The organism is Paenibacillus albiflavus, assembly GCF_004344915.1.
Classification (GTDB): Bacteria; Bacillota; Bacilli; order Paenibacillales; family NBRC-103111; genus Paenibacillus_AM; species Paenibacillus_AM albiflavus.
This window is the reverse complement of the sequence record NZ_SKFG01000008.1, coordinates 1-212,506: the sequence shown is the minus strand read 5'-3', so window position 1 is coordinate 212,506 and position 212,506 is coordinate 1. Positions and strand designations below refer to the sequence as shown.

Here is a 212,506-nt window from a genome sequence, read left to right as displayed (position 1 = left end):
CTTACTGATATCACGGGCTTTGATAAAACAAAACTTGGAAAACAGACTCTCACAGTCACAATTGATGGAAAAAGCACAACCTTCGAGGTGACTGTTGAGAAGAAACTTGTAAGCATCAAAGTTACAACCCCACCAACAAAAATAATTTACAATGTTGGTGAAAGCCTTGACCCTACAGGGCTTGTAGTTACAGGAACTTATGATGATGACACAACAGCGATTATGAATGTAACCCTTACTGATATCACGGGCTTTGATAAAACAAAACTTGGAAAACAGACTCTCACAGTCACAATTGATGGAAAAAGCACAACCTTCGAGGTGACTGTTGAGAAGAAACTTGTAAGCATCAAAGTTACAACCCCACCAACAAAAATAATTTACAATGTTGGTGAAAGCCTTGACCCTACAGGGCTTGTAGTTACAGGAACTTATGATGATGACACAACAGCGATTATGAATGTAACCCTTACTGATATCACGGGCTTTGATAAAACAAAACTTGGAAAACAGACTCTCACAGTCACAATTGATGGAAAAAGCACAACCTTCGAGGTGACTGTTGAGAAGAAACTTGTAAGCATCAAAGTTACAACCCCACCAACAAAAATAATTTACAATGTTGGTGAAAGCCTTGACCCTACAGGGCTTGTAGTTACAGGAACTTATGATGATGACACAACAGCGATTATGAATGTAACCCTTACTGATATCACGGGCTTTGATAAAACAAAACTTGGAAAACAGACTCTCACAGTCACAATTGATGGAAAAAGCACAACCTTCGAGGTGACTGTTGAGAAGAAACTTGTAAGCATCAAAGTTACAACCCCACCAACAAAAATAATTTACAATGTTGGTGAAAGCCTTGACCCTACAGGGCTTGTAGTTACAGGAACTTATGATGATGACACAACAGCGATTATGAATGTAACCCTTACTGATATCACGGGCTTTGATAAAACAAAACTTGGAAAACAGACTCTCACAGTCACAATTGATGGAAAAAGCACAACCTTCGAGGTGACTGTTGAGAAGAAACTTGTAAGCATCAAAGTTACAACCCCACCAACAAAAATAATTTACAATGTTGGTGAAAGCCTTGACCCTACAGGGCTTGTAGTTACAGGAACTTATGATGATGACACAACAGCGATTATGAATGTAACCCTTACTGATATCACGGGCTTTGATAAAACAAAACTTGGAAAACAGACTCTCACAGTCACAATTGATGGAAAAAGCACAACCTTCGAGGTGACTGTTGAGAAGAAACTTGTAAGCATCAAAGTTACAACCCCACCAACAAAAATAATTTACAATGTTGGTGAAAGCCTTGACCCTACAGGGCTTGTAGTTACAGGAACTTATGATGATGACACAACAGCGATTATGAATGTAACCCTTACTGATATCACGGGCTTGGATAAAACAAAACTTGGAAAACAGACTCTCACAGTCACAATTGATGGAAAGACTACTACCTTTGAAGTGACCGTTGATAAGAAAACGGGTAGTGGTGACGGTAGTGGTACAGGCAGTGGTGGAAGCACGAACGGTGGTAGCACAAGTAGTGGAACCGCAGGACCGAAGGAAGAAATCATCACCATAGACGTCGAGAACGGGGCGAATAGTGGTGACGTTGTATCCAAAGCTACGATCAAGCGTACAACAGATGCGAATGGACGTAAGAAAGATGAAGTGACGTATACGCCAGCGCAAGCGGATAAGACGATTGAGCAGTTGTTAGCGGCAGGCTCGAAATCTGCAAAGATCGTCATTCCCGACGCGAAGGATGAAGTTTCGGAGTTGAACGTGAAGTTGCCGAAGGCATCATTTGCGAAGCTCGCTGACAAGGGCATAGATCTGGAGATTATGACACCGAATGGACGCATCATCATACCGGCAGACTCTATGAGAGGACTGGCGGATGACATGTATTTCCGTCTTGTGCCGATTAAGCAGGAGAACGAACGCAAAGCGGTAGAGCAACGCGCCAAAACAGAAGAAGTCGTGCGCGAATTCGCGGGCAGTGCGACGATCACAGTGCTCGGCCGTCCGATGACGATCGAGACGAATATGCAAAGCCGCCCAGTAACACTAGTGTTGCCATTGCCTGAAGACGTGACAGAAGATCAACTAGCAGATCTCGGCGTGTTCATTGAGCATAGTGATGGTGAGAAAGAAGTAGTTCAAGGCGAGATCGTTCCGTATGATAAGAGCGGAAAACTCGGAATACAGATTACGATCAACAAGTTCAGTACATTCACGATCATTGATCTTGAAGGGCTGAATAAGCAACATAAGCCGTATATTTACGGATATTTGGATGGCACGTTTGGACCAGAGAAGCCGATAACGCGTGCAGAGATGGCAGCGATGTTGACTCGCGTGTTCGACAAATCGGATAAACAGTCTAAGGTAACAAAATACAACGACGTAGATAGCTCTCACTGGGCAAGTGATGCAATCGACAAGGCAACACGAATGGGTATTATGAGCGGAGACCCAGACGGACGATTCCGTCCAGAAGAAACGATTACGCGCGGTGAAATGGCGAGCGTAGCAGTTCGGCTTCTCGGCACAAGCAGCGAGCAAGGTAACAAAGTGAGTTTTCCCGACATCGCCGGACATTGGGCAGAGTCAGCTATCATGCAAGTGAGCTCAGTGGGTAAGCTGAGCGGTTACCAAGATGGTACGTTCCGACCGAATCAGACACTCTCTCGTGCAGAAGCAGTGGCGTTGATCAATATGCTTCTTGGTCGAGGGCCACTAACGGGCGCACCAAGCAAATGGAACGACGTGTCCGAGCAACACTGGGCATACAGCAACATTCAGGAAGCGTCACTAGAGCACACATATGTCAAGAAGGATCGTAAAGAAGAATGGGTTCAGACAAAGTAATACAATAGTAAACCTATCTCAAAAGAACGGCTTATCAAATGCGATAAGTCGTTTTTTATTCTGTTAAACGAATATCTTGAATGACGTAAATTTGATGTATCTGGTATATTAGGGTCAGAAATAGTAGAGGGGAAATAGACAAGTGATCACAATTGGGAAGATGACGAATATCCGTGAAGTAGCTAGCTTTATAAGTGCGCTTAATCAACAAGCTCACCATCATGTAGGCTTTTGCGGTGAACAAGAAGAAGAGATTGAAGAGACGCTTATGAATGAATTTAGTGAATTAGCTCTGAATGACTCTGTATTTGTTGCTTATCGCAATAACGAAATATTAGGAGTTATTGGATTCGATGTAGATATTGAGAAGAGGCAAGCGGAAGTGTGGGGGCCCTTCATCAAGGATGAGCAGGATTGGCTCACGATTGCGATTCCATTATGGAATACGGGAGTTAAGACAATCAAACATCATGTGGATACGTTATTTGGATTCTATAATGTGAAGCATCGTTACGCGAAACAACTCATGGAGAAGGTTAATGGTATTAACAAAGGAAATCATATCGTGCTATGTGCACATCGAAGTGCTTCGACTAGTCGGTTAACGAATAACGATTATTTCGAACTTATACCAGAACTCTATTCATCGTTTATAACGCTTCATGATGCTGCTTTCCCGAATACCTATTATGCTGGGCAAGAAATTATAGCTCGTCTTGATTCAGATAACAGAGTTTACATTGCTGTGACTTCTGATCGTAAGTTGCAAGGCTATTGCTATGTCATATCTGATCCTGAATTCCAAGAAGGTACAATCGAGTTCATTGCCGTTTCACCTGAATATCGCAAACAAGGGATTGGTGCTGACCTTATAAAGAGGGCGCTGGATTATTTATTTATAGAGAAACGGATTGAAGAAACGACGCTCTGTGTAGCTTCTGATAATGTACAGGCAGTTCATGTTTACTTGAAGGCTGGATTTGTATTGAAGCATGATTTAGCGTCCTATCGGATTGAGCTAGAACGGATATCATCTTGAATAGGTGGTGTCCGTTTCTTTGTGATGAGATTGTTTGATGCATATTAATCCAACTCTTGACAGAAAATGAGATAACAGGAATATGCGGGTTTATTGTCTTGGGGGAGGATGAGACTACAACGTGAATTACGAAGACCAGATCCATACCGAAATGACTTGTGCTGAATATAAAGCAGAGCTTGAACTCAGATTTGGAAGCATGGATGATTTTATTATCAAAGATGTAAAATGCAATCAAATTCCCGGCTTTGTTGCTTATATGGAAACGTTAATCGATAAAGATAAGCTATATAAGATCATTTATGAGAGGTTTTTGCTGCGTGATGATTTGGAGATTGTGCCTGATCAATTAGGACGATTGCAGCAGCAATACGGGGATTTTACAAACTATCCCTTGGTAAAGGATATCACTCTGGCTGAAGAAGGGATTCTTAAAGGTTCTTGTATCATTGGTTTGGAGGGCAGCCATGAGCTGATCACCATTAATATTGATATAGATAACAAGCGTGCAGTCGGAGAACCAACGGATGAGAAATCTATTCTAGGTTCACACGAAGGTTTTATCGAGAATCTACGAACGAATATTAGCTTAATTCGGCAAGCAACGAGAAGCACAGATTTGATGGTGAATTTTATGAGTATCGGTACTACTGTCAAAACGGAGCTGGCCATCACATATATGGGGAGCATAGCGAATCCTGATGTCGTGAATGAAGTGAAGATTCGATTGGGTGGCGTTCTTATGGATCAGGTTAATGGCATAGGGCAGCTGGAAGAGCTGATTGAAGATTATTCATGGTCCCCCTTCCCCCAAATTCTTAAAACTGAGCGGGTTGATCGTGCGATTGCGAATATGAATGAAGGTAGAGTAGTCATTATTCTCGATGGCTTTTCCTCCTGCTTAATTGTACCCGTCTCCTTCGTTGCTTTCATGCAATCGACTGATGATTACAATAGCCGTTGGATGGTAGGCTCTTTTATTCGGATGCTTCGCTTTCTAAGCTTATTTGTCGGGACCTTATTGCCAGCATTCTATATTGCCGTAGTTGGATACCATTTGGAGGTATTGCCAGATGAACTCGTCATTACGATCCAAAAATCGATTACTAAAGTTCCTTTTCCACCATTAATTGAAGCGTTAATTATGGAAATCACGATAGAACTTATTCGAGAGGCTGGTCTGCGTCTACCTACTAGGGTTGGTCAAACTGTTGGTATTGTTGGAGGTTTAGTTATAGGTGATGCCATTGTACGAGCAGGCTTAATTTCGAATACGATGATTATTGTTGTGTCAGTTACAGCCATTGCAGGCTATGCCATTCCGACTCATGGGATGAGCGAAACGATACGTCTATTAAGGTTTCCTTTTATGCTGTTAGCGGCTACCTTCGGATTCATCGGGATTGTGCTTGTCGCCATTGTCGTATTAGGACATTTATGCAAACTGGAGCCATTCGGTACGCCATATTTATCACCATTTGCCCCATTCAGGCCTCACGATTTGAAGGATACGATTATACGTTTGCCGATTTGGAAGCTTAACACTAGACCTCTTGATGCCAGACCAAATCGAGTGCTTCAGCAAACTTGGGCCAAAGGATGGAAATACTATGTACGCAACAAACGATAAAATCACCATAAGGCAAATGATTTTGGCTATTATTCAGACACAGATTGGGGTAGGTGTGCTTACACTGCCACATAACATTGCCCTTCACGCTGAGAATGACAGTTGGATCTCAACCTTGGTTGCAGGAATAATTACAGAGGGTATTATCTTACTAATGTGGCTGCTTGCGATTAGATATCCGAACTTAACTTTGTTTGAGATATTTATGGAAATCATGGGTAAGTTTATCGGGAGAATACTCGTTCTTTGTTATGCCGTTTATTTAATGGTCAAAGGTGGCTTTATTCTGGCACAATACGGTCTAATTATTAACAGATGGATATTAGAAAGAACGCCAAATTGGATTATTTTATTGCTACTATTGTTAGCGAGTGCTTATATTGCTAAGGATTCTCTCAAGAGCATGATTAGGTTTTTTGTGCTTGTGCTGCCGCTTATTGTCGTTCTAATCGTACTTGTTTCATATTCACTTAAAGACGCTAAATTTATTTATTTATTGCCGGTTGGCGCGAGTAGTCCCATCCAAATTCTGAATGGCTCTCAAGAAGCGATCTTCTCTATGATGGGTTTTAATCTTCTATTCTTCATATATCCTTTTGTACAGGGGACGAATAAGCAGAAGCTCAAAGCGGTTTCCATTGCACATCTCTTTACCGTTGCCTATTATACCTATTTGGTTGTCTTGAGCCTTATGTATTTTGTCAGCGCAGAGGATATGAATCATATCCCTGAATCGATCGTTTACATGATCAAGGCATTTTCCTTTAATGTGTTTGAACGAATGGATTTGTTTTTTCTTTCAATATGGGTCATCAATGTGGCTACCTCGCTCATGACCACTATTTACATAGCATGTAATGGATTTGCAAGTATGTTCCAGGGTAAAAGTCATCGTGCTGCTTTACCTTATGTGTGTATTTTTATATTTTTACTGGCATTAGTGTTAAGTCGAGAAGATTACTTTGACACCTTTAGTCCTTACTTCAATCTTTCTCATTATATTTTTCAATTTCTGATTCCTGTTATCTTGTTACTTGCTGCAATTGTATGGAAGAAGCAGAAACAGAAGGGGCAGATAAGTCATGAAGCGAGTTAGAGTTATTGGTTTGCTCATAAGTATGATTGTTCTGCTAACAGGTTGCTGGGATCAGCATTTAATGAAGAATTCTTCAATTATTCAAGTTTTTAGCTATGATTTGCTGAAGAATAGTAAGTTATATGTCGGTGCAACCGTACCTATCCTTGGGCATATGGATGATGTACAATTGGGTGGTCAGAATAGGACAATCTTCGTTACTTCTGATACACCTGGTGAAGCTCGAATGGCGCTTGGTCGGAAGATTGCGGGCACAGTGGATACATCCAAAGTAAAATTATTATTGCTGGGTGAGAATTTTGCTCGACAAGATATTTTTCCTTATTTGGATATGTTCTATCGAAATTCACGATATTCGCTGGAGGCTGAACTGATTGTTGTGAAAGGCAATGCATCCGACAGTCTACAAATTAAAAATCAGAGTGAACCGAATATTAGCCGCTACATTTTGAATTTATTGGAGAGCTCGCAAGGCAATTCCATCATTCCTATCCAGAATATCCATACAATTAGATCAACGATGTTTGATCCTGGTGAAGATATTATTCTTCCGTATCTCCAGATTGTTGATGGTAGCGATGCGGCTAATATAGAGGGGATAGCGCTTTTTGATATGCGCCAATTCTCAGGAATTGTGCTGCCGCCACTTGAGTCCACACATCTGCAAATTATGAAGAATGGTGTTTCCGAGGAAAATAGGTTTACGATTGGCAACTTAAACAATGATGAACACAAAATTAATCGGAATGTTACTTTTAAAGTCAAGCATTTATCGAAAAAGATGAAGGTCAAGCCAGATGATCAAGGGAACATTCATGTTTATTTTGATCTGAGATATAAAACTCTTGTCACGGAGTATCCCAAAGATAATGTCATTGGAGATATCCCTATGTTGAAAGAAAAATTTGCAGCTTACTTCGTTGATCTAACGAACAAAGTCGTAGATAAGCTGCATGAAGCAAACTGCGATGCATTCGGGATCGGAAGACAGCTGATTGCGTATTACCCGAAGATTTGGAGCAAGCTTGATCAAAAAAATTACTATAGTAAAGTTAAATTTCATACGGAAGTAGTAATCGAGACCATTCAGTCGGGACTTAATTATTAAGCAGCTTGTGCTTAATCACCGCCTATTGGTGAATTACGTTGGTAGGCCCACTGCAATCCGCATTATTTAATAGATGACGGACTTTTACCATAGTGTTTTTTAAATTGTCTGCTGAAAAAATATACATCCTTATAACCGAGTGCATGTGCGACTTCCGATACCGTCATTCCACAGTAATGCAGAAGGAATTCGGCACGCTCAATACGTGATTGAATTTCATATTCCTGTACGCTCATACCCATATAGGATTTGAACTTCGTTGCAAAGTAACGCTTGGACAATTGCGCTCTGCTCGCAAGCTCTGCAATGGAATACCAGGTCGCAGGATGCTCTTTGATTAGATTTGCAATTTCGAGAATGCGATCTTGCAAGCGCTCACTTTTCTTAGGCTGATACCCCTGTTCAAATCTGTCATTACGTAGTAAATTGATCATAATTTGTTTGAGGACTAAAGCGGCCTCTTCATTACTGCCGAATTGGGGCGACAGTCGCAAATGAACATATCGAACAAGTAAGGTTTCAATAGTGGTCGGCTCAGCAAGCTTGCGATAGATAGCTGGGATCAGATCAGGCTTCTGGTCTATATTAAAATGAATATAAGTAATCGTTAATGGATTTTGCCTGTCATGCGTAGCACTTGTATGATCACCAGGGCGGAATAGAAAGCAGCTGCCTTTCTCTACGGCAAACGAGGTATGATTAACCGTCACCTCGCCATGACCATCCCAGACGTAGAACAGGTCATAGTTCTCTAACGGTTGCTCCCGACGTGGCCATTTCCATTCGGGTTCGCATTTAATTTTGGAAAAGAAATTCGTCGCTATAAAAGAAGTCTCTGGTATAGAGATCATAGTAACTCTCCTGTACATTAGTGCAAATTTTTGGCCAATTAATCCATTCTCATAGCTAGATCTTATCGATATATTTATTCTATTACAAGTGGAATAATCGGATTCACGTGGGAAAGGAGTGCCATAGCATGTCACAATATGATTTGATTAGTACCGGATTTTATGGAAATACAACACCTGAGGAGCTTGTACAGAAGTATGGCAGTCCGTTGTATGTGTATAATGAGGCGGTTCTGCGTGAACGATGTAAGGAGATGCGTAACCTCGTTAGCTGCCCGAATTTTAAAGTACAATATTCAGCTAAAGCCAATTCCAATAAAGAATTATTGAAAATTATCCGTAGCGAAGGGCTGCATACAGATGCCATGTCGCCAGGGGAAATTTTTATTATGCTTCAAAGCGGTTATCATCCTGAAGAGATATTCTTTGTAGCGAATAATGCATCAGAAGAAGAGATGCAATATGTAATCGATGCAGGAATTCTGGTTAGTGTCGATTCCTTATCGCAGCTTCAAATGTACGGACGCTTGAACCCAGGTGGGCGGGTAGCAGTTCGGATCAATGCGGGAGCAGGTGTAGGTCATCATGAGAAGGTGATTACAGCTGGGAAGAAGACCAAGTTTGGCGTTAATGCCGATCTAATTCCTGAGATTAAGCAGATCGCTGAGCAATATAAGCTTCGGATTGTTGGATTGAATCAGCATCTTGGTTCTTTGTTCATGGAGCCAGACGGGTATATTGCAGGAGCACAAGCTTTGCTTAGCGTCGCGGAGCAGTTTGAGAACTTGGAGTTTGTGGACTTTGGCGGCGGATTCGGAATTCCTTATCGCAAGCACAGCGGAGAGCAACGCCTTGATCTTGAAGCTCTGGGCAGCGAATTATCGGCAATTGTACAAGATTGGACTGCTCAGTATGGTCAAGATATTGCATTTCATACGGAGCCAGGCCGTTATATTGTAGCTGAATCGAGTGTATTACTGGGTAAAGTCAACGCGATAAAGCATAATGGAACAACTAAATTTGTTGGAACCGATGTGGGATTCAATGTCTTAGCTAGACCTGTGATGTATGATTCGTGGCATGACCTTGAATTTTATCGCAATGGGTCACGACTAGACGGGTATCAGCTTGAACTGGCAACAATCACGGGCAATATTTGCGAGAGCGGTGATATTATTGCCAAGGATCGCGAAGTGCCTATTATAGAGGAAGGGGACATCTGCGGTATTCTAGATACAGGAGCATATGGATTCGCTATGAGCTCTAACTATAACAATCGCTTACGTCCAGCAGAGGTTCTTATTCGTACGGATGGTAGTCCTGAGCTCATTCGGAGAAGGGATACATTAGAAGATTTACTCCGTAATTACGAATAATTCCACAAAATACCTAAACCTCATTGAAACTCAAGTTTTCCCTTGAAGTAGTTGTATTGAGCACCCTTAGGGGTGCTCTTATTGTAGGAAATGAGATTGTTTTACTCGAACAAAACACCTACAATGAACAATAGAATCTACAGAAGGGATTTATAACAACAATGAGTACACAAATAGGAACAAACAAAAGCAAATGGGTGAAATACAAACCGCTGCTTTGGATGATCGCGATACCAGCATTGAATATCATATATGGAATCCTGAATGAGCATTCATCCGAGGTTCGGATGTTAATAACGCCGCTTGACAGGCAAATTCCTTTTCTTCCAGCATTCATTATTCCTTATATCGTATGGTATCCATTTATTGCGCTAACACTCCTCTTTATTTTCTTAAAGGATGTTCGAGTTTATTTTAAGACTTTACTGGCATTATGTTTAGGACTGCTAGTCAGCTATGTGTTTTATTATTATTTTCAGACGACAGTACCGCGTCCTAAAGTAGGTGAGGGGGGTATACTCAATTACCTTGTGCAATTTATTTATGCGCATGACCTTCCTTATAATTGTTTCCCGAGCATCCATGTGCTGACAAGCTATCTCATGATGAAAGGCGCCAGAGTGTTAAAGCGCTGGGGTAGGTTAACGGTTCAGTTTATCGGAATCATGATTATCGCTTCTACGCTTTTTGTTAAGCAGCATGTGCTGGCAGATGTGGGAATGGCTATTATAGTTGCGGAGTGCACCTTCCTGCTTGCGAAGTTGATTCTACCTTATTTGATGAAGCTTAAGCTAAGAGTTGTAGCAATTGCCACTCATGAAGCGGGATAGTGCTGTTTAAGATAGGGGCAAGTCTATTTTCAATTTTTTTCAAAAGCCTATTGATGTACCCTATGGGGGTATGGTATATTGAAAATGTAAGGAGGGTAATTATGGAACAACAACAGACGAACAATATGGAAGCCAGTTGCCATAGCGATCCAAGTACACGCAAAAGTCACCATTCAGATAAAATAAAGAACAATCTGGTTTCACGCTTGAATCGGATCGAAGGACAAATTCGCGGTGTCAAAGGCTTGATTGAGAAAGATACTTACTGCGATGATGTTCTGAATCAGATTGCGGCCATTCAATCCGCGCTGAATAGTGTCGGCAAGATTCTTCTTGAAGGTCATATGAAGAGTTGTGTGATCGAACGGTTGCAAGAAGGCGATCATGAAGTAGTGGATGAACTCCTAATTACAATCAATAAATTAATGAAATAATAAACGAAGGAGATGTTAAGAATGGCAACAGTTACTTTGAACGTAGAAGGAATGTCTTGTGGTCATTGTGTTAATTCAGTAGAAGGTGCAATGAAGCAATTAGGCGCTACTGGTCAAGTGGATCTAGCGAATAAACAAGTAACCGTAACTTATGATGAATCCCAAATTACACTCGATGCGGTTAAAGAAGCAATTGAAGATCAAGGATATGATGTAGTTTAAGTTTGGATATAAGTTGAATTCAAGGAGATCGCATGGGCTGCCAGATCGTTAGCCGCATCTCCTTGAACAGTTTGGTTAGTGCTATATTTTTTTGAATAAAATATACCCCATACGGGTATATGAAAGGGATGAGAATCATGGAAGGATCGAGCAAACAGCTAACTGTACAGATTGCAGGAATGACTTGTGCGGCTTGTGCGAATCGGATTGAGAAGGGGCTTAAGAAAATCGATGGTGTTGAAGAAGCGAATGTGAATTTTGCTTTGGAGAAAGCTTCGGTCACTTACGACAAGTCGAAAGTTAATTTGCCTCAGATTGAGAAGAAAATCGAGGATCTCGGATACAGCACAGTGAAGGAAAGCGCGGATTTCGATATTACAGGTATGACTTGTGCAGCTTGTGCGACAAGAATTGAGAAGGGATTAAATAAGCTGCCAGGTGTTAGTCATGCAACCGTTAACCTAGCGCTGGAAACTGCGCATGTGGAATTCGTTGCTGCAGAAGTTAGTATCCAAGACATGATGAAGAAAGTGGATCAGCTTGGATACAAAGCTACGCCGAAGAGCGATAAGACTGATACGAAAGATCGCAAAGAGAAAGAGCTTGTATGGCATAAGCGTAAGCTGCTAATCTCAGCTATTCTTTCTTTCCCACTACTCTGGGCAATGGTAAGCCATTTTTCGTTTACATCATGGATCTATTTGCCTGATTTCTTGATGAATCCTTGGGTTCAGCTCATTCTAGCAACTCCTGTACAATTCATTATCGGTAAACAGTTCTATGTCGGGGCTTACAAGGCACTTCGCAATAAGAGCGCTAATATGGACGTTCTCGTGGCATTGGGTACATCCGCGGCTTACTTCTACAGCTTATACCTCACGATTCAATGGGCGATTGCAGCAGAAGTTCACCATATGCCGGAAATGTATTATGAAACAAGTGCAATATTAATCACATTAATCATTCTCGGTAAGCTATTCGAAAGCTTAGCGAAAGGGCGCACTTCTGAAGCCATTAAGAAACTTATGGGTCTCCAAGCCAAGATGGCGCTCGTTGTTCGTGATGGCGCAGAAATCAGCATTCCAGTGGAAGAAGTAATCGTGGGTGATGTCGTAATTGTTAAACCTGGTGAGAAGATTCCAGTTGATGGTGAAGTGATTGAAGGTATTTCCTCGATTGATGAATCCATGCTTACAGGTGAGAGCCTGCCTGTTGAGAAAAAAGCTGGCGATGTCGTAATCGGTGCTACCGTGAATAAGCATGGCAGTCTTAGAATCAAAGCAACGAAGGTGGGCAAAGAAACAGCTTTAGCCCAGATCATCAAAGTTGTGGAAGATGCGCAAGGCTCCAAAGCTCCAATTCAACGTATCGCTGACATTATTTCGGGTATTTTCGTGCCGATCGTTGTTGGGATTGCCGTAGTTGCGTTCCTGATCTGGTATTTGTTCATTACACCTGGAGATTTTGCAAGTGCACTTAAGATCGGGATCGCAATTCTCGTTATCGCTTGTCCTTGTGCATTAGGTCTTGCAACACCTACATCGATTATGGCAGGTTCAGGTCGTGCAGCCGAATTCGGTATTCTATTCAAAGGCGGCGAGCATTTAGAGTCGATGCACCAAGTACAGACGATCATTCTTGATAAAACAGGTACAGTGACCAAAGGTAAACCGGAATTAACAGACGTCACCGTTGTAGGGATGGATGAAACGGAAGTGCTTCGTTTACTAGGGGCTGCTGAGAAACAATCGGAGCATCCACTTGCAGAAGCGATTGTCGCAGGTATCGTGGAGAAAGGCATTCAGCTGCCAGCCGTTCAGCACTTTGAAGCTATCCCTGGCTATGGAATTGAAGCCATCGTAGAAGGCAAGAATGTATTAGTAGGCACTCGTAAGCTGTTGAACCGTGAGTCGATTGATTATAGCCAGCTTAATGCTGAGATGGAAGCTTATGAATCGGCAGGCAAGACAGCGATGCTAATCGCAATTGATCGTCATTTTGCAGGGATGGTTGCCGTAGCGGATACGATTAAAGAAACATCAGTAGAAGCGATTGCGCGATTACGAGCAATGGGCATTGATGTCGTCATGATCACGGGGGATAATACCCGTACTGCGGAAGCCATTGCGAAACAGGTTGGCATTGATCATGTACTTGCCGAAGTATTGCCGGAAGGCAAAGCGAACGAAGTGAAGAAATTGCAGGCAACAGGTGTCAAAGTTGCGATGGTTGGGGACGGCATTAACGATGCACCAGCTCTGGCTACTGCTGACGTAGGGATAGCGATAGGTACAGGTACCGACATTGCGATGGAAGCAGCAGACGTAACGCTAATGCGCGGTGACTTGAATAGCATTCCAGATGCGATTTATATGAGTAAAAGAACAATGGGCAACATTAAGCAGAACTTGTTCTGGGCACTTGCCTACAACTCACTCGGTATCCCGATTGCAGCCATAGGATTGCTTGCGCCTTGGGTAGCAGGGGCAGCGATGGCTTTAAGCTCGGTATCGGTTGTCTTGAATGCCTTACGTTTGCAGCGAGTGAAGCTTAAATAAAAGGTTTGGCTTATCATGGGGAGGTAAGCGTAAATGACAATGGGGAAATTTGCAGTGACACCAGGCTTTGAAGTAGGAGGAGCTATGTTCAGGCCAGAACAACTGGCCGTCCTAGGCTCTATCATTGGCGAGGATGCCAAAATTGAGTTAACGACGTTCAAGCAATTGTATGTCGAGATGGCTGAGGATCGAATCGATGAGGTGCAGACTGAATTGAAGAAAATCGGGTTGGAGATTTATCCATCTGGCTTCTACACCAAGAGCTTGATTGCATGTCACTTCTGCCGCGGTGCGGAAGATGCGGGACTGGAAATCGCAAGAAAGCTGAATGAGGCGATTGCCGGATTAGCTACACCAGGCCCGCTCAAGATCGGCTATGCTGGCTGTGCGCTCGGTACTAGTGAACCGCTGCTCAAAGATATTGGTGTTGTGAAAATAAAAGATAAGTTCTCCATCTATATTGGCGGTGAACCGAAATCGATCAAAGCAGGAATAGGCAGCTTGTTCCTTTCTGAGGTGCCAGAAGAGATGCTGATTCCGCAGGTTCTTAAACTCATTCATCTCTATCAGAAATATGGCAAGATGAAGGAGAAGTTTGCGCGTTTCATTGATCGCATGACAGTGGAAGAATTGAGAGCTAGAGTGAGCTAGTCTTTTATTTGTGGTTCCATTTTATCTAATTATCGCTTATAGTATTCCGTATATTATGATAATTTAGATAAAAACGGGAGAGACATGGAGAACCCTAAACTATTTATAGTGAGGGTTCTCCATGTCTTTTTTCGGTGATATAGAATTTATTTTGCTTAGCTCATAAATTCTAAGTATCACCTTAAGAAACGCATCCGTCTTATAAAGACGGTGAAACCGTTTCTTCAAGTGGAATTCGGGGGTAGAACATGGCTAACAGGAAGAAGGCTGGCTTGACGGATAAGCTATTAGCAGCTAAATGGGGAATCCGGCTTGCCTGGAAAATTGACCGTAAAATGTTTTTGCTCTGGACTGTGCTTAGCATGGGGCTTGCCGTGCTGCCTGCCATAGCGCTCGCCTACAATCGCGATATTATCGCGAACTTGTCTGGCTTTATCTCGACGGGAGCGGGTTCGTTCTCAGCCTTGGTTCCGGATATTGTCATGCTGGGGATTATCCTGATGGTGTCAGGGCTCTCAACTCGCTTGAATGATGATTTTCTGTATATGACGATGTTTGATTCTTATTATTTGGGACTCGAAGAAGAGATGATGGACAGCGCGCAGCGAATCGATCTATCCGAGCTAGTGAAGAAGGAGGTCAAGGATGAGTACTTTGCTGCTATTTCCCGTTGTGGCTCACTGACGGATCTGATGAGTTCAGGCTGCTCGCTGCTGGCGAGAATGGCTTCTATCATTTCTCTAATGATTGTAGCGCTCATCACCTCAAAAATTATTTTTATCATGACCGTCTTTTATATCCTTGTCGTTATTTATCTCAATTCAGCGTTCTCTAATAAGGCTCGTGTTGCATGGCAAGAAATGCGAGAGATGCTTCGCAAAGCGGATTATTTCGAGAAACTGGCGCAGAATGGAGATCCGGCTAAGGAAACCCGAATTTTTAACAGCTCAGAATGGGTGAAGACGAAGTGGGATGAGGCTTATGACACAATTGAGAAAACGCAAGTGGAGCGTTCATATGGTATAGCTCAGATCACTTTTTTCAGTAAAGTGGGATTTTATGTGTTTATGGTGCTGATGATGGTGTATGCCTTGTTTCAGGTTGCAGGCGGCACAATGACTCCTGATGTGCTTCTTATGATATTCCTTCTGTGTACCAGTATTGCAGAAGCAGTAGCGACGATTCCCAAAAGCTATCAGCATCTTGATTATGGTCTGTATGGACTGGATATTCAGCGCCGTTTTTTTGAGAATACACAGGCAGTTGATCCTAAGGAGGAATCACGGAAAGCGGATACCCCGCTTGATTCGGAGGTTTGCTTTGAAGTTCGCAACTTGTCTTTCGCCTATAAAGCAGACAGGCCTGTACTGAATGATCTTAATTTCCAGATAAAACGTGGTGAAACGGTAGCTCTTGTCGGCAGCAACGGTTGCGGCAAAACGACGCTCATTAAGATTCTGCTTGGACTCTATGCGCCTACTGAAGGCGAAGTGAAGTTCATGGGCAGACGATACTCGGAATATCGTAAAGACTTTGTGATGGATCGAATCGGGACCTTCTTTCAAGATTTTTACTTGTTCCACTTAACGCTTGGCGAGAACGTCGGAATGGGGAATGTGAAGGAAATTGGCAATGAGCCAATGATCATGAGTGCTATTGAACGAGGTGGTGCAGCAAAAGTGCTGCAGAAGCTAAAGCAAGGATTAAACCATCGCTTAGGTAAACAGGTTCATAAGGATGGCGCCATGCTCTCTGGCGGCGAAGGGCAGCGTGTGGCGGTTTCCCGTACGCATATGAGTGATAAGGAAGTCATGATTTTTGACGAGCCAGCCTCGATGCTTGATCCGATTGCCGAGATGGAGCAATTTTTTCATATTAAGCAGAAACTGGGTGGCAGAACTTCGATTCTTGTTTCCCATCGCATTGGTTTTGCTCGTTTGGCAGATCGTATTCTGGTGCTGGATGGCGGCAGAATTGTGGAAGATGGTGCCCATGAGGAACTGATGGCCAAGGGCGGCGTTTATGCTAACTTTTTTCAAGAGCAGGCTCAGTGGTATGACTTGTCTGAAGATCGCAAGGATGAAAGAGGTGTAAGGGATGAAGAACCAGCAAGAGCTTAAGGGAAGGCTTGGGATCGGTGAGGTTCTTCGAATTGCAGGGAAGGCGCTGCAAGTCAGCTTTAGGACCAAAAGCACAATGTCGCTGTTCGTTAATCTTATCGGATTTGCAATGGCTTTCGTACCTGTATGGATTTCTATGACGCTTCGGGATTTTACGAATCATGTGCAGCAAATCTTTCAAGGACAGGAAACCATCATGACAGCTTTGCTCGTGCTTGGCTTGTTGATCCTTCTATATCTGATGCAGACAAGCTATCTATTTGCCAGTGATTATTATGCGGAGGTTGATCGGCAGCGTACAACCAGATACATGAAGAAGAAGATTATTGAGTCTGCAAGCAGCGTGGAGTACAAATATATTGAGAATGAAGGAGACTATCGGGATAAGCTGGCCTTTGCAGAGATGTCCGGAGGCTCACAGGTTGCGCAAAGCATGCAGCAATCCATCGTTATTTTACAGCAGGTCATTACCTTTGTTAGCATTACACTTGTTCTGCTCGATGTTAGCTTGTTGATCGTTATGATCCTGATTGCAACCTGTATTCCTGCAGTTGTCCTATCCATTAAACAAAAAGATGAGGATTACAAAAATAAGACCAAATCTATGAAAGATGGCGCGATGTCCGTCCATTTATTCTATATGGCATCAGGAGCGAATGAGAATTGTAAATCGATGAATGATGTTCGTTTTTTTGGCATGTATCCATGGATTAAGGACAAATGGCGTGACGTGTCGATGAACTATCTGAAACAGAAGAACGCCGTATCCCGTAAGCATGTTGTGTATAATTCGTTGGCGGATATACTTCGAAACGGAGTTTATATTGGCATCTTGCTGCTTGTAGCGAAGCAAATATACGATAATCCTGCGATCGGGCTTGGTGTATTTATGCTCGTCTCTACGCTTGCTGTGCAGTTGCAGAATGCAACGACCAAAGTGTTTGTTGGCATTGCGCAATTTTTTGGGGATATTCGTTATATGAAGGACTTCTTTGAGCTGGATGCAACGCCTAAGGAGAAGCTGGAGGATCATCCGCAAGTTCTGGATCAGGCAGATATTGTATTTGAAAATGTAAGCTTTACGTATCCGAATTCAACTATGCAAGCACTTAAAAACCTAAGTATCACGATCAAGCAAGGCGAGAAAATAGCGATTGTTGGTGAGAATGGCTCTGGCAAATCGACGTTTGCGAATCTACTGTGCGGTATGCATCAGCCTACATCTGGAGAAGTTACGGTTGGTGGGCTTAATGTCAAAAACTATCTTGCATCCGTGCGGAACGCAATCTCTGTCGTCTTTCAGAATTTTGGCAGATACGAGACTTCTATTAAAGAGAACATTACATTCTCCGATAGAAGCCGCAAAATAACGGATGAAGATCTGGAGAAGCTCACCAAGACAACGAATGCATTCTCTTTTATTGAAGCGCAGCCTAATGGGCTTGATGAAACCGTAGGAACGTTTAGTGAAGGGGGCAATGATCTTTCGGGCGGGCAGTGGCAGAAGGTTGCGATCACACGTGCTATGTATCGTGACAAGGCTAGGATTATGGTGCTGGATGAGCCTACCTCAGCGCTTGATCCAGTTGCTGAAGCCCAGTTGTATCGTGATTTTGCTAAAATTACAGGGGATAAGACGACGATCTTGATTTCTCACCGATTGGGCATTACCACGATTGTAGATCGAATCCTGGTATTTGCAGATGGAAGAATTATAGAAGAGGGTGATCATACCGAGCTGCTAGCCAAGGGCGGTCAATATGCCGCCATGTATCATGCGCAAGCGCAGTGGTATGGGGAAGTGGTAGACTTTTAGCAAATATGATGTACGTTAGCACGAAACGCCGATGGTAAAATGAGCGGATATGGCCCTGGTTCCAGCTAACTACTGGTACCTATCAGGCGGTGGCGGTGGACTACTGTCCATGACTGAAATGATCAATGAAGTAGCTAGCGGATTGAAATAATTCATCATCAGCTTATAAACCAAGGCCCTAAACGAGTAATTCGTTTGGGTCTTTTTTACTTTCTAGAGGGTATGGGTATTTTTTAAAGAATATATTGATAAAAAAGAGAAGGGATGAGGAAGATGAGTACACAAGTCAAGCATCGTGCCGTTCAGTTGTATGATTATCATGTCTGGGCGAATAACAAGTATTTTGACCATTTAAGAACGCTGCCACAAGAGGTATGTGATACGGAGATTACAAGTGTATTTTCAACGGTAAATCAAGTTCTCGTGCATATTGCAAAGGCGGATATGGTACTTCTAAGGCGTATGCGTGGAGATAGCCATGATGTCATTACGGCTCAGATCGGTGAATTCATTCATAGGCTAGAAGGGCAGAATTTAGCTGCGATAGAAGCTGAATATGGGAGAACCAATGCTATGTATGAGGACTTCCTGACCAATCACTCGGACTTGGATCAGATCATCACTTATGAGCATCCGAGGTTGGGACGAATCGATGTGCCTCTTGTGGAAGTGATGCAGCAAGTATGTAATCATGGAACTTATCATCGTGGAAATCTATCTGCTATGCTTCATCAACTCGGACATCAAGGTGCGCCGACGGATTATCTCCTCTATTTGTATGCAATGAATCAATAAGTACCTGCGTGATAACAATTTTACGTTGCGTTTACATAGCTCCTCATTTAATTTAATATTTCCGCTCTATGATGGGAAGAAAGTACTAGTCAGAGGAGACTTTGTATGCTTGCTGATCGAGTTGATTCCAATAGAGTTCGCCATATGAGGATTAAGGATTATTTACGCAAAGCGCTAATTATTCGTCCTGAGCAGACATGCGGGGAATGTCACAAGCAGTTTGAGTCGTTAGAAACGGTGGATTGTGCAGTGGTGTGCAATTCGGAAGAGGCTCCAATCGGTTTGATTATGAAGGATCGGTTTTATTTGCATATGGGACGATTGTACGGAAGCTCGTTGTATTTTGAGAAGTCAGTAAGTGTGTTGATGGAACAATCGCCTATCATCGCGGATATTTCGGATTCGCCGCAAGCACTGATCGATCAAGCATTGAGTCGGGATGAGTACCATTTATATGACTCCGTCATCATCGTAGAGAATGGGAAGCTTGCAGGTATTGTGACCATAGCAGATTTACTCAAAATGTCGCGGATTTTGCAAATAGAAGCTGATGCTGCTCAAGTAGCTACGGTAAAGTCAACACAGCAAATGGTAGTTCAGATTCACGATGCGGTTAAACAGGTGATCGCTTCTACTCAGATTGGGATGCGGATTTCGGATGAGATGACGGAGCTGACAACACAAGGAAGAAAGCAACTTTTGAAGGCACAGAGTATTTTTGAACATCAAAAGGCACTTGCCTATGAGCAGGAGTCGCAGATTCGTCAGCTGCAAGAGCGTGCGGCATCCATATCAACCATTCTCAAATCCATTCGCGAGCTTGCCAATCAATCCAACCTGCTAGCTTTGAATGCATCGATTGAAGCAGCTAGAGCCGGGGAGCATGGACGTGGATTTGCGGTCGTCTCGACAGAGGTTCGCAAGCTGGCGGATGAGACGAATAAATCCGCGGCAGACATCGCTGCGATCATTCGCATGATTGATGAATCGGTCATGCAGGCTGTAGCGCTCGTGCAGTCAGGAAGAGAACAGACGATCAAGAATGCCTCATACGTCGATCAGACCTCCGAGGTGCTGGATACGCTCTTTGATGTTGTACCAGCTAATAAACAAAGCTCGGATCAGATCGCCTATATTTCACAGATCGCGGATCAGGAAGCTAGCAAAGCGCTCGATACTTTGCAGGGGTTGATCCATCAATTCGAGCAAACTTAAGTGATTTGAGAATGGTGAGTAGAGCGAAGCTACTCACCATTATTTATTTGTGATACGGAATTTATAACTTTCAGCTCATAATTAAAAGATAACTGGTCCACACCGTGCTATTATAGATGGAGTATCTAACCATTGCTAAATATACCCATCATTCGTGTTAGGAGATTCAGGGGATGAACAAAAAGATTTTGATAGTTGAAGATGATATTCATATTTCTAAAATCATTAAAATGAATCTTAACATCGTGAACTACGAGACGACCGAGGTCTATGACGGCTTGGCGGCGCTGGAGCTGGTAAAGCGGGAGAAGTTCGACCTTATTTTGCTGGATGTCATGATTCCGAAACTGGACGGTTTTGCGCTGATGGAACGAATCAGACCTTATCGTATTCCAGTTATTTTTTTGACGGCAAAAAACTCGGTTTATGATAAAGTGGACGGGCTGAGGCTGGGGGCTGATGATTACATGGTCAAGCCTTTCGAAGCGATTGAGCTGCTGGCCCGAATAGAAACGGTACTGCGGAGATATGGCAAAGAAGAACAGATGATGGCATTTCAAACCCTTCTTGTCGATCTGGACAAACGGGAAATAACCAAACAGGGGGAAGTTGTAGAGCTAACGCCGAAGGAATATGATTTGCTTGTTGTTCTACTGAAAAACAAGAACATCGCTTTATCAAGAGAGCAGTTCATCGATAAAGTATGGGGCGGCGACTATTATGGTGAAACAAGAACGGTCGATATGCATATTAAATCACTGCGCAAAAAACTAGAGCTGCAGGATCACATCAAGACCATTTATAAACTCGGCTATCGGCTGGAGGATTGAGGGGATGAAATTTTGGCAAAAGATTTATATCTTCTCGATTCTAGTCTTCGTCATTATCTTTAACGCAGCCTCCATTATGGTTATCGAGCGCAGCCACAATAGAATGCTTGAACAGGAGATCAATAGTGCGTTAAGCCAGAATATGAGTATACAATCCAGTGTCAACGCGATTGTACCGATCCTTCGCATCTATGATTCTATTGATTACGAGAAAACAGTATTAACAAGAATCGCTAATGAATTTGTTGGTACAAGTAAAGAACAACGTCTTTATTTAGATATCAGGGATCAGAAGAATCGGGTGGTCTTCAGTAATACCGATTTCCAAATGCCGACACAACGTGAGGAACTGGGCAAGCTGGGCACGGATGAAATCAATTATATTTTACGGGATATCGATGAGCGAACGATCCTGTTCACTTCAAATATGGCGGATATTAACCGTACAAGCTATCTATTTACCTATATGGTAGATGTCACCTCTTTATATCAGGACCGTGTAGATCAGTATCAGTTCTTTGTACAAGTGGATGTGGTGGCTTGTTTCCTCTATATGTTGATCATGTTTTTTGTAAGCCGAGGACTGACAAGATCGATTGATCGGCTGGGTCGAACTGCTCAGGTTATTGCACAGGGGAATTTCTCTGAACGCGTCCAGTTAAAATCAAAGGACGAAATCGGGATGCTGGCCCACAATTTTAACAATATGGCCGCTGTTGTGGAGGACACAATCACTGAACTTGAGCGGAACAATCAAGAGAAGCAGCGATTTATCAATAATTTTACGCATGAATTAAAAACACCGTTGACTTCAATTATCGCCTATGCGAATTTTATGAGGACAACCAAATACGATGAGGAAACGTTTCTGGACGGTTTGAATGTGATTTATTCAGAAGGCAAACGATTAGAGATGTTGTCATTGAAGCTGATGAACTTGATTGTGTTGCAAGAGGATAACTTCGAGATGGAGCTGCACGATTTGGGAGCGGTTATAGCTGAAATCAAACCTGCACTAGATATGATGGCTAAAGAAAAGCAGGTGACTATCGTCACTGAGTGCGAACCGGGTGAGCTGAGATTGGAGAAGGATTTGATCAAAGTTCTGATCTTCAATCTGGTGGACAATGCGCTCAAAGCTTCGGATGAACAGCAGACCATTACGCTGCGCATCGCATGGCACGGCGGGCATTACACGCTTGAAGTGATGGATCAGGGCATCGGGATCGCCAAGGAACATCAGGATAAAATTTTCGAACCTTTTTATATGGTGGATAAATCTAGAACAAGAAGCGGTAAAGGGGCAGGACTCGGCCTTGCAATATGTCAAAATGTAGCGAGCGTCCACAATGCCGTCATCCGGGTAACCAGCAATGAAAACCAGGGCACTACCGTAGAAGTCGTATTCGCACTTACCCATCCGAAAGGCGGGATAAAGGAATGAAGAAGCTTATTTTGGTTATCATATGCGCGTCGTTCATGATCCTGGCGACAGGGTGCCAGAGTGTCTTCAATACGATCCCCAAAGATACCGTTATGGTTAAAAAAATAATCAGAGAGAACGAGAATATTGAGGCGGAATATGAGGGCGTTCTGTCCCAGGATGCGGTGAAGACACTTAGTCTAAATGCGGTAAATAAGTACTTCGATGAGAATTTGACGACGGACGAGTTTCAATTCGAGTTGGTGGTTATTGATCAGAACAAGTTTAAAGTTTTGCTAAGTGAGGCGGAAAATACTCCGAGAGTGAAATCAGCAAAGGCTCCAGAATTAAAGGTGAACGATCAAACTGAGTTTTCTCCGTATTCTGGCGGCTTGTATTATACGACCATGACCAAATTGACCGACCCTGATGAAGTATACGATATCGTGCTGAATGCGAGGGACGGCGATGTCATTAAAGCTGTCAGGGGGGGAGAAACGATACAGAATTTTGCCAGGAATACAGTGGAAGACGATCGATTGGTGAAATATCACATGAACGAAGTTATCCCTCTCGCAACAAAGTTTATTCAAGATAAAGGGAGCTATCTGTTGTCCGATCTATCGCTGAATGAGGGCATGACGCGCTCGGGTGGTGTTGTGGAATTGTATTACATGAGCAAGGACGGCGATAAGTTAAAATACACTGTCACAGTCGATTTGAAACGAAATGAAGTTGTCGGTTTCAGTAAGGATGTCATGGCGCTGCTTAGTTACTTTTCTAGGCTCTAAGCAGGCCTACCCGCCTAACCCAGTGCTGCAAGACCACACCTGCGGCTTTGTAGCCGCGCAAATAAAGGACCGTCAGGGGACAATTCACCTCTGACGGTTCTTTCTTGTTTTTACAACTTCAATACAAGTCTATCTAACTCCTCATATATTCGCCTGCTACACTGGTTGCATATTTAAAGTTATCAGTATTCGCCGTCAACCGGAGTAAGGAGACAACATGAGAAAGAAAAGCAAAAAACAGCTTAAACACCTCCAAGCCATATTGTTGGTAATTGTCGTTGTTTTGCTGGGAATGATCTGGTCGATAAATGAGCTGTCTTCATCCTCGGCTTCCGCGGAGTTGATAGTTTCACCGAACAAGACTACAGCAATGCAACAAGAAACGTCCCAACACTACAAAATCGTGATCGATGCGGGGCATGGAGGCAAGGATCCCGGCGCGGATGGAGCCAGCGGCAAGCGGGAGAGAGCGTACACGCTAGCGCTGTCAAAAAAAGTATTCGACCTGCTCCAGCAGGAGCCGATGTTCGATGTGTACATGACACGTACGGACGATACCTTTGTTGATCTGGATGATCGTGTCAAACTCGCAAACGATCTCGATGCGGAGGCATTTGTCTCTATTCATGGGAACACATATACGGATCCCGAAGTATCTGGCACCGAAACGTATTATTATGCGGACGATAGTATTCCGTTCGCACGCGAGGTGCATGAGCATTTGGTGGAGGCTACTGGATTCAAGGATCGCGGTGTGAGAAAGGAAGACTGGAAGGTACTGACGCAAAGCAACAATCTTGCAATTCTGCTGGAGGTAGGGTACCTCACGAACCGGAGCGATGAAACGAATATGCTCAGTGATAAACACCAGGATCGAACGGCTGCGGCCATTGTGAACGGGATCAAAGAGTATTTTGCTGATAGAGAAAGGCTAGATAAATAATGAAAACATTACGAAGTGATATTAAAAAAAGAAGGGTAAGAAAGGCGAGAAAGGAGAGAAGAAGATTAGTTGTTATTCTAGCAGCTATTTTCCTAATGATCTTTTTAATAGGGAAACTCACTTCTGCTCCTGAAGAAGAAGTAGTAGCCAAAGAAAGTATCAATCAAGAAGATGCCACAGTGGTAGCAGAAGAAAGTATCATACAAAGTGCCATACAACCAGCAAAACAAAAAAGACCGGATGGAAAGCCTACGGGTAAAGTTGTTTATCTAACATTTGATGATGGCCCTACTACATTAACGGATGAATTCTTAGATTTATTAAAAGAGCAAGATATTCAAGCAACATTTTTTATGCAGGGAATTAATTTACAAAAAATCGATTTACAAGAAAATGTCAAACGAGCCACAGAAGAAGGTCATTATGTTGGAGCTCATAGTATGACGCATAATTCCAAAAAGTTATACGATAACGGACAGTTTGTATCAGAGATGAGCGAAACATTATCTCTTATTCAGGATATTACAGGTACAAATCCTAAGTTGGTTCGTCCACCTTATGGTTCAGCACCAGGATTGAAAAGTCAACAGATTCGCAATGAAATTATAAAAGCTGGAATTAAAATTTGGGATTGGACAATTGATTCTAAGGACTGGGCGGTAAAAGATAATCCAAACCAAATTGTAGAAAATATTAAAAAGCAAACTACAACTGACATAGAAGTCATTCTCATGCATGAACAACTACAGACTTTACAAGCACTTCCAAAAATAATCGCGTTTTATAAGAAAAATGGATATGAGTTTGGTGTATATAATGACGCTGACCATTTCTATCTTAATTTCCAAAATGACACACGTCTGTAATCGTATCACGCTGAAGTAATCATAATAAATTCGAATGGGAGTTGGTTTTACAATGAAAAGGCTGATCATTATATGTATGAGTTTTGTATTTGCGGTTGGTTTGACAGCTTGTAAGGGTACTAGTACCAGCAGCAACAATCAAGACAATAGAAACAACATGAATACTAACAACGTCGCTGCGCCCATTGAAGAAGGAATGCCGCTTGATGAAACGAAAGACGGCAAGAAAACCGTTGTTGTATCTATGCTTGCAGCGGACGATTTCTACCTACAAGCGAAGCAGAAATACGAAGCCCAGCATCCGAATACGACGATTCAGTTCAAGGAGTTTCCTACTGAGGGGGCAACTATGAACCCTGCTGAAGTGGAAAGATATATCAAACAGATTACTACGGAGGTTTTATCAGGTAAGGGAGCGGATTTATATGCTGTTACGACTGTCCCCCTGCCCATTGATAAATATGTTAACAAAAAGGCTTTCGTTAATTTAGAGGAGCTAATAAAGAGGGATAAAGCTTTTGATCCTAGCCTGTACCAAATGAATATTATTGAAAATTCCCGAATGAATGACGGTATTTATACCCTTCCTTTACAGTTTTACATGGAAGTTTTGTTTGGGGATGCTGCAAATATCGAGAATGCTGGCGTCATCATCGATGATAAGAATTGGACATGGAGCGAGTTTGCAGAAATAAGCAAAAAGTTGGCTAATAAGGGAGGGCAATCCGTCTCCATGGGAAATTGGCCTCCGGAGCTGCTGTTAAATAGCTTTATATCCGACAATTATGCCAAATTGGTCAATGGGCAAACCGCATCTTTTGACTCCGCGTTTTTTACAGATTTGCTTAAGCGAGTGAAATCATTGTATGACGACAAAGTTATAAAGTCAGAATTCATTGATTTGCAAAAAACTAATTTCACTTATTCTATAATCACCTCCCCTTCGGATTATCTTAGCCGTCTCAGCTTATATTACAATAACGGAAAAATCTATCAAAAGCCGCATTCAGCCGACCAGCAATCAGGTGTATCCTTTCTCGTGACCAGAGAGCTAGTGATGAATGCAAATTCTACGGTCAAAGGGGAAGCGTGGAATTTCATGAAGTTCTTAATGTCGGAAGAGATGCAGTCCTTAACAGAGCAAACCGGTATTTCTATAAATAAGGCGGTCAATGATAAAGCTATTAAAGATTTAGTGAAGCAAGGGGTCATTAGCGATCCTAAGGCTGGCAGAGCCATTGAAGCATCCGAAGAGAATCTTCAATCATTTAAGGAAATGGTATCTGAGGCGCGTTTAAGAAATTATGGATACAATGACGAACACAACAAGCTTTCAACGATCATCGCAGAGGAAGCGAAAGCATTCTTCACTGGCCAGAAATCTGCTGAAGCCACGGCTAAGCTCATACAGAACCGGATAATGAGCTATTTGAATGAATAAGGAGCATTGTTTTTACAACTTCAATACAAGTCTATCTAACTCCTCATATATCTCAGCACTATACTGATAGAGTAACAGCCGCGGGATGATCGCGGAGAGATAGATTATGGGGAGGAAGAAAAATAATGAGAAAAGCTATGTTAATCCTGTTCACGTTTATCATGGTCATGGTTTCTGCTTGCAGCACCTCTGCTGGCGGCAATACGGGGGGAGCGCAGACATCAAACGTAGGGCAGACAAACACCGAGCAGGTGAAGAATGGGACAGGTACTACACCACCTAAGGGAGAAACGTCTGGAACGAAAAATAGCACGGAGAAGAAAACAATTGTATTTTCAACCTATTTTTCTGACGATTTCTTTTTAGAAGCCAAGAAAAGATATGAAGCCAAGCATCCTAATATCACAATTGATCTTCAATATATCGAAACAAGTAACGAAAACGACGAGGCTGCTTGGGAGAAATTTGAAAAAACAACAAACGCGGCCATGTTATCCGGTAAAGGGCCTGATCTGATTCAGATGGATCAATTGCCATCAGGGGATTATGTCAAAAAAAATCTGCTGGCCAACATAGGAGATATGATCGATAAGGACCCTAGTTTTCAGAAAGAGCAATACTTCAATAACGTTCTGGACGGAATCAAGGTAAACGGCGGAATTTATGGAATGCCGATGGGCTTCTTTATTTATGGTCTGATGGGGAATGAAACCGTAATTGAGAAAAGCGGAGTAAAGATCGACGATAGCAATTGGAATTGGGAACAGTTTACCGACTTAGCCAAGGAAATCGTCAAGAAAGCAGGTGGCAATCATTTCGCATTAGGTGGAGTCGCACCTGAAAATATGATAAAAGACCTGGTTAATGGTCAGTATGCGACGTTCGTTGATCTGGAGAGCAGGAAGGCTAATTTCGATTCTGCTGCCTTTATCGAATTACTCAAGGAAGTAAAGTTGATGTCTGATGAGAAGATGATAAGAGAAGATTATGGAGGGATTTTTTATAATGAATTTATTAACTCACCCCAAACTTATATTCGTGAGTTAAGGAATAGTGATTTTTTGCAGAAACCTTACAAGTCAAAGTTCTACTCCAGACCGAATGCAAGCGGGCAGGAGGCAGGCGGATTTTTCAGAACATACAAAACGATTGGCATCAATGCAAGTTCTGCTGTAAAAGACGAAGCATGGGACTTCATAAAATTCATGTTGTCTGATGAGATGCAAGATCAAGGACGCGGCGCCGGTTTTTCATTAAATAAAGCTACATACAAGAAAGTTGCTCAAGATGTATTAAAAAAGGGAAAGGTGATGTCTGATCAACCCGTCGGACCTTTGAAAGGTAAAGAGTTCGAAATTACTCAAAAGGATATCGACGATCTGGAGAAGTTTCTTATCGACGCGAAATATCCAGTTCAGTTCAAGCCCTCCAAAATCGATGAGATTCTGCTGAAAGAATCCAAAGCCTATTTCACTGGACAGAAATCACCCGAAGAAGTAGCTAAGCTGATTCAGAATAGAGTGACGACTGTTCTGAATGAATAGGGAGTGGTATGAACATGACAAACAAGCGTTTTTGGAATAAGCTGATCAGGCTGCTGCGAAAGGATTGGGCTGTGGCAGCCCTCTTTCTGGCACCAAGCCTGATTGGCTTTGCCTTGTTTTATCTTATTCCGTTTGCCATGGGATTTCTTTATTCGTTTCAGGATCGTACGGTTGACGGCTCATTTGTCGGCCTGGACAATTACATAGCACTGCAGGCGAGTACTTCCTTTCGCAAAGCGGCGTCAAACACCTTTCTGTTTACCAGTGTGAGCGTACCTCTCATTATAGCTTTGTCTTTGCTGTTTGCGCAGTTGCTGAATCAAAAGCTGTATATTCGGAATTGGCTACAGACTGCTTTTGTATTGCCGCTTGTGGTTCCTGTCGCATCCATTGTGATGATATGGCAAATCTTGTTCGATTGGAATGGAACATTAAATGCAGTGCTGCAGAGCTTTCATTTGGAGCGGATCGATTGGATGAAATCAGAGTGGTCGATGGCTGTATTGATAATTGTATATATATGGAAAAATATTGGATACAACATTATTTTATTTTTGGCTGCTCTACAAAATATTCCGAAGGACTACTATGAGACGGCGGATATCGAAGGGGCGGGCAAATTTCATAAATGGATTCATATTACGCTTGTTTATTTAACTCCGACGATGTTCTTTGTCATACTGATGTCCATTATTAATTCGTTCAAAGTGTTCCGTGAAACGTATCTGATCGCTGGCGGATATCCGCATGATCGTATTTATATGCTACAGCATTACATGAACAACATGTTTCTGTCGCTCGACGTTCAGAAGCTGACAGCAGCTGCAGTCTTAATGGTAGGCTGTATTCTTGTTTTTGTGACGGGCATGCTTACTATCGAACGTCGCTTTCGGAATTTCATGGAATAAGGTAGGGACGGTGAGAAAATTGGCTGTATTCCGCAAGCTTGCGCTGACGCTGATTATGGGGGGGATAGCCGCGGTGATGCTATTCCCCATAGTAGTCACATTCACTAACTCCTTCATGACGGAAGCTGAAATTAACTATAACTACCATCTTATTGGCCAGATGGTCGATGTAGCGACAGGGGAGAAGGACGGATTTATCAATTTGAAGCTGATTCCCGACTGGGTGTCATTCAGTCAATATACAGAGGTACTGTTTCATAAGCCTGTATTCCTCCAAATGTTCTGGAATTCAGTGTTTATGGTCGTACCGATTATTGTGGGGCAAGTGCTGGTCGCATCTTTGGCTGCGTATGCGTTTGCCAAGCTTCGATTTTGGGGTCGGGACAAACTGTTTGTCCTTTATTTGATGACCATGCTTATGCCGTTTCAAGTTACTTTGGTGCCAAATTATATTATCGCAGATAAGCTGGGGCTTATGAACACAACTTCCGCCATCATATTACCGGGGATATTCAGTGCCTTTGGCGTCTTTATGCTCAGACAGTTCTTGTTGCACATTCCGAATTCGTATATTGAAGCGGCCAAAATAGATGGGGCCGGACATTTGAGAATTTTTTATCAAATTATGGTTCCGCTTATTCAGCCAGGGATCGCAGCGCTTGTCGTATTGCTGTTTGTTGACTATTGGAATATGGTCGAGCAGCCGCTCATATTTCTGGAGGATGCATTCAAGCAGCCATTATCCCTATATTTGTCGAGCATTAATGAAGGGGCAAGGGGCGTCGCTTTTGCTGCGTCCGTTCTGTATATGACTCCGATGGTGCTGTTGTTTTTATATGCGGAATCCTATTTTGTCGAAGGTATTCAATTATCGGGAATTAAAGGATAGTCAATTACATGGGGGGATTTTAATGGAAATTCAGCCTGCCGATCAAGCGTTAATTGGACGCAAACGGAAAATCCTCATCCTTTTCGGCTTGTTCATCAGTCTGTTGATCGGATTTACCCTGTTCAGCAATACACTGATGTCATTAACTTTACCCAAAGTGGCGTTAATAACGGCGGGTCGGGGCGAACTTGTTCATACATTTCAAGGCAGCGGGACTGTGAAATGGCGTATGGAATCAGCCTTAACGGGCGCTGCGGGAGGGAAAGTCAAGCAGGTCAATGTCAAGGTAGGGGAGCTTGTCAAGAAAGGACAGGCGCTGGTCGTATACGATACGAAGGCAGTTGAGAATCAGATACTGGATGAGAAGGCCGCTCTTGATAAGTTAAACATTTCGATTATAGAGCTGCAGAATAGTTATAAAGAGATTTATTATAATGGGGATGAGAAGAGCATCGAAAGCGTTAAAAACGCTTTAAAGGTTAGCTCAATCGATAAGGATGTTCTACAGCGTAGAATTAAAAAACTGCAGGAGGATTTGTCGGCAAATGGCCTACTAGCTGCACCTTTTGACGGAATCGTAACGAAAGTGGGTGCGGTGGAGGGGCTGGGTTCAACTGGAGGAGCACCTGATATCGTCATAGCCAACACAAGCCTTGGCTTTGAATTCGAGCTTCTTGCCCCTGCCGATGCTATTGGTCTTCTAGAAAAAGGAGCTAAACTGGATGTTCAATTGAGGGGCAGCAATGCCAGGCAAGCTGAGGGTCATATTGAAGAAATTCAGGATGATGAGCCCCTCATTCAAACAGGCGAAGGCGCAAGCCAAACGATATACACTGCAATGAAGCGACTGATCATTTCGATTCAGGACGATGCTTTGCAGGGAGGGGAGCGGGCCGAGGTCGAGCTAACCAAAACGACGCAAGATGTCATTTTGGTAGACAATAAAGCAATTCGCAATGAGGGAGACAAAAAGTACGTATTTGGTGTAGAAGAAAGAAACGGGCCTCTTGGCAATGCTTTTTACGCTCGCAAACGATACATTACAATCATAGATTCGAATGAAACTCAATCAGCTGTAATCCAGGGTTTATTCGATCAGGAACAAATCATACTCGAGAGCAGCGACCCATTGCAGGAGGGAGACAAGATTCGAGTCCATTAGTGTTGCCAAATAGAGAGCTTATCTTTTTTGTGGTTATGGTAAACTAACCGTTGGTTCAAGAATCGTTAATGTATTTGTGTATGTGTTGAGATTAACCGTAACACCTATTGGTATAGCGGCCTTATACAGTCCATGAGCTGCGGCCAGATTAGTTATAAGCGGTTTACCTAGTGGAACTATCACTTCATCGATTAGATCGTCGTATGATTTACCGTATGCAGTCTGGCAACCCGAGCATTGCCCCATTATAATGCCAATACAATCCTGAAACTTTCCTGCTAGTCTCAAATGATTGATCATACGATAGACTCTATTGATCGGTTCATGTGTATCCTCAAGAAATAGAATACTACCCCTCGTATCAATTTCAAATGCTGTCCCAAGTGTATCTACAATTGAAGTAAGATTACCGCCGACAATAGGCCCAGTGACATTACCGGCCACCTTGCTTATAAGCGGTATATCGGGCGGGTTCAGAATAAGTCTTGGCGCTGCATATAAAGAAGTTGCTTCGAAGAATTGGTCGTAATTATATGCGGGAGTAGTCATACTGAAATCAATCAGAAGTAAGCTGGAGAAAGTCACTAAATCACTAAATTGATACAACGTATTGAGCAGCACGGAGATATCGCTATATCCCGTAACGATTTTGGGATTTGCAGAAATTATTCGGTAATCTAGGTAAGGTAAAATTCCTGCCACTCCTACGCCACCTCGAGTAGGAAGGATCATTCGTACACTGGGATCTAGGAACATATTCATCAGATCTGCTGCCCTTTGTTCGTCTGTACCTGCAAGAAAGCCATCGCTTGCGTAAACATAATTACCTACAACGACTTGAAATCCCAAACCTTGTACAACAGAAATACGACTATTTATGGTTGCAGAACTAAGAGGACTTCCGAGTGTTACAATGCCTATGGTATCCCCTTTCTTCAGAATCGACGGATATATGGGCATAAAACACCCTCCTCTCTTGCTGTTTTACCTAGCTTACAATTGTAAATGCCTAACATATGTTAATAATTATGATGGGAAAATTCTTGATATGAGTTATACTATCGTAAAAAGATAATCCTAATATCAAAAAAACCACAGTTTTGGCTGTGGTTTTAGCATGTGAATAGATTTTCACAACTGATACACAGAAAGCAGGTTTAAAGTGAATGGTAGAAAATAAACAACAGAGATTTCGCTTCAGCGAAGCACCCATCTGGGATTTGCAAAGGACTTATTATGAAGAAGAAGGGATGAAGGCTTGGAAAAATGACCAGGTTCCACAATATATAACGAGCAACCCCATGATTGCCACAGCTTACGCGGAAATGATTTTCGGATTTCTTCAAGATTTGTCCCATAAGGGGGATATATCTGAACCTGTTACGATCCTGGAACTGGGGGCGGGAGCGGGGCGTTTTGCTTTTCATGTATTGCATAAACTATGCGAACTAAGGGATTATGCGGGTATTGTGCTGCCGCCATTTCGCTATGTAATGACAGACTTGGCGTTAAAAAATATTGCCGGTTGGCAACAACATCCTGCTCTACAATCTTTTATTCAGCAGGGAATGCTGGATTTCGCAGTTTTTGATGCTGTGTCTGACACGGAGCTAAATTTGGTTGTGGCTCGTACAACCATTCGGGAGGGTGATTTGAAGCAGCCGCTGGTGATTATCGCTAATTATTTTTTTGACAGTATTCCGCAAGAGCTGATCTATGTGGGTGATGGTAGGATTTTTGAATGCGATGTAGTAATCGAGTTTCCGGAGAATTTCAATCGACTTAAGCCGTCAGAAGCACTGAAAAATATGACGCTGAATTATGAGCATCGCCCTGCACCTGAATACGAAGAAGCAGTATATCCGTATCGCGATGTGATCGCGCTGTACCAGAAGGAGCTCGAGGATTCCCATATTCTGTTTCCAGTGGTCGGATTGAAATTGCTGGAGCGGCTTAATCAACTATCACAATCAGGTTTACTACTGATTACAGCGGATAAAGGCGACCACAGACTGGAGAACTGGGAGTTTGCAGAGCCTCCCGAGTTAATTCATCATGGCAGCTTCTCTGTAACGGCAAACTATCATGCGATTCAATATGTGCTTGAGCAAAGAGGAGCATTGTCACACTTCCCCACCTCACGTCATTATAAAGATCTAAATGTTGGTTGTATTCTCATGTTGGAATTACCAATGAGCTATTCCAACACCCGGCTGGCCTATCGGCGGTTTATCGAACGGTTCGGACCAGATGATTTCTTTGGTATGAAGCAATGGGTAGACCAGCAAATCGAGACGATGGGACTGCAACAAATTTTGGCCTTTTGGCGATTAGGCGGATACGATGCGGAGTTTTTCATCCAGAGTGCGCAACGCATCTCGAGCCTGTTGCCAGATGCGAGCGATGAAGAAATACTGGATATCCAAAGCGGCATACATATCATGTGGTCATCGTATTATGTGATGGAGCAACGCTATGATTTGGCGTTGGACGCTGGACTTCTTTTGTTCGAGATGAACATGTATGAGGATGCAATGCAGTTCCTTAAACAATCCGTAGATGAGGATGAAGACGAAGCTGTACCGACTGTCTTATACTGCCTGGCTATATGCAGCTATGAGCTCGGGCTTGAAGAAGCTGCGCTCGCATACATCCGCGAGGCATTAGTTCTAGAACCTGGGCATAAAGAGGCCTTGGCGCTACTGAAATGCTTTGAGTGATTTTGCTTATCATAAATTATGAGAGTACCCCCACATCTATAAGTGGTAGGATGAATCGATTTTCTTTTTTGTTTTTTTTGTATATTATAGAGATAAGGAAAATCTTGCTATGCAAAGTCTAAGTTAATTTCAGCGTTCCAGAAGCACACGAACATCTGAAATTGAATCAGATAATCGTAATTGAAAGGGAAGGGAAAAGCATAGGATAATAATAGAAGGGGGGAGAAATTCAGCTGATGCACAAATTAATGCTGTCTTTTATATTCCTAATTGTTGTGTTCTATATGATTGTTCCCTATTGTATTACTCGTATATTCGGCGTGTGGGCATTCAAGAAGGCAAAGCATGCGAAGCAAATTGCGTTTACTTTTGATGATGGACCTAATCCTCTTTATACACCGCAATTATTGGATTTACTACATAAGCATGGAATTAAAGCAACCTTCTTCGTGCTTGGGAGCAAGGCGGAGCAATATCCTGATTTGATTAAACGGATGTATAAAGAAGGGCATCAGATCGGAATTCATAACTATCGCCATGTGGCTAATTGGATGATGACTCCTGTAAGAGTCCGCAATAAGCAGGTGGATCGAACCGCAGACATTATCGAGCAAATTACGGGTGAACGGCCTCATTATTATAGACCCCCTTGGGGCTGTGTTAATCTAGGCGATCTGCTCCTGCTGCGCAAGACCTATCGGATTATTCTGTGGTCTATCATGGCTTGGGATTGGAAGCCTGGTGGCGATGCAGGCAAGCTCAAACAGATTCTGATGAAGAATTTGAAGCCAGGATCTATCATTCTATTACATGATAGTGGAGATACGCCTGGGGCGGATTTGGATGCACCTGAATTTATGCTCGAAGCTTTACGGGAGGTACTGCAAGAAATTAAACCGCTAGGTTATGAATGTGTAAGGGTTGACCAATTGATGGAAGCCGAGCAAGCGCAAGTGGGGACTAGTGCTGAGCACAAAGGAAACTATCCTGATGAAATGGAATCACAGGATGCCATATCAAGTCATTAATACGAATAGAAGGGCTTAGCACAGGATCCATGCGCTAAGCCCTTCCTTATTTTTAAAAGTATGTTTGAAGTTTGACTTTGATTGGACCTTCGCTTGCAACTACAGCTTGACAGCCTAATCGGAAGCCTTCCTTAATTTCTTCTGGCTCTAATCGTAAAATCTCCGCTTCAGTAGGCTCATTCAAATGCGCTATCCCTTCGCTAACATGGCATCTGCATCTAGCACATTTGCCTTTGGTACAGCTAAAGCCCCAATCTACCTTATGCTTATCTGAATGATTGAGAATGGTTAATCCAATCTCAGGCTCTACTTCTTTGCTTATCGTACGTCCTTTTAACTCTAACATGAATTCGATCCTCCTGATCTTGTGAGATATACGGAGCGCCTTGTGAGAACTAGTTATGTAGGCGTGTATTGTAGAGTATTATATCGTTCATAACCTTGGCAATACAAGTGATAGAATAGGTTTAGAGGTCTGCTTTGCAAGAAGTTAACGATGATGTAATATTTGGAGAGATAGATAGAATGAGGAGGCCAGTATAAGATGAAGCTTAATGATCATGAGATTTATGTCTATGTAGGTTCTTATGCAGAGGAAGAACTACCAGGAATATATGTATATGCATTCCACACTGTAACAGGCAGCTTGCGTTTAGTAGAACAATATGCGGGCATCTTGAACCCATCTTATTTAACAATTGATAAGGGAGGGGCACGATTGTATGCCGTCAGTGAGGGGGATGAAGGGGCAGTAGTTGCATATGCGATTGATCCCGAGACAGGTAGCCTGAATCGTCTTAATTCTCAGCTGACATTAGGCGCTCATCCTTGCTATGTAAGTTTGGATCCAAGAGGACAGCATATCATGGTTGCGAATTATACAGGCGGCAATGTTGGCCTGTTTCCAATTACAGACGAAGGAATTGGTTCAGTAGCGGCCAATATTCAGCATGAAGGCTCGAGTGTTCAGTTAGATCGTCAGGAGAAGGCGCATCCACATTCCATTGTGACGGACCCAGCGGGTAATTATGTATTTGTGCCTGACCTCGGGATGGATCAGATTGTGGTTTACAAGCTTGATGCAAATCAGCATAAGCTCATGCGAGAGAACAGCGTATCGGTCAAGTCAGGAGCGGGTCCACGTCATCTTGTCTTTCATCCAAAGCATGCGTACGCTTATGTTATTAATGAACTGGATAATACGATCATCGCTTACACCTATAACAGTCAGCAGGGGACTTTAGCCGAAATTCAAACGATTTCCACTCTGATCGATTCGATTGTCGAGGTAAGCTATTGCGCAGATATCCATATTACGCCGAATGGGAACTTCTTGTATGGTACTAACCGTGGGGACGATAGTCTTGTTGTATTCCAGATTAATGAAAGCGATGGTACGCTGACTTATATCGAGCGTATTTCCACATTCGGCAATTTCCCGCGTAACTTTGCGATTATGCCAGGTGGTAAATTCATCTTAGCAGCGAACCAGAACTCGGATTCAATTATAACGTATGCTATCGATCAAGAGACAGGACGCTTAACGGTGGTAGGCGAGCCTGTTGAGGTAGCAAAACCAGTATGTATTAAAGCTTAAGACCGCTGCTCACGGTAAATAACCGTACCCATAATCCCAATTGAAACGATGATTAATAGACTTGGGATGAGAAAGATCGTTGGTGTAATGCCTTCTATTAATAGAGGCAGGAAATACCCGATTAATGAAGCAGTCTGTGAAATAAATACATATAAGCTGGCACCGAACCCTGTTCGATGAATGAACATGCGCTGGACATAACCCATCCCAACACCGTAGAGAATCGATACAAATAAGGAGTACAGCGGTTGAACGAGAAAGAACACAACAAGTGAATTAACGGTTGCGTAAGTTACATAAGTGATCAGCGCAAATAGGCTGCCGAGCAAAATAATCCGTTTGCTGCCGTATTTAGCTGCCCAATATCCTGCCATCGTCATGAAGATTAGCTCAAATACAGCCTGCGCACTCCAGATGTATGACATGAGCTTAGGATCGCCGAAGCGTACGTTAACGACTAGTGGCAAATATAGACCACGTATTGCATCCGCACATGACAGAAGCAGAAGGGCAATTAACATGATGAGTGATAACGCTTCTCCTTTGCCTGTATTCGATTGGGAAGCTCCACCTGTGATTTCTTTATATCCGATCAGGATCACGAAAAGTGATGCGTATCCAGCGAGATTGCCCCATAGTACAGCGGTAAAATGACCGATTAAAAATAAGTTGGCGCCGAGGAGCAGCCCTGTGAAGAATCCGACACTGTAGGTTGCTCTTAGCCAAATTTGTGATATTTCAACGACATCAGCAGCCAAGCGGTGAAAATGATTGCGTGACATCGCAAAGAGCTGTCCCATAATCATACCGGAAGGCGCGACGGCTAGCGTCATTCCAACGAGCGCATGCATATAATTATCAGCGTTCATATAAATGATAATACCGATCATACAGATGAATGCGGCTGCTAAGGGAATCCATTTCTTGCGATGGATTCGATCACTGAAGAAGCCAACACTGATCGTAAGTGTCATGTTAAGCAGGAGAGAGATAGCGAAAATAGAAGCGATCTGCCCCTTGCCAAGACCGACTGAATCTTGAAGGTAGATGGCATTCATGGGTGCTAGAATTCCTGTACCAATTCCATATAGAAATAAGATGAGAACGAGTAGCGGGGCACCTTTGACTCGAATGAATTTGATGAAGTCCGCTTTAATTTGCATGCTGCAATATCGCCTCCCTAGCGACTTGTAAATCCAATAATTAACAAATATATTACATGATGTTGTTGATCAAATATAGGAAAATTTTCAAAAGAGGAACTGATAAAATGATTCAATTAATAGATATTCAAGAACAACAAATCGCAGCGAGAATCCAAGAGATTCAGCTAGCATCTTACCAAATAGAAGCGGAGTTGATTGATTTCACTGATCTGCCGCCACTTCGAGAGACAATTCAAGATCTAATCGCTTGTGGCGAAATCTTTTATAGTTATGTTGATGAAGGAACTATAGTTGGGGCTATTTCCTATACAATAGAAGCGGATCAATTGCAGATTTGCAGAATGATGGTACACCCAGCGTATTTTCGCAGAGGGATTGCCGATCAATTGCTCGCGCATCTCATGGACAAGTACCCTGAGATAATGAAGATTGTCACAACAGGCGCTCTGAATGCACCTGCTATTCGCTTGTATCAGAAGCATGGGTTTAAGCTCGTTCGAGAGATCGAGGTAGAACCTGGCCTTAGCTTAGCTTGGCTGGAAGCTTAAGATAGTTAAATAGATAAAGGACACTCATTACGTTGACTACGTCTTAAGTGTCCTGCATTAGGATTAACTATAAAGTTGCAATGTAACGGAAGAGCATTTCTTCCATTCCGATCATATGAGCTTTGTATTCCTCATCAACATCTATGCCCAGTGAATGTAGGACTAAACCATCCCGCAATGCCCAGAACAGAGTCGAGGCTGTGTAACTGTCGGTGTCCGAACGAAACTCGCCAGAATCTTTACCCTCATCAATAATATCTTGGACAAATTTTGTAGCCATTTCGATGTGCTTATGCATAACTTTCTTCAGTGAATTCTGCCTAGATGAGATAAGCATGAATTCCAAGTGAAAGCTAAGCAACTCTTTGAGGTCATCTAGTGTTTGATCTGTAAACATACGTACGAGCAATCGAAGCTTCTCTGAAGCAGTCGTTAATTCCCCAAATTTGCTCGATGTCTGGGTGATCATCCACTCCATACGATTCTCCATCAACTGCTTATAAATATCTTCTTTACTTGTGAAGTAGATGTAGATGGAGCCTTTGCTCATCAACAAGTAGTTTGAAATATCAGTTATTGTTGTGTCGCGATAGCCCTTATCTGCAAAACAATGTAGTGCTGCATCAAGGATTGCCAGTCTTTTCTCATCTTTATATTCGACTGTTACTTTCGGAGCCATTATATATACCACTCCTATCCTTATATTATTAATTTACTAGGTTAATTGTTCAACTGTCTCTTTGTCAAGCTTCTTAATAAGCGCAGTAACTAAACTTACGGCATATTCAAAATCTTGTTTGGCCATTATGGCTTGGTGACTGTGAATGTAACGAGTCGCAAAGCCGATTGCGATAGATGGGCAACCAATCCCTTGTAGATGGAATTTACCTGCATCCGTACCTCCACCTAGCTGTACATTCAATTGAACAGGGATTCCAAGTTCTTCTGCTGTATCAAGTACTAAGTTACGAAGTTTCATATGTGCAATGGTACTGGAGTCAAACAGCATGATGAGAGGCCCTTCACCGACATTGCTGCTCCCATGAAGATTCTCAAGTCCAGGTGTATCCTGCGCTACACCTACATCGATAGCGATGGCGATATCGGGCTGAACGAGATTGGCTGTTGTAGCAGCTCCACGTAGTCCAACTTCTTCTTGTACAGTGGCTCCTGCAAACACGATATTCGGATGTTCTTCAGCTTGCAATCTGCGAAGTGTCTCAGCGGCAAGTGCGCAGCCAACCCGATTATCAATTGCTTTGCCAGCCCATAGCTCGCCGTTGCGCATGGTGAAAAAGTCAGAAATCGGAACAACTGGATCACCAATCTGAATCCCCATTTCTTTTACTTCCTCTTTGGAACTAGCACCAACATCGATGAATAGTTCCTTTAGTGGAACGACTTTTGTTCTTTCTTCTGCTGTAATGACATGCGGTGGTTTTGAACCCACAATGCCCACATAATCGCCTTTTCGAGATTTGATTCTTAGTCGCTGGGCAAGCACGGTATGGGACCACCAGCCGCCAACTTGCTCGAAGCGCAAAAATCCTTTATCCGTAATATGAGTAACCATGAATCCGATTTCGTCCAAATGACCTGCCACGAGTACACGAGGACCATGCTCCAGCCCTTTTTTGACACCAATTATACTGCCAAGACGATCCTTGATTATTTCATCAGATACAGGCTCAAGCAGCTGCTTCAGCTTGTCATGTACCTCTTGTTCGAAGCCAGAAATCCCATCTAACTCAGTTAGCTCTTTCATCATAACTGTTACTTGATCCATATTTAATCACTCCTTTGGATTGTTTCAAATAGAGAATGGCTGCAATGATAGTCACGATAATAACGGAGCTATGCATGATGACAACCATTTGACTTAGAGAAAATAAGGTGATCAGCATTGGTGCAATTACGAATCCAACGCCGAAGCCTAGTTTACCTAGTAAGCTTGAAATCCCAAGGATGCGTCCACGAATATGGTTATCACATTGTTGCATAATGGTAGAATTAGTTGTCATTGCACAAGCATCGGTTAGTCCAGTTAGAAATGCGAATAGCAGTACGATAGGTAAATAAGTGGTTGAGAATATAGCGATAAATCCAACCGACATTAGAATGGTAGAGATAAAATAGGTTCGATACATGTACTGCTTAATGAACGCAACCTTCGGTAGGAAGTACGTCGTAATGACGTTGCCGAATGCCCATACCGACCAAATTATTCCATAGTATAGCGCTTGTTTGTTCACGTCGATCTGTTCAGCGAGAAGCGGTACACCTAAATTATGTGAAGCTGATCCGAATGTATCGAATAGGAATACTAAGAAAATGAGCAGTAAGATAGGTCGACCCCATAAATACGTTTTAACCTCGCGCATATCGCTAGTGATTTGCCGAAGTGGCTGTTTGAAGGTTTTGCCTTCTGCTACATGGGTGTGATTCCATTTCATTCTCATGAGTACGATAGCAGAGATAGCGAAAGTACAGCCATCAATTAGGAGTACCGATTCAAATCCAAGAAAATCATACAGCATGCCACCAGCTAAGAATCCGATAACCATACTGATTGATGATAGTCTGGACAGCATAGCATTAACTCGCAGCAAGTTGTTATTGCCATAAATTTGCGGAACCTCAGCCATAAAGCTGACTTCAAAGAAGCTGGACATCAGACCCATCAGGAATCGAATGACGAGAATCATGATCGGGCTCGGGAAGAAGATTAGACTGATAATCAGCACAGCACGTAACCAATCGGTGACAATCATGATGCTTCGTCTGTCTAGTCGATCAGCAAGAACACCTGAGAATATGCTGGATATTAAGCCTCCAAGCATCGAGACTCCTAACAGTGCAGACAGCCATGCAGCGCTTCCCGTAGCAGCATATATAACGACGCCAAGAGCAATGGCATCCATTCTGCTCCCTAGATCTGAGAAGGCTTTGACATATAAATAAGCTCGATTCGTCAAAGGGCAACTCCTTGTTTCAAAATAAATGACTGGCCAGTCATTTATATAGTTGCACAAATATTCTGACAAATCAAGATGTATTTGATGAAAATAGCAGCACATGGTAAATTGGAGTATATAGATGCTTGTGAAAAAGTTGACACTTTATCTATATTTATTTAAAATAATTATTATATAATAATTATTATCGATATAAAACTATCATTTTAGGAGGCATACATCATGTATAAATCTATTATTATTGGAACAGGTCCTGCTGGACTAACTGCAGCAATCTATCTTGCACGTGCGAACATGAATCCACTAGTAATTGAAGGGCCTCAACCAGGTGGACAATTAACGACAACGACAGAAGTTGAGAACTTCCCTGGATTTGTCGATGGTATTATGGGACCTGAATTAATGGATCAAATGCGTAAGCAAGCAGAGCGTTTCGGTGCTGAATTTCGTTCTGGCTGGGTGACGAAGGCTGATCTTTCGGAGCGTCCTTTTAAATTAACAGTAGAAGGAATTGGGGAGCTAGTTACAGAAACGGTTATTATTTCGACTGGCGCATCTGCAAAATATTTGGGCATTCCTGGGGAAACTGAGAATGTGGGCCGTGGATTAAGCACATGTGCGACTTGTGATGGTTTCTTCTTCCGCAATAAGAAAATTATCGTTGTTGGCGGCGGAGATTCTGCTTTAGAGGAAGCGAATTTCTTAACTCGCTTTGGTTCTGAGGTTCGTCTTGTTCATCGTCGTGATGAGCTTCGCGCCTCCAAGATTATGCAGGATCGCGCAAGAAGCAATGAGAAAATTAAATGGAGTCTCAACTACACACCAGTTGCAGTTGAATCAGGTCCAATGGGTGTAACAGGTCTTAGAGTACTAAATAACGCTACAGGTCAAGAAGAAGTGTTTGAAACAGACGGTCTATTCGTCGCGATCGGCCATACACCGAATACGAAGTTCCTTGATGGACAGATTGCTACTAATGAAGTAGGTTATATCCAAGTGAACCCAGGTACTTCCGAAACGAATATCCCAGGTGTATTTGCTTGTGGAGATGTGCAAGATGATAAATATCGTCAAGCGATTACATCAGCAGGCAGCGGTTGTATGGCAGCACTGGACTGCGAACGTTTCATTGAACATAATGAATTGAAAGTCGCTGAACCTCAGAAGTAATAAGTTTAATTAGAAGAAATAAGCTTAATCATATGCACGTTATTTAGGAAGGGAGTTAATCACATGTATGATGTTCTGATTATTGGTGCAGGTCCTGCAGGCGCAAGCGCAGCGATTTTCACTGCGAAAGCTGGACTCAAGACACTCGTTCTTGATAATGAAACCGGAATGACGAAGCGCGCTCGCGTGGATAATCATTATGGTGTTATGGGGATAGATGGCCCTGATTTAGTTGCTGTTGGACGTAAGCAAGCAGAACAATTCGGTGCGGAAATTCTTACCGAGAAGGTAGCCGACATTATTGAGCTGGACGAAGGCGGATTTGAAGTTAAGACAGAAGCAGCCTCGCATCAAGCTAAGCATGTTATTATTGCAACAGGTGCGGCGATCATGTTGGCACAGGAAATTGGCTTGACCGTCGTTCCTGGTAATGAGCCGAGGATCAAGTTCGTCGTCGAAGTTGATGAGGCTGGCCGTACAAGCACAGATGGTATCTGGGCGGCAGGCGTTATCGCAGGCGTAAGCGTGCATACGATTATTACAGCAGGTGATGGCGCTAGGGTAGCGATTAACCTAATCAGCGAAATCAAAGGTGAACGTTACGTTGATCATGATGTATTGAAAGCTTAATCAGCTAAGTAATATCAGATGGGGCGACTCTGAAGTCTTTATGACAGTAGAGCCACCCCATTTGGCGTTTATATAGTAGTTTCATAACAAAAAATGGTGCAAATCCGCTATTTGATGAATCATGATTTTGCGATTATGGATGGAGATTGTTTTATTTTTCTTAAGCTGATTTAAGAGTCGATTGACCGATTCCCGAGTCGTACCAGCCATATAAGCAACTTCTTGATGAGTTAGCTGCAAATTGATCAGTATGCCATTTCTGTGTCTTATTCCGTGTTCCTCGGTAAGACGAATAAGTAACGAGGCAATACGTAAATTGACATCATTCGCGCAAAATTCCCGGATTCTATTATTGAGCAAATGAATTCTTTGACTTAATATTTGAATGATATACTTCGCTAATTCAGCATTTTCAAATAATAGCTGCTCAAAAGCTTGAATTGGCAGTGCGGAGACGACTGCATCCTCCACAACTTCGGCCGTAACTGGATAGGGATCGTCAACGAAAAAAATAGAGTACGGAAACATGCTGTCTTTCCGAAGATAATGTATAATATTCTCATTACCAAGAACGTCAACAGTATAAATCTTCACAATTCCACTATGGATAAAATAGACAGCATCACGGCTATCACCTTCCATGATAATGTGAGATTTCTTAGAAAATAGTTGTATATTAGAAATATTTTCTAGTTTATCCATTTCAGTTTTATCTAGTGCTTGAAACATTGAAAGGCTAGATAACGTCTGTTTATTGGAATGCATCTGTTAACTCCTTATGTAAAGTTAAATCGCATATAGCATGTACATCAGATATATAATGTGTTAAATATTTCTTAATATACGCCGAATATGGATGTGATCAGCAGTGTCTCGTAAAACTTTATTTAGCAAAAGACTGAAGACATGGGGAAGAGGCAAACGAGTTCTTATGGTATTTGCCATTCTTATTTTTGTTGTTTCCTCTCTCTTCTATGTAACACCAACGGGTTCGAGATTTCGGACGATATTAGCGGAAACGGCGATTACAACGCAATCTTTTCGCACTTGGTCGTGGGTATTTGTTGGGGGAACTGAACGGGATCGAATGATTAAAGAGCTGTTCGAGGTCAATGACAAGAATGCGGCTGAGGAGCAGAAGCTGCCTGAGGAACCGTTCATACATAAAGAAATGACTCAGCTAACGAAGATCGAAGACATATCAGGCGATGGCTGGGTCGGCAAGAAGATCTATATCTATGATCCCAAAGCGATTCGAGTTGTTGTCCCTCAGAAGCAAGGCACTGGTGAAACCGTATCGTCGATGGTCAAACGTACGCATGCCGTTGCGGGTGTAAATGCAGGTGGATTCGTTGATCCAGGCGGATTCGGTAATGGATTCGCTCCGATAGGAGTTGTCATGTCAGGCGGTGAAGTGCTGTATAACGACTCGGCGGATACAACCCCACAGCATGTCGTTGCCTTTACGAAGGATGGTGCTTTGATTATTGGGAAGCATTCGGTAAAAGAATTGCGTCAGATGAACGTTACAGATGCGGTATCTTTCTATCCACGGGTTATTGTGAATGGGAAGCCGCTGATTACGAAGGGCAACGGAGGACGTGGAATCCAGCCTCGTACCGCTGTTGGGCAGCGTGAAGATGGTACGGTGATCTTCGTTGTCATTGATGGACGTCAAAAGCATAGTATTGGTGCGTCGCTGCGCGATGTACAGGATTTGCTGCTGGAAGAAGGGTGCATCAATGCAGGCTTCTTGGATGGGGGTTCTTCTTCCGTACTAGTAGGCGAGGGTGGAGAAGTCTTGACGAAGCCATCGTCACCGAACGGCAAAGAGCGTACACTACCGTCGGCTTTCCTCGTCTTTAATAATGCGGAGGATGTGAAGGTCCATAATGTGTGGGATGGTCTCGATACGATTGATCCAGGTGGGACATGGGACCCAGATAAAGCGTGGAAGCCTGATGGTCAGACGACTAAGCCAACTTCCACTCCAACGCCTAAAGCGAAGACGACCACAGTTCCGACCTCTACACCTAAGCCTGACCAAACGGGAGATCGGAGCAATTCTACCAAGCCTAATAGTACGTCACAATCCCCAACATCGACTCCTAATAAGGCTGATATACCTAATAATAATCCATCCGACCCAGATAATTCAGATCAAGATGGTGTTGGTTAACAGAAATTTTGAATGTCAAAAGTCCTTAAACAGCAAGGCTGTTAGGGACTTTTTCTTATTGAACGGTGTTTAAATATTTGAATTTATCTAAAAATTAGTTTTCTAGTATTTTATATTAATGCTATAATAAATTGAATTTTATAAAATCTAAGGGGGATAAGAATGAAAAAAACATTACCATTAACACTATCAGTTGTCCTTGCAGCAGGTACACTACTTGCAGCTTGTTCAAGTAAAGAAGCGGCTTCAACTCCTGCACCTTCCAGTGCAACAACACCTACACCTGCTGCTGCTACAGCAACACCAGCTCCAGCAGCGCCAGTTAGACCAGAAATTAAGAGTGATGGATTAATTCCAGCTTGGGACAACTCAAAGAACCCACAGCAAGCGAAGAATCGTAAGGATTCTGCAATTATCGGGATGACAGCTCCAGACGGTATCTTCAATCCGTTCTATTCCGAAACAGCTTATGATAACTATGTTGTTAACCTAATTTTCGATTCTATGTTGACGGTTAACAAAGATGCAACTTACTCACCAGCATTAGCTGCTGAAATGCCTAAGATATCTGACGATAAGCTTGTTTATACATTCAAATTAAAACCAGACTTGAAGTTTAGCAACGGTGATCCGATTACAGCAGATGATTTTGCGTTCGCACTTACTATTCTTCATGATAAATCATACGATGGACCAAGCGATATCAGCTTAAATCACATTAAAGGTGGAGACGCTTACAGAGAAGGTACAGCGACTTCCGTCGAAGGCATTAAAGTAATCGACCCGCTAACAGTCGAAATCACGACAACAGAAATCGGTGCGACTACTATGTCGGATTTGGGAGGTTATCCAATTGCTCCTAAATCTGTTTATGGCAAAGATTACAAGCAAGGAAATCTTGATTACATGAAGGACCTGAACCATACACCAATTGGCTCTGGCCCATACACACTTGCGAAATACACACCAGGTCAAGAGGTTGTATTCGCACCGAACGCAACTCACTATGGAGGAGCTCCAAAAACTCCTAACATCATCTATAAAGTAACGACTGACGAAACACAAATGCAAATGCTTCAAACTGGTGAAACTGACATGAATATGATTTCAGTTAGCATGGATAATGTTAACGCGCTAATCGATCAAGGTTTCATGGATGTTAACATCTTCCCTACAAACGGTTATGGTTATATCGCATTTAACCACAAAAAAGCGAAGTTCCAAGACAAGAAAGTAAGACAAGCGCTTGCTTATGGTCTAGATCGTAAGCAAATCGTTGAAGCTGTATATGGTCCATTTGCGGATGTAATTAACATTCCACAATCCAAACTATCATGGGCATACACAGAAGATGGCATTGAGAAATATGAGTTTAACCTGGATAAAGCGAAGCAATTGCTGGATGAGGCTGGTTGGGTAGTTGGCAAAGACGGCATCCGCGAGAAGAACGGCGAAAAGTTCGAGATTAACTTCGTAGCAACTTCACCTAACGTAGTTAACGATGCCATCATTCCAGTTGCAACAGCTAACTACAAAGAATTAGGCATCAAGTTCGTACCTGAGCAAATGGACTTCACTGCTGTAGGACAGAAGCGTAAAGAAGGTAAATTCGATATGCTGTTCATGGCATGGGGCTTAACACCTGATCCAGATCCAACGAATATCTTCTCATCAAAAGGTTCACAAAACGAGATTGGCTACTCCAATCCTAAAGCAGATGAGCTGATGAAGGCTGCACTGAAAGAAGTAGAGATCGACAAGAGAAAGCCGGTCTATAAAGAACTATATCAAGTATTAAATGATGACTTGCCTTACATCTTCATGTACCAAAGAAGAGATATGTGGCCAGTTAACTCCAGATTACAAGGATTTGATATGTCACCATACAAGAACTTCACTTATAGCTTAGCTCAAGTTCAAGTTCAATAATTTGGTTTCATACTATATGCTCAGTCCGTATGGGCTGAGCATATAACCTATTTATCTAGGAGGAATACTATGTGGCAATACATCGTTAGAAGACTACTACAGCTAATTCCGACCCTTATTGGGATTTCCATCATTGTCTTCACACTTTCTGTACTAGTCCCGGGCGATTATATAGACTCGAAGACCAATCCGAATTTGACTGCAGAGCGAGCAGCTCAATTAAGAGAGCTGTATGGATTGGATAAACCGCCAATTGAACGTTATGTCACTTGGACCAAGAATATGCTGACGGGCAACATGGGCGACTCCATGCAGCATAGAATGCCCGTAACCAAAGTATTAAACACTTATGTATGGAATTCATTCTATTTATCTATTATTGCTCTATTCATTTATTGGATTATTGCGATCATAGTGGGTGTGTTCTCAGCGATGAGGCAATATTCCGTATTCGATCGGGTTGTGACGATTCTCGTATTTGCCGGAATGTCGTTACCTTCTTTCTTTATTGCCTTGCTGCTCATCAAGCTATTTGCAGTAGATGTCCCTCTACTTCCGATAGGCGGTATGACGACTGCTGGTATGAATGCATCAGGTGGCGAATATTATATGGATGTCATCAAACATATGATCTTGCCTGTAGCGGTAATTGTAATGTTAAGCGCAGGAAGCCTAACACGTTATATTCGGACAAGCATGCTGGAAGTTATCAGACAGGACTATATTCGTACGGCACGCGCCAAAGGGATGAAGGAGAGAGTTGTTATCTTCAAGCATGCTTTGCGAAACGCGATGCTGCCTGCTATTACATTACTAGGATTTGAACTCCCTAGCTTGTTCGGGGGTTTCATCATCATGGAGAAAATCTTTATCTGGCCTGGTGCTGGTAAGGTCTATTATGATTCGATTCAAGTGAGGGATTATCCGCTTCTGCTTGGATTTACAATGGTGCTTGCACTTCTAACTTTACTTGGAAATTTAATTGCAGATGTGCTGTATGGCGTAGCTGATCCGAGAATTCGATTGAAATAAGGAGGTAGACGATTTGTCTCTGGAAACTGCACAAGTGAATGTCAAGGTTGTTACTAAGAAGGAGAAATCCTCTTCTCCTATGAGAATTGCATTTAGAAGATTAGCGAAGAACAAATTGGCAATGGGAGCACTTATCTTTATCGTTCTTATGTTCCTTATTTGCTTCTTAGGTCCTTTATTTTTGCAGTATGATATTAATTCGATTAGTGTCGCTAACAAAAATAAAGCGCCTAATGCCGCTCACTGGGTAGGAACAGATAGTTTAGGACGAGATGTATTGCTGAGACTTATGCTTGCAGGACGCGTTTCTCTAACAGTTGGTCTTGCTGTTACTGCAATTTCCGTTTTTATCGGCACAGTTTTGGGAGCGATCTCAGGTTTCTATCGCGGAATTGTCGATACGTTAATCATGCGTTTAGCTGATATTATTTCTTCCATTCCAAGCTTGCCTTTGCTTATCATCTTTGGCGTCTTGTTATCTGACTTTAAGGTTGAACCTACGCATCGTCTCTTTTATGTAATGGGTATGTTAGGCTTCATTTCTTGGCCAGGGTTAGCGAGACTGATTCGCAGTCAAATCTTAACGATGAGAGAACAAGAATACATGGTGGCAACGGAAGCGTTGGGGCTTAAGGATTCACGCAAAATTTTTAAACATTTAATACCCAATACGATTCCGACAGTTATCGTCTCTGCAACTCTAGGAGTAGCAGGCGCTATTCTAGCAGAATCAGGTTTAAGCTTCTTGGGACTCGGCGTTGTCCCGCCAACACCGACATGGGGGAATATGATTGGAGCGGCGACGAATTGGATTGACTTCAGTACCAGACCTTGGCTATGGGTTCCGCCTGGCTTATGTATTCTTGCTATAGCAATTGCTATTAACTTCCTTGGCGATGGATTACGCGATGCGCTTGATCCTAAGCTGAAGAGATAGGAGAGTCCGTTATGGCTAAAGACTTATTACAATTTCGAAATCTCAAGACACAGTTTCATACGGAGTCTGGAGTTGTCAAAGCAGTTAATGATGTAAGCTTCAGCATTCGTGAAGGCGAGACTGTTGGGGTCGTTGGTGAATCAGGTTGCGGTAAGAGTGTGACTGCGATGTCCTTAATGCGTCTGGTTGAAGCGCCGCATGGTAAAATCGTCGGCGGTGAGATTTTCTTCGAAGGAAGAGATTTATTAAAGCTGAAAAACCATGAAATGAGACTCATTCGCGGTAATGATATTGCGATGATTTTCCAGGAACCAATGTCCTCATTGAATCCAGTTCTAACAATAGGCGAGCAAATCATAGAGCCCTTGATGGAACATTTGCTATTGCCTAGGAAGGAAGCTCGTGCCAAGGCGATAGAACTCGTTAAGCTCGTAGGTATTCCAAGAGCAGAGCAGATTGTTGATTCTTATCCGCATGAACTATCCGGTGGTATGAGACAGCGGATTATGATTGCCATTGCGCTTAGCTGCAATCCGAAGCTGCTTGTTGCGGACGAGCCTACAACAGCACTCGATGTAACGATCCAAGCACAAATTCTGGATTTAATGCGCGATATCAAAGAGAAATTTAAGACGTCCATTATGCTTATTACGCATGACCTTGGTGTCGTGGCAGAAATGGCAGACTATGTTGTTGTTATGTACGCGGGTAAAGTAATTGAAGAAGCTTCCGTATTTGAGTTGTTCAAAAATCCGAAGCATCCGTATACCAAAGGGTTAATGAAGGCGAAGCCTGTTATTAATCAAAGACAGGAACGTTTATACTCAATTCCTGGACAAGTTCCGAATCCAATAGAATTAGGGGATAATTGTTACTTTAGTGACCGTTGTGAATCCTGTATGGATATTTGTAAAGAGAAGCAACCACCTTTACGCACACAAGAGAATGGTCACAAAATTGCCTGCTGGCTGTATGAGGAGGGACAAGGACAATGAGCGAAGCTCTATTAGAAGTTCATGACTTGAAGAAATACTTCCCGATTCGTGGCGGTGTTTTTCAAAGAACAGTTGGGCATGTCAAAGCAGTTGATGGCGTATCCTTCAGTATTAAGAAGGGTGAAGCCTTCGGTCTAGTTGGCGAATCAGGTTGTGGCAAGAGTACAATCGGCAGAACGATCCTGCGTCTAAACGAGAAGACATCTGGACAAGTCATTTATAATGGTACAGACATCCATACTTTAAATAAGACCGACATGCGTAAATTAAGACCCGAAATGCAAATCGTATTCCAAGATCCGTATTCCTCATTAAATCCGCGTATTAATGTAGGGCAGGCTGTTGGTGAGGCATTGCTTGCACATGGTTTATGTACGAAGGCAGAATTACGTGATCGAATCAGTGAAATTTTTAATATTTGTGGTCTGGCTCCTTATCATATTAATCGTTTTCCACATGAATTCTCTGGTGGACAAAGACAACGGATCGGTATTGCTAGAGCGTTAATTATGAATCCGCAATTTATCGTTGCGGACGAGCCAGTGTCTGCGCTTGACGTATCAATTCAAGCTCAAATTATTAACTTGCTTGGTGACTTGCAAGAATCAAGAGATTTAACGTATTTATTCATTTCTCACGATTTAAGTGTGGTTGAACACTTATGTAATCGTATTGGTGTTATGTATTTAGGTTCGATGGTTGAAATGGCTTCAAGAGATGAATTGTTCAAGAACCCATTACATCCATATACAAAGGCGCTATTGTCAGCAGTTCCAGTCCCAGATCCTACTCTCAAAAGAGAACGTATCGTTCTTCAAGGCGATATCCCGAGTCCTGCAAAACCACCAGTAGGCTGCAAGTTCCACACACGCTGCCCTATTGCAACGGAGATTTGTAAGCAACAGGTGCCAGAGTATAGAGAAGTTGGATCGAATCACTTTGTAGCTTGTCATTTGGTTTAATCGTATATAAATAATGAAGAGGCTCCCTATTGACTAGGAAGCCTCTTGTTTTGCTTTGTGAGATTTAATATTGAGTTAAGTTGGTCTAAAGTAATTATCTTAGAAAATTATGTAGTATCCAAAGATGAGTCACGGATTTACCCCTTTGACGATAGCTTTAAGAAGTTACTCTTTCATAGTACAAGGATGAAGTGCAGAACACTGATTAGAAGTTGGAGTTACTGTTTGAGCATAGGCAAAGGAAGCTAATGAGAAGGTAAATACTGCTGTAATACCAAGTATTATTAGTTTCTTTTTCATATATTCACCACCTTATTCTAATATATTTACAATGTAACATAAATGTTAAATCGTGTAAATATAGCGCTTTCAATTTTATGAAAAATACAAATTTTCAGTTAACCTAAAATAAATGCTTCATTTCTACCTAAATGTGATGTATATCCTTGATTTTATTGTAAATATAATAAAGACTCTAATTCTCGGGTATGTTTCTATAGTAGGAAGGAAGTGACTCAAATGTTAGAAGAAGACCATATTTCTCTAATTACGATTTGCTCCGATTCAGTTGGCGAGACAGCTGAGTCAGTTGTAAGAGCGGCGATTCGGCAATTTGAACAATGCGATGTTAGGCTTCGCCGCGTTAGGCAGGTTCGTAAAGTAGAGGAAATTAAGGAACTAATTGCAGATACTGCTGAACATAGGGGGATCATCGTATATACGCTTGTACAAGCCGAGCTTAGATCGGTAATGAAGACGGAATCCAAGAAATATGGCATCCGTGCTGTAGATATTATGGGTCCGATGATGGAAGCGCTGGTGGAATTGCTTGAGGAATCACCAAGGCGTAAGCCAGGCTTATTACATCAATTAGATGAGAATTATTTCCGAAGAGTAGAGGCGATCGAATTTACGGTAAGATGTGATGATGGTCGTGAATCTCACCTGATGCTTGAGGCAGATATCGTTCTATTAGGCGTGTCTCGAACCTCGAAGACACCACTCAGTATTTACTTGGCACACAAAGGTTATAAGGTTGCTAATTTTCCGCTCGTACCAGAGCTGAAACCGCCACAAGAGCTGTTCCAAATACCACCATCGCGGATTATTGGGATGACGATGGACCCGTCACAAATGTATAAGATACGCACGCAGCGTTTGCAAACACTTGGTCTTTCGGCAGATTCACAGTATGCGACGATGAATCGAATCGAAGAAGAACTGGCGTTTGCAAGACAATTGTATGAGCAGTTGGATTGCCCGATCATTGATGTGACAGACAAAGCGATTGAGGAGACAGCAGGGATCATTCTAGGTTATAATGAATGAAATTGCCTGGGAAGAGGGGATACGGCTTGAGTCGTAAGCAATGGATCACATTAATCGTGATGTTAGGGATATTCGTATTCTTCGCAACAACGTTTTCAACCTCTTGGATCACTGCATTTGATTCTGCCGTTGGCGATGGCATTCGCACGCTACGTAGTGATGTATTGACTCCGATATTTATTCTGATAACCGATATGGGTGAATTTTTACAAGTTCTGATCGTTGGGATTGTTTTTGCGTTATTCGCCATCTTTGTACTGAAATTGCGATGGAAGATTGTGATCATGGCTGCAGCGGTTCTATGCTCGCTCGGAACGAATAGGCTGCTGAAAGCATTTTTCGCACGTCCTCGTCCAACAGTCGAGCATTTGTCTTTCGCTGATGGCTATTCATTTCCTAGTGGTCATGCGATGATTTCAACGACGTTCTATGGATTGCTTGGGTTCTTGCTATGGCAATATTTCAAAGAACACGGAAAACCCGTGCTAGCACGCTGCATCTTAGTAGTAACCATTATATGGACAATTCTAATCTGTGTATCCCGCATTTATCTAGGTGTGCACTTCCCAAGTGATATTTTGGCAGGGGCAGCATTAGGCTTCGCATGGTTTATAGCCGCTACGGCTGTTATGGAGAAGGTAAAGAGATAAGAAATAACATAGATATAAGGGACCTCTATTGTCATCAGATGACAAGGGGTCTTTTTATTTAAAATTGGTTACATTTCTCATTTTGTCTGTAAGATTTTTTATGTATGATATACAAGTTGTTTATAAAAACACGACGAAGATATTACATCATGGAGGGTACAATGGGGACGACGAACACACAGCAAGTACAGCATGTCAAGATTGCAAATGCAGATCCATCTGCACTGGGGCTATTTGGGCTCGCAATGGTCACTTTAGTGGCATCATCTCAGAAATTAGGTTGGACAGAAGGATTAGCTTTTATCATTCCATGGGCTATATTCTTAGGTGCTTTTGCACAATTATTTGCTTGTATTAATGATTCAAAGCATGGGAATACGTTTGGAACTACGGCTTTTGGGGGTTTTGCATTTTTCTGGTTCGGCACAGCGACTTCGTGGATGATCAAGCTTGGTGTATTCGGTGAAGCGCTAGCATCGGATGTAGATGGTAAGCAGCTTGGATTCGCGTTTCTCGGCTATTTGATCTTCAGTTTATTCATGACAATTGGAGCAATGGAAGCCAATAAAGTGTTGTTTGTCATCTTTGTACTGATCGATTGTTTATTTTTGGGTCTAACATGCGACGCTTTCGGGATTGCACCACATGTTATGCATAAGTTTGCGGCTGTCTCTGAGCTTGGTATTGCGTTAATGTCTTTCTACGGCTCAGCTGCAAGTGTGCTTAATGCGCATTTTGGTAGAAGCTTCTTGCCGCAAGGGAAGCCATTTGGTATTTTTAAAAAATAAGAATGTATAAGTTTTATATCAATAAGAAATCCGCATATACGAATCCAGCGAATGCTGCGATCGTTATGCGGATTTTATTTTTCAATGGGATATAATCAGGCTTACTTGCTAGGATAACCTCGTTTGTATTGCTTAACAGGCTCTACTTGATGATCGCCTAATTGATGCAGAGCATGGACTGCCCAATAAGGGTCACGCAGCATGCCGCGTCCGATTGCGATTAGATCTGCGTCCTCATTCACTAGCACCGACTCTGCTACTTCGGGCTGATCTAGATTGCCGACAGCAATAACGGGAACGTTAAGCGCTTGTTTGATCGCTCTAGCGAATGGGACTTGATAAGCGGGTGAATGACCTGAGAATTTGATTTTCTTACCCGCTGGTCCATCTCCGCCAGTTGAAATGTGAAATACGTCCACACCAGCAGACTGATATTTGGAGCAAACTTCAATCGCATGGTTAATGTCATAGCCACCATCCATATGCTCAATTGCGGAGACGCGCATGATGAGAGGCATTTCTTCAGGCAGGACACTTTTGATCGCTTGGATGACTTCTACACCAAATTTAGTTAAGTCTTGACCATATTCGTCGTTTCGGCGATTTATGGCTGGGGAATGGAATTGATGAATTAAGTAGCCGTGTGCGCCGTGAATTTCAATCGTATCCACACCAGCTTGCACCGCACGCCGAGCAGCATCTTGAAACTTCTGTACCATAGCTTTGACTTCACTAGTAGTGAGCGCACGAGGGAGCTTGCCAGCACGGTTCGGGTTCGTCTCGTCACATGGACCAACAGGCTCAAGTGAATCTTCAGCTTTGCGCCCTGCGTGAGCAATCTGTATTCCTACCTTAGCGCCATATTGCTGCGCATCGCGAATGATGCGAGCAAATTCAGGGACATGTTCATCTGACCATAAACCTAGGCACTGATTGCTAATACGGCCATCTGGTTCGACATCGGTCATTTCGATAATAATCAGACCCGTTCCGCCAATGGCTCGTGATACATAATGTATGTAGTGCCAGTTCGTTGGCATGCCATCCATCGCTTCGGCAGAATATTGGCACATCGGCGCCATGACGATTCTATTTGGAAGGTGTAGACTCTTCAATTGTAGCGGTTGCGACAGATTGCTCATATTGGTGATTCTCCTTTAATGGTTTTTGATTGGATGCGGTTGAATTCGTTGATGGCGTACTGCGGAATATAAGGAATAAAGCTGCGAAAAGCAACACAGCACCTAATGCACGCTGCCAGTTAAAAGGGACAGGCATTCTGCCAAACCAGCCAAAGTGATCGATGACCAAACTCATAATAATTTGGCCGACAATGACGCTAATGACAGTAATACCAACGCCAAGCTTCGGAACGGCTAATACATTGCAGACCACAAAGAATGCGCCGAGAATTCCGCCTAATAACATCCATTTCGGAACTACGAAGATGTCAGTAATATTCCCTTTGCCTGTAAATAACATAATTAACGTTAGAGCAATGAGTCCAATTAAGAAAGAAGTAAACGCTCCTTCAATAGTTCCGATTCGTTTGCCTAATTCACCATTGACGCCTGACTGTACACTCACACCCATCCCGCTTACCAGGACAAGTAAAAGCAGAAATAAATGATTCATATGCCCTCCCGATAACCAAATTTATGTATCTTATTTTTCTTTAGTGTATCATACCCTAAGTGAATTATTTCATATTTTTTTGCGATCAAATACGCCAAATAAAAAACGCGAGCAGCAGAGAATGATCTCTGACTGGTCGCGTTTATCTTAATTTGTTGGACGATGAATCCATTTACGCAGCGGTGTGCGGTCGATAACATAATAATGAATTTTAGGCTCAATGATGAGATGAGTGAGCTTTTTAGTAATAGGGAGCGACAATAGCAGGGTACAACCGATTGCGGCTGCTATAACGATGATGAGTTCAATAGGTTCTGTTATATGCTTATAGATTCCCGACGCTACAGCCGAGCGAATGATTAGTTCATGCAGTAGGAACACATAGACAGTTCTTCTACCAAAATCGGTAATCCAGCTTATTCGCTGCGGAACGAAAGCTAGAAACGAAACTGCAGCGATCAGCTCCAAGGTATAAATGAGAAGGCGGTAAATGCCGACATACCATTCATGATAGCCGAAGTAACTAAATGTAAAGCTGCCGAATAACCATTGTGGATTAAGGTCTTTCGTTGTTAATCCAATGACTGCGAGCAGGGCGATCGATAGGAAACCTGCTAGTAAACGGATTTTGGTTGTAAACAATTGAACAAATCGGCTGTAATCAAAATAATACCCGATCATAAAGAATGGTAGATATACGAAGGTACGCGAGATCGAAGCGAATGTACCTGTAAAATTACCGTAGCCGATTAGAACGGCAACCACTATTGCAAAGAGAATAGGATGCTTGAATTTTGCAAAAATGGGGAGCAGTATTCTCCAGCTTAAATGGCTGACTAAGAACCATAACAACAAGTAAGGAATGAAGAACGAATATTCCATTGTCATGGTGCGGAACACAAAAAATTGCATCAAGCTGTAAAAACTTTGGAAAATAACGTATTGAACTACAATTTGCATCAGGATTTTGCGTCCTTCAGGACCCCCAAGATTGTTCTTGGCAAAATACCCCGTAACGAACACGAATAGCGGCATGTGAAACGTGAAAATCCACACGTAGAGCGCATGTAACGATTCATGCTGTATAATTAACGGCTCAATCGCATTCGCTACAAAAACCGTAACAATAAGAAGAAAACGCAGGTTCAAACAGAACGTATCCGCTCTGCTCGTTGTCGTCGTACTCATGATTGATCGTCTCCATCCAATATCTCTATTTAGCTTTACAATAGCACTATCTCATAAAGTGGTCGATGGATTTGTGACAAAGTTCACATAGTAATTTTCAGTTAATTAGAAAGTATTAGTTTTCACCATACTTCTTCTAATTAACCTTAGGAAACACTCCCGTTCCAAAGGACGGCGTAACCGTTTCCTCTTGGAAAATGAAGTGGAAATGAAATCAGCTTTTTTCCACCGCATAATCGAAAGGTTTGAACGATAATTTACTTCTGTTTTAAACCAGCAATTTCCTGTGAAACGACGAATGCCAGATCATCATTGCCGAACAAAGAGAGCACACCCATTAGCGTTTCGTTTGCAATTTCTCCAGCTTCTTCCTTAGGCACAGTAAGTTCTAGCATATCAGTTAGGGCAGAGATATCGGCTTGATCGGGATACGCTTTGCGATACACGACTTCTGGGCTTAGATCATGATTCACACACCATTGTGCGAATACCAGAATCATCATCCGTTCGTCGCGTTGGTAATTTTCGATGATTTGCTCTTCATATTCTTTCTGATTCATGGATACTTCTCCTTCTTATGTTAAAATATAGATAGGTCATACGCTATCGTTAAGAACTCATATATGTAATAGGCAATTAGCTAATGGTATTATGGAATCGATTATACCAAAAGTCAATGATCGAGTAATCGTATAAGCTAGATACAGAAGGAGAGAAACGATATGGCTAGAAAAAGATTTGCGAATTTGGATGATGTGTCGCATACAAGCTCATTTAAAGAGCTGCAAGCATGGCGCAAGGAGCGAAAAGGCAAGGTCAAAGATCGTTCCTTCTTTGTCGGACAAGCTGCAAACAAAGAGATCGATTATTTGAACGCCAATCGAACGGACACGACGGTTACATGGATCGGACACTCAACTTTCTTGCTGCAGATCGGGGGTCTCAATATACTGACAGATCCCGTGTGGGCGAATTCAATGGCATTCGAGCGAAGATTGTCGCCACCAGGGCTAGAAATAGATGAAATACCTCCGATTAATGTGGTGCTTATCTCGCATTCGCATTACGATCATCTACATTTAACGAGCTTGCGTAAATTAGCGCGTTATCATAAATTTAAAGTGCTTGTTCCCGAAGGTCTGCGATCCTGGATGCAGTGGAGGGGCTTTCGCGATGCAGTAGAGCTTCCTTGGTGGGGGAGCGTGCAGGTCGGCGAGGTTATTTTTGATTTTGTACCTGCCCAGCATTGGACTCGCAGAACGCTGTTCAATACCAATGCTACACATTGGGGCGGATGGGTGCTTCGCAGTAAAGCGCAGGCTGCAGCTTCTGATTCTAACGATGCGAAATCCCGGACGATTTATTTTGCGGGGGACAGCGGTTATTTTCGTGGATTTGGCTTAATTGGAGAGAAGTACGACATCGGAACCGCACTGATGCCGATCGGTGCTTATGAGCCTGAATGGTTTATGGGTAAACAGCATGTAACGCCAGAGGAAGCGATTCAGGCCTACATTGATTCGGGAGCAGAACGGTTTATTCCGATGCATTATGGTTCTTTTCCACTCGCAGATGACACGACGAAGGAAGCACTTGATCGCTTGCGAGCGGAGTGGAGCCGCCGTGAATTACCAGAACATCATTTAAAGGTGCTGCTGCATGGGGAAACGCTAAGAGTACAAGGGTAAAAAATAGAGGATTGTAGGTGCCTATTTCTCAGAAATGAACGAAATAAGCGCCAACAATCCTCTAATAGTTTGAGCTGCACGCTAATCACATGATTAGCGTTTCTTTCAGTTACTCGATTGAGCTGATATACCAGTAATCCTTAATTTTATTTACGGTTACAAGTGCTTCTTCCGTACTTGATTCGTTCTTCGCTGTGTTGTACGCATAAGTAATCTTGAATTTCCACTGACCTTCCGAAATCTGTGTGCCCTTGTCAATTGTGTACTTCTCGACCCATGGGCTGGAAACGCCTGTTACCCAGCTCATTTCTTCAAAGGTTGATTTCTTCTGATCTTGTAAACCTGGTGTGAGCATGGCGTATTGAACTGCGCCATTGCGCGTTTTGACACCTTCCGCGTACTTCTGAACGGCCTCTTCTGGTGTTGAAGCGAGAATAGTCTGCTGCAGTAATTTCACCTGCTTTGCAAGCGACTGGTTGTCAGATGACAGAATACCGACCACATTCGTATCTTGATCCCAAGTTAAGGTTGCGCCAAGCTCTTCGGCTATTGGGCGAAGCTGCACATAGGTTGTGCCATCGATTGTTATAGGCTTGAAATCTCCATTCACATTAGCGCCATTCATCATAAGCTGAATGGCTCGGTCAGCAAGGGCCGAGAGTGGTGAAACTGAGATTGCAGCAAACAAGCCCAAGCTTATGATGGCGATTAGCATCCGTTTATTCTTCAAGTCGCTGCTCCTTTCCTAAATCATACGCTCTTGTTTAGTCATTGCGGCGAGTCATCTGCTGCCATACGGTGCCTTCAGCTTCTTGGCCGCTTTCGATGCGGGCAATTGCCATGTTGACTTGCAGGCGAATCTCGAATTCGGTATCATTTGCTGCTGCACGAAGTGCATCCAGCGCTGTATGATCACCGACTTCGTAGAGGAAGCGTGCTGCACGCCAGCGCACGAGACGATTCGAGTCGCTGAGTGCTTTGATCATCGCTGGGATTGCGGCTGGATCGCCGATATCAGACAACGTATCTCCAGCGGTGCGGCGGATCGTAGGCACGCGGTCCTCGAGTGCCTGGTATAAGTACGGGAGTATTTCGGGCTCCCGTATATCGCCAATATAGACGGTGGCTAACCGTCTAATGGATACGTGCTCGTCGTTAAGAGCACGCAGCAATAGGGGCAGCGTATTCATGGAAGGCTGCACCGCTTGAAGCGCCGCATAGCGGTGCTTCCAATCTGGATCGCTGAGGCTTGCAGCGATCTCCTCGTTCGTGCGCGCCGGCGGGCGCACGGACGCAGCCGCGGCAGCGCTGCCAGCCGCTGCCGGTTCCGCAGCCGCGTTGTCGGCTGCGGCAGCTTCGACGAGCGCGGCAAGGCGCTCGTCTGTGTAGGACGCGTCAAGCTCCGCGATGACGGCGTCCAGCACTTCCTGGAGTTCGCCGTAACGAACTCCGAGCTCGTCCAACCTGCGCTCCCGCAGCAAGCTGTTAGCAGCCGCCCGTGATACCGCATCGTTAAAGCGCTGCGGCATTGCCGCACGGGCTTCATCGCTCCCAGCACGTACGCGCACTTGCAAAGGAATGTTGCGGAACGTTTGGAGCAGCACGAGGACTTCGCCGAATGCAGATGTAGATTCCTCATCTGCAGATTGAGCTTCGCCCGTGGAGCTGCCCGTTCCGCCTAGAACTACAGCCGCTGACTTCAGAATTTGCTCCCAATCGCCCTTCGACTCGCGATCAAGTGCAATAAAGTCAGCGGTTTGGAACACACTCTTCACGCCTTGTATATCCAGAAGATGCTGGACATAGGAGGGAGCAGTATCGTAATTGCTGCGATCATACGTTTTCATAATGCCCGTGGGCAGAGATTCGTCCATATTTAATTTCATCGAGTTAGGACTTGGTGTTGGTTCAATTGATAATAGCTTCATTATATAGCGCACAGGATCGGATGTAAGATGAGCCGATTTGGATCCATTAGAAAGTAGAGATATGCGACATAGAGGTTATGAAACGGATCTCCCTCTGCATAAAATATATCGCAATGTCTCTACTTCATAATGATCACCTTATTTAAACGTAATTCATCATCGTGGAGAATAGACGTTAGTAATGTTAACCTGTGCTTCTCTCCCTTCGTAAGTTCAATCAAGTTCTAGTAAATTGCGACCTAAATAGCTTTCCAAGGTTTTCGTTAAATCAAACATCGTATGAGCTAGATCAATATTCTCAAATGAATGCTCGCACTCGTTCTTGTAAGCCATCTCTTCATCATAATGGGACATATAACGTGAAATATCAGCATTGCTGTGATTCGTAGAACGGGCTCGTTCTTCGAGAAGGGAGGGGGCGCAGTAGATGAAGATACGAACCACCTGTTCGCCATAACGCTGACGCAATACTTCTGCTCCGTACCGATTTAAGATGAGGTATACATGCTTACATTGATCAAGGAAGTTTTCAAGATCAGCTCGCTTTACACCATAACGATTGTTGTTCACTACACTAACCTCAATAAATTCATTGTTTGCTTCAGCCTCGTCAAATTCACGATTACCGATGAAGTGGTACTGATCCCCATTCGTTTCCCATGAATGAGGCGCTCTTGAGGTATACGTTAGAATGTGCTTGATTCCCAGTGTAGAGCCAGCCATTTCGGCAACTGTTCTGCGTCCTGCTCCGTGTGGTCCAGTGAAAACAAAAATTTTCATCTTAGCAGCTCCCTCCTTAATTGGACGCCAAGCTGTTGTCACTTACATGCAAAGGACAACTCCCATCAAATGTCGAGTAGTATTTCAGTATATGAGTTAGCTCGGTCGCTCAAAACCTTTTATTGTATAAAATCATGAAACCAATCAGTAACAACTTCATCTTATCGAGCAGGATGTTACTGATAACTACTATATTAATACAATTCGTTCTACATGTAGAAATATCCTGCGATTAATAGGAGGTGACATGAAATATGTTTGACTGCTGAACAACTTGTTTCATGTGTCTGACTTTTAAGAACAATTTGTGAACTATAGGTATCATTACGCCTATTTGCATTGACAATAAAGTATACTGAATTTATATTTAATTAAGTGTGAGATGATTGATTGACAAGCAGTAGTAATCATGGTAAAAATAACGGTTTTGAAGCGGGGTTGATAACTAATGAAACGATTGAAAACGATGTGGCGAGTAGCCCCCTTAATTGCGATTATGTCGCTTTTATTGTCAGGGTGTGGAAGTCCACAACTTTCAGCGTTAATGCCACGTGGTTCAGTGGCAAGCGAGCAGTTGTTCTTAATTGAGCTTAGTATCGGTATAATGGGACTCGTAATTGTTGTTGTTGCAGCACTCTATTTTATCGCAATCATTCGTTTTCGCAAGCGCAAAGGTCAAACTGGCTATCCGAAGCAAGTTGAAGGAAGTCATAAATTAGAGATTATTTGGACGGTTATTCCGATCATTCTTCTAATTATTCTGGCAGTTCCGACAGTGTACTATACGTTCTTGCACTCCAGTGACTTGCGCAAGGATCCGAACGCAGTTCAAGTTAAAGTTACGGCACATCAGTATTGGTGGGAGTTTGAATATCCTGAATTAGGTATTCACACGGCACAAGATTTAGTTATTCCTCAAGGCAAGAAAGTTGCGCTTGAAATCGAATCTGTGGACGTAACGCATTCCTTCTGGGTTCCATCGCTTGGTGGTAAGCTGGATGCGAATCGTGGATTAGTTAATACATATTATTTAGAAACTGATGAAATTGACACTTTCCTTGGTAAATGTACAGAGCTATGCGGAGCGTCACACTCCTTAATGGATTTCAAAGTGATTTCCAAATCAACTGCAGATTTTGATGCGTGGGTAGATGGCATGAAAAAACCAGTAACAGTAGCAGCAGATGCGCAGAAAGGTAAAGATCTGTTCGATGCTAACTGCTTATCTTGCCATGCTGTTGATGTAAACACGGGTTCATTTGGGCCTAACTTGAACAACATTGCCAACCGTACGAAAGTTGCTGGTATCTTGGAGCATACAGATGAGAACTTGAAAGAATGGATCAAAGATCCGAATGAATTGAAAGTTGGCAACAAGATGCCTGCATTCAAAGACATGCTACAAGATAATGAAATTGACGAAATTGTCAAGTATTTGAATAGTTTGAATAACTTCAAATAAGTTGTACGGGAAAAGTTACCGTTAATGCAACGGTGAAATGATTTCTTCTTAAGGAGGGTAACCACGTTGTCACATGCTCATGCAGTAAAACGCCACACTGGCTTGATGGATTGGCTAACAACAGTCGATCACAAAAAAATCGGTATTATGTACTTTTTTGCTGGCGGATTCTTCTTTCTCATCGGTGGTTTAGAAGCATTATTAATTCGATTACAGCTAATGGCTCCTGATTCTCAATGGTTTATCGGAGATACATTTAACGCTTTAACAACTATGCATGGTACGACGATGATCTTCTTCGCTGCAATGCCTATGGTTTTCGGTTTTATGAACGTAGTCGTTCCGCTCCAGATTGGTGCGAGAGACGTTGCCTATCCATTCGTGAATGCGCTTGGATTCTGGCTTTTCTTCTTAGGAGGCATCCTGCTTAACGTATCATGGTTCGTTGGTCATATTCCTGATGCAGGCTGGACGGCTTATACGCCATTATCAACCTTACCTGAGAAGTTCGGCGTTAACTTCTATGTCATGAGTTTGCAGATAGCAGGTCTTGGTACGTTAATCGGGGGGATTAACTTCCTCGTAACGATTATTAACATGCGCGCACCTGGAATGACGTTCATGCGCATGCCACTTTTCACTTGGACAGCATTCGTTACATCTGCATTGATCTTATTCGCATTCCCTGCGATTACAGTTGGTTTAGTTGAATTGATGTTTGACCGTATGTTCGGAGGCGCTTTCTTCGATGTCACGCGTGGCGGTAACAATATGCTATGGGAGCATCTATTCTGGATTTTCGGTCACCCAGAAGTTTATATTCTAATTCTTCCTGCTTTTGGTATTATTTCCGAGATCGTGAGTACATTCTCTAGCAAGCGTTTGTTCGGATACAGCTCCATGGTATTCGCAACGATCTTGATCGCATTCTTAGGCTTCATGGTGTGGGTTCACCACATGTTTACCGCAGGTCTTGGTCCAGTTGCCAACTCGATCTTCTCGATTGCAACAATGGCGATTGCAGTACCGACAGGGGTCAAAATCTTTAACTGGCTTCTTACGCTATGGGGCGGACATATCCGTTTCAATGTAGCTAACTTGTTTGCTTCATCCTTCATTCCGACATTCGTAATGGGGGGTACTACAGGGGTTATGCTATCTGTTCCGGCAGCTAACTTCCAATATCATGATTCTTACTTCGTTATTGCTCACTTCCACTACGTGCTAGTAGGTGGATTGATCTTGGCCATTTTCGCTGGTGCTTACTACTGGTGGCCTAAGATGTTTGGTAAAATGCTTAACGAAACAATGGGTAAAATTCATTTCTGGACGTTCTTTATCGGCTTCCATATGACATTCTTCCCGCAGCACTTCCTAGGTCTAATGGGTATGCCTCGTCGTGTATTCACATTCCAGGAGAACGCTGGACTTGATATGGGTAACTTGATCTCTTCTATCGGCGCATTCTTGATGGGTGTCGGTGTTATCGTATTTATTATTAACATGATTGTGTCCTCAGCTTCGAAGAAACCGGTTGGCAACGACCCTTGGGATGGACGTACGCTTGAGTGGACTATTCCTTCACCAGCGCCAGAGTACAACTTCAAACAAACTCCGCTTGTGCGTGGTTTAGATGCATTCTGGAAAGAGAAAATGGCTGGTAATAAAGAAATGACATATACAGAACCAGTTGGTTCAATCCATATGCCTTCAGGATCTATTTTGCCACTTATAATGTCAGTTGGATTATTTATTGCGGCAATCGGATTTATGTATACGCATATTTGGGTTGGTATTGGTGGTCTGGCAATTATGTTGATCTGCATGCTTCTTCGCTCTCTATTTGACGATCATGGTTGGCATATTGAGAAGGAAGAGTTGGAAAAGGAGGCTAAAGCATAATGTCTGCTACTACTCATGATGAAGCAATAACAGGCAATCTGGAGACAGCTACGCTTGAAGGTAGGAATAAAGTAACCGGCTTTTGGCTATTCCTTGGCGGTGAGACGGTTCTCTTCGGATGTTTGTTCGCTACATATTTAACGCTTCGTGGACAAACACTAGATGGTAAGACGCCATTCGAATTGTTTAACTTACCGATGGTTGGTTTAACTACGTTCATCTTGTTGACATCATCTTTGACAAGCGTGTTCGCAGTTATGGCACTTCATAAAAGAAATCTTAAAGGTTTACTTGGCTGGTTAGCCGTTACTGTTGCATTCGGTTTAAGCTTCCTTGGTCTTGAAATCTATGAGTTTGTTGAGTACGTTCATGAAGGTCATACCTTTATGGCTAATGCATTTGGTACGTCTTTCTATACGCTCGTTGGCTTTCACGGAGGTCACGTAGCCTTCGGGGTTATCTGGATTACAGTCTTGATTCTTCAAGGTTTAAAGAAAGGTCTTACTACCGTTACAGCACCTAAGTTCTATGTAGCAGCGCTATATTGGCACTTTATCGACGTTGTATGGGTGTTCATTTTCACAGTAGTTTATTTAATGGGAAAGGTAGGTTAATGAGATGACAGGAGCACAGAATACGAATAAAGTAGCGACAAGTCACAAACATGACGGCCTATCACCACATATTTTATCTTACATTGTTTCCATTATCTTAACTATGATTGCATTTGCAGCTGTCTTATACGGCGGTCTTGATGTAGGATTTGTTCTCATTCTTATTGTATGTCTAGCCATTGTTCAAGTTATTTTCCAACTTTTCTATTGGATGCATATGAAGGATAGAGGACATACAATGCCGATCATCTTTATTGCAGGCGGCGTTGTCGTTATTATTCCAGTTATCATCACTGCACTCTTCTGGATGTGGTGGTAAGCATCACAGTTAGGACATGATTCAAGAGGCAGCTTCTTTTATGTGCGTGTATCAGAACCATTAGGAACAGATGTGCTAAAGCTAAGCAAGTCAGCACCTGTTATGATCTGATTCATGGTTCCTTATGAGAAGCTGCCTTTTCTTGATAAAGTAGAAATGCATATTTATCTTTCAGCACATCAAGACGAACAGCTAGAGTATGAGCAGGAAGGGGATTATGAAGATGAATCATAACCATCTTGAAATATCGAATAGTTTTTATACCATGTGGAGTCCTGTGCTTATCTTGTTTGTTATTGTAGTTGGCATCTTGTATTTCCGTATGGTTGGTCCTTGGAGAGAGGGCTTTAAGCATTCTGAACCCGTTGAGACATGGCGGAAGGTGATGTTTACAGTAGGGTTAGTGCTGTTTTATTTAACGCAAGGCAGTCCGATTAACTATTACGGCCATCATTATTTGTTCAGTTTGCACATGCTGCAGCAGTCCATTCTTTATTTGATCGTACCGATCCTAATTATTCTTGGATTACCTGAGTGGTTCTTGAAACCTGTGTTTCAAATTAAATGGCTATACAAGATTGTTCGGTTTTTCACATTCCCGTTAGTTTCGCTCTTGTTCTTTAATGTTACTTTCTCGATCTATCATTTGCCGCTTGTTATGGACTATTTAATGGAGAATGAGCTTGCATTATTCGGATATCATGCTATGCTACTGTTTGCAGCGTTTATGATGTGGTTCCCGATCTTTGTAGCTCATCCAGACTTTAATAAAATGCCTAGCATGCAAAAAATGCTTTATATTTTTGCCAATGGTATACTATTAACACCAGCTTGTGCGCTTATCATTTTTGCTGGAGATCTGCTGTATGCCATGTACCGTGATGTTAGCTTTACAACAACTGTCTATTCTGTATTAGACGATCAGCAGCTAGGCGGCGTTATTATGAAAATTGTGCAGGAAATCGTATATGGAATTGTGTTGTATTCGATTTTCCGCAAATGGTATAGAACGGAACGCAAGCAACATCCTGATGAGCTATCTGATGAACCACAAGAAGGAATGGTGTACAACCACGCGTAAAAATATGAAGATAGGGGAGTATTCATGCACATTTTTCCTACCATTTCAACTACATTTATTGTGATTAGCGCTATATTTGTCGCATTCGGGTGGTATCATATTGTCAAAGGCAATGAAGCACTTCATAAGAAATTGATGATTACAGGTGCTGTATTTGCATTGCTATTTTTCATTGTGTATATGTCGCGGACAATCTTTGAGGGGAATACGGAATTTAATGGTCCTGAAGGTATGAAGCTGTTTTATCAAATATTCCTGACCTTTCACATTATTCTGGCTACCGTGAGTGCCGTGTTCGGGATCACCACACTTGTGCTTGCTTTCAAGGAGAAGTTTGCCAAGCATAGGAAGATAGGCAGAATTACAGCGACACTATGGATGTTTACAGCGCCAACAGGCGTACTCGTATATGTGTTGCTTTATATTCTATACCCAGGTGGAATGAGTAAACCGATGCTGGATGTCATCTTCGGATGGTAATATCACAAATTAATGCAGCTACTGCAGCCCATGCAGTCGCTGTATTTTTTTTGCATAAATGACGGCTTAAACAACTCTGCCAGCGTCCTCCAACTGTGCTCCTGAACGGGATGCGGCAATTTTGGGTACTTCTTCGGTAATTATTTTCCCTCTTTCGGTAATTCTTTGCCTATCGCACTCTGCCAGTGTCCTCCCGCTGTACTACCAAGCGAGATGCGGCAACTTTGGGTACTCTTTCGGAAATTCTTTTCGCTCTTTCGGTAATTTTTTTCTTTATGCACTCTGTCAGTATCGTCCAACTGTGCTCCCGAGCGGGATGCGGCAACTTTGGGTGCTATTTCGGAAATTCTTTTCGCTCTTTCGGTAATTTGTTTCCTTATGCACTCTGCCAGCATCGTCCTACTGTGCTACCGAGCGGGATGTGGCAATATTGGGTTCTTTTCTTTGACTACGTCCACGCAGCAGCACTACGTAGGTGTTAAACACTTATTTTAGTGTTGAGCAAAAATAACTATTGCAATAATAATTTTACCGAGTATACTGTACATATAGATATACACAGTAGGCACAGTTGAGTTGTGGTTAAGCACAGTTAGCTATAGGACTGAACAGTCAATAATTAAATGGGGTGGCAAGGATGTCATTATGGAATGGTGCTTGGTACTTAGCTAAGCGAGATTTATTAGATAAATCGGTATTCCTGTGTGGAATATTCTATTGTGGATTAATTATTCTATTTACGTTTGATTATGTAAGTATGAATTTGTTCGCAGTGGAACAAAAGAATCACTCGATTACAATTTTCCAAAATATGGTCGTTGTACTGTTGTTTCAAAATTTAGGATATCGCTTAGATCATAAATATTTCACCAAGTATTACAAAACTGATGTTTTCACGAAACGATATTCCTTCCTCAGTACCTTGCCAATTACGATTAAACAAATGATTTTGGCTAGATATATGCAGTACACAATAACACTTGCTGTCATGTATGCGGTCATTTTCGGTATAACGGGTATCTGGGGTAATATAATCCATTCGGGGAATCTTACCGCAGTTCAGTTTATCGAGTTTATGCTTATGTGGGTAGGCTATACCATTTTGTTTGGCAGTATTAATATCTTATTGGAGCTTGGATTTCATGGAAAGATCCATTATTGGTTCAATATCGCGGTATACTTTATTTTTGTGGCTGGCTGTTTCTGTTTAAGCTTTATATCGGTATGGCAGGTTGCAATTGATTTGATCGTATCGTATGGCTATCTGATCCCATGTGCTTCGCTATTGCTGGCAGGTCTCGTAACTTGGCTCGTGATCAAGCAATTGGCCCGAAGAATGCAAACGAGAGATTTATATATCTAGATGAATAAATGAGGTGGTTAAAATGTCATTATGGAATGGTGCTTGGTACTTAGCTAAGCGAGATTTGGTGAAGGATAAATCAGTATTCTTGTGGGGAATCTTGTTTAGTGGAGTGATTATTTTATTTACGCTTGATTATTTGATTGTTCGATCTTTAGAAAAGGATCATGTGATTAATTTGTTTTCAATTATTCAAAATACAATCATTGTGCTGCTTTTTCAAACATTGGGCTTTGGCTATGATCGTAATTATTTCACGAAGTATAACCAAACTGATTTTTTCACGAGACGCTATTCCTACCTAAGTACTATGCCAATTTCGATTAAGCAATTGATTCTGGCTAGATATATACAGCATACGATAACACTTGTTGTGATGTATGCGATCATTTTCGGTATAACGGGTATTTGGGGAAACTTAATCCATCCAGGGACTCTTACCGTAGTTCAGTTTATCGAGTTTATGCTTATGTGGGTAGGCTATACCAGTTTGTTTGGCAGTATTTATATCTTTTTGGAGCTTGGATTTCACGGGAAGATTTATTATGCGATCAGTATCGTGGTATCCATAAGTATGCTCGTTGGATGCATCGTCTTAGGCTTCCTACAAGTATCGGTATGGCAGGTTGCAATTGATTTGATCGTATCGTATGGCTATCTGGTCACATGTGCTTCACTATTGTTAGCAGGTGTCGTTACTTGGCTCATGATCAAGCTGCTGGCAAGAAGAATGCAAACGCGAGATTTATATATTTAGATGCATGCAGAGCGAGTAGAAAAGAAGGTGAATAGATGAAGATTCCTATAACCGTTGCTACAGATAGTGCGGAACCGTTATATTACCAGATCGAAGTTCAGCTTAGGGCATTAATTCTAAGTGGGCAATTACCTGAGGGAACACTATTGCCTTCAATTCGAGAATTTGCTCAAGATGTAGCATGTTCTGTGATTACGATTAGGCGAGTTTATCAAGATTTAGAGAACGAAGGCATTCTTCGAACAAAACAAGGAACGGGTACCTTCGTAGCTAGTGTAGGTGCAGGCGTTAGGGAATCCTATCGAACAGACGCGGTACTTGCTGCAATGAAGGAAGCTGTTGCAACGGGGCTCAGAGTGAAATGCACGGAAGATGAGCTTAGAGGATTGTTTGAACAAGCGCTAAAAGAAGTAAGCGGGGAGGCTTGAAGAACACATGGATAATCATCATGTAGTGAAACTAACAGGTTTACAAAAACGATTGGATGATTTTGAGCTAGGTCCGATAGATCTAGAGTTCGAAGAGGGGATGGTATATGCAGTTGTAGGCGAGAATGGCTCGGGCAAAAGTACATTATTCAGCTTAATGATGAATGGTTATAAACCTGATGCGGGTACGGTTGAACTCTTTGGGCAGCCCTATACCGAAGCGAATCTGATGATCAGACAAAGAACAGCTTTTGCGTCAGTTCGGCAGTTGTGGGATGATTACGATCTAAATCGAATTGACGAATTAGTGGCATTCACGAGTAAGTGGTATGCGAATTGGGATGATTCGTTATTCTGGGGGCTGGCAAGTGAATTAGGTCTTGAGAAAAGACAAAAGCTCCGCAAGCTATCAACAGGCATGCGTCAGAGGCTTGCGATCGCAGTCGCATTAGCGATTAAACCAGATCTCTTGCTGCTGGATGAAGCAACGAATGGACTGGATTTTCGAACTTCACGTCTTATTCATGATGAACTCGTAAAATTCATGGATCAACAAGGGAAGACAATCATTTTTGCCACACATATTCTTGACGATATTAGACAGCTAGCGGACTACATCGTCTTTATCCATCAAGGTCGTATACTGGGGACTTTTGAGAAAGATGTGCTCTTAGGTGATTGGAAGGCATTCTGGCTAGATCAAATTCCAAGTGAAGCAAAGGATTGGCCAGAGGTAGTCGATATGGATCATCAAGGTTCCAAACTTAATAGATTAGTTACCTCAGATGCTAGAGTGACAGAAAATAGGCTAGCAGAGCTTGGCGTTAAGACAACAAATTTACAGGCATTAGATCTACAAGAAATTCTTATATATCTAGTAGAAAAAAAGTTTAAGTAAAGGAGTGGTTAAAGAATGTTTACCTTACAAATTGAACATGTATCGAAGAAGTTTGGCGAGAAAACCGCGGTAAATGGAATTAATCTTGCCGTTAAGTCTGGTGAAATTTATGGTTTGCTAGGAGGGAACGGCGCAGGTAAAACAACGACAATGCGTATGGCGCTAGGGCTCATTTATCCAGATGAAGGGCGAATTAGTTGGAAGGGAAAAGGTTATCGCGAAGAGTTGTATAGCCTGATGGGTTATTTGCCAGAAGAACGCGGGCTGTATCCTAAGGTTAAAGTCAGTGATCAATTGTTGTATTTGGCTGAATTAAGAGGAACGCCGAAGAAACAAGCCGATAAGACCTTAAAGGATTGGTTGGAGAAGTTTGGTGTGCCTGAGAATTATAATAAACGAATTGAAGAGCTGTCGAAGGGGAATCAGCAAAAGATCCAATTTATTGCATCGATCATTCATAAACCTGAAATTCTGATCTTGGATGAAGCGTTCTCCGGGCTTGATCCTGTCAATGTCGAGCTGCTCAAAGATACCGTTAAGGAATTACGCGATGAAGGTAAAACGATTCTATTCTCCAGTCACCGCATGGAACATGTAGAAGAACTTTGCCAAAATATAACAATTCTACATAAGTCAAATACAGTATTGCAGGGCAACCTGAAGGAAATCAAAGCTTCTTTCCCTAAAGAACGCGTTATTCTTGAAACTGCTTCGCCTGTAAATGGGTTGAATGAGATTGCTGGTGTTCGTTCCGTTAAGGAGCATGCAGCGGGATATGAAATTATGATTACGGATGTAAGCGCAGCGAGAATAGTTTTAGAGAAAGCAATGGCAGATACCCAAGTAAATAGATTCCAGATTATGGAGCCGACACTTAATGAAATTTTTATCAAGAAGGTAGGTGGTTCTGATGAATAAAATGTTATCCGTGATTCGATATACGTTTATGAGTAATTTTAATATGAAGTCATTTAAGGTAATGACGGTCGTGCTTGCTATCATTGTTTCGATTGTAATTAATTTACCTGCTATTATTAATGCTTTTTCTAGCAGTGATGTGAAAGTAGAGAAGGTTGGGATTTTCCAGGCTCAGTCAGACCTAGGGACAAAGCTGCAGCAATATTATGAAGCGCAGAAAACGCCTAAGATCTCAATTGTGATGTTGCCTGATGCAGGCAGTGCAGCAGCGAATGATGCCTACGGTAAAGAACAGATTAAACAAAAAGAAATTGTCGGCTATATGGAAGTTAGTAGTGAGCTTGTTGGTGGGTTCCCTAAAGTCATCTATAAGTCTGAAGCTAGCACATTAGAAACGGGGATTCGCACAGAGTTAAGCATTGCTTTACAAGGATTAAAGACCAATAGTGTGCTTAAGGACATTTCACCAGAGCAGCTTGCCATGATTCAAACTCCTGTAAGTGTGGAGTCCGTGCAAGTCAAAGCGACTACAACAGAAGCAGGTGCAGGACGTTCCGAAGCTGAAATGATGGTTGCATTCGGTTTAGTTTATGCGATGCTCTTCTTGATCTATATGAGCGTTATCTCCTATGGCAACACGATTGCAACGATGATTACGCAGGAGAAAAGCTCTCGTGTGATGGAGCTTCTCATTACAAGTTCAAATCCTACGCAGCAAATGTTCGGCAAAATATTCGGGGTCTGCTTGATGGGAATCGTGCAAATTGTGATCCTGATCCTTGTAGCGATTGGCAACATGCTGCTGCCACATAATCAAACTATAATCAAAGACATGAATATTGATTTCTCTACTATTCCATCGGATTTGATCGTTTACTTCGTGATCTTCTACTTAGGCGGATTCTTCATCTATGCGATGATTGCGGCTGGAGTTGGTTCCCTCGTTAGCCGTATTGAAGAAGTCGCGCAAGCGATTATGCCGATTATGTTCCTTGTGATGGCAGGCTTCTTTATCGCTATATTCGGTTTGCGGTCCCCTGAAGCACCATTTGTCGTAGCGATGTCCTACGTCCCGTTCTTCAGCCCACTAATTATGTTCCTACGAATCGGCATCAGCAATCCAGCCTGGTGGGAAATCGCGACCTCCATCGGCATTCTCGCCATCTCCATTGTCCTCATGGGCTGGTTATCTGCTAAGATCTACCGCACAGGCGTGTTGATGTATGGAAAGCGTCCATCGATTAAGGAGTTAAGAAAGGCTATGAAGTCGATGTAGTTTATAAATGAAATAAAGCCTTGGTGTGCGAAGTTTGCACATCAAGGCTTTTTAATATGTACATACTATTGATTTATCATATCATGTTAGCTCTACAGATACTTGCGAATGTGCGCCGTCACCTGATCACCGCACGCCTTATATCCTTCATCCGTTAAATGATACAAATCCTCGCAAATATACTGCTCCATATTCGTTTTCACAAGTGCATTTAAATCATTGACTTCAATACTGTACTTTTGCATCAATTGAATTACCGCTCGGTTATATTGATCAATTTCAGCATTGTTTCGGCCTGTAGCAGCTGGATCGATCGGCGTCGTTGTGGCAAATATTATTCTAGCACCTGTACGCTGTAGTTCATGGATAATGCGTTCCATCGTTGCAATATATTCTTCTAACGAAGTTAATGCTTCGACCATTGGTGGCTCATGATGTAGATCCCAAAGTCCATTATTCCAATGGACAATATCAGGCGTACCAAGGTCTTTCAACCACAAATTAACCGCCCATAGCGTATATTTGGCGAATCTTCCGTTCTCCTCAGGCGCCACCACCTCAGCAACGTCATTCAAACACTCTCTTACCCATGGTTCATAACCTAAACGAATTGAATCACCCATCAATAAAACTTTCGTCATCCGGATCACCTCAACATAAAGTCACATTACCATTTATTGATAACATATTTTATATCGCTGCACAATTAATAAAGCTATCTCCTATGTCTCGCAGAGTAGGGGCTTTTTGCGATAAAGCATTAACAGATGCGCTACAAGTGGATATTTCAACAGAGTGACACACAAGTCAAAAATAGGGTATGCTATAATTAATTGAGTGTTCAAATATCTTAATTTATTTGGACGTGATAGTATATTAGTGCTAACATTTATCTGTCTATATCTCCTTTTAATTGGTTGTAACACGAATAGCAATGTAAATAAAGGAGTACTTCAAGTAAATCTTGGGTTATGATTTTGTTGTTTGGGATGGGAAAGTTTACAAGACAACAGATAAAACTTTTGATCCAATATTTTACTTTGTTTGCTCTGCAAGGGAATAATGCTAATAGCACAAAGGGGTAAAAAATGAAAAAATATGTAATGGTACTATTTATCTTATGCCTATTTATCACACTGCCACTATCTTCATACGCTTCTATTGATGAAGGGAAGAATGACAAGTTAAACAACAATCCAACTCAAGGTTTAGACGATATTTCAGGTCATTGGGCTGAACCGTCAATTAGAATAGCACTAATAGCTGGTTATGTAAATTTAGATGAGGATGGCAAGCTTAATCCAGATACATACGTAACAAAAGAAGAATTTTTAGATATGGTAGTACGAGCTTTAAAATTACCAAATCGTGAGCAAGTAAAAGGAGAATCACGGTTTGTTTCGATAATTGAAACTGCCAAAAAAGCTGATATTTATAAAAATGATGATTACGAGCAGGACCTAACAAAGCCATTAACAAGGGAAGAAATGATACTAACTTTGGAAAGAGCAACTCATAAAGTTGCCTATTCTCAAACATATGAGAATATGAAAAGAGATGTAATCGATCGAAGGAAGAAATATTATGTGGAGCTTGAAGATGATAAAAAATTGATACTTTCTTTAGAAGGATTTCATGTCAATCTAGATGATTACGATAATCCGAAAGAGATATATACAAAGATTACCAAGTGGGATATTAACAAACAACAAGAGTTTATCAAGCAAAACGAAAAAGAAGGTAGACAATATTGTTCTCCGATAATAAATGACCTTACTTGCAATAATAAAAATGAACAACTCATCTATAAATCTTTTGATCGATATAAGACTTTTCTTAGTGTCCTTGAAAGAATGCTTAATGATATTCCAGATAAATTAGATAAGACATTTAATAAAATGAGTAAAAATCAAATGATATTTGAAACTATAAGACGTGGACTTATTAGCGGAACCAATCGTGGAGAATTATCACTTGAAGCCTTATCTACACGTGCACAGGCAATTGTCTCTATAGAACGAGTACTTGCTTTTAATAGAGGAGAACATTTGGAGTATGATAAATATGCTGCTTCTGTGGCAGAGATAAATTGGCATAATACAAACCTGATGTCAATGTTACCTAAATATTTTGGGAATCTAGAAAGCGAATATACAGAACAGCAACTTGCACAAATATTTAAATACGAGGCTGACGATGGAAATTTAATAAACGAAACGGAGAAGTTTATATTAGTTGATTTGGACGATCCGAATGATTTGCATCGAAATCTATATACGGACAAATTAATAACCGTTCTGAAAAATGAATCAGGTAAATTAGAATTAACGCCTTTCATTAAAGCGAATGCTTATGCCCTTATTATGGTCAATAAGTATAAATTTAATAAAGATTATGAGTTTGGAGAATTTTTTGGGAATAGAATAGTGATAAGTCAAAATGATCCTGCCTCAAAACTGGATCCTAAAGTTTCATATTTATTTTCAATCAATCAATTTATTAGATATTCTTATGAATTCAAAACTAAATTTGGCAGGGGTAGTGGGTATACTCAAGGTTTTACCTTACCTGGTGTCAATAAATACATTGGTAATGAACATGAATATCTAGCCGGTTATCTAATCCTCAAAGATCAACTTCGTTTGGCGGAGCCAGGGAATCAAATAGAGATCAAATTTGACCAACCAACTATCTATGGAGATCAAGCGATTTATGGAGAGCGATACACTATTTTTACATCTCAAGTAAGAAAGGACTAATTTAAATTATCCGTTTTCTACAATAATTTTTAAATAGCTTACAATAACGAACGTGAACTGTGACCCGATAGGTAGCCCTTTGAAAAAAGTGCCCACCTTTCGGGTCATTTGTATTTTAAAGGCTATGCTTTTCCGATAATTCCATATAGATACAGATGATGAATATGCTTAATCGTTGTAGATAGATCATCATTAAATTCTAATTTATTCCCCAACATATTAAGCGCATCGATAAAGGCTAACAATGTTTCGGTTGGTATTGTACCGTCGATCACGTTCTCCCGCTTGCCTGCTTCGATATATTCACGATAAATTGTTCTTTTGCTCTCGTTTATGTTTTTAGTAAGTAGATCAATGAGTACAGGGTCGCTAAGTGCCTTTTGGGAAAAATATTCGGAAATCGATAGGTTGATATTTTCTGTGCAAAGCAAAAGAGCCGATTCGAGTTTTTCAACAAAGCTAATGTCTTTCGTCAAAATTTCTGCTGCCTTTTGCAAAGTATCGCTCATGATAATATCGGCGCACTCCCCGATGAGAGCTTCTTTACTTCCGAAATAGTTGTAAATGGATACTTGCGATACATCGGCAAGCGCTGCAATTTCTTTAATGCTGACGCTTGTAAAGCCATTTTCTTTGAAAAGGGTCATGGCTGCATGGATAATCGCTTTTTTCTTTTTTTCGGTGGTCATTTCATATTTGTTCATGTTCTCACCTCTTATAAATGCAAGTATACCACAGTATAAATAAACTTTGAAATCAAATAGACAATATTACAAAGTTGTTGACAAGGGTAAGGCGGGTGGGTAGAATAAGTTTGAAATATTATCTACTAAATTTCAAACTTAGACAATTACGGAGGAGCAATGAGGACAATAAATAGAAAACTAGCAGGGGTACTGGCGGGAATAATAATAATTGGAGTGTGTTGCGGAGTGCTGTATCAACCTTTTATGAATTACTTATCTTCACAAGGGGCTAATCCAACGGGATTTGTTGGTAGTGTTGTCACAAAAATATGGTCAAATTATTTCCGCGATTTAAGCGAATGGACTTTGGCATCGGTTGATTTAGACGAACAGCATACCATTCTCGACGTTGGTTTTGGCGGCGGCGCCAACATTAAATATATAAAAGAGCATAACAACGAAAGTATTGTTTATGGAATTGATGTATCTGAAGAAGCTGTCAAGACTGCAACTGATTTGAACCGTAAGTATGTGGATTCAGGGGAAGTCATATTAACAATAAATGACGTCGCTTATATGCAATTTGAAGATGAATTGTTTGACCTCGTTGTTGCTACTCAAACACATATATACTGGGAGGAATTAGAGAAGGGGCTTTCGGAGTGCTATCGGGTATTAAAGCATAATGGAACGCTCTTAATCACAAGTGAAATAGATAAAATTGAATATCATCTTCCAGAATATAAAAATCCAAACGATTTTGTTTCGCTTCTGGGCGCGACTGGGTTCACTGATGTCAATGTAAAAACCAGCAATAACTATGTAGCGTTTATATGTAAAAAATGAGATGGAAGTCGGGGACTTCGAGCATATGGAAGATGAGAGATTTTTCGTAGAGGGATGATTTTAGAAAAATGTATTTATTTACTGAATAATCAGATATAATGTTTTTAATTTGCTTCTTATAACATTCATCCGGAGGTAATGAAATGGCATTAATATGGATCACTATAGTTTTAGGCTTTATAAGTCTTATAATAATTACTTGGAACATATATAAAAAAATTTGCGATATTGAATCTATTATCCGAGAGAAAAAATGAAGAATTAAATTTACCCACAGGATCGAATGAATAAAGGGAGCTCTACGGTGAGGTAGGGCTCCTAAGTTTATTTATAGTAGACATTCCTATTAAATCCGCGCCTCAATCCACTCAATTGCTTCATCTATCACTTCATCACGACATGGTTCATTAAAAATCTCATGAAACAGGTTAGCGTAGATTTTAATCGATTTGTCGGTCGATCCTATTTCACCGAACAGATCGCGGGAGTCCTTCTCGCTGACGAGACCATCATTGCAGCCATGCAGCATGAGAACGGGGTCTGTGAACTGAGATGGATTCGCTTTGAGCCATTCCACACCATGGTAGAGGCTATTGAGGAGTCCGACGGAGATCTGCTTCTCCACTAATGGATCATTATTATAAGCTTCGACAACAGCAGGATCACTGCAGACGCCGCCGCCTAAGCTATTCGGAAGATAAGTATCTGAAGGAAGCTGAATTGGAAGCGGGCCAGCACATGGCGTATGGTACCGTGTCAATGCGCCGGATAGCACGAACCCTTGCACTTTTCCAGGACATTTGGTTCCAAACAACGTAACGGCATAACCGCCCATACTATGACCGATCAAGAAAATCGGTAGGTTCGGATTCTCTAGCGAGGCGAGATTTACGACCTCATGAACATCCTCTAGTATTTCAGTGTAATCATTGTAATAAACTCGCTTGCCCTCGGAATTGGCATGACCGCGATGATCAAATCGATAGACGCTAAAATCTTTGTTCGTTAATTTATCCGTCAAATAGTCGTATCTTCTGAGATGCTCGCATAGACCATGGACAACAACAACGACTGCTTTAGGCGAAGCGGGAATGTTCTTCTTACAATACAAGCGTGTACCATCAAAAGATGGAATCATCTGATCTGTAACCATCATCTTATCTACCTCCGTTAATGAGCATATAAATAAATAATAGAATATTTAAAATTAACTGTCTATAACTTCTGGCTTGTCGATATCTTGTTAGTATGAGTGTCCAGTTCGATTGATGTCAGATGAAATAAGGCAAGATAAGAATACATTGAAGAAAGCGCAGGTTATGTGGATGAGTATGCATTTATTTGATCATCAGGATTTAAATATCGTTGCACAAGTACCCTTTATCCGCGAAGTAGCAGAAATTACTTATTATATGTGGCAAAATGGCTGGGATGAGCGCAACGCTGGTAATGTTAGCTGCTTGCTGGACGAAGAAGAGGTTGCTAGACATATCGACATTCATGAAATTGTGCGTACGCTGCCTCTATCATTCCCTGTACCAGAGCTTGCCGGCAAGTATTTGATTGTAACAGGTTCCGGCAAGTACTTTCGTCATATGATTGCGGAGCCAGAAGCGAACTTAGGAGTCATTCGGATTAACGAAGCGGGGAGCGGAGTGGACATTCTATGGGGATTGGCGAATGAGGCTGAACCTACGAGTGAGTTAGCTGCTCATTTGATGACACATGTTGCCAGAAGACAAGTTGATCCCGAACATCGGGTGATCATTCATACGCATGCGACTAACATAATTGCCATGAGTATTGTCCATGAGCTGGATGAAAGTAAATTAACAAGGACTTTATGGCAGATGTGCACAGAATGTATTGTGATTTTTCCAGATGGCGTAGGTGTGCTGCCTTGGATCGTACCGGGAACGAATGAGATTGGTCGCTTAACAGCAGAGAAAATGAAAGATACCCGCATCGTGATTTGGCCGCATCATGGTATATTCGGAACAGGCAGCTCGATCGATGATGCATTTGGATTGATAGAGACTGTAGAGAAGGCAGCGGGCATTTATATGCAGATTGCTCATCTCCCGATCAAGCAGTTGATCACGGATCATCAGCTCCATGCATTAGCACAGCGATATGGTGTAGTTCCAGTTTCGGGGATTTTACAGTTATAAAAGAACGTATCCAGAATTTGATAGGTCATTTATCCTTAATTTCATTTGATCATAGGTGAGAAAAGCCTGTATCTTTGGGATTATATACCCATATTTTAACTAATTATGCTATGTTATGATGTGATTATGATATTGGTGGTGAAAGGGAGAGTTATATTTTATGCGCGTGCATGTAATGGATCTAAATATTGGAGATCGATTGCTAGTAGATACATTTAATCATTATGGTCTTCATTTGCTTTCAAGTGGGACACGCCTTCGGTCAGAGGATATATCGAAGCTATTAATGCATCAAATTACATATGTAGATATCGCACCCAAAGAAGAACTCGAGCCACCAAAGCATGATTTTTACATGTTGACAGAGGAATCGTTTAAGGAACTTAGAATCCTTTATGATCAAGCGATTAAAGGAACAGAGGAATTATTTGAAGAGGCCGAATCAACAAGCAAGGTTAATGGGCAACTCGTGCAGGCAGCTTTTGTTCCAATGGCAGAGTATGTGAGAGAACAAAGAGATGTCGTTGATCTCTTGCTTGAGCTTAATCATAAGGATGACTATACTTATCAGCATTCGATACAGACAGGGATCCTTGCGCATAAGCTCGCAACCTGGGTTGGTTATGCAGAAGAGGAAGCTTTGCAGATTGGTGTAGCAGGTTATTTACATGATGTCGGTAAGTGTCGCATCGACCAAGCCATTCTCGTTAAGCAAGGTGAGTTAACAGAAGAAGAGCAGGCTGAGCTTGCTAAACATACAACCTATGGTTATGAAATCATACGCAACTCCGCTTATCGCTATCCCATATCACTTGTGGCGCTTCAGCATCATGAACGAATCGATGGAAGCGGCTACCCATGCCAGCTAAGAAACTCGAATATTCACGCTTATACGCATATCGTTATGGTGGCTGATATTTATAGCGGTATGATTTCGAATCGACCTAGTCATATCAAGAGGGATTTGCTAACGGTCCTTCAATACTTATATCAATTAAGCTTTTCCAAAATAGATGCGACTATCGCACATACGTTCATTTCACGCATGATTCCTAATTTTATTGGTAAAAGAGTGCGCCTAAATAATGGGGAAATCGGCAAAATTATTATGAACAACAATACAGATTTCTTCCGTCCATTAGTCCAGATCGAAGATCGGTTTGTTAATTTTGTGAGTGATCGGACCTATGAGATTCAAGAAATTATGATGTAAGGAAGACAGCCTAATAATAATCAGAAAGGGACACAAGTTTGTGTCCCTTTCGTGTTTTAGTGGTGATCATGAGCGGCTACAGTTGTGCCTGTATTTGCTTGATTCATCTTTTTTCTTTTACTAACTGCGATAACAACGATAATGGCGATCATAATGATTTCAAATCCGTATTTGATGATTGGACTTGTCATGTAAGGGGCTAGGAAGCCTTCGCCTACGATCATTTTGGCTGCTGTCCATCCAAGGATGGCTGAACCAATCACAATAACCCAAGGGAAGCGATCCATCAGCTTAACCACAAGCGTACTTCCCCATACGACAACCGGAATAGAGATCATGAGTCCAAGAATAACAAGGAGGATATGTCCTTGTGCTGCACCTGCAACGGCAAGTACATTGTCTAGACCCATGGCAGCATCTGCAATAATGATTGTGCGGACCGCGGCCCAGATACTAGAGCCAGCCTTTATATTGTGGTCTTCATGCTCCTCCATTACAAGCTTGATGGCGATCCATACGAGCACAAGACCTCCGATTAAATGCAGTCCCGGTATGTTTAATAAGGAAACAACGAACACGGTTGCTAGGACACGAATGATTACAGCACCTATAGTACCTAGAATAATAACTTTTTTCTGATCCTTCTTAGGCAAATTGCGTGCAGCCAAGCCAATGACAATTGCATTATCACCAGCAAGTACAAGGTCAATAATAACGATTGATAGTAGAGATGTTAGGAATGCTAGACTGAATAGTTCCACGGCCAAATCCTCCTCATGCAGCTATGATTAGTGTACATATACATGACAACCTTATTATGCAAATCTGGCATGAAAACATAAAAAAGACCTTGCCAAATAAGCGGCAAAGGTCTCGCAAACAACGTTATGGGTTGCCAGAAAAGCCGAGGTTCGCGCTAGCGTTCCCGTGATGACGACTTGACTGTGACAGCTACTCCCCTTTGAAGGAGATTCATGTTATGAATATACTATTATCATAGCATGATTTGGACAAGATGAACATCATTTATTTTTTCCTAATAAATGGAAGGTATAAGATCAAGAAGAGGATGAAAGCTACGATTTCTAATGATAGTAGGTACCATGGATATGGACCAAGCACATCTAATAGTGACGAGGTACTAGGTTTGTGTGCGAGAAACATATAGTTAGCGCCAACCAAATAATCCATGCTGCCAACAACGAGTAGCAGAATGTTAAGAAAACCCATCGCCAGGAAAACGGACTTGAGTGTAGGACGGTATTGCTCGATCCAGACCATGTAGAGAACAGACAAAATAATAGCCATATGAGCGGCGAAGAACTCAATAAACCTGAAGTGCGGATAAGCATAATCTAGCGATGGTGTTAAGAGGGCCATAATGGCTCCACCAATGCCTGTAAAATAAACGATATGAAAGATTCGTTCGCTTCTCCATATTAACATCACGATGCATAGATATAAGGAGATAGAGCATAGCTCAAGGGGTAATGTATTCTTCACATCAAAGAGATTTTGCCAAACATACCATATATTTAGTGAAATCTCGGATAAGATCAGTATAATCACCAGAGCGATACGTACGTAATTTCGATAACGTGTGTGTCTTAATTTATTTCGATAAACAAACAGTAAAATAGCGCAGCACAATAGTATGACTAAGGTGACGAAATGAGATGGGGCGTACGCTTGGAACATGACAGAAGTATTGACTTCGAATAACTTGTCCATGCCGCTTCCTCCTTATAACCCTCTACAATGATTGGAAATTCAAGTTTTTTTGATCTCGATATTGCTGAGGTGATAGCCCAAGTCTGGAGCGGAAGGTGCGATGAAAGTAGGAGTAGCTTTGGAAGCCAGAGAGTTCCGCTATTTGTTCGAGTTTTAATGTGCTGTGTTCAATTCGTTCACAGGCAATGGATAATCTAACCATGATCGTATAATCAATAATCGTCTGATCATATGTTTCCTTAAATAAGTGGACGGCCCTAGATACACTAAGATCGACATATCTGGCAACATCTGTAATCGTAAAAGCTTCAGTTGCATGCTGCTCAATAAAATTCTTCATACGTGACGCCATTCCGACCTGCCTAGATTTAGCCGATAAGGTATGGCGTTCTTGGATCGAGCGGTCAATCATATATAGCAGAGCTTTGGCTAAGTGGATGACGATTTCCTCTACCTGATTATCGAGCTTGCGCTTCTCATGTACGAGCTGTCTCCAGATGCTGAGGACACGTTCATCAAGTCCAATATTCACAATGCCGGGTCGTTTGTGTAGCTCCCACCAGTGCTCGATCCATGCACCTGTTATGATCATATGATAATCGGATGTTTGGTGCTTAACAAGAGGCTCCGTCATGCTTGGCGACTTATATCCGATGATTAATTCGTAGGGGTCGCCTTGTTTATACAGCAGCAGATCGCCTGGTTCAACGAGGGTATAACCATCATCCAGCCATGCATAGCAGCTGCCTTCAATTTGCAATCGCAATAAGTAATGACTAGTTCCGGCGTGATCATTGGAGTAGTAAGGCTTGTGATGCATGGAATAACCAGCAAAAAAATAGTCGAAATTCGCTTCGGATTTATCAATAGACAATAAAAATCACCCTTTATTTATAGTAAATAGCCAAATAGTTCATGTGATAATCGTATCAGTCATTCACATTATATAGGAGATGTGGTTAGATGAGAAGAGAACATAATGATTGATTTAGGGAGGCGAAGCAATGGCACAGATGCGGATTGGATTGCAAATGTACACGCTGCGTACAGAGACGGCTAATGATTTTACAGGAGTGCTTCGTAAAGTCGCGGCTCTTGGTTATGAAGGTGTAGAATTTGCAGGCTATGGCGGGCTTAAACCAGATGAACTAGCAAAATTGCTGCATGAGCTCAATCTTGTTGCAATCGGGAGTCATGTTAGCATAGAACAATTAATGAATAAGCTGGACGAAGAAATTGAAATGAACGTCGCAATTGGCTCTAAGTATGTGATATGTCCTTATTTAGAAGAGCAACGTCGAAATTCTGAACAAGCTATCGCTGAAACTCTAGCTGTGTTCAAAGAAGCAAGCAGAAGATTTGCAGACAAAGGCATTCAATTCTGCTATCACAACCATGATTTCGAGTTTACTGAAAAAATAGGCAATTCATTATTATTTGACAATATTGTTGGAGATACCACAGCTGAGCAGATTGCGATTGAGCTTGATGTGTGCTGGGTGAAGTATGCAGGCTATGATCCCGTTGCCTATATTCAGCAATATGCAGGTAGAATTCCACTTATCCATTTGAAGGATCTTAGAATTACAGAGGACGGCAAGCCATTGACGGTTGAATTGGGTAATGGAGAAGTGAATTTACATGCTGTCATTGATGCCGCAGGTGCCGCGAATGTCAATTGGATGATCGTGGAACAGGATGTGTGTCAGAATCCACCCCTTGAAAGCGTTTCTACAAGTATGAAGTGGTTGCGAGAACATTACTTGAACAAATAACTATAAAGTGTGGGAGATTACAATGAACAAACTTAGAGTAGGGATAATTGGATGCGGCAATATTTTCCCGATGCATGCCGTGTCTGCAGAGCTTAGTGGGTATGCAGATGTAGTTGCTGTTTGTGATGTGAAGGAAGATCGTGCGAAGCGTGAAGCAGAGCGTCATAACTGCGATTATTACTTGGATTATAAACAAATGATTGATGAAGCGAATCTGGATGTCGTTCATGTATGTACACCGCATTATTTGCACGCGCCAATGGTTGTTTATGCTGCGCAGGCAGGCAAGCATGTGCTGACGGAGAAGCCGATGAGCATTACGGTGGAAGACGCGAATCGAATGATTCAGGTATCGGAGGAGAATGGCGTGACCTTCGGTGTTATTTTCCAAAATCGCTATAATCCAGGGCCACAATTACTGAAATCTGAGCTAGAATCTGGCAAGTTAGGACGAGTGCTTGGTGCAAGATGCTCCGTTACGTGGATGCGTACGGATGAGTATTACAGTAAGAGTGATTGGAAAGGGACTTGGGAAAAAGAAGGCGGAGGCGTTCTGATTGACCAAGCGATTCATACACTAGATCTTATGAGATGGCTCATTAATGAGGAAGTGGATTACATTGATGCGCATATCGAGAATCGTACCCATCATTTGATCGATGTTGAGGATATTGGGGAAGGCGTCATTACATTCAAGAGTGGGGTTACAGCGTCTTTCTATGCGATTAACTATTACAGCTATGATGCGCAAGTTGAGATTGAATTGCACTGTGAGAATGGGATTGCTCGTATGTATGGAAGTAAAGGCACGATCCAGTATAACGATGGCGCAGTGATTTCTCGCGAGAATGATTTGAGTGAATCCATTGATTTTGGCGAAGGCGTTAAGAGCTATTGGGGCGTTAGTCATAGCAAGCAGATTAAAGCCTATTATGAATCGGTAATCAATAGCAGCAAACCATTTATCGACGGATATGATGCGCTCAAAACTCAGAAACTCGTAGCTGGAATCTACGAATCAGGTAAGACACATACACGTGTACATGTATAGCTAAAGGAATTCAATTATATAACGTTATGGGAGGATATGAAGGATGTCAAAAACATATCGTATCGGAATTATAGGCTGCGGAGGTATCGCGAACGGCAAACATATGCCAAGCCTAGCTAAATTAGCAAATGTAGAAATGGTAGCTTTCTGTGATATTATCCGTGAGAAAGCGGAGAAAGCAGCAGCACAGTTTGGATCTGCAGATGCTAAGGTTTATGAGGATTATAAAGAGCTGTTAGCAGACGAAACAATCGATATTATCCATGTATGTACACCAAATGACTCGCATGCGGTTATTTCGATTGCTGGTCTCGAATCAGGCAAGCACGTGATGTGCGAGAAGCCGATGGCGAAGACGGCAGCAGATGCAAGACGAATGGTCGAAGCTGCGAAGAAATCCGATAAGAAGCTAACGATCGGCTACCAGAACCGTTACCGCTCAGATAGCCAATATTTGAAGGCGATGTGCAATGACGGGGAGCTTGGCGAGATTTATTTTGCGAAGGCGCATGCGATTCGTCGTCGGGCAGTACCTACATGGGGCGTATTTCTAGATGAAGAGAAGCAAGGCGGAGGTCCGTTAATTGATATCGGAACGCATGCACTGGATTTAACCCTATGGATGATGGATAACTATAAGCCGAAAGTTGTGCTTGGTTCAGCTTTCCGCAAGCTTGCTGAGAAAGAGAATGCAGCTAACGCATGGGGACCTTGGGACCCTAAGGAATATAAAGTAGAAGATTCGGCTTTTGGTATGATCACGATGGAGAATGGCGCAACCATCATGCTGGAATCCAGTTGGGCAATCAATATGCTTCAAACCGGCGAAGCTAAGTGTACGCTATGCGGAACAGAAGGCGGAGCGGATATGTGGAATGGGTTGACGATTAATGGCGAGAAGCGCAGCCGTTTATTTGATAACCAAATTAAGTTGGATGCTGGCGGCGTTGATTTCTATGACGGTGAAGCCGAAGACGCTTCTGATATCGAAGCAAGACTATGGATTGAAGCAATCGAGAAAGATATCGATCCGGTCGTAACACCTGAGCAAGCTTGCGTGGTGTCTGAGATTCTAGAAGCGATCTATGAATCCTCCAACACTGGCAAAGCGATTTACTTTGGCGAATAATTCTGAGTAGATTAATTGGAGCTACCGAACGATGTAGCGGGAACAAATATCATAATCAATAGGAGGACAATACGATGAAATTGGGTGTTTTTGCTGTACTATTTGCACAAAAATCATTGGAGGACGCACTGGATTATATTGCATCCAAAGGACTTGACGCTGTTGAGATTGGAACGGGGGGATACCCAGGCGACGCACATTGCAAACCAGAGGAATTGCTCGCTGATGCAGGTAAACTCAAAGCATTCAAAAAAGCTTTCGAATCTCGTGGTCTAACGATTAGCGCACTAAGCTGTCACGGGAACCCGCTTCACCCGCAAGCTCAACTTGCGAAACCTTATCATGAGTCGTTCCTGCGCACAATCGAGTTAGCTGAGCGATTAGAAGTGCCTGTTGTGAACGGATTCTCCGGTTGCCCTGGAGATCATGAAGGGGCTAAATATCCAAACTGGCCTGTCGCGCCTTGGCCGAATGATTTTCAAGAGATTCTGGATTGGCAGTGGACGAATAAAGTGATTCCTTATTGGAAAGAAACAGGTAAATTCGCATCCGACCATAATGTCAAAATCGCATTGGAGCTACATGGCGGGTTCTCCGTCCATACACCTGCGACTTTGCTTCGCCTTCGTGAAGCAGTTGGCGAAGTGATCGGAGCTAACCTTGATCCATCTCATATGTGGTGGCAAGGGATTGATCCGGTTCAAGCTGTTCAAATCTTGGGTAGAGCGAAAGCGATCCACCATTTCCATGCGAAGGATACTTCCATCGATCCTATTAACGTGAATAAGCATGGGGTTACCGATATGCAATCCTACACCTTGATGCTTGATCGTGCATGGCAGTTCCGCACCGTTGGATATGGTCATGATATGAAGGTATGGGCTGACATTATGAGCGCACTTCGCCTCGTTGGCTATGATTATGTCGTAAGTATTGAGCATGAAGATGGACTTATGTCCGTAGAAGAGGGCTTCACCAAAGCCGTTCAGAACTTGCAGCAAGTTATGATCCAAGAGCCGCTAGGCGAAATGTGGTGGGTATAGCACGATAGTTTCATTGTAACAAAGACAAAGATCGCTTTCTTCAGCCTAATGCTCCATTTAGGTGAAGGGCGATCTTATTTTCTTCATCCGAGACTATTCTAATATCTCTCATAGTTAGCTAGATAGTCTGATCGTGGATTTGATTTTGATTTGGTGCTTAATGACGATCTCAGCTGCATGCAATCGAAGCTCTGCGTTATCGGAATCGAGCGTTTCCTGTAGAACTTGAATGGCTTTACCGTATAACCACGCGGAATCCTGCTCATCCTCATGAATGCGTTTTGGCTTGAAGATGGACATCACTTTCCATTGCTGCTTCGCATGCTGTGCAATTTCGGCTTGTTGATTAGCCGCAATACTCTCTGATGTGTACCAATCCATTGTCTTGTCGTGCCCCTTTCGAATTATGAATTTTCATCTAAATTGTCTTCTTCCGTAATGAATTCTTCTGCTGATTTGCCACTAACCCATGAATTGCTTGCAGGATCTCGCGGATCATCTGGTTCTAAATACCATGGCTCATCAACCTCGAAGGTAGAAGAGATCATGTAATACCATTTGGCATTCGGGTCATCCTCAGGAAGCATTAACTGCTCGAATTCAGCAAGGAGTGCGCGATATTTTTGAAACCATGCAACCATGCGCTCTTCTGATGTTAGAATTTGTACTTGGTTCGTCATCCGAGGCCATGCTGTAATGTCTGCCGATTTCATTGTAAAGGCTCTTTCTGGTGCTGCAATTGCCCGCAAGCGAGCTCGCTCTAACGCATGAATCGTAGATTCACGTAAGAAACTTTGCACATCGTCGGTATTTGGCAGCAAGTGGGTTGCAGGTACAAATCCGCGAGCGACCGAGCGATAAAACTTTTGGATAATGCCGTTCTTCACCTCATTCTTAACGACAGCGATGAGCCCGTTCTTCTCAAGCTCATTCAGATGGTAGTGTATTTTGGCACGAGGGATATCAAGCTCTTGTGATAACTGTTGCCCAGTCAGTGATTTCGGGATTAATAAGCTCACGATACGGCAACGCAGTGGATCACTTAGCGATTTCAACTGATCATAATGTTCTAGAGTTATAAACTGCAACTGTTTCATATAGTTACACATCCTTTTAAATTTACACTGTCAACTTTTCTTACTCATAATATAATATTTATTGGTTATCATTGTCAATAGACTTTTCAGAAAATTATAAAATAATCATTTAACCTATTCATGTATGTGTACCTTGGACTTTTCTAAATAATAGGCTTATAATAGCGTGGTGAGACAAGAAGAAACAGCTTCGCCGTCCTTATAGGACGGATGCGTTTCTTAAGGTATACTTAAGAATTTATTAGCCTTGCGATATAAATTCTTATATACTAATAAAACATGTACTAGGGGTGCTGGAATTGGCCAGCTGAGATTGTATCCCATCAAGATACTGACCCTTAACCTGATCTGGGTAATGCCAGCGTAGGGAAGTTTGCTTGGGTTCATTATGTCATGTACCTCGCGTCCCTGTGTGATCAGGGGCGTTTTTTATTTTTCACTATATACAAGAGAACTAAGGAGTGGGGAGAACATGAAAATGAGTAAGACGGTAACAGGCAGTAGATCGGTTGTTAGTTTTGTATTGGTCGTATGTATGCTAGCTCTTATGATGGTGGGTTGCTCGTCTAAAGATCAAGCAGCAAATACATCGTCACCAGCGCCGGCAGCAACGGCTAACGATAAACTAACGCCAGTGAAAGTCGTTCTGGACTGGATGCCAAATACGAATCATACGGGGCTGTATGTTGCCAAAGATCTAGGCTTCTACAAAGAACAGGGGCTTGATGTTGAAATTATTCAACCAGGTGCTAATGGAGCCGATACGATGGTTGCTTCCGGCGAAGCTGCATTTGGTGTTAGTTATCAAGAGAATGTGACGCATGCACGTACACAAGATGTACCACTTGTATCGATTGCGGCGATTATTCAGCATAATACATCAGGATTTGCTTCAGCTGCGGATAAGAATATTACGCGTCCCAAAGATTTTGAAGGCAAAACATATGTTGGTTTCGGTGGTCCTGCTGAGCAGGCAGTGATCGATTCCTTGATGCAGCAGGATAATGCGGATGCAAGCAAAGTGAAAATCATTAATGGTGGCGATGTCGATTTCTTCACAGCGATGCACAAGGATGTTGACTTGGCATGGATTTTTTACGGTTGGACTGGTGTAGAGGCAGAACTGCGCGGTGAGAAATTGAATGTCGTTTATCTGAAGGATTACACGGATAAGCTGGATTATTATACGCCAATTCTCGTTACGAATGAACAAATGATTGGATCGCAGCCTGAGATTGTCAAAGCATTTATGAAAGCAACAGCACAAGGTTATCAATATGCGATTGATAAACCCGAGGAAGCTGCACAAATTCTAGTTAAGCTTGTACCTGATCTAGATGATAAGCTTGTAGTGGCAAGTCAGAAGTGGTTGGCTTCCAAATATAAAGATGATGCAGAGCGCTGGGGAATTCAAAAAGAGTCCGTTTGGCAGAACTATGCTGATTGGATGCTGGAGCATAAGCTATTAGATAAGAAGCTGGATGTTAAAACAGCTTTCACTAACGAATTTATTCCAGAGTAAGAAGTGAATGGGGAATGAGAATGTCCAATAAGCACTGGTTTCATAAAACATGGCCGCCCATTGTAACAGCTATCGTGCTGCTCGCTTTGTGGCAGGTATCGGTGGATGTTTTTCAAATAAAGAAGTTTATTCTGCCAAGTCCTCTTGCGATTGCACAGGAAGCAATTGCATCCTACGATAAATTCAGCGTGCATGCATTTGCTACAATTAAATTGAACCTGATTGGTTTTGTTGTGGGGTCCATGGTCGGTCTTATCCTGGCATTCTTATTGCACATGTCTGATACGGTCAAAGCAGCGGTATATCCGCTGCTTCTTCTTAGCCAGAATATCCCGACCATCGTACTTGCCCCATTATTTATGATGTGGTTTGGGTTTGGCTTGCTGCCCAAGCTGATGGTGATAACGCTTGTCTGCTTTTTTCCAATTGCGGTTTCAATGCTCGACGGATTTGCTCAGACGGATCGCGTTATGCTGAACTACATGAAAATGATCGGAGCAACTAGAAGACAAATTTTCTTCAAGCTGGAATTGCCAAGCGCTTTGCCGCATTTATTCTCTGGACTGAAGATCGCAGCAACGTATAGCGTGATGGGGGCAATAATCGCAGAATGGCTAGCCGGCTCTGATAAGGGTGTAGGCATGTACATGCTCTTGCAGAAATCAGCTTTCCGCATTGATCGGGTATTTGTTGCCATTGGTCTTATTGTGATCATGAGCATGCTGCTGTTCGGTATTATCGTGATGCTGGAGAAATGGTTAATCCGTTGGAAGCCTAAGAGATAAAGGATGAAGAACATGAATCAGTTAGTTGTTGAGAATATCACATACAGCTATAAGAATAGTGCGGCTGCTGCGGATAAGCGTCATGTACCTGTGCTGCAAAATATTTCCCTTACAGTGCCGAAAGGCAAGTTCGTCTCCATCATTGGTCCTTCAGGCTGCGGCAAAAGCACTTTATTTCAAGTAATCGGCGGTTTGATTAAACCAGATCAAGGTCAGGTCTATATTGATGGGCAGCAGACTACGGGCAAAAAGGGACAGATTAGCTATATGCCGCAGCAGCCTGCGCTTTTTCCTTGGAGAACGATTGAAGATAATGTTATTTTGCCGCTTGAGATTGCGGGTCGCTCGAAGAGTGAAGCGCGGAAAGAAGCGATAGAATGGTTAAGCAAGGTTGGCCTCACAGGTTATGAAAAAGCGCATCCCTCCATGCTGTCTGGCGGCATGCAGCAGCGGGTTGCCTTCCTTCGCGCACTCTTAAGCGAACAGGAATTAATGTGCTTGGATGAGCCGTTCAGTGCGCTTGACGCTTTGACACGTATGGATATGCAGCGATGGTTGCTTGAAATATGGGAGGAGAGCCGTCGTTCGGTTCTGTTTATCACGCATAATATTGAAGAGGCGCTTCTGCTATCTGATACGATTTATTTGTTCTCGAATCGTCCTGCACAAGTGCTAAGTCAAATAGATGTGACTTTTGAGCGTCCGCGCAGTGAAGATTTGTTGACGACGAGAGCGTTTATCGAAATGAAACAAATGATCTATGAGCAGATGAAGCGTCAACAGCTTGAGCAGCGAAATAAGGAAATGAATGAAACAGGGAGATGAGTGCGCATGATTGATTCACATATTCATTTAGATTCTTATAAACCAGAAGACCAGGAGCGGATCCTATCCGACCTGCCTAAGTATGGGATAGACCATGTAATCGCTGTGTCCCTCCATCTAGCATCTTGTGAGGCAAATCGCAGCTTATATGTAGCACATCCTGATCGAGTACTGCCTGCATATGGGTTCCATCCGGAACGGGCACTTCCATCTGAGCAAGAGATTACTAATCTAGTAAAATGGATTGAGCAGCATCAAGAAGAGATGGTAGCAGTTGGTGAAGTAGGACTTCCTTACTATATGCGGCAGGAAGCAGAGGCGAAGGGATTGACGTTTGATCTGGGGCCTTATATCCGATTGTTAGAGACTTTTGTAGAACTCGCTGCAAGGCTTGATAAACCAATTGTGCTGCATGCCGTCTATGAAGATGCAGATATTGCTTGTGATTTGCTAGAAAAATATAACGTAAACCGTGCGCATTTTCACTGGTTTAAAGGCAGCAGGCAGACTGTCGAGCGGATGATGCGTAATGGCTATTATATTTCGTTTACGCCTGACATTGCGTATGAGGAAGAAATTAGAGAGCTAGCGAAGCAGGTTCGTGTTGATCGCATGATGGTTGAAACTGATGGGCCGTGGCCATTCGAAGGGCCGTTCGAAGGTCAGATGACGCACCCGAGAATGATTCATTCCGTGGCTGAACATTTGGCTGCGATTAAGGGGCTATCATTAGAAGAAACCGTACAACATGTTTGTGACAATACCACAAGATTGTACGGCTTGGCGTGATTTTAAAGCGAACACTGTCAGTCCTCGCTTTGAATAACTAGTAGTAGACCGTGGTCTAAGTGGATCGTTCCGACGTTGCTGAGCAGAACATTGCTAACACCTAAGGCTTGTCCACGCTTAAGGGTTGCGTTATGAAGCGGGTACCGGAATCCTTCAAGGGTAATGCCCGTCGTCTGATCACTAATGGATATTAGTGAAATGTAAGGATGACGGCTGCGCATGACTTGGCTGGTTCGGTCAATCAGCTTGATCTCATTATGTTCATCGATCAGCCTGCAGTCGATTCCTGCTTCAAGCGCCTTTTGCAATAAATAGATATTCGCTAAAGTATGATCGAATCTCGTTCCAGTAGCTCCGAGAAGGATGATCTGCTTGGGTTTGCGTTCTAGCGCCCAGTGCATGGCAAGCTCCGAATCGGTCCAGTCTTTATCGATCGCGTCGAACGATTTCACCCAGTCAGAAGCAGCTTTAATTTGCATAGCTTCATCTTCTGTCACCGAATCAAAGTCGCCGAAAGCTCCTTCCAGTTTAAAGCCATTCTTTACGAGCCACCAAGCGCCACGATCTACGCCTATGAGAACATCGCTTGGTTCCTTCTCTTTAACAAGCTGTAAGGCTTGAGCGCCAAGAGAGCCGCCGCATACGATGAGAATACGAGAAGAATTCATTTCCAAATTATGACACTCCCAATTTAAGTATGAAACTCATGAATCACGTTATTAATCATACATTTTAACTTCATAAGAAACAATCCTTACAAATGGTACCATTTCCCTATATGGTTAAATTTGTTTATCTAGTAAAATACCTTAAGAAACGGCACCCGCCTTTAAGGACGGTGAAACCGTTTCTTCTTGTGACATTAACCTTAATGTCGAGAACAACAAAGAATCTAGGAGGATATAGTTTTGAAACGATTTTGGAACAAATGTGTACACATGATCTGTTTATCCGCATTGATCACGATGATCTGTGTACCGCAATCTTTTGCAGAAGAAAATTTGAATTGGATTTTTGGGGAGAACCAGAAAGTTAGCGTAGGAAATGATTTAGCTGAGTTGAAATTAAGTCCAGATTTTGCTTTCCTTGATGCAGCGAACACGAAGAAATTTGAATTGTCGAATGGGAACAAACCAACCGGCAATGAGATTGGCTTAGTGGTATCGACTGATGAGACACAGTATTGGGTATTGTTTTTTGAGTATATAGAATCAGGTCATATCAAAGATGATGAGAAAGCAGATATCGACGCCAAAGCGCTGCTTCAAAGCTATATTGATGGTACGAAAGAAATGAATAAGGACACTGCGCCTGAAAATCAACTTTTTGTTGATGGTTGGGATGTTGCGCCTTTCTATGATAATGCACGGCATAGTTTATCATGGTCATTGCTAGGGCATAATTATCAAAATGAGAAAATTATTAACTATAATACGAGGATTCTAACTAGAGAAGGATATATTTCTGCTATTCTAGTTTCGGATCCTGAGCATTTGGCAGCGGATCGTAAAATGGTAACAGAACAGGTATTACCAAACTTATCCATTAAGCAAGGCAAAAGCTATGCAGATTTTAATGAAAAGACGGATAAGCTTGCTGAGTATGGACTTACAGGCCTTATCCTTGGCGGGGCAGGATTAGCGATTGCTAAGAAGGCGGGGTTAATCGCGTTACTCATTGTTGCTGTGAAGAAATTCTGGTTTATCATAATCGCTGCAATTGTTGCTTTATTCGGTTTAATTCGTAAAAAGTTCGGTAAACGCGAAGAGCAGCCTGCAGAAGTGGAAAGTCCTGCACAAGTGGAGAACCCTTCACAGGTTGATCCGCCAGCATCAGAAAAATAATACCATCTTCATCACTTAGAAAGTCCGTGAAGCATTGTGCTTTACGGGCTTTTGTTTGTGTTATTATAGGATATGTTTATTACAGTTGGTAGATGGTTTGGTTGCTAGAGGAAAGAGGAGACGAAGGGAATGTCTAAGAAAGTCTGGTTATTAGTTGGCAGTATGTTTATTAGTGTACTTGGTGGTTCGGTTTTATGGCCACTTAATTCGATCTATATCCATCAGCATTTGGGCAAGACATTAGCGATGGCGGGACTTGTCCTAACGCTTAATTCTTTGGCAGGGGTAGTCGGCAGTATGCTAGGCGGTTATTTATTCGACCGTATCGGCAGTTACAAGGCCATTGTTCTGGGGCTGACCTTCTCATTTGCAGCTTCACTAACACTTGCATTTAACCATGGGTGGGAAGCATATGTGATCTGTCTTATCTTGATGGGATTTGGAACGGGTGTTCTAATGCCTTGTATCTTTGCTTTGGCTGCACTTGTCTCACCTAATAGTGAAAGCAAAACGTATGCCGCAATCTATATCGCACAGAATGCAGGTGTGGCAGTTGGCTCTGCAATAGGCGGATTACTTGCATCTTATTCATTTAATTATATTTTTATCGGGAATGCCGCTATTTATGGCTGCTTTGCACTTATCGTGGTCAGTACTTTCTATTCCATGCCGAATTCTGTGCAGGGCAAGAAAGGAAGAGTGGGGGAAGTGCGAGAGAAGTCTAATTTTCTCACTCCTTCTCTCAAAGCGCTATTCATGCTGTGCGGTGCTTATATCCTCTGTTGGTTCGGTTATACGCAGTGGCAAGCAACGATATCGGTTCACATGCAGAATCTTCATATCGATTTAAAATTGTACAGTCTGCTTTGGACGATTAATGGTGTTCTTATCGTATTTGGACAACCTTTTGTAACGACATTTGTCCCTAGAATATTGAAGTCTATTAAACAGCAAATGATAGTAGGAACTGGCTTGTTTGCCGCATCCTTCGGCATTCTACTCGTTGCGGATCAGTTTCGAGTGTTCGTAGCTGCGATGATCATTATCACGATCGGTGAAATGCTGGTCTGGCCTTCCGTGCTTAATGTAACGAATCAGCTCGCTCCGAGTCATAAGAAGGGATTCTATCAAGGAATTACGAATAGTGCTGCTGCAGTAGGCAGAATGATCGGTCCGTTCCTAGGCGGCATGCTAGTCGACGCTTATTCGATGAACGCACTGTTTAGTTTAATTATCGGATTATTTATCGTCGCCGGACTTTTGATTAGCGTATATGATCGAAGCATGAAAAAGCAGGTACAAGTAAATTAATTAAATCATTAAAATTTTATTGCTGAACGATTAATAGTTATGATTAAATAGATGTATACGGAATTTTCAAAAAAATATATATTTCGGAACACTCCTCCTGTTGTACAGTTGTACAGGTAGAGTGTTCTTCGTTTTCCGTGATCTTGTGATGTCGATGAAATCAGAACGGAGGAACAAAGTGAAATATCTATTCAAGCTGTTATCCCCTTATAAGAAAGCAGCCAGTATTGCCCTTTTATTCATGCTGGCTGAACTATTCGTTGAATTGTTCCAGCCTCTTCTTATGTCTCGGATTATTAATGATGGGATCGAGCGAATGGACCTGCAGTCTACTATGATACTTGGCGGATTCATGGTCTTGCTTGCTTTTGTCGGATTTGCATGCGGGATTATTAATTCCTTCTATGCGGCTCGTGTGAGCCAAGGGTATGGATTTGATCTTAGAAAACAATTATTCCAAAAAATTCAATCGTTCTCGTTTGCGAATTTTAATCAGTTTCCGACGGCCACTTTGATCACGCGAGTCACTAGCGATGTCAATTTGCTGCAGCAGTTTGTCTTTATGGGTCTGCGGATTATGATGCGTGCTCCACTCATGATGATTGGCGGATTAATAATGGCTTTCATCATTGATGTGAAGTTAGCGCTTATTCTGGGTGTTGTTATACCTTTTCTGCTTGTTTTCCTCGTATGGGCTATGACAAGAGCGTACAAGCTGTTCAGATCTGTCCAAAGTCGACTGGATCACACCAATGGTGTTCTTCGAGAGAACTTGCTTGGCATCAGGCTTATCAAAGCATTTGTTAGCTTTCGTCAAGAGATTAGAAGGTTCACACAATCGAATGAACAATTAATGGAGCGAACGATTGCTGCACTTCGAATTATTGAATTAACGGTTCCGTTGCTCCTGTTAGCGATGAATTTATGTATTTTGTTCATTCTCTGGACGGGTCAATTGGAAGTCATCAGTGGTGGGTCTAATGTCGGTGATGTGGTAGCAGTCGTGAATTATACGACTCGAATAACAGGTGCGTTCTCGGCGATCTCAATGGTCATTATGAATATTTCACGTGCTAAAGCATCTGTTAATCGGGTTTCGGAAGTGCTGGAGGAGAAGGTAGATATTTATGATACGGAGGAATCAAATGCGAATTTGCAAATAACGTCAGGTCATATTGCATTCAATCAAGTGGATTTCAGATATTCAGCGAATACGCTTCCTATTCTCGAATCGATTTCGTTCACAGTAAATCCAGGACAGACGGTTGCGATCATGGGAGCTACTGGCTCGGGCAAATCCTCCTTATTCCAGCTCATTCCTAGATTGTACGACGTCAGTAGTGGAAGTGTTCAGATCGATAATACAGATGTTCGAAAAATGAAGCTTGATGTGCTGCGGAAGCAGATCGGTTTCGTTCCTCAAGATCCTACGCTATTCACAGGAACAGTCAGAGAGAACATCATGTGGGGCAAAGAGGATGCAACATTGGAGGAAGTGATCGAGGCAGCGCGTCATGCTCAGCTTCATGATACGATTATGAAGCTTCCGCTTCAATATGAGACAGTCGTCGGGCAGAAGGGTGTTAACTTATCGGGGGGACAGAAGCAGCGTATGTCCATCGCGAGAGCGCTGATTCGTAAACCTGCGATTCTGCTCCTTGACGATAGTACCAGTGCGCTTGACTTGCAGACCGAAGCGAAATTATTAGCTGCCATTGCGACATACGCTTGTACGACATTGATTATTACGCAGAAAATCAGCACGGCTATGCATGCGGATATGGTTCTTTTACTAGATAATGGACAATTAATTGCACAAGGCAATCATGAACAGCTGCTGGAAGGTTCAGAGCTGTATAAGCAAATTGTTAGTTCGCAGTTCGGCAAGGAGGGTGTACCGCATGTCTAAGGAAACGAAGAAGAAGCCTAGGGCGAAGGATATGCGCAAGACTTTGCTTCGAATATGGCGTTATTTATCTGGATTTAAAGGTCTATTAACTTTAATCTTCTTGATGGTGTTTATCAGTGTTGTGTTTGGATTGCTAGGGCCTTATCTGGTAGGAAGAGCGATAGATGATTATATCAGAACCAAAGAAAGTGAAGGGCTATTAACACTAATCGTTGTATTATTGGTGGTTTACGTTATTTATGCTCTTTCGTCATGGCTGCAGAACTATTGGATGATTGGGGTCGCCCAGAAGGCGGTATATGAGATGCGGAGCGATCTATTCAGTAAGCTGCATAAGCTGCCCATTGCTTACTACAACAAACGTCAGCATGGCGAGATTATGAGCAGACTGACGAATGATATTGATAATGTCAGCTCGACGCTGAACTCCTCTTTTATCCAACTATCATCTAGTTTGTTAACGTTTGTCGGTATGCTTAGTTTAATGCTGTGGCTAAGCCCGATTCTAACATTAGCCACATTAATTATCGTCCCACTGATGTTCGTCGGTATGCGATGGATTACGAAGCGAACAGGGAAGTATTTTAAGGAACAACAGAAGAACTTAGGCGACTTGAATGGATTTATCGAAGAGACCTTCTCAGGACAGAAGATCGTCAAAACGTTCTCGCAAGAACAGCGGGTTATCGAACAATTCATCGTCAAAAGCGAGCGCCTGAAAGCTTCTGGCTACTGGGCGCAAACGTATACGGGCTTCATTCCGAAGCTAATGAACCTGTTAAACAATTTCAGCTTTGCGGTAATTGCTGGGGTAGGTGGCGTTCTCGCCATTAATCAGCTTGTAACGATAGGCGTCATTGTTACTTTTTCTGAATATGCAAGGCAGTTTACCAGACCGCTTAATGACCTTGCGAATCAGTTCAATACATTCCTATCTGCGATTGCTGGTGCAGAGCGTGTATTTGAGGTGCTGGATGAGGCAGAGGAAGAGCAGGATGAAGGACAAGCGATTGAGCTAACCAATGTACGTGGAGAAATTGAATTTGATCATGTGTGGTTTGGCTATGAGAAAGGCAACAATGTCCTCTCCGATATCCAGTTTCATGTTGAGCCAGGTCAGACTGTTGCGTTAGTGGGACCGACTGGGGCAGGGAAATCAACGATTATTCAGCTGATCTCTCGATTCTATGATTATGACCAAGGCAAGCTGTTTATAGATGGCTATCATATCAAGGATATTAAGCGTCAGAGTCTACGTCATTTTATGGGTTTCGTCCTGCAAGACACCTTCTTATTCCATGGCACGATCAGGGAGAATATCAGGTACGGTAAGTTGGATGCAACCGATGAAGAAGTGGAACGGGCAGCGATGCTCGCAAATGCGCATATGTTCATTATGAAGCTGCCGAAGCAATACGATACGATACTAGATCATGATGGCAACGGGATTAGTCAAGGACAGAAGCAGCTACTATCGATTGCGCGAGCGATCCTGCTTGATCCAGCTATTCTAATTCTTGATGAGGCGACGAGCAGTATCGATACGATTACAGAGATCAAGATTCAAGAAGCGCTATATCGACTAATGGCAGGCAGAACGAATATCGTGATTGCACATCGCTTGAATACCGTACTGAATGCTGATATTATTCTTGTGCTTGATGATGGACATATTATTGAACAAGGGACACATGATTCCTTACTGCAGCAACGAGGATTCTATTATGGGCTGTATAATAGTCAATTCAGTCAGTAGAATATAAGAAGAAGCTATCCTTAGCAGTTATCTGCTTTGGATAGCTTCTCTTATTGATGTCCTTAATTGCTGCTTAATGAGCTTTTGCGCTTCAGTTCAACTCGAATCACCTGCAAGATGATGAAGATGATGACAGCAAGCTGTGGAATTAAGGTTTCCCAGGTTGGATAAATACCTAGCAAGCTGATGGATGGGAGGATGCCCGTATTGTGTGCGGGTACATGGCCTGCGACTTGCAAGGCATGAATGCTCTCTCCAAGAAACTTAATGACTAGATAGTAAATAAAGATCGTTGCAGCAAGGAAGAATGGTCGTATAGGAATACGTACGCTGCCGATGACAACGATGAATCCTAATATAATCAGTAGGATAAGAGCTATGCCAACGCCAAGAATAAAATCTGATATTTTCATCGAAGGTAGCATTCCGATATAGAAAATAATCGTTTCTGCACCTTCACGGAGAATGGAAATACCCGCAATAATAAATAAGTACCATAGCTTGCCACTAGCTAATGCAGAGCCGATCTGTCCCTGTATATATTGGTTCCAATTGCTCGTATTCGCTTTGCTGTGCAACCAGACACCGACAGTCAGCATCAGTGCGACGGATACGAGTCCTGCAATACCTTCAATCAATTCGCGAGTGCTGCCAGCCGTTACGCTCTTGATCGCGTAGATGAGCAGGAATGCTAAGCCTATACTTGCTACAAGACCCGTGAGTGCTCCACTCCAAATCCATTTTTGCTTGGATGAGTTACCTGTGCGATGAAGGAACGCAAGTAGTGTAGCTACAACGAGTAGCGCTTCGACACCCTCGCGTAATAGCACTAGCCCTGCATCCCAAGCCGTATAGCTTGTGGCATCACTGTAGGGCTCTAGCCCCTGCTTCATGGCTGCAATGACGCTGCTCGCTTTGTCTGTCTTGGGAGGTGAGGATACAAGATAGCTTGCTGCTTCTGCCATTTGGTTCTCGATTTTTGTGTAAGTGCTGGCAGAACGCGTGGATATTTGTCCTTCAACCGATGGCCAGAGACTAATGAACGATTGCATACGATCGCTTGCTTCCGAGATTTGCCCGGATGCGATGCTGCTTTCAGCTTGATCCAAAATATCAATCAAATCACGAATGGATGTGCTGCCAGTGGAGGAAGAGTCCTGAGCGATTTGACCATTTACATAATCATGTATAGCTAGCGTTAATTCTGTTAATGTTTTAGAGGCATTTTCCGCCATAGGTGGTTCAGCTTGGAGCGAGATCCGTGCTAAGCTTGATTTCGTCTCTATAAGGCCGTAGGCTTTGGCGTTATCGCTACGAATGATCGATTCCAGCTTGCCCCAATCTTTCACGAACTGCTTATATTTGCTGCGGGCATCTGTCCAGTTGCTCTTGGTAACATCCGCTTGAATTTTCTCGATCAATGGGATGAACGTAGCAGCAGCTTCTGCGCCTGATAGCTTAGCTTCTTCAGGTTGCTGAGCTTTAACCCACTCATTCATAACTTTGGCAAGTGCAGATATGGCAGTTGAGGCTGCTTCTGGATCTTGATCTGCCTTGTCTATCGCTTGCTTAGCGTTAGATAGGGCAGTATCAATATCTGGACTAGATGCTAGAGAGCTTAATTTAGCCCACTCCGCTTCAAGCTGCTCCAGCTCGGCACGAACCCCTGCCCAGTTTTTCTGTCCAGCTTCTACTAAAGCTCCGCCTACAATGGGAAGCAGCTGCTTCTCAGCATCTTGAAGTGGGGTTGCTCTTACGATTCCTTGGAAGGGCAGGAGAAGAATCAGGGATAAGACAAGTATGCGCATGATGAAATGATAACGTTGGTGATTAACTAACATTGGTTTTACTCCTCACATGGAAATTCCGTCTCTTAGAACAACCCTTCTCCAATATAACCACCTTGCTTGGCACCGGCGAAGCAAGCGAAAATCGCACTTCCATTATGGGAAATGTATTCATTCAGCTTATCGCTTTGAGCAAGACGCTTTTGCATAGGTATGAATTGCTTGCGTGGGTCGCGTTGATAGCATATAAAGAGCAGCCCTGCATCCAGTTGTCCAGTTTTATGATCAACACCACTCGAGTAGGAGTAACCTCGACGGAGAATTTCTTCGCTGCCATCACCGTGGCTTAATCGAACATGAGATCGATCAGGAATGATTGATTTGCCTGAACTATCTTTTTGATCAAGTGGGAGCTTATCGAATTCATTCACAGCACCAAGTGGGGCGCCACTGTCTCGATATCTACCGAAGGTAGCTTCTTGCTCACTGAGGATAGTACGATCCCATACCTCAATACGCATGCGAATCCGTCTAACTACAAGGTAGCTCCCATTCGTTATCCAAGGTGCGCCATCCGATGATTGTGCCCATACAGTTTGATTCATTTTATTCGCATCTTTGGTATCAGGATTAACTGTACCATCCTTGAATCCGAGCAGATTACGTGGGGTCTCATCTTTCGTGCGAGCAGATTTACCTGCACGCTGGAATCCCTCTTGGGTCCAGCGAAGAACAGCAGTACCTCTGGCTAATCTGGTGAGGTTGCGAATCGCGTGGAAGGCAACTTGCATATCATCAGCACATACCTGCACGCAGATATCACCGCCAGACCATTCTGGACGCAGATTATCCCCTGCAAAAGGAGGAATATCAGCGAGAGCTGCTGGTCGCTTGGAAGCTAAGCCAAATCGATGATCGAAGAAAGTAGGACCTACCCCAAATGTAATTGTTGTTCGCGATGGGCTAAGTCCTGCTGCTTCTCCTGTATCAGTAGGAGGAATGTTCGGATTCGTATTCTCCGTTCCGACGAATTCTCCCGTACTCATTCTTGCTGATTCTAAAGTCCATTTCTGGAACAGCTCTTTGACTGCGGAGAGCTTTGTTGTTGTTAGGTCAAAGGCAGCCAAGCATATGTAATCCTGTGCAGGTGTAATGATGCCTGCTTGATGCGTACCGTAGAAAGGTACGATCTCTTCGTCTGATGGAGCTGTAGCGGATTTGCTGGAAGATGGGCTTAATTTGCCAGTAGCCGCAAGTACTCCGCCTACTCCTGCTGACCCGATGAGTACGCCAATAGCGCCAACACCTGCCATTTTAAGGACATCTCTGCGAGTTACCAATACCGTTTCTTGTTTGTCTTGATCACTTGGTTCTTGCATGATCTATCCCTCCACAATTTTGCCTATGTTAGATAGAGGTTCAGCGAGCGCATCGAGCTCCTGACTTAATTTTTTGGTTTGTTCAGGCGTTAGATCCGTGTACAGGACGTAACCATCGCCTTTTTTATAAGGAGCTAGTGCTTCCGTTAAGCTCTTGAATTGAGTCTCAATTTTAGTTGCTAGAGATGGATCCTTTTGATCGATAGCAGGCTTGAGAAGCTCAAAAATTTTATTAGCGCCCTCTACGTTAGCGGCAAAATCATATAAATCGGTATGGGAGTAGCGCTCTTCCTCACCTGTCACTTTGGAGGAGGAGACTTCGTTAAGCAATTCTACAGCTCCAGTAACAAGTAGAGTGGAATCGATTTCAACTGTCTCCACTTTAGCTCGGAGCAGCTTGGCATCTGCAAGCAGCTGATCAGCGAATGTTTCTTGATCTTTGGTTGTTTTATCAACCCATAAAGCTTTCTCTAGTCGGTGGAATCCACGCCATTCATCATCGCTAACGTCACCTTCGCGAGCATCAATATTCGGGTCTAAGTCCCCTAAAGCTTCTGCAATAGGCTCGATTCTCTCGTAGAACATACGTGAAGGGGCGTAAAGTTCTTTGGCTTTCTCGATATCGCCTGACTTAATGGCATTAACGAATTCAGTTGTGGATTTTATAAATAAATCGCATTGCTCGATGGCAAACTTACGATATTGCTCGGTTGCAGCTGTAATCAGACTGTTATCTGCTGCTGGTGCTATTGTTGCTTGAGGAGTTGGTGTTGCGGAAATTGAAGCAGCTGGCTTAGCAGAATCGGTTCCGCATCCAGACAATAATACAGCGGAGCAAATAACGGTTGTAGTTATTGATTTAAGAAATTTCATTAAACGGCACTCTCCCAAATGAATATGATAATCATTATCAATCATAGATGCTAACACAATTGCTTTAATTTTACAACAATAAAGTATCTTAATTTAATACCATAGAATGGAGCTGTCGTAATTGCTTTGATAGCTCGTTGTGGGTGGTTATAGTAATATAGGAATAATAATTTGATAAAAGGAAGAAGTCGCAATGAATCATACAACTGAACCGAATAACTACCTCTATATCTATACATGTCATGAAGAAGAAAGAGCTTTATGTGAGCTGGAGCTACGCACATTATTTGGTCAATCGCCAATTAATCATTATGTTATAAGTGATTTGAAGCTTGATCCGAGCCGTAGTCCATTTATTAAAATGAGGGTTGCACTTCAATATAAGGCAGCTAGTATCGAGCAACTTGTGGAGCAGGCTAATCGGATCGATCTGAAGGGTAGTACATTTAAAGTTATTTATGTAGAAACTGATCTGAAGGTGGATTATAACGAACAGCGTGCGCTTGAGAAGAAAGTAGGGTATCAGATCAAAGGTAAAGCTGAGATGCGAACGCCGGAGAGATTGTTTGGTATTGCCCAAATTGGGGGGCAGTGGGTGCTAGGTGATTGTTTGCTAAGTGAACCCAAGTGGCTGTTCCATAATGAAAAACCACAGCATTATTCGACTGCGCTTAGCACACGTGTTGCAAGAGCTGTTGCGAATATTGCGGTGCCTGATCCGAATGGAGTCAAGGCCATTGATCCTTGCTGCGGAATCGGAACCGTGCTTATCGAGGCATTATCGATGGGAATTGATATTGTAGGCTATGACATCAATCCATTGGCAGTACGCGGCGCACGAATGAATCTGAATCATTTTCAAATGCCGAATGTCGTCTCGATTGGTGATGTACGAACGTTAATCGGCGACTATGATGCTGCAATTATCGACATGCCCTATAATTTGTGCTCGGTGATCTCAGCAGAGGAGCAGCTTGATATGCTCAAAGGTGTACGAAAACTAGCGAGTAAAGCAGTTGTCGTTACAACGGAGACCATCGATAACGTTATCAGCGAAGCGGGTTTCAGCATTCAAGATCGATGCCATGTAAGCAAAGGCAGATTTACGCGTCAAATTCTCGTTTGCAGTTGAATTGTCGAAAAATTTAACAGGAAACCCAGATTTTATCTCGAATAGTATATTGTAGAGGTACAATAAAAGGAGGGGTACGTGTTGATCCAATCCGAGGTTCTCATACAAGTAACCGATCAATATGGTGCACGTAATTATCATCCACTGCCTATCGTTATTGTGAGAGCAGAGGGGGTCTGGGTTGAAGACCCAGAGGGTCGCAAATACATGGATATGCTAAGTGCATATTCCGCATTAAATCATGGTCATCGCCATCCGAAAGTGGTTCAGGCACTCAAGGATCAGGCAGACAAGGTGACACTCACATCACGTGCATACTATAATGAGCAATTAGGCATTTTTAGTGAAAAATTAGCCAAGTACACAGGCAAGTCCATGATTTTGACCATGAATACAGGGGCGGAAGCTGTTGAAACGGCACTAAAGGCTGTTCGTCGCTGGGCTTATACGTACAAGAATGTGCCGGAGCATGAAGCTGAAATTATTGTTTGCAGCGGTAATTTTCATGGACGTACGATTACGATCACTTCATTTTCCTCAGAAGAAGCTTATAAGACAGGCTTTGGACCATTTACACCGGGCTTTCGAATTATCCCATACGGAGATTTGAAAGCGCTTAAACAAGCAATTACTCCGAATACGGCTGCGTTTCTGGTAGAGCCGATCCAAGGAGAAGCGGGAATTATTATTCCACCAGCGGAATATTTGCAGGAAGCTTATGCGATTTGCAAAGAACAGCAGGTACTATTTGTAGCAGATGAGATTCAAACAGGCTTTGGACGTACAGGTGAGCGTTTCGCATGTGATTATGATCAGGTTGTACCCGATGTTTATATTCTTGGGAAGGCGCTTGGCGGCGGTGTCATGCCGATCTCAGCCGTAGCTGCGGATGAAGAAGTGCTTGGCGTGTTCAATCCTGGCTCGCATGGCTCGACATTTGGCGGTAACCCACTGGCTTGTGCGGTTGCAATCGCAGCGCTTGATGTGCTGGATGAGGAAGAGCTTGTGAAGCGTTCGGCTGAGCTTGGACAGTATTTTATCGAACAGTTAAGACAGATTGATAATCCTCATATTCGTGAAATCCGAGGACGTGGTTTATTCATTGGAATCGAGTTGGATACACAGGCCAGACCTTATTGTGAAGCACTCAAGGATGTAGGTCTTCTATGTAAAGAAACGCATGATACAACGATTAGGCTAGCACCGCCTTTGATCATAACGCGAGAAGAAATCGATTGGGCGTTGGAACGGCTTCGTAACGTACTTACGGTATAAGAAGAAATTGAATCAGAGTCAGTTTACATTTGAGGGGATTGGGTGTCATGACGAACAATATTGCTTTATCGCTCGTTAGTGTCAAGTCTGGGGTAGGTGCAGGCAGATTAGGAGCAGAGCTAGGTCCTGATAATATTATTCAGGCAGGTCTTATCCGTCGATTGAATCAGCTAGGATACACGAATATTGATGATCTGCAAGTATCCAGTTCACTTCAGCAAGCAGCTAGTCAGGGTACTTCCAAAGCAAAGAATCGTGAGGGAGTAATTGATGTATGCAGACAGTTAAGTGAACAAGTCGATGAGTCTATTACCAAAGGAAATTTTCCACTAATACTTGGTGGTGATCATAGTATTGCAATGGGATCTATCGCAGGTCTCACGAAGCATTATAAGAATCTAGGCGTTATTTGGTTCGATGCACATACTGACATAAATACAGAGGAATCAAGTCCGACAGGAAATATGCATGGCATGCCATTAGCGGTTGCATTAGGGAGGGCCGAGCTGAAAATCGCCGATATTAACAAGGATGCGTGTGAGCTTAAGCCCGAGAATATTGTGATCATTGGAGCGCGTGATCTTGATCAGGCAGAGAAGGAGATTATTCGCTCACTGGGCATCACTTGTTTTACAATGCATGAGATCGATCGTATGGGGATGGGCAAGGTCATGGAAGAGGCACTGCGAATCGTTCAGAATGGAACAGATGGCGTGCATTTAAGCTTCGATCTTGATAGTGTTGATCCGCAGGAAGCACCAGGTACAGGTACACCGGTTCCAGGTGGAGTCAGCTATAGAGAGGCGCATTTTGCGCTGGAGCTTATGTATGAATCAGGGCTGATTACTTCAGCAGAGTTCGTTGAAGTGAATCCGACGCTTGATATTAACAATAAAACGACCAGGCTTACCATTGAGCTGATTTCGTCCTTGCTAGGTAAGCGGATCTTGTAATGTGGACTACCAAAAGTTGCCGCATCGCGCTCGGCAGCAAGTTTGGAGGGCGCTGGTAGAGTGCAATCGGTAATTAATTTCCGAATAACGGAAACGAATTACCGAACAAGCACCAAAAGTTGCCGCATCGCATACGGCGTCAGGGTTGGAGCGGCTGCCAGGGTGCAGACGGTAAATAATTTCCGAATAACGGAAACGAATTACCGAAAAAGCACCCAAAGTTGCCGCATCGTGCTCGGCAGCAGAGTGGGAGCGGCTGCCAGGGTGCAGACGGTAAATTATTTCCGAATAACGGAAACGAATGACCGAAAAAGCACCCGAAGTTGCCGCATCGCTCTCGGCAGCATGGTTGGAGGGTGCTGCCAGGGTGCAGATGGTAAATAATTTCCGAAGAGCCTCCTTAGAAGGAAGGCTCTTTTTTATTGTGAAAATTCACAATATACTCAATTTTATGAAAGTCGTTTTCTCCTATATTTTGATATGATGAATAAGGAAGCAATGCAAATTAAAGGGATCAGGTACTGCTAAGTTCTGCTTTCAAATTCGTTTGTAGGAGATGAGGATTTGACTAAAGTAGCAATTGTTACTGGTGCAGCAAGCGGAATTGGCAGAGCAACGGCTCTCAAACTGGCATCACAAGGCTTAAAAGTAGTCGTTGTCGATTATAACGAGAAGGATGGACAGGAGACACTTGATCTTGTAACTGCACAAGGTGGGGAAGGTATATTTGTTAAGGCAGATGTATCACTAAGCGAAGATGTACAGAACTATGTGAATCAAGCTAAAGAAACGTATGGCAGAATCGATGTGTTCGTCAACAACGCTGGAATTTTACCGAACTTTACCCTGCTTTCCGAATACGAAGATAGCATGTTCGACCGTGTGATTGCCGTGAATTTACGTGGTGCATTCCTTGGAATGAAGTATGTGCTAAAAGTAATGATGGAACAGAAGTCAGGGAGTATTATCAATACTTCTTCAGCAGCAGGTATCCATAGTCAGCCTTATCTAAGCATTTATGCGGCAAGTAAGCATGGATTAGTAGGACTGACCAAAACAGCAGCAGTAGAGTACGGCCCAATGGGTATTCGGATCAATGCTATTTGCCCTGGCGGTGTTAAGACTGGAATGACAGCAGATCTAGGCGAAGCTACTTCACCATCCTTGGGACCATCTGGACGCATGGCAATGCCAGAGGAAATGGCTGAAGTTATTGCGTTCCTCGCATCAGATGCAGCATCCTATGTCAATGGAGCCATCATGCCAGTCGATGGTGGAATGACAGTTTAATATATAGCAAGACCTAACCCAAGCACCAATCATTGACTCTTAGCGGTCGATGGTTGGTGTTTTTATGATGCCCAAATAATTAACCTTACAAATCACATCTGGAATGAATAAATTAGCTTGAAATCATATATGATTTAGTTTATTATCAAATTATGAAAACTACAAAAACGAGTGTTAATAAGAAACAATTGGCTTATGACTATATTCGCTCACAGATTGTGAACGAGGTTTTTGGACCAGGGTATCGGATCGTCATTGATCAAATTGCGAAAGAACTTAAACTCAGTATAATTCCAGTAAGGGAGGCAATTCGTCAGCTTGAAGCAGATGGTTTAATTCAGTATAAGCCTTATAGCGGTGCTATTGTGAGCAAGATTAACGAAGAAGAGTATTTAGAAACTTTAGCCGTATTAGCCGTACTGGAAGGCTATGCAACCTCACTCAGCTCCAAATTAATGGACGCTGACAGCATTAAGCAGCTAGAAGAAATCAATCAAAGCATGAGCGATGCTTTATATGATTTTGAGTTTGAGGAATTCGGGGAATTGAACCGCAAGTTTCATGCCGTCATCATTGAATATTGTGGGAATGAATATTTGAAGGAACAAATTCGCCAAACTTGGGAACGACTTAATCGCGTACGTAAATCGGGCTTCACATTTATGCCTAAACGCGCGAGAGATTCGATCAAAGAGCATGCCCAAATCATTGATATGATCAAGACGCAAGCTTCAGATGAACAATTTGTAAGACAGCATAAATTAAACACTGTCAAAGCGTTTAAAGATCGCAAGGAAATGGATATCAGCATGGAAGAAACGAATACTACACGCTAATTAACTTAATATGGTGTATCTCAGGGGGTGCAGTTGCTGCATCTCTTTTTATATGGTTTTTATAAAAATAATATATTATATATTTATTTTAAATGTAATATTTTTAATAAAACAATCTTGTAATCATATATGATTTGATTTAAAATGAAAACGTACTACATATAATTAACTGGAGGTCTTTAGGATGGATGATCAAGCATTTCGAATAGCGATGGGGAAATTCGCAACCGGTGTAACCGTGATTACAACCAGTATTGATGGGGAAGCTCATGGCATGACTGCAAACGCTTTTATGTCGGTTTCTTTGAATCCTAAGCTTGTATTAATCTCGATTGGTGAGAAAGCGAAGATGCTAAGCAAGATCAAGGAATCAGGGAAATTTGCCGTCAGTATTCTAGCTGAAGAACAGAAGGAAATGTCCATGTATTTTGCAGGTCAAATTAAGGAGCAGCGTGAAATCGATTTTGAATGGATTAACGATACGCCTGTTCTTCGCTCTTCGTTGGCTACAATTGTCTGTGATGTTTATGATTCGCTTGTAGCTGGGGACCACACATTATTTGTTGGTGAAGTAAAGTATTTAGCATCTAGTGATGCTGAGCCATTATTATTCTCCGCTGGTAAATATCGAAATTTTGAGAAAGTAGGCTCATGAACAGGAGGTTGTGCTGATTGCAAACCCAATTTCTTGATAATTCGATTCAAGAACTGCCATTCTTGGAAGCGGAAGATTGCGCAATGGCGCTTGGTTTTTTTGATGGTATCCATTTGGGTCATCAACACATTATACGTAAAGCTAAAGAAATTGCCAGAGAAAAAGGATTACAATTCGCACTCATGACCTTCACACCCCATCCTACAGAGGTCATTACACCTGATTCCACTAATTTCCCTTATCTAACTACTCTATCTGAAAAAGTAAAGAAAATGGCTTCGCTTGGCGTGGAACAGTTGTATATTGTGAAATTTAATACCGATTTCTGTCATCTATCACCACAGGAATTTGTTAAACAGTATCTTGTTGGTTTGCGTTGCAAGCATGTTATTGCTGGATTCGATTTCACTTACGGCTATAAGGGCGCTGGTAATATGAGTCAACTGACCGAATATGCACAAGGTGAATTTGAAGTGACAACCGTAGCAAAGATTGAGCGGAATCACCGCAAAATCAGTTCAACACTTATTCGAGAATTAGTTAAATCAGGCAGAGTAGACTTGGTTCCAGAGTATCTCGGTCAGTTTTACGAAATAAATGGACAGGTCTTATCGATCAGCAGTCAGAATGGTGATACGGATTCGATAATCCATGTGATAACGAGTTGTTTTCTACCTAGGCCGGGGGTCTATACAATTGCTGCGGATATAAATGGTGTCACTTATGAAGGAACTTGCATAGAAATTCATACATTTGAAAGCCACAGCATGCTTGTATTGCAGCTCGATAGCAAGCCCCCATGTATTGAATCTTCTCCAATTGTCATCAAGTGGACATGCTTGAGACAAGAGAAACCTTTACTCTCAACTAAACCAATAGAATTATCTTCAGCAGTTATATAGCGTCCTAATTAAGTATGCTGAATAGTACAAATTTTCAATAAAATGGTTGTTATTGTATATGAAATAATATATGATATTGGTGAAAAAGATTCGACAAATTGCTTTCTTTTTCTACATCAATGTGAATGCGCTTTCACCTAAAATTATGGGAGGGTCTAAAATGAAAAAAAGCTTGTCTATTTTCATCAGTTTGATGTTGTTAATTGTAATTGCAGCTTGTGGAGGAGGAAATGCTACGAGTTCGCAGGCACCTGCCGCAACGAGCAATTCCGGCGCTTCTACTCCAACACCAGCGGGTGGGTCTGAGACGATCAAAATTGGTGGCGTATTCTCAGCATCAGGCGGTTCTTCAACACTTGGTAAGCCGCAAATGGATACACTTAAAATGCTTGTTGATGAAGCGAATGCAGCTGGCGGTATTGGTGGTAAAAAAATTGAACTTTATTCTTATGACGATAAATCAGATCAGAATGAAGCCGTCCTTAATATGAAGAAATTACTTGAGCAAGATAAAGTGTCAGTTGTTGTTGGTGGAACGATCTCTGGTAATGCACTTGCCATTATTCCAGTTGCTGAGAAAGCTAAAGTACCTTTAATTGCAGTTGCAGCGAGCAAAAATATTAATAACCCAACCAAAACCTATGTATTCAAAACCGCTCAAGGCGACGATTTGGTAGTGCCTCGCGTAATTGACTATTTAAAAGCAAATAATTTGACGAATATTGCTTGGCTGAATGTAGATAACTCCTTTGGATCTAGCGCGCTTGAGGAATTTAAAAGTTTAGCCCCTGCAGCTGGCATTAAAGCGGTAATTGAAGATGTATTCGAGCCTACTGTAAATGATGCGAAGCCAATGTTGACAAGGGTGAAAAACGCGAATCCACAAGCGATTATTATTTGGGGAACAACACAAGAGTCAGCAGTTGTGACAAAGAATGTCCGTGAGCTTGGCATTACACTGCCAATTATCGAATCACATGGTATTGCGAATTCGCAATTTATTGATCTTGCAGGTGATGCAGCAAATGGTGTTATATTTCCAGCAGGAAGCTTACTTGTATCCGGCCAGCTTGGAGATGACAATGCACAGAAGAAAGTGCTAGAGCAATACAAAAAGCAGTTTGAAGATAAATATGGATATGCTGCAAGTACCTTTGGCGGCCACGTGTGGGATGCCTTCGAAATTATTAAGAAAGCAGTGGAAACTGCTGGCACAGACCCAGGAAAACTTCGTGATGCAATTGAGAATGAAACGAAGGATTTCGTAGGTGTCAGTGGGATCTTTACAATGTCTGCAGTTAATCATAATGGTTTGAAGCCTGATGCATTATCGATGATCGAAATCAAGGATAAGAAATGGAACTTGAAAAAGTAAAAAGTGATCTTGTTTTAAACTGAGGGAGGATATGGCTAATGGGTTTCCAAGAGCAGATTATTCAATTGATTTTTTCCGGATTGACCATTGGCAGCATCTATGCATTAATTGCAACCGGCTTCGTTATTACTTATAACATCACAGGTGTACTCAATTTTGCCCAAGGTGAATTTGCTATGCTGGGTGCAATGATCTCTATATCGTTAGTTTCTGCAGGGCTGCCTCAAATACCAGCGTTTATATTAACGATTCTCATTGTTTTTCTACTTGGAGCTGTTTTTGAGAGAGTTGCGATCCATCCAGCAAGGCGTTCAAAAGGCTCAACCATGATCATTATTACAATCGCTGTTGCAATTGCAGTCAGAGGGATTGGACTGTTAATCTGGGGGACGGATCCTAAGATCCTCCCTCCCTTTACAGTGGGCGAACCCCTTAATATTATGGGAGCAGTCGTTCAACTGCAAAGTCTGTGGGCCATTGGTGTAACTTTAGCTAGTTTGTTTATTATGTATATTTTCTTCGAGCGTACCTTTATGGGAAAAGCTGTTACAGCGTGTGTCGTTAACCGTTTTGCCGCACAGCTAATGGGGATTAAACCAGAGAAAATGTCGCTCATCTCGATCAGTGTAAGTGCTGCTCTTGGCGCTATTGGCGGAATCATTATTGCTCCAATCTCAGGAGCAACTTATGAAATGGGACTTATGCTTGGCATGAAGGCGTTTATTGCCGCAGTTATTGGGGGACTAACAAATGCCCCTGCAGCGATCGTCGGTGCTTTAATTGTAGGTTTGCTTGAAGCGTTTACCGAAGGCATGTGGTCGAGTGGTTATAAAGACCTCATCATTTTCGGTGTACTGCTTCTGGTGTTGTTCTTCTTACCGAATGGTTTATTTGCCAAAATTTCAGGGAAGCGAGTATAGGAGGCCGAGATGATTAAACCGGGAATTAGTAATGTTTATACTCGTAGTATCAAAGGAATCGTATTGTTTGCCTTAGCTTTTATGTTGATTCCGCTCTTCTCTCCTTCAGCTTATATTTTAAGTACCTTGATTATCATTGGTCTCTACGCATTAATTTGTACAGGACTTAGTATGTTGATGGGTTATGCTGGCCAAATTTCTTTGGGTCATGCTGCTTTTTATGGAATCGGTGCTTATTCCTCAGCTTTTGTAACCGTTAAAATGGGCATGCCATCACTAGTAGGAATGGCAGTAGGGGTGCTGATTGCGGCTCTCATCGCTTTTATCGTTGGCATACCAACCCTGAAATTAACGGGTCATTATTTAGCTCTTGCTACACTTGGCTTTGGAATGATTATGTTTGCGCTATTCAAGCAGTTCAAAGGGATAACTGGCGGCTTGGAAGGCTTCCTCAATATTCCGTCTCTCAATTTCTTTGGGATTGAGATTGATACCGATCTGAAATACTACTATTTCGTTTGGTTATTGGTGCTGATCGGAATTCTTGTGACACGTAACGTTATTCATTCGCGTGTTGGTCGCGCTCTACGTTCTATTGAAAGCAGTGAGATAGCATCCGATTCACTTGGCGTCAATACCAAAAAGTATAAATTACAGGTATTTGTCATGAGTGCTGTCTTTGCATCAATTGCAGGAAGCGTATACGCGCATTACATTTCTTTTATTAATCCGATGCTGTTTAATTCCAATACATCCATTCATTTATTGATTATGTCTGTACTCGGTGGGGGAGCAAGTATATGGGGAGGCTTTGTCGGTGCTCTTACCTACGTATCACTAGGTGAAGTGCTAAAGGATATTATGCCTTTATTCGTATCAAGCGGATCTGACGAATTTAAAATCATTTTCTTCGGTGTCTTGCTTGTAATCATCTTAATTTACATGCCAGAAGGATTAGCGCCAATGTTCGGAAAGCTGCGGAGCAAATTGTTCCCATTTATCAAGAAGAGTGATAAGCGGGAGAAGAAGGTTGATTCAACAGGGGGTGAAGTGTGATGGAAGCTCATTCACCACTGCTTAGAGTATCTAATTTAACCAAATCGTTCGGCGGTGTCACAGCTGTACATGACGTAACATTTGATATATATCCAGGCCAAATTACAGCGGTGATCGGACCTAATGGTGCAGGGAAGACTACACTTTTTAATATGATAACTGCAATTCTGCCTATGACATCCGGTCAAGTTCACTATAGGAATATGAATATTACAGGGCTTAAGCCATACCAAATAGCAAAGCTTGGCATCACAAGAACGTTTCAAAATTTGCAAATATTCGGGAATATGACCGTTGTGGAAAATGTGATGACTGGTGCACATACCCAGCTCAAAACAGGTATCTTACGTTCGGCATTCAGATCGCCTTCTGTCATTCGGGAGGAAGTGAAGGCTTACGAAGAGGCGCTGGGGCAGCTCGAGAATGTAGGGTTGCTTGAATTTGCACATGATGAGGCAGGTACGCTTCCATATGGAAATCAGAGACTTCTTGAGATCGCAAGAGCAGCAGCCTCTGGTTCAAAGCTTATTCTGCTTGATGAGCCGATGGCTGGCCTAAATCCACAAGAGTCCAAGAAGCTGGTAACGATTATTGAACGCATGCGGACTGAAGGAATGACCTTTCTATTTGTTGAGCATGACATGGAAACGGTTATGTCAATTGCGGATAACATCGTCGTACTTGATTTTGGAGAGAAGATTGCAGAAGGTACACCTCAAGAAATCTATAATAACCCAGCGGTGATCGCCGCTTATTTGGGAGACGAGGAGATTGTGATCTGATGATGATGTTGGAAGTATCAGACTTGAACACGTATCATGGGCATTTGCACGCTCTCAAAGGGATAACATTCTCAGTTAGAAAAGGTGAGCTCCTATCTATTGTTGGATCCAATGGAGCAGGCAAGAGTACGTTACTTGGAACTTTAGCTGGCGTTTACGCTCCTAAGGCAGGCAGAATTATTTTTGAAGGTGAAGATATTACAAAGCTCTCCGTAGAACAGGTCGTAGCAAGAGGCATTTGTCTTGTTCCTGAACGCAGACAAATATTCGATTCTCTTTCCGTTAAGGATAACCTTTTGCTAGGTGCTTATCACAGGATGGGTAAAGACAAGAAACGTATTCAACATGATTACGATAAAGTGCTGGATATGTTTCCAAAGTTGAAAACGATGCTTGATCGTCCAGGCGGATTGCTAAGCGGTGGAGAACAACAGATGCTTGCTATTGGTCGTGGGCTAATGTCCCATCCCAAATTAATGATGCTCGATGAGCCATCACTCGGTTTAGCACCACTAATTGTTAAAAGTATTATGGAGATTTTCGCTCAACTAAAAAGTGAATTTGATACGACCATTATCTTGGTTGAGCAGAATGTAAAAGCTGCACTTGGGGTTGCCGATCATGCATGCGTGCTTGAACGTGGGGAAATCGCCATACAGGGTACAGCTGCTGAGATGCTGGATCATCCGGATGTTCGCAGTGCCTATTTAGGCAAGAGTAAAACAGAGGTCTCATGAGAAAAATCGGGATTAAGCTATTTTTGCTGTTTTTTTGCTGCACGGTATCGCTTGTTACAGCAGTTGGTTTTTTATCCTATTATGAGTCGAAAGGGATCATTGAAGATAAACTGTCAGCATCTATTAAGCAAACAATTGAACAAGCCGCTGATAAGCTGGATCTGATTTTTAGTAACTATGAAAATACGGCTACTCAGATTTTGGCTGATCAGAATTTTATTATACAGACGAAGGCTTATTTAGCATTATCTGATAGCTCTCCCGATAAAGTATCTTTAGCTGTATCTACAGGTAATATGCTGAATAGTATAGCTGGAACCAATTCTGGAATCGATGGCGTTTATTTAATCCCGGTCGACGGCTCGATGATGGTCTCAAGTACTTATAATTCTGCTGTACCAGGGGGCAATACGACAATTGTTAAAGAAGCGTGGTTTGAACATGTTGTAGAGGGTGAAGGGTCACTCGTTTGGCTGAAACCGCAGCATACAAGCTACAGCAGTACGAGAAAAGAACCTGTATTTGGACTGGCTCGTTTGCTGAGGAGCTCCGATAACAACGGTAAGAATTATGTGCTGATCATGGAGATTCGGAACGATGTTCTGGATTCAGTTTTGAATAAAATAAAGCTCAGTGACACTAGTCGTGTAGTCATTGTAGATGATGATAATAAGCTGGTTCAAACCTCAGAAACGGATAGAATGGGTGAATTGTTTGATCTGCAGCTTAGTCAATCCCTATTTGAAGCAGCTCGAGAGCAAGGTGAGACTACTGTTATAGATCGTGAGGATGGGAAGCAGTTCGTCGCATATAAGAAGATGCGTTCATCTGGCTGGATTGTAACAGCCGCGGCGCCGTTATCTGAACTAGTAAAGGAAACGAATAATATATTATGGCTTACCGTGATTATGATTACGATTGCGATAGTTGTTACATCAGCAGCGGGTTATTTTGTTGCACGGATGATAGGCCGTCCTCTCACTAATTTGCGAAATTTGATGAAAAAGGGAGAATCAGGCGATTTGACTGTTCGCACTGACTTCCGAGGCAAGGATGAGATTGCACAGCTGGGCACAAGCTTTAATCGTATGATGGAACAAATTACTCGGCTTGTACAGCAAACGAGTTCCACAACAAATGAAGTTCTGCTAACCGCAGGCAAGTTGCTGCAGTCATCCAAGCAGACAGCATCCTCTGCTCAAGAAATTGCAAGCGCGAATGAACATGTAGCTGAACGGGCTATCAGTTTAGCTATGGAGGCAGAGAAGGGATTTGATTTGACGAATCAGATCGGCATTAAGATGAGTCATGTCCAGGAATCGAATGTTCAAATGACGGATGTAGTGACAACGATTCGGAATGTAAGTGAAAGCGGATCCGTTTCAATGAATGAGCTCGCTGCACATACGAACCTAACGGAAACGATGACGCGATCGATGATTGATAGAGTCCATAGCTTAAAGCAGAGTACTTTATCGATCCAAAAAGTATTGGATTTGCTTAAATCGATTGCTAAGCAAACGAATATTTTATCGTTGAATGCTGCAATCGAGGCCAATCGTGCGAATTCAGCAGGGAAGCAATTCTTGGTTGTGGCTCATGAAATTCGTACCTTAGCCGAGCAATCCAAACGGTCCATCGAACAGGTAGAAGCGATTACGGATTTAATTCAACTGGAAATTGATGAGACGGTAGCTGTCATGTCAGAGGCATATCCTGTTTTTAACAAACAGATTGAATCTGCTAAGGAAGCTGAGGTTGTATTTGAACAGGTACAGCTGTATATGGGGGCAATGGCTGAAAGCTTGCAGGGAGTTACAGAATCCATTTATTCGCTCGACACATCACAATCGGAGTTATCTGGTGTAATCGGTCATGTTTCTGCCTTGTCACAGGAATCATCTGCTGCATCGGAGCAAGTATCATCACAAAGTATTGAACAGTTGAGCATTAGTGAAGGATTGCTCACGCTGTCAAATAAATTAGAGCAGCTATCCAATTCACTGAAAGAATCCTTAAAGAACTTTGATATCTAATATCATATATGATTTTATAAATAATCACTTGAAATAATATATTATTTATTATATGATCTGTTTATAGATCTTAAATACTTCAATAATTCATTCTTTTCAATTAAATTAATCGACACAGAAGGGAAGAGTCCAATGACAAATTATGCAGAAGCAAAACAACGTTTGAGAGGGTCCATCGCACCAATCGTCACGACATTTGATGTGAATAATCAAGTGGATTTAAATGTAATGAACAACCTTATTGAATGGCAAATCGAATCGGGATCACACGGTATTTCGGTAACGGGAACGACTGGCGAGCCAAGCTCACTGACACTTCAAGAGCGTGAGCTTATTATGGAAAATGCGATTAAGACAGTTAACAAACGTGTGCCAGTTATGCCAGGCACAGGTTCAACGAATCATGAAGAAGCTTTGCATTTAACGAAGCGTGCACAAGAAATGGGTGCAGATGCAGCACTCGTTATTGTGCCTTATTACAACAGACCGAACCAACAAGCGTTATATAACCATTTTAAAATTATTGCGGATTCAGTAGATATTCCGATTGTTCTTTATAACATTCCAGGACGCACAGCAGTCAACTTGGAAGTAAGCACACTCGCAAGACTTGTAGAGGATTGCCCTAATATTATTGGTGTTAAAGAGTCCAATAAAGATTTTGAGCATGTGAACCGTGTCTTGCATAGCTGTGGAAGAGATTTCAATCTATTTTCAGGTATCGAACTTCTTTGCTACCCGATGCTGGCAATTGGCGGCGCTGGTCATGTAGCTGCAACAGCGAACGTAGCACCGAAAGAAGTTGCTGAACTTTACGATAGCTGGGCAGCAGGCAATGTAGAGAGAGCAATTGAGCTTCATTACTACTTAATGACATTAAATGATGTTCTGTTTAAAGATACGAATCCAGTTCCTTTAAAAGCAGCACTTGGGATGATGGGCAAGATTCATCCTGCGGTTAGACTTCCGCTTGGACCCGTATCAGATGCACTTCGCCAAGAACTCAAAGATACATTAATCCAATATGGAATTCTTAAGTGATATCAGGAGAATGTAACGGAAAGGAAATGAGGAAGACATGAATCAGACGAAGATTGGTAAAGTGTTGCATTACATCAATGGTCAGTTCGTAGAAAGTGTGTCCGGACGTGTGTTCCAAAACATCAATCCGTTCAGCAATGAGCCGATTAATGAAGTGGCGGAAGGGTTTGCGGAAGATATTGATCTTGCGGTTCAAGCAGCTCGCAATGCGTTCGACCATGGTCCATGGCGGACAATGAGTGTAAATGAACGAATGAAATATATCATTAAAATTGCCGAGCTAATCGAGAAGAATGCAGAGGAAATCTCTTATTTGGAATCATTAGATAGCGGCTTGCCGATCGCTCAGACGAAGAAGCAGGCAGAACGTGCTGCGCAGAACTTCCGCTTCTATGCCGAGATGGTGAAGAGTCGTTTGGTCGGCGAATCTTATCAAGTTGACAACTCTTTTATCAACTATACAATTCATAAGCCAGTAGGTGTAGCAGGTTTAATCACACCATGGAATGCGCCATTTATGCTTGAAACCTGGAAGGTAGCTCCTACACTTGCCACCGGAAATACATGTATATTGAAACCGGCTGAGTGGTCTCCACTAACCGCTAACAAGCTCGCTGAAATCATTCACGAATCAGGATTGCCACAGGGTGTCTTCAATGTAGTACATGGCTATGGTGAGACTTGCGGAGCTCCACTTGTTGCTCATCCAAGTGTACAGTTGATTTCCTTTACCGGTGAGACAACAACAGGCTCTGCCATTATCAAGAATGGTGCGGATACTTTGAAGCGGTATTCAATGGAGCTAGGCGGCAAGTCGCCTGCAATTGTATTTGAGGATGCTGATTTGAATACGGCACTAGATGCGGTTGTTTGGCAGATTTTCTCCTTTAATGGCGAAAGATGTACAGCCAATTCCAGATTGCTAATTCACGAATCGATACATGATCAATTCGTAGATAAGTTAAAAGAAAGATTGCAGAACATTGTTGTAGGAGATCCGCTTGATCCGGCAACGGAGGTAGGTCCATTAATTCATCGTGTACATTACGAGAATGTTATGCGATACATTGATATCGCGAGCAAAGAAGGAGCAGAAGTGATTTCTGCACCTATTCCAGCAGAGTTTAATGCAGGGAATTATGTTGCTCCGACGATTATCCTTAATGCCAATAATCAAATGACGGTTGCGCAAGAGGAGATTTTTGGACCTGTACTTACGGTTATTCCATTCTCAACAGATGAAGAAGCTTTAAGAATTGCTAACGATTGTAAATACGGACTCGCAGGATATATCTGGACGAATGATATCAAGCGTGGACATCGCATGGCGCAAGCTATCGATTGTGGCATGGTATGGTTGAATTCTCAGAATGTTAGAGACTTGCGCACTCCATTCGGGGGGTCAAAAGCAAGCGGAATCGGTCGAGAAGGAGGTCATTACGGATTCGAATTTTACACTGAGACACAAATCGTACATGTAGCTTTAGATGAACAGCACATCCCGGCTTTCGGTAAAAAGAAGGTTACACAATAATAACGATTATTTGAGGAGGAATTACCATGCCAGCTAAGACAGGCCAGCAGTATATCGACCGAGTGGACAAAGCGCAATCTGATGTTTGGATTGATGGAAAACAAGTCAAGGGCAAAATCTCGGAGCACCCTGCTTTTAGTGGAGTTATGAAGAGCCAAGCTGCTCTTTATGACATGCAATTTGATCAGGACAAGAAAGACATCATGACCTACGTATCGCCAACATCTGGTGATCGTGTAGGGACTTCCTTCTTGCAACCAAGCACCAAAGAAGACTTGGAGAAGAGAAGGCGGATGATTCAAGAATGGGCCAAATACAATGGCGGAATGATGGGACGTTCTCCCGATTATATCAATGCGGGTATGATGGCCTACGGTGCGGCAGCAGATATGTTTGGCGTACAGGATTCGATGTATGCGAACAACATGCGTCAATATGCTGAATATATTCGTGAGAATGATTTATCGCTTACACATACGTTAATTCAACCTCAAGTGAACCGTTCTCTGCAGAGTCATGAATTGCCTGATCCTTATATTGCAGCACGTATTGTAGAGAAGAATGATGACGGAGTTGTGATTCGTGGTGCTCGCTTGCTGGCTACTCAAGGCGGAATTACAGATGAAATTATGGTATTTCCATCCACATTGTTGAAGCAATCGGAAGAGGAGAATCCATACGCATTCGCATTCTCTATTCCGAACAATACGCCTGGTATGAAATTTATTTGCAGAGAAACATTCGATTATGGCAGATCCAATTTCGATCATCCACTTGGCTCTCGATTCGAGGAAATGGACGCAATTGTTGTCTTTAACGATGTTACTGTTCCATGGAATCGTGTCTTTGCGCTTGGGAATGCGGATATTTGTAATCGTGCTTATACAGAAAGCAATGCAGCTGTTCATATGACACATCAAGTTGTTTCTAAGAACGTGGCGAAAACAGAATTCATACTCGGTATACTTCAATTAATGGTCGAAACGATTAATATCGGACAATTCCAGCATGTACAAGAGAAAATGTCTGAAGTTATTATCGTATTAGAAGCAATGAAGGCATTCTTAGTTGCCTCTGAAGCAAATGCGAAAATGGATCGCTGGGGAGTTATGACGCCTGATTTTGCTCCACTGAATGCAGCACGTAATTATTATCCGAAAATTTATCCTCGTTTCTCAGAAATTATGCAGCTTCTGGGAGCAAGCGGATTAATGGCGATTCCAAATGAAGCGGACTTCAATTCCGAACTTCGCCCTGAACTGGACAAGTACTTGCAGGCTGCTAATGGTGACGCTTACAATCGTGTCAAGCTATATCGTCTTGCATGGGATGTATGCATGAGCGCATTCGGTACTCGTCAAACGTTATATGAACGCTTCTTCTTCGGAGATCCGGTGAGAATGGCAGGCGCTTTATATAATGGATATGACAAGCAAATATATGTTGATCGTGTAAAAGAATTTTTGGATCGTTCCGAAGTACTTGTGAATAATCGTTAATCAATCCGTCAATTGGAGGCAGTGAAAATGGACTTTTCAATTATCAGAATTGCCAATATCGTTATGAATGTTACTGATCTGGAACGCTCTAGAAAATTTTATGTAGATGCCCTTGGTTTCATTGAAACGGAGAGCGATGAGAACAATATTTATCTTCGTGGCTTGGAGGAACACAATCATCACTGTGTACACCTTGTGAAAGCTGACAAAGCAGGAATCGTCGTTATGGGCTATAAAGTCATGAAAGAAAGTGACTTGGATGAAATTGAGAAGCTGTTTAAATCCAAAGGTCTAAAGACCAAATGGATGCCAAAAGGCACTCAGCATGCAATGGGAAGAGCACTGCGTGCGCAGGATGTCAGTGGATTATCTCTAGAGTTTTATGCGGAGATGGATAAGGTTGAAAGATTGCTCCAAAGATACGATTTGTATAAAGGTGCAAGAATTCAACGCATGGATCATGTAAACTGTTTCGTACCTGATGTTTTAAAGGCCTATGATTTCTTCACGAAGGAATTGGGTTTCGCATGCTCAGAATACACAGCACTTGAAGATGATACTTATTATGCGACTTGGTTGCATCGCAAACAGAATGTTCATGACCAAGCATTTATGAACGGCGAGGGTCCTAGACTTCACCATGTTGGATTCTGGCTCCCAGATCCACTTGCACTTATTCATGCATGTGATGTGCTAGCGTCTCTTGGTTATCAAGCCAGTATTGAAAGAGGACCAGGTAGACATGGTCTGTCTAATGCCTTCTTCCTTTATCTAAGAGATCCGGATGGCATTCGCGTAGAGTTGTATAATGGAGACTACTTGACAAGTGATCCTGATCTTGGTCCAATTAAGTGGGATATCAATGATCCGAGAAGACAAACCTTCTGGGGCAGCAAAACACCTGATTCATGGTTTAATGAAGGTACACCATTTGTTGACATTGAGACTGGTGTGCATACCGATCTTAAGCCGCCTACATTAGCGCCAAGAAAACCTCAGCATTTAATTTAAGACAAGTTAAGGTGACATCGATGATCAAAAAAAAGCTGCTAATTAATGGCGTATGGACGGAAACACAAAATTATAGTCCGCTTCATTCACCTTATTCAGGCGAATTAATCGCGGAAATTCCTGTTGCCAGTGAAGACGATATCGAACATGCGATTGCAGCTGCATATGTAGCAAGGCCGATAATGGCGAACATGCCTGCACATCAAAGGTCAGCGATCTTGGATAACTTGGCAAAATTATTAGAAGATCGTGCCGATGAAGCAGCTCGGATATTGGCACTAGAGGTAGCCAAGCCGATTACAACAGCGATGATGGAAGTGAGTCGTACGATTGAAACCTATAAGTTCGCAGCCGAAGAGGCTAAGCGAATCCACGGTGAAACGTTGCCTCTTGACGCATCGAAAAGTGGTGAAGGCAGATTAGCCTATACGATGCGAGAGCCTATCGGAGTTGTGGGAGCAATTGCTCCCTTCAATTTCCCGATGAACCTGGTAGCCCATAAAGTAGGTCCAGCGATTGCTTCAGGTAATACGATCGTACTTAAGCCGGCGTCGCAATCACCGCTGTCCAGCTTCTTTATTGCAGAACTGCTGCTAGAGGCAGGCTTGCCAGCCGGCGCATTAAATGTTGTAACGGGTAGTGGTCGTGTCATCGGTGATCGCATCGTAACGGATAAACGAATCAGCATGATTACATTTACTGGCAGTCCTGCAGTCGGTATTGGAATTCGGAATAAAGCTGGACTCAAGCGTGTCACGCTTGAGCTTGGATCCAATTCAGCACTAATTGTAGACAAGGGCGTTCAAATTGATGAGATTATCGCACGCTCGGTAGTTGGTGCATTTTCGTTCCAAGGACAAGTATGTATTTCCTTGCAGCGGGTATACGCGCATGAGGATGTATATGATGAGTTTGTAGAGAAGTTCATACAGGAAACAAACAAGTTGAAAATGGGAGATCCATTAGATCCTGCAACGAATGTATCTGCAGTCATTTCGCCTAATGACGTCGAACGTATTCTAAGCTGGGTAGAAGAGGCAAGACAGACCGGCGCAGTCGTTGCAGCTGGTGGCCATGCAGAAGGAAACATCGTATATCCGACGGTTATTCTTCATGCAGATCCTTCTCTGAAGATATCTTGCCAGGAAGTTTTCGGCCCAATTGTGATGATCAATAAGGTGAAGTCAGTTGATGAAGCGATCGAGTATGTGAATGATTCCAGATTCGGCCTTCAGGCAGGAATTTATACGGAGAATGTTCGTACAGCACTTCATGCAGCAGAGAAATTACATGTTGGCGGTGTTATGATTAACGACATTCCAAGCTTCCGTGTCGATCATATGCCATATGGCGGAGTGAAGGAAAGTGGCATGGGGCGTGAAGGAATCAAGTATGCGGTAGAAGAAATGACCGAACTAAAGCTTGTAGTTTGGAAAAAGTAGCATCATAAGGGACTATCTCGGTGATCGGATAAGATCAGTCGAGATAGTCTTTATTAATATTATAGAATTTGGCTCAATATCATAATTAGTGTTTGACAAGAGGTGGAGGTAGTGAGTAGACCTGTAGTCGGCGATACTGCAATGAATAGTGCGAACGGAAAAAAAATTCCCGAAAAGGGAAATTTTTTACCGAAAAAGCACCCCAAGTTGCCGCATCGTGCCCGGTAGCATGGTTAGAGGGCACTGGTAGAGTGCGAACGGAAAAAAATTTCCCAAAAAGGGAAATTAATTACCGAAAAAGCACCCCAAGTTGCCGCATCGTGCCCGGTAGCACGGTTGGAGGGCACTGGCAAAGTGCGAACGGAAAAAAATTTCCCAAAAAGGGAAAATGATTACCGAAAAAGCACCCCAAGTTGCCGCATCGCGCCCGATAGCACGGTTGGAGGGCACTGGCAGAAGTTGCCGTATTATTTCTTGTATCTAGAATGGATATTATTGTGTTTGTATGATCCGCCTTCGCTGAACTCCACTATTTCCATGGAAAGTGCCAAATAACGTTTGTTAAACAAATCAGCAAAATGTTCTTTAATCACTTCAAACATCTCATCACAGGTGGCTTTCTTGATTTCCTCGGAACGGCCTGATCCGATTTTTAGAATGGTATGAACGAATGCATCGTCCTCTGCGCCATCAGCAACTCTATAGTCATGCAACTCAATTGCTCGGGACCGAATTCCTCCGATAGGGAAAGTGTCGTTGCGTGCGATCAGTACATTATTCATTTTCTCAAGTAGTGCAGGAATATTCGCTTCTGCTTTAATATTGTCGGTATATTCAATAATAATATGTGGCATGACAATCTCCTTCTGCTTCTATAAAGACGGTGAAACCGTTCCTTCTTGGGCGCGAATTTGGAAGGAACTGTCGTCTGCAATTGTATTTACTAAACGGCCAATGCCCTCAATCTCGGTAACAACTTCGTCCCCGACTGCAGTGTTGACTAGTCCTTCTGGTGTACCTGTAAGAATAATATCGCCTGTATTCAAGGTCATAAAGCTGCTCAAGTATTCAATCAATGCCGGAATGCTGAAGATCATGTCTTTGGTCGAGCCTTCTTGTGTTAATTTCCCATTCACATAGGTTCGAAGAGTCAAGTTCATCGGATCAGGAATATCTTTGGCATCAACGAGCCATGGACCGATCGGTGTACAGGTATCACGGTTCTTTACTTTCAAATTGGGGCGGTAATAGTTCTCCAAATAATCTCGAATCGCATAGTCGTTAGCTACGGTATAACCAGCAACATAATGATAGGCATCCATTTGCTTAACTTTGCGAGCAGTACGACCTATTACGACTGCAAGTTCGCATTCATAATGCATGTAGGTTGCATCAGCAGGGCGACGAGTTTGCGCACGATGACCAATAAAAGTATGGGGACCTTTCAGGAAAACAAGCGGTTCCGTTGGAGCTTTAAATGCTAGCTCTTTGGCATGATCTGCGTAATTCAAGCCTAGTGCAAATACGGTTCGGGGCTGTACAGGAGGCAGCCAGACAACTTCATGTTCGCTTACCTTACGACCATCCTCCAACTTAAGCAAGCCATCCACTTCGATTGCGTTATGTATGGCTCCCAAATAAGCTACACGCGCATGTTTCATTGTGCAGCACCTCCTCGTACAACTAGCATTTGTTCAGGTACAATCGGATTCTCCAAGCTACCAATTCCATCGATTTCAATGCGAACTCGATCGCCTGCTTTGGCAAGCGGAGCGTTCTCAGGTATACCTACAAGCAATATATCTCCGCTGCTGAGTGTCATAAAATCAGAAATATCAGCTATTAATTGTGATATTGAGCGTATGAGATTTGCAGTGTTATTTTCTTGGCTTAATTCCCCATTAATCAGTACGCGAATTCCTAATTGATCTGGATTGCTAATCGCATCTCGCTGAATGATCCAAGGTCCAACTGGACAAAATCCGTCACGTGAAAGCTGACTAACTGCAGGCCTATATACACTCTCATGTGGAACCCTGACATCATTGACGATCGTATAGCCTGCGACGTAGTCAAGTGCATTTGACTCGCATACTCGTGTAGCAGTTCGGCCGATAACAACACCTAATGCTGCTCCGATAGATACCTCTTCAATACCGTCAGGCAATGGAATAGGAATGCCGTAGCCAATGTGGGTATTCACGGGTTTAATATACAGAATGGGTGCTTTGGGTGGCGCGTTATAGGGTGCTTCGTTGATCGCATTTCCTAAGGCTGCAAGCGCTCCTTTGTAATTTAATAGCGTGCCGTAGATCATACCGGATGTTGGAACCTCCCACGAGAGCATATCGGTATGATAGCGTTTTCCATTTAAATTAACTGTATTGTCTGATGGAGAAACAATGGCTTGCTCAAGTTCATGCATGCCGCACAGCTTAATCATTGCATTGTTCATATGTTTCACTCCTGTTTCGTTCATTGCTACAAGATCGTTGGTTAGTAGATGAACTAGTATTTAGAATACTGTAGTTTTCATATATTATATCATATATGATATAACGTGAACAATACTGAAAATTCCAAAAAATAAACTCATAAGTAAAGACCCAAAAAGAGAGATCGAACGGATCATATAAGGCTGTTCAATGTCGGCTTTACTATTTCTAGTCACATGCTGATTTATGTTGTCTTTATTCAATATAATGCAATATTTAGCATAATATAATTATATATTGCATAATATATAGGGATATGTTATTTATATAGTATGTCATAAATAACGAAAAGAGGTCTACTATGAGTGGTATTGGCATTAGTGGTATGGGCAGAATTGGTAGGTTGTTAGTTCGAATTATGATGTCGGATAGGAACCTTTCACAACAACTAAAGGCAATTAACAGTACACATCCGGTAGAAACCATTGCACATTTATTAAAATACGATACCCTGCATGGAATTTGGAATGCAGATATAAAGTATGATGAGCAGACGATTACAATTAATGGACACCAAATTGCTTTTGTAATGGAGCGTGATCCGTCACAGCTTGCTTGGAATAAGCTTGGCGTTGAAATCGCGATTGATGCAACAGGTAAATTTACAGATCGTGCTGGGGCTGGATTGCATCTAACAGCGGGTGCGTCAAAGGTCATTGTTACGGCTCCAGGCAAGGGGCTGGATTTAACAGTTGTCATGGGAGTTAATCACGAGATGTATGACGATGACAAGCATCGTTTATTATCAGCAGCGTCCTGTACAACGAACTGCGTAGCACCGATTCTTAAGGTACTGGATGATGCGTTCAAGGTGAAAAGTGGATGGGTTACAACTGTACACGCTTATACGAATGATCAGCAGCATCTGGATAATCCGCATAAAGATTTACGTAGAGCACGCGCTTGTGGCCAGTCCATTATTCCGACCAAAACAGGCGTAGGCAAAGCACTTGTGGAGGTGCTTCCACATCTTGCTCCTGTAGTTCAAGGGATGGCATTGCGTGTTCCTGTGCCTGACGTATCTGCAGTCGATTTGGTTGCGCAGCTCTCTAGAGAAGTGACGGTAGAAGAAGTGAAGGAAGCATTTAAGCAAGCGATGGCAGGCGCTTATGCGGGGGTTGTCGCGATTAATGAAGAGCCACTTGTTTCTTCTGACTATATAGGTAACAGCCATTCAGTTATAGTCGATGGACTATCGCTGATGGCTGCTGGAGAACAGCTTAAGCTGCTCGCTTGGTATGATAATGAGTGGGGATATGCTTGCAGAGTGATTGATCTCGCAAGACATGTAGTTGCTTCACATGCTTTGAAGGGAGGTGAATTGTGTGATGCAGTCGGAAATCGTTAAAGCAAGTGCGAATAGCGGTTTATTGCTGGGTACTATCATCTGCCGTCATTGTAAAAACATTATTGATACACTGGATACGAATCGCGTGGCTTTATTCTATAGTGAGTGTAAGGATCCGAATTGCAATGCCGATAAATCCACTATTGAAGATTTGGATTAATTGAACTCATGCTATTTATTTTAACCATCAAGTCCATATTGCTTGATTTTATAGTAGAGGGCACCACGGGAAATGCTAAGCAGCCGTGCTGCCCTCGCTTTGTTGCCTCCTGTTCGCTCTAATGCCTCGATAATATGCGCTCGTTCAACTTCCTCCGAATGAACATGAAGCGGGACTGCTTGCTCGGTTAGATCAGTTAAGGTCGTAAGACGCATTGCCGGTGGCAGATCCTGAGAGCTTACAGGATGATTCATCGAGACGATGATTATATGCTCCATCACATTCTTAAGCTCTGGCAAATTGCCCGGCCAGTTATATGAAGTAAGAGCAGTCATCACCTCCGAGCTTAATTCAGGTACACGTTTGCCCATTTGTTCAGCAGCCTGCGATAAGAATAGTCGACATAATTCAGGCAGCTCTTGCTTCCGTTCCTGAAGAGAAGGGATATAGGTGGTCTGGAACGCATAGTATAAATCCTGTGTAATTAACCCTTGCGCTACATAAGATTCAATAGGAGCAGGAGCAGAAGCAAGTATACGACATGTCAAAGGAACAGAAGTTGTGCTTCCGACAGGATAATACCTGCGATCATGAATCACCTGCGCCAACTTCTCCTGCGTCGCCAGTGGTACGGTATGCAGATCTCGCAAATAAATCGTACCGTCGTGAGCGAGTCCCAATTTGCCAAGCTGCTTATCCGCTGTTTCCCCGTAAGCTTCCGCATGGAATCCGAATAGCTCCGAGTCGATCAATCCACTAGGAATCGAATTGCAACTAATCGATACGAAATTTCCTTGCTTGCCACCTGATTGATGCAGCCATTCCGCCATCGATCTCTTGCCGACACCTGTATGACCAACGAGCAGGAGAGGGTAGTTGAGTGTGCTCATTGGGGAAGTCTCGTCTATTTCTTCTTTTTTGAAAGGAAAAGCATAGGATTCTAGATTCTGTCCAGTAGGCTTGCTATACAGCTCAGCGCTTAATTTCACATATGACGTAATATTTCGTTCAATGGAGATGGCGCCAATAAGTTCTTGCTGCTCGTTATATACGGGATCGGTGTTAATGGTCACATGCATACCTGGCCTAGGTTCGTGGTACACATTGCGAACAGGGATACCGCTCTCCATTACTTGATAAAGCATAAGAGATTCTCTTGTAAAAAAATCTCCGATTCGCTTCCCAACGGTTTCTTCTCTCGTTATTCCATACGTTCTTTCCGCAGCTTCATTCCAATACAGAACAACGCCGTCCGCATCTACAATCGTAACTGCATCATTCATTGAATGGATTAAGACTTCAAAGAATGCATTCATCGAGTTAGGGTTCATCTGCTGCTGTCTCCTCCGATTCATAGGTACATTTCTAGCCATTATGGCAAATTCTATTCTACAAAACAATATGAAAATAATATGTCTCCAAATATAAGTTAGAATATTCAAAACTTATTTACAATTCAAGCATACTATGATTATAATTAATCATAAACTTAATTAAGTGTCCAATTATTGAACACTTTGTAGGATGACAGGGAGGCCTTGTACTACGGATGGAAACTTTGCTTAAGAATACGTTTCTATTTCTGTCTAAGAACAGATTTGCCAATCGTACAGCGAAGAAGTATGGATTGCGCCTAGGGGCTCAGCGATTCGTTGCAGGCGAGCAAATTATGGAAGCGATTGCAGCAGTACGGGAGTTAAACAATCAGGGGATCGTTGTCACTTTGGATCATCTGGGTGAGTTTATTTTTACAGAGGAAGAAGCAGCAGAATTAACAGATTGCTGTATTCGTACATTAGACGAAATCGCAAGCAGCGGAGTGAACGCTAACCTGTCACTTAAGATGACGCAGCTCGGTCTCGATATTTCAAGAGAACTTTGTATGCAGAATATGCGCAAAATTCTGGATACGGCATCTAAGCATCAAATTTTTGTCCGGATTGATATGGAGGATTATGCGCATAACGAGATTAGTCTTGCGATTTTTGAAGAATTACGCAAGGAATATGGAACAACAATTGGAATCGTCATTCAAGCTTATTTATACAAGAGTGAACAAGATATTGATCGCTTGCATGCGTACAGACCTAACCTCCGCTTAGTTAAAGGAGCTTATAAGGAACCGGCAGAAGTAGCATTTCCGAAGAAGGAAGATGTCGACAGCAATTATATCAAAATCATCGAAAAGCATTTATTAAATGGTGACTATGCAGCCGTTGCTTCGCATGACGATAAGATCATCGAGCATGTCAAGAAATTTGCGAAAGAGCATCAAATTCCGAATTCTCAATTCGAATTCCAAATGCTGTACGGCATTCGGACAGGGGCACAGCAGGAATTGGCCAAAGAAGGATATACGATGCGAGTGTATGTCCCTTATGGGAACGACTGGTATGGCTATTTTATGCGCCGCCTGGCCGAAAGACCTGCCAATGTTGGATTCGTGATTAAATCGATGTTTAAAAAATAGGAGGGATTTACAATGACAGTAACTCAGTATCGTAATGAACCATTCACAGATTTTACAGTTGAGGCGAATAAAACCGCTATGCTTCAAGCGCTTGAGAAGGTGAAGCAGGAGTTAGGCCAATCCTATCCGCTTATTATTAATGGGGAGAAGATTACAACAGATCGCAAGAGCACTTCCATCAACCCTGGTATGGTAGATCAAGTTGTTGGGGTAGTTGCACAAGCAGATCGTGAACTAGCAGATAAAGCGATCATGACAGCCTATACTAAGTTCAATGAGTGGCGCTTGGTAGATCCTGCTGTCCGCGCAGGTTACTTATTCAAAGCTTCTGCAATCATGCGTCGTCAAAAATTTGAATATTGTGCATGGCTTGTCTATGAAGTGGGTAAGAACTGGGCGGAAGCAGATGCGGATGTTGCAGAAGCGATTGACTTTCTAGAATTCTATGCAAGAGAAATGCTGCGCTTGAATGAACCACAGCCACTTGTTCCATATGAAGGCGAAGATAATCGCTTAACTTATATTCCACTTGGTGTTGGTGTTGTTATTCCTCCATGGAACTTCCCGCTAGCGATCATGGCTGGCATGACAACTGCGGCAATCGTGAGTGGTAACACTGTGGTGCTCAAGCCAGCATCGACTTCGCCAATTATTGCAGCTAAATTTGTCCAATTAATGGAGGAGGTTGGTTTGCCGGCAGGCGTACTGAATTTCCTTCCTGGCTCTGGATCAGAGATCGGCGATTACATCGTAGATCATCCGAAAACAAGATTCGTTTCCTTCACAGGCTCACGTGATGTAGGTCTTCGCATCAATGAGCGCATTGCCAAAACCGCTGAAGGGCAAATTTGGATCAAGCGTCTAGTGGCAGAAATGGGCGGTAAAGACGCAGTTGTCGTTGATGCTTCTGCTAACGTTGAAGAAGCAGCGACAGCGATTGTAGCATCTGCTTTTGGTTTCCAAGGACAGAAGTGTTCTGCAGGTTCAAGGGCTATCATTCACCGTGATGTTTATGATGAGGTCTTGCAGCGAGTCGTCTTGAAGACGAATGCTCTTCGTGTTGGCTTACCTGAGAATAATGATCCAATTGGTCCTGTAATCGATGACAAGGCTTATAACAAGATTCTGGAATACATTGAGATTGGTAAATCAGAAGGCGTTCTAGTAGCTGGAGGGGATAAAGCAGCAGGTAATGGCTACTACATTCAACCAACAGTAATCGCAGATGTGGCAGAAAATGCGCGCATCATGCTGGAAGAGATTTTCGGGCCTGTACTTGCGGTATGCAAAGCAGATAGCTTCGAACATGCCATTGATATATTTAACAATACGGAATATGGATTAACAGGCGCTGTCTTTAGTAGTGATCGTGAACACCTGGAGTATGCGCGTCAGCATATGCACTGTGGAAATCTCTACTTTAACCGAAAATGTACAGGAGCACTCGTAGGCGTGCATCCGTTTGGCGGATTTAATATGTCAGGTACTGACTCCAAAGCGGGCGGTCGCGATTACTTGCTGCTCTTCACGCAAGCAAAGCTAGTATCTGAGAAATTGTAATTCGGACTCTTTGTACAATTTAAATCTTTCATTAAAGCTATCTGTCAGGTAGGATTAATCTGACGGGTAGCTTTTTATATGAAGAACAAACATAGTCTTAGTTCGCATCGGTCCAGAGACCGAGTTTTTTTTCAACCTCTCGTCGCTTTTAAATAACCTGTGTATTAGGTAAACTGAATCTAGATAAGAGAGAAAGGAAGGAATCAGGATGAATGGACGTTTATTCGAAAGATGGATCTGGGGTCTTCTTATTATTGGTATTGGTGTAACCTTTCTATTAAAGCAATTAGGTGTGATTGATTTCGAAATTAATATCGGTCAACTATTCGTAACGTTTTGGCCGCTGTTCTTGATCATTCCAGGTTTACGAGGACTGCTGTTTCAAAGACGATATAGCTCGGGACAGAGCATTGGCAGCTTGTTCATGGTAGGAATTGGTTTTGTTTTCTTATCACAGAATTTGGATTGGTTTGCGTTTAGCTGGGGAACTCTGTTCAGTTTTATTTTCCCAGTGGGGATTATTCTATTCGGGCTATCCTTCTTATTCAGAAGTAAGAAGTATGACAACCACGATTCCAAAAATGACGATAAGTATTATCGAAAGTATGAGAAATACAAAAAGAAATATGAGGATAAGTACGATCACAGCTATGGCCCAGACTATAATAAAACGTATGATTCACATGAACCGCATGATTATAAGAGCGATCTGGGTGATTTAGACGATCTCGATCGGGAGTTCAAGGATGAATTCGGCAATTCGAAGAAACCAGGCTTTAAATTTGAAGCTACTTTTGGCTCAAGCTCTGATGATAAATATCGTCAGCCTAATGACTCGTACCATTATGTGAATACAGACTCTCCTAATAATCATAGACCGATTAATAAAAGCGGCTTTATCGGTGATGTGCATTTTGGCAGAGAAGGATACTGGGATTTAAAACCGCTGAATGTATCTCATTTTATAGGGGATACGATCATTGACTTAACGAAGGCTAACATTCCATATGGTGAAACGAAGATTAACGTGTCTTCATTTATAGGTGATGTCAAAATTTTTGTCCCGCATGATGTGGATGTAGAGGTAAATGTTACAGCAGCAACTTTCATTGGAGATCAGCGTATATTTGATCGTCGTGCAGAGGGCTTGTTTGGAAATACGAAATACGTAAGTGATTATTATTCAGAAGCACCGCGTAAGCTGCGGATTAATGTGAGTATGTTTATCGGTGATACGATCGTCAAAAAAGTTGGTTAACGCTTGAACGTTATCTTAAGCTAGGAGCAGCCAAATGTTTATATTTCGATATCGGGAATGGAATATTAAATGGCGCGTGATGATCTACTTCTTCTTATTCAGTGTAATTGCAGCCCTATGCTTGCTATTCTCCGTCGATTTATTTTACGTAAATCCACTTACGATGGAGGAGAAGCTGGTATGGGCTCTTGTGCTTATTCTTGTTGGACAAGTTATAGGCTATATGACTGCTAAATATATTCAAAGAGGAATAGATGCGCTGTATCTTGCGATGTTAGAAGTGAGTAAGGGGAATTTTAAAGCAAGAGTAAATAACGAATCTGTCCATTCTTTTCAGTATTTATATGACACCTTTAATAGTATGACGAGTAATCTAGAAGAGAGGATTACTTTGCTTCAGAAGCTTGGGCAGGAGAAAGCGCAGATTGAACAGGAGATCATCAACACGGCAGTTGTGGAGGAACGCAAGCGGCTTGCCAGAGATTTGCATGATACCGTTAGTCAAGAGCTGTTCGCCATCCATATGGCAGCCTCTACATTGCCGAAGATGCTAGAGAGCAATCCGCAGGCTGTTCCTGCACTTATGCAGCAGATGATCAAACTGTCTCATCATGCACAGAAACAGATGAGAGGGTTAATTTCGCAGCTTAGACCTATTGAACTGAATAACCATACCTTGGAAGAAGCGCTTGATAAATGGTTTCCTGAATATTGCCGTGCAAATGAGCTGACAGGTGTGCTAGATGTGCAGGTAGAAGGGGATATTCCTGATGTTATTGAGCATCAATTATTTTTGATGATTCAAGAGGCGATGGCCAATGTCGTTAAACATGCTTCTGCCTCACGAATTGTGCTAACACTCAAAGAATTGGATAATCAATTTATTATGCAAATCGAGGACAATGGCAAAGGATTCGATCGGAGTGATATTTCTTCTGCTTCTCATGGTCTGTCGACGATGAGAGAACGATCACAGCAGCTAGGAGGGGAGACTCAAATTACGAGTCAACTCGAGGTGGGTACCAAAGTTAGGGTAACCATACCGAAGCTTGATCAATTGGAAGCAGGACCAGAAAGGAAGGACAACGATGAGTAGTGTAATTAAAGTGATGTTAGTTGATGATCACGAGATGGTTCGTGCTGGTCTTAAAATGTATATTACGTTAGATTCCCGGTTTACGATAGTAGCGGAAGCGAGCAATGGGCAAGAGGCTGTAAATCTATTGCAATCTATGAATCCGGATGATCGGCCTGATGTTATGCTGCTAGATTTATCAATGCCTGTGATGAACGGGATTGAGACTGCTAGAGAAGTAGGGGAGAATTATCCTCAAATCAAGGTTGTCATGTTGACGAGCTTTCTGGAAGAAGAGAAGGTCGTACAGGCAATTGAGGCAGGAGCCATCAGTTATATTCTCAAAACGGTGTCTTCTGATCAATTAATCGAAGTCATAGCCAATGCTGCGGCAGGTATTCCAACAATTAACTCCGAAATATCCATGGCGCTAACAAGAGGTTTGAGGCAGCGTACGAAAGAGGAAGATACGGATGGATTGACGCTGCGCGAGCGGGAAGTGTTAACACTAATTGCGGATGGCAGAACAAACAAGGAAATTGCAGAGGCTTTGTTTATTAGTATCAAAACCGTTAAAACCCATGTAAGTAATCTGCTTATGAAATGTGAGCTGGAAGATCGAACTCAGCTTGCTGTTTATGCCCACCGTAAAGGATGGGCAAGCACAGCAAAATAAGGGGTGCAGCTATACTTTACGAGGCAAGCGTATTGTAATGGTTGTGCCCTTGCCAGGTTCACTATCGACCATAATCGTCCCATGATGAAGCTTGACGATATTCTCCGCGATGGAGAGACCGAGCCCGACGCCGCCATGTTTGCGGTTGCGGGCTTTATCTGTTCTGTAGAAGCGATCGAATAGATGCGGAATATCTTCTTTAGCGATTCCGATCCCTTCATCGATCACTTTAATTTTGATATGATGCAATTCTTCACCCACATGGATACGAATCGGTTTCTTACTATATTTAATTGCATTATCCAGCATGATAATGACCAATTGCTTGATTTTTTCTGGGTCCGCTTTAATCATAAGTGCTTCATCGTTATCTTTGGCAAATTCCGTATGAATCTTCCGGTGGAAGGTGAGTTGAATGGATGAAGCGGTTGACTCAACTAGTGATTCCAGATCGAAAATGACCCATTTCATACGTTCTTCCTCATCCAAATCAATCAGATTAAGCAAATTATTAATCAACTCTTTAAGTCGTATGGACTCCGAGTGGATGGCATCTAACGCTTCTTCGCGCAAAGCAGCGTCGTTTGCAGCCCAACGTCTGAGCAAACTCGCATAGCTCTCGATAATCGTCAATGGTGTACGAAGCTCATGCGAGGCATCTCCGATAAATTGCCTTTGTCGTTCGAAAGTTTGCTCTAGCCGCGCAATCATATCATTAAAGGTATGACCTAGCTGGGATATTTCATTGTTCTTGCTATTTGGATCCACCTCTAATCGCTTGAAGGTGCCACTCTGATAAATGGCTTCCATCGTATGCGCTAATCTGCTGATTGGCTCAAAGATCACACGGGCGTAGAAGTATCCACCTAGTAGTGAAGCAATAATAGCACCGATCGAGGTGAAAATGAGAACGGAGACGAGCATGCCAATATATTTCTCTAGCGTATTGAGTTTGCGGCCGATTTCGAGTATGGCGACTTGCTCCTGATTATGAAAAACCGGTACCTGAACATACACGGATATACCGTCAGACAAGCTAATGTCCTGCACCGAATTAGGCTTCATAAGCTCCACATATTTTGCAGGATACTTCAGCAGCTTTGCATCTGTTCCCATGATTCGTTTAACAGATGAATCCTTGCTGATAATGCGGATCATCTCGTTCGGAATGAGAAATTCTTTAATGTAATTCGGATCTTCCCAAAACTCAGGATGATTTATGATGTCTCGTTCCATGAGTGTCGCGACTTTCTGCTGCAGCAGTTCAATTTCGGAATTAGAGGAAACATTGATGAAAAAATAAAGTAAAAAAATGTTATACAGCATTAATATGACAATGAGCCATAAAGATAAGAGCAGCGTCAGCTTAACCTTAAGACTCATGGCCGTCGTTGTCCTTCACCAGATAACCTACTCCACGAATCGTATGAATGACTTTACCAGGAAAACCCTTCTCAATTTTTTGACGCAAATACCGGATATACACATCCACAATATTCGTATCGCCGACAAATTCATATCCCCATACATCCGTAATAATATCTTCGCGTGTACGCACTTCACCTTTGTGCTGGATGAGGTACAGCAGTAACTCGAACTCCTTCGGCGTGAGTTCGATGGATTGATCACCGCGTGTAACCTCGCGGCTGCGGACATTGATTTGCACGTCATCTACGTGCAATATAGCAGGTTCTGCCTCGCTCGGCGCTTGCTGCTGCGTCGTTAGACGCAGCAGGTTGCGGATTCGAGCGAGCAGCTCTTCGATGGCGAACGGCTTGGTCACATAATCGTTCGCCCCTTGATCGAGCCCGGATACGCGATCTGGAACCGCATCGCGTGCGGTTAGCAGAATAACGGGCACGGTAGTATTCGTCTGGCGCAGACGGCGCAGCACTTCAAGGCCGCTTAGCTCAGGGAGCATAATATCAAGCAGAATAAGATCCCATGGCTCTGCAAGCGCAAGCTCAAGACCTTTGCGTCCATCCTCAGCACGACTTGCTTCATAGCCTTCATATTGAAGTTCAAGTTGAAGAACGCGGGCGATTTTGTCTTCGTCCTCAATTATTAGAATTTTGCTCATGTTGTTGTCCGCCTCCTTATAACTTTCCTCTTTAAAATTATTAACTTATTTGCATGAAAAAACGCATCCGTCCTAATATAAGACGAATGCGTTTCAAAAAAAGTTTAGATGAGACTCTATTTATTTAACGATTTGTTTACCTGAGATTCGACCAAAAGTAATGATATCGGCAATTGCATTACCGCCAAGTCGGTTGGAACCGTGAATAACACCCGTTACTTCGCCTGCTGCAAACAGACCTTCAATAACTTTTCCTTCTGTATTCAATACTCGTGTATCTGTATCGATAACCAAGCCACCCATTGTATGGTGCACGGATGGTACGGCTTTTTGAATGAAGTATGGACCTTTAGCCAAGGAAACCAAGCCAGCGCGGTGGTTGAAATCCAGATCCTTGCCTGTTTTTGCATATTCGTTAACTTTATCAATGGTAGCTTGTAGTTTCGCAGGATCAATATTGAAGAACTTTGCAGCATCTTCAAGAGTATCTGCTTTATACAGCACGCCATCTTTAATCATTTGCTCATATTCATCTGGATGAGCAGCGATTGTTTTACTGATTTCTTCAAGACCTTGATTCCATAATTGGTACGCATAGCGACCTTCTTGCGCCAAAATGGCTTGAGAGATTACATCACGACGCTCTAGTTCCTCAACAAAACGCTCGCCGCTTTGATTGATCAGAATAGCGCCATCAAAGCGTGAATCTGCCACGAGGGAGATAACACCAGTTTTCGGATTACAGATCGGGTAAGTTTGGATATTCTTCATGTTTGTAATGTCAGCGTTGATTTCTTGTGCCATCACAATTCCGTCGCCCGTCGAACCTGGCGTGTCTGTAGACATATAGGTATCATCCAACTCCGGATTGTATTTAACGCGCATCTCGACGTTAGAACCGAAACCACCTGATGCGATGATAACGCCTTTGCTTGCGTTAAACGTAATTTTTTGTCCAGCACCGCTGGTAGCTTCAACGCCTGTTACTTTGCCATTTGCATCCGTAAGGAGTTTCTCAGCTTTCATATCGGTTTTAATTGGAATTTGAAGCTCATCTGTTTTGGCTTTGAACTTTTTGATGAGCTCTGCACCCGTGTGACCGACTGGAATCAACGCACGTTTGCGGGAATGTCCTCCGAATTGGAACAATTGATCAGGAATGAACTCAACTTTGATTTCATCGCGGAGCCATTCAGCAGAACCAAGAGCTTGCTCGGCAAGAATTCGAACCATTTCCGGGTTTCCGACATTGTCTCCGCCCTTCATTGTATCTTCATAGAACAGTTCAACGTTGTCATCTGTAATGCCAACCGCTTGCTGTACCCATGTGTTAGGGGCATTCATTTCACCACCGGAAATAAGCGTGTTGCCGCCTACTGTAGGCATTTTTTCCAGAATAATGACATTTGCTCCAGCCTGCTTCGCCTCAATTGCTGCACTAAAGCCTGCACCGCCTGCACCGATAACAACGACATCGAAGTTCTGAACGGCTTCTTCAGTTTGTGCGCTGCTGCCTGCTGCAGAGCCTGCAGCTAGTGTAATGCCAGCTTTTGAGATCGCATCAGCAATTGCAGCAAGGTATCCTTTGCTAGTTTCAGAAGAGCCGCTGATTGCATCCACTTCTGAGCTGTTTGCTTGCATAACGTTCTCTTTAAGCTTGGTGTAAACTGGCTCAGCCAGTACTTCATTTTCCTTTTGTTCCAATACTTTAATGTCAATAATTTTTCCATCAGCGAAGGAAACCTCAACCTTGATGTCTCCATGTTTACCGTTTCCAATGCCTATCGATTTGATAACACCGTCAGCTGTAGAATCTTCCTTTGATCCGCATGCTGTCATCGTAAATATTAAGCAGAGCGAAAGGACTAAAGCAATAATTTTAGTAGCACGTTTATTCATAGCTCCTCCTAAAAAATAATTATTCACTTACTAATGTGCAAAAAACGCGATTAGGCAAACAGACAATAGGCGGCTGTTCAAGCATGCTGATCGGCCCACTGAGTTCACATAAGTGATCATGACAGTCAGAATCTATCATCGTGACTGAGCCGTTCTTGATGCGAACAGTGTTCATACCTCGTTCGGTAACAACACTTATCGTTTGTGTATACTGCTCATCTGGAATGGTGACCCGTTCGTACAGTTGATCAGCCACATAGATCTCCAGAACCTTAACACCTGAGTCGGAATTAGCCATTATCCTAGACACCGACTGGAAGCCAAATAGACCGACTGCACATACCACGACAATACCGACTAAAATAAAATCCCACTTTTTGATCCCTCAGCACCCTCTTTGCATTAAACTTGTAAGACCCTATACGTGAAAATTTTCACAATATAAATTATAGTCCGCTGCTTTTGAAAAGTATTTGCACAAACTGTCCTTTTTTTATCTATTTCGGGCATTGTTTAGCAATACAATGACTAAGTTCATTTGAGAAAAACACAGTTCATGTATCAATAAAAGTATGAAAACGATACAACGCAAGATTACTTTATATGCAGGCAGTTGCTTTTTATTGCTTTTTATTGCACTAATGGCCGCTATCTTTATAGAAATGGAGCAGACCGTAGTACCGCTTAATATGAGCTTGACGCAGCAAATTGTTAATGCTCGAAGTGAGCAGATTTCTTATTGGTTTGAGCAGCGGATTGGCGAAATTGAGCTGCTGGCAGCAAATGGAATTGAGCATAACTGGAGCCGAGAAGACATGCTTCATGAAGTAAATAGACTTGAAGCTATGCGTCCTGATGAATATGAATCGATACGTATAGTGGATCAGGATGGTTGGTCCTGGTCCAGGGGCGATGAGGCATTCTCAATTGTTAAGCGGGAATATTTTTTGCGCCTGCTCGCTTCAAAAGATCCATACGTCGTGAGTAATGTGATCCAGTCTCACGCGTCAAATCACGCAGAAATTGTAGTGATTCTTTATCGCGTATCTCCACTTGTTACCAAGGATATTGCTTATATTGCAGCAGCTGTTCCGATCGGCAAAATGAAAGAGATTGCAGATGACATCTACGTGTATGATGGATTGGGAAAATTGATGGTGGATCATGAGGACCGTGGTGACGAACAGCTTGCACAAGAAGAGGGCTCATCCGAAATGACTACCTTTACAAGCGAGATCACGCGAGTTCCGGGGTGGAAGCTTGTATTCGAAGTGCCGCAATCTCAGCTTTCCAAGGGTATCATCCGTACACAGCGCTCCGTTGCGATCGTCGGGTGCTGCTTGGGGATATTCTTTCTCATCCTGCTGCTGCTCCTTGCAAATTCTATTGTAAAACCGATTCGCTTTTTGCAGCAGCAGATGAGAAAGGTAGAAACAGGTGACTGGAGCATTCGCGCTCATGTACAGCAAAGAGATGAAATTGGTGACTTAAGCAAAAGCTTTAACCAGATGATGACCAGACTATATCATTATGAGCACGAGAAAAAGGAGATGGAATTGCGGCTTATTCAGGAGCAGATCAAGCCTCATTTTCTCTACAACACGCTGGATACGATCCAGTGGCAGGCGGGTGCGCACGGTGCTGATGATGTTGTGGAAATGGTAGAGGCGCTAAGTACTTATTTCAGGTTGGGACTCGGCAGCGACAATCAATATGTGACATTGGAACAGGAGTTCCATCACGTTGAAAGCTATCTGCATATTCAGTGCGTGCGATATGAGGATATTCTTGAATATGAACTTTTGTATGAGGAGCATCTTGGACAAGAACAGATTATTCGCTTCCTGCTGCAGCCGCTTGTGGAAAATGCGATCTATCATGGGATCAAACCGCTTGCAGATCGTAAAAGCAAAATTTCGATTCGTGCTTATGAGGCGGACCTGGAACTGCACATCGTCGTCGAGAATAACGGTGTAGACATACCAGAAGATCGAATGGATGTTATTCGAACTGCACTTTCGAGCTGCAAATGGAAGGATGGAACGATTGGTTTTGGTCTTTATAGTGTAAACCATCGATTAAAGCTTGCTTACGGAGAGTCGTATGGTCTTCATGTAGTAAGTGGCAGTGGGCTGACGAGGATGGAAATTCATGTGCCGATGGAGGTAGTGAAAGCTGATGTGGCAAGTCATAATCGTAGATGATGAAAGCATTATTCGCAAAGGATTAAAACAATATATCGAAGAGTGCAGTTTGCCGTTTCGAGTGATTGGCTTAGCCCGCAATGCGGCGGAGGCGATGGAGCTCATGGAACAGACTGCACCTCATGTGCTGTTCGTGGATATCAATATGCCCGATGTCAACGGTCTTGACTTGCTGCGATTGGTGAAGTGTCGCTTTGAGCGAATTGTGGCGGTTATGATCAGCGGTTATGATCATTTTGATTATGCTCGTCAGGCACTGCAATTGCAGGCTTTTGATTATATGCTCAAGCCTGTACCAAAGAGTGATTTGAAGCGCTTGCTGCTTAGGCTTGATCAGCATTTACGCAGCATTTATGGCGATGATCAAGTGGAAGTGGTGAAGACCAAAGGACAAGCTGTGCAAGGAGAGGCATTGATAGGGGGGAGTGACGGGTCAGTCGTGTTATGCAAGGTAACGGCCTATATCGAGAACTACTACTATGATCCCGATATGAACGTTTCTCGTGTGGCGGCTATGTTTCATATGAATCATACGTATTTGAGCAAGCGAATGAAACAAGAACTTGGCGCTACATTTCTGGAATATTTAACGGAGCTACGCATCTCAAAGGCGAAGGAAATACTGGATAACTCGATGCACAACATCAAAATAGGCGATTTGGCAGTCAAGGTTGGATATACAAACCAGTATTATTTCAGCCGTCTGTTCAAGAATCGAGTAGGAATGAGTCCTCTTGAATACAAAAACAGAGATGCGTAGCTCCATTGGTTTATCAGGAACTATTTTTTTATTTTACTAGGAAAATTCATTTCTGGTGAAGTCAGTTTATCATAGAACTCAGCGAATTTATCCCTGTCCTCTGAATCACGTACTGCCATAGCAACGCGTGGATGTTCATTTAATGCACCAGCGATCATGTAAGGGATGATATAGCCCCATTCTACTTTTTCACGCATATCGATCATATGATTCTGAATAATTTCAAGCACAGGTTTAAGCTCGTAACGCGGGTTCTTCAGGTATGATACAAGAAGCTCAGTAGCGCAGTTACCTGCTGCACGTCCCATTCCGTATACGGAGGAATCAAGGAAAGTAACGCCTTTGTTTGCACCCACTAATGTGTTAGCAAAAGCAAGCTGTAAATTGTTATGCATATGCATGCCAAGTGTTTTCTCAGGCAGCTGACGTTGGAACTTCGTTACCAGGTAATCGATGTCTGTGAAGTCCATTGAGCCGTAGGAGTCTACGATGTATACAACATCTACAGGACTCTTGGCAATAAGTTGGAATGCTTCATGCAATTCATTCTCCATCACATGTGATAATGCCATGATGTTCAAGGATGTTTCATAGCCCCTATCATGGAACATCTGTATAAGCGCCAGACCTTTCTCAAGATCTTTCACATAGCAGGCAACACGAATTAAATCTAATTGGGAATCTTCGCGAAGCAGAATGTCATTCTCATCGACACGACCAATATCAACAAGGGCGGATAGCTTCGTTTCTGTTTTATTCGGAATGACTTCTTTAAGAAAGTCTTCATTTAGAAAACGCCAAGGTCCAGCATCCGCACCTTTTAGTAGCTTTGGAGAGTTTTTATAGCCGATTTCCATATATTCAACGCCTGCGGCGCTAAGTCCACGATACATATCTTGTACAAATTGCACGCTAAAATCCCAGTTGTTCACCAGTCCCCCATCACGAATCGTGCAATCTAAAATTTTGTGATTATTAAGCTTTAATGCAGTCATGCTTTTCCCCTACCCTTCCGGCATTTTGTTTTTAGCAACTATTATTACTTATTTTGACTCTTATTGTCAAACAAATTATTAGATAAATATGTTATTTTAAGTGGAATACAGCTAAAAGTGAGGAGATCGTGAATAAATGATAGAGATGGATCAACAAGCGTTATTACATGCACGAGATGTTGCGATTCAAGCGGCTAAATTGGCAGGGGAAATGGCAAGAAGCCGTTTGCGGGATAAATTCGACATTCAGTTGAAAGACGAGTCTGGCGATCTAGTGACAGAGATTGACCTTGCGGCGGATCAGGCCATTGTGGATATGATCATGAAAGCTTTTCCTCATCATCTCATCTATAGTGAGGAAGCGGGGGAGAGTGGAGAGCATAGTCCTTATGTATGGCATATTGATCCACTTGATGGAACGAACAATTTTGCAATTGGCATGCCTTTATTCGGGGTATCGATTTCATTGAGCTATCAGCAAGAAACGATACTTGGAGTCGTTCATGATTCGTATATGCAGGAAACGTATTGGGCTATAAAGGGGCAAGGCGCATGGCTGAACGAATACGCAGTCGTAAATCGTCCAGTTCCACAACTATTGAAATCAACGCTTTCGTGGATACAAGGGCATGTGGTAAGTAAATCCGATGAGACAGCTCTTCGACTTAGACAATCATTAGAATCCTCTTTCAAAAGAGTGCTGCGTCTCTGGGCACCATCCCTTACATGGGTGATGCTGGCTAGAGGTGATTTGGGCGGTATTGTTCTTTATCGATCGGAGGGGCAGGATCTATATGCAGGCGTTCGAATTGCAATGGAAGCAGGTGTGCGTGTAACAGATCATCATGGGATGCTGATTGATCGTTGGGATCGAGAGATACCATGCTTAGTTGCTGCTCACCCTGATCATCATGAACAATTGCTGAGTATAGTTAGAGCTGTGCTAACGACTACTGAAGAAGATTGATATTTCCAATGATTGGAAGGGGACGCATTATCCCGCCTGCAGCATTTAGCATGCCCACAAACATTAGAAATACGATGCCCAGATTAGCAAGCGGCAGCAGCAGCCAACCGATAAAAGGAACAAGTCCAAGCATCATATTGCATGCCATGAAGGTTAATAAAAGCACCAATCCCTGATTGCAATGATACATAGCAAATCGTGAATTTCGCGCCGCTATTAATGGAAGAAAGAATAAGATATATGCAAAAATGGCAAATATTTTGGCAAACCGAGTATCAGATGATTGAAACATGACGGAACACCTCTTTTGGTATAGGAATTCTTCTATTATATGTATGCATTGGACTAGCGAAAAAGAAGAACAAGCCAGCTCGTTTCATTTCGATCCGCGAATTGAATTTCAATCAATTGCAGATGCTACATCGTAATGATGGAAGTGAAAGGAGCTGCTCCAGATGAGCTTAGGACCGATTCTTGTTCAGTTTCGGGAAGAGGATGACACGAAGCTGGCGATGCATGCATTAGAAGAGCTTGGCTATCTTGCAGGAATGTTCGATTATGGGGGTAAAGCAGCACTACACGTTCATGTGGTCAACCAAGACCTCACCTCAGCTCTTGAAATCGTGCAAGCCTATGGAGGCGATCTAATTGAGGTGAATCAGGGGGAAGAGGCTAAGCTTTATAATGAAGCATATAATCTCGATACAATTCCAATTCCAGCTCATTTGGTGAATGAAATTGGAGAAGATATAGATCCGGATTCAAGTGATTACGTCAATACACTTGCAGCTGACGATGCAATTAGTGGTTTTGATGCAGGCATCCACCTTTAATGGTGTAACTGTGGCGGCTTTCGCTGCATTGACATAGATGCGCTTGACCAAGAAGAAAGGCGCTCAGAAGTTCACAACTTCTTGAGCGCCTTTTGTCTGTTTTTTTATTCTTCTTGAATTTGCTTAGGAGGTACGGGCATATGGTGTGTACCGCTCCATTTTTCGTAGAATAGCTGTTTATTGCGTTTAAATAAATTGCGCAGCACATCAAAGATAAACCAGATGTTTAGTGCAAACACAATTAGTCCCAGAGCCAGTTGAATGAATATGCTGTTTGATACACCGCTTGCTAGAATCGGGGATAACACCCAATTTGGAATTCCAATTACACCATACAGCAAGGCATAACGTTTGAACAATTCATTAAAAGTAACACGTCCGTGAGCGCCGACAACCTTGATTCGTAGCAGCCATTTGCCAAATGTTTGCCCATCTTTCATGCTTGGAATGAGCATGAAATAAATACAAATGGATATAAAGAGCCATGCGATGGAATTTACATTTCTGCCTAAGGTACCAATGCTATTAGGCAGAATAAGTGAGCCGATAAGAAATAAGAGAGGGGATGCAATCCCTACTATAGTCCAATCAATGATTAGCGCAAGGAATCTTTGTACGAATCCAACCGGACGATTGATCAGATCCTTATTCGCATCAAGCTGGTTAGATTGTGGCAGCATGGATGTAATCAGTGGCGTAATCGCAAATCCGAGCATCGCTCCGCTTGTATTAAGCAGCAGGTCATCCACATCGAATAGACGGTAAGGGCAATTATATATACCGTATAAGCCGGTAAGCTGAGTAACTTCAAAAAATAAAGACGTGCTAAACGATATCAAGAGCGCTGCTTTCCATGAGCGGCGGAAGTAGTATCTGAGATAGATGCCTAACGGCATGAGCAGCAAGAAATTAAAGATGACCTGAAGGAAGGCGCGTTCTTTAAATAGCCGTATATAAGTCATTGGAGCAGACCAATCGAGATTCACCTCATTTAGAAAATCCGTGACGAATGTAAAAGGAATGAGTGACATGAAATGCGAATTTGGATTTTGCGTTGCGCATGTATTTCTCGTATTAGGAAGCGGGAGGATAACAAGATAGTACGCTGTCATGATAAAGAGCAGCATGGAATACAGCACGCTTGCTCGTATCCAGTTGATGTAGCTGTATTTGCGATATTGAAAAATGAGAAACGGCATGGTCAAGAAGAATGCCGCAATCGGAAACGTTATGAATGCTGTTTTAATTGGAAATAAATATGTACCCACTATAGCTCTCCCTTGATGTAATGATATGAATATAACCTATTGAGGCGGATTTATTCAATCATAAATGACACATTAAAAAGATGACTTCCGTTTTAAGAAGCCATCTTTGCTAAGTAGTTTTATGTTGGATTGACTGCTAGTGCTGTGATGTATTCATCTGAATCCAACTTGTGCCAAACCAAGTGTTGATGAGCACCCAGTCATTCCAGCGCTCCAAGGCTTCAACGGATTGTGGCGTTAGTTCGCCAAGCTTTCCTTTGCCATCTTGATTTGGATGAGAATATAAAATCGTTTGATCTACCAACTCGATGGTTTCTGTGTACTTCTCGCTATGTCCTTGCAGATAAGGGATAGAATCGAGATGTATCCACTTTGAACCGAGCCATGTCGATATTCGGTACCAGTCGCCAAGCTTAGCTTCGGTCGTTACTTTGCCAGAAAGCTCTTCGCCGACAGGATAAGCTTCATCGGGACGATTGTATAGTTTGGCTGTTTCTAGCAATTGAATATTCTCGCTAGCTTTAACCATTGCAGGACGTTCCCGCCATAATTTATATCCCTCAGCGGCTGTGTAAAGTCCAATATCTTGATTCTTCCCCCAAATGCCAGGGAAGGCCGAGAGTGGGAGACTTGTCTCCTCCAGGTAGCCTCCAAGCTCCAAAGTAAACCCAGGTCGATTGAAGTCTTGAATGAACCAATCTGTGAAGCCGCCGCCAGAAGGGTCTTTCGTAGGCTTAAATTGGCTGTATCCTGTCATGCGAGTAATCGTGTCAGCCATCGCTTTATCACGAGCTAAATGTTCTGGCTTCGTATTGAAATACCAGTACAATATTTCACCTGATGTATGATAAGATAGCGCAATCTCTGGATCAATTTCGTAGGTAAAATCAATCATGCTTCTAGCTTCTGCTGCTACAGCGGGGGCTGTACCCTTATAATTCTTAAACGTGGGAAATTTGGAGACATCGCGAATGCTATCCCACATGGCTGGATACTGTCGATTAATATCAATGCCCTGGGCATTGGCTTTCCAATGATTAAAATTCGTGCTGTTACCGTTCATTTGGATTAAGCTGGCATGATAGTTTGCTGGAAAAGCGTTTAATCCCTTCTGTTGAAGTGTAACGCCATCAGGATTAACCATCGGAACGAACCAAATGGAGCAGTTATCGAGCAATTCACGTACGATGTACTGATTATATTTCATATTGTGCTCGTAAGCGTAAGCATATCGATCGATCATGTGCATAACGAGATTCGTTCCGATCCATTCCCTGGCATGCTGGGAGGCATCGATAAGTACACTCGCTTCTCCTTTTCCAAGCTTCACGGCCTTGATTTCACGTCCAAAAGCCGTTGTCCCAATGGATTTCACTTCAATTAATTCTGGATAGGCTTCTGCAAGCTGATCGATTTGCTGTAACATCAATTCGTAGGTAATCATTTGAGAGGGATCCACTATATCGGTAGTGTTCGATGATGAGTCGGCATTTGCTGTATTTACATGACCAATAAACATCCCTACTGCAAGCACAACTGCGAGTAATCGCGGCAGTTTTCTAAGCTGTCTGGTAGGTCTCATGTTCTTTTCTCCTAAACTATTCATGATCTCGTAATAGTTTAATAGATTTTCGACATTAATTCTATAATTTCGAATAATAAAAATAATATTTTGTCGTAATATGCAGAAAAAATAGACTTAAGCTTTCGCAAAGCTTAAGTCGAGATAAGGGAAGATGTATGCTCTCGGGAGAGTTCGGTTAAATTTACATTTGCTCAGGGGATTGGATGCCGAGTAGGTTCAATCCAAGCTTAAGCACTTTGCCCGTGGCACAAGTGATTTGTAACTTGATGGTTCGAATCGATTCATCATCTACAAGAATACGTTCCTCATGATAGAAAAGGTTGAATTTTCGGCAGACGAGTAGGAGATAACGAGCTATGATAGAAGGCTCATTCTTCTCTGTTCCCTTTTGCAGCACGGCAGGATAGTTAGCTAATTCGTTAATTAAATCCCAAGCAGCATCGGATTCCAACACATGCAAGCCTTCTGTTGGAATTTCAAGTAGTTCAACGTGTGCCATGTTGCCTTTGCTTAGTACGCTTTGAGTACGAGCATAGGTGTATTGTACATATGGACCTGTTTCTCCATCAAAATTTAGGGCATCCTCCATGGAAAAATTCACTTCATTCATCCGGTTGTTCTTCAGGTCGCCAAACAGAATCGCACCGATTCCTACGGCTTCTGCAACGTTATCCTTGTCAGATAAGTCTGGATTTTTCTGTTCGATAATCGCCTTAGCATGCTCTATCGCTTCTGAAAGCACTTCTTCGAGAAAAATAACTTTACCTCTGCGTGTTGACATTTTCTTGCCTTCAAATTTCATGAGGCCGAAGGAGACATGCTCACATTCCTTAGACCATGCTCTACCCATCTTATTCAAGACGGAGAACACTTGGTTAAAATGCAGTGTTTGCTCATTCCCGACAACATAGAGCAGACGATCTCCACGCATCGTATCATAACGATAAATAGCTGTTGCGAGATCCCGGGTCGGATAGATGGTCGTACCATCAGATTTCAGAATGAGGCAAGGTGGTATATTGTGTTCATCAAGTCGAACAACAAGTGCGCCATCACTTTCTTCAAGTAAGGAATGCGTACGCAATTCTTGCACGACAGCGTCCATTTTATCATTGTAGAAGCTTTCACCAAGATAATGATCGAACTTCACGTCTAGCTGCCGATACATGCGCTCGAATTCTTCCAAGCTAATAGACACGAAGAATTGCCATAGTTTGTGAGCTTCTTCATCGCCTTGTTCAAGCTTAAGAAACCAATGACGGGCTTCGATCTCCAGCTCAGGCTCAGCTTCTGCTTCATCATGGAATTTAACGTAGAGGTCCAAGCATTGTTTGATCGTTAATGATTGTAACTGATCAGCATTTCCCCAGCGCTTATAAGCTGCAATCATCTTTCCGAACTGTGTTCCCCAATCTCCAAGGTGATTCACACGGACTGCTTCATACCCTAATGCTGTGTACATGCGATATAGAGCACCGCCGATAACAGTTGAGCGTAAATGTCCGATGCCGAACGGTTTCGCGATGTTAGGTGAAGACATGTCGATGATGATACGAATACCATTACCAATCTGTGATTGACCAAAATGCTCTTGCAGGATCACATCGAGCAGCAGACTACCGTATTCTTTGCGATCTAAGTAGAAGTTGAGATAGGCGCCAGCTGCCTGGGCGTGGATACCGCTTCTTCCCAGGCTGTTAATTTGCTCTGCAATGTCCACAGCGATAGCAGCAGGAGATTTACGCATGGATTTCGCAAGAGCAAAGCAGGGAAAAGCTAAGTCACCAAGCGCCAACTGCGGCGGTGGTTCAAGCAAAGCTGCAATTTGATTTTTATCCATTGGAACAAATGACTGTAATAATGTTGTAACGACACGCTTTTGAATCATGTATGAATCCCTCCTCTATCTAACGCAAAAAAGCTCTCGTCTCAATAAAGAGACGAGAGCTATAGTTCCCGTGGTACCACCCTTTGTGCTATAAGTGAAGCCGCATACTGCCACACTTACAACCACTCAAACGTTAACGGCGTTAGCCGATCCATCATACTTAGTCAGTGTATACACATCTAACCTTTGTGAGGATATCTCATGGGTGCGCTTCTTCATAGGTTACGTACCGACTCACACTAGTCTCGGCTCGCTGAACGTAAGGTTCCTTGAATACTGTCCCAATCATTGATTTGAAATGTTAAATTGCAGCTATTATATCGAATCCATATCTAATTATCAATAAGTAAGTGCCAAGAAATTCCGAATATTTTAGAAAACTTTAATACCGAGTACATGATCAAGCGGGATATTTCCCATTTTACGACTATCTAAGCTGTTGTTGCGGTTATCTCCCAGTACAAAAATAGAACCTTCAGGCACATTCCAAACCTCATCCGTGTTATAGTTCATCGGACCGTTGATATATGGCTCGTCAAGTGCAGCGCCATTACGATAAACTTTGTTATCCTTGATCGTGATCGTATCGCCCGGTTTACCAATAACACGTTTAACATAATTGGTTCTTCCATCTTCGACTCCTGCAATGAATTGAATGACAGGGTGACCCAGGAATGCATCCTTGAATGTATATGGGCGATCAACTCGGCTATCTAAGATGACGATGTCGCCATAGTCTGGCAAGTACGAGAACGTATGCATGAGCTTGGATACATAGATTCTTTCATTATTATGCAAAGTCGGAACCATCGACTCGCCATTTACCTTATATGGTTGAAAGAGATAAATACCTATAATAAGCACAAGCACTACAGCTATAAGCAAAGATTGCACCCAACTCCATACTTCCTTTAGTATTTTGATAATACTCACCTGCTTTACATTTTATAGAAAAAATATATCATCTTACATTATCGAATGCAAAGGTTTAAGAGGGGGTACTCACGTTAGTAGAATTGCGCTGCATGCTGGCCAGCTGTATAGCCTGTTGAGAATGCAGCGGTTATATTGTATCCGCCCGTGTACCCATGCACATCGAGAATTTCCCCACAGAAATAGAGTCCTGACATTAGCTTCGATTCCATTGACTTCGGATCGATTTCCTTGATATTGACACCGCCGCCTGTTACAAAAGCCTCTTCAATCGATAGCGTTCCATTGATTTCAATCGGGAATGTTTGAATCAGTTTCGCCATCTCTAACCACGGTTGTTTCGGAATATTATCGTACGTGAGATCTTCTGGCAGCCCAGCCTTTTGCACAATGAAAGGGATCATGCGCTCAGGTAAATAACCTTTAAGCACGTTCTTGATTGCTTTCTTCGCTTCTTTCTTCGCAAGCGCAAGTGTTTCGGTATAGATTTCATCTGTTGTCTTATCAGGCATTAAATTTATCGTGACTTTAACAGAAGGTACCTGGAATTGCTTCAAGGCCTTAACGACAAACTGACTGCAGCGAAGGGCAATTGGTCCAGATATGCCGAAATGTGTGAACAGCATATCGCCTTCATGCTCAATCAGCTTTTTGCCTTTAGGATTCCAGACGGATAGTGAAACGTCTCTCAAAGATAAACCTTGCAATTCTTTGCTGCGAATTAGATTCTCTTTGGATGTAAGAGGGACCTCTGTTGGGTACAGCTCTGTAATGGTATGCCCAGCCGCTTTCGCCCAAGCATACCCATCTCCAGTGGAGCCTGTCTTCGGAACGGACTTACCGCCTGTTGCGATGATCACGGCTGAGCTTGCAATCGTCTCTCCGGATCTTAGACGAACACCTGCAGCTTGTCCGTTCTCGAATAGAACCCGATCCACGGGACTGTTGGTTCGGATAGCTACGCCGCTGCTTTTAATTTTATGGATAAGCGCATCAACGACAGATTTGGCCTTGTCTGTGACAGGGAACATTCGACCGTTGTCTTCTTCCTTGAGTTTGATGCCAAGATTCTCGAAGAACGCAATAATATCCCTGTTGCCAAAAGTAGCAAGCGCACTATGAAGAAAACGACCGTTTCCGGGAATGTTCTTGATCAATTCATCGATTTCTTTGTTATTCGTAACATTGCAGCGACCACCGCCTGATATCCCAAGCTTGCGGCCGAGTCGATCTCCCTTGTCAATCAGCAGCACCTTAGCTCCATTCGAGCTAGCTGCCACACTTGCCATTAGTCCGGCGGTTCCGCCGCCAATTACTATTACATTGTAGGACATGTTGTCTCCTTATATTAGAGGGTTAATTATAGTGTAGACGAATTGCTGCCTATACATAGCTAGTGGCCATAATAATCAAGAATGAATGACATGATGGCTTTGACTTCTTCCGTTTCGGATTGCTGAATCATATAGGTAGAAGCGGTGGGCATCTTGATTTCGTCGGTGTAAACTTCGAGAACTCTGCCTTCGATTAGCTCTCGCATAACTGTTGAGCGTGGAAGGAAGGAGATGCCAAGTCCTTCTTCAATAAATCGTTTTGTAATATACACCTGTGATACTGTCATTGTACGGATGCGCGGATATTTCATATGAATTTCATTCAGCAGCCCATCCCAGTACTCTGGATGATTATGTGTCAGGATCATATGGTTCTGCAGAAGGGTTTCCAGCATGATGGGAGGACCGCTTTCGGATTCAATTCCGTCATGAGGAACTACTAGTATAACAGGATCTTCTCTAAGTTTACGAGTAATGACACCCTTCTGTGAGGCTTGCATACGTGACAGTCCAATGTCTGCATACCCATGTGATACCGCTTCGCCTATTTCAACTGATTCCATAACATCGATGGATACTTCGATGTTGGAGTGGGCTTTTAGAAATTTGCGAACGATGGTCGGTAACGTACTTGCGGCAATTAGTGGTGATACGGCAATCGTTATTTTACTTTTATAGCCTTGTCTCCAGCTCTCTAAATCATGAATGCCCATTTCGAAATTATCAATCATCGCCTGTGCATAGGGGAGAAATCGTCTGCCAGCGTTGGATAAATACACATTACGGCCCCTTCTTTCAAAAAGGGAGATCGCGAGGGTTTCTTCCAAACGCTTGATGTGCATCGTAACAGTAGGCTGAGAAAGAAAAAGCTGCTCCGCAGCACGACGGAAGTTCTCATGCTGAGCAGTGGATACGAAGGTTTTGAGCCACTGAATATCCATGTTTAGAACCTCCTGAATTGATAATGTTTTATAATTAAAACTACCCGATTAATTTAATATTCATAACGATTAAATTATTGTACACTAAATGTAATCTTAATGAAATGGGAGATGTTCGGATGCCTAAGGTAACAGGACTAGAGGGTGTAGTAGCAGCTGAGACGAATATCGGTTTAGTAGACGGTGAGAAGGGCCATCTTGTTTATCGTGGATATTGGGCCAAAGATTTGGCATTGGGATATGATTTTGAAGCAGTTGCTTACTTATTATTGAACGGAACGTTGCCTAACGAAAGCGAATTGGATTCTTTTACGAAAGCGCTTAGCAGCAATCGGGAATTGCCTGCACATGTTAAAGCTATTATTGATCTGCTTCCTGCTGAGATGGAAATGATGAGTGTGATTCGTACTGCGATCTCAAGTATGGGAGACAGCTTTACGCAGTGGCCTCCAACTATAGACCAAGCTATCCGAATAATCAGTATTCTGCCTACAATTATCGCCTATCGCTACCACCAAACAGCGAATACTGCATTTGTAGCACCGAACCCATCACTTGGGCATGTCGCGAATTATCTATATATGCTCACAGGCAAAGAGCCGAATACGGCTCATGTACGAGCGCTTAATGCGTACTTCATTCTTACGATGGAGCATGGCATGAACGCAGGTACTTTTGCAGCGAGAACGATTATTTCTACCCAATCCGAAATTGCATCCGCTATTTCAGGAGCAGTTGGCGCTATGAAGGGACCTCTTCATGGGGGTGCGCCATCCGAAGTGATTCAGATGTTGAATGAGATCGGCGATATATCCAATGCCGAAGCTTGGATGCGCGATGTGCTTTCCAGTGGCGGACGTCTGATGGGCTTTGGTCACCGTGTATACAAAACAAGAGATCCACGCGCAGTTGCCTTAAGAGAAGTAACTTCACATTTGATCGGTGAAGATCCTTGGTTTAATTTTGCGTTTGAGGTAGAGAATACAGCGATTCGTCTTCTTGAAGAATATAAGCCAGGCCGCAGACTCTATACGAACGTAGAATTTTATGCGGCTGCGGTTCTAAGTGCAGTTGAAATGCCTACCGAGCTGTTCACAGCAACGTTTACAGCAAGCCGCGTTGTAGGGTGGACATCTCATTTATTAGAGCAAGTTGCCATTAATCGAATATTCCGTCCACAATCCATTTATACTGGCGAAATGCCAGAGTAAGCTGATTGAGCATACAATGCCTCATCCTCGTTTAACGACGGATGGGGCTCTTTTGTATATTATGGAGCACAGTAGAACCGCCCTAACGTCTAGGGTCTGAGACAGACCCCGCCCAAGGTCTAGGAGCAAATACCGTCGCTAGTCCGTTTTGAATCATTGTCCAAGAGGCTAGAATAAAGACATGAACAACGGATAACACATGAAAGGCGGTGACAAACATGAGAGCTAGTCGAAATACTGGAGTTGCAGTAGCATTAATTGCACTAGGTGCTATCATTCTACTTAGCAGAACCGGATTCTTCTTCGGTCCAGTGATGGGCTTCATCCTACCAATCATTATGCTCGGTCTTGGTTACTACGGGATCAAGAATGGCAGTAAGTTTGGATGGGTGATCGCAATCCTTGGCGGAATCATCTTATTTGCAAAACTAACGCCACTATTCATCATGATTCTTGCAGTAGCAATGGTTGTATTCGGGATTAGCATGCTAGGCAAGAAATCACAAGTATAACAAATAACATTTTAAAATAAAGGTAGGTGGAGTGAATATCATGAGTATTTTGAAACGGATGAGAGATATAACCCTTGCTAATCTAAACGAAAGATTAGAGTCTGCAGAAGATCCAGTGCGTATGCTAGATCACTTCCTAAGTGTACAACGTGAGCAGCTAAGAGAAGCAGAGCGCTTGCATCAGCAATGTGCAGCACATGGATCGTACTTAAGACAGCAATACTTGAATGCTCTTGAAACGAAAGAGAAGCGCGAGAACCAAGCAATGCTAGCACTCAAAGCGGGTGAAGAACATATTGCACGAGTGGTTCTTCAAGAGAAAATTCAAGCTGAGGAACGCTGTGAACAATTCCGCGAACTATACGAGCAAGCGAAGGAATCGATTATCGAGCTTGAACAACAAATAAATGAACTGAGAGCGGAATATGAGGAAGCATCCAGCAGACGCAGCTATTACATAGCTCGCATGGAATCGGCTAGACTGCAACAAAGAATGAATGCCCGAATGTCTCACATGGGATCAGACGGTATTCCGCGGATGTTCAATCGAATTGATGAGCGTGTCACGGATATGGAGATAGAAGCCAGAAGTTTACGTGATTTACGCCGCACTACGCAGGGAGGAGCTTATTCTTCTCACCCAGCTCTTGAAGAAGAGCTAGAGAATCTGCGCAAAAAGCTGAAGGAGGGAGAGTAGAATACGATGCAAAGACTTTATCGTTCAACGCGAGATAAGAAGCTAACAGGATTATGCGGAGGACTCGCTGAGATATTCAATATAGATCCAACACTACTTCGTTTGGTTGTAGCTGTAGCAGCATTCTTCTCTGCCGGGACAGTAATTTTCATTTACGTAATTGCTTCAATGATTATTCCGAAAGAACCTAGATATAACAATTCATATGATCCTTATGAAAGACCATATGACCAAGGTCCAAGAAACTACAATCCAGGACCTAATGGCAATCCTTTTAACGGTAATCCTTACAATCGAAACGGTGGTTCTGGCAAGTACTATGGTCAAAGACCTGAATCCACAAGTGGGCCATATCGCCCTTCATATCAACAACCGCAGCAAGCGGACAGCAATATCGATGAAATGATGAAAGAAATCGAGAAGAAGGCTCTTCAGAAAGAAATAGACGAGCTGCGCGCTAAGTTAACACAGATGGAAAATAACAAAAAAAATGATCCTAAAGGAGATGTATAATAATGGGAGTTTTTAATAGAATCAAAACAATGACGGTTGCATCAATCAATGAGATGTTGGATAAGGTTGAAGATCCAATTGTTATGCTAAATCAATATATTCGCGATATGGAAGAAGAAATTGCGAAAGCTGAATTAACAGTTGCTAGACAAATGGCTAACGAGCGTAAGCTAAAAGGTCAAATGGAAGAACACCTGCGTCAAGCATCCAATCGTGAAGCGAAAGCAGCAGTTGCGCTTAAGAATGGCAACGAATTAGCAGCTCGTCAAGCAATGGAAGAGAAGCTGTACTTCATGGAGAAAGCGACAGATATCGGCAACCTGCACACACAATCAAGTGCACAAGCGGAAGATCTTAAAGCACAGCTTCATGAAATGAAGGATGAGTTCTATAAACTGCGCAACAAGCGCAATGAACTTGCATCCCGTGCACAAATGGCTAAAGCCAAGAAGCAAATGGCACAAACGATGTACAATGGCGTAATCGAAAGCGGCAGTGCTTCCCGTGGCTTTGAACGTATCGAAGAGAAGATTATGCAAATGGAAGCTGAGGCTGATGTAGCTCGTATGCCATACTCAGGTAATGCAGCTTACGGTGGTACTTCGATCGATCCACTTAAGCAAGCAAGAGTAGATGAGCAGTTGGAGCAGCTTAAAGCGAAGCTTAATGCGGATACGCCTAAAGCAAGCGAATAATAGATAAAATGAAGCGAGTCAGGTGATGATCACCTGGCTCGTTTTGTTTCCATTAATTGATGGGGAAGCTTGCTTACCACAAGGTCATAATAAACTTATGATCGAATGGGGGGAAGGCAATGAGCAAGCATCGTTTCGGATTCATATTCTTACTCGGAATTACACTCACGGTGACAGGTTGTCAATCATTTACGATTCCAGCACCACAATCGACACCTACACCAACGCCTATGATTGGATCTCGCAATATTGTTGAAGCAACACCTAAGCAGGATTCACTTGTTCCTCGGTGGATTCCGATGCCTCCAGAGCGTAAAAAGCCTGAGCCATTACCTTTAAATCAGCAAATACCAATCCCATCTATGCATCCTTCAGGCATAACACCTAAAACTAAGCAACCACCGTCTAACAAACAGCAACCAATGAAGTCTAAGTCCGACAAACCTAAACCTAAGCCTAGATCAGCGAGTAAGAAGGCTCAGCATATACCCCGTTCTAATTCGGATCGCAAAATCGCTTATTTAACCTTTGATGATGGACCATCCAAGGTAACAGTCAAAGTGTTGAATACACTGTCGAAGTATAATGTAAAAGCTACCTTCTTTGTAATTGGCAATTCTTCTCTGGAGGGTCGTTCCTTATATAAGCGCATTGTGGCGGAAGGGCATGCGATTGGCAATCACTCGTATTCCCATAACTACAAGCAAATTTATCAGTCAGTCTCCACATTCCAACGAGATGTCGATAAATTAAATGATTTGCTTGAGCAGACGATTTCATTTCGTCCTGATATTATCCGATTTCCTGGGGGCTCTAATAATACAGTGAGCTATCGTGCAGGCGGCCGGTATGTGATGCGCCATATTGCAGCTGAAGTAACGAAGCAGGGGTATCAATATTTTGATTGGAATGTCAGCTCTTCGGATGCCACAGCAGCAGTTCGCAGCAAAGCGCAGATTGTGTCCGCAGTTAAACGGGCAACGGCTGGGCAAGATCGGATTATTGTCCTCATGCATGATGCGCCAGGCAGATGGACGACGGCAGAAGCTTTGCCAGACGTAATTCAGTTCCTACAAGATCAAGGATATCGATTTGAAAAACTAAGTAAAAGTGCTTATACCTGCCAATTTCTAACCCCTTAGTTGATGGGTCCGTCCCCAGTTAGGTAGAATAAAGCCAAAGGGGAAGGGGAGTATTGAATTTGCAGGAAATCATTCAGCTAGGACCATTGATGATAAAAAGCAGTTTGTTAGTGATGCTGCTTGCGGCAGCAGCGGGTTATATCCATTTATATTTGAAAATCAGAAAAACTTCTTTCGATAAGTCACCCATAAGCGATCTCATTCTGAATGGCATGATGATCGTGTTTGCCTGCTGGAAGCTGGGACCGCTGATTTATGAGCCTTCCATGCTGTGGACGGATCCGATCAAGCTGCTTATGGTATCAGGAACTGCAGACATCGCTGTACTAGGCATAATTATTGCCATTGCGTATTGGTCAGCACGGCTGCGTAAGTTAGGCATATCATGGTTCGTGATGCTGGATGCATGGAGCTATATTCTTACCGCAGCAATGTTTATCTATGGGATATCGTTGCAGCAGTACGGTATAGTCGCGGTCAGCATTCTGGGGATAATCGTTCTTTGGACACGCAAGCTGGAAATCGGTGAAGGTTATGCCGCAAGGCAGACTTTCATTCTGCTTGGAATCGGCGGGATGTTAGCATCGCTTTGGACAAGTCAGACTGTAATTCTATTTCAATTAAGTGCTTATCAAATGATGGCTTTCTTGCTATCGCTCATTGGTATAGCCATAAGTCCAAAGAGTGGTCAAGAAGGGATAGAGGAGTCTAAATCCACACATACTATGAGTGGAAAGGAGTGAACGATATGGCACCTAACGGTAGCGGTGATTCAATTGAACAACAAAAACAGAAGAATCAGGACAAGTCAGATAAACAACCTGGAGTAGATAAAAAATTAAATGGCCCCAATCGTCCTTCTACGTAAGTTAAACCTTTTGACTTCACTCCAGTCGGATGTATAATAGTAATTGATAATTATTTTAAATTACATTCGTATTTAAGGAGTGAACTATAGTGGTAATGTCCTTCGATTCATACATGAGAGATATGATTCAACCAATGCGTGATGATTTAACTCGTATTGGAATTAAAGAATTACTTACACCTGAGCAAGTTACTGAGGTGCTTGATAATGCAAAAGGTACGCTTTTGCTCGTGATCAACTCCGTATGTGGCTGCGCTGCTGGCCAATGTCGTCCAGGTGTTGCAATGGCTCTTGAACATGCTGTAACACCAGATCACTTGTATACTGTCTTTGCAGGACAAGAGAAGGAAGCGACAGCTAAGGCTCGTGAGTATCTAGCACCATATCCGCCATCTTCACCTTCGATTGCTTTGTTTAAGGATGGAAAGCTTGTTCACTTTATTCAACGCTATCAAGTAGAAGATCGCTCTGCTGCAATGATCGCTGCAGACTTGATCGGTGCATTCGACGAGTATTGCAAATAAGTAAAAAAGACACAAAGGCATTCAAACTGGCGACAGTCTGGATGCCTTTTTTTTGTGTACTTATAGACAAAAAAATGAACTCAAGTATAAAATTATATGTAAGTATAATAATTTGAGGTGTTCCATGAAACCAACTTTATCCCTACGTGAAATCAAGCAAGCCAAGACCAGAATTAACTTATACCTAGCATGTATGGAGCTTGTTCAGAATCGGCCTTATGGTCATGTGTATGTAGATGAGCTATGCGCTAAAGCGGAAATATCCAAAGGCACATTCTTTAAGTTCTTTCCTCAAAAAGAAGACCTACTGCTGTATTCGATGCAAATCTGGATCTGTAAACGTTATGTGGAAATTAAGAAACAGGGAAAGCGGGGACTTGCGGCAATTCATCATTTGTTTCAGACCGTACATGATGAAGCTCAAACTTCTACATATGGAATGCTTAGCCTAATTGCCTTTCTTGCTAGCCGTGAGATTATTCCGGGTATGCCGGCCTTCGGGGAAGCTGAGCTAGAGCTCCTATTTTCTGAAGATAAGGAGCTATTTCATCCGGCTAGCCTGACCTTATCTGCGATGTTTGCACAATATCTGAATGAAGCGATAGAGCATCAGGAGATTCGTGACGATATCGCATTAACGGATTTAGTCAAAATGATGTTTACGATTTTTTACGGAGCTTTTCTAACTGCACATCTGGTTCAGACTCGAGATATCATGTCCATTTATGAAATGCATATGCAGCCATTACGGCGATAATTGGAAAAGGGTGATGTCGAATATGTTCAGTATTTTTAAAACGAGTGAAGGAGAAGTCTGCTTCAATGAAGCGTATGATCGGCTTCTTGCTACTTGGCCTGTCCTGTATGAATCGATTCATGTACAAACTGATTATGGAACTACACATATCGTCGTATCAGGCGATGTCGACGCACCTCCATTAGTGCTCTTGCATGGCATGACATTCAACTCGACGATGTGGCGAGATAATATCGAGGCATTAAGCAGCAGATATCGAACCTATTGCGTGGATACCCTGGGCGATTTTGGCCGCAGTATCGTAAATAAACCGCTGAGTTCTCCACAGCATTGCAATGATTGGTTGAATCAAGTTTTGGATGGACTTGGATTAGCGAAGGTGGATTTAATCGGACATTCCATGGGAGGGTGGCTAGCACTTAACTTTGTCCTAGAATATTCGAATAGATTGAATCGGCTAGTCTTATTAGCGCCTATTGCCTCCATTTACCGTGTTCCTTTACAATTCATGTTCAAAGTATATCCAGCTTTATTGAGACCGTCACCGCCGCGAATACGTCGTGCTTGGAACTGGTTTGTTGCTAGTGGCAATCAAACCGATGAGCTCGTCATGGATCAAATTATCCAGAGCTGGACGCATTGCCGCATACTGCTCAAAGTCATTCCTACTCGTTTCAAGGAAGAGCACCTTCGTAGATTAAAGACGAGGACATTGTTCTTAGTAGGCGATAAGGAAGTGATCTATAACGCGCACAAGGCGGTAGAACGGGTGAGAAGTTGGCTGCCGAACGCTCAAGCGGTCGTTATTCCGAAAGCAAGTCACTGCCTAACCGCAGAACAAGCGGATGCGGTGAATAAATGTATAATGGATTTTTTGGAGAAGGGGGCAAGTTAAAGAGTCATAATGACAAGCTAGGAGTCACAAGTGTGACTCCTAGCTTGTTCTTCTATTCATTTAGCCTCAGATTAATCTCTCCACACTTCCTGATTAATAAGCGTTGGCGGTTTCTGACCTGTTACTCCTGCAATAACGTTGTCTGCAGCGAGTGCTTCCATCGCATCGCGAGTCGCGATTGTTGCCGAGCCAACATGCGGCAATGTAACGACGTGTTCCATGTTCAGCAGTGAGGAGTTAGCAGGCAGTGGTTCTTTCACATAGACATCAAGCCCTGCTGCTGCAATTTGCTTCGTTTCAAGCGCATGGATCAATGCCTCCTCATCGACAGTTGCTCCGCGTGAACCATTAATGAAGATTGCCGTCTCCTTCATCAACTTAAACTCACGCTCACCAATCAGATTCATTGTCTCTGGAGAGAGAGGAGTCATAAGGCATACGTAATCGGATTGTTTCAATAGTTCATCGAGAGAGCAATATTGTGCGCCAAGCTCTGCTTCTGCCGCCTCGGAGCGGGAGCGATTATGGTACAGAATTGGCATATTGAATCCGAACTTGCCTCTACGAGCGATCGCGGTGCCGATTCTGCCTAAACCGATCATCCCTAGCGTTTTGCCATATACATCTGTTCCGAACAGCTCTCTTCCAACCGAAGCTGTCCATTTCCCGTCTTTAACGAGTCGATCAAGCTGTGGAATTCTGCGTGCTGTAGCCATCAGAATTCCGAAAATAAGATCGGCAGTCGTTTCCGTCAGGACATCTGGCGTATTGGTCGCCATAATTCCGCGTTTGGTTAGTTCTGGTATATCAAAATTATCATATCCGACGGAATAATTACTTACGATTTTCAAATTTGGCGCTTGATCCAGCAGCTCGGCATTTACTTTAAGACCGCTGCCGATAAGAGCTTGCACATGTGGTAGATGCTGGGCTAATTGATCGCGGAAGCTGCCTTGTTTTTTATCGATAACATGAACATCGCCAACTTGTCTAAGCTTCTCTAATGTCTGTTCTTCAAAAGGTGTATAAGCTATGATATAAGGTTTATTACGCATGCAATCTCACTCCTCATGATTGGATAAGTAAACTAGCAGGACATGCACTCAAGTTTATTGTAAGGTTTGGAGCATTATGCCGCAAGAGGAGTGGATGCATGCTCGTTTATGATTGATCCTTTGGATACGTGATGGACAGTCCTTCGACATGCTTGCGATTCATCAGCTTGTGTTTTTTCCGATTTTCCTTTGATTCGAACACGATATCCATATCATATTCCCCTTCAGGATAGAGCTCTTTGCGCTCAATGTATAAAGCCATACGCTTCTGATTGATTGTGACCTTCTCCTTCTGAATTTGTACGACGATATTCCCTCGTTCATCTGGCGGTCCGCATACGATCCCCGATCTTCTTAGGGAATGAATCCATACACAGTCCCCGCGCTCAAACAAAGGTGCAGGTGCCTGCCGTTTAGCTTTACTGTGATTCTGATTAGGTTGCAGTTTAATAGGATCAGATATTGGTGTTAATGGCTCTAGTGCTGTAAAATCAGTCAGTTCATTCCCGCGTGCGACTCGACTCGTGATTTGCTTGGACCGCTCAATAATATTCGGCGCAATGCCCAGTTTAAGTGCAATATAAAAGGCATAGCTGTTGCCTGCTTCCCCAATCGTCAAGCGATAAAGAGGCTGCAAGGTTTCGAGATCGAACTCCATCCGCGCATTCTGAAAGCCTGCTGTCACCCGAGCAAATTCCTTGATTTCGTTAAAATGAGTCGTTGCGATCACCGTCGAGCCTCGCTTATACAGTTCCTCTAGGACAGCGATTGATAGTCCGATCCCTTCGCCAGGATCAGTCCCCGTTGCAAGTTCATCCAGCAAAATAAGCGTCGAACGGCCAGCTTGCTTAAGAATCTCTATCACATTTTTAATATGTGCAGAGAAGGTGCTAAGCGATTGCTCCATGCTTTGACCATCGCCGATATCAACGAGAATGTTGGAATATACATGGAACATGCTGCCTTCTTGAACAGGAACAAGCAGTCCTGATTGAACCATCAAAGTTAGCAGACCGACTGTTTTGAGACTGACCGTTTTGCCGCCTGTATTCGGGCCAGTAATGATTAGCGCGCTGTAATCTTCCCCAATCGTAAATGTAAGTGGAACGGTATTCCTGGATAAAAGGGGATGCCGCCCCTCGACGATTCGAATGATACCCTCGTTATTTAACTGAACTATCCTTCCGCCGATGGAGTGCCCATATTTAGCCTTGGCAAATAAAAAATCATAGTATCCGATTGTTTCTAAATTGACGGAGATTTCATGCGCATACAGCTCTGTCAGATCCGTTAACTGGCTTAAGATGCGGGCTTCTTCACGCGCTTCCTCCATACGATATTCAGATAGCTCATAATGCAGGGCAGCAATATCCGATGGCTCAACGAAAACGGTCTGACCGCTGGACGATTCATCTAGGACGGTTCCAGCAACTAGCTTGCGGTATTCTTTTTTCACAGGAATGACGTATCGATCATTGCGCATGCTGACGACAAGCTCCTGCAGGTAGGACTTGTATTTATTCATCGTGCTGTCGAGTTTCTTGCGGATTCGGCTATCGGTGACAATTATTTTCTTGCGGGTGCGGGACAAGTCGTTGCTTGCTTCATCTGTAATCTGTCCATGTCGAATGCAGCGGTTAATCTCCGTGTCCAGCTCTTTCATGTCATACAGCGATTGTGCATACGCACATACCTTGGGAGCAATCGATTCTTTCTTGACCATATAGCGCTTAAGCTGACTCGTGCTTTCAAGCAAGCGTGCGATATGGCTAAATTCATTCTCTGTGAAAATATAGCCTTTGCCAAATTTATTGACGATCATTTCAATGCCATCAAGTGATGGAATAGGTACGCTGGAGCCGTGCTCGATTAATTTGACGGCTTCATTCGTTTCATGGAGCAGATTCATGGCTGCAGTCAAATTCGTTTGTGGCATAAGCTCGTGGACATGCTTTTTTCCTAAATAGGACATGGTGTAGCTGATTAGTTTTTCCTTGATTTTCTCGAATTCAAGCTGCTTAATGGTTTGTGGATTCATGATTAATAAGCCTCCTTAGGATGATAAATAAAAAAGGCAGAAGATGAACAAACCATAGACGCAACTGCTGCTATACAAGCAACTAAGTTACGTATGGATTAGGCTCATCTTCTGCCTTAAGACTGGCATTCACAGTTATCCTGCAATTGTAGAGGATCGTGTGAATGAAACAAAAAGGCCGTGCTAAAAGAGCACGGCCTAAGTCTTATAACTGGCTTTAGGGGTTGCCGATGTTCTTAACTAATTTCAAGCAAACAGAAATAAACCTGCTATTTGGCAGATTTTTTGCAAGAAGATCAACATCTTTATAGACGTTGGAATCGTTTCTTCTGGTTGCTTCTATGAAATTGATTAGTTAAGAGTCACCGCAGACATCAAAATGCCCCCTGATTAAAAAAATGTATTTCTATTTGCATCATAGGATGAATCAGATGAATTGTCAAATGCTGTTAGCCTATAAAGAATCGACTTTGTAATAATGAACTGAATATGTCTATACTATGCTTAAGCATCACAATATCGGATTGACATAGAGGAGGGGCTAGTGAATGAGCATGCAGCACGAAATTATTGCTAAGCTTGGTGTGCAGCCAACGATCGATGTGGATCAGGAGATTCGCAAACGGGTGGATTTTTTGAAAGATTATATTTTGCAAGCAGGGGTTAAAGGGCTGTTGATCGCTATTTCGGGCGGACTTGATTCTGCAGTAGCAGCGGGTTTATGTAAAATTGCTACCGATGAACTGACAGAGGAGAAGAAGTGCGAATACATAACGGTAGGCGTTTTCCAACCGTATGGTGTACAAGCGGATATCGAGCATAGCTATGCAACGGCAAATGCGTTTCATTTGAAACACCAAGTCGAGACGAACATTGAAGAAGCAGTTGATGAGATCGCTTTGAATACGGAATATGCGATGAAGCAAATGGGTGTTCATAAACATATTAGCCGTGAGGGCAAAGGGAATGTGAAGGCACGTACGCGGATGGTTGTGCAGTATGCGATCGCTTTTGACCTGAATTTACTTGTTGTGGGGACAGATCACGCTTCCGAAGCAATTACAGGCTTTTATACCAAGTGGGGTGATGGTGCAGTTGATATTACACCGCTTAGTACGCTGAACAAACGTCAAGTCCGCCTTGTTGGGGAGAAGCTGGGTGTCCCCCAAAGTATTCTGGATAAAGCACCAACAGCAGGTCTATGGGAAGGACAGACGGATGAAGGTGAACTGGGTATCTCATATGAACACAACAGCGATTATTTAGAAGGCAAAACCATCCCAGCTGACGTACAAGAGAAGCTTGAGAAGCAGTACTTGCGTACAGCGCATAAGCGAAACGCGATTCCAGGGATATAAGTGGCTGAATGGGATGAACTTCTAAGTTTGAATGCAAACATACAGTCAAATACTCATTTTTTTAAAAAAAATATCTTTTGCCTGCAAAATGTACATTCAAAATTAGCTCGATAAGCTATTTTGGCTCAACTAGCCACTTTTGAATGTATAGAATGCAGGCAAAACTGATTTTTCTCGCTTCTAGGCGAATTTGCCTGTATGAAATGCAGGCAAACCAGTCAACTCGTTAAGTCGCTCTACAAGTCTTTGAAATTCTGACCTATTGCTGATATCGCTTCAGTACGATTACCGCATTATGCCCACCGAATCCGAAGGAATTGGAAATGCCGATATCTAAATTCGCCTTGCGAGCGACATTCGGGACATAATCAAGGTCGCAAGCCGGATCTGCTTGCTCTTGATTGATCGTCGGTGGAATAATCCCTTCATTCAAGGATTTAACTAGAGCAATCGCCTCAGCACCACCAGATGCGCCGAGCATATGTCCGAGCATGGATTTGTTTGCGGTGACGGGGATTGTGTAAGCATGTTCGCCAAATAGCTTCTTAATCGCAAGCGTTTCGGATCGATCACCTAGTTCAGTGCTAGTTGCGTGAGCGCTGATCACATCGACTTGCTCAGGAGAGATGTTGGCACTTTGCAAAGCTAAGCGCATGGCGCGATAAGCGCCAAGCCCTTCCGCATGAGTCGCTACCATGTGGAAGGCATCTGAAGTCGCACCATAACCAATGACTTCGCCATAAATACGTGCATTCCGCTTCCGCGCGTGTTCTTCGGATTCAAGCAGCAGAATGCCCGCGCCTTCAGCCATTACAAACCCATCACGTCCTGCGTCAAAAGGTCGGCTAGCTCCCTTAGGATCATGATTACGTGAAGATAGAGCAGTCGCATTGCCGAAACTGGCTAGCGATAACTCGGTTAATGCAGCCTCAGTACCACCTGCGATCATGAGATCTGCTTCTCCTGATCGAATCAAACGGAAAGCTTCGCCAATTGCCGTGTTCCCAATTGAGCAGGCAGTAACAGGTGACATCGTAGGTCCAAGCGCACCGAGCTTAATGCTAATTAAGGCGGCAGCCATGTTACTGATGATGGTAGGCACTAGAAAAGGGCTGACTCGTTCTGGACCCCGTTCATTCAGAATAGCGTGCTGATCTACTAACGTTTGAATACCGCCAACTCCTGAACCTACGTATACCCCAAATCGTTCTAGATCGATGTCTTCTAGCTGTAACCCAGCATCCTTGCAAGCTTGTTCAGCCGCAGCAAGGGCAAATTGACAGAATCGGTCAATTCGTCGCGCTTCCTTACGTCCAAGTAAGGTATCCGCATCAAAATCACGAATAACGCCAGCAATTTGAGACTTAAATCTGGCAGTATCGAATGCATCAATTCTCGAAATGCCTGACTCTCCATTTATTAATCGATTCCACATAGACTCAACATCTTGACCTAGTGGTGAAATAACACCCATCCCTGTAATAACGACTCTATTCACTGTTAATTACCTCCTGCGAACTTATTAGGGATATTTTTACATGCAAATTATCATATTACAAGTTATAGTTTATCCTAGTATAATCAATACTAGAGTAATACTAACAAAGGGGGGAGCCTCCTATGCATCACCAGACAAGATTACAGATGTTATCGGAATTCCTTACTGCACAGCGCGCCAAAATCATGCCGCAATCCCTCGGATTGCCAGTTGGAGGTCGTAGGAGAACGCCAGGGCTAAGGCGTGAGGAGGTCGCACAATTAGCAGGGGTAAGCACGACTTGGTACACTTGGCTCGAGCAGGGAAGAGACATCAAGGTATCTTCGTCCGTGCTGGAATGTATTGCAAACGCCTTGCAATTAACGGTGGATGAACGTAAATATTTATTTGCATTAGCGCTAGATACAGGCAGTGGAACAAGCGTAGTTAGAGAAGAAGAACAGATTCAGATCAGTCCTTCTCTTAAGCGGATTATGCAAGAGCTGCGTTATTGTCCTACGATTATCTCAGATCGAAAATGTCAGATTGTCGGTTGGAATCAGGCAGCTTCGCATGTGTTCATCGATTTTCAGCAGTTGCCTTATGAAGAGCGAAATTTGATCAAGCTGCTTTTTACACGAAAAGAATTTAGGAGCTTAGCCGTCAATTGGGAGCATTTTGTCAAAGGATACTTGTCGATCTTTCGTACGTATTATGGTCAGTATGTGGACGATCCTTGGTATGATCAATTTATCGAGGAGATGAAAGGCGCTCACCCTGATTTTAATTCTTTATGGAACAACAGTCAGGTAAGTTCAGCGCCAGAGGTCGAGATTGAATTCAGACATTCAAAGGCAGGCAAAATGTTGTTTCACTTGACCTCTTTGCAGGTGCAAGGGAATGCAGATTTGCGCTGTAGTATTTATACACCAGCACCTGAATCTTCTACAGAGGTAAAGCTGATCAGACTAATGGAAGCGCAAGACAAAGAGAATAAGCCACAATAAAAGCTAATCCATCAGATCTGATCTGAATGAATTAGCTTGATTTATCCTAAAACTCAATTAGACTACAGGTACATCACCGAATGTTGGACTGAACATTTGCTCTAGCATACGCTCAGCAGCAGCTTCAGGCGTTAATAGCTGACCAGATTCTTTGTAATCGATGAACTGTGCAACATCCTTGAAGTCTTCACTATTGGAAGAGCGGATTTGTACTTGCATATCCGTATCAATAATTCCTGGACGAACAGATGCGATTCGGACCTTGTTCTCTGCATCCTGCTGCTCAAGTGCTGCGCAACGTGTGTAGTGATCAAGTGCAGCTTTGGCTGCGCAATATGTACTCCAGCCGTAGTAGGGATTTCTGCCTGAACCAGATGAAATGTTAAGAATCCGTTTATCAATGGCTAAGTTTTGCGACCATCTCATGAAGTTAGCGCAAAGCGTCATGGGAGCGATCGCATTGATTTTCATGCTGTGATCAATTGCTTCTCCTGTTGACTTATAGGCAGGTTCAATCGGTAGAACAGTTCCGGCATTGTTGATGAGATAAGCAGCTGTTAACTCGTTCTTTTGGATTTTATTCAAAATTCGAGCAGCAAGCGCATCAAGATGCTCCGTGTTAGACAGATCGAATTCATTGTATTCCAGCTTGACGCCTGCTTCTTGTGCTTCTGCAATTAGCTTGTTGTTCTTATGTCTGGAAATACAGATTAGCATGTGCTCAGGCTTCATTAGCTGTCTGACAATCGCTTCACCAAGTCCTCGAGATGTGCCTGTAATGATAAAACATTTCATAGTTTATTTGCCCCTTTGTGAAAATAAAACAGGAATCTTACCATGCTTCTAGGTATTCTTATCCGACATTGGAAGTATGAATGCGTACAAATGTACGTATGCCCATTGTAACATGTCTATTGCCCTTTTCCAATAACATGAATTCCGTATATAATAGCGGTGAAGTGAAAAAAACACGGTCCGGTTGGTAGTCCGGATGCACTTGCGTCAGCAAGTGTCGTAGCCTTCCCCCTCGGGATGTCCAACACTTCGTAAGTTGAAGTAGGAGGGGACTGTTATGAAACTAACCGTATTTTTTGAAGGTCAATTCTGGGTAGGTGTGATTGAGGATGCGTATGATGGGAAACTTCGTGCGTATCGTCATATTTTTGGGGCAGAGCCGTATGATGCTGATGTAAACGCGTTTGTTCAGCATGAGATGTTGAAGCGGTTGGAGAATATTTCCCAAAATGTGGATGTTAAACATTTGCATGAGCGGAGAATCAATTCGAAGCGGCTTGCCAAACAAGCTGCGGAAGAAACTGCTGGGCGTGGCATTTCGGATAAAGCCAAGCTCGCACTTATGAAGGAACTGGAGCATCGAAAGAAAGTACGGCAAGTGATAACACGTGAAATGCGGGAGGCTGAGAAGGAACGTAAACGTGAAATTGCAGCTCAGAAAGCGAAAGCTAAGCATCGCGGAAGATAGCCAGGAGCAGTATAAACAGGGCATGTATTCAGGTAAAAATAGAATATGTGTCCTGTTCTGTTGTAGAATAGAGTCGTGCTTGAGGTATTTATTAGGAAACAGAAGGCGGATCGAGATTGATGATCATCGGTATCGGAACGGATTTATTAGAAATAGATCGAATTAAGCGCATTCTCGAAAGCAAGACAGCTCAGCGATTTATGGAGCGTTTGCTGACTAAAGAGGAGCGAGCGCAAGCTGAACAAAGGCAAGGGAGACTAGTAGAATTCCTGGCAGGCAGATTCTCGGCCAAAGAGGCGGTTGCCAAAGCACTTGGCTGCGGCATTGGAGCAGAGGTTTCTTTTCATGACATCGTAATCACCTATGAACCGTCAGGCAGGCCAATTTGCCATCTCTCCCCACAATCGCTGGAACGGTTGCGGCTGTCTCCTCATGTCAAAATTCATCTAAGTGTAACGCATACAGACCATTTAGCGGCAGCATATGTGATCGTTGAGGAATAGGATGACATCACACATTTATTAGTGCAGTGAAGAAAGGAAGCTTATGATTGATCAGGATTTAGCAGCACGCAAACAATTTTTCTCCGAACATTTATTAAATTGGTATCGAACATATAAACGAGATTTGCCGTGGCGTCGAAATAAAGATGCGTATCGCATTTGGGTATCCGAGGTTATGCTGCAGCAGACACGGGTTGATACGGTGATTCCGTATTGGCATCGTTTTCTGGAGAAGTTCCCGACGGTACAAGCTTTAGCGGAGGCACCAGAGGAAGAAGTGCTTAAGCTATGGGAAGGGCTTGGCTATTATTCGAGAGCTCGAAACCTTCAAGCAGCGGTACAAGAAGTACATGAGCGTTATGGCGGCACAGTTCCAGATAATAAAGAGGACATCTCCTCGTTAAAAGGTGTAGGACCTTATACAGCAGGGGCAGTTCTTAGTATTGCTTATAACAAACCAGAGCCTGCGGTTGATGGGAATGTAATGCGTGTATTGTCGCGATACTTCTGTATCGAGGATGATATCGCCAAGCCAGCGACAAGACCGAAGATGGAAAAGCTTGCGCAAGAGCTTATTCCTGACGGTGCGGCAGGTGACTTTAATCAAGGCCTAATGGAGCTTGGCGCATTAGTCTGCACGCCGCGGTCACCGCAATGCCTCACATGCCCGGTCATGGCGCATTGCGCGGCGCGACTTAACGGGAAGGAAGCCGAGCTTCCCGTTAAGACCAAAGCGAAGCCGCCGCGTCCCGAGCAGCGGCTCGTCGCCCTGATCGAAGGCCAGGGCGAGCATGCGGGCAAGCTGCTCATCAGGCAGCGCCCGCAGGAAGGGCTGCTCGCGCGCATGTGGGAGCTGCCACACGTGCTGATGCCAGCAGCAGCTCCTGCTGCATCGGGGCGCAAAGCCGCATCCGCCAAGGCTGCGGCGATGGTTGCGCCTGATGCGGCGGCTGCTGGCGAGCATCGCGAGTGGCTCCGCAATGCGCTAGCGGAGGCAGAGCACATCCATGTGCTCCCAAATGAATGGTACATGAACACGGACCACGTGTTCTCTCACATTCATTGGAAGCTGGATGTGTATCGCTGCAAGCTGGATGCCGCCTTGGATAACGGCGTGGCTCTGCCTGAGCTGCTGCCCTACCACTACCGTTGGCTCGCTGCCGATGAGCTTCATCAATACGCATTTCCGAACGTATTTATACGAATCATGGATACTTATTTTAAATAGATCAGAAAGAATAAGTTATACAGTTATACTTTCTGATCTATCTCGCAGAAACGCGCCGTCAATAAAGATGGCGCGTTTCTTCTTGTCTCCACATTCCAGTAAGAGTTTTCAGTTGACATTTGATTGAACTAGGCGTTTAATAAAAGTGTAGCAATTTTCTTTTTTTTGCTGCAAAAGTTTAAGCGCTTTAACTTTTGTAAAACCGTTTCCTCTTGTTGCAGTTACTCGAATGAATTTACGTAAGGAGCTGATGTAGATTAGTGTCAGTATTTATGACGTAGCTAAACGCAGCGGTCTGTCAGTTGTGACCGTTTCCAGGGTTATTAATCAAGCTTCCAGCGTTCGAGAGAGTAATCGTCAGAAAGTATTGCAAGCGATGAAGGAGCTTAATTATCGACCCAATTCAGCGGCACGGAGTCTGGCACGCGGTAAGACTGGAACGATAGGACTCGTACTTGCAACGCTGCAAGATAGCGTGTTTGAAGGAATCGTACGAGAAGTGAATGAACAATTGGAAGAGCTGGGTTATTTTCTAGCGCTATCCATCGATCACTCTTTTAATAGTAAACTGAATCGGGTAAGTAATTATTTATTTCAGAAAGATCGCGTAGATGGCATTATTCTACTATCTTCGATTCATGAGGTAGAGTATATACAGGAGCTTAGATCGAAGAAAATTCCATTCGTTTTAATCGATAATCATGATCTATCTGTGAAAGCAACGATGATTCGAGTGGATAACTATGCTGGAGGCGCACTAGCTGCTCAGCATTTGCTTGATTTAGGACATAGAGATATAGGTCTTATTTATGGCCCACAGCATTTGTTAAGTGCGCGTGAACGTAAGCAAGGCTTTGAACAAGTGTTAGCAGATAACGGCATTACGCCTGTTATCTCGACAGAAGCAGAGTTTGAAATAGGTGATGGATTTCGCGTCGCTCAGAATTGGATTAAGCAAGGAGTTCATCTGACTGCGATTGCGACTGCGGACGATTTTATGGCTTGGGGTGTTATCCAGGCTTATCATGAAGCAGGTCTGCGTGTTCCGCATGATATGTCTGTCATCGGCTATGATGATCAAGATTTTGCTTGCGATGTTCATCCATCCTTGACAACTGTGAGGCAACCTACAGAGAGTATAGGAAGAGAAGCAGTGAAACGGCTGGCAGCCATGCTTAATCAAGATCTTGAAGTAGGCAAGAGTGAGGTAGAAGGACAAGCAACTACACAAGGGCTATACCATGAGAGGCAAGAGTTGATTAAGTTTCAACCTCAGCTATTAGTCCGCAGCTCTACTTCCTCCATAATATAAGGATTACGAGGTGTAAACTTGGCGTATTATTTAGGAATGGATGCTGGCGGTACGAAAACGAATGTCATCATTACGGATGACCGTGGGGTAGTCGTTGGTAAGGGGAAAAGCAAGCAAGGCAATCATCAGACGGGTCAGGAACGTGCATTCCAAAGCTATCGTGAGTCCGTCGATGAAGCCCTGCGTTCAGCTGGTTTGCAGAAAAGCGATATTACGTATGCGGTATTTGGCTTAGCAGGAGCAGACCGTGAAGCCGATTTTGAAATTTTGCGTCCTGCCATTCAGCAGCTTGGTTTTGCGAACTGGTATATTTGTGTTGATGCAGCGATTGGCATGCGCGCGGGTACAAGACATCCATACGGAATATGCTTGATCTGCGGAACAGGTACGAATTGTGTCGGCATCAACAAGCAGGGTGAAGTGCTGCAGGTCGGTGGTATGGGTTATATGTATGGGGATTTTGGTGGCGGTGCTGATTTGAAGGTTCAAGTCTTTAGATCAGTCACTCGTGCTTGGCAGGGCAGAGGTCCGTCAACCATGCTGACAGAGCTGACGCTTGATGCGCTAGGATTCGAATCGGTTGATCAAATGTATAACACGTACCTTGATACATACCGTGAGCCGCCAAATGATTTGGCACGTGTGCTGTTTACAGCCGTGAAGGCGGGAGACGAGGTTGCGAAGAATATTTTACAATATCAAGGGAGAGAGCTTGGACTCGCGGCACGCGCTTGTGCTACTCGTTTGAATATGTTAGAGGATTCTTTTGATATCGTACTTGCAGGCTCAATCGTTACACGGGGAGAAGATGATACGATCCACAATCAGATCGCTGCAATTGTTGGTGAGGTTGCACCGAAGCATCGAATTGTGAAGCTCGAGATGGAGCCTGTCGTCGGAGCCATCTATATGGCTATGGATCGCGCAGGCGTAAATATTAGCGAAGAAGTATATGAGCAGCTATCTACTTTTCAAATGGATGGATTCAATTAGAAAGTTAATATAAATCATAGGGAGTGTTCAGAATGAAAGACAGTCTTAAATTAGTTGTTATCGGTGGAGGTTCTTCTTACACACCTGAACTTGTTGAAGGAATTATTAACAATTTTGATCGTTTACCGATTAAGGAACTATGGCTTGTCGATATCCCGCAAGGTGAACATAAGCTCAACATCGTTGGTAAGCTAGCGCAAAGAATGGTAGAAAAGTCTGGTCTGCCGATTGATGTCAAGCTGACATTAGACCGTTTGGAAGCATTGCCGAATGCGGATTTTGTATCTACTCAGATTCGTGTTGGCTTGCTTGAGGCTCGTGCTCATGATGAATCCATCCCATTAAAATATGGTGTACTCGGACAAGAAACAACTGGCCCTGGGGGCATGATGAAAGCATTCCGTACGATTCCTGTTCTGCTTGATATCTGTAAAGATATTGAAAAGCTATGCCCGAACGCATGGATGCTTAACTTTACGAACCCTGCAGGTATGGTGACTGAAGCGATTAACCGTTACAGTAATGTCAAATCAATCGGCTTATGTAACTCACCAATCGGCGTGTACAAATGGTTATCCAAGCTATATGAAGTACCAACTGACCGCATCTATGCCGAGTTTGTTGGTCTGAACCACTTGCACTGGGTTACACAAGTTACGGTGGATGGCGAATCCAAGCTTGAGGAATTGCTAGAAAGCGGCGAAAGCTATACAGCAAAGAACGTGCCTGGTATGGATTGGAATGCAAAGCTTATTCGTTCAATCGGTGCAATTCCATCTTATTATTTAAGATACTTCTACCTAACAAAGGAAATGTACGCAGAGCAGGTCGCAGCTATGGAAAAAGACGGCTCACGCGCAATCATCGTGAAGCGCGTTGAAGATGAGCTGTTCGAGCTATACAAAGATCCTAACCTTAGCATCAAGCCTAAACAGCTTGAGAAGCGCGGTGGAGCATATTACTCAGAAGCAGCCGTTAATTTGATGGTTTCCCTTCATAATGATACTCGCGATATTCAAACGCTGAATGTTCCGAACGGCAATATTTTGCCATTCTTGCCAGCAGATGCGAGCATCGAGGTAAACTGTGTAGTATCGAAGCAAGGACCAATGCCTGTAACCGTTCGTAACATCCCTCAAGGTGTAACTGGTTTAATCCATGCTGTCAAAACCTATGAGCGTCTAGCGATCGATGCAGCGGTTACTGGTGACCGTGATCTAGCGTTGCAAGCATTAACTTGTAACCCACTAGTGCCATCTGTGAGAGTAGCAGAGGAAATCCTGAATGAAATGCTTGAACAGAACAAGGACTATTTACCTAATTTCTTTAAATAAGCTTCAAAATAGATGAAGAAAACCGCCACCTGAAGAGGGATTGGCGGTTTTTTGCGCAAATCAATGAAAACGTTTTCTATTAAGCGCTTTCATTAGAAAATAGCAGTTTTTTTGACGATTTTCGATATTTATCGTAAAATATGCTATAGGACATCTTTATTTTTGATAAAATGGGAGAGAACTTCATGTGTATCCGTTCATTTAAGTTATCGGACTATGGTCCTGCTACTGCGTTGCTACAACGTGTTTTGTCAGAAGATTGCTATGATGCAACCATACAAGCATTTGCACGACAATTATCATGGGATACGGATTTAATTCTCATTGCTGAGCAAGATGATGAAATGGTAGGGATTATTATCGGAACGATCGATAATGCCAAAGGATACGTTTATCGGGTGGCCGTAACTAAGGAGCATCGCGGTCTAGGGATAGGCGAGAGACTAACCGAGGCACTTAAACAACGTTTTAATATTCGTCAGGTAAATAAGATTATGGTGAATATGGATTCCTACAATGAAGTTGCTATTCCTTTTTTTGAGTCAATTGGTTATCAAGAGGTTGACTTTTTCCGCTTTACAGAGCGGTTAAGCATTGTTAAAAATCTAGCATATTAATCGTTATATTTGAATAAATGGGCATATCTTCTCTATCAATTTATTAATAGAAAAGATATGCTTTTTTTAAATAGAACAATAAAGCAATATCGGCTTACTATTATTTTTTTATAGGGGGGTTGGCATGATGACACCATTTAAGTCAGCTGTAATTAAGAGTTTCAAGCATGATGGACATCTGCATCGGATGTGGCTGCAAAATTGGATTTTTCCGCATTCTACACTGCATCATGTTCATACCGAAGAATCTATGATAGTAACGATTAATTCACAGACACGAATTCAAGAAAGTGACGGGAAAGTATGGACTAGCCGAATACCGGGTATTTCATTTTTCATCCCAGATCAGTGGTTTAATATAGTAGCTCTACTAGAAGAGGGCGGAATCCGCTATTACTGCAATATTGCATCGCCAGCTTATTTGGTTGATCATGTACTCACTTATATCGATTATGATCTGGATGTCATTGTTTTTCCTAATGGAAAAGTGAGAGTGGTCGATCAGGATGAATATGAAGAGCATAAGCTTGTATACGATTATTCGAAGATCGTGCAGGATAAAGTCGAAAGAGGTCTTGATTCTTTATTGGAACGCATACAATGCCAGCGCGCTCCGTTTCAGGATGAGCTGATCTACCAATACTATCACGTATGGAAGGGAAGAAGTTTACAGAGAGGGTGAAGTAGTTGCCAATTTCTATTCATAGGGGATCAACAACAGATTGGGACAAGCTGAAGCAAGAAATTATCTCAGAAGCGCCGAATCTTGGGATTGATTCAATTGGCTTTACGACAGCAGATCCCTTCAATGAGTTGAAGGAACTATTAATTGATCGTCGTGATAAAGGTTATTTATCCGGGTTCGAAGAGCCTGATATCGATAAGAGAATAAATCCTGGTCTGTTATTTGAAGGACCGAGATCCATTATTTCAATCGCAGTAGCCTACCCGACGAAACTTGTGAATCCACCGCGTTCAGAGCCAGGGGCATATCGCGGGATGTTATCGCGTACGGCATGGGGGCTCGATTACCACCAAGTATTGCGAGAACGGTTAACGAGGCTTGAGGCTTTCATCAAGGAACGTGTAGAGGGTGCAAGAGTAGAGAGTATGGTTGATACAGGAGCGCTTGTAGACCGTTCTGTAGCAGAGCGGGCGGGCGTTGGCTTTATCGGTAAGAACTGCTCTGTTATTACGCCAGAATGGGGTTCATGGGTGTTTCTTGGGGAGATGATTACGAATATTCCATTTCCTCCTGATACGCCTGCGTTGAATCAGTGCGGCGAGTGTACCAAATGTCTTGATGCTTGCCCAACAGGTGCATTTGTGGGTCCAGGAGAGCTTAATGCTTCTCGCTGCATAGCATTTCTTACGCAAACGAAGGGTGTTATTGAGGACGAGCTGATGAAGAAGATCGGGAATAGACTTTATGGTTGTGATACATGTCAGAGCGTGTGTCCGCTTAATAAAGGCAAACATTGGACGCATCAAGCCGATATGCAGCCTGATCCCGAATTGGTAAAGCCGCTGCTTGCGCCTCTGCTATCTATGAGCAATCGTGAATATAAGCAAGTGTATGGCAATAACGCTTCCTCTTGGCGGGGCAAGAAGCCGATTCAGCGCAATGCGATTATCGGCATCGGGAACTTCAAGGATCGCTCTTCTGTACCGCTGCTTAACAAGCTGTTGCGTGATGACGATCGTCCTGAAATTCGTGCGACAGCAGCATGGGCGTTAGGGAAGATTGGAGATTCGGATGCAGAGATTGCGATAGAAGTTGCATTGCTGCGTGAGAAGGAAAAGGTCGTACTTGATGCACTTGAACGTGCGCAAGCAGAGATTAAGAATACCTGCAAGGCAAATGAGCAGAAGGAAGGTGTACCTGAATGATGAATCAAGCTGCAGGTCTAACGATTGCATACGATGAGGTAGATTCTCCGATTGGCCAGCTAACCCTTGCTACCACTCGACAGGGGCTCTGTTCGCTGTTATTTGGCTCTTGGAATGATAATAAGGATTACTTGATGGATCGGGCTAAGCGTTGGTACGGAGCTTCCGAATGGGTGCATAATCCCGAAGCGCTAGCAGAGGCTGCTAAGCAGCTCAAGCAATATTTTGCCGGGGAACGTCAGGAATTTGAGCTGGAATTGGACATGCAGGGCACGACGTTTCAATTGCAGGTATGGCAAGCGCTACGAACTGTACCCTATGGGCAGACAGCTTCCTATAAAGATATCGCGATCGCTATTCATTCTCCCAAAGCTGTACGTGCAGTTGGCGGAGCAAACAATCGCAATCCAATTTCAATTATCGTACCATGCCACCGCGTGATTGGTGCTGATGGTAAGCTCATCGGTTATGGTGGTGGACTTGATATAAAGCAGAATTTGCTCCAATTAGAATCAGATTTCATCTACTAGGACACAGAATAGGGAAGATTGGGAGAGGTAAATATGAGATATGTTCATTTGGACACAATAGAATCAGGACATTTTTTGGGGAAAACGATTTTTAATAGCAACGGTGTTGTCCTGTTATCCGAAGGTGTGCAACTGACGGTATATATGATAACGCAACTTAGAAGAATCGGCGTTACGATGCTCTATATCAAGGATCCGAACTTTGATGATGTTGTCATTGATGATGTAGTGTCAGAAGAAACGAAGCAGGCGGTTATGAGGCAAATGGACGGGTTGTTCCAGGCGATACGTTCAGGTAAGGATTTTAACCCTAAGAACATATCAACCTCAATTGATAAATTGCTGGAAGATGTCATGCGCAATCAGGATTTGCTCGTTCAGCTGACAGATATCCGAACACATGACAATTCGCATTATATGCATGCGATTAATGTATGTATGATGTCGGTATTAACTGGGCTGTCCATGGGGCTTAATCCGACACAATTGAAGGAGCTCGCGATAGGAGCCTTGCTTCATGATATCGGGAAAATCGAAATCCCAACAGACGAAACGGCAGCAATTGATGTGAAAAATCATCATACATGGCGCGGATTTGAGATGCTAAAGCAAAAACGCGAATATTCGTTACTCATTGCTCATGTAGCTTTCCAGCATCATGAACATGTTGATGGTTCAGGTATACCTAGACAGTTAGAGGATGAACAAATTCATCTCTATGCCAAAATTGTCGCAGTAGCCAATACGTACGACAGTATGCTTTTCCGTTCCGCTGAAGAACCGTTATTGCCCCATGAAGCTTGTGAGAAATTAATGTCTCTATCTGGTACGCAGCTGGATCGAGAGACTCTCGTTCATTTTCTGAAAATGGTATCCGTGTATCCAACTGGGGCATCTGTTCGATTGTCTACGAAAGAAGCAGGCGTAGTGGTTGGTCAGCATAGAGGTCTACCTGGACGTCCGATTATTCGAATTATTAAGCAGGACAACAATGATCGTGAGTTTGATGTCAAAGAGATGGACTTAGCTAAAGAGACGACTGTATTTATTGAGAATGTGCTCAGCTAGGTCACTATTAATTCTCGTTTGTGAGCTTGCGCAATAGATGCTATGATAGCATTACATCGTTAGAATAGCATAAATATGAGTTCAAATTTAGGAGGAAAGTAAGATGTGGTGGTTATGGTTAATTATTGGATTAGTGGTGGGACTTGTGATCGGTTTCATCATCGGAGTATTCTATCTTCGCAAACAGCTTGAGAAGATGCAGAGTGATCCCGAAATGCTGCAAAAAATGGCGAAGCAAATGGGCTACAACATGAATAAGCAGCAAATGTCTAAAGTGCAAAATATGATGAAAAAACAAAAATTTAAATAAGTCATAAGGTTGGTTGTGGCGAGGAGGGGAAGACTGTGCCTGCCAATGAATATAAGAATAGCTTAGTGGAAGCGAATCGTGAGGCAATCGAAGGCCATGTTCGCGAAATACTGCGTCTAATTGGTGAGGACGTAGATCGTGAAGGTTTAATTGACACACCGGCTCGAGTGACTCGGATGTATGAAGAGATTTTTGCAGGATACGATGTAGATTTCCGTGAAGTGCTAGGTGTTATGTTCGATGAGGATCATCATGAGCTTGTGATTGTAAAGGATATTACCTATTACAGTCAATGTGAGCATCATATGGCTCCTTTCTTCGGTAAAATTCATATCGGCTACCTACCAGATGGCAAGATTGCTGGACTCAGCAAATTCGCTCGATTAGTAGATGCTGTAACACGCAAGCTGCAAGTACAGGAACGTATTACATCACAGATTGCGGATATACTTGAAGAGGTTCTTAAACCAATCGGCGTAATGGTTGTTGTAGAGGGAGAGCATATGTGCATGTGCGCCCGTGGCGTTAAGAAGCCAGGCAGCAAAACGATTACTTCTGCCGTACGCGGAGGGTTCCGCGATCCAGCGCTTCGCGCAGAGTTCTTGTCCTTAATTAAAAATTAATCAGAAGCCGTTCCTAAATGGAGCGGCTTTACTTGTATATTTGCTGCAAAGAACATCCGTTTTATCTTGCGGGTGTTTCATCCATCCGTTATACTATAAGAAACAACGTTTCACTTGGTGAAACATTATGAAGGTGAATGAGGATGGATGATGGTAAATTAACGGTGCGAGCCGTGGAGCGGGCACTTGATATTTTGCTTTGTTTTACAAATTCACAGAAGCTCAGCTTAACCGAGATTGCAAGCAGAGTTGGTTTACATAAAAGCACGGTTCATCGTCTGCTTGCTTCCCTGGAGCATAAGGGATTCGTTCAGCGTGACAGCGCGACAGACAAGTATGGGCTAGGATTTAGCCTGTGGGAATTATCCATGCACTTATCGCAAGGAGATGATTTAGGCGTCATGCTGCTGCCTGAGATGGAGCGTCTGCGCGACCTTGTAGGCGAGACCGTCTCGCTCTATCTGCGCGACGGTATGGAGCGTGTGCGCATCCAGGCGGTGCAGAGCAACCAGGCGATCCGCAGGGTCGCACCTGTTGGAGCGAGACTGCCCCTCTACGTCGGGGCATCGAGCAAAGTGCTCACCGCCTACGCAGACGAGGCGGTGCAGGAGCAGGTGCTGCATGAAGCGGAGAGGTCGTATGGATACGACCGTGAAGCCTACATGCAGCAGCTGCAGGATATACGGACGAATGGCTATGCCACGTCCGTAGAAGAGCGTGAACCCGGCGCGGCGGCGATCGCCGTGCCTATAGTGGACCGCAGCGACAGATTGATCGCTGCGCTGGCGGTGTCAGGCCCAGCGAATCGCCTGACCTTGGAACTTATGCTCGAGCTGGTTCCGGCCATTACAGAATCTGCACGCCGTATGGGAATTATGCAGCGTTAGCTATAGAAGGCGATGAACTGGATTACGCATAATCAAAGCGTAGTCTAAGGTTCATCGCCTTCTATGCTGTGAAGTGTATTTGTAGCCGTCATTAAGGGCATGCTGAGTGTTTGAGGAGTGATGATGCATGACTAATGAGGCTAATGAAACTAAAGAGCGGAAGCAAACGATAATCGCCGTCTGGATTAGTCTGATCGCTAATATTGTTTTGACTGTGGCTAAGTTGTTTGTGGGGACTCTGTTTCAGTCGCAGGTTCTCATTGCTGACGGTATACATAATGCAGGTGATGTGATTGCGGTAGCCGTGGCGTATAGTACGATGCGGGTTTCTACGAAACCAGCTGATGAGGATCATCCTTATGGACATGGCAAGGCCGAAGTGCTTGGCGCCTTTATCGTCGCCATTATCCTTGGAATTGCTGCCTTCTATATGGGCTTTCATGCCATATCGGCATTTTTTGAGCCTGCCCCTAATGTACACTACATAGCGTTTATTGCAGCCTTTCTTTCTTTGGTTATCAAGCAGCTGCTCTATGTCTATTCGATGCGTGTCGGCAAGCGTATGAATTCCAAAGCTTTGATCGCTACTGCATATGATCATTTGGCAGATGTTTATGCCTCGATTGCAGCTTGTGTCGGTATCGGTTTAGGTTTATTAGGCAAATGGCTTCAATATCCGATTCTGCTATATGGAGACCCTGCTGCAGGGATTATCGTTTCGCTGCTCGTGCTTAAACTTGCTTGGGAAATGGGCAAGGAATCTTTCGATATTCTGATGGATAAGCTCGTACCAGCGGAGCAGATTGAAACGTTAATGGCGTTTATTAGCGCCAATCCTGCGGTGAAGCGGATTGATCGCTTGCGGGCTAGGGAGCAGGGGCATTACATACTTGTGGATTTGAGAGTTAGCGTAGTCGGTACATTAACGATTCAAGAAGGCCATGATATTATTCGTCAGCTACAGATTAGTATTATGAATTTGGATTCGAAAATTGGTGAAGTGCTCGTGCATTTAAATCCGTGGTATCCCGAACAAAAATGACCATGATATCAACCACAACTCCTTGCTTTACGCAGGGTATAACTATACAAACAATAATTTAGATGGAGGGAATAAGGATGAAAGTTCGAAGAATTATCGTTCTAACATTGATCATTCTGGTTGGCGGAGTGACTAGTGCTGTAGCAGATACACTTTGGGGTACGTATCGTGATTATGCGAAAGTTAGAGTGATAGTTAATGGTGAGGATAAGACGCCTATAAATTCGAATATTTCACCTATCAAAATGGATGGATCGACTATGTTACCAATCGATTTAGTGATAGATTCATTTGGTCCACTGATGCATTGGGACGCAACTAAACAAACTTTGGAGTTAAACAAGCCAGATGTTAGCTTAATGATTGCAAAGGAGTTTATCTCCAAAAAAGATGAAATTTTTTCTTTAAAATATCCATTTAGTGGAGTTAAAAAAGGGTCTGTAATTGATTTTGTCGTTCTAGTACAGGTAGAGAATTTGAAGGTAAATTGGACAAATGTTGAAGTTGCTTTGTATTCTCCAAATGATATAAAAATTGTCTATTTTAATACAGAGATGAAACCAGGTAAGGAGGAATCTTTCTACCTGCCAGTTGATATGAAGAATGTTTCATTCGAAGAGAGTGGAGACTATATAGTTAGAGTTTCGTTTAAGACGGTGGATAGCGATAAATACACAGTAGTTTCTCAAAAGAGAATTGTATCGAATTGACCGGATTTACCAAGGATTACGTACGAAACGCGTAGTTCGTGGTATATTAATGTTACAAGCTAGAAAACTGGGGGAACTAGGATGAACAATGTAAGAATCGGCATTATTGGAGTAGGAATAATCGGGAAAATGCATTTGGAGGAATATGCACAAATTCCAGGTGCCGAAGTGATTGCAGTGTGTGATATCAATGAATCTGAAGCGCGGAGAGCTGCCGAAAAATTCGGTATCCCGCATGTTTATTCTGATTTTAGAGAGCTACTTAAACGTGACGACCTGGATGTAGTTGATGTCTGCTTACATAATAATTTTCATGCGCCAGTTACGATTGCGGCACTGCAGTCTGGCAAGCATGTATATTGTGAGAAGCCAATAGCAGGCTCGTATCGAGATGGGCAAGCGATGGTAGAAGCTGCACGGGAAACAGGACGCATGCTGCATATTCAGCTAGCTACGCTCTACCAGACAGAGACGCTGATCGCGAAGGATTTAATTGACAGCGGCAAGCTTGGCAAGCTCTATCATGCGAGATCGAATGGGTTTCGCCGCCGCAATCGTCCTTATGTTGATGGATACGGAACACCCTTTTTTACGAATAAGCAGACAGCGGGTGGCGGAGCTTTATATGATATGGGAGTCTATCATATCTCGCAGATGCTGTATTTGCTAGGGTTACCTACACCCCTACGGATCTCTGGGCAAACCTATCAAGAAATGGATATGGACAAGGAGCGTCGCAAGCAAAGCGGCTTTGATGTGGAGGAGCTTGGACTGGGCTTTGTCAAGTTTGAAGGCGGGATTACGCTTGATATTATGGAAGCATGGGCGATTCATCTTGGAAGTATGGAAGGCAGCAGTATCGTAGGTTCTGAGGGCGGAATTCGATTGCCTATGTTCGTTAGCAATGAAGTGAAGACGCCTTTTAGCTTCCACAGTACGGTCAATGATCTGGATCTTGATAGTACATTTGATATGGATAGAATGCGGCTTCGCCGAGAAAGAATGTATCTGAATCATGATGCCTATCAATCCTCGCAAAAACATTTGATCGCTGCTATTCAGGGGCGTGTGCCGCTAATGCCAACAGCACAGCTCGCGCTGCAAACGATGTTAATCAGCGAAGGGATTTATATGTCAAGCAAGCTGGGACGCGAAGTGTCGGCTGAAGAAGTGATAGAGCAATCCCAATCTCTTTCATTACCAATGTAAATGCGATTACCCCGAGAGGAATGACTAGACATGACATCGCCTACGGTGACGGGAAGACCGAATTTTATCACTTTAAAAATATTTAATTTCGTTATTTATGGCGCAATGGCTATCTTCAATACGTTCTTTCCGCTCTATTTAAAACATATTGGAGTAAGTACGATTGCCGTTGGCTTTCTACTAGCCGGTGGACCGATGATTTCCGTTCTTGCCAACCCCATCTGGGGATATTATAGCGATCGGATGCAGAATATTAAGCGAACGCTTGTGATGATGCTGATCGCTAATCTGATTATTGCCCAAATTGTTTTTCAATTGCATAGCTATTTATGGATCTATGTGGTGATGGTTGGGTTTTATTTTTTTCAAACACCGATCTTCTCTCAGAGCAATAGCTTAATTCTGAACGTTATTGAGGGAACGACTGTAAAGTTTGGGGCGATCCGTTTATGGGCTTCGATCGGTTATTCGGTTACCGCTCTATTGATTGGCCCTTTGCTTCAAGCTGTTGGGATTGACTCGCTTGGACTTGTGTTTAGCACCTCTATCCTCCTGACATTAGCATTTACCATTAGCCTGCCTAGAGGAGAGAGCAGAGGGGATTTCTCGAACGCGGATTATAAACAAATATTCCATAATAAGCATTTTGTATGGTTTGTACTGCTAGGAATTCTTATTTCGGTACCCAATTCCATGAATGCTACATTCAACGGGATCTTCATTATGAGCATGGGTGGAAGCGAGAATCTGGTAGGCTGGTCCATATTTATTGCGTCCGTTCTGGAGGTGCCTGTATTCTTATTGCTTGACCGCTTCTTGAAGAGGACGAAAGGCGCAATGGTGATTGTCCTGATATTCAATTGTCTCCTGTACAGCCTTCGCTGGCTGCTCATGTCCCTGGCGCAGAGTCCAGTAGATGTGATTCTGATTCAAGGTTTGCATGGGCTCACATACGGTACGTACTTCTATGTGGGTACGCAGCTAACGTCGATGATGGTACCAAGAGAGTATCGCGCTTCAGGTCAGGCAGCATTCGCCCTTACTTGGGGAGGATTATCGGGATTTTTTGCAGGCATATTCGGCGGGATTATTTTTGAGAAGTTGGGTGCATCTCAAATGTATATGACGGGTGTGTTATTGACGCTGCTTGGTGCAGTCGGTTTCTATTTATTATGGATTAGCTTGCGTAGAGATTCAGCAAAGGAAATAAAGGCGAGTACGACTCATTAAGAGGAGATCCAATGAAGGTATGGGGAATCATTATCTTCTGCGTATGCATGGTATGGGGCACGGATACGATCGCATATGCAGAAGAGCAGGTTAAGATGGGTCAAGCTGTTCAAGGTGTGCTTCATTTGCCAGCTGCTTCTGAAGAAGCGGATGAACAGGTGGTCTACTTGAATGGAGAGTGGGAGTTATATTGGCAAGAGTTGCTTGAACCGACAGATTTAAGTCCGCAGAATAAAAGTGGTCATTCGCTAAGCTATATCCATGTTCCAAGTATATGGGGCAAAAATGAGTTGAATGGTAAGGAGCTGCCCAATCAAGGATATGCTACTTATCGATTAATTATTGATTGGCAAGCAGGGCAGCTGCCTACCAATCAGATGGCTCTTTATATGCCGAGTGTAGCGTCCGCCTATAAGCTCTGGATTAATGGTGAACTTAGAGCCTCGAATGGAATAGTGGGATCCAGTCTTGATGAGATGGAACCGAAGAACTACGCCAAAGTGGTTCCTTTTACAATCCAGGGGGATCGTCTTGAAATCGTCATTCAAGTTTCAAACTTTGTTCAGCGTAAAGGCGGTCTATGGGAAACGATCCGAATAGGAGCTCAGGAACAGATTACGCGAATACATGAGCAAAATATGGCGCGAGATTTCTTTATTTTTGGCGGTATGATGATGATGGGAATTTATCATTTGGTTCTATTCATGCTAAGGCGAAAAGATCGGTCAACGCTGTACTTTGGTCTTGTATGCTTACTGATTGGGACCAGATCGATGTTTGTAGGGGATGGGCTTCTGGTGCAGCTATTTCCACAAATCCCTTGGGAATTAGGAGTGAAGCTGGAATATTGGACCTCTGGCTGCGCGATCATGTTCCTCAGTTTCTTTGTATATTCCCTGTATCCAGGTGAAGCCAAGCGTCAGGTGTTATATATCTCTGCTGGTTTATGTCTTGTAAATACGCTTTACGTTATGCTTACCCCCGCTATTATCTATACACAGACGATGCTTGTCTCTCAAATCATTCTATTAACGCTGATCGGTTATTTGATTTATGTGTTCATCATAGCTGCGATTCGGAAAAGAGAAGGGGCCAATACGAATTGTTTCGTTATGCTCGTATTTTTCCTTTCTGTATTGAATGAAGTGTTATATTATAATCAAGTTCGCGTTCTGCCTATTGGAGAAACGATTTCGTTCGGACTTTACATTTACTTGTTTGGACAAGCTGTCATTTTATCGGTACGCTATTCAAGATCATTTAAGCAGTCAGAGCAATTAGCTTCGGAGCTTGCTAGTCTCAACACCTCGTTGGAAGAGAAAGTGAAGGATCGCACAGCTAAGCTTGAGAAAATGGATCTGTCCAGACGCATGTTGTTATCGAACATCACGCATGAGCTTAGAACGCCTCTTACCTCGATTTTGGGCTATATCAAAGGAATGCTTGACGGCATTATTCCTCTTAGTCCGACTTATGCGAATAATATTTATCAAAAAGGCCTGATGTTAAATCGAATCATTCAAGATTTATCTGAGCTGTCGCGACTTGAATCAGGTCAAGCTAAGTTTAATTATCGGAATATTCCAATCATTAATTACGTTGAGCAAATTTATGAGAAGTACGTATTTGACATGAAGGAGAATGAGTTAGAATTTGAGCTGGTAAAGCTGGTTCATGAGATTCCGGCGAATTGCCATCTTGTTTCATACATCGATGAAGTTCGAATTGAACAAGTGCTTTCTAATCTGCTGATGAATGCCAAGAAGTTTACGCCGAGCGGTGGATTAATTACCCTACTAATTGAGTATGAACCGCATGCTAAGCATGTCACGATTATCGTTAAAGATACGGGAATCGGGATATCAGAAGAGGATATGACGCAGATATTCGAGCGATTGTTCCGCAGCAGCGCAGCTCGTAAGAAGAATGTGATTGGAACGGGAATTGGACTTGTTATCGCGAAGGAAATCGTTGAATTGCATGGTGGAACGATTGCATGTAAGAGCGTCGAGGGGATGGGGAGTACGTTTTATTTTACATTACCTGTTCGTTTGGTCTCAAATTTAGAAAAGAGTGGTGATTCATGAATGTCAGAAGGCACAATTCTTGTTGTTGAAGATGATCGTGAAATCGGTGAAATCATTGTCCTTTATTTGGAGAAGAGTGGGTTTAAAGTGATTATCGCTGCAGATGGAGAACAAGCCATTCGATTATTTGCAGAAGAGCAGCCAGATTTATTATTGCTCGATGTGATGCTGCCGGATATGAGCGGTATTGAAATATGCAAGGAAGTTCGGAAGCAATCGGATGTGCCTATCATTTACTTGAGCTGCAAGCAAGATGCGGAAGATATTATCGAAGCGCTGCAAGAAGGCGGGGATGATTATTTGACGAAGCCCTTCAATCCAGCTGTACTTGCAACGCAAGTAAAGGACAAGCTTCTGCGGATGAAAGGTAAATATGTATCGCAGGATGATCGATATACGCTGAAGTGCAATAAGATTGAAGTTAATTTACTATCTTATGATACCTATGTTGATGGACGTTTAGTCCAACTGCTCGATCGGGAGGTTCAGCTGCTCATTTACTTTATGCAGCATCCAGACCGTATCTGCAGCATTGATGAGCTACGTCAGCAAATCTGGGGTCACGATTCCCTTAGTGGCGAAGCAGCCGTTATCGTCCAAATCAGCAACCTCCGCAAAAAAATCGAATCTGATCCCTCGCAGCCGAAGTACATTGTCACCGTACGGGGAGAAGGATACAAGTTTCGAGGCTAGAGTAATCGTACAAGCGAACTATTAGCCGTGCCATATAAATATCAAAAAAAGGTTGAGCAGCTGCTCAACCTTTTATCTTGTATACTGATCGATTATGCCATGATTTGACGCAATACCGTTTGCAAGATACCACCGTTGTGGTAGTAGTCAACGTCTACCATGGAATCTAGGCGAACAATCGCATCGAACGCAAAGGATGATCCGTCCTCACGAGTTGCTGTTACCTTAACCGTTTGACTTGGTGTTACATCATTGCTTAATCCTTCGATATCGAACGTTTCTGTACCAACGATACCAAGTGATTTCCATGAATCACCGTTTGCGAATTGAAGCGGCAATACACCCATTCCAACAAGGTTGGAGCGATGAATACGCTCGAAGCTTTCAGCGATAACCGCTTTGACGCCAAGTAGGAAAGTACCTTTGGCAGCCCAGTCACGTGAGGAGCCAGTACCGTATTCTTTACCAGCGATTACAACTAGTGATGTGCCGTTATCTTGATACTTCATAGAAGCATCGTAGATGGACATTACTTCGCCAGTTGGAAGGTAAGTAGTTACGCCGCCTTCAGTTCCTGGAGCAACTGCGTTACGGATACGAATGTTTGCGAACGTACCACGCATCATGACTTCATGGTTACCACGGCGTGAACCGTAGGAGTTGAAGTCTTTACGCTCAACACCATTGTCAGTCAAATAAGTGCCGCCAGGGCTGTTAGGTGAGATGTTACCAGCTGGTGAGATGTGGTCAGTTGTTACAGAGTCGCCCATTAGAGCAAGTGCGCGTGCGCCACGGATGTCAGCGATATCGTTAAGCACTGTGCCAAGATCCGTAAAGAATGGAGGCTCTTGAATGTAAGTGGACTTCGTATCCCACTCATAAAGTTCGCCTTCAGGTACATCAATTGCGTTCCAACGAGCGTTCGCACGGAATACATCTTTATATTTATCACGGAAAATGTCTGCATTCATCGCAGTTGCCATTGCTTCCTGAATTTCTGCATTTGTAGGCCAGATATCTTTGAGATATACAGGATTGCCGTTCTTGTCAGTACCGATAGCATCATTGGCAAGATCGATGTTCACTGTACCTGCAAGTGCATAAGCAACAACAAGTGGCGGTGAAGCTAGATAGTTCGCTTTCACTTGAGCATGAACGCGGCCTTCGAAGTTACGGTTACCTGATAGCACTGCTGCAACTGTCATATCGTTGTCACTGATCGCTTTGGATACTTCATCTGGAAGCGGACCAGAGTTACCGATACATGTTGCGCAGCCATAACCTGCAACGTGGAAGCCAATCGCTTCAAGTGGCTTGATTAATCCTGCATTGTGCAAGTATTCAGATACAACAAGGGAGCCTGGTGTAAGTGAGCTTTTCACGTATGCTGGTTTCGTTAATCCTAGTTCTACAGCTTTCTTCGCAACAATACCTGCACCGATCATAACGCTCGGATTGGATGTGTTGGTACAAGAAGTGATCGCTGCAATAACCACTGCACCTGCGCTCATTTCAGCAGTTGTGCCATCCGCATATGGAACGGTTACTTTCTCAGCAATTTTCTCTTCTGTTAAGCCATAGCCACCTTGGTCGATTGGCTTGCGGATGATGGAATTAAAGGATTCCTTCATGTTCGTCAGCTCAACACGGTCTTGCGGACGCTTCGGACCTGCAAGTGATGGTACAACTGTAGACATGTCCAGCTCAATAAGGTCTGTAAATACTGGATCTGGCGTTGCATCCGTACGGAACATACCTTGAGCTTTATAGTAAGCTTCAACAAGCGCGATTTGATCTTCGGTACGGCCTGTGGAGCGTAGGTAATTCAATGTTTCGTTATCAACTGGGAAGAAGCCGACAGTTGCACCGTATTCTGGAGCCATGTTAGCTACAGTTGCACGGTCAGCAAGTGAAATGTTGCTTAGACCAGGTCCGTAGAATTCTACGAATTTACCTACAACGCCTTTTTTACGAAGCATTTGGGTAACAGTCAGTGCAAGGTCAGTTGCTGTTGCGCCTTCTGGAAGCTGACCAACTAATTTAAATCCGATTACATCAGGAGTTACGAAATATAGAGGCTGACCTAACATACCAGCTTCAGCTTCGATACCGCCAACGCCCCAACCAACAACGCCAAGACCGTTGATCATGGTTGTATGGGAGTCTGTACCCACAAGGGAGTCAGGATATACTTCAGTGTCGCCATCTACAACTTTCGTTGCTGCTACGGATGCCAAGTACTCCAAGTTTACTTGGTGAACGATACCTGTTGCAGGAGGCACGGCACGGAAGTTATCGAATGCTGTTTGAGCCCAGCGCAAGAAACGGTAACGTTCTTCGTTGCGCTCGAATTCTACGTTCATGTTGTACTCAAGTGCTTCAGGAGTACCGAATGCGTCAACCATTACGGAGTGGTCGATTACGAGGTCAACAGGAACAAGCGGATTAATCGTTTTTGGATCTCCGCCAGCGCGAGCAACAGTTGCACGCATCGCTGCCAAGTCAACAACTACAGGTACGCCTGTGAAATCTTGAAGAACGATACGAGCTGGGATAAAAGGAATTTCCTTGTTGTTATCACGGCTGTTCGCCCAACCTGCGATTTGTTTAACATGCTCAGCTGTAATTGCTCTGCCATCGAATTGACGAATAGCAGCTTCAAGTAGAACTTTAATGGAGAAAGGTAAGTTTGAGATTGTACCATTGCCAGCTTCTTCAAAGCTTTGAAGGCTGTAGTAATAGTACGGCTTGTTTCCTACACTTAACTCTTTGCGTACGGAGTACTGGTCTTTCTTCGTCATAATCATGCCTCCTTGAGATCTTAAGCTTGTTGCAAAATCTTCTGTAATTTCATCTAATGAAACCCAATTTCATAATTTTGCTCTTCCTTTAGTATAACTTCTGTACATTCACTCGTAAAGATGATTTTCAATCATTTTTAGCCACTTTTACACATATATCGAAAACAAAGTGGATGTAACTTGTGAAGCAGCTTTTGCGTGCAAAATTAGATAGATGATTTTGACAAAATAGTCGAGGAGGTCTAATGATGTCGTGGAAAAATACCTTATATGACTATGTATTGAATAAGAATGAATCGTCAGTGGAATGTACAGCAATGGATCTTCCTTTATTTATAGCGGATGAAAGCTATATCGCAAGAGAGCAGGCTAGAAGATTGGGTGAAGCGGCAATTTCCAGAGAGCGTTCACTGCGTCCAAATAATGGAGAAACCAAGCTTCGAATTCATGATGTTCGATCCATTCGAGATAGTGTAACAGTAGAGGTTAGCATGTATCAGGTTAAGCAATATATGCAATCAAGAGCTGACTATTCGGAGGAGAAACTGGAACGTGAACGAATTTCGTTCCGCTTTTTTGATGGACGTTGGCGGATTACAGCAATAGAGCATATAAATACAGAACAGAGTCTTAAGCAGCCAATGCCGCTTGAGCGCCAATCATCGCCTTCGCTTCCATTTTTCAATTATAGTATACTGAAAAAAGTAAATGAATCGCCGCATAGGCAACAGCAGCTTTATAATCGTTCAAGAGTCGTTGAATATGCGGATCGGTGGTGGAATTCATATAACCCCGCTTATTGGGAATTTGAAGTAGACTGTACGAACTTTGCTTCACAATGCATCTTTGCAGGCAGTGCGCCGATGATCTATACTGGAAAAAGAGGTCTAGGATGGTGGTACGTCGGAATGGAGCATCAGCAGGAGCTGTGGAGTTTTTCCTGGGCGGTTGCCAATGCTCTGAAGAATTATTCGATCAGCAGCACCAGTGGATTTCGCGGGTATTTAGTCGACTCTCCGCAGCAACTGGAATTAGGCGATATGATCGCATATGACTGGGACGGCGATGGGCGTTATCAGCACAATGCTATTGTTACGATGAAGGACGACAACGGCATGCCGCTGATGAATGCGCATACGAATAACAGCAAACATCGCTATTGGTCCTATCGGGATTCATATGCATGGACACCTAATACACGCTACGCGTTTATTCATATTAATGATGAAATGACTATGCCATAGCAACTAACAGAATATAGCTAGGTAGAATATTTACCTGATCAGGAGGATATAAGAAATGGCTTCTAAGATTCGAGTAGGACTTGTATATGGCGGAAAATCAGGGGAGCATGATGTTTCCTTACAAACAGCATTTGCAGTTATCCAAGCATTAGACTTTAGCAAATACGAGATTAAACCTATTTATATTACGCAAAATGGAGAATGGAGAAATGGACAGAAGCTTATAGCTCCTCTAGAGCATAAAGAAGCGCTAGTTTTTGAAGCAACTCCAAGCAATATGAACAGTTCAACTGCGCTAATGCCGATTTTTCAAGGTTTACAACAATCGACAGAAGAGAAAGCTTATATCTCATCTGATAATAATGACCAGGTTGATGTTGTGTTCCCTTTGCTTCATGGAACGAATGGTGAGGATGGCACGATTCAAGGCTTGCTTGAAATGGCGAACATACCTTATGTTGGAGCAGGTGTGCTTGCATCGGCTGTAGGAATGGATAAAGTGATGATGAAGAAAATTTTTGCAGACGCAGGCCTTCCTCAATGCGTATATCGGTACTTCACACGCTCGCAGTGGATGAAGGATCAACATCACCATTTAATGGAAATCGAAGTGTCGGTGGGTTACCCATGCTTTGTTAAACCTGCTAACCTTGGATCATCAGTAGGTGTATCCAAAGCAAGGAATCGTGATGAATTAATACAAGCTGTTGAATTTGCGCTAAAATATGATCGTAAGGTCATTGTCGAAGAATTCATCAATGCACGTGAGATTGAGGTTGCTGTACTTGGCAATGATGATCCGGAAGCTTCGATTGCAGGTGAAATTGTACCTTCCAATGAATTTTATGATTATAAGGCCAAATATGTAGATGGGAAATCGGTTGTGGTGATTCCAGCTGAAATTTCCGATGAAGTCATGCAGGAAGTACGAGAAATGGCGGTTCGGGCATTTCAATCGATTGATGGCACTGGCTTGTCTCGTGTCGATTTCTTCATTCGCAAGGAAGATCAGGCGATTATGATTAATGAAATTAATACAATGCCTGGATTTACGCCTATTTCGATGTATCCAATGTTATGGAGAGAAACAGGCAAGCCTTACCGTGAATTGCTTGATGATCTCATTCGTTTAGCTTTAGAAAGACATGCGGATAAGCAGAACATTCAATATACAGCAGATTAATTTACGTACTGTTTACGTGCTGCTGCCAGATAGAGAGACCGTTCCAACCTGTATGGTTGGATGCGGTCTTTTTGTTTATTCTTCTTGTTTGCAAACCTGTCACAGATTCATTTATGGACAATTTAAAGCTCTGTCTTTATAGGGTTTTACTTGGTATCATTACATTAGATTCATAACGTACGAGGAGGGATAAGAGGATTGCAGGATACATTGAAAATCGGCATGATCGGCCTTGATACCTCACATTGCACAGCCTTTGCAGAATTATTGCATCAGCCTGAGCATCCTTATCATGTACAAGGTGGCAGAATTACTGTTGCTTACGCAGGCGGATCGCCAGAGATTCCTTTGAGTTGGTCGCGTGTTGAAGGATTTACTGAAAGCTTACGTAGCAATTATAACGTACATATTGTTAATTCCGTTGCTGAGGTGGCTGAACAAGCAGATGCGCTAATGATTGAGTCGATGGACGGGGCCGTTCATAAAGGGCTATTTGAAGAGATAGCATCCTATGGGAAACCTGTTTTTATCGACAAGCCACTTGCGCTGAGTTCACGGGAAGCGAATCAAATTCATGAGCTTTCGATTCGTTATCATACACCTATTATGAGCAGCTCTTCATTACGCTTCTCAGGGGCATTGTCGGAAGCGCTTCAATCCTTGGATGGAGATGCCATAAACGGTGCTGATTGTTACGGCCCGATGGCGCTCGAACCATCCCAACCTGGTCTATTCTGGTACGGCATCCACACGGTTGAGATGCTTTATGCCATCCTAGGGAAAGGATGTCGCAGCGTAACATCCACTGTGAATGCGGATTACGATCTAATTGTGGGAGAATGGGCTGATGGACGTCTCGGAACTATACGTGGCAAGCGGATTGGTAATGGTAGTTTCGGTGCAATCATTCATGGCGAAATAGGAAATCGCCTTGCGGATATAAGCGCATATCCGAAGCCGTTCTATGCCAGTTTGCTTGAGCAGATTATTCAATTCTTCCGCACAGGTGAATGTGAATTGGATTTTACGGAGACGGTTGAAATTATTCGATTTATTGAAGCAGCAAATGAAAGCAGACGTACAGGTCAACGAGTGGTTATCTAATTTATGGGAGGGGATCTTATCATGCTGCAAGTTTTGGTCATTGGAGCGGGAACGATGGGGACTGTTCACGCTGAAGCTTATGGAACGATGGAGCATATTGCAATTGCAGGAATCGTTGATAAGGATTTAAGCCGAGCACAGACATTGGCAAGTAAGCTTAACACACAGGCATTCGCCAGTTATGAGGATGCCATTAAAGCAGTACATGTGGATGTTGTGGACGTTTGTTTACCGACTTATTTACATAAGGAATATGTGCTGCAAGCAGCGGATGCAGGCAAACATGTTATTTGTGAAAAACCGCTTGCTCGCAATCTAGCGGATGCACGTGAAATGATCGAGGGCTGCCGAGCCAAAGGAGTTAAGCTTTTTGTAGGCCATGTCATTCGGTTCTTCCCTGAATATCGGGAGGCTAAAGCACTTCTTGATCAGGGTGGCATCGGGAAGACGGCTGTAACCCGAATGTCTCGAGTAGGTCCATTTCCGCGCGGATGGGAGAATTGGTATGCCGATTATTCCAAGAGCGGTGGCTTGCTGCTGGATTTGATCATTCATGACTTTGATTATCTTCGGTGGTGTTATGGTGAGGTAGAGCGTGTCTATGCCAAAGGCTTGGTCGGTAGAGCAGGCAAAGAGGACTCCCTGGATTATGCGTTAGTTACGCTTCGATTTGCAAGTGGCGTTATCGCACATGTGGAAGGAAGCTGGGCGCATGAGACATTCTCGATGAAATTCGAGTTAGCGGGTACTTCGGGGATTATCGATTACGACAGTGGAAGAGATAATTCGATCGTCGCTTCACGCAGGTCAAGCAATGGCGGTAAACAAGGAGTTGCGGTACCTGAGAGCCCGCTAGCGGAAAATCCATATGCGAGGGAGCTCGCTCATTTCTTAGCTTGCATCGAGCGAGATGAACAACCAATTGTAACGGCTGAAGACGCTTATGAAGCGGTGCGTATTGCACTTGCTGCGATTCAAAGCGTAGAGACGGGACAGCCTGTACAATTAAGCGAGCTTAAGCCAGCAAAGGAGGAGCTATGATGAAAATTGGCATAATCAGCTTTGCCCATATGCATGCTTATTCTTATGCATTATCGATTGGTGCTTTGGATGATGTAGAGTTAGTCGGTATTTACGATGATGATGCTGACCGTGGCCAAACATTTGCAGAAAAGCTCGGCACTGATTTCTATCCAAGCCTTGATGAATTTTTGGCGCAAGAGATGCATGCGGTCGTTGTTACCTCAGAAAATAGCAAGCATCATGACTATGTAATAGCTGCTGCCAAGGCTGGCAAGCACATACTTTGCGAGAAGCCGCTTGCTCCGAAACTTGTGGATGCAGAGGCGATGATCCAATGCTGCAAGGAGAATGGCGTTCTTCTGCAAACAGCTTTCCCGGTTCGCTTTAATCCTTCCATTATGCGAGCGAAGCAATTAATTGAACAAGGCAAGGTTGGACGCATTCTAGCGATTAAAGGGACGAATCGAGGACAAAATCCAGGGGGATGGTTTATTGAGCCTGAGCTATCTGGAGGCGGTGCTGTCATTGACCATACGGTTCATGTCGTTGATATTATGCGGTGGTATATGGGGGCAGAGGTGACGGAAGTATTTGCTGAAGTCGATCATCTTGTATCCGAGAAACCAATTGACGATTGCGGGATTTTGTCGCTTGAATTCGATAATGGTGTATTCGCAACGCTGGACTGCAGCTGGACACGCAATAAAACGTTCCCGACGTGGGGAGACGTTACGCTTGAAATCATTGGCACGGAAGGGACTTTAACAATCGACGTTTTTAATCAGAAATTGAATGTGTTCAGCAATGAGAATGGATACAGATGGAATTTCTGGGGGGACGATATGGATAAAGGGTTAATTGCGGATTTTGTTGCTTCTGTGAGAGAAGGGAAAAGTCAGGCATCTGTAACTGGTGAAGATGGCATGCGCGCAGTTGAAGTTGCGCTAGCTGCTTATGAAGCCTCGAGGCTTCATAAGCCTGTTACGCTTCGTTAAGTGAAAAGCAGGCACTATTATAAAAAAATCATTAAATAGAATGAACGTCAGGTTAGCGCATGAAGCAGTGTTCGCTAACCTGACGTTCATTTGTTGTTAGCGAATACTTGATAATTGGATAGAATTCAGGTACTTTGGAAGAAAGGGTTTGCTTAGAATGAAGGGAGTAATAATAGATGGCAGGATTAATGAATGGTAAGAATGTACTTGTAATGGGTGTTGCGAATGATCGCAGTATTGCTTGGGCAATTGCGCAGTCCCTTGCAGCTCAAGGTGCAAAGCTAGCTTTTACATATGAGAACGAGCGTGTGAAGGAGCGCGTACAGAAGCTTGCTTCAACACTTCCAGATTCTATCGTATTGCAATGCAACGTTACGGTGGATGAAGAGATTGACGCTTTGGCGGACAAGCTTAAAGAAGAATTCGGTGTACTTCATGGTGTTGTGCATGCGATCGCTTTTGCGAAAGGCGAAGACTTGCAAGGCATGTATGTTGATACATCCCGTGATGGCTATGCTCTTGCACAGGATATTTCCGCTTACTCGCTTGTTGCAGTATCCAAGCGTATGTACCCGTTAATGACAGAAGGCGGCTCCATCATGACAATGACTTATCTTGGCGCAGAACGTGCAATGAAGAACTATAATGTCATGGGTGTAGCTAAAGCTGCTCTAGAGGCAAGCGTTCGTTACCTTGCTGCTGATTTGGGTCAATTCAACGTTCGTGTAAACGGGCTATCGGCTGGTCCAATTCGTACGCTTGCAGCTAAGGGAATCGGTGATTTCAACTCGATCCTGCGTGCTGTAGAAGAGAAAGCACCTCTACGCCGTACTACAGATGTTGCTGAGGTAGGGGATGCAGGCATGTTCTTGCTAAGTGACCTGTCTCGTGGAATTACAGGTGAAGTTCTGTATGTAGATGGTGGATTTAATATTGTAGGTGTATAAGCAATATTAGATAGATTATCACATTCAATTGAATAAATGGACGAACAAGAACCGCAGCCTGCTATTGAAGAAGGTTGCGGTTTTTTGCCTTTAAAAGTTGTATAGCTCACACCTAATTAACCCGAATTAATGAGTCCGCTTATACATATTCTATCTAAGTGGGCTGTATTTGCAGCCAATAATGGGGTAAATTGTATGTTAGGAAATTCCCGGGACTCCCTAGTAAAGGGAGAGTTTATTCAATATACTTATAGTGATTGAAAGATAATTTAAATCAAAGAAAGAGTTGATATAGATGAACGGATCAAGTATTCCATACATAGTTGGAAGCAAGAGTTTTACAGCAGTTGCCGTCAACACTGCATCCAAGGCTGGGGAATGGGTGAAATCCAGGCTTGGTGCTATTCAGAACGTCAATCTTAAAACCTCAACAAGCGATTTAGTTACAGAAGTAGATAAGGGTACGGAGACATTAATTCGCAATTTGATTAAAACTCATTTTCCGACGCATGCCATTCTGGGTGAAGAAGGTGTAGGAGCAGGCAGTACCGCATCGGCTAAGGCACTTCAAGAGATGATTCAGGAAGAATATTTATGGATTATCGATCCGATCGATGGTACAACGAACTTTGTGCATGGATTTCCGTTCTTTTGCGTATCGATAGCGCTCGCACATCGGGGAGAAGTTATTGTTGGGGTTGTCTATGACCCGATGCTCGATGAAATGTTCGTTGCCGAGAAAGGCAAAGGCGCCTATGTCAAGGGACATACAACTCATGTATCTGGAGAAAAGGAACTGTCACATGCTCTTGTAGCAACTGGGTTCCCTGTTGATCATACGGTTAACTTACCGCGTAATATGGCAGAAATCAGCCAGCTCGTAGCAAAGGTGCGTAATATCCGCTCAGGTGGTTCGGCAGCATTGCATTTAGCTTATGTGGCAGCAGGCAGACTAAGCGGCTTCTGGGAGCACGGATTAAGCGCATGGGATATCGCCGCAGGCAGCTTGCTTGTTCAGGAGTCGGGCGGGGTAGTGACAGACACGGAAGGGAAGCCATTCACTTTAGCGGTACGTAATGTGATAGCGACAAACGGCCATATTCATAAGGCGATGATAAGCGAACTCACAGAGGCAAATGCAGCGGGGTAATAAATACCTCGTAATTGATGTTAGATAATGAATAGATCAATACCCTTTACATGAAGCTGCGATTAGCGGAAGCTTTGCGTGAAGGGTATTTATTTTAACTTGTTCGTTGAGAGATATACAATTGACAGAACATTTCGTATACAGGTAGTATACAAGTATATACTGGAGGGGAGTGTCGGGCATGAAAAGAATGGCTCGAATAGGGATTTGGCTAGATCTACTTGCTGCAGAAAAACGTTGGAAATATGGTATGAATGTTTTCGAGCTTTATATAGAAGAAATACTTGGGCATGGGGGGATTCCTTTCACACGGCTTAATACTCGTGCTGAATTGGAAGAGTACAGACCTGATATTTTGCTAGTAGCATTGTGTGAAGAGGATGATGCCTCACTCGATATGCTTACAGAATATGTCCATAAGGGTGGCATCTTAATTTCGTATGCGGGTCTTAATCGCATGGCCTCAAAGCTGAATTGCCGGGAAATACGAGGTCCTGAAGTAGGCTATACCGAGCTACCTAAGTTGTATGACTCGCTAACCAAGCAGCCCCTACGGTCACTTCAGCACAAGCCTTGGATTCCGATTCAGCAAACAGAACTGCCTGATGCTTCCGGAATAATTTATCAGAACACGCCACAAGGCGTCCAAGTGGCTTCTGCACTTCTGGAATTTTCATTGGGCGAGGGAAGGCTGATTCGCTGGAATGTTAACATTCCATATACGATTGTTGGACTCCAACAGGGTACGATCCCAATTGTTGAAGATGGGCTTCCGGCTGCTGATGGCACGGGTTCAGTGGATGATGGCATACTGAAAGCAGATGATCGCATCGAACTTGATTGGGAAGTGGATCGCCTGCAAACCAATACAGGCATGCTTTATTTTGCATATCCGTATGCAGATTTATGGCGAGAGGTATTAATCTCGCAGGTATTGCACACAGCGAAAGGTCTAGGCTTGTCTATTCCAATTCTCGATTACTGGCCTGAGAATGTTGAGCAAGTCGTCCTGATTTCACATGACAGCGATTTTAATCTGGATGAATCTGCAGAGATAACATTAGATCTATTAAAGGAATACGATGTGCGTGCTACCTGGTGCATAATTGAGCCAGGCTACTCTCCTCGTTTACATGATCGAATTCAAGCAGACGGTCATGAGCTAGCTTTTCATTTTAACGCAATGGGGAAAGAGAATGGTGCATGGGAGCAAGCAGATTTTGAAAGGCAGCTAGCGTATATTAGGACGACTACCGAAGCGCAGATCATTTCGAATAAAAACCATTATACCCGTTATGAAGGCTGGGATGATTTGTTCGAATGGTGTGAAACGAATGGGATTATGGCGGATCAAACCCGCGGTCCGAGCAAAAAAGGCAACGTTGGCTTTCTATTTGGAACATGTCATCCTTATTATCCGATTGCTTGGGCAGATAAACGGAATCGAATGTACTCCGTGCTCGAGGTTGGCTTTTTGACACCGGATTTGGACCACCCGATTTTAGCTGATACGAGTGTAATCGTACCATTCCTGGAGCAGGTTCAGCGTGTTCGTGGAGTTGCCCATTTCTTGTTTCATCCTCTGCATATTTTGAAACAAGCTACGGTAAATGCCGCTTTAAGAGAAGTGATACGGGAGTCACAAGCAAGAGGATTCGCGTTCTGGACAACGGAGCAAATCATTCTATGGGAGCAATCGCGTCGCAATATGACGTGGAAGGTGACAAGTGAAGACGCTGCCGTACCGGAGAATGTCCCACAGGGTGCTGTTGTTTGGATTCCGATTTCCGATGATGAAACATCAATTGAAGGTGCTGTGGAGATGCGCTTTGGTTTGCGATGCAAACGAATGATGATCGATTAGTTCTCTAAAGAAGCTGATAGGAGCGGTATCCATTGTTGCGTAGAGTAAATGATTTTCAAGAACGATATGAGAAATGCCTAAATGAATTAAGGGATGAAATCGTAAGCTGCGAAATACAGCCAGGTGAATTCATTTTATCTGAGAATACATTAAGCAGAAAATACGAAATAAGCAGAGTTTCCCTTCGAAAAGCATTGGCACAGCTTGTTGATGAAGGACTGATTGAGAAAATTCCAGGCAAAGGCAATCGTGTTAAGCTGCCGAGCGAAGAACAGGCAGTCACATTAGAGCTGGCTTGGTTCTCGAACTCGTATGAAATCGATATCGTCCGCAAAATTATTCATAAATTCGAAAAGAAATATCCTTTTGTAAAAGTAAAACTTACCCTGCTTCCAGGGGATGGATATACGAATTCGTTGATTCAATTAATCGAACAAAGTCGCGGACCTGATGTTTTTATGGTATCGGATTGGCATTTTCGTCAGTTTAAGGATGCGGGCAAAACCAATTTATTCGCTAATTACATCCCGTCACATTTAAACGCTCAGGATACGAGCTATCCGCAGGCGTTTGAATTATTTACGTTAGAGGGCAGAACGCGTGTGGCGCCTTTTCTTATCTCTCCTGTTGTTATTTGTTATAACAAAGCTATTTTTGAGGAAAATGGAATTTCGGATAACACGCCTCTGGATCATTGGGATGATTTACTGGAGGTCGCGAAGCGCTGTACACGAGATCTAAATGGCGATGGGACAATTGACCAGTATGGATTCTGCTTCTCCTCATCCTATAACCGTTGGACTGCTTTTTTGCTGCAAAATCTCGGACAAATCATGGAGCCTGATCGAAGTCGCAGCACGATGTCCAATCAAGCCACTATTGAAGCTTTGGAATATTGTGTGTCTTTAATGTATAAGGATCGGGTATCTCCTATTTATTCTCATGGAAGCAACTTCTTGGCCGAAGGGCTATTCATGAAGCAAAGAGTAGCGATGATTCTAACGACTTATTATTTCATGAACGAATTCCGCAATCATTCAATTTCGTGGGATGTTCTGCCTGTTCCAGGCGGTAAAACGAGAGCTACGCTATTGCTCGGCGGCGGACTCGCTTTGAATCGAGACAGCGCCAAACACAAGCTGGCTCAGAAGTTGATCGATTTCATGACAGATACGGAAGCTCAAACATTACTTAAACAATACGGTTGTACGATCCCAGCATTGAAGTCCGTTGCTGAGGATGACAGCCTACTTGACCCATCCATTCATCCCGAGCATTATCATCGTTTCTTGGAGGTTCTGCCCTATGCCAAGCCATTAAGCCATCTACATCTGACTGAATCTGAAGTTGAACAGCTGTATGATGAATTAACCTTGTTATGGGCGAATATGGAGAGCCCAGAGGATGCATGTCAACGGATTGAACAGATCTTTAATGAACAGTTGAATAAGAAAGCGAAGGCATAAGAAAGTGAAGACATAAGAAAGGCTTTCCACCCAGCAGAATCATATGCTGGGCGGAAAGCCTTCTTGACGTCTATGAGTTAAGTTTGGCAAAAGCGCGATCGATCGCGACAATGGTTTCTTCGACATCCTCGTCCGTATGAGCGATGGTCAGGAACCAAGCCTCGTACTTGGAAGGGGCGAGGTTGATGCCTTGCTCCAGCATGAGGCGGAAGAACGCGGCGAAACGTTCGCCGTCTGTATCATTCGCCTCATCGAAATTCGTCACGGGATGATCGCAGAAGTGAGTGGACAACGCTCCAGCGATCCGATTTACGGTGAGCGGAATACCGTGACGCTGAGCAGCGTCACGAAGCCCCTGCTCCAGCCTCGCGCCCATGCGGTCGAGGCGCTCATACACCCCTGCCTCGCGAAGCACCTCGAGGCAGGCGATGCCGGCACTGATGGAGGCGGGATTACCCGCCATCGTGCCGGCTTGATAAGCAGGTCCGAGCGGAGCGACCTGCTCCATGACTTCCTTACGGCCCCCGTAGGCGCCAATCGGCAGTCCACCGCCGATGATTTTGCCAAGGGCCGTAAGGTCTGGCTCGATGGCCGCGCGCGCCTCTGGCGTGGAGGCAAGGCCATCGTAGGTTTGTGTCGTTCCGTAGTGGAACCGGAACGCGGTGATGACCTCGTCATAGATGACGAGGGAGCCGTTCTTGCGCGCGGCTGCGCATAGCCCTTCGAGGAATCCTGGTTTCGGCATGACCATGCCGAAGTTGCCGACGATGGGCTCGACCATAACCGCCGCGACATCTTTACCCCAATGCGCAAGCGCCTCATGCAATCCGTCAAGGTCATTGTACGGAACGGTAATTATTTCTTGCGCAATCGAACTTGGAACGCCTGCGCTGTCTGGCGTACCTAGCGTGGAAGGGCCAGAGCCTGCCGCTACAAGCACAAGGTCGGAATGACCGTGGTAGCAGCCTGCGAATTTAATAATTTTCGTACGGCCAGTAAATGCACGTGCAACGCGAATCGTTGTCATAACTGCTTCCGTCCCCGAGTTTACGAAACGAACCTTATCCATGGAAGGAATCGCTTCTTTCAGCATGCGGGCAAATTTAACTTCTAATTCAGTTGGTGTGCCGTAAAGCGTCCCATTCTGCGCTGCGTGACAAATCGCTTCTGTCACATGAGGATGGGCATGCCCTGTAATAATCGGTCCATAAGCAGCAAGGTAATCAATATAGCGATTATCATCTACATCCCAGAAATAAGCGCCTTGTCCGCGCTTCATTGCGACAGGCGACCCACCGCCGACTGCTTTATAGGAACGGGAGGGAGAGTTCACACCTCCGACAATATGCTGTAATGCTTCTTGATGTAAAAGTTCAGATTGCTTGTGATTCATGTGGCGTTTCCCCTTTGATCATCATTATTTCTTTTTTGACTTGTTCTCTCCGGATTGGTTTGCTTGCTTTTCTTTCTCTTTCTCCGCTTTCAGCTTAGCTTCTTCGGCAATCTTGCCGGAGAAGACATCTTGCACATATTGCTGCAGCTTCTTCTTATCCGATGTGACAACGGCCATTCCGTTAATCCTTTTATCATTGTAGAGATTGTTAGGAGGAATCTGAACGGACTGAATATCTGATGTATTCACATTCAGAGCAAGGCTGGCGAGCTTTGTCATGTCATCAGGCTGAATATTGGTTTGAATATACGGCTCCATTTTATTTAAAATTAGAGGTAATTTTACAATAGAAGAGAATGATTTCATTTTATCAAAAACCGCACTGATGAATTTACGCTGTCTTTCGGAACGACCGATATTATGCAGATTATCATGACGGAATCTAACGTATTGCAGAGCCGTTTTGCCATCCATGTGCTGCACGCCTTTTTTAAGATCAATATCGTATACATGCTTATCTGCGGAATCGACCCATTTCATATCCTTCTCGACATCAAGCGTTATCCCGCCAATTGCATCCACTAATGAAATAAAACCTTCAAAATCCGTATAGACGTAGTACTGTATTGGTATATCCAGCAAGTCGCTCGCCGTTTTCATTGCAAGGTTAGGTCCACCGAACGCAAGAGCGGCATTAATTCGATTTTCTCCATGATCTGGAATTTTTACATATAGATCGCGAAGAATCGACATCATGGCGGCTTTCTTCGTTACAGGATCGATGGATAAGACGATCATGGAATCCGAACGAGGTCGTTCATTCTTATTGGACTCCCGCGAATCGCTGCCAAGTACTAGAATATTGACACGATCCGTTCTTTCCCATTTAGGCGGCGGATTCTTCTTGTCTTGTTCTTTGTTAAAAACTGTATCCTGATCAGATTTGTTTGAAATATGTGATGCAAAATTATAAATCGGGATAATATAATATGCCGCGATTGCACCGATCACAAGGACAAGTGCGAGTACAATTTTGATCCACCTTTTACGCATATGACTGGCTCCTTTCCGAAGCTTGGAAGTTGGTGTATCATGAAAACTATTATAGATCGTCAAAAAGTAAGATAGCAAGAATATGGGGGAGAATTATGCAAGCCATTGAAGTACGTGACTTACGTAAAGATTTCAAAGTGCAAAAGAATCGAGCAGGACTGTCGGGTGCATTTCGGGATTTATTCAATAGAGAATATCGCCATGTAAAAGCGGTTAAGGACATCTCTTTTACCATTCCGCAGGGTGAAATTTGTGGTTATATTGGTGAGAATGGTGCTGGTAAATCGACAACGATCAAAATGCTTACAGGTATTTTGGTTCCCACTTCGGGACAAGTGCTTGTAAACGGCTATGTTCCTTATAAAGAGCGTGAGAAATTTGTTCGCGAAATAGGCGTCGTATTCGGTCAGCGATCTCAACTATGGTGGGACTTAGGTGTAATTGAGTCTTTTCAGCTACTGCGCAAAGTATACCAAGTACCCGAACAGGATTTTAAGGATAGATTGGATGAGCTTGTTCAGAGACTTGAACTTGCAGAACTACTATCCAGACCCGTTCGCAAATTAAGTTTAGGTCAACGGATGCGTTGTGAATTAGCGGCATCTTTATTGCATAATCCGTCTGTATTATTCCTAGATGAACCAACCATTGGACTTGATATCGTGGTCAAAACCGAAATTCGTGAGTTTCTCAAAGATATGAATCGCAGGTTCGGTACGACTATTCTGCTTACGACACATGACTTACAGGATATCGAAGCATTATGTTCGCGTGTTATTATGCTCGACGATGGTAACATTATTTATGATGGCGGACTGGATGAACTCAAAGCTAGATGGGGTGGAGGCAAAGAAGTCATATTCGAGTTCGCTTCTTCGGTTTCCTTATCGCAGGTGGAAAGTTTAACCTCGGGAATGGATGTTACATGGAAGCTTGATAATGAACGTATGGCATCAGCGTTCGTACCGCAAGCTGAGCAAATTTCGGACATGTTGGCCAGAATTGTTGGTACTCTGTCCATTCTGGATGTCCGCATTGTTGAAACTAACACAGATGATATTGTGCGCGAAATCTATAAATCGGGATCTGCCGATGTGACACGACTAGAAACGGTGATTAGTGAAATAGAAGGAGCCGCCGCTGGTACCGATTCAGATGAACTGAAGGAGAAGGAAGTAACACATGTTTAGTGCATATATAGAATTGATTCGAATGCGTTTTTTGACGATGCTTGCGTATCGAGTCAATTATTACAACGGTATATTAATTTATGCCATTAATATTGGTGCGTATTATTTTCTATGGAAAGCCATTTATGGGGATGCAACTGAGATGGGTGGACTAACGCTTGTTCAGATGACCACCTATGTTGTCGTTTCCTGGATGAGCAGAGCCTTTTATTTTAATAATCTGGATCGAGAGATTGTGAATGAAATAAGAGATGGCTCTGTTGCGATCCAATTCATCCGTCCCTACAACTATGTTGTCGTTAAAGTGATGCAAGGATTAGGAGAGGGGATCTTCCGTTTCCTGATGTTCTCCGTGCCTGGTTTGATCATCGTATCTTTCTTGTTCCCAGTAGAGCTGCCGACAGATATCGGCGTTTGGGGAATCTATCTCATAATGTTATTTTTTGCTTTCCTTATTAATTCCCAGATAAATATTATTACGGGTTTATCCGCGTTCTTCATGGAGAATGCTAACGGGATGATCCGTATGAAGAGAACGCTTATCGATCTGTTCTCAGGTCTAATTCTACCGATCTCGATGTTTCCAGGATGGGCAGAGAAGGTGATGAATGTATTGCCGTTCCAGGCGATTACTTATTTGCCTAGCTCGGTGTTTACTGGCAGAGTTACGGGATCAGGCGTTTGGCCGATACTTGCCATTCAGGTGAGTTGGTTCCTCATTCTGATCATACCGATCATTGTGCTGTGGCGTCTAGCCAGAACGCGCTTGTTCGTGCAGGGAGGTTGATCAGGTGTTCTATCTATCATTAGTTGTCGATTACTTGAAAAATTACATGAAAACCCGTCTCACGTATCGTTCGGATTTTTGGATTGAGGTCCTATCCGATTTGCTTATGAACGGTCTTAATTTGTTCTTTATCTTAGTTGTATTTGGACAAACGGATTCGCTCGGTGGGTGGAATCGGGAACAGATTTTGTTTATATACGGATTTTTTATGATTCCTTATGGAATCTTCGGTACGCTCTTTAATCTATGGAATTTCTCAGAACGCTATATTGTCAAAGGTGAGATGGACCGAATTCTGACACGTCCCGCTAATAGCTTGTGGCAAATTATGCTGGAGAATCTCGACCCTTCCTCTTTCTTTAGTACGATAGTCGGATTTGTGATTATGAGCTATTCTTGGACTCAGCTTGATCTTGCCTTCCATTGGTACGATCCATTTGTGTTTATTGTGCTTGTGATCGGTGCTGTATGCGTCTATGGCGGGATTTATGTGACGATGGCCGCAACTGCCTTTTATTCAGATGCACCAACGGGGATTATGCCACTCATGTACAATTTATCAAGTTATGGCAGATATCCAGTGACGATCTATAACAAATTATTACGTGGCATGCTGACTTGGATTCTTCCATTTGCGTTCGTTGGCTTCTACCCATCAGCTTATTTTCTCGATCCTGGTAACTGGCTCGGCTATGCACTGCTAACACCAGTCATAGGCGGTGTGTTCCTAGCATTCAGCCTCATGATCTGGAAAGTCGGGGTAAAGCGATATCGTGGGGCAGGGTCGTAGAAGACCAACGCTCAGTTAAACAAATACGCCGCTCTAACCAAGGAATGCCTTGGATTAGAGCGGCGTATTCTTTACGTCCACATGATAATTTTGAATTATTGAATGAATGGGCAGATTGTTATTCTACGATCCGCCTGTGCGTCTGCGCTGGTTGTTAGGTTTTTTGTTATTTTGAGTTCTCATCATTTTACCTGCGTTACCGCCGCCAAAATCATTTTTGGGTTGATTTTGCTGTTGCTTCTTTTCGGCAAGCTTTTGTTTGATCGCGTCAGCTAAGCTTACTTTTTTGATCTCATTATTCTCAGACATAAGACACCTTCCTTTTTCCGTAGACCATGTCCTCATTCTAATCATTTTTGACAGACGCTTCAAGAGGGATTTGTTGAATTAATTAAAACAGTTCGTGCATAATGAAGGAGACGCCAAATAAAGCGTAAGGCTCCAGTTGCTTTGTAAATCAGATAGGAGTGGAAAGAATGAGCGAACTAACTATAGGACAACCCGTACCAGACTTTAGCTTACCTGCCTCAAGCGGTGAAGAACGATCCTTAAGCAGTTGGCAGGGGAAGAAGCTTGTGCTTTATTTTTACCCCAAAGATATGACACCGGGCTGTACGCAGGAATCAGGCGATTTTCGCGATCATGTCGAACAGTTTACAGCATTAAATACTGAGATTGTCGGTATATCTGCCGATGATATGAAGTCACATGCGAAGTTTATCGATAAACACTCGTTACCTTTTGTACTTTTGTCTGACGTAGATCATAAAGTAAGCGAACTATTCGGCGTATGGAAGCTGAAAAAGAATTTTGGCAATGAGTATATGGGAATTGAACGCTCGACTTTCTTAATAGATGAGTCAGGCAAGCTTGTTCGTGAATGGCGTAAGGTAAAGGTTGGAGGCCATGTTGAAGAGGTGCTCCAAACGATCAAAGAAATGTAAAATTGTACACTAAACTGTTATGTTCGTAGTTCTTTCTGCGGATATGGCAGTTTTTTTATGTTGAGCTATAGTCATATCATCGATTGTTCATCCATATAATCTATCAGCTATTCAACTATTTCTTAGTAGAGTGTGGGGGATAATCGATGTTTAGTAAACTATCATTTAATCAGTATATGAGGGGTCTAGTACGATTTGGAATGATTGTCGCTGTATGCTGTCTGTTGCTGATGTCTCAATTCATTACGGTTGCTTATGCGCAATCAAGTGATCCGAATCAGATTCTGTCAGTATATGGATCTCTCTATAAACAGCTTCAATCTGGCCATAAAATTATGGAAACGAGGTCATTCCAAATACCAGAAAAGCCTACGGTTTATCTTACATTTGATGACGGTCCCAGTAAAATAACCCCTGAAGTTCTGGATCTATTGAAAAAAGAAAATATACAAGCGACATTCTTCGTATGTGGCGATCAGTTGAATAGCAAATTGCGTGAGGAAATGTTGAAACGGATGGTTGATGAGGGGCATACGATTGGGAATCATTCTTATAACCATGATTACAAGCAATTATATAGCAATGGTTTTAGTGGATTTTGGGAACAGATTCAGCAGAACGAAGCTCGAATTGAGCAAATAACAGGCATTCGTCCCAAATTAATTCGTGCACCAGGTGGAACTGGGATGAATTTTGATGCGTTTTATTTTTATTATCTTGATCAGGCTGGATACTTAGTTTATGACTGGGATGTCGATAGTGAGGATTCTCGTAGAAAAGGGGTCCCGGCATCCGAAATTATTGCAGCTGTTAAAAAATCTCCGCTTAAGCATGAAATCACGGTTCTGATTCATGATGGAGCAGGGCATGAACAGTCTGTTAAGGCTTTGCCGGAGATCATTCGATATTATCAAAAGCTCGGCTATTCATTTGCACCTCTAGCAGAGAATGTTAAGCCTGCACAATTCAATGTATCTGTTAAACAAAAATGGAGTCATTCTACCAGCCTCGATTTTTTCAATAAACAAGTCAGTCAATCTCTTGCTTACGCTGCAAAGGAGCAAGATCAAATAAATTCATCTGCCTTAGTCGCTGAGCTTGATTCAGATAAGTCTAATCCTAGTGATAAAGTGTCGCTTCGTGCAATAGCTGAAGGTATGGGTGCATCAGTTACTTGGAATCCACAAGAGCAATCTGTCCTTATTCGACTAGGTCAAACATCGATTAGATTCACCGATACGAATCGTAAAGCGGAGATTTTTTATCTTGGACAGCGTGTTGGAATGTATGAATTGAGAGATATTGAACAAATTAACAATCGATACTATATTTCTATGGATTGTATGAAAGAGCTTTTTGCTTATGCCGTCGATAACACAAATCAACAATATTTCCCGGGAAAAGATGACCAGTTGTCGAGTCGTATAATACGTTCATTTTATAAATGATAGCATATGTTGACAGCTTACTCGCTTCTTCTTGACCCTCTTATGGACTATCTATATAATTGATTGGATTAAAGCTAATAATTTTAGCGACAAAAGTCTTATATAATTTAAATGCTACTATGGGGGGCCAGTCATGTCGAAGCCGAACGAAATTATTATTGTCTTGGATTTTGGTGGACAATATAATCAATTGATTGCAAGAAGAATTCGTGACTTGGGCGTATACAGTGAATTAATGCCGTATAATACGCCAATAGAGAAGATCCGCGAACTTAATCCACGAGGTATCGTATTCTCAGGAGGTCCAGCTTCTGTATATGGTGAGGGTGCACCTCATGTTGATCCTGCTATCTATGACCTGCAAATTCCAATCATGGGTATCTGCTACGGGATGCAATTAATGGCTCATCAACTAAATGGTAAAGTAGAGCGTGCGGGTAAACGTGAATATGGTAAATCCGAAATTGATTTTATAGAATCTGCTTCCTTGGTTAAAGGTCTGGATTTCAAGCAGGTTGTTTGGATGAGTCACGGCGACCATGTTGTCGAAATACCAGAAGGATTCGTTATTGATGCAAGTACGGAACATGCGCCTGTTGCAGCAATGTCCCATCCTGAAAGAAATATGTATGCTGTACAATTCCATCCTGAGGTTCGTCACTCTGTGCACGGAAACGAAATGATTCGCAACTTTATTTATGAAGTATGTGGATGCCATGGGGACTGGAGCATGGAAACGTTCGTAGAAGATCAAATTCGTGAAATTCGCGAACAAGTTGGCGATCGCAAAGTGCTATGCGCATTAAGCGGCGGTGTCGATTCATCTGTTGTAGCGATTCTAATTCATAAAGCAATTGGCGATCAATTGACTTGTATGTTTATTGATCATGGTTTATTGCGTAAAGGTGAAGCTGAGAGCGTAATGGATACGTTCGTTGGCAAATTCGATATGCACGTAATCAAAATTGATGCTCGTGAGCGATTCTTAGGCAAGCTTAAGGGTGTAGATGATCCAGAGCAAAAACGTAAAATTATCGGTAACGAGTTTATCTACTGCTTCCAAGAGGAATCCGAGAAGCTAGGTCAATTCGATTTCCTAGCTCAAGGAACACTGTACACAGATATCGTGGAAAGTGGTACAGCAACGGCACAAACCATCAAATCTCACCATAATGTTGGTGGATTGCCTGAAGATATCAAGTTTGAGCTAATCGAGCCACTCAAAACCTTATTCAAGGACGAAGTCCGCAAAGTTGGGGAAGAGTGCGGATTGCCAGAAGCTATCGTTTGGCGTCAACCATTCCCAGGTCCTGGTCTTGCGATCCGTGTACTTGGTGAAGTAACAGAAGATAAACTGCACATTGTTCGTGAATCGGATGCGATTCTTCGTGATGAGATTGCTAAAGCAGGTCTTGACCGTGAAATTTGGCAATACTTCACTGCGCTGCCTAACATGAAGAGTGTCGGCGTTATGGGTGATGAGCGTACGTATTCTTATACTGTCGGCATTCGTGCTGTAACTTCTATCGATGGCATGACCGCTGACTGGGCGCGTATTCCATGGGATGTGCTTGAGAAAATCTCCGTGCGTATCGTCAACGAAGTTGAGAATGTAAACCGTATCGTTTACGATGTAACTTCCAAACCACCAGCAACGATTGAGTGGGAATAGGTTAGTACAACACGAAAAATACTCTCTTTTATCTGTGTTATTCCGCAAATAGAAGGGAGTATTTTTTTGTGAAAAGTTATTCGTTTAGTATTGACGGATGGCAGGATTCCATTAGAATGATATGAATAAATATTCAATGTACAGTCTAGGGCATTTCAGAATGATTCATGAAGTATTTCAAAGACACACTCACGAAAAACAGAGAGGAGTAAGGAAAATGCAAATTTATATGGTATCAGGCAGATCTAGATCCGGAGAATACATAGAGGTAGTGGATGTATTTGGGGATATTAAAGAGAAACCCAAGTATTATGTTTGTGCAGGAAAAAGAATTGATAAAGGCATGATCGGAAAAGTTGAAGAAACTAAATTTTCAGGTTCTTACCAAATAGCGCTGCTGGACTCTAATGAGGTCGCGGAAGCTCGGAAGACAATCAAAGATAAAGTCAAAGAATATCTCCAACAAAAGTTGGAAAAGACGAAAGCGGCTTTAGAGGCAGTCGATCAGCACAGTTTAGATTCTGATATTAAATTTAGAGCATAATAACATGCGACAATAGATATGAAAGTATAGTTGAATCCGAACACTAATTAGAACTAATCTGACTAATGTTCGGATTTTTTGTTGACAAAATTCGATAGTTCCATTTAAAATAAGATTATAACAAAGCTTGTTTTCGTATAATCATGGGAATTGGCCCAAGAGTCTCTACGGATCACCGCAAATGGTCTGGCTACGAAAAAATCAAGGTACATGCTAGTGCGCCTATTATTCTGCATGCTAATGCGTATGCTCATAATTTGCGTCGTTATGCTTTATTCCTTCATTTTACGTAGCCTGCGTCCTAAGTGGATTGCAGGTTTTTCTATTTGTCAAAGGGAATCATAATATTTAGGAGGAATCAAGCACAATGGAACATTTCTTCAAATTGAAGGAAAATGGCACAAACATCAGAACAGAGATTATGGCTGGTTTAACGACGTTTATGGCAATGGCGTACATTCTAGCAGTTAACCCGAATATTTTATCTGGTGCAGGTGGGGACTGGTATCAAGTATTCCTAGCTACAGCTATCGCTGGCGGTGTAATGACGATTCTGATGGGATTATTCGTAAACTTCCCAGTTGCACTCGCTCCAGGTATGGGTCTTAATGCTTTCTTTGCGACGGTTATTCTTGGTTCGCAAGGCGAATTTACTTTTCAAATGGCATTAACTGCAGTATTTATCTCTGGTATGATTTTCTTGGTTCTAACTTTAACTAAAGTAAGACAAATGATGGTTACTGCAATACCAGACAGTATGAAGCATGCGATTACAGTAGGTATCGGTTTGTTTATCGCATTTTTAGGTATCAAAAACTCCGGTTTGCTAACAATTGCTCTTGAAGCAAATCAGAATTATGCAAAAGGCGGATTTGAAAAGCTGCTATACTTTGAAACTGTTTTCGGGCTTGGTGATCTGTTTGATCCACAGATTATCACTTTGCTTTTTGGCTTAATTCTAATTTCAATTTTGATGGTTATTGGTGTTCGTGGTGCGATTCTGTTCGGTATTCTAGGTACAACACTCTTCGGCATGGCTCTAGGTATTGTTGACTTTGGTGTCTTGTCTGCAGCTGATGCAAGATGGTTGCCGGACTTAACGCAAGTTCGCTTTGCAGACTTTGATTTTAAAGCAATTGCATCTGCAGGGATCGTAACTGTCGTTTTAACATTCACTTTCGTTGAATTGTTCGATACATTCGGTACGCTCGTTGGTACAGCTAATCGTGCAGGCTTTATGAAGGATAAAGAAAAAGGTACGAAAAAAATCGGTAAAGCGATGCTAGTTGATGCAATTGGTGTTAGTGCTGGTGCACTTGTTGGTACTTCCACAGTTACAGCATATGTTGAAAGCTCAGCTGGCGTAGCACAAGGCGGACGCACTGGTCTTACTTCAGTCGTAACAGGTGTTTGCTTCTTGCTTGCGTTATTTATTGCTCCAGTTATCTTATTGATTCCAAGTGCTGCAACAAATGCTGCGTTGATCGTGGTAGGTGTTCTAATGATTCAATCCGTACGTGAGATTGACTTTAAGGATATGGTTTTAGCAATTCCTTCTTTCTTAACGATTGTTCTTATGCCTTTCACTTCTTCAATTGCTAACGGTATTTCATTTGGTATCGTGACTTATGTTATCTTAGCAACTGTTGGCCGCGTATCAGGTAAGAGCGAGCATAAAGTTCACTGGTTAATGTGGGTTCTAGCAATACTCGTTGTCGTTCGCTTTGTCTTGCTTGGTATAGAATAGAATTAATAAGTTCCAATAAAAATAGATTGGCCTCGATATTCATCATCGGGGCTTTTATTTTTTAGTAGGTAAGTTAAAGGGTGGAGTAGGAGCAGCTAATTTAGTGTGGAATTCAATTGTCATATTTTTCATCTCGCAAAAGGGTTGCGCTAGACTCTAGTATTTGATATGATACTCCTTGTCACTTCGGTAGACGTGCTGATGTTTGAAGGAAACGATCGATAATCGATTGACTCCTTGAAAAAAAGAAATTAAAAAGTTCTTGACAGAAACACGAGCCAAGTGATATGATATAAAAGTTGTCTCGCAAGTAACGAGATGATAGAAACGAAAGAAATTGTCCTTTGAAAACTGAACAACGAGTGAAGAAATAAATGAGATTA

Annotated in this window: 200 protein-coding genes, 2 riboswitches and 1 other annotated feature; of the genes, 148 read left to right on the top strand and 52 right to left on the bottom strand. The window is 42.9% G+C overall.

Annotated features, from left to right (window positions below; all coding sequences use genetic code 11):
- From E0485_RS10275 to E0485_RS10255, 5 genes are all read left to right on the top strand, one after another.
- Positions 1-2,904 (top strand): bacterial Ig-like domain-containing protein (locus E0485_RS10275; RefSeq protein WP_207910957.1); only part of this gene is annotated, 2,904 nt, incomplete at its 5' end.
- A 142-nt stretch (positions 2,905-3,046) separates the two neighbouring features.
- Positions 3,047-3,943 carry a GNAT family N-acetyltransferase gene (locus E0485_RS10270; RefSeq protein WP_132417935.1) on the top strand — a complete coding sequence of 299 codons (897 nt, stop codon included), beginning with the start codon at positions 3,047-3,049 and terminating at the stop codon, positions 3,941-3,943.
- A 121-nt stretch (positions 3,944-4,064) separates the two neighbouring features.
- Positions 4,065-5,573 (top strand): spore germination protein, encoded by a 1,509-nt coding sequence (locus tag E0485_RS10265; RefSeq protein ID WP_132417934.1) that lies wholly within the window; start codon positions 4,065-4,067, stop codon positions 5,571-5,573.
- Entirely contained in the window at positions 5,554-6,669 is a 1,116-nt protein-coding gene (locus E0485_RS10260; protein WP_165921142.1) for a GerAB/ArcD/ProY family transporter, read from the top strand. The genes E0485_RS10265 and E0485_RS10260 overlap by 20 nt, the downstream gene beginning before the upstream one ends.
- A complete protein-coding gene (locus tag E0485_RS10255) occupies positions 6,656-7,777 on the top strand; it encodes a Ger(x)C family spore germination protein (RefSeq protein WP_132417932.1) in 1,122 nt (373 codons plus the stop codon). Before E0485_RS10260 ends, E0485_RS10255 begins: the two co-directional genes overlap by 14 nt.
- A gap of 62 nt (positions 7,778-7,839) precedes the next feature.
- On the opposite strand, the gene E0485_RS10250 is transcribed toward E0485_RS10255, so the two are convergent.
- Positions 7,840-8,628, bottom strand: a complete 789-nt coding sequence (locus E0485_RS10250; RefSeq protein ID WP_132417931.1) for a helix-turn-helix domain-containing protein — start codon at positions 8,626-8,628, stop codon at positions 7,840-7,842.
- 128 nt (positions 8,629-8,756) lie between these two features.
- On the opposite strand from E0485_RS10250, the gene lysA reads away from it, so the two are divergent.
- The 20 genes from lysA (at position 8,757) to E0485_RS10150 (ending at position 31,442) form a co-directional block, all read left to right on the top strand.
- A complete protein-coding gene (gene lysA / locus E0485_RS10245) occupies positions 8,757-10,004 on the top strand; it encodes a diaminopimelate decarboxylase (protein ID WP_132417930.1) in 1,248 nt (415 codons plus the stop codon).
- Between the two features lie 161 nt (positions 10,005-10,165).
- Positions 10,166-10,834 carry a phosphatase PAP2 family protein gene (locus tag E0485_RS10240; protein WP_235857520.1) on the top strand — a complete coding sequence of 223 codons (669 nt, stop codon included), beginning with the start codon at positions 10,166-10,168 and terminating at the stop codon, positions 10,832-10,834.
- Between the two features lie 101 nt (positions 10,835-10,935).
- Entirely contained in the window at positions 10,936-11,268 is a 333-nt protein-coding gene (locus E0485_RS10235; RefSeq protein ID WP_235857519.1) for a metal-sensitive transcriptional regulator, read from the top strand.
- 21 nt (positions 11,269-11,289) lie between these two features.
- Positions 11,290-11,490, top strand: a complete 201-nt coding sequence (locus tag E0485_RS10230) for a cation transporter (RefSeq protein WP_132417929.1) — start codon at positions 11,290-11,292, stop codon at positions 11,488-11,490.
- A 128-nt stretch (positions 11,491-11,618) separates the two neighbouring features.
- Positions 11,619-14,048, top strand: coding sequence for a heavy metal translocating P-type ATPase (locus E0485_RS10225; RefSeq protein ID WP_328591295.1), 2,430 nt, complete (start codon positions 11,619-11,621; stop codon positions 14,046-14,048).
- Positions 14,049-14,081: 33 nt separating this feature from the next.
- Complete coding sequence (locus tag E0485_RS10220) at positions 14,082-14,699, top strand: ATP:cob(I)alamin adenosyltransferase (RefSeq protein WP_132417927.1); 618 nt, start codon at positions 14,082-14,084, stop codon at positions 14,697-14,699.
- A gap of 248 nt (positions 14,700-14,947) precedes the next feature.
- Positions 14,948-16,819: an ABC transporter ATP-binding protein gene (locus E0485_RS10215; protein ID WP_132417926.1), complete on the top strand. Its 1,872-nt coding sequence runs from the start codon at positions 14,948-14,950 to the stop codon at positions 16,817-16,819.
- Complete coding sequence (locus E0485_RS10210) at positions 16,797-18,635, top strand: ABC transporter ATP-binding protein (RefSeq protein ID WP_132417925.1); 1,839 nt, start codon at positions 16,797-16,799, stop codon at positions 18,633-18,635. Before E0485_RS10215 ends, E0485_RS10210 begins: the two co-directional genes overlap by 23 nt.
- 273 nt (positions 18,636-18,908) lie before the next feature.
- Positions 18,909-19,430, top strand: coding sequence for a DinB family protein (locus tag E0485_RS10205; protein WP_165921141.1), 522 nt, complete (start codon positions 18,909-18,911; stop codon positions 19,428-19,430).
- A gap of 105 nt (positions 19,431-19,535) precedes the next feature.
- The gene (locus E0485_RS10200; RefSeq protein ID WP_132417923.1) at positions 19,536-20,645 is read left to right on the top strand and encodes a methyl-accepting chemotaxis protein; all 1,110 of its coding nucleotides are present in this window, start codon (positions 19,536-19,538) and stop codon (positions 20,643-20,645) included.
- 173 nt (positions 20,646-20,818) lie between these two features.
- Positions 20,819-21,475 carry a response regulator transcription factor gene (locus E0485_RS10195; protein WP_132417922.1) on the top strand — a complete coding sequence of 219 codons (657 nt, stop codon included), beginning with the start codon at positions 20,819-20,821 and terminating at the stop codon, positions 21,473-21,475.
- Between the two features lie 4 nt (positions 21,476-21,479).
- Positions 21,480-22,919, top strand: coding sequence for a sensor histidine kinase (locus E0485_RS10190; RefSeq protein WP_132417921.1), 1,440 nt, complete (start codon positions 21,480-21,482; stop codon positions 22,917-22,919).
- Complete coding sequence (locus E0485_RS10185) at positions 22,916-23,689, top strand: hypothetical protein (RefSeq protein ID WP_132417920.1); 774 nt, start codon at positions 22,916-22,918, stop codon at positions 23,687-23,689. Before E0485_RS10190 ends, E0485_RS10185 begins: the two co-directional genes overlap by 4 nt.
- A gap of 292 nt (positions 23,690-23,981) precedes the next feature.
- Positions 23,982-24,632, top strand: a complete 651-nt coding sequence (locus E0485_RS10180; protein ID WP_235857517.1) for an N-acetylmuramoyl-L-alanine amidase family protein — start codon at positions 23,982-23,984, stop codon at positions 24,630-24,632.
- Positions 24,633-24,727: 95 nt separating this feature from the next.
- The gene (locus E0485_RS10175; protein ID WP_235857523.1) at positions 24,728-25,498 is read left to right on the top strand and encodes a polysaccharide deacetylase family protein; all 771 of its coding nucleotides are present in this window, start codon (positions 24,728-24,730) and stop codon (positions 25,496-25,498) included.
- A gap of 52 nt (positions 25,499-25,550) precedes the next feature.
- Positions 25,551-26,939, top strand: a complete 1,389-nt coding sequence (locus tag E0485_RS10170; protein ID WP_165921140.1) for an ABC transporter substrate-binding protein — start codon at positions 25,551-25,553, stop codon at positions 26,937-26,939.
- A 125-nt stretch (positions 26,940-27,064) separates the two neighbouring features.
- Positions 27,065-28,483 (top strand): ABC transporter substrate-binding protein, encoded by a 1,419-nt coding sequence (locus E0485_RS10165; protein WP_132417916.1) that lies wholly within the window; start codon positions 27,065-27,067, stop codon positions 28,481-28,483.
- 14 nt (positions 28,484-28,497) lie between these two features.
- Positions 28,498-29,391 (top strand): carbohydrate ABC transporter permease, encoded by an 894-nt coding sequence (locus E0485_RS10160; RefSeq protein ID WP_132417915.1) that lies wholly within the window; start codon positions 28,498-28,500, stop codon positions 29,389-29,391.
- A gap of 55 nt (positions 29,392-29,446) precedes the next feature.
- Entirely contained in the window at positions 29,447-30,280 is an 834-nt protein-coding gene (locus tag E0485_RS10155) for a carbohydrate ABC transporter permease (protein ID WP_132417951.1), read from the top strand.
- Between the two features lie 22 nt (positions 30,281-30,302).
- Entirely contained in the window at positions 30,303-31,442 is a 1,140-nt protein-coding gene (locus tag E0485_RS10150) for an efflux RND transporter periplasmic adaptor subunit (protein ID WP_132417914.1), read from the top strand.
- 33 nt (positions 31,443-31,475) lie between these two features.
- Here E0485_RS10150 and E0485_RS10145 read toward each other — a convergent pair whose 3' ends face one another.
- On the bottom strand, positions 31,476-32,402 hold the full coding sequence (locus E0485_RS10145; protein ID WP_132417913.1) for a S66 peptidase family protein: 927 nt from the start codon (positions 32,400-32,402) through the stop codon (positions 31,476-31,478).
- A gap of 206 nt (positions 32,403-32,608) precedes the next feature.
- On the opposite strand from E0485_RS10145, the gene E0485_RS10140 reads away from it, so the two are divergent.
- Both E0485_RS10140 and E0485_RS10135 read left to right on the top strand, forming a co-directional pair.
- Complete coding sequence (locus tag E0485_RS10140; protein ID WP_132417912.1) at positions 32,609-34,162, top strand: SAM-dependent methyltransferase; 1,554 nt, start codon at positions 32,609-32,611, stop codon at positions 34,160-34,162.
- A gap of 236 nt (positions 34,163-34,398) precedes the next feature.
- Positions 34,399-35,190: a polysaccharide deacetylase family protein gene (locus E0485_RS10135; protein ID WP_132417911.1), complete on the top strand. Its 792-nt coding sequence runs from the start codon at positions 34,399-34,401 to the stop codon at positions 35,188-35,190.
- Positions 35,191-35,242: 52 nt separating this feature from the next.
- On the opposite strand, the gene E0485_RS10130 is transcribed toward E0485_RS10135, so the two are convergent.
- Entirely contained in the window at positions 35,243-35,536 is a 294-nt protein-coding gene (locus tag E0485_RS10130) for a 2Fe-2S iron-sulfur cluster-binding protein (RefSeq protein WP_132417910.1), read from the bottom strand.
- A gap of 198 nt (positions 35,537-35,734) precedes the next feature.
- Between E0485_RS10130 and E0485_RS10125 the strand changes: the two genes are divergently transcribed.
- A complete protein-coding gene (locus E0485_RS10125; protein ID WP_132417909.1) occupies positions 35,735-36,787 on the top strand; it encodes a lactonase family protein in 1,053 nt (350 codons plus the stop codon).
- Here E0485_RS10125 and E0485_RS10120 read toward each other — a convergent pair.
- Positions 36,784-37,950, bottom strand: coding sequence for an MFS transporter (locus E0485_RS10120; protein WP_132417908.1), 1,167 nt, complete (start codon positions 37,948-37,950; stop codon positions 36,784-36,786). The genes E0485_RS10125 and E0485_RS10120 overlap by 4 nt on opposite strands.
- 107 nt (positions 37,951-38,057) lie before the next feature.
- On the opposite strand from E0485_RS10120, the gene E0485_RS10115 reads away from it, so the two are divergent.
- Positions 38,058-38,501 (top strand): GNAT family N-acetyltransferase, encoded by a 444-nt coding sequence (locus E0485_RS10115; protein WP_165921139.1) that lies wholly within the window; start codon positions 38,058-38,060, stop codon positions 38,499-38,501.
- Between the two features lie 67 nt (positions 38,502-38,568).
- Here the strand turns inward: E0485_RS10115 and E0485_RS10110 are convergent, their stop codons facing one another.
- Genes E0485_RS10110 through E0485_RS10100 form a run of 3 tightly spaced genes read right to left on the bottom strand, consistent with a single transcriptional unit; the run spans position 38,569 to position 41,476 of the window.
- Positions 38,569-39,180 carry a TetR/AcrR family transcriptional regulator gene (locus E0485_RS10110; protein WP_132417906.1) on the bottom strand — a complete coding sequence of 204 codons (612 nt, stop codon included), beginning with the start codon at positions 39,178-39,180 and terminating at the stop codon, positions 38,569-38,571.
- A gap of 36 nt (positions 39,181-39,216) precedes the next feature.
- Positions 39,217-40,287 (bottom strand): M42 family metallopeptidase, encoded by a 1,071-nt coding sequence (locus E0485_RS10105; RefSeq protein ID WP_132417905.1) that lies wholly within the window; start codon positions 40,285-40,287, stop codon positions 39,217-39,219.
- Positions 40,250-41,476 carry an MFS transporter gene (locus E0485_RS10100; protein ID WP_132417904.1) on the bottom strand — a complete coding sequence of 409 codons (1,227 nt, stop codon included), beginning with the start codon at positions 41,474-41,476 and terminating at the stop codon, positions 40,250-40,252. Before E0485_RS10100 ends, E0485_RS10105 begins: the two co-directional genes overlap by 38 nt.
- A gap of 222 nt (positions 41,477-41,698) precedes the next feature.
- Here E0485_RS10100 and trxB point away from each other — a divergent pair, with 222 nt between their 5' ends.
- Positions 41,699-42,646: a thioredoxin-disulfide reductase gene (gene trxB / locus E0485_RS10095; protein WP_132417903.1), complete on the top strand. Its 948-nt coding sequence runs from the start codon at positions 41,699-41,701 to the stop codon at positions 42,644-42,646.
- Positions 42,647-42,709: 63 nt separating this feature from the next.
- Positions 42,710-43,276 carry an FAD-dependent oxidoreductase gene (locus E0485_RS10090; protein ID WP_132417902.1) on the top strand — a complete coding sequence of 189 codons (567 nt, stop codon included), beginning with the start codon at positions 42,710-42,712 and terminating at the stop codon, positions 43,274-43,276.
- An 81-nt stretch (positions 43,277-43,357) separates the two neighbouring features.
- On the opposite strand, the gene E0485_RS10085 is transcribed toward E0485_RS10090, so the two are convergent.
- Positions 43,358-44,041, bottom strand: coding sequence for a Crp/Fnr family transcriptional regulator (locus E0485_RS10085; RefSeq protein ID WP_132417901.1), 684 nt, complete (start codon positions 44,039-44,041; stop codon positions 43,358-43,360).
- A 103-nt stretch (positions 44,042-44,144) separates the two neighbouring features.
- Here E0485_RS10085 and E0485_RS10080 point away from each other — a divergent pair, with 103 nt between their 5' ends.
- The 6 genes from E0485_RS10080 to E0485_RS10055 all read left to right on the top strand — a co-directional run bounded on the left by E0485_RS10080 (position 44,145) and on the right by E0485_RS10055 (position 51,310).
- Positions 44,145-45,455: a phosphodiester glycosidase family protein gene (locus E0485_RS10080; RefSeq protein ID WP_132417900.1), complete on the top strand. Its 1,311-nt coding sequence runs from the start codon at positions 44,145-44,147 to the stop codon at positions 45,453-45,455.
- Positions 45,456-45,617: 162 nt separating this feature from the next.
- Positions 45,618-47,384, top strand: coding sequence for an ABC transporter substrate-binding protein (locus E0485_RS10075; protein WP_132417899.1), 1,767 nt, complete (start codon positions 45,618-45,620; stop codon positions 47,382-47,384).
- 69 nt (positions 47,385-47,453) lie between these two features.
- Positions 47,454-48,416 (top strand): ABC transporter permease, encoded by a 963-nt coding sequence (locus E0485_RS10070; RefSeq protein WP_132417898.1) that lies wholly within the window; start codon positions 47,454-47,456, stop codon positions 48,414-48,416.
- Between the two features lie 13 nt (positions 48,417-48,429).
- A complete protein-coding gene (gene opp4C, locus E0485_RS10065; protein WP_407944841.1) occupies positions 48,430-49,353 on the top strand; it encodes an oligopeptide ABC transporter permease in 924 nt (307 codons plus the stop codon).
- A gap of 11 nt (positions 49,354-49,364) precedes the next feature.
- On the top strand, positions 49,365-50,348 hold the full coding sequence (locus E0485_RS10060; protein ID WP_132417897.1) for an ABC transporter ATP-binding protein: 984 nt from the start codon (positions 49,365-49,367) through the stop codon (positions 50,346-50,348).
- Positions 50,345-51,310 (top strand): ABC transporter ATP-binding protein, encoded by a 966-nt coding sequence (locus E0485_RS10055; protein ID WP_132417896.1) that lies wholly within the window; start codon positions 50,345-50,347, stop codon positions 51,308-51,310. Before E0485_RS10060 ends, E0485_RS10055 begins: the two co-directional genes overlap by 4 nt.
- Positions 51,311-51,475: 165 nt before the next feature.
- On the opposite strand, the gene E0485_RS25685 is transcribed toward E0485_RS10055, so the two are convergent.
- Positions 51,476-51,610, bottom strand: a complete 135-nt coding sequence (locus E0485_RS25685) for a hypothetical protein (RefSeq protein WP_268957532.1) — start codon at positions 51,608-51,610, stop codon at positions 51,476-51,478.
- A 219-nt stretch (positions 51,611-51,829) separates the two neighbouring features.
- Between E0485_RS25685 and E0485_RS10050 the strand changes: the two genes are divergently transcribed.
- The 3 genes from E0485_RS10050 (at position 51,830) to E0485_RS10040 (ending at position 54,077) form a co-directional block, all read left to right on the top strand.
- Positions 51,830-52,639, top strand: coding sequence for a pyruvate, water dikinase regulatory protein (locus E0485_RS10050; RefSeq protein ID WP_132417895.1), 810 nt, complete (start codon positions 51,830-51,832; stop codon positions 52,637-52,639).
- Positions 52,640-52,665: 26 nt separating this feature from the next.
- Complete coding sequence (locus E0485_RS10045) at positions 52,666-53,289, top strand: phosphatase PAP2 family protein (protein ID WP_165921138.1); 624 nt, start codon at positions 52,666-52,668, stop codon at positions 53,287-53,289.
- 161 nt (positions 53,290-53,450) lie between these two features.
- Positions 53,451-54,077, top strand: coding sequence for an acetate uptake transporter (locus E0485_RS10040; RefSeq protein WP_132417893.1), 627 nt, complete (start codon positions 53,451-53,453; stop codon positions 54,075-54,077).
- Between the two features lie 101 nt (positions 54,078-54,178).
- Here the strand turns inward: E0485_RS10040 and E0485_RS10035 are convergent, their stop codons facing one another.
- The 4 genes from E0485_RS10035 to E0485_RS10020 form a co-directional block, all read right to left on the bottom strand.
- Positions 54,179-55,219 carry an NADH:flavin oxidoreductase/NADH oxidase gene (locus E0485_RS10035; protein WP_132417892.1) on the bottom strand — a complete coding sequence of 347 codons (1,041 nt, stop codon included), beginning with the start codon at positions 55,217-55,219 and terminating at the stop codon, positions 54,179-54,181.
- Complete coding sequence (locus E0485_RS10030) at positions 55,167-55,712, bottom strand: DMT family transporter (protein ID WP_132417891.1); 546 nt, start codon at positions 55,710-55,712, stop codon at positions 55,167-55,169. The genes E0485_RS10035 and E0485_RS10030 overlap by 53 nt, the downstream gene beginning before the upstream one ends.
- A gap of 147 nt (positions 55,713-55,859) precedes the next feature.
- Positions 55,860-56,900 carry an acyltransferase family protein gene (locus E0485_RS10025; RefSeq protein WP_132417890.1) on the bottom strand — a complete coding sequence of 347 codons (1,041 nt, stop codon included), beginning with the start codon at positions 56,898-56,900 and terminating at the stop codon, positions 55,860-55,862.
- Positions 56,901-57,157: 257 nt separating this feature from the next.
- Positions 57,158-57,460 carry a hypothetical protein gene (locus tag E0485_RS10020; RefSeq protein WP_132417889.1) on the bottom strand — a complete coding sequence of 101 codons (303 nt, stop codon included), beginning with the start codon at positions 57,458-57,460 and terminating at the stop codon, positions 57,158-57,160.
- A 162-nt stretch (positions 57,461-57,622) separates the two neighbouring features.
- Here E0485_RS10020 and E0485_RS10015 point away from each other — a divergent pair, with 162 nt between their 5' ends.
- A complete protein-coding gene (locus tag E0485_RS10015; protein WP_132417888.1) occupies positions 57,623-58,588 on the top strand; it encodes an MBL fold metallo-hydrolase in 966 nt (321 codons plus the stop codon).
- A 109-nt stretch (positions 58,589-58,697) separates the two neighbouring features.
- On the opposite strand, the gene E0485_RS10010 is transcribed toward E0485_RS10015, so the two are convergent.
- The 3 genes from E0485_RS10010 to E0485_RS10000 all read right to left on the bottom strand — a co-directional run bounded on the left by E0485_RS10010 (position 58,698) and on the right by E0485_RS10000 (position 61,296).
- Positions 58,698-59,318, bottom strand: a complete 621-nt coding sequence (locus E0485_RS10010; RefSeq protein ID WP_132417887.1) for a stalk domain-containing protein — start codon at positions 59,316-59,318, stop codon at positions 58,698-58,700.
- A gap of 34 nt (positions 59,319-59,352) precedes the next feature.
- Complete coding sequence (locus E0485_RS10005; RefSeq protein WP_132417886.1) at positions 59,353-60,516, bottom strand: virulence factor; 1,164 nt, start codon at positions 60,514-60,516, stop codon at positions 59,353-59,355.
- A gap of 213 nt (positions 60,517-60,729) precedes the next feature.
- On the bottom strand, positions 60,730-61,296 hold the full coding sequence (locus E0485_RS10000) for a guanylate kinase (protein WP_132417885.1): 567 nt from the start codon (positions 61,294-61,296) through the stop codon (positions 60,730-60,732).
- A 448-nt stretch (positions 61,297-61,744) separates the two neighbouring features.
- On the opposite strand from E0485_RS10000, the gene coxB reads away from it, so the two are divergent.
- The 12 genes from coxB (at position 61,745) to E0485_RS09940 (ending at position 72,794) form a co-directional block, all read left to right on the top strand.
- On the top strand, positions 61,745-62,758 hold the full coding sequence (gene coxB, locus E0485_RS09995) for a cytochrome c oxidase subunit II (RefSeq protein WP_132417884.1): 1,014 nt from the start codon (positions 61,745-61,747) through the stop codon (positions 62,756-62,758).
- Between the two features lie 105 nt (positions 62,759-62,863).
- On the top strand, positions 62,864-64,660 hold the full coding sequence (gene ctaD / locus E0485_RS09990; protein ID WP_407944842.1) for a cytochrome c oxidase subunit I: 1,797 nt from the start codon (positions 62,864-62,866) through the stop codon (positions 64,658-64,660).
- The gene (locus tag E0485_RS09985; RefSeq protein ID WP_132417882.1) at positions 64,660-65,274 is read left to right on the top strand and encodes a cytochrome (ubi)quinol oxidase subunit III; all 615 of its coding nucleotides are present in this window, start codon (positions 64,660-64,662) and stop codon (positions 65,272-65,274) included. Before ctaD ends, E0485_RS09985 begins: the two co-directional genes overlap by 1 nt.
- Before the next feature lie 4 nt (positions 65,275-65,278).
- Positions 65,279-65,593 carry a cytochrome C oxidase subunit IV family protein gene (locus tag E0485_RS09980; RefSeq protein ID WP_132417881.1) on the top strand — a complete coding sequence of 105 codons (315 nt, stop codon included), beginning with the start codon at positions 65,279-65,281 and terminating at the stop codon, positions 65,591-65,593.
- 223 nt (positions 65,594-65,816) lie between these two features.
- A complete protein-coding gene (locus tag E0485_RS09975) occupies positions 65,817-66,674 on the top strand; it encodes a cytochrome c oxidase assembly protein (protein WP_132417880.1) in 858 nt (285 codons plus the stop codon).
- Positions 66,675-66,698: 24 nt separating this feature from the next.
- Positions 66,699-67,154 (top strand): DUF420 domain-containing protein, encoded by a 456-nt coding sequence (locus E0485_RS09970; protein ID WP_132417879.1) that lies wholly within the window; start codon positions 66,699-66,701, stop codon positions 67,152-67,154.
- Between the two features lie 637 nt (positions 67,155-67,791).
- The gene (locus tag E0485_RS09965; protein WP_132417878.1) at positions 67,792-68,517 is read left to right on the top strand and encodes an ABC-2 transporter permease; all 726 of its coding nucleotides are present in this window, start codon (positions 67,792-67,794) and stop codon (positions 68,515-68,517) included.
- 22 nt (positions 68,518-68,539) lie between these two features.
- The gene (locus E0485_RS09960; protein WP_132417877.1) at positions 68,540-69,274 is read left to right on the top strand and encodes a hypothetical protein; all 735 of its coding nucleotides are present in this window, start codon (positions 68,540-68,542) and stop codon (positions 69,272-69,274) included.
- Positions 69,275-69,309: 35 nt separating this feature from the next.
- A complete protein-coding gene (locus E0485_RS09955) occupies positions 69,310-69,702 on the top strand; it encodes a GntR family transcriptional regulator (protein WP_132417876.1) in 393 nt (130 codons plus the stop codon).
- Between the two features lie 7 nt (positions 69,703-69,709).
- Positions 69,710-70,600: an ATP-binding cassette domain-containing protein gene (locus E0485_RS09950; protein ID WP_132417875.1), complete on the top strand. Its 891-nt coding sequence runs from the start codon at positions 69,710-69,712 to the stop codon at positions 70,598-70,600.
- Positions 70,601-70,615: 15 nt separating this feature from the next.
- Positions 70,616-71,518: an ABC transporter ATP-binding protein gene (locus E0485_RS09945; protein WP_132417874.1), complete on the top strand. Its 903-nt coding sequence runs from the start codon at positions 70,616-70,618 to the stop codon at positions 71,516-71,518.
- Complete coding sequence (locus E0485_RS09940) at positions 71,511-72,794, top strand: ABC transporter permease (RefSeq protein ID WP_132417873.1); 1,284 nt, start codon at positions 71,511-71,513, stop codon at positions 72,792-72,794. The genes E0485_RS09945 and E0485_RS09940 overlap by 8 nt, the downstream gene beginning before the upstream one ends.
- A 92-nt stretch (positions 72,795-72,886) precedes the next feature.
- Here E0485_RS09940 and E0485_RS09935 read toward each other — a convergent pair whose 3' ends face one another.
- Entirely contained in the window at positions 72,887-73,435 is a 549-nt protein-coding gene (locus E0485_RS09935) for an SGNH/GDSL hydrolase family protein (RefSeq protein WP_132417872.1), read from the bottom strand.
- A 447-nt stretch (positions 73,436-73,882) separates the two neighbouring features.
- Here E0485_RS09935 and E0485_RS09930 point away from each other — a divergent pair, with 447 nt between their 5' ends.
- On the top strand, positions 73,883-75,553 hold the full coding sequence (locus E0485_RS09930) for an S-layer homology domain-containing protein (RefSeq protein WP_132417871.1): 1,671 nt from the start codon (positions 73,883-73,885) through the stop codon (positions 75,551-75,553).
- Positions 75,554-75,675: 122 nt separating this feature from the next.
- Here the strand turns inward: E0485_RS09930 and E0485_RS09925 are convergent, their stop codons facing one another.
- The gene (locus E0485_RS09925) at positions 75,676-76,257 is read right to left on the bottom strand and encodes a TetR/AcrR family transcriptional regulator (protein ID WP_132417870.1); all 582 of its coding nucleotides are present in this window, start codon (positions 76,255-76,257) and stop codon (positions 75,676-75,678) included.
- Positions 76,258-76,416: 159 nt separating this feature from the next.
- On the opposite strand from E0485_RS09925, the gene E0485_RS09920 reads away from it, so the two are divergent.
- A complete protein-coding gene (locus E0485_RS09920; RefSeq protein WP_207910955.1) occupies positions 76,417-77,085 on the top strand; it encodes a class I SAM-dependent methyltransferase in 669 nt (222 codons plus the stop codon).
- Between the two features lie 346 nt (positions 77,086-77,431).
- Here the strand turns inward: E0485_RS09920 and E0485_RS09915 are convergent, their stop codons facing one another.
- On the bottom strand, positions 77,432-78,241 hold the full coding sequence (locus E0485_RS09915) for an alpha/beta hydrolase (RefSeq protein WP_132417869.1): 810 nt from the start codon (positions 78,239-78,241) through the stop codon (positions 77,432-77,434).
- 169 nt (positions 78,242-78,410) lie between these two features.
- Between E0485_RS09915 and rhaD the strand changes: the two genes are divergently transcribed.
- On the top strand, positions 78,411-79,256 hold the full coding sequence (gene rhaD, locus E0485_RS09910; protein ID WP_132417948.1) for a rhamnulose-1-phosphate aldolase: 846 nt from the start codon (positions 78,411-78,413) through the stop codon (positions 79,254-79,256).
- A 160-nt stretch (positions 79,257-79,416) separates the two neighbouring features.
- A complete protein-coding gene (locus E0485_RS09905; protein WP_132417868.1) occupies positions 79,417-80,469 on the top strand; it encodes an HD-GYP domain-containing protein in 1,053 nt (350 codons plus the stop codon).
- Between the two features lie 56 nt (positions 80,470-80,525).
- Here E0485_RS09905 and E0485_RS09900 read toward each other — a convergent pair whose 3' ends face one another.
- The 3 genes from E0485_RS09900 to E0485_RS09890 all read right to left on the bottom strand — a co-directional run bounded on the left by E0485_RS09900 (position 80,526) and on the right by E0485_RS09890 (position 83,074).
- Positions 80,526-81,230: a TerC family protein gene (locus E0485_RS09900; RefSeq protein WP_132417867.1), complete on the bottom strand. Its 705-nt coding sequence runs from the start codon at positions 81,228-81,230 to the stop codon at positions 80,526-80,528.
- Positions 81,231-81,495: 265 nt separating this feature from the next.
- Entirely contained in the window at positions 81,496-82,200 is a 705-nt protein-coding gene (locus tag E0485_RS09895; RefSeq protein ID WP_132417866.1) for a YwaF family protein, read from the bottom strand.
- Positions 82,201-82,222: 22 nt separating this feature from the next.
- A complete protein-coding gene (locus tag E0485_RS09890; protein WP_132417865.1) occupies positions 82,223-83,074 on the bottom strand; it encodes an AraC family transcriptional regulator in 852 nt (283 codons plus the stop codon).
- 130 nt (positions 83,075-83,204) lie between these two features.
- Here E0485_RS09890 and E0485_RS09885 point away from each other — a divergent pair, with 130 nt between their 5' ends.
- From E0485_RS09885 to E0485_RS09870, 4 genes are all read left to right on the top strand, one after another.
- Positions 83,205-83,975 carry a sugar phosphate isomerase/epimerase family protein gene (locus E0485_RS09885; RefSeq protein WP_132417864.1) on the top strand — a complete coding sequence of 257 codons (771 nt, stop codon included), beginning with the start codon at positions 83,205-83,207 and terminating at the stop codon, positions 83,973-83,975.
- A gap of 22 nt (positions 83,976-83,997) precedes the next feature.
- A complete protein-coding gene (locus E0485_RS09880) occupies positions 83,998-85,026 on the top strand; it encodes a Gfo/Idh/MocA family protein (protein ID WP_132417863.1) in 1,029 nt (342 codons plus the stop codon).
- Positions 85,027-85,069: 43 nt separating this feature from the next.
- Complete coding sequence (locus tag E0485_RS09875; RefSeq protein ID WP_132417862.1) at positions 85,070-86,155, top strand: Gfo/Idh/MocA family protein; 1,086 nt, start codon at positions 85,070-85,072, stop codon at positions 86,153-86,155.
- Positions 86,156-86,229: 74 nt separating this feature from the next.
- Positions 86,230-87,198, top strand: a complete 969-nt coding sequence (locus E0485_RS09870) for a sugar phosphate isomerase/epimerase family protein (RefSeq protein ID WP_132417861.1) — start codon at positions 86,230-86,232, stop codon at positions 87,196-87,198.
- A 114-nt stretch (positions 87,199-87,312) separates the two neighbouring features.
- Here the strand turns inward: E0485_RS09870 and E0485_RS09865 are convergent, their stop codons facing one another.
- Together E0485_RS09865 and E0485_RS09860 are read right to left on the bottom strand one after the other, a co-directional pair.
- Positions 87,313-87,579: a hypothetical protein gene (locus tag E0485_RS09865; protein WP_132417860.1), complete on the bottom strand. Its 267-nt coding sequence runs from the start codon at positions 87,577-87,579 to the stop codon at positions 87,313-87,315.
- Between the two features lie 23 nt (positions 87,580-87,602).
- Positions 87,603-88,295, bottom strand: a complete 693-nt coding sequence (locus E0485_RS09860; RefSeq protein WP_165921137.1) for an ArsR/SmtB family transcription factor — start codon at positions 88,293-88,295, stop codon at positions 87,603-87,605.
- Between the two features lie 276 nt (positions 88,296-88,571).
- Positions 88,572-88,682, top strand: a riboswitch (TPP riboswitch).
- An 85-nt stretch (positions 88,683-88,767) separates the two neighbouring features.
- Between E0485_RS09860 and E0485_RS09855 the strand changes: the two genes are divergently transcribed.
- From E0485_RS09855 to E0485_RS09840, 4 genes are read left to right on the top strand one after another with little or no spacing between them, the layout of a single operon-like run.
- The gene (locus E0485_RS09855) at positions 88,768-89,817 is read left to right on the top strand and encodes an ABC transporter substrate-binding protein (protein ID WP_407944840.1); all 1,050 of its coding nucleotides are present in this window, start codon (positions 88,768-88,770) and stop codon (positions 89,815-89,817) included.
- Positions 89,818-89,837: 20 nt separating this feature from the next.
- Positions 89,838-90,602, top strand: coding sequence for an ABC transporter permease (locus tag E0485_RS09850; protein ID WP_132417946.1), 765 nt, complete (start codon positions 89,838-89,840; stop codon positions 90,600-90,602).
- 12 nt (positions 90,603-90,614) lie between these two features.
- Positions 90,615-91,427: an ABC transporter ATP-binding protein gene (locus E0485_RS09845; RefSeq protein ID WP_132417858.1), complete on the top strand. Its 813-nt coding sequence runs from the start codon at positions 90,615-90,617 to the stop codon at positions 91,425-91,427.
- A 6-nt stretch (positions 91,428-91,433) separates the two neighbouring features.
- Positions 91,434-92,216 (top strand): TatD family hydrolase, encoded by a 783-nt coding sequence (locus tag E0485_RS09840; RefSeq protein WP_132417857.1) that lies wholly within the window; start codon positions 91,434-91,436, stop codon positions 92,214-92,216.
- Positions 92,217-92,233: 17 nt separating this feature from the next.
- Here E0485_RS09840 and E0485_RS09835 read toward each other — a convergent pair whose 3' ends face one another.
- Entirely contained in the window at positions 92,234-92,884 is a 651-nt protein-coding gene (locus E0485_RS09835; RefSeq protein ID WP_132417945.1) for a thiamine diphosphokinase, read from the bottom strand.
- 240 nt (positions 92,885-93,124) lie between these two features.
- Here E0485_RS09835 and E0485_RS09830 point away from each other — a divergent pair, with 240 nt between their 5' ends.
- The 4 genes from E0485_RS09830 (at position 93,125) to E0485_RS09815 (ending at position 99,036) form a co-directional block, all read left to right on the top strand.
- Positions 93,125-94,060 carry a DUF2167 domain-containing protein gene (locus E0485_RS09830; RefSeq protein WP_132417856.1) on the top strand — a complete coding sequence of 312 codons (936 nt, stop codon included), beginning with the start codon at positions 93,125-93,127 and terminating at the stop codon, positions 94,058-94,060.
- A 129-nt stretch (positions 94,061-94,189) separates the two neighbouring features.
- Complete coding sequence (locus E0485_RS09825; RefSeq protein WP_132417855.1) at positions 94,190-95,371, top strand: MDR family MFS transporter; 1,182 nt, start codon at positions 94,190-94,192, stop codon at positions 95,369-95,371.
- Between the two features lie 178 nt (positions 95,372-95,549).
- Positions 95,550-97,280 (top strand): ABC transporter ATP-binding protein, encoded by a 1,731-nt coding sequence (locus E0485_RS09820; protein WP_235857516.1) that lies wholly within the window; start codon positions 95,550-95,552, stop codon positions 97,278-97,280.
- Positions 97,273-99,036: an ABC transporter ATP-binding protein gene (locus tag E0485_RS09815; protein WP_132417854.1), complete on the top strand. Its 1,764-nt coding sequence runs from the start codon at positions 97,273-97,275 to the stop codon at positions 99,034-99,036. The genes E0485_RS09820 and E0485_RS09815 overlap by 8 nt, the downstream gene beginning before the upstream one ends.
- Before the next feature lie 62 nt (positions 99,037-99,098).
- Here the strand turns inward: E0485_RS09815 and E0485_RS09810 are convergent, their stop codons facing one another.
- From E0485_RS09810 to efeO, 3 genes are read right to left on the bottom strand one after another with little or no spacing between them, the layout of a single operon-like run.
- Entirely contained in the window at positions 99,099-100,877 is a 1,779-nt protein-coding gene (locus tag E0485_RS09810; protein WP_132417853.1) for an FTR1 family iron permease, read from the bottom strand.
- A gap of 32 nt (positions 100,878-100,909) precedes the next feature.
- Positions 100,910-102,202: an iron uptake transporter deferrochelatase/peroxidase subunit gene (efeB, locus tag E0485_RS09805; protein WP_132417852.1), complete on the bottom strand. Its 1,293-nt coding sequence runs from the start codon at positions 102,200-102,202 to the stop codon at positions 100,910-100,912.
- Between the two features lie 3 nt (positions 102,203-102,205).
- Positions 102,206-103,075, bottom strand: a complete 870-nt coding sequence (gene efeO / locus E0485_RS09800; RefSeq protein WP_132417851.1) for an iron uptake system protein EfeO — start codon at positions 103,073-103,075, stop codon at positions 102,206-102,208.
- Positions 103,076-103,268: 193 nt separating this feature from the next.
- Here efeO and E0485_RS09795 point away from each other — a divergent pair, with 193 nt between their 5' ends.
- The 19 genes from E0485_RS09795 (at position 103,269) to E0485_RS09705 (ending at position 123,551) form a co-directional block, all read left to right on the top strand.
- Positions 103,269-104,207: a TRM11 family SAM-dependent methyltransferase gene (locus E0485_RS09795; protein WP_132417850.1), complete on the top strand. Its 939-nt coding sequence runs from the start codon at positions 103,269-103,271 to the stop codon at positions 104,205-104,207.
- 81 nt (positions 104,208-104,288) lie between these two features.
- Positions 104,289-105,482, top strand: coding sequence for an ornithine--oxo-acid transaminase (locus E0485_RS09790; RefSeq protein WP_132417849.1), 1,194 nt, complete (start codon positions 104,289-104,291; stop codon positions 105,480-105,482).
- Between the two features lie 47 nt (positions 105,483-105,529).
- Positions 105,530-106,435 carry an arginase gene (gene rocF / locus E0485_RS09785; protein ID WP_132417848.1) on the top strand — a complete coding sequence of 302 codons (906 nt, stop codon included), beginning with the start codon at positions 105,530-105,532 and terminating at the stop codon, positions 106,433-106,435.
- A 60-nt stretch (positions 106,436-106,495) separates the two neighbouring features.
- Complete coding sequence (locus E0485_RS09780) at positions 106,496-106,819, top strand: hypothetical protein (RefSeq protein WP_132417847.1); 324 nt, start codon at positions 106,496-106,498, stop codon at positions 106,817-106,819.
- Positions 106,820-106,999: 180 nt separating this feature from the next.
- The gene (locus E0485_RS09775; protein ID WP_132417846.1) at positions 107,000-107,725 is read left to right on the top strand and encodes an SDR family NAD(P)-dependent oxidoreductase; all 726 of its coding nucleotides are present in this window, start codon (positions 107,000-107,002) and stop codon (positions 107,723-107,725) included.
- Between the two features lie 152 nt (positions 107,726-107,877).
- On the top strand, positions 107,878-108,561 hold the full coding sequence (locus E0485_RS09770) for a GntR family transcriptional regulator (RefSeq protein WP_132417845.1): 684 nt from the start codon (positions 107,878-107,880) through the stop codon (positions 108,559-108,561).
- A 184-nt stretch (positions 108,562-108,745) separates the two neighbouring features.
- Positions 108,746-109,216: a flavin reductase family protein gene (locus E0485_RS09765; protein ID WP_132417844.1), complete on the top strand. Its 471-nt coding sequence runs from the start codon at positions 108,746-108,748 to the stop codon at positions 109,214-109,216.
- A gap of 17 nt (positions 109,217-109,233) precedes the next feature.
- On the top strand, positions 109,234-110,118 hold the full coding sequence (locus E0485_RS09760) for an FAD synthetase family protein (RefSeq protein ID WP_132417843.1): 885 nt from the start codon (positions 109,234-109,236) through the stop codon (positions 110,116-110,118).
- A gap of 160 nt (positions 110,119-110,278) precedes the next feature.
- Positions 110,279-111,493 carry an ABC transporter substrate-binding protein gene (locus tag E0485_RS09755; RefSeq protein ID WP_132417842.1) on the top strand — a complete coding sequence of 405 codons (1,215 nt, stop codon included), beginning with the start codon at positions 110,279-110,281 and terminating at the stop codon, positions 111,491-111,493.
- 38 nt (positions 111,494-111,531) lie between these two features.
- Positions 111,532-112,413 carry a branched-chain amino acid ABC transporter permease gene (locus E0485_RS09750; RefSeq protein WP_132417841.1) on the top strand — a complete coding sequence of 294 codons (882 nt, stop codon included), beginning with the start codon at positions 111,532-111,534 and terminating at the stop codon, positions 112,411-112,413.
- Positions 112,414-112,422: 9 nt separating this feature from the next.
- On the top strand, positions 112,423-113,469 hold the full coding sequence (locus tag E0485_RS09745) for a branched-chain amino acid ABC transporter permease (RefSeq protein WP_132417840.1): 1,047 nt from the start codon (positions 112,423-112,425) through the stop codon (positions 113,467-113,469).
- Entirely contained in the window at positions 113,469-114,251 is a 783-nt protein-coding gene (locus tag E0485_RS09740) for an ABC transporter ATP-binding protein (protein ID WP_132417839.1), read from the top strand. The genes E0485_RS09745 and E0485_RS09740 overlap by 1 nt, the downstream gene beginning before the upstream one ends.
- A gap of 5 nt (positions 114,252-114,256) precedes the next feature.
- Positions 114,257-114,988 (top strand): ABC transporter ATP-binding protein, encoded by a 732-nt coding sequence (locus E0485_RS09735; protein WP_132417943.1) that lies wholly within the window; start codon positions 114,257-114,259, stop codon positions 114,986-114,988.
- On the top strand, positions 114,985-117,024 hold the full coding sequence (locus tag E0485_RS09730) for a methyl-accepting chemotaxis protein (RefSeq protein ID WP_132417838.1): 2,040 nt from the start codon (positions 114,985-114,987) through the stop codon (positions 117,022-117,024). Before E0485_RS09735 ends, E0485_RS09730 begins: the two co-directional genes overlap by 4 nt.
- Positions 117,025-117,156: 132 nt before the next feature.
- Complete coding sequence (gene hpaI, locus E0485_RS09725; RefSeq protein ID WP_132417837.1) at positions 117,157-118,065, top strand: 2,4-dihydroxyhept-2-ene-1,7-dioic acid aldolase; 909 nt, start codon at positions 117,157-117,159, stop codon at positions 118,063-118,065.
- A 37-nt stretch (positions 118,066-118,102) separates the two neighbouring features.
- A complete protein-coding gene (hpaE, locus tag E0485_RS09720; RefSeq protein WP_132417836.1) occupies positions 118,103-119,599 on the top strand; it encodes a 5-carboxymethyl-2-hydroxymuconate semialdehyde dehydrogenase in 1,497 nt (498 codons plus the stop codon).
- A 26-nt stretch (positions 119,600-119,625) separates the two neighbouring features.
- On the top strand, positions 119,626-121,098 hold the full coding sequence (gene hpaB / locus E0485_RS09715) for a 4-hydroxyphenylacetate 3-monooxygenase, oxygenase component (RefSeq protein ID WP_132417835.1): 1,473 nt from the start codon (positions 119,626-119,628) through the stop codon (positions 121,096-121,098).
- A 27-nt stretch (positions 121,099-121,125) separates the two neighbouring features.
- Positions 121,126-122,109, top strand: a complete 984-nt coding sequence (hpaD, locus tag E0485_RS09710; RefSeq protein WP_132417834.1) for a 3,4-dihydroxyphenylacetate 2,3-dioxygenase — start codon at positions 121,126-121,128, stop codon at positions 122,107-122,109.
- Positions 122,110-122,129: 20 nt separating this feature from the next.
- Positions 122,130-123,551, top strand: coding sequence for an aldehyde dehydrogenase family protein (locus E0485_RS09705; RefSeq protein ID WP_132417833.1), 1,422 nt, complete (start codon positions 122,130-122,132; stop codon positions 123,549-123,551).
- 467 nt (positions 123,552-124,018) lie between these two features.
- On the opposite strand, the gene E0485_RS09700 is transcribed toward E0485_RS09705, so the two are convergent.
- The 3 genes from E0485_RS09700 to E0485_RS09690 are packed head-to-tail and all read right to left on the bottom strand — an operon-like array spanning position 124,019 to position 126,006.
- Positions 124,019-124,405 (bottom strand): 5-carboxymethyl-2-hydroxymuconate Delta-isomerase, encoded by a 387-nt coding sequence (locus E0485_RS09700; protein WP_132417832.1) that lies wholly within the window; start codon positions 124,403-124,405, stop codon positions 124,019-124,021.
- An 18-nt stretch (positions 124,406-124,423) separates the two neighbouring features.
- Entirely contained in the window at positions 124,424-125,212 is a 789-nt protein-coding gene (locus tag E0485_RS09695; protein ID WP_132417831.1) for a fumarylacetoacetate hydrolase family protein, read from the bottom strand.
- On the bottom strand, positions 125,209-126,006 hold the full coding sequence (locus tag E0485_RS09690; RefSeq protein ID WP_132417830.1) for a fumarylacetoacetate hydrolase family protein: 798 nt from the start codon (positions 126,004-126,006) through the stop codon (positions 125,209-125,211). Before E0485_RS09690 ends, E0485_RS09695 begins: the two co-directional genes overlap by 4 nt.
- 341 nt (positions 126,007-126,347) lie before the next feature.
- On the opposite strand from E0485_RS09690, the gene gap reads away from it, so the two are divergent.
- Together gap and E0485_RS09680 are read left to right on the top strand one after the other, a co-directional pair.
- Positions 126,348-127,394, top strand: a complete 1,047-nt coding sequence (gene gap, locus E0485_RS09685) for a type I glyceraldehyde-3-phosphate dehydrogenase (protein WP_132417829.1) — start codon at positions 126,348-126,350, stop codon at positions 127,392-127,394.
- Positions 127,375-127,554 (top strand): GapA-binding peptide SR1P, encoded by a 180-nt coding sequence (locus E0485_RS09680; protein ID WP_268957537.1) that lies wholly within the window; start codon positions 127,375-127,377, stop codon positions 127,552-127,554. The genes gap and E0485_RS09680 overlap by 20 nt, the downstream gene beginning before the upstream one ends.
- A 20-nt stretch (positions 127,555-127,574) precedes the next feature.
- Here the strand turns inward: E0485_RS09680 and E0485_RS09675 are convergent, their stop codons facing one another.
- Positions 127,575-128,885, bottom strand: coding sequence for a sigma 54-interacting transcriptional regulator (locus E0485_RS09675; RefSeq protein ID WP_132417827.1), 1,311 nt, complete (start codon positions 128,883-128,885; stop codon positions 127,575-127,577).
- A 218-nt stretch (positions 128,886-129,103) separates the two neighbouring features.
- Between E0485_RS09675 and E0485_RS09670 the strand changes: the two genes are divergently transcribed.
- The 5 genes from E0485_RS09670 to E0485_RS09650 all read left to right on the top strand — a co-directional run bounded on the left by E0485_RS09670 (position 129,104) and on the right by E0485_RS09650 (position 134,593).
- Entirely contained in the window at positions 129,104-130,024 is a 921-nt protein-coding gene (locus E0485_RS09670) for a proline dehydrogenase family protein (protein WP_132417826.1), read from the top strand.
- A 12-nt stretch (positions 130,025-130,036) separates the two neighbouring features.
- Positions 130,037-131,584 carry an L-glutamate gamma-semialdehyde dehydrogenase gene (pruA, locus tag E0485_RS09665; RefSeq protein ID WP_132417825.1) on the top strand — a complete coding sequence of 516 codons (1,548 nt, stop codon included), beginning with the start codon at positions 130,037-130,039 and terminating at the stop codon, positions 131,582-131,584.
- A gap of 208 nt (positions 131,585-131,792) precedes the next feature.
- Entirely contained in the window at positions 131,793-132,842 is a 1,050-nt protein-coding gene (gene liaF, locus E0485_RS09660; RefSeq protein WP_132417824.1) for a cell wall-active antibiotics response protein LiaF, read from the top strand.
- Positions 132,843-132,876: 34 nt separating this feature from the next.
- A complete protein-coding gene (locus E0485_RS09655; protein WP_132417823.1) occupies positions 132,877-133,938 on the top strand; it encodes a sensor histidine kinase in 1,062 nt (353 codons plus the stop codon).
- A complete protein-coding gene (locus tag E0485_RS09650) occupies positions 133,931-134,593 on the top strand; it encodes a response regulator (protein ID WP_132417822.1) in 663 nt (220 codons plus the stop codon). Before E0485_RS09655 ends, E0485_RS09650 begins: the two co-directional genes overlap by 8 nt.
- Before the next feature lie 9 nt (positions 134,594-134,602).
- Here E0485_RS09650 and E0485_RS09645 read toward each other — a convergent pair whose 3' ends face one another.
- From E0485_RS09645 to E0485_RS09630, 4 genes are all read right to left on the bottom strand, one after another.
- Entirely contained in the window at positions 134,603-135,976 is a 1,374-nt protein-coding gene (locus E0485_RS09645) for a sensor histidine kinase (protein ID WP_132417821.1), read from the bottom strand.
- On the bottom strand, positions 135,966-136,673 hold the full coding sequence (locus tag E0485_RS09640; protein WP_132417820.1) for a response regulator transcription factor: 708 nt from the start codon (positions 136,671-136,673) through the stop codon (positions 135,966-135,968). The genes E0485_RS09645 and E0485_RS09640 overlap by 11 nt, the downstream gene beginning before the upstream one ends.
- Before the next feature lie 120 nt (positions 136,674-136,793).
- Positions 136,794-138,572, bottom strand: coding sequence for a flavocytochrome c (locus tag E0485_RS09635; protein ID WP_132417819.1), 1,779 nt, complete (start codon positions 138,570-138,572; stop codon positions 136,794-136,796).
- Positions 138,573-138,591: 19 nt separating this feature from the next.
- Positions 138,592-138,918: a NusG domain II-containing protein gene (locus tag E0485_RS09630; RefSeq protein WP_165921136.1), complete on the bottom strand. Its 327-nt coding sequence runs from the start codon at positions 138,916-138,918 to the stop codon at positions 138,592-138,594.
- Between the two features lie 226 nt (positions 138,919-139,144).
- On the opposite strand from E0485_RS09630, the gene E0485_RS09625 reads away from it, so the two are divergent.
- Positions 139,145-140,776: a sensor histidine kinase gene (locus tag E0485_RS09625; RefSeq protein WP_132417817.1), complete on the top strand. Its 1,632-nt coding sequence runs from the start codon at positions 139,145-139,147 to the stop codon at positions 140,774-140,776.
- Positions 140,751-141,536 carry a response regulator transcription factor gene (locus E0485_RS09620; RefSeq protein WP_132417816.1) on the top strand — a complete coding sequence of 262 codons (786 nt, stop codon included), beginning with the start codon at positions 140,751-140,753 and terminating at the stop codon, positions 141,534-141,536. The genes E0485_RS09625 and E0485_RS09620 overlap by 26 nt, the downstream gene beginning before the upstream one ends.
- A gap of 20 nt (positions 141,537-141,556) precedes the next feature.
- Here E0485_RS09620 and E0485_RS09615 read toward each other — a convergent pair whose 3' ends face one another.
- Positions 141,557-142,531: an aldolase catalytic domain-containing protein gene (locus E0485_RS09615; RefSeq protein ID WP_132417815.1), complete on the bottom strand. Its 975-nt coding sequence runs from the start codon at positions 142,529-142,531 to the stop codon at positions 141,557-141,559.
- A 136-nt stretch (positions 142,532-142,667) separates the two neighbouring features.
- Here E0485_RS09615 and E0485_RS09610 point away from each other — a divergent pair, with 136 nt between their 5' ends.
- The gene (locus E0485_RS09610) at positions 142,668-143,498 is read left to right on the top strand and encodes an inositol monophosphatase family protein (RefSeq protein WP_235857513.1); all 831 of its coding nucleotides are present in this window, start codon (positions 142,668-142,670) and stop codon (positions 143,496-143,498) included.
- On the opposite strand, the gene E0485_RS09605 is transcribed toward E0485_RS09610, so the two are convergent.
- The gene (locus E0485_RS09605; protein ID WP_132417814.1) at positions 143,482-143,790 is read right to left on the bottom strand and encodes a hypothetical protein; all 309 of its coding nucleotides are present in this window, start codon (positions 143,788-143,790) and stop codon (positions 143,482-143,484) included. The two genes, E0485_RS09610 and E0485_RS09605, sit on opposite strands and share 17 nt — an antisense overlap.
- Positions 143,791-143,953: 163 nt before the next feature.
- Between E0485_RS09605 and E0485_RS09600 the strand changes: the two genes are divergently transcribed.
- Positions 143,954-144,331, top strand: coding sequence for a hypothetical protein (locus E0485_RS09600; protein ID WP_132417813.1), 378 nt, complete (start codon positions 143,954-143,956; stop codon positions 144,329-144,331).
- A gap of 104 nt (positions 144,332-144,435) precedes the next feature.
- Here E0485_RS09600 and E0485_RS09595 read toward each other — a convergent pair whose 3' ends face one another.
- From E0485_RS09595 to E0485_RS09570, 6 genes are all read right to left on the bottom strand, one after another.
- A complete protein-coding gene (locus E0485_RS09595) occupies positions 144,436-145,599 on the bottom strand; it encodes a VanZ family protein (RefSeq protein WP_132417812.1) in 1,164 nt (387 codons plus the stop codon).
- A gap of 136 nt (positions 145,600-145,735) precedes the next feature.
- Positions 145,736-147,181, bottom strand: a complete 1,446-nt coding sequence (locus E0485_RS09590; protein ID WP_132417811.1) for a M14 family zinc carboxypeptidase — start codon at positions 147,179-147,181, stop codon at positions 145,736-145,738.
- Between the two features lie 184 nt (positions 147,182-147,365).
- Entirely contained in the window at positions 147,366-149,072 is a 1,707-nt protein-coding gene (gene argS, locus E0485_RS09585; RefSeq protein ID WP_132417810.1) for an arginine--tRNA ligase, read from the bottom strand.
- A 45-nt stretch (positions 149,073-149,117) separates the two neighbouring features.
- Positions 149,118-149,370: a binding site (T-box leader), on the bottom strand.
- Positions 149,371-149,444: 74 nt separating this feature from the next.
- On the bottom strand, positions 149,445-149,966 hold the full coding sequence (gene lepB / locus E0485_RS09580) for a signal peptidase I (RefSeq protein WP_407944839.1): 522 nt from the start codon (positions 149,964-149,966) through the stop codon (positions 149,445-149,447).
- Positions 149,967-150,079: 113 nt separating this feature from the next.
- The gene (locus tag E0485_RS09575) at positions 150,080-151,339 is read right to left on the bottom strand and encodes a BaiN/RdsA family NAD(P)/FAD-dependent oxidoreductase (protein ID WP_132417809.1); all 1,260 of its coding nucleotides are present in this window, start codon (positions 151,337-151,339) and stop codon (positions 150,080-150,082) included.
- Between the two features lie 59 nt (positions 151,340-151,398).
- The gene (locus E0485_RS09570) at positions 151,399-152,280 is read right to left on the bottom strand and encodes a LysR family transcriptional regulator (protein ID WP_132417808.1); all 882 of its coding nucleotides are present in this window, start codon (positions 152,278-152,280) and stop codon (positions 151,399-151,401) included.
- Between the two features lie 119 nt (positions 152,281-152,399).
- Between E0485_RS09570 and E0485_RS09565 the strand changes: the two genes are divergently transcribed.
- From E0485_RS09565 to E0485_RS09520, 10 genes are all read left to right on the top strand, one after another.
- On the top strand, positions 152,400-153,491 hold the full coding sequence (locus E0485_RS09565; protein ID WP_132417807.1) for a citrate synthase/methylcitrate synthase: 1,092 nt from the start codon (positions 152,400-152,402) through the stop codon (positions 153,489-153,491).
- A 218-nt stretch (positions 153,492-153,709) separates the two neighbouring features.
- Complete coding sequence (locus tag E0485_RS09560; RefSeq protein ID WP_132417806.1) at positions 153,710-154,003, top strand: LiaF transmembrane domain-containing protein; 294 nt, start codon at positions 153,710-153,712, stop codon at positions 154,001-154,003.
- A gap of 40 nt (positions 154,004-154,043) precedes the next feature.
- Positions 154,044-154,700, top strand: coding sequence for a PspA/IM30 family protein (locus tag E0485_RS09555; protein WP_132417805.1), 657 nt, complete (start codon positions 154,044-154,046; stop codon positions 154,698-154,700).
- A 6-nt stretch (positions 154,701-154,706) separates the two neighbouring features.
- Positions 154,707-155,213: a PspC domain-containing protein gene (locus E0485_RS09550; RefSeq protein ID WP_132417804.1), complete on the top strand. Its 507-nt coding sequence runs from the start codon at positions 154,707-154,709 to the stop codon at positions 155,211-155,213.
- A gap of 2 nt (positions 155,214-155,215) precedes the next feature.
- On the top strand, positions 155,216-155,908 hold the full coding sequence (locus E0485_RS09545) for a PspA/IM30 family protein (RefSeq protein WP_132417803.1): 693 nt from the start codon (positions 155,216-155,218) through the stop codon (positions 155,906-155,908).
- A 119-nt stretch (positions 155,909-156,027) separates the two neighbouring features.
- Entirely contained in the window at positions 156,028-157,050 is a 1,023-nt protein-coding gene (locus E0485_RS09540; protein WP_132417802.1) for a polysaccharide deacetylase family protein, read from the top strand.
- Positions 157,051-157,103: 53 nt separating this feature from the next.
- The gene (locus E0485_RS09535; protein ID WP_132417801.1) at positions 157,104-157,793 is read left to right on the top strand and encodes a hypothetical protein; all 690 of its coding nucleotides are present in this window, start codon (positions 157,104-157,106) and stop codon (positions 157,791-157,793) included.
- 214 nt (positions 157,794-158,007) lie between these two features.
- On the top strand, positions 158,008-158,442 hold the full coding sequence (locus E0485_RS09530; protein WP_132417800.1) for a BrxA/BrxB family bacilliredoxin: 435 nt from the start codon (positions 158,008-158,010) through the stop codon (positions 158,440-158,442).
- Positions 158,443-158,566: 124 nt separating this feature from the next.
- Positions 158,567-159,199: a TetR/AcrR family transcriptional regulator gene (locus E0485_RS09525; protein ID WP_132417799.1), complete on the top strand. Its 633-nt coding sequence runs from the start codon at positions 158,567-158,569 to the stop codon at positions 159,197-159,199.
- A 22-nt stretch (positions 159,200-159,221) separates the two neighbouring features.
- Positions 159,222-160,094, top strand: a complete 873-nt coding sequence (locus tag E0485_RS09520) for an alpha/beta fold hydrolase (RefSeq protein ID WP_165921135.1) — start codon at positions 159,222-159,224, stop codon at positions 160,092-160,094.
- A 71-nt stretch (positions 160,095-160,165) separates the two neighbouring features.
- Here the strand turns inward: E0485_RS09520 and E0485_RS09515 are convergent, their stop codons facing one another.
- Complete coding sequence (locus E0485_RS09515; RefSeq protein WP_132417797.1) at positions 160,166-161,149, bottom strand: 2-hydroxyacid dehydrogenase; 984 nt, start codon at positions 161,147-161,149, stop codon at positions 160,166-160,168.
- A 106-nt stretch (positions 161,150-161,255) separates the two neighbouring features.
- Positions 161,256-163,187: an endonuclease MutS2 gene (locus E0485_RS09510; protein WP_132417796.1), complete on the bottom strand. Its 1,932-nt coding sequence runs from the start codon at positions 163,185-163,187 to the stop codon at positions 161,256-161,258.
- Positions 163,188-163,735: 548 nt separating this feature from the next.
- On the opposite strand from E0485_RS09510, the gene nadE reads away from it, so the two are divergent.
- Positions 163,736-164,545 (top strand): ammonia-dependent NAD(+) synthetase, encoded by an 810-nt coding sequence (gene nadE, locus E0485_RS09505; RefSeq protein ID WP_132417795.1) that lies wholly within the window; start codon positions 163,736-163,738, stop codon positions 164,543-164,545.
- A gap of 259 nt (positions 164,546-164,804) precedes the next feature.
- Here the strand turns inward: nadE and fabF are convergent, their stop codons facing one another.
- A complete protein-coding gene (gene fabF / locus E0485_RS09500; protein WP_132417794.1) occupies positions 164,805-166,043 on the bottom strand; it encodes a beta-ketoacyl-ACP synthase II in 1,239 nt (412 codons plus the stop codon).
- Positions 166,044-166,165: 122 nt separating this feature from the next.
- Here fabF and E0485_RS09495 point away from each other — a divergent pair, with 122 nt between their 5' ends.
- On the top strand, positions 166,166-167,029 hold the full coding sequence (locus tag E0485_RS09495; protein ID WP_132417793.1) for a helix-turn-helix transcriptional regulator: 864 nt from the start codon (positions 166,166-166,168) through the stop codon (positions 167,027-167,029).
- 57 nt (positions 167,030-167,086) lie between these two features.
- Here E0485_RS09495 and E0485_RS09490 read toward each other — a convergent pair whose 3' ends face one another.
- Entirely contained in the window at positions 167,087-167,824 is a 738-nt protein-coding gene (locus E0485_RS09490) for a (S)-benzoin forming benzil reductase (protein WP_132417792.1), read from the bottom strand.
- A 277-nt stretch (positions 167,825-168,101) separates the two neighbouring features.
- Here E0485_RS09490 and E0485_RS09485 point away from each other — a divergent pair, with 277 nt between their 5' ends.
- From E0485_RS09485 to E0485_RS09390, 20 genes are all read left to right on the top strand, one after another.
- Entirely contained in the window at positions 168,102-168,512 is a 411-nt protein-coding gene (locus E0485_RS09485; protein WP_132417791.1) for a YjdF family protein, read from the top strand.
- Positions 168,513-168,631: 119 nt separating this feature from the next.
- Positions 168,632-169,015: a holo-ACP synthase gene (gene acpS / locus E0485_RS09480; RefSeq protein WP_132417940.1), complete on the top strand. Its 384-nt coding sequence runs from the start codon at positions 168,632-168,634 to the stop codon at positions 169,013-169,015.
- A 43-nt stretch (positions 169,016-169,058) separates the two neighbouring features.
- Positions 169,059-170,243, top strand: a complete 1,185-nt coding sequence (mutY, locus tag E0485_RS09475; protein ID WP_132417790.1) for an A/G-specific adenine glycosylase — start codon at positions 169,059-169,061, stop codon at positions 170,241-170,243.
- Positions 170,244-170,499: 256 nt separating this feature from the next.
- Complete coding sequence (locus E0485_RS09470; RefSeq protein WP_132417789.1) at positions 170,500-171,555, top strand: LacI family DNA-binding transcriptional regulator; 1,056 nt, start codon at positions 170,500-170,502, stop codon at positions 171,553-171,555.
- Positions 171,556-171,573: 18 nt separating this feature from the next.
- Complete coding sequence (locus E0485_RS09465; RefSeq protein ID WP_132417788.1) at positions 171,574-172,548, top strand: N-acetylglucosamine kinase; 975 nt, start codon at positions 171,574-171,576, stop codon at positions 172,546-172,548.
- A gap of 32 nt (positions 172,549-172,580) precedes the next feature.
- On the top strand, positions 172,581-173,882 hold the full coding sequence (locus tag E0485_RS09460; protein ID WP_132417787.1) for a 6-phospho-beta-glucosidase: 1,302 nt from the start codon (positions 172,581-172,583) through the stop codon (positions 173,880-173,882).
- Positions 173,883-174,067: 185 nt separating this feature from the next.
- The gene (locus E0485_RS09455; RefSeq protein WP_132417786.1) at positions 174,068-174,499 is read left to right on the top strand and encodes a GNAT family N-acetyltransferase; all 432 of its coding nucleotides are present in this window, start codon (positions 174,068-174,070) and stop codon (positions 174,497-174,499) included.
- Between the two features lie 127 nt (positions 174,500-174,626).
- A complete protein-coding gene (locus E0485_RS09450; protein ID WP_132417939.1) occupies positions 174,627-175,181 on the top strand; it encodes a DUF402 domain-containing protein in 555 nt (184 codons plus the stop codon).
- Between the two features lie 5 nt (positions 175,182-175,186).
- Entirely contained in the window at positions 175,187-176,389 is a 1,203-nt protein-coding gene (gene queG / locus E0485_RS09445) for a tRNA epoxyqueuosine(34) reductase QueG (RefSeq protein WP_132417785.1), read from the top strand.
- The gene (locus tag E0485_RS09440) at positions 176,386-176,919 is read left to right on the top strand and encodes a methylated-DNA--[protein]-cysteine S-methyltransferase (protein ID WP_235857510.1); all 534 of its coding nucleotides are present in this window, start codon (positions 176,386-176,388) and stop codon (positions 176,917-176,919) included. The genes queG and E0485_RS09440 overlap by 4 nt, the downstream gene beginning before the upstream one ends.
- A 33-nt stretch (positions 176,920-176,952) precedes the next feature.
- Positions 176,953-177,987 carry an HD-GYP domain-containing protein gene (locus tag E0485_RS09435; RefSeq protein WP_132417784.1) on the top strand — a complete coding sequence of 345 codons (1,035 nt, stop codon included), beginning with the start codon at positions 176,953-176,955 and terminating at the stop codon, positions 177,985-177,987.
- 103 nt (positions 177,988-178,090) lie between these two features.
- A complete protein-coding gene (locus E0485_RS09430; RefSeq protein WP_132417783.1) occupies positions 178,091-178,297 on the top strand; it encodes a YneF family protein in 207 nt (68 codons plus the stop codon).
- A gap of 35 nt (positions 178,298-178,332) precedes the next feature.
- A complete protein-coding gene (gene folE, locus E0485_RS09425) occupies positions 178,333-178,920 on the top strand; it encodes a GTP cyclohydrolase I FolE (protein WP_132417782.1) in 588 nt (195 codons plus the stop codon).
- Positions 178,921-179,063: 143 nt separating this feature from the next.
- Complete coding sequence (locus E0485_RS09420; protein ID WP_132417781.1) at positions 179,064-179,807, top strand: IclR family transcriptional regulator; 744 nt, start codon at positions 179,064-179,066, stop codon at positions 179,805-179,807.
- A gap of 127 nt (positions 179,808-179,934) precedes the next feature.
- Positions 179,935-180,849: a cation diffusion facilitator family transporter gene (locus E0485_RS09415; protein WP_132417780.1), complete on the top strand. Its 915-nt coding sequence runs from the start codon at positions 179,935-179,937 to the stop codon at positions 180,847-180,849.
- 77 nt (positions 180,850-180,926) lie between these two features.
- Positions 180,927-181,559 (top strand): stalk domain-containing protein, encoded by a 633-nt coding sequence (locus tag E0485_RS09410; RefSeq protein ID WP_132417779.1) that lies wholly within the window; start codon positions 180,927-180,929, stop codon positions 181,557-181,559.
- 81 nt (positions 181,560-181,640) lie between these two features.
- Positions 181,641-182,768: a Gfo/Idh/MocA family protein gene (locus E0485_RS09405; protein WP_132417778.1), complete on the top strand. Its 1,128-nt coding sequence runs from the start codon at positions 181,641-181,643 to the stop codon at positions 182,766-182,768.
- Between the two features lie 30 nt (positions 182,769-182,798).
- Positions 182,799-183,998 carry an MFS transporter gene (locus E0485_RS09400; protein ID WP_132417777.1) on the top strand — a complete coding sequence of 400 codons (1,200 nt, stop codon included), beginning with the start codon at positions 182,799-182,801 and terminating at the stop codon, positions 183,996-183,998.
- Positions 183,999-184,009: 11 nt separating this feature from the next.
- Positions 184,010-186,085 (top strand): sensor histidine kinase, encoded by a 2,076-nt coding sequence (locus E0485_RS09395; RefSeq protein ID WP_132417776.1) that lies wholly within the window; start codon positions 184,010-184,012, stop codon positions 186,083-186,085.
- A complete protein-coding gene (locus tag E0485_RS09390) occupies positions 186,086-186,778 on the top strand; it encodes a response regulator transcription factor (protein WP_132417775.1) in 693 nt (230 codons plus the stop codon).
- 92 nt (positions 186,779-186,870) lie between these two features.
- Here the strand turns inward: E0485_RS09390 and acnA are convergent, their stop codons facing one another.
- The gene (acnA, locus tag E0485_RS09385) at positions 186,871-189,579 is read right to left on the bottom strand and encodes an aconitate hydratase AcnA (protein WP_132417774.1); all 2,709 of its coding nucleotides are present in this window, start codon (positions 189,577-189,579) and stop codon (positions 186,871-186,873) included.
- Positions 189,580-189,824: 245 nt separating this feature from the next.
- Between acnA and E0485_RS09380 the strand changes: the two genes are divergently transcribed.
- The 9 genes from E0485_RS09380 (at position 189,825) to E0485_RS09340 (ending at position 200,555) form a co-directional block, all read left to right on the top strand.
- The gene (locus tag E0485_RS09380) at positions 189,825-190,823 is read left to right on the top strand and encodes an amidase domain-containing protein (RefSeq protein WP_132417773.1); all 999 of its coding nucleotides are present in this window, start codon (positions 189,825-189,827) and stop codon (positions 190,821-190,823) included.
- Between the two features lie 55 nt (positions 190,824-190,878).
- The gene (locus E0485_RS09375; protein WP_132417772.1) at positions 190,879-192,006 is read left to right on the top strand and encodes a D-alanine--D-alanine ligase; all 1,128 of its coding nucleotides are present in this window, start codon (positions 190,879-190,881) and stop codon (positions 192,004-192,006) included.
- A gap of 198 nt (positions 192,007-192,204) precedes the next feature.
- On the top strand, positions 192,205-193,110 hold the full coding sequence (locus tag E0485_RS09370; protein ID WP_235857508.1) for a Gfo/Idh/MocA family protein: 906 nt from the start codon (positions 192,205-192,207) through the stop codon (positions 193,108-193,110).
- 21 nt (positions 193,111-193,131) lie between these two features.
- A complete protein-coding gene (locus E0485_RS09365; RefSeq protein WP_132417771.1) occupies positions 193,132-194,151 on the top strand; it encodes a Gfo/Idh/MocA family protein in 1,020 nt (339 codons plus the stop codon).
- Positions 194,151-195,128: a Gfo/Idh/MocA family protein gene (locus tag E0485_RS09360; RefSeq protein WP_132417936.1), complete on the top strand. Its 978-nt coding sequence runs from the start codon at positions 194,151-194,153 to the stop codon at positions 195,126-195,128. The genes E0485_RS09365 and E0485_RS09360 overlap by 1 nt, the downstream gene beginning before the upstream one ends.
- Positions 195,129-195,304: 176 nt before the next feature.
- Positions 195,305-196,075 carry an enoyl-ACP reductase FabI gene (fabI, locus tag E0485_RS09355; RefSeq protein ID WP_132417770.1) on the top strand — a complete coding sequence of 257 codons (771 nt, stop codon included), beginning with the start codon at positions 195,305-195,307 and terminating at the stop codon, positions 196,073-196,075.
- 295 nt (positions 196,076-196,370) lie between these two features.
- Positions 196,371-197,225 carry an inositol monophosphatase family protein gene (locus E0485_RS09350; RefSeq protein ID WP_132417769.1) on the top strand — a complete coding sequence of 285 codons (855 nt, stop codon included), beginning with the start codon at positions 196,371-196,373 and terminating at the stop codon, positions 197,223-197,225.
- A gap of 181 nt (positions 197,226-197,406) precedes the next feature.
- The gene (locus E0485_RS09345; protein ID WP_132417768.1) at positions 197,407-199,089 is read left to right on the top strand and encodes a polysaccharide deacetylase family protein; all 1,683 of its coding nucleotides are present in this window, start codon (positions 197,407-197,409) and stop codon (positions 199,087-199,089) included.
- A 32-nt stretch (positions 199,090-199,121) separates the two neighbouring features.
- Positions 199,122-200,555, top strand: coding sequence for an extracellular solute-binding protein (locus tag E0485_RS09340; RefSeq protein WP_132417767.1), 1,434 nt, complete (start codon positions 199,122-199,124; stop codon positions 200,553-200,555).
- 70 nt (positions 200,556-200,625) lie between these two features.
- Here the strand turns inward: E0485_RS09340 and E0485_RS09335 are convergent, their stop codons facing one another.
- Both E0485_RS09335 and E0485_RS09330 read right to left on the bottom strand, forming a co-directional pair.
- A complete protein-coding gene (locus tag E0485_RS09335; RefSeq protein WP_132417766.1) occupies positions 200,626-201,948 on the bottom strand; it encodes a glutamate-1-semialdehyde 2,1-aminomutase in 1,323 nt (440 codons plus the stop codon).
- Positions 201,949-201,972: 24 nt separating this feature from the next.
- Complete coding sequence (locus E0485_RS09330) at positions 201,973-203,001, bottom strand: LCP family protein (protein ID WP_132417765.1); 1,029 nt, start codon at positions 202,999-203,001, stop codon at positions 201,973-201,975.
- Positions 203,002-203,096: 95 nt separating this feature from the next.
- Here E0485_RS09330 and E0485_RS09325 point away from each other — a divergent pair, with 95 nt between their 5' ends.
- Genes E0485_RS09325 through E0485_RS09315 form a run of 3 tightly spaced genes read left to right on the top strand, consistent with a single transcriptional unit; the run spans position 203,097 to position 205,768 of the window.
- Positions 203,097-204,191, top strand: coding sequence for an ABC transporter ATP-binding protein (locus E0485_RS09325; RefSeq protein ID WP_132417764.1), 1,095 nt, complete (start codon positions 203,097-203,099; stop codon positions 204,189-204,191).
- Positions 204,184-204,978, top strand: a complete 795-nt coding sequence (locus tag E0485_RS09320; RefSeq protein WP_132417763.1) for an ABC transporter permease — start codon at positions 204,184-204,186, stop codon at positions 204,976-204,978. The genes E0485_RS09325 and E0485_RS09320 overlap by 8 nt, the downstream gene beginning before the upstream one ends.
- 4 nt (positions 204,979-204,982) lie before the next feature.
- Positions 204,983-205,768, top strand: a complete 786-nt coding sequence (locus tag E0485_RS09315) for an ABC transporter permease (RefSeq protein ID WP_132417762.1) — start codon at positions 204,983-204,985, stop codon at positions 205,766-205,768.
- A 123-nt stretch (positions 205,769-205,891) separates the two neighbouring features.
- On the opposite strand, the gene E0485_RS09310 is transcribed toward E0485_RS09315, so the two are convergent.
- Positions 205,892-206,077 carry a hypothetical protein gene (locus E0485_RS09310; RefSeq protein WP_132417761.1) on the bottom strand — a complete coding sequence of 62 codons (186 nt, stop codon included), beginning with the start codon at positions 206,075-206,077 and terminating at the stop codon, positions 205,892-205,894.
- Positions 206,078-206,244: 167 nt separating this feature from the next.
- Here E0485_RS09310 and bcp point away from each other — a divergent pair, with 167 nt between their 5' ends.
- From bcp to E0485_RS09285, 5 genes are all read left to right on the top strand, one after another.
- Complete coding sequence (bcp, locus tag E0485_RS09305; RefSeq protein ID WP_132417760.1) at positions 206,245-206,712, top strand: thioredoxin-dependent thiol peroxidase; 468 nt, start codon at positions 206,245-206,247, stop codon at positions 206,710-206,712.
- A gap of 146 nt (positions 206,713-206,858) precedes the next feature.
- Positions 206,859-208,160 carry a polysaccharide deacetylase gene (locus E0485_RS09300; RefSeq protein WP_132417759.1) on the top strand — a complete coding sequence of 434 codons (1,302 nt, stop codon included), beginning with the start codon at positions 206,859-206,861 and terminating at the stop codon, positions 208,158-208,160.
- Between the two features lie 133 nt (positions 208,161-208,293).
- Positions 208,294-209,832 (top strand): glutamine-hydrolyzing GMP synthase, encoded by a 1,539-nt coding sequence (guaA, locus tag E0485_RS09295; protein ID WP_132417758.1) that lies wholly within the window; start codon positions 208,294-208,296, stop codon positions 209,830-209,832.
- Positions 209,833-210,049: 217 nt separating this feature from the next.
- Positions 210,050-210,376: a hypothetical protein gene (locus tag E0485_RS09290; protein ID WP_132417757.1), complete on the top strand. Its 327-nt coding sequence runs from the start codon at positions 210,050-210,052 to the stop codon at positions 210,374-210,376.
- A gap of 113 nt (positions 210,377-210,489) precedes the next feature.
- Positions 210,490-210,589: riboswitch (purine riboswitch) on the top strand.
- A 154-nt stretch (positions 210,590-210,743) separates the two neighbouring features.
- A complete protein-coding gene (locus tag E0485_RS09285; protein WP_132417756.1) occupies positions 210,744-212,123 on the top strand; it encodes an NCS2 family permease in 1,380 nt (459 codons plus the stop codon).
- Positions 212,124-212,506: the final 383 nt, after the last annotated feature.

Excerpts from the sequence above, each read along its gene's own strand:
- E0485_RS10260 (WP_165921142.1), top strand. The coding sequence starts at position 5,554 with ATGTACGCAACAAACGATAAAATCACCATAAGGCAAATGATTTTGGCT.
- E0485_RS10255 (WP_132417932.1), top strand. The coding sequence starts at position 6,656 with ATGAAGCGAGTTAGAGTTATTGGTTTGCTCATAAGTATGATTGTTCTG.
- E0485_RS10250 (WP_132417931.1), bottom strand. The coding sequence starts at position 8,628 with ATGATCTCTATACCAGAGACTTCTTTTATAGCGACGAATTTCTTTTCC.
- lysA (WP_132417930.1), top strand. The coding sequence starts at position 8,757 with ATGTCACAATATGATTTGATTAGTACCGGATTTTATGGAAATACAACA.
- E0485_RS10240 (WP_235857520.1), top strand. The coding sequence starts at position 10,166 with ATGAGTACACAAATAGGAACAAACAAAAGCAAATGGGTGAAATACAAA.
- E0485_RS10235 (WP_235857519.1), top strand. The coding sequence starts at position 10,936 with ATGGAACAACAACAGACGAACAATATGGAAGCCAGTTGCCATAGCGAT.
- E0485_RS10230 (WP_132417929.1), top strand. The coding sequence starts at position 11,290 with ATGGCAACAGTTACTTTGAACGTAGAAGGAATGTCTTGTGGTCATTGT.
- E0485_RS10225 (WP_328591295.1), top strand. The coding sequence starts at position 11,619 with ATGAGAATCATGGAAGGATCGAGCAAACAGCTAACTGTACAGATTGCA.
- E0485_RS10220 (WP_132417927.1), top strand. The coding sequence starts at position 14,082 with ATGACAATGGGGAAATTTGCAGTGACACCAGGCTTTGAAGTAGGAGGA.
- E0485_RS10215 (WP_132417926.1), top strand. The coding sequence starts at position 14,948 with ATGGCTAACAGGAAGAAGGCTGGCTTGACGGATAAGCTATTAGCAGCT.
- E0485_RS10210 (WP_132417925.1), top strand. The coding sequence starts at position 16,797 with ATGAAGAACCAGCAAGAGCTTAAGGGAAGGCTTGGGATCGGTGAGGTT.
- E0485_RS10205 (WP_165921141.1), top strand. The coding sequence starts at position 18,909 with ATGAGTACACAAGTCAAGCATCGTGCCGTTCAGTTGTATGATTATCAT.
- E0485_RS10200 (WP_132417923.1), top strand. The coding sequence starts at position 19,536 with ATGCTTGCTGATCGAGTTGATTCCAATAGAGTTCGCCATATGAGGATT.
- E0485_RS10195 (WP_132417922.1), top strand. The coding sequence starts at position 20,819 with ATGAACAAAAAGATTTTGATAGTTGAAGATGATATTCATATTTCTAAA.
- E0485_RS10190 (WP_132417921.1), top strand. The coding sequence starts at position 21,480 with ATGAAATTTTGGCAAAAGATTTATATCTTCTCGATTCTAGTCTTCGTC.
- E0485_RS10185 (WP_132417920.1), top strand. The coding sequence starts at position 22,916 with ATGAAGAAGCTTATTTTGGTTATCATATGCGCGTCGTTCATGATCCTG.
- E0485_RS10180 (WP_235857517.1), top strand. The coding sequence starts at position 23,982 with ATGATCTGGTCGATAAATGAGCTGTCTTCATCCTCGGCTTCCGCGGAG.
- E0485_RS10175 (WP_235857523.1), top strand. The coding sequence starts at position 24,728 with ATGATCTTTTTAATAGGGAAACTCACTTCTGCTCCTGAAGAAGAAGTA.
- E0485_RS10170 (WP_165921140.1), top strand. The coding sequence starts at position 25,551 with ATGAAAAGGCTGATCATTATATGTATGAGTTTTGTATTTGCGGTTGGT.
- E0485_RS10165 (WP_132417916.1), top strand. The coding sequence starts at position 27,065 with ATGAGAAAAGCTATGTTAATCCTGTTCACGTTTATCATGGTCATGGTT.
- E0485_RS10160 (WP_132417915.1), top strand. The coding sequence starts at position 28,498 with ATGACAAACAAGCGTTTTTGGAATAAGCTGATCAGGCTGCTGCGAAAG.
- E0485_RS10155 (WP_132417951.1), top strand. The coding sequence starts at position 29,447 with ATGGGGGGGATAGCCGCGGTGATGCTATTCCCCATAGTAGTCACATTC.
- E0485_RS10150 (WP_132417914.1), top strand. The coding sequence starts at position 30,303 with ATGGAAATTCAGCCTGCCGATCAAGCGTTAATTGGACGCAAACGGAAA.
- E0485_RS10145 (WP_132417913.1), bottom strand. The coding sequence starts at position 32,402 with ATGCCCATATATCCGTCGATTCTGAAGAAAGGGGATACCATAGGCATT.
- E0485_RS10140 (WP_132417912.1), top strand. The coding sequence starts at position 32,609 with ATGGTAGAAAATAAACAACAGAGATTTCGCTTCAGCGAAGCACCCATC.
- E0485_RS10135 (WP_132417911.1), top strand. The coding sequence starts at position 34,399 with ATGCACAAATTAATGCTGTCTTTTATATTCCTAATTGTTGTGTTCTAT.
- E0485_RS10130 (WP_132417910.1), bottom strand. The coding sequence starts at position 35,536 with ATGTTAGAGTTAAAAGGACGTACGATAAGCAAAGAAGTAGAGCCTGAG.
- E0485_RS10125 (WP_132417909.1), top strand. The coding sequence starts at position 35,735 with ATGAAGCTTAATGATCATGAGATTTATGTCTATGTAGGTTCTTATGCA.
- E0485_RS10120 (WP_132417908.1), bottom strand. The coding sequence starts at position 37,950 with ATGCAAATTAAAGCGGACTTCATCAAATTCATTCGAGTCAAAGGTGCC.
- E0485_RS10115 (WP_165921139.1), top strand. The coding sequence starts at position 38,058 with ATGATTCAATTAATAGATATTCAAGAACAACAAATCGCAGCGAGAATC.
- E0485_RS10110 (WP_132417906.1), bottom strand. The coding sequence starts at position 39,180 with ATGGCTCCGAAAGTAACAGTCGAATATAAAGATGAGAAAAGACTGGCA.
- E0485_RS10105 (WP_132417905.1), bottom strand. The coding sequence starts at position 40,287 with ATGGATCAAGTAACAGTTATGATGAAAGAGCTAACTGAGTTAGATGGG.
- trxB (WP_132417903.1), top strand. The coding sequence starts at position 41,699 with ATGTATAAATCTATTATTATTGGAACAGGTCCTGCTGGACTAACTGCA.
- E0485_RS10090 (WP_132417902.1), top strand. The coding sequence starts at position 42,710 with ATGTATGATGTTCTGATTATTGGTGCAGGTCCTGCAGGCGCAAGCGCA.
- E0485_RS10085 (WP_132417901.1), bottom strand. The coding sequence starts at position 44,041 with ATGCATTCCAATAAACAGACGTTATCTAGCCTTTCAATGTTTCAAGCA.
- E0485_RS10075 (WP_132417899.1), top strand. The coding sequence starts at position 45,618 with ATGAAAAAAACATTACCATTAACACTATCAGTTGTCCTTGCAGCAGGT.
- E0485_RS10070 (WP_132417898.1), top strand. The coding sequence starts at position 47,454 with ATGTGGCAATACATCGTTAGAAGACTACTACAGCTAATTCCGACCCTT.
- E0485_RS10060 (WP_132417897.1), top strand. The coding sequence starts at position 49,365 with ATGGCTAAAGACTTATTACAATTTCGAAATCTCAAGACACAGTTTCAT.
- E0485_RS10055 (WP_132417896.1), top strand. The coding sequence starts at position 50,345 with ATGAGCGAAGCTCTATTAGAAGTTCATGACTTGAAGAAATACTTCCCG.
- E0485_RS25685 (WP_268957532.1), bottom strand. The coding sequence starts at position 51,610 with ATGAAAAAGAAACTAATAATACTTGGTATTACAGCAGTATTTACCTTC.
- E0485_RS10050 (WP_132417895.1), top strand. The coding sequence starts at position 51,830 with ATGTTAGAAGAAGACCATATTTCTCTAATTACGATTTGCTCCGATTCA.
- E0485_RS10040 (WP_132417893.1), top strand. The coding sequence starts at position 53,451 with ATGGGGACGACGAACACACAGCAAGTACAGCATGTCAAGATTGCAAAT.
- E0485_RS10035 (WP_132417892.1), bottom strand. The coding sequence starts at position 55,219 with ATGAGCAATCTGTCGCAACCGCTACAATTGAAGAGTCTACACCTTCCA.
- E0485_RS10030 (WP_132417891.1), bottom strand. The coding sequence starts at position 55,712 with ATGAATCATTTATTTCTGCTTTTACTTGTCCTGGTAAGCGGGATGGGT.
- E0485_RS10025 (WP_132417890.1), bottom strand. The coding sequence starts at position 56,900 with ATGAGTACGACGACAACGAGCAGAGCGGATACGTTCTGTTTGAACCTG.
- E0485_RS10020 (WP_132417889.1), bottom strand. The coding sequence starts at position 57,460 with ATGAATCAGAAAGAATATGAAGAGCAAATCATCGAAAATTACCAACGC.
- E0485_RS10015 (WP_132417888.1), top strand. The coding sequence starts at position 57,623 with ATGGCTAGAAAAAGATTTGCGAATTTGGATGATGTGTCGCATACAAGC.
- E0485_RS10005 (WP_132417886.1), bottom strand. The coding sequence starts at position 60,516 with ATGAAGCTATTATCAATTGAACCAACACCAAGTCCTAACTCGATGAAA.
- E0485_RS10000 (WP_132417885.1), bottom strand. The coding sequence starts at position 61,296 with ATGAAAATTTTTGTTTTCACTGGACCACACGGAGCAGGACGCAGAACA.
- coxB (WP_132417884.1), top strand. The coding sequence starts at position 61,745 with ATGAAACGATTGAAAACGATGTGGCGAGTAGCCCCCTTAATTGCGATT.
- ctaD (WP_407944842.1), top strand. The coding sequence starts at position 62,864 with ATGGATTGGCTAACAACAGTCGATCACAAAAAAATCGGTATTATGTAC.
- E0485_RS09985 (WP_132417882.1), top strand. The coding sequence starts at position 64,660 with ATGTCTGCTACTACTCATGATGAAGCAATAACAGGCAATCTGGAGACA.
- E0485_RS09980 (WP_132417881.1), top strand. The coding sequence starts at position 65,279 with ATGACAGGAGCACAGAATACGAATAAAGTAGCGACAAGTCACAAACAT.
- E0485_RS09975 (WP_132417880.1), top strand. The coding sequence starts at position 65,817 with ATGAATCATAACCATCTTGAAATATCGAATAGTTTTTATACCATGTGG.
- E0485_RS09970 (WP_132417879.1), top strand. The coding sequence starts at position 66,699 with ATGCACATTTTTCCTACCATTTCAACTACATTTATTGTGATTAGCGCT.
- E0485_RS09965 (WP_132417878.1), top strand. The coding sequence starts at position 67,792 with ATGTCATTATGGAATGGTGCTTGGTACTTAGCTAAGCGAGATTTATTA.
- E0485_RS09960 (WP_132417877.1), top strand. The coding sequence starts at position 68,540 with ATGTCATTATGGAATGGTGCTTGGTACTTAGCTAAGCGAGATTTGGTG.
- E0485_RS09955 (WP_132417876.1), top strand. The coding sequence starts at position 69,310 with ATGAAGATTCCTATAACCGTTGCTACAGATAGTGCGGAACCGTTATAT.
- E0485_RS09950 (WP_132417875.1), top strand. The coding sequence starts at position 69,710 with ATGGATAATCATCATGTAGTGAAACTAACAGGTTTACAAAAACGATTG.
- E0485_RS09945 (WP_132417874.1), top strand. The coding sequence starts at position 70,616 with ATGTTTACCTTACAAATTGAACATGTATCGAAGAAGTTTGGCGAGAAA.
- E0485_RS09940 (WP_132417873.1), top strand. The coding sequence starts at position 71,511 with ATGAATAAAATGTTATCCGTGATTCGATATACGTTTATGAGTAATTTT.
- E0485_RS09935 (WP_132417872.1), bottom strand. The coding sequence starts at position 73,435 with ATGACGAAAGTTTTATTGATGGGTGATTCAATTCGTTTAGGTTATGAA.
- E0485_RS09930 (WP_132417871.1), top strand. The coding sequence starts at position 73,883 with ATGAAAAAATATGTAATGGTACTATTTATCTTATGCCTATTTATCACA.
- E0485_RS09925 (WP_132417870.1), bottom strand. The coding sequence starts at position 76,257 with ATGAACAAATATGAAATGACCACCGAAAAAAAGAAAAAAGCGATTATC.
- E0485_RS09920 (WP_207910955.1), top strand. The coding sequence starts at position 76,417 with ATGAGGACAATAAATAGAAAACTAGCAGGGGTACTGGCGGGAATAATA.
- E0485_RS09915 (WP_132417869.1), bottom strand. The coding sequence starts at position 78,241 with ATGATGGTTACAGATCAGATGATTCCATCTTTTGATGGTACACGCTTG.
- rhaD (WP_132417948.1), top strand. The coding sequence starts at position 78,411 with ATGAGTATGCATTTATTTGATCATCAGGATTTAAATATCGTTGCACAA.
- E0485_RS09905 (WP_132417868.1), top strand. The coding sequence starts at position 79,417 with ATGCGCGTGCATGTAATGGATCTAAATATTGGAGATCGATTGCTAGTA.
- E0485_RS09895 (WP_132417866.1), bottom strand. The coding sequence starts at position 82,200 with ATGGACAAGTTATTCGAAGTCAATACTTCTGTCATGTTCCAAGCGTAC.
- E0485_RS09885 (WP_132417864.1), top strand. The coding sequence starts at position 83,205 with ATGGCACAGATGCGGATTGGATTGCAAATGTACACGCTGCGTACAGAG.
- E0485_RS09880 (WP_132417863.1), top strand. The coding sequence starts at position 83,998 with ATGAACAAACTTAGAGTAGGGATAATTGGATGCGGCAATATTTTCCCG.
- E0485_RS09875 (WP_132417862.1), top strand. The coding sequence starts at position 85,070 with ATGTCAAAAACATATCGTATCGGAATTATAGGCTGCGGAGGTATCGCG.
- E0485_RS09870 (WP_132417861.1), top strand. The coding sequence starts at position 86,230 with ATGAAATTGGGTGTTTTTGCTGTACTATTTGCACAAAAATCATTGGAG.
- E0485_RS09865 (WP_132417860.1), bottom strand. The coding sequence starts at position 87,579 with ATGGATTGGTACACATCAGAGAGTATTGCGGCTAATCAACAAGCCGAA.
- E0485_RS09860 (WP_165921137.1), bottom strand. The coding sequence starts at position 88,295 with ATGAAACAGTTGCAGTTTATAACTCTAGAACATTATGATCAGTTGAAA.
- E0485_RS09855 (WP_407944840.1), top strand. The coding sequence starts at position 88,768 with ATGAAAATGAGTAAGACGGTAACAGGCAGTAGATCGGTTGTTAGTTTT.
- E0485_RS09850 (WP_132417946.1), top strand. The coding sequence starts at position 89,838 with ATGTCCAATAAGCACTGGTTTCATAAAACATGGCCGCCCATTGTAACA.
- E0485_RS09845 (WP_132417858.1), top strand. The coding sequence starts at position 90,615 with ATGAATCAGTTAGTTGTTGAGAATATCACATACAGCTATAAGAATAGT.
- E0485_RS09840 (WP_132417857.1), top strand. The coding sequence starts at position 91,434 with ATGATTGATTCACATATTCATTTAGATTCTTATAAACCAGAAGACCAG.
- E0485_RS09835 (WP_132417945.1), bottom strand. The coding sequence starts at position 92,884 with ATGAATTCTTCTCGTATTCTCATCGTATGCGGCGGCTCTCTTGGCGCT.
- E0485_RS09825 (WP_132417855.1), top strand. The coding sequence starts at position 94,190 with ATGTCTAAGAAAGTCTGGTTATTAGTTGGCAGTATGTTTATTAGTGTA.
- E0485_RS09815 (WP_132417854.1), top strand. The coding sequence starts at position 97,273 with ATGTCTAAGGAAACGAAGAAGAAGCCTAGGGCGAAGGATATGCGCAAG.
- E0485_RS09810 (WP_132417853.1), bottom strand. The coding sequence starts at position 100,877 with ATGTTAGTTAATCACCAACGTTATCATTTCATCATGCGCATACTTGTC.
- efeB (WP_132417852.1), bottom strand. The coding sequence starts at position 102,202 with ATGCAAGAACCAAGTGATCAAGACAAACAAGAAACGGTATTGGTAACT.
- efeO (WP_132417851.1), bottom strand. The coding sequence starts at position 103,075 with ATGAAATTTCTTAAATCAATAACTACAACCGTTATTTGCTCCGCTGTA.
- E0485_RS09795 (WP_132417850.1), top strand. The coding sequence starts at position 103,269 with ATGAATCATACAACTGAACCGAATAACTACCTCTATATCTATACATGT.
- rocF (WP_132417848.1), top strand. The coding sequence starts at position 105,530 with ATGACGAACAATATTGCTTTATCGCTCGTTAGTGTCAAGTCTGGGGTA.
- E0485_RS09770 (WP_132417845.1), top strand. The coding sequence starts at position 107,878 with ATGAAAACTACAAAAACGAGTGTTAATAAGAAACAATTGGCTTATGAC.
- E0485_RS09765 (WP_132417844.1), top strand. The coding sequence starts at position 108,746 with ATGGATGATCAAGCATTTCGAATAGCGATGGGGAAATTCGCAACCGGT.
- E0485_RS09755 (WP_132417842.1), top strand. The coding sequence starts at position 110,279 with ATGAAAAAAAGCTTGTCTATTTTCATCAGTTTGATGTTGTTAATTGTA.
- E0485_RS09750 (WP_132417841.1), top strand. The coding sequence starts at position 111,532 with ATGGGTTTCCAAGAGCAGATTATTCAATTGATTTTTTCCGGATTGACC.
- E0485_RS09745 (WP_132417840.1), top strand. The coding sequence starts at position 112,423 with ATGATTAAACCGGGAATTAGTAATGTTTATACTCGTAGTATCAAAGGA.
- E0485_RS09740 (WP_132417839.1), top strand. The coding sequence starts at position 113,469 with ATGGAAGCTCATTCACCACTGCTTAGAGTATCTAATTTAACCAAATCG.
- E0485_RS09735 (WP_132417943.1), top strand. The coding sequence starts at position 114,257 with ATGTTGGAAGTATCAGACTTGAACACGTATCATGGGCATTTGCACGCT.
- E0485_RS09730 (WP_132417838.1), top strand. The coding sequence starts at position 114,985 with ATGAGAAAAATCGGGATTAAGCTATTTTTGCTGTTTTTTTGCTGCACG.
- hpaI (WP_132417837.1), top strand. The coding sequence starts at position 117,157 with ATGACAAATTATGCAGAAGCAAAACAACGTTTGAGAGGGTCCATCGCA.
- hpaE (WP_132417836.1), top strand. The coding sequence starts at position 118,103 with ATGAATCAGACGAAGATTGGTAAAGTGTTGCATTACATCAATGGTCAG.
- hpaB (WP_132417835.1), top strand. The coding sequence starts at position 119,626 with ATGCCAGCTAAGACAGGCCAGCAGTATATCGACCGAGTGGACAAAGCG.
- hpaD (WP_132417834.1), top strand. The coding sequence starts at position 121,126 with ATGGACTTTTCAATTATCAGAATTGCCAATATCGTTATGAATGTTACT.
- E0485_RS09705 (WP_132417833.1), top strand. The coding sequence starts at position 122,130 with ATGATCAAAAAAAAGCTGCTAATTAATGGCGTATGGACGGAAACACAA.
- E0485_RS09700 (WP_132417832.1), bottom strand. The coding sequence starts at position 124,405 with ATGCCACATATTATTATTGAATATACCGACAATATTAAAGCAGAAGCG.
- E0485_RS09695 (WP_132417831.1), bottom strand. The coding sequence starts at position 125,212 with ATGAAACATGCGCGTGTAGCTTATTTGGGAGCCATACATAACGCAATC.
- E0485_RS09690 (WP_132417830.1), bottom strand. The coding sequence starts at position 126,006 with ATGAACAATGCAATGATTAAGCTGTGCGGCATGCATGAACTTGAGCAA.
- gap (WP_132417829.1), top strand. The coding sequence starts at position 126,348 with ATGAGTGGTATTGGCATTAGTGGTATGGGCAGAATTGGTAGGTTGTTA.
- E0485_RS09680 (WP_268957537.1), top strand. The coding sequence starts at position 127,375 with ATGCAGTCGGAAATCGTTAAAGCAAGTGCGAATAGCGGTTTATTGCTG.
- E0485_RS09675 (WP_132417827.1), bottom strand. The coding sequence starts at position 128,885 with ATGAACCCTAACTCGATGAATGCATTCTTTGAAGTCTTAATCCATTCA.
- E0485_RS09670 (WP_132417826.1), top strand. The coding sequence starts at position 129,104 with ATGGAAACTTTGCTTAAGAATACGTTTCTATTTCTGTCTAAGAACAGA.
- pruA (WP_132417825.1), top strand. The coding sequence starts at position 130,037 with ATGACAGTAACTCAGTATCGTAATGAACCATTCACAGATTTTACAGTT.
- liaF (WP_132417824.1), top strand. The coding sequence starts at position 131,793 with ATGAATGGACGTTTATTCGAAAGATGGATCTGGGGTCTTCTTATTATT.
- E0485_RS09655 (WP_132417823.1), top strand. The coding sequence starts at position 132,877 with ATGTTTATATTTCGATATCGGGAATGGAATATTAAATGGCGCGTGATG.
- E0485_RS09650 (WP_132417822.1), top strand. The coding sequence starts at position 133,931 with ATGAGTAGTGTAATTAAAGTGATGTTAGTTGATGATCACGAGATGGTT.
- E0485_RS09645 (WP_132417821.1), bottom strand. The coding sequence starts at position 135,976 with ATGAGTCTTAAGGTTAAGCTGACGCTGCTCTTATCTTTATGGCTCATT.
- E0485_RS09640 (WP_132417820.1), bottom strand. The coding sequence starts at position 136,673 with ATGAGCAAAATTCTAATAATTGAGGACGAAGACAAAATCGCCCGCGTT.
- E0485_RS09635 (WP_132417819.1), bottom strand. The coding sequence starts at position 138,572 with ATGAATAAACGTGCTACTAAAATTATTGCTTTAGTCCTTTCGCTCTGC.
- E0485_RS09625 (WP_132417817.1), top strand. The coding sequence starts at position 139,145 with ATGAAAACGATACAACGCAAGATTACTTTATATGCAGGCAGTTGCTTT.
- E0485_RS09620 (WP_132417816.1), top strand. The coding sequence starts at position 140,751 with ATGTGGCAAGTCATAATCGTAGATGATGAAAGCATTATTCGCAAAGGA.
- E0485_RS09615 (WP_132417815.1), bottom strand. The coding sequence starts at position 142,531 with ATGACTGCATTAAAGCTTAATAATCACAAAATTTTAGATTGCACGATT.
- E0485_RS09610 (WP_235857513.1), top strand. The coding sequence starts at position 142,668 with ATGATAGAGATGGATCAACAAGCGTTATTACATGCACGAGATGTTGCG.
- E0485_RS09605 (WP_132417814.1), bottom strand. The coding sequence starts at position 143,790 with ATGTTTCAATCATCTGATACTCGGTTTGCCAAAATATTTGCCATTTTT.
- E0485_RS09600 (WP_132417813.1), top strand. The coding sequence starts at position 143,954 with ATGAGCTTAGGACCGATTCTTGTTCAGTTTCGGGAAGAGGATGACACG.
- E0485_RS09590 (WP_132417811.1), bottom strand. The coding sequence starts at position 147,181 with ATGAGACCTACCAGACAGCTTAGAAAACTGCCGCGATTACTCGCAGTT.
- argS (WP_132417810.1), bottom strand. The coding sequence starts at position 149,072 with ATGATTCAAAAGCGTGTCGTTACAACATTATTACAGTCATTTGTTCCA.
- E0485_RS09575 (WP_132417809.1), bottom strand. The coding sequence starts at position 151,339 with ATGTCCTACAATGTAATAGTAATTGGCGGCGGAACCGCCGGACTAATG.
- E0485_RS09570 (WP_132417808.1), bottom strand. The coding sequence starts at position 152,280 with ATGGATATTCAGTGGCTCAAAACCTTCGTATCCACTGCTCAGCATGAG.
- E0485_RS09565 (WP_132417807.1), top strand. The coding sequence starts at position 152,400 with ATGCCTAAGGTAACAGGACTAGAGGGTGTAGTAGCAGCTGAGACGAAT.
- E0485_RS09560 (WP_132417806.1), top strand. The coding sequence starts at position 153,710 with ATGAGAGCTAGTCGAAATACTGGAGTTGCAGTAGCATTAATTGCACTA.
- E0485_RS09555 (WP_132417805.1), top strand. The coding sequence starts at position 154,044 with ATGAGTATTTTGAAACGGATGAGAGATATAACCCTTGCTAATCTAAAC.
- E0485_RS09550 (WP_132417804.1), top strand. The coding sequence starts at position 154,707 with ATGCAAAGACTTTATCGTTCAACGCGAGATAAGAAGCTAACAGGATTA.
- E0485_RS09545 (WP_132417803.1), top strand. The coding sequence starts at position 155,216 with ATGGGAGTTTTTAATAGAATCAAAACAATGACGGTTGCATCAATCAAT.
- E0485_RS09540 (WP_132417802.1), top strand. The coding sequence starts at position 156,028 with ATGAGCAAGCATCGTTTCGGATTCATATTCTTACTCGGAATTACACTC.
- E0485_RS09525 (WP_132417799.1), top strand. The coding sequence starts at position 158,567 with ATGAAACCAACTTTATCCCTACGTGAAATCAAGCAAGCCAAGACCAGA.
- E0485_RS09520 (WP_165921135.1), top strand. The coding sequence starts at position 159,222 with ATGTTCAGTATTTTTAAAACGAGTGAAGGAGAAGTCTGCTTCAATGAA.
- E0485_RS09515 (WP_132417797.1), bottom strand. The coding sequence starts at position 161,149 with ATGCGTAATAAACCTTATATCATAGCTTATACACCTTTTGAAGAACAG.
- E0485_RS09510 (WP_132417796.1), bottom strand. The coding sequence starts at position 163,187 with ATGAATCCACAAACCATTAAGCAGCTTGAATTCGAGAAAATCAAGGAA.
- nadE (WP_132417795.1), top strand. The coding sequence starts at position 163,736 with ATGAGCATGCAGCACGAAATTATTGCTAAGCTTGGTGTGCAGCCAACG.
- E0485_RS09495 (WP_132417793.1), top strand. The coding sequence starts at position 166,166 with ATGCATCACCAGACAAGATTACAGATGTTATCGGAATTCCTTACTGCA.
- E0485_RS09490 (WP_132417792.1), bottom strand. The coding sequence starts at position 167,824 with ATGAAATGTTTTATCATTACAGGCACATCTCGAGGACTTGGTGAAGCG.
- E0485_RS09485 (WP_132417791.1), top strand. The coding sequence starts at position 168,102 with ATGAAACTAACCGTATTTTTTGAAGGTCAATTCTGGGTAGGTGTGATT.
- acpS (WP_132417940.1), top strand. The coding sequence starts at position 168,632 with ATGATCATCGGTATCGGAACGGATTTATTAGAAATAGATCGAATTAAG.
- mutY (WP_132417790.1), top strand. The coding sequence starts at position 169,059 with ATGATTGATCAGGATTTAGCAGCACGCAAACAATTTTTCTCCGAACAT.
- E0485_RS09460 (WP_132417787.1), top strand. The coding sequence starts at position 172,581 with ATGAAAGACAGTCTTAAATTAGTTGTTATCGGTGGAGGTTCTTCTTAC.
- E0485_RS09455 (WP_132417786.1), top strand. The coding sequence starts at position 174,068 with ATGTGTATCCGTTCATTTAAGTTATCGGACTATGGTCCTGCTACTGCG.
- E0485_RS09450 (WP_132417939.1), top strand. The coding sequence starts at position 174,627 with ATGACACCATTTAAGTCAGCTGTAATTAAGAGTTTCAAGCATGATGGA.
- E0485_RS09440 (WP_235857510.1), top strand. The coding sequence starts at position 176,386 with ATGATGAATCAAGCTGCAGGTCTAACGATTGCATACGATGAGGTAGAT.
- E0485_RS09435 (WP_132417784.1), top strand. The coding sequence starts at position 176,953 with ATGAGATATGTTCATTTGGACACAATAGAATCAGGACATTTTTTGGGG.
- E0485_RS09430 (WP_132417783.1), top strand. The coding sequence starts at position 178,091 with ATGTGGTGGTTATGGTTAATTATTGGATTAGTGGTGGGACTTGTGATC.
- E0485_RS09420 (WP_132417781.1), top strand. The coding sequence starts at position 179,064 with ATGGATGATGGTAAATTAACGGTGCGAGCCGTGGAGCGGGCACTTGAT.
- E0485_RS09415 (WP_132417780.1), top strand. The coding sequence starts at position 179,935 with ATGACTAATGAGGCTAATGAAACTAAAGAGCGGAAGCAAACGATAATC.
- E0485_RS09410 (WP_132417779.1), top strand. The coding sequence starts at position 180,927 with ATGAAAGTTCGAAGAATTATCGTTCTAACATTGATCATTCTGGTTGGC.
- E0485_RS09405 (WP_132417778.1), top strand. The coding sequence starts at position 181,641 with ATGAACAATGTAAGAATCGGCATTATTGGAGTAGGAATAATCGGGAAA.
- E0485_RS09400 (WP_132417777.1), top strand. The coding sequence starts at position 182,799 with ATGACATCGCCTACGGTGACGGGAAGACCGAATTTTATCACTTTAAAA.
- E0485_RS09395 (WP_132417776.1), top strand. The coding sequence starts at position 184,010 with ATGAAGGTATGGGGAATCATTATCTTCTGCGTATGCATGGTATGGGGC.
- E0485_RS09390 (WP_132417775.1), top strand. The coding sequence starts at position 186,086 with ATGTCAGAAGGCACAATTCTTGTTGTTGAAGATGATCGTGAAATCGGT.
- acnA (WP_132417774.1), bottom strand. The coding sequence starts at position 189,579 with ATGACGAAGAAAGACCAGTACTCCGTACGCAAAGAGTTAAGTGTAGGA.
- E0485_RS09380 (WP_132417773.1), top strand. The coding sequence starts at position 189,825 with ATGATGTCGTGGAAAAATACCTTATATGACTATGTATTGAATAAGAAT.
- E0485_RS09375 (WP_132417772.1), top strand. The coding sequence starts at position 190,879 with ATGGCTTCTAAGATTCGAGTAGGACTTGTATATGGCGGAAAATCAGGG.
- E0485_RS09365 (WP_132417771.1), top strand. The coding sequence starts at position 193,132 with ATGCTGCAAGTTTTGGTCATTGGAGCGGGAACGATGGGGACTGTTCAC.
- E0485_RS09360 (WP_132417936.1), top strand. The coding sequence starts at position 194,151 with ATGAAAATTGGCATAATCAGCTTTGCCCATATGCATGCTTATTCTTAT.
- fabI (WP_132417770.1), top strand. The coding sequence starts at position 195,305 with ATGGCAGGATTAATGAATGGTAAGAATGTACTTGTAATGGGTGTTGCG.
- E0485_RS09350 (WP_132417769.1), top strand. The coding sequence starts at position 196,371 with ATGAACGGATCAAGTATTCCATACATAGTTGGAAGCAAGAGTTTTACA.
- E0485_RS09345 (WP_132417768.1), top strand. The coding sequence starts at position 197,407 with ATGAAAAGAATGGCTCGAATAGGGATTTGGCTAGATCTACTTGCTGCA.
- E0485_RS09335 (WP_132417766.1), bottom strand. The coding sequence starts at position 201,948 with ATGAATCACAAGCAATCTGAACTTTTACATCAAGAAGCATTACAGCAT.
- E0485_RS09330 (WP_132417765.1), bottom strand. The coding sequence starts at position 203,001 with ATGCGTAAAAGGTGGATCAAAATTGTACTCGCACTTGTCCTTGTGATC.
- E0485_RS09325 (WP_132417764.1), top strand. The coding sequence starts at position 203,097 with ATGCAAGCCATTGAAGTACGTGACTTACGTAAAGATTTCAAAGTGCAA.
- E0485_RS09320 (WP_132417763.1), top strand. The coding sequence starts at position 204,184 with ATGTTTAGTGCATATATAGAATTGATTCGAATGCGTTTTTTGACGATG.
- E0485_RS09310 (WP_132417761.1), bottom strand. The coding sequence starts at position 206,077 with ATGTCTGAGAATAATGAGATCAAAAAAGTAAGCTTAGCTGACGCGATC.
- bcp (WP_132417760.1), top strand. The coding sequence starts at position 206,245 with ATGAGCGAACTAACTATAGGACAACCCGTACCAGACTTTAGCTTACCT.
- E0485_RS09300 (WP_132417759.1), top strand. The coding sequence starts at position 206,859 with ATGTTTAGTAAACTATCATTTAATCAGTATATGAGGGGTCTAGTACGA.
- guaA (WP_132417758.1), top strand. The coding sequence starts at position 208,294 with ATGTCGAAGCCGAACGAAATTATTATTGTCTTGGATTTTGGTGGACAA.
- E0485_RS09290 (WP_132417757.1), top strand. The coding sequence starts at position 210,050 with ATGCAAATTTATATGGTATCAGGCAGATCTAGATCCGGAGAATACATA.
- E0485_RS09285 (WP_132417756.1), top strand. The coding sequence starts at position 210,744 with ATGGAACATTTCTTCAAATTGAAGGAAAATGGCACAAACATCAGAACA.